This is a genomic window from Dysgonomonas sp. Marseille-Q5470, assembly GCF_951230145.1.
Taxonomy (GTDB): Bacteria; Bacteroidota; Bacteroidia; order Bacteroidales; family Dysgonomonadaceae; genus Dysgonomonas.
Map to the genome: position 1 here is coordinate 115343 of NZ_CATNVE010000003.1, position 230686 is coordinate 346028.

177 protein-coding genes and 2 pseudogenes (1 of these 179 only partly in view) are annotated in these 230686 nt (G+C 37.9%); 95 read left to right on the top strand and 84 right to left on the bottom strand.

The features are described 5' to 3' along the window. Nucleotides 1-367, top strand: partial view of a methionine synthase gene (gene metH, locus QOX35_RS06555; protein WP_283686257.1) — the 3' portion only. It extends 3326 nt beyond the left edge of the window; 367 of the gene's 3693 nt are visible here — the last part of the coding sequence; the start codon falls outside the window, past its left edge; the stop codon is at nucleotides 365-367. A gap of 136 nt (nucleotides 368-503) precedes the next feature. Continuing rightward, entirely contained in the window at nucleotides 504-1337 is an 834-nt protein-coding gene (locus tag QOX35_RS06560) for a metal ABC transporter permease (protein ID WP_283686258.1), read from the top strand. 36 nt (nucleotides 1338-1373) lie between these two features. On the opposite strand, the gene QOX35_RS06565 is transcribed toward QOX35_RS06560, so the two are convergent. Together QOX35_RS06565 and QOX35_RS06570 are read right to left on the bottom strand one after the other, a co-directional pair. Further along, complete coding sequence (locus QOX35_RS06565) at nucleotides 1374-1883, bottom strand: threonine/serine exporter family protein (RefSeq protein ID WP_006842391.1); 510 nt, start codon at nucleotides 1881-1883, stop codon at nucleotides 1374-1376. A gap of 7 nt (nucleotides 1884-1890) precedes the next feature. Continuing rightward, nucleotides 1891-2691, bottom strand: coding sequence for a threonine/serine exporter family protein (locus QOX35_RS06570; protein WP_283686259.1), 801 nt, complete (start codon nucleotides 2689-2691; stop codon nucleotides 1891-1893). Nucleotides 2692-2821: 130 nt separating this feature from the next. Here QOX35_RS06570 and QOX35_RS06575 point away from each other — a divergent pair, with 130 nt between their 5' ends. After that, on the top strand, nucleotides 2822-4714 hold the full coding sequence (locus tag QOX35_RS06575) for a glycoside hydrolase family 35 protein (protein ID WP_283686260.1): 1893 nt from the start codon (nucleotides 2822-2824) through the stop codon (nucleotides 4712-4714). A gap of 52 nt (nucleotides 4715-4766) precedes the next feature. Here the strand turns inward: QOX35_RS06575 and QOX35_RS06580 are convergent, their stop codons facing one another. Beyond that, nucleotides 4767-5663, bottom strand: a complete 897-nt coding sequence (locus QOX35_RS06580; protein WP_283686261.1) for a LysR family transcriptional regulator — start codon at nucleotides 5661-5663, stop codon at nucleotides 4767-4769. Between the two features lie 109 nt (nucleotides 5664-5772). On the opposite strand from QOX35_RS06580, the gene QOX35_RS06585 reads away from it, so the two are divergent. Further along, the gene (locus QOX35_RS06585; protein WP_283686262.1) at nucleotides 5773-6357 is read left to right on the top strand and encodes an NAD(P)H-dependent oxidoreductase; all 585 of its coding nucleotides are present in this window, start codon (nucleotides 5773-5775) and stop codon (nucleotides 6355-6357) included. 98 nt (nucleotides 6358-6455) lie between these two features. Here QOX35_RS06585 and QOX35_RS06590 read toward each other — a convergent pair whose 3' ends face one another. From QOX35_RS06590 to recO, 9 genes are all read right to left on the bottom strand, one after another. Further along, on the bottom strand, nucleotides 6456-7010 hold the full coding sequence (locus QOX35_RS06590; RefSeq protein WP_006842394.1) for a 2-oxoacid:ferredoxin oxidoreductase subunit gamma family protein: 555 nt from the start codon (nucleotides 7008-7010) through the stop codon (nucleotides 6456-6458). Nucleotides 7011-7020: 10 nt separating this feature from the next. Further along, nucleotides 7021-7779: a thiamine pyrophosphate-dependent enzyme gene (locus QOX35_RS06595; protein ID WP_006842395.1), complete on the bottom strand. Its 759-nt coding sequence runs from the start codon at nucleotides 7777-7779 to the stop codon at nucleotides 7021-7023. Between the two features lie 88 nt (nucleotides 7780-7867). Continuing rightward, nucleotides 7868-8950: a 3-methyl-2-oxobutanoate dehydrogenase subunit VorB gene (locus tag QOX35_RS06600; protein WP_283686263.1), complete on the bottom strand. Its 1083-nt coding sequence runs from the start codon at nucleotides 8948-8950 to the stop codon at nucleotides 7868-7870. Between the two features lie 63 nt (nucleotides 8951-9013). Further along, complete coding sequence (locus QOX35_RS06605; RefSeq protein WP_006842397.1) at nucleotides 9014-9244, bottom strand: 4Fe-4S dicluster domain-containing protein; 231 nt, start codon at nucleotides 9242-9244, stop codon at nucleotides 9014-9016. Nucleotides 9245-9446: 202 nt separating this feature from the next. Continuing rightward, on the bottom strand, nucleotides 9447-9923 hold the full coding sequence (gene ybaK, locus QOX35_RS06610; protein WP_283686264.1) for a Cys-tRNA(Pro) deacylase: 477 nt from the start codon (nucleotides 9921-9923) through the stop codon (nucleotides 9447-9449). 126 nt (nucleotides 9924-10049) lie between these two features. Continuing rightward, complete coding sequence (locus QOX35_RS06615) at nucleotides 10050-11264, bottom strand: DUF6051 family protein (RefSeq protein WP_135103794.1); 1215 nt, start codon at nucleotides 11262-11264, stop codon at nucleotides 10050-10052. Nucleotides 11265-11271: 7 nt separating this feature from the next. Beyond that, the gene (locus QOX35_RS06620; protein ID WP_283686265.1) at nucleotides 11272-12537 is read right to left on the bottom strand and encodes a DUF2851 family protein; all 1266 of its coding nucleotides are present in this window, start codon (nucleotides 12535-12537) and stop codon (nucleotides 11272-11274) included. A 22-nt stretch (nucleotides 12538-12559) separates the two neighbouring features. Further along, entirely contained in the window at nucleotides 12560-14353 is a 1794-nt protein-coding gene (locus QOX35_RS06625) for a MutS-related protein (RefSeq protein ID WP_283686266.1), read from the bottom strand. A 38-nt stretch (nucleotides 14354-14391) separates the two neighbouring features. Beyond that, entirely contained in the window at nucleotides 14392-15114 is a 723-nt protein-coding gene (gene recO, locus QOX35_RS06630) for a DNA repair protein RecO (RefSeq protein WP_283686267.1), read from the bottom strand. A 322-nt stretch (nucleotides 15115-15436) separates the two neighbouring features. Between recO and QOX35_RS06635 the strand changes: the two genes are divergently transcribed. From QOX35_RS06635 to rbp, 3 genes are all read left to right on the top strand, one after another. After that, the gene (locus tag QOX35_RS06635) at nucleotides 15437-16069 is read left to right on the top strand and encodes an HAD family hydrolase (protein ID WP_283686268.1); all 633 of its coding nucleotides are present in this window, start codon (nucleotides 15437-15439) and stop codon (nucleotides 16067-16069) included. Between the two features lie 15 nt (nucleotides 16070-16084). Continuing rightward, nucleotides 16085-17026, top strand: a complete 942-nt coding sequence (ribF, locus tag QOX35_RS06640; RefSeq protein ID WP_283686269.1) for a riboflavin biosynthesis protein RibF — start codon at nucleotides 16085-16087, stop codon at nucleotides 17024-17026. Nucleotides 17027-17277: 251 nt separating this feature from the next. Further along, nucleotides 17278-17598, top strand: a complete 321-nt coding sequence (gene rbp / locus QOX35_RS06645; protein WP_006842405.1) for an RNA-binding regulator — start codon at nucleotides 17278-17280, stop codon at nucleotides 17596-17598. A gap of 72 nt (nucleotides 17599-17670) precedes the next feature. Here the strand turns inward: rbp and QOX35_RS06650 are convergent, their stop codons facing one another. The 7 genes from QOX35_RS06650 to mce all read right to left on the bottom strand — a co-directional run bounded on the left by QOX35_RS06650 (nucleotide 17671) and on the right by mce (nucleotide 22790). Continuing rightward, nucleotides 17671-18654 carry a beta-ketoacyl-ACP synthase III gene (locus QOX35_RS06650; RefSeq protein WP_135103800.1) on the bottom strand — a complete coding sequence of 328 codons (984 nt, stop codon included), beginning with the start codon at nucleotides 18652-18654 and terminating at the stop codon, nucleotides 17671-17673. Between the two features lie 74 nt (nucleotides 18655-18728). Beyond that, nucleotides 18729-18914 (bottom strand): 50S ribosomal protein L32, encoded by a 186-nt coding sequence (gene rpmF, locus QOX35_RS06655; RefSeq protein ID WP_006842407.1) that lies wholly within the window; start codon nucleotides 18912-18914, stop codon nucleotides 18729-18731. A gap of 62 nt (nucleotides 18915-18976) precedes the next feature. Next, the gene (locus QOX35_RS06660) at nucleotides 18977-19555 is read right to left on the bottom strand and encodes a YceD family protein (RefSeq protein ID WP_135103801.1); all 579 of its coding nucleotides are present in this window, start codon (nucleotides 19553-19555) and stop codon (nucleotides 18977-18979) included. A gap of 518 nt (nucleotides 19556-20073) precedes the next feature. Further along, nucleotides 20074-20520, bottom strand: coding sequence for a biotin/lipoyl-containing protein (locus tag QOX35_RS06665; protein ID WP_252637693.1), 447 nt, complete (start codon nucleotides 20518-20520; stop codon nucleotides 20074-20076). Between the two features lie 16 nt (nucleotides 20521-20536). Further along, nucleotides 20537-20713: a hypothetical protein gene (locus QOX35_RS06670; RefSeq protein ID WP_167755417.1), complete on the bottom strand. Its 177-nt coding sequence runs from the start codon at nucleotides 20711-20713 to the stop codon at nucleotides 20537-20539. Nucleotides 20714-20733: 20 nt separating this feature from the next. Further along, on the bottom strand, nucleotides 20734-22284 hold the full coding sequence (locus tag QOX35_RS06675; RefSeq protein ID WP_135103803.1) for an acyl-CoA carboxylase subunit beta: 1551 nt from the start codon (nucleotides 22282-22284) through the stop codon (nucleotides 20734-20736). A 92-nt stretch (nucleotides 22285-22376) separates the two neighbouring features. Further along, nucleotides 22377-22790, bottom strand: coding sequence for a methylmalonyl-CoA epimerase (gene mce / locus QOX35_RS06680; protein WP_283686270.1), 414 nt, complete (start codon nucleotides 22788-22790; stop codon nucleotides 22377-22379). Nucleotides 22791-23133: 343 nt separating this feature from the next. Between mce and QOX35_RS06685 the strand changes: the two genes are divergently transcribed. Next, a complete protein-coding gene (locus QOX35_RS06685) occupies nucleotides 23134-23397 on the top strand; it encodes a hypothetical protein (RefSeq protein WP_135103804.1) in 264 nt (87 codons plus the stop codon). A 92-nt stretch (nucleotides 23398-23489) separates the two neighbouring features. Here the strand turns inward: QOX35_RS06685 and QOX35_RS06690 are convergent, their stop codons facing one another. The 6 genes from QOX35_RS06690 to QOX35_RS06715 form a co-directional block, all read right to left on the bottom strand. Beyond that, entirely contained in the window at nucleotides 23490-24206 is a 717-nt protein-coding gene (locus QOX35_RS06690; protein ID WP_135103805.1) for a head GIN domain-containing protein, read from the bottom strand. 80 nt (nucleotides 24207-24286) lie between these two features. After that, nucleotides 24287-24676: a DUF423 domain-containing protein gene (locus tag QOX35_RS06695; RefSeq protein ID WP_283686271.1), complete on the bottom strand. Its 390-nt coding sequence runs from the start codon at nucleotides 24674-24676 to the stop codon at nucleotides 24287-24289. Then, nucleotides 24676-26034, bottom strand: coding sequence for a citrate synthase (locus QOX35_RS06700; protein ID WP_135103807.1), 1359 nt, complete (start codon nucleotides 26032-26034; stop codon nucleotides 24676-24678). The genes QOX35_RS06695 and QOX35_RS06700 overlap by 1 nt, the downstream gene beginning before the upstream one ends. Before the next feature lie 84 nt (nucleotides 26035-26118). Beyond that, nucleotides 26119-26556, bottom strand: a complete 438-nt coding sequence (locus tag QOX35_RS06705; protein WP_283686272.1) for a GNAT family N-acetyltransferase — start codon at nucleotides 26554-26556, stop codon at nucleotides 26119-26121. Between the two features lie 10 nt (nucleotides 26557-26566). Further along, nucleotides 26567-27151, bottom strand: a complete 585-nt coding sequence (locus QOX35_RS06710) for a DJ-1/PfpI family protein (protein ID WP_283686274.1) — start codon at nucleotides 27149-27151, stop codon at nucleotides 26567-26569. 117 nt (nucleotides 27152-27268) lie between these two features. Then, on the bottom strand, nucleotides 27269-29536 hold the full coding sequence (locus QOX35_RS06715) for an aconitate hydratase (protein WP_283686275.1): 2268 nt from the start codon (nucleotides 29534-29536) through the stop codon (nucleotides 27269-27271). Nucleotides 29537-29824: 288 nt separating this feature from the next. On the opposite strand from QOX35_RS06715, the gene QOX35_RS06720 reads away from it, so the two are divergent. The 21 genes from QOX35_RS06720 (at nucleotide 29825) to porN (ending at nucleotide 53377) form a co-directional block, all read left to right on the top strand. Beyond that, nucleotides 29825-30859 carry a tetratricopeptide repeat protein gene (locus QOX35_RS06720; protein WP_283686276.1) on the top strand — a complete coding sequence of 345 codons (1035 nt, stop codon included), beginning with the start codon at nucleotides 29825-29827 and terminating at the stop codon, nucleotides 30857-30859. 33 nt (nucleotides 30860-30892) lie between these two features. Beyond that, nucleotides 30893-31444, top strand: a complete 552-nt coding sequence (locus QOX35_RS06725) for an RNA polymerase sigma factor (RefSeq protein ID WP_283686277.1) — start codon at nucleotides 30893-30895, stop codon at nucleotides 31442-31444. Between the two features lie 58 nt (nucleotides 31445-31502). Next, nucleotides 31503-31868, top strand: a complete 366-nt coding sequence (locus QOX35_RS06730; RefSeq protein ID WP_283686278.1) for a hypothetical protein — start codon at nucleotides 31503-31505, stop codon at nucleotides 31866-31868. A gap of 2 nt (nucleotides 31869-31870) precedes the next feature. Further along, nucleotides 31871-32359, top strand: a complete 489-nt coding sequence (locus QOX35_RS06735; protein ID WP_283686279.1) for a hypothetical protein — start codon at nucleotides 31871-31873, stop codon at nucleotides 32357-32359. 227 nt (nucleotides 32360-32586) lie between these two features. After that, entirely contained in the window at nucleotides 32587-33441 is an 855-nt protein-coding gene (gene hisG / locus QOX35_RS06740; RefSeq protein WP_135103814.1) for an ATP phosphoribosyltransferase, read from the top strand. Next, nucleotides 33438-33965, top strand: coding sequence for a GNAT family N-acetyltransferase (locus QOX35_RS06745; RefSeq protein ID WP_283686280.1), 528 nt, complete (start codon nucleotides 33438-33440; stop codon nucleotides 33963-33965). The genes hisG and QOX35_RS06745 overlap by 4 nt, the downstream gene beginning before the upstream one ends. A 3-nt stretch (nucleotides 33966-33968) precedes the next feature. Then, on the top strand, nucleotides 33969-35255 hold the full coding sequence (gene hisD, locus QOX35_RS06750; protein ID WP_283686281.1) for a histidinol dehydrogenase: 1287 nt from the start codon (nucleotides 33969-33971) through the stop codon (nucleotides 35253-35255). After that, nucleotides 35252-35602, top strand: coding sequence for a hypothetical protein (locus QOX35_RS06755; RefSeq protein WP_135103817.1), 351 nt, complete (start codon nucleotides 35252-35254; stop codon nucleotides 35600-35602). Before hisD ends, QOX35_RS06755 begins: the two co-directional genes overlap by 4 nt. Next, the gene (locus tag QOX35_RS06760) at nucleotides 35599-36030 is read left to right on the top strand and encodes a GNAT family N-acetyltransferase (protein WP_135103818.1); all 432 of its coding nucleotides are present in this window, start codon (nucleotides 35599-35601) and stop codon (nucleotides 36028-36030) included. The genes QOX35_RS06755 and QOX35_RS06760 overlap by 4 nt, the downstream gene beginning before the upstream one ends. A 46-nt stretch (nucleotides 36031-36076) precedes the next feature. After that, complete coding sequence (locus QOX35_RS06765; protein ID WP_135103819.1) at nucleotides 36077-36532, top strand: cupin domain-containing protein; 456 nt, start codon at nucleotides 36077-36079, stop codon at nucleotides 36530-36532. 88 nt (nucleotides 36533-36620) lie between these two features. Next, entirely contained in the window at nucleotides 36621-37199 is a 579-nt protein-coding gene (locus QOX35_RS06770; protein WP_252637708.1) for a DJ-1/PfpI family protein, read from the top strand. Between the two features lie 148 nt (nucleotides 37200-37347). Continuing rightward, nucleotides 37348-38376: a histidinol-phosphate transaminase gene (gene hisC / locus QOX35_RS06775; RefSeq protein WP_283686282.1), complete on the top strand. Its 1029-nt coding sequence runs from the start codon at nucleotides 37348-37350 to the stop codon at nucleotides 38374-38376. A gap of 58 nt (nucleotides 38377-38434) precedes the next feature. Continuing rightward, on the top strand, nucleotides 38435-39550 hold the full coding sequence (hisB, locus tag QOX35_RS06780) for a bifunctional histidinol-phosphatase/imidazoleglycerol-phosphate dehydratase HisB (RefSeq protein ID WP_283686283.1): 1116 nt from the start codon (nucleotides 38435-38437) through the stop codon (nucleotides 39548-39550). Between the two features lie 97 nt (nucleotides 39551-39647). Beyond that, entirely contained in the window at nucleotides 39648-41753 is a 2106-nt protein-coding gene (locus QOX35_RS06785) for a putative porin (protein WP_283686284.1), read from the top strand. 7 nt (nucleotides 41754-41760) lie between these two features. Beyond that, nucleotides 41761-42573: a transporter substrate-binding domain-containing protein gene (locus QOX35_RS06790; RefSeq protein ID WP_283686285.1), complete on the top strand. Its 813-nt coding sequence runs from the start codon at nucleotides 41761-41763 to the stop codon at nucleotides 42571-42573. Nucleotides 42574-42761: 188 nt separating this feature from the next. Then, on the top strand, nucleotides 42762-43955 hold the full coding sequence (locus QOX35_RS06795; RefSeq protein ID WP_283686286.1) for an AAA family ATPase: 1194 nt from the start codon (nucleotides 42762-42764) through the stop codon (nucleotides 43953-43955). Nucleotides 43956-44043: 88 nt separating this feature from the next. Beyond that, entirely contained in the window at nucleotides 44044-47607 is a 3564-nt protein-coding gene (gene nifJ / locus QOX35_RS06800; protein ID WP_283686287.1) for a pyruvate:ferredoxin (flavodoxin) oxidoreductase, read from the top strand. Between the two features lie 185 nt (nucleotides 47608-47792). After that, nucleotides 47793-49955: a T9SS ring complex lipoprotein PorK/GldK gene (gene porK / locus QOX35_RS06805; RefSeq protein ID WP_283686288.1), complete on the top strand. Its 2163-nt coding sequence runs from the start codon at nucleotides 47793-47795 to the stop codon at nucleotides 49953-49955. Nucleotides 49956-49982: 27 nt separating this feature from the next. After that, a complete protein-coding gene (gene porL, locus QOX35_RS06810; RefSeq protein ID WP_283686289.1) occupies nucleotides 49983-50861 on the top strand; it encodes a type IX secretion system motor protein PorL/GldL in 879 nt (292 codons plus the stop codon). 53 nt (nucleotides 50862-50914) lie between these two features. Then, the gene (porM, locus tag QOX35_RS06815; protein WP_135103829.1) at nucleotides 50915-52483 is read left to right on the top strand and encodes a type IX secretion system motor protein PorM/GldM; all 1569 of its coding nucleotides are present in this window, start codon (nucleotides 50915-50917) and stop codon (nucleotides 52481-52483) included. Between the two features lie 21 nt (nucleotides 52484-52504). Further along, the gene (porN, locus tag QOX35_RS06820) at nucleotides 52505-53377 is read left to right on the top strand and encodes a type IX secretion system ring subunit PorN/GldN (RefSeq protein ID WP_283686290.1); all 873 of its coding nucleotides are present in this window, start codon (nucleotides 52505-52507) and stop codon (nucleotides 53375-53377) included. Between the two features lie 244 nt (nucleotides 53378-53621). Here the strand turns inward: porN and QOX35_RS06825 are convergent, their stop codons facing one another. The 16 genes from QOX35_RS06825 to QOX35_RS06900 all read right to left on the bottom strand — a co-directional run bounded on the left by QOX35_RS06825 (nucleotide 53622) and on the right by QOX35_RS06900 (nucleotide 71210). Further along, nucleotides 53622-54992 (bottom strand): alpha-amylase family glycosyl hydrolase, encoded by a 1371-nt coding sequence (locus QOX35_RS06825; RefSeq protein ID WP_283686291.1) that lies wholly within the window; start codon nucleotides 54990-54992, stop codon nucleotides 53622-53624. A gap of 35 nt (nucleotides 54993-55027) precedes the next feature. Further along, a complete protein-coding gene (locus QOX35_RS06830) occupies nucleotides 55028-56365 on the bottom strand; it encodes an SLC45 family MFS transporter (protein WP_283686292.1) in 1338 nt (445 codons plus the stop codon). 34 nt (nucleotides 56366-56399) lie between these two features. Further along, nucleotides 56400-57425 carry a LacI family DNA-binding transcriptional regulator gene (locus tag QOX35_RS06835; protein ID WP_283686293.1) on the bottom strand — a complete coding sequence of 342 codons (1026 nt, stop codon included), beginning with the start codon at nucleotides 57423-57425 and terminating at the stop codon, nucleotides 56400-56402. Nucleotides 57426-57461: 36 nt separating this feature from the next. After that, entirely contained in the window at nucleotides 57462-59306 is a 1845-nt protein-coding gene (locus QOX35_RS06840) for a glycoside hydrolase family 13 protein (RefSeq protein ID WP_283686294.1), read from the bottom strand. A 22-nt stretch (nucleotides 59307-59328) separates the two neighbouring features. Then, the gene (locus QOX35_RS06845) at nucleotides 59329-61995 is read right to left on the bottom strand and encodes a 4-alpha-glucanotransferase (RefSeq protein WP_283686295.1); all 2667 of its coding nucleotides are present in this window, start codon (nucleotides 61993-61995) and stop codon (nucleotides 59329-59331) included. Nucleotides 61996-62230: 235 nt separating this feature from the next. Next, on the bottom strand, nucleotides 62231-63775 hold the full coding sequence (locus tag QOX35_RS06850; protein WP_283686296.1) for a 4Fe-4S binding protein: 1545 nt from the start codon (nucleotides 63773-63775) through the stop codon (nucleotides 62231-62233). 21 nt (nucleotides 63776-63796) lie between these two features. Then, entirely contained in the window at nucleotides 63797-64735 is a 939-nt protein-coding gene (locus QOX35_RS06855; protein WP_283686297.1) for a DUF362 domain-containing protein, read from the bottom strand. Between the two features lie 29 nt (nucleotides 64736-64764). Beyond that, nucleotides 64765-66666 (bottom strand): TonB-dependent receptor plug domain-containing protein, encoded by a 1902-nt coding sequence (locus tag QOX35_RS06860; protein WP_283686298.1) that lies wholly within the window; start codon nucleotides 66664-66666, stop codon nucleotides 64765-64767. Between the two features lie 6 nt (nucleotides 66667-66672). Continuing rightward, nucleotides 66673-67074, bottom strand: coding sequence for a phosphoribosyltransferase (locus tag QOX35_RS06865; RefSeq protein ID WP_283686299.1), 402 nt, complete (start codon nucleotides 67072-67074; stop codon nucleotides 66673-66675). A gap of 9 nt (nucleotides 67075-67083) precedes the next feature. Then, entirely contained in the window at nucleotides 67084-67593 is a 510-nt protein-coding gene (locus QOX35_RS06870; RefSeq protein ID WP_283686300.1) for an ECF transporter S component, read from the bottom strand. A gap of 329 nt (nucleotides 67594-67922) precedes the next feature. Next, nucleotides 67923-68561 (bottom strand): pyridoxamine 5'-phosphate oxidase, encoded by a 639-nt coding sequence (gene pdxH / locus QOX35_RS06875; RefSeq protein WP_135103841.1) that lies wholly within the window; start codon nucleotides 68559-68561, stop codon nucleotides 67923-67925. A 350-nt stretch (nucleotides 68562-68911) separates the two neighbouring features. Next, nucleotides 68912-69256, bottom strand: coding sequence for a DUF2023 family protein (locus QOX35_RS06880; protein WP_006842452.1), 345 nt, complete (start codon nucleotides 69254-69256; stop codon nucleotides 68912-68914). 14 nt (nucleotides 69257-69270) lie between these two features. Then, complete coding sequence (gene fldA, locus QOX35_RS06885; protein WP_135103842.1) at nucleotides 69271-69771, bottom strand: flavodoxin FldA; 501 nt, start codon at nucleotides 69769-69771, stop codon at nucleotides 69271-69273. Nucleotides 69772-69984: 213 nt separating this feature from the next. Next, nucleotides 69985-70248 carry a 50S ribosomal protein L27 gene (gene rpmA / locus QOX35_RS06890; RefSeq protein ID WP_006842455.1) on the bottom strand — a complete coding sequence of 88 codons (264 nt, stop codon included), beginning with the start codon at nucleotides 70246-70248 and terminating at the stop codon, nucleotides 69985-69987. Between the two features lie 20 nt (nucleotides 70249-70268). Then, on the bottom strand, nucleotides 70269-70580 hold the full coding sequence (gene rplU, locus QOX35_RS06895) for a 50S ribosomal protein L21 (protein WP_006842456.1): 312 nt from the start codon (nucleotides 70578-70580) through the stop codon (nucleotides 70269-70271). 129 nt (nucleotides 70581-70709) lie between these two features. Then, a complete protein-coding gene (locus QOX35_RS06900; RefSeq protein ID WP_283686301.1) occupies nucleotides 70710-71210 on the bottom strand; it encodes a hypothetical protein in 501 nt (166 codons plus the stop codon). Between the two features lie 261 nt (nucleotides 71211-71471). Between QOX35_RS06900 and asnB the strand changes: the two genes are divergently transcribed. The 10 genes from asnB to QOX35_RS06950 all read left to right on the top strand — a co-directional run bounded on the left by asnB (nucleotide 71472) and on the right by QOX35_RS06950 (nucleotide 86927). Continuing rightward, nucleotides 71472-73142, top strand: coding sequence for an asparagine synthase B (asnB, locus tag QOX35_RS06905; protein WP_283686302.1), 1671 nt, complete (start codon nucleotides 71472-71474; stop codon nucleotides 73140-73142). Between the two features lie 406 nt (nucleotides 73143-73548). Beyond that, entirely contained in the window at nucleotides 73549-74388 is an 840-nt protein-coding gene (dapF, locus tag QOX35_RS06910) for a diaminopimelate epimerase (RefSeq protein WP_283686303.1), read from the top strand. Between the two features lie 47 nt (nucleotides 74389-74435). Then, entirely contained in the window at nucleotides 74436-75668 is a 1233-nt protein-coding gene (locus QOX35_RS06915) for an LL-diaminopimelate aminotransferase (protein ID WP_135103847.1), read from the top strand. Nucleotides 75669-75701: 33 nt separating this feature from the next. After that, nucleotides 75702-77879 carry a glutamine synthetase III family protein gene (locus tag QOX35_RS06920; protein WP_135103848.1) on the top strand — a complete coding sequence of 726 codons (2178 nt, stop codon included), beginning with the start codon at nucleotides 75702-75704 and terminating at the stop codon, nucleotides 77877-77879. Between the two features lie 306 nt (nucleotides 77880-78185). After that, nucleotides 78186-82703, top strand: coding sequence for a glutamate synthase large subunit (gene gltB / locus QOX35_RS06925; protein ID WP_283686304.1), 4518 nt, complete (start codon nucleotides 78186-78188; stop codon nucleotides 82701-82703). 17 nt (nucleotides 82704-82720) lie between these two features. After that, nucleotides 82721-84148 carry a glutamate synthase subunit beta gene (locus tag QOX35_RS06930; RefSeq protein ID WP_135103850.1) on the top strand — a complete coding sequence of 476 codons (1428 nt, stop codon included), beginning with the start codon at nucleotides 82721-82723 and terminating at the stop codon, nucleotides 84146-84148. Between the two features lie 146 nt (nucleotides 84149-84294). Then, entirely contained in the window at nucleotides 84295-84789 is a 495-nt protein-coding gene (locus QOX35_RS06935; RefSeq protein WP_135103851.1) for a calycin-like domain-containing protein, read from the top strand. A gap of 114 nt (nucleotides 84790-84903) precedes the next feature. Further along, nucleotides 84904-85449 (top strand): C40 family peptidase, encoded by a 546-nt coding sequence (locus tag QOX35_RS06940; RefSeq protein ID WP_283686305.1) that lies wholly within the window; start codon nucleotides 84904-84906, stop codon nucleotides 85447-85449. 94 nt (nucleotides 85450-85543) lie between these two features. Then, nucleotides 85544-86305: a C40 family peptidase gene (locus tag QOX35_RS06945; RefSeq protein WP_135103853.1), complete on the top strand. Its 762-nt coding sequence runs from the start codon at nucleotides 85544-85546 to the stop codon at nucleotides 86303-86305. A gap of 142 nt (nucleotides 86306-86447) precedes the next feature. Then, nucleotides 86448-86927, top strand: coding sequence for a methylglyoxal synthase (locus QOX35_RS06950; RefSeq protein WP_006842469.1), 480 nt, complete (start codon nucleotides 86448-86450; stop codon nucleotides 86925-86927). A gap of 33 nt (nucleotides 86928-86960) precedes the next feature. Here QOX35_RS06950 and QOX35_RS06955 read toward each other — a convergent pair whose 3' ends face one another. Further along, nucleotides 86961-87563, bottom strand: a complete 603-nt coding sequence (locus QOX35_RS06955; RefSeq protein ID WP_283686306.1) for an IMPACT family protein — start codon at nucleotides 87561-87563, stop codon at nucleotides 86961-86963. An 826-nt stretch (nucleotides 87564-88389) separates the two neighbouring features. On the opposite strand from QOX35_RS06955, the gene QOX35_RS06960 reads away from it, so the two are divergent. Both QOX35_RS06960 and QOX35_RS06965 read left to right on the top strand, forming a co-directional pair. Continuing rightward, nucleotides 88390-90906, top strand: coding sequence for an ATP-dependent Clp protease ATP-binding subunit (locus QOX35_RS06960; protein ID WP_283686307.1), 2517 nt, complete (start codon nucleotides 88390-88392; stop codon nucleotides 90904-90906). A gap of 100 nt (nucleotides 90907-91006) precedes the next feature. Beyond that, entirely contained in the window at nucleotides 91007-91441 is a 435-nt protein-coding gene (locus QOX35_RS06965; RefSeq protein WP_283686308.1) for a VOC family protein, read from the top strand. 4 nt (nucleotides 91442-91445) lie between these two features. Here the strand turns inward: QOX35_RS06965 and QOX35_RS06970 are convergent, their stop codons facing one another. Further along, on the bottom strand, nucleotides 91446-92045 hold the full coding sequence (locus QOX35_RS06970; protein ID WP_283686309.1) for a hypothetical protein: 600 nt from the start codon (nucleotides 92043-92045) through the stop codon (nucleotides 91446-91448). Nucleotides 92046-92114: 69 nt separating this feature from the next. On the opposite strand from QOX35_RS06970, the gene QOX35_RS06975 reads away from it, so the two are divergent. Further along, nucleotides 92115-92870 carry a creatininase family protein gene (locus QOX35_RS06975; RefSeq protein WP_283686310.1) on the top strand — a complete coding sequence of 252 codons (756 nt, stop codon included), beginning with the start codon at nucleotides 92115-92117 and terminating at the stop codon, nucleotides 92868-92870. A gap of 146 nt (nucleotides 92871-93016) precedes the next feature. Here the strand turns inward: QOX35_RS06975 and QOX35_RS06980 are convergent, their stop codons facing one another. The 6 genes from QOX35_RS06980 to QOX35_RS07005 all read right to left on the bottom strand — a co-directional run bounded on the left by QOX35_RS06980 (nucleotide 93017) and on the right by QOX35_RS07005 (nucleotide 108095). Next, nucleotides 93017-94609 (bottom strand): glycoside hydrolase family 43 protein, encoded by a 1593-nt coding sequence (locus QOX35_RS06980; RefSeq protein WP_283686311.1) that lies wholly within the window; start codon nucleotides 94607-94609, stop codon nucleotides 93017-93019. A gap of 123 nt (nucleotides 94610-94732) precedes the next feature. Next, the gene (locus tag QOX35_RS06985; protein ID WP_283686312.1) at nucleotides 94733-96934 is read right to left on the bottom strand and encodes a beta-glucosidase; all 2202 of its coding nucleotides are present in this window, start codon (nucleotides 96932-96934) and stop codon (nucleotides 94733-94735) included. A gap of 30 nt (nucleotides 96935-96964) precedes the next feature. Next, nucleotides 96965-99322 carry a glycoside hydrolase family 95 protein gene (locus tag QOX35_RS06990; protein WP_283686313.1) on the bottom strand — a complete coding sequence of 786 codons (2358 nt, stop codon included), beginning with the start codon at nucleotides 99320-99322 and terminating at the stop codon, nucleotides 96965-96967. Between the two features lie 3 nt (nucleotides 99323-99325). Then, nucleotides 99326-101680: a glycoside hydrolase family 31 protein gene (locus tag QOX35_RS06995; RefSeq protein WP_502846758.1), complete on the bottom strand. Its 2355-nt coding sequence runs from the start codon at nucleotides 101678-101680 to the stop codon at nucleotides 99326-99328. Between the two features lie 14 nt (nucleotides 101681-101694). Beyond that, nucleotides 101695-103878: a glycoside hydrolase family 3 C-terminal domain-containing protein gene (locus tag QOX35_RS07000; protein ID WP_283686314.1), complete on the bottom strand. Its 2184-nt coding sequence runs from the start codon at nucleotides 103876-103878 to the stop codon at nucleotides 101695-101697. 95 nt (nucleotides 103879-103973) lie between these two features. Beyond that, nucleotides 103974-108095, bottom strand: a complete 4122-nt coding sequence (locus tag QOX35_RS07005; protein ID WP_283686315.1) for a hybrid sensor histidine kinase/response regulator transcription factor — start codon at nucleotides 108093-108095, stop codon at nucleotides 103974-103976. Nucleotides 108096-108294: 199 nt separating this feature from the next. Here QOX35_RS07005 and QOX35_RS07010 point away from each other — a divergent pair, with 199 nt between their 5' ends. The 10 genes from QOX35_RS07010 to xylE all read left to right on the top strand — a co-directional run bounded on the left by QOX35_RS07010 (nucleotide 108295) and on the right by xylE (nucleotide 127929). Continuing rightward, a complete protein-coding gene (locus QOX35_RS07010) occupies nucleotides 108295-111129 on the top strand; it encodes a TIM-barrel domain-containing protein (protein ID WP_283686316.1) in 2835 nt (944 codons plus the stop codon). Between the two features lie 76 nt (nucleotides 111130-111205). Then, nucleotides 111206-114373, top strand: coding sequence for a SusC/RagA family TonB-linked outer membrane protein (locus QOX35_RS07015; RefSeq protein ID WP_283686317.1), 3168 nt, complete (start codon nucleotides 111206-111208; stop codon nucleotides 114371-114373). A 20-nt stretch (nucleotides 114374-114393) separates the two neighbouring features. Further along, complete coding sequence (locus tag QOX35_RS07020; RefSeq protein ID WP_283686318.1) at nucleotides 114394-116010, top strand: RagB/SusD family nutrient uptake outer membrane protein; 1617 nt, start codon at nucleotides 114394-114396, stop codon at nucleotides 116008-116010. Nucleotides 116011-116029: 19 nt separating this feature from the next. Next, nucleotides 116030-117904 carry a hypothetical protein gene (locus QOX35_RS07025; RefSeq protein WP_283686319.1) on the top strand — a complete coding sequence of 625 codons (1875 nt, stop codon included), beginning with the start codon at nucleotides 116030-116032 and terminating at the stop codon, nucleotides 117902-117904. A gap of 109 nt (nucleotides 117905-118013) precedes the next feature. Then, the gene (locus tag QOX35_RS07030) at nucleotides 118014-119714 is read left to right on the top strand and encodes a cellulase family glycosylhydrolase (RefSeq protein WP_283686320.1); all 1701 of its coding nucleotides are present in this window, start codon (nucleotides 118014-118016) and stop codon (nucleotides 119712-119714) included. Nucleotides 119715-119837: 123 nt separating this feature from the next. Further along, on the top strand, nucleotides 119838-122336 hold the full coding sequence (locus QOX35_RS07035) for a glycoside hydrolase family 2 TIM barrel-domain containing protein (protein WP_283686321.1): 2499 nt from the start codon (nucleotides 119838-119840) through the stop codon (nucleotides 122334-122336). A 270-nt stretch (nucleotides 122337-122606) separates the two neighbouring features. Then, the gene (locus tag QOX35_RS07040; RefSeq protein ID WP_135103868.1) at nucleotides 122607-123323 is read left to right on the top strand and encodes an NUDIX hydrolase; all 717 of its coding nucleotides are present in this window, start codon (nucleotides 122607-122609) and stop codon (nucleotides 123321-123323) included. Nucleotides 123324-123356: 33 nt separating this feature from the next. Further along, complete coding sequence (locus tag QOX35_RS07045) at nucleotides 123357-124838, top strand: xylulokinase (protein ID WP_283686322.1); 1482 nt, start codon at nucleotides 123357-123359, stop codon at nucleotides 124836-124838. Nucleotides 124839-124871: 33 nt separating this feature from the next. Further along, entirely contained in the window at nucleotides 124872-126200 is a 1329-nt protein-coding gene (xylA, locus tag QOX35_RS07050; RefSeq protein ID WP_135103870.1) for a xylose isomerase, read from the top strand. 172 nt (nucleotides 126201-126372) lie between these two features. Then, nucleotides 126373-127929 carry a D-xylose transporter XylE gene (gene xylE / locus QOX35_RS07055; protein WP_283686323.1) on the top strand — a complete coding sequence of 519 codons (1557 nt, stop codon included), beginning with the start codon at nucleotides 126373-126375 and terminating at the stop codon, nucleotides 127927-127929. Between the two features lie 74 nt (nucleotides 127930-128003). Here the strand turns inward: xylE and QOX35_RS07060 are convergent, their stop codons facing one another. The 8 genes and pseudogenes from QOX35_RS07060 to QOX35_RS07095 all read right to left on the bottom strand — a co-directional run bounded on the left by QOX35_RS07060 (nucleotide 128004) and on the right by QOX35_RS07095 (nucleotide 134959). Further along, nucleotides 128004-129116 carry an ABC transporter permease gene (locus QOX35_RS07060; RefSeq protein WP_283686324.1) on the bottom strand — a complete coding sequence of 371 codons (1113 nt, stop codon included), beginning with the start codon at nucleotides 129114-129116 and terminating at the stop codon, nucleotides 128004-128006. Nucleotides 129117-129121: 5 nt separating this feature from the next. Next, the gene (locus tag QOX35_RS07065; RefSeq protein WP_283686325.1) at nucleotides 129122-130228 is read right to left on the bottom strand and encodes an ABC transporter permease; all 1107 of its coding nucleotides are present in this window, start codon (nucleotides 130226-130228) and stop codon (nucleotides 129122-129124) included. Between the two features lie 4 nt (nucleotides 130229-130232). Continuing rightward, nucleotides 130233-130964: pseudogene (locus QOX35_RS07070) on the bottom strand (ABC transporter ATP-binding protein); the annotation flags it as partial. A gap of 8 nt (nucleotides 130965-130972) precedes the next feature. Continuing rightward, a complete protein-coding gene (locus tag QOX35_RS07075; RefSeq protein WP_283686326.1) occupies nucleotides 130973-131887 on the bottom strand; it encodes an ABC transporter ATP-binding protein in 915 nt (304 codons plus the stop codon). A gap of 3 nt (nucleotides 131888-131890) precedes the next feature. Further along, a complete protein-coding gene (locus QOX35_RS07080) occupies nucleotides 131891-132094 on the bottom strand; it encodes a winged helix-turn-helix domain-containing protein (protein WP_283686327.1) in 204 nt (67 codons plus the stop codon). A gap of 11 nt (nucleotides 132095-132105) precedes the next feature. Beyond that, nucleotides 132106-133005: an HlyD family secretion protein gene (locus QOX35_RS07085; RefSeq protein WP_283686328.1), complete on the bottom strand. Its 900-nt coding sequence runs from the start codon at nucleotides 133003-133005 to the stop codon at nucleotides 132106-132108. A 57-nt stretch (nucleotides 133006-133062) separates the two neighbouring features. Further along, nucleotides 133063-134328 carry a TolC family protein gene (locus QOX35_RS07090; protein WP_283686329.1) on the bottom strand — a complete coding sequence of 422 codons (1266 nt, stop codon included), beginning with the start codon at nucleotides 134326-134328 and terminating at the stop codon, nucleotides 133063-133065. Nucleotides 134329-134338: 10 nt separating this feature from the next. Next, entirely contained in the window at nucleotides 134339-134959 is a 621-nt protein-coding gene (locus QOX35_RS07095) for a TetR/AcrR family transcriptional regulator (protein ID WP_283686330.1), read from the bottom strand. Between the two features lie 375 nt (nucleotides 134960-135334). On the opposite strand from QOX35_RS07095, the gene QOX35_RS07100 reads away from it, so the two are divergent. The 4 genes from QOX35_RS07100 to QOX35_RS07115 are packed head-to-tail and all read left to right on the top strand — an operon-like array spanning nucleotide 135335 to nucleotide 137612. Next, nucleotides 135335-135841: a GFO_1088 family ECF-type sigma factor gene (locus QOX35_RS07100; protein ID WP_283686331.1), complete on the top strand. Its 507-nt coding sequence runs from the start codon at nucleotides 135335-135337 to the stop codon at nucleotides 135839-135841. Nucleotide 135842: 1 nt separating this feature from the next. After that, the gene (locus QOX35_RS07105) at nucleotides 135843-136271 is read left to right on the top strand and encodes a PG0215 family putative anti-sigma factor (protein ID WP_283686332.1); all 429 of its coding nucleotides are present in this window, start codon (nucleotides 135843-135845) and stop codon (nucleotides 136269-136271) included. An 11-nt stretch (nucleotides 136272-136282) separates the two neighbouring features. Then, entirely contained in the window at nucleotides 136283-136768 is a 486-nt protein-coding gene (locus tag QOX35_RS07110) for a DUF6108 family protein (protein WP_135103881.1), read from the top strand. Nucleotides 136769-136772: 4 nt separating this feature from the next. After that, nucleotides 136773-137612: a hypothetical protein gene (locus tag QOX35_RS07115; protein WP_135103882.1), complete on the top strand. Its 840-nt coding sequence runs from the start codon at nucleotides 136773-136775 to the stop codon at nucleotides 137610-137612. Nucleotides 137613-137705: 93 nt separating this feature from the next. Here QOX35_RS07115 and QOX35_RS07120 read toward each other — a convergent pair whose 3' ends face one another. The 3 genes from QOX35_RS07120 to QOX35_RS07130 all read right to left on the bottom strand — a co-directional run bounded on the left by QOX35_RS07120 (nucleotide 137706) and on the right by QOX35_RS07130 (nucleotide 142668). Beyond that, nucleotides 137706-141215, bottom strand: a complete 3510-nt coding sequence (locus tag QOX35_RS07120) for a bifunctional proline dehydrogenase/L-glutamate gamma-semialdehyde dehydrogenase (RefSeq protein ID WP_283686333.1) — start codon at nucleotides 141213-141215, stop codon at nucleotides 137706-137708. Nucleotides 141216-141389: 174 nt separating this feature from the next. Further along, nucleotides 141390-141974 (bottom strand): hypothetical protein, encoded by a 585-nt coding sequence (locus QOX35_RS07125; protein WP_283686334.1) that lies wholly within the window; start codon nucleotides 141972-141974, stop codon nucleotides 141390-141392. 73 nt (nucleotides 141975-142047) lie between these two features. Then, on the bottom strand, nucleotides 142048-142668 hold the full coding sequence (locus QOX35_RS07130; RefSeq protein ID WP_283686335.1) for a Crp/Fnr family transcriptional regulator: 621 nt from the start codon (nucleotides 142666-142668) through the stop codon (nucleotides 142048-142050). A gap of 182 nt (nucleotides 142669-142850) precedes the next feature. Here QOX35_RS07130 and fusA2 point away from each other — a divergent pair, with 182 nt between their 5' ends. After that, entirely contained in the window at nucleotides 142851-145010 is a 2160-nt protein-coding gene (gene fusA2 / locus QOX35_RS07135) for an elongation factor G2 (RefSeq protein WP_283686336.1), read from the top strand. An 80-nt stretch (nucleotides 145011-145090) separates the two neighbouring features. Here fusA2 and QOX35_RS07140 read toward each other — a convergent pair whose 3' ends face one another. Further along, nucleotides 145091-146479, bottom strand: coding sequence for an aspartate ammonia-lyase (locus QOX35_RS07140; protein ID WP_283686337.1), 1389 nt, complete (start codon nucleotides 146477-146479; stop codon nucleotides 145091-145093). A gap of 186 nt (nucleotides 146480-146665) precedes the next feature. Here QOX35_RS07140 and QOX35_RS07145 point away from each other — a divergent pair, with 186 nt between their 5' ends. The 4 genes and pseudogenes from QOX35_RS07145 (at nucleotide 146666) to QOX35_RS07160 (ending at nucleotide 152761) form a co-directional block, all read left to right on the top strand. Then, on the top strand, nucleotides 146666-147121 hold the full coding sequence (locus QOX35_RS07145) for a DUF6769 family protein (RefSeq protein ID WP_283686338.1): 456 nt from the start codon (nucleotides 146666-146668) through the stop codon (nucleotides 147119-147121). 93 nt (nucleotides 147122-147214) lie between these two features. Beyond that, nucleotides 147215-148455 (top strand): annotated as a pseudogene (locus QOX35_RS07150) (efflux RND transporter periplasmic adaptor subunit). A 17-nt stretch (nucleotides 148456-148472) separates the two neighbouring features. After that, entirely contained in the window at nucleotides 148473-151571 is a 3099-nt protein-coding gene (locus tag QOX35_RS07155) for an efflux RND transporter permease subunit (protein ID WP_283686341.1), read from the top strand. A 17-nt stretch (nucleotides 151572-151588) separates the two neighbouring features. Continuing rightward, nucleotides 151589-152761, top strand: a complete 1173-nt coding sequence (locus QOX35_RS07160; RefSeq protein ID WP_283686342.1) for a TolC family protein — start codon at nucleotides 151589-151591, stop codon at nucleotides 152759-152761. Nucleotides 152762-152843: 82 nt separating this feature from the next. Here the strand turns inward: QOX35_RS07160 and QOX35_RS07165 are convergent, their stop codons facing one another. Further along, complete coding sequence (locus QOX35_RS07165; RefSeq protein ID WP_283686343.1) at nucleotides 152844-153671, bottom strand: ROK family protein; 828 nt, start codon at nucleotides 153669-153671, stop codon at nucleotides 152844-152846. 164 nt (nucleotides 153672-153835) lie between these two features. On the opposite strand from QOX35_RS07165, the gene QOX35_RS07170 reads away from it, so the two are divergent. The 6 genes from QOX35_RS07170 to QOX35_RS07195 all read left to right on the top strand — a co-directional run bounded on the left by QOX35_RS07170 (nucleotide 153836) and on the right by QOX35_RS07195 (nucleotide 166254). Continuing rightward, nucleotides 153836-156664, top strand: coding sequence for a triple tyrosine motif-containing protein (locus QOX35_RS07170; protein ID WP_502846759.1), 2829 nt, complete (start codon nucleotides 153836-153838; stop codon nucleotides 156662-156664). Between the two features lie 281 nt (nucleotides 156665-156945). Continuing rightward, nucleotides 156946-160014: a SusC/RagA family TonB-linked outer membrane protein gene (locus QOX35_RS07175; protein WP_502846760.1), complete on the top strand. Its 3069-nt coding sequence runs from the start codon at nucleotides 156946-156948 to the stop codon at nucleotides 160012-160014. A 19-nt stretch (nucleotides 160015-160033) separates the two neighbouring features. Beyond that, a complete protein-coding gene (locus QOX35_RS07180; protein ID WP_283686345.1) occupies nucleotides 160034-161554 on the top strand; it encodes a RagB/SusD family nutrient uptake outer membrane protein in 1521 nt (506 codons plus the stop codon). A 108-nt stretch (nucleotides 161555-161662) separates the two neighbouring features. Next, nucleotides 161663-163960 carry a beta-glucosidase BglX gene (bglX, locus tag QOX35_RS07185; RefSeq protein WP_283686346.1) on the top strand — a complete coding sequence of 766 codons (2298 nt, stop codon included), beginning with the start codon at nucleotides 161663-161665 and terminating at the stop codon, nucleotides 163958-163960. Nucleotides 163961-164032: 72 nt separating this feature from the next. Next, nucleotides 164033-165394, top strand: coding sequence for a glucoamylase family protein (locus tag QOX35_RS07190; RefSeq protein WP_283686347.1), 1362 nt, complete (start codon nucleotides 164033-164035; stop codon nucleotides 165392-165394). A 95-nt stretch (nucleotides 165395-165489) separates the two neighbouring features. After that, the gene (locus QOX35_RS07195; protein WP_283686348.1) at nucleotides 165490-166254 is read left to right on the top strand and encodes a carboxylesterase family protein; all 765 of its coding nucleotides are present in this window, start codon (nucleotides 165490-165492) and stop codon (nucleotides 166252-166254) included. Nucleotides 166255-166366: 112 nt separating this feature from the next. Here QOX35_RS07195 and QOX35_RS07200 read toward each other — a convergent pair whose 3' ends face one another. The 6 genes from QOX35_RS07200 to QOX35_RS07225 all read right to left on the bottom strand — a co-directional run bounded on the left by QOX35_RS07200 (nucleotide 166367) and on the right by QOX35_RS07225 (nucleotide 173166). Beyond that, nucleotides 166367-167146: a prephenate dehydrogenase/arogenate dehydrogenase family protein gene (locus tag QOX35_RS07200; RefSeq protein WP_006842521.1), complete on the bottom strand. Its 780-nt coding sequence runs from the start codon at nucleotides 167144-167146 to the stop codon at nucleotides 166367-166369. A 6-nt stretch (nucleotides 167147-167152) separates the two neighbouring features. Further along, the gene (locus QOX35_RS07205; RefSeq protein WP_006842522.1) at nucleotides 167153-168214 is read right to left on the bottom strand and encodes a bifunctional 3-deoxy-7-phosphoheptulonate synthase/chorismate mutase type II; all 1062 of its coding nucleotides are present in this window, start codon (nucleotides 168212-168214) and stop codon (nucleotides 167153-167155) included. 166 nt (nucleotides 168215-168380) lie between these two features. Next, a complete protein-coding gene (locus QOX35_RS07210; protein ID WP_283686349.1) occupies nucleotides 168381-169550 on the bottom strand; it encodes a pyridoxal phosphate-dependent aminotransferase in 1170 nt (389 codons plus the stop codon). Between the two features lie 39 nt (nucleotides 169551-169589). Continuing rightward, entirely contained in the window at nucleotides 169590-170432 is an 843-nt protein-coding gene (locus QOX35_RS07215) for a prephenate dehydratase (protein WP_135103901.1), read from the bottom strand. Nucleotides 170433-170699: 267 nt separating this feature from the next. Next, on the bottom strand, nucleotides 170700-171797 hold the full coding sequence (locus QOX35_RS07220; protein ID WP_283686351.1) for a sialidase family protein: 1098 nt from the start codon (nucleotides 171795-171797) through the stop codon (nucleotides 170700-170702). 37 nt (nucleotides 171798-171834) lie between these two features. Next, nucleotides 171835-173166 (bottom strand): PhoH family protein, encoded by a 1332-nt coding sequence (locus tag QOX35_RS07225; RefSeq protein WP_135103903.1) that lies wholly within the window; start codon nucleotides 173164-173166, stop codon nucleotides 171835-171837. 152 nt (nucleotides 173167-173318) lie between these two features. On the opposite strand from QOX35_RS07225, the gene kdsA reads away from it, so the two are divergent. The 15 genes from kdsA (at nucleotide 173319) to QOX35_RS07300 (ending at nucleotide 187932) form a co-directional block, all read left to right on the top strand. Next, the gene (gene kdsA / locus QOX35_RS07230) at nucleotides 173319-174113 is read left to right on the top strand and encodes a 3-deoxy-8-phosphooctulonate synthase (RefSeq protein WP_135103904.1); all 795 of its coding nucleotides are present in this window, start codon (nucleotides 173319-173321) and stop codon (nucleotides 174111-174113) included. Continuing rightward, nucleotides 174114-174824, top strand: coding sequence for a 2-phosphosulfolactate phosphatase (locus tag QOX35_RS07235; RefSeq protein WP_283686352.1), 711 nt, complete (start codon nucleotides 174114-174116; stop codon nucleotides 174822-174824). Between the two features lie 7 nt (nucleotides 174825-174831). Beyond that, nucleotides 174832-175197, top strand: a complete 366-nt coding sequence (locus QOX35_RS07240; RefSeq protein ID WP_135103906.1) for a YraN family protein — start codon at nucleotides 174832-174834, stop codon at nucleotides 175195-175197. A 75-nt stretch (nucleotides 175198-175272) separates the two neighbouring features. After that, entirely contained in the window at nucleotides 175273-175644 is a 372-nt protein-coding gene (locus QOX35_RS07245; protein ID WP_283686353.1) for an MmcQ/YjbR family DNA-binding protein, read from the top strand. After that, nucleotides 175641-176381 carry a biotin--[acetyl-CoA-carboxylase] ligase gene (locus QOX35_RS07250; RefSeq protein WP_283686354.1) on the top strand — a complete coding sequence of 247 codons (741 nt, stop codon included), beginning with the start codon at nucleotides 175641-175643 and terminating at the stop codon, nucleotides 176379-176381. The genes QOX35_RS07245 and QOX35_RS07250 overlap by 4 nt, the downstream gene beginning before the upstream one ends. A 14-nt stretch (nucleotides 176382-176395) precedes the next feature. Beyond that, nucleotides 176396-178732, top strand: coding sequence for a glycoside hydrolase family 3 N-terminal domain-containing protein (locus tag QOX35_RS07255; protein WP_283686355.1), 2337 nt, complete (start codon nucleotides 176396-176398; stop codon nucleotides 178730-178732). A gap of 157 nt (nucleotides 178733-178889) precedes the next feature. Beyond that, entirely contained in the window at nucleotides 178890-179345 is a 456-nt protein-coding gene (locus QOX35_RS07260) for an arginine repressor (RefSeq protein ID WP_283686356.1), read from the top strand. A 46-nt stretch (nucleotides 179346-179391) separates the two neighbouring features. Continuing rightward, the gene (locus tag QOX35_RS07265) at nucleotides 179392-179994 is read left to right on the top strand and encodes a GNAT family N-acetyltransferase (RefSeq protein WP_283686578.1); all 603 of its coding nucleotides are present in this window, start codon (nucleotides 179392-179394) and stop codon (nucleotides 179992-179994) included. Further along, complete coding sequence (locus QOX35_RS07270; protein WP_283686357.1) at nucleotides 179991-181190, top strand: argininosuccinate synthase; 1200 nt, start codon at nucleotides 179991-179993, stop codon at nucleotides 181188-181190. Before QOX35_RS07265 ends, QOX35_RS07270 begins: the two co-directional genes overlap by 4 nt. 42 nt (nucleotides 181191-181232) lie before the next feature. After that, nucleotides 181233-181607: a GxxExxY protein gene (locus QOX35_RS07275; protein WP_283686359.1), complete on the top strand. Its 375-nt coding sequence runs from the start codon at nucleotides 181233-181235 to the stop codon at nucleotides 181605-181607. 46 nt (nucleotides 181608-181653) lie between these two features. Continuing rightward, nucleotides 181654-182622, top strand: coding sequence for an N-acetyl-gamma-glutamyl-phosphate reductase (gene argC, locus QOX35_RS07280; RefSeq protein ID WP_283686360.1), 969 nt, complete (start codon nucleotides 181654-181656; stop codon nucleotides 182620-182622). A gap of 109 nt (nucleotides 182623-182731) precedes the next feature. Beyond that, entirely contained in the window at nucleotides 182732-183862 is a 1131-nt protein-coding gene (locus tag QOX35_RS07285) for a glycosyltransferase family 4 protein (protein ID WP_283686361.1), read from the top strand. A 229-nt stretch (nucleotides 183863-184091) separates the two neighbouring features. Continuing rightward, nucleotides 184092-185447 carry a MutS-related protein gene (locus QOX35_RS07290; RefSeq protein WP_283686362.1) on the top strand — a complete coding sequence of 452 codons (1356 nt, stop codon included), beginning with the start codon at nucleotides 184092-184094 and terminating at the stop codon, nucleotides 185445-185447. Nucleotides 185448-185458: 11 nt separating this feature from the next. Beyond that, nucleotides 185459-186796 carry a MutS-related protein gene (locus QOX35_RS07295; RefSeq protein WP_283686363.1) on the top strand — a complete coding sequence of 446 codons (1338 nt, stop codon included), beginning with the start codon at nucleotides 185459-185461 and terminating at the stop codon, nucleotides 186794-186796. A 14-nt stretch (nucleotides 186797-186810) separates the two neighbouring features. Then, entirely contained in the window at nucleotides 186811-187932 is a 1122-nt protein-coding gene (locus QOX35_RS07300; RefSeq protein WP_283686364.1) for an aspartate aminotransferase family protein, read from the top strand. A 30-nt stretch (nucleotides 187933-187962) separates the two neighbouring features. Here QOX35_RS07300 and QOX35_RS07305 read toward each other — a convergent pair whose 3' ends face one another. Next, the gene (locus QOX35_RS07305) at nucleotides 187963-188376 is read right to left on the bottom strand and encodes a DUF2752 domain-containing protein (RefSeq protein ID WP_283686365.1); all 414 of its coding nucleotides are present in this window, start codon (nucleotides 188374-188376) and stop codon (nucleotides 187963-187965) included. A 63-nt stretch (nucleotides 188377-188439) separates the two neighbouring features. After that, complete coding sequence (locus QOX35_RS07310; RefSeq protein WP_135103918.1) at nucleotides 188440-188823, bottom strand: CD225/dispanin family protein; 384 nt, start codon at nucleotides 188821-188823, stop codon at nucleotides 188440-188442. Between the two features lie 124 nt (nucleotides 188824-188947). Between QOX35_RS07310 and QOX35_RS07315 the strand changes: the two genes are divergently transcribed. Next, a complete protein-coding gene (locus QOX35_RS07315; protein ID WP_283686366.1) occupies nucleotides 188948-189685 on the top strand; it encodes a glycoside hydrolase family 25 protein in 738 nt (245 codons plus the stop codon). Between the two features lie 67 nt (nucleotides 189686-189752). Here the strand turns inward: QOX35_RS07315 and QOX35_RS07320 are convergent, their stop codons facing one another. From QOX35_RS07320 to QOX35_RS07335, 4 genes are all read right to left on the bottom strand, one after another. Further along, nucleotides 189753-191813, bottom strand: coding sequence for a M13 family metallopeptidase (locus QOX35_RS07320; RefSeq protein ID WP_283686367.1), 2061 nt, complete (start codon nucleotides 191811-191813; stop codon nucleotides 189753-189755). A 14-nt stretch (nucleotides 191814-191827) separates the two neighbouring features. Then, nucleotides 191828-192496 carry a GDSL-type esterase/lipase family protein gene (locus QOX35_RS07325; protein WP_283686368.1) on the bottom strand — a complete coding sequence of 223 codons (669 nt, stop codon included), beginning with the start codon at nucleotides 192494-192496 and terminating at the stop codon, nucleotides 191828-191830. Nucleotides 192497-192507: 11 nt separating this feature from the next. Next, entirely contained in the window at nucleotides 192508-194445 is a 1938-nt protein-coding gene (locus QOX35_RS07330; RefSeq protein WP_283686369.1) for an ABC-F family ATP-binding cassette domain-containing protein, read from the bottom strand. A gap of 83 nt (nucleotides 194446-194528) precedes the next feature. After that, complete coding sequence (locus QOX35_RS07335; RefSeq protein WP_283686370.1) at nucleotides 194529-195854, bottom strand: hypothetical protein; 1326 nt, start codon at nucleotides 195852-195854, stop codon at nucleotides 194529-194531. A 146-nt stretch (nucleotides 195855-196000) separates the two neighbouring features. Between QOX35_RS07335 and QOX35_RS07340 the strand changes: the two genes are divergently transcribed. The 3 genes from QOX35_RS07340 to QOX35_RS07350 all read left to right on the top strand — a co-directional run bounded on the left by QOX35_RS07340 (nucleotide 196001) and on the right by QOX35_RS07350 (nucleotide 201587). After that, nucleotides 196001-197506, top strand: coding sequence for a helicase HerA-like domain-containing protein (locus tag QOX35_RS07340; RefSeq protein WP_283686371.1), 1506 nt, complete (start codon nucleotides 196001-196003; stop codon nucleotides 197504-197506). A 228-nt stretch (nucleotides 197507-197734) separates the two neighbouring features. Further along, complete coding sequence (locus QOX35_RS07345) at nucleotides 197735-198631, top strand: class I SAM-dependent methyltransferase (protein WP_283686372.1); 897 nt, start codon at nucleotides 197735-197737, stop codon at nucleotides 198629-198631. A 301-nt stretch (nucleotides 198632-198932) separates the two neighbouring features. After that, on the top strand, nucleotides 198933-201587 hold the full coding sequence (locus QOX35_RS07350; RefSeq protein ID WP_283686373.1) for an AsmA family protein: 2655 nt from the start codon (nucleotides 198933-198935) through the stop codon (nucleotides 201585-201587). A gap of 81 nt (nucleotides 201588-201668) precedes the next feature. Here QOX35_RS07350 and QOX35_RS07355 read toward each other — a convergent pair whose 3' ends face one another. Genes QOX35_RS07355 through QOX35_RS07365 form a run of 3 tightly spaced genes read right to left on the bottom strand, consistent with a single transcriptional unit; the run spans nucleotide 201669 to nucleotide 207362 of the window. Further along, nucleotides 201669-203048, bottom strand: a complete 1380-nt coding sequence (locus tag QOX35_RS07355) for an efflux transporter outer membrane subunit (RefSeq protein ID WP_283686374.1) — start codon at nucleotides 203046-203048, stop codon at nucleotides 201669-201671. Beyond that, complete coding sequence (locus QOX35_RS07360; RefSeq protein ID WP_283686375.1) at nucleotides 203041-206193, bottom strand: efflux RND transporter permease subunit; 3153 nt, start codon at nucleotides 206191-206193, stop codon at nucleotides 203041-203043. Before QOX35_RS07360 ends, QOX35_RS07355 begins: the two co-directional genes overlap by 8 nt. Then, complete coding sequence (locus QOX35_RS07365; RefSeq protein WP_283686376.1) at nucleotides 206190-207362, bottom strand: efflux RND transporter periplasmic adaptor subunit; 1173 nt, start codon at nucleotides 207360-207362, stop codon at nucleotides 206190-206192. Before QOX35_RS07365 ends, QOX35_RS07360 begins: the two co-directional genes overlap by 4 nt. Before the next feature lie 605 nt (nucleotides 207363-207967). Here QOX35_RS07365 and QOX35_RS07370 point away from each other — a divergent pair. The 4 genes from QOX35_RS07370 to QOX35_RS07385 all read left to right on the top strand — a co-directional run bounded on the left by QOX35_RS07370 (nucleotide 207968) and on the right by QOX35_RS07385 (nucleotide 216121). Continuing rightward, nucleotides 207968-211039 carry a SusC/RagA family TonB-linked outer membrane protein gene (locus tag QOX35_RS07370; RefSeq protein ID WP_283686377.1) on the top strand — a complete coding sequence of 1024 codons (3072 nt, stop codon included), beginning with the start codon at nucleotides 207968-207970 and terminating at the stop codon, nucleotides 211037-211039. Nucleotides 211040-211050: 11 nt separating this feature from the next. Then, on the top strand, nucleotides 211051-212643 hold the full coding sequence (locus tag QOX35_RS07375; RefSeq protein ID WP_283686378.1) for a RagB/SusD family nutrient uptake outer membrane protein: 1593 nt from the start codon (nucleotides 211051-211053) through the stop codon (nucleotides 212641-212643). A 31-nt stretch (nucleotides 212644-212674) separates the two neighbouring features. After that, entirely contained in the window at nucleotides 212675-213730 is a 1056-nt protein-coding gene (locus QOX35_RS07380; protein ID WP_135103932.1) for a SusF/SusE family carbohydrate-binding protein, read from the top strand. 174 nt (nucleotides 213731-213904) lie between these two features. Continuing rightward, nucleotides 213905-216121, top strand: a complete 2217-nt coding sequence (locus tag QOX35_RS07385) for a glycoside hydrolase family 97 protein (RefSeq protein WP_283686379.1) — start codon at nucleotides 213905-213907, stop codon at nucleotides 216119-216121. Nucleotides 216122-216225: 104 nt separating this feature from the next. Here QOX35_RS07385 and QOX35_RS07390 read toward each other — a convergent pair whose 3' ends face one another. Further along, nucleotides 216226-217509, bottom strand: a complete 1284-nt coding sequence (locus tag QOX35_RS07390) for an L-cysteine desulfidase family protein (protein WP_283686579.1) — start codon at nucleotides 217507-217509, stop codon at nucleotides 216226-216228. Between the two features lie 477 nt (nucleotides 217510-217986). Between QOX35_RS07390 and QOX35_RS07395 the strand changes: the two genes are divergently transcribed. Next, complete coding sequence (locus QOX35_RS07395) at nucleotides 217987-218934, top strand: diacylglycerol/lipid kinase family protein (RefSeq protein WP_135103934.1); 948 nt, start codon at nucleotides 217987-217989, stop codon at nucleotides 218932-218934. A gap of 2 nt (nucleotides 218935-218936) precedes the next feature. On the opposite strand, the gene QOX35_RS07400 is transcribed toward QOX35_RS07395, so the two are convergent. The 5 genes from QOX35_RS07400 to QOX35_RS07420 form a co-directional block, all read right to left on the bottom strand. Beyond that, on the bottom strand, nucleotides 218937-221495 hold the full coding sequence (locus tag QOX35_RS07400; RefSeq protein ID WP_283686380.1) for a DUF5686 and carboxypeptidase-like regulatory domain-containing protein: 2559 nt from the start codon (nucleotides 221493-221495) through the stop codon (nucleotides 218937-218939). A gap of 129 nt (nucleotides 221496-221624) precedes the next feature. Then, nucleotides 221625-223313: an energy-dependent translational throttle protein EttA gene (gene ettA, locus QOX35_RS07405; protein ID WP_135103936.1), complete on the bottom strand. Its 1689-nt coding sequence runs from the start codon at nucleotides 223311-223313 to the stop codon at nucleotides 221625-221627. A 5-nt stretch (nucleotides 223314-223318) separates the two neighbouring features. Further along, complete coding sequence (locus QOX35_RS07410) at nucleotides 223319-223876, bottom strand: DUF1697 domain-containing protein (protein WP_283686382.1); 558 nt, start codon at nucleotides 223874-223876, stop codon at nucleotides 223319-223321. A 13-nt stretch (nucleotides 223877-223889) separates the two neighbouring features. Then, on the bottom strand, nucleotides 223890-225545 hold the full coding sequence (locus QOX35_RS07415; RefSeq protein WP_283686383.1) for an AMP-binding protein: 1656 nt from the start codon (nucleotides 225543-225545) through the stop codon (nucleotides 223890-223892). A gap of 98 nt (nucleotides 225546-225643) precedes the next feature. Next, on the bottom strand, nucleotides 225644-226573 hold the full coding sequence (locus QOX35_RS07420; RefSeq protein WP_283686384.1) for a LysR family transcriptional regulator: 930 nt from the start codon (nucleotides 226571-226573) through the stop codon (nucleotides 225644-225646). A gap of 233 nt (nucleotides 226574-226806) precedes the next feature. On the opposite strand from QOX35_RS07420, the gene QOX35_RS07425 reads away from it, so the two are divergent. Further along, a complete protein-coding gene (locus QOX35_RS07425) occupies nucleotides 226807-227469 on the top strand; it encodes a YceI family protein (protein WP_283686385.1) in 663 nt (220 codons plus the stop codon). Nucleotides 227470-227545: 76 nt separating this feature from the next. Beyond that, on the top strand, nucleotides 227546-228370 hold the full coding sequence (gene ygiD, locus QOX35_RS07430) for a 4,5-DOPA-extradiol-dioxygenase (RefSeq protein WP_283686386.1): 825 nt from the start codon (nucleotides 227546-227548) through the stop codon (nucleotides 228368-228370). A 16-nt stretch (nucleotides 228371-228386) separates the two neighbouring features. On the opposite strand, the gene QOX35_RS07435 is transcribed toward ygiD, so the two are convergent. Then, on the bottom strand, nucleotides 228387-229325 hold the full coding sequence (locus QOX35_RS07435; protein WP_283686387.1) for a hypothetical protein: 939 nt from the start codon (nucleotides 229323-229325) through the stop codon (nucleotides 228387-228389). 312 nt (nucleotides 229326-229637) lie between these two features. Here QOX35_RS07435 and QOX35_RS07440 point away from each other — a divergent pair, with 312 nt between their 5' ends. Further along, nucleotides 229638-230018 carry a hypothetical protein gene (locus tag QOX35_RS07440; protein ID WP_283686388.1) on the top strand — a complete coding sequence of 127 codons (381 nt, stop codon included), beginning with the start codon at nucleotides 229638-229640 and terminating at the stop codon, nucleotides 230016-230018. After that, on the top strand, nucleotides 230015-230584 hold the full coding sequence (locus tag QOX35_RS07445; RefSeq protein ID WP_283686389.1) for an RNA polymerase sigma factor: 570 nt from the start codon (nucleotides 230015-230017) through the stop codon (nucleotides 230582-230584). Before QOX35_RS07440 ends, QOX35_RS07445 begins: the two co-directional genes overlap by 4 nt. Nucleotides 230585-230686 lie beyond the last annotated feature (102 nt).

Sequence of the window (230686 nt, forward strand, 5' to 3'; positions counted from 1 at the left end):
GTTGCATGCAAAAATAAGAAGAGAGTATTGGGGCTTTGCTGCCGAGGAAAATATTTCTGTAAATGATATGTTTACTCTTAAATATCAGGGTATTCGTCCGGCAGTAGGCTATCCGTCTATTCCCGATCAGTCTATTAATTTTTTGTTGAATAATGACCTGCTACAATCGAATGAAATAGGAGTAGAACTTACCGAAAACGGTGTTATGTTACCCAATGCTTCGGTAAGTGGAATAATTATATCTCATCCTAAATCGAAATATTTTAATATTGGAAATATCCTTGATGACCAGATGGAATCCTATGTTGAAAGAAGAGGAGAGGACGCAGAGGTTATTCGCAAATTTTTAAGTGCGAATCTGATATAAATATAAAATAAGTGACAAAACAGGTAAATAAGAAACCTTTAATAAAGTGTTACTTTTGTCACTTTTCTGGAAAATAGAAATGATGATTATTTCTCATTCTAGAAATGTCTGATTCAGAAAAAATAATATTATCACAATGGAATTTTTTGATCTTCTATCCTATAGCTTTTTTCAGAATGCTCTTCTAGGTAGTCTTTTTGCCTCTATTGCATGTGGAATTATAGGATCGTATGTTGTTATCCGCAGATTAGTTTTTATTAGTGGAGGGATAACACATGCTTCGCTCGGCGGTATTGGAATGGGCTTCTATTTTGGATGGAATCCAATTCTGGCGGCAATGATTTTTTCTATACTGTCGGCCTTTGGTATTGAGTGGCTTTCTTCAAGGCAGGGGGTTAGAGAAGACTCCGCTATTGGCTCATTCTGGTCTTTAGGGATGGCTGTTGGTATTATTTTTATCTATCTTAAGCCAGGGTTTGCACCCAACCTTTCCGATTATCTCTTTGGGAATATTTTAACTATAACAAAACCAGATATTGTATATCTGGCTGTTTTATCATTGGTGCTTATCATTGTTTTCCTGCTTTTTGGGCGACAAATACTTTTTGCAGCATTCGATCCTGATTTTGCAAAGACACGCAATCTCTCTGTCAATCTGATTAAGTATGCGATGATGATGGGTATCGCAATAACAATCGTTTTGTCTATCCGTTTGGTTGGAATTGTTTTGTTAATGTCTATATTGACGGTTCCTCAGATGACAGCAAATCTATTCACTTCTAATTTTGTGAAGATGATTTTGCTGTCTATTCTTATAGGATTCTTGGGTTGTTTGGTCGGATTATTTCTTTCTGCTGTTTTGGATGTACCGTCTGGTGTATTTATTATTTTTACTCAGATAATAGTATTCCTTATATCCCGATGGATCGTCAAATTAATACATAAGAAACAATTAATCGGTTCTTTATAGGCGAACTGATGATAGATAATAAACTAAAATAGAGTATCAGCCTTTTCCTATTATATCTTTCAGCGATATATTTTTTACACTCGATTTTCGGAAAAGTAGGGCACTGATACATATTCCTATTGCCAAGGTGAATAAAAGAGACATTGTCAACATAAGATTGTGTGACATCTCTATGAGTATGCGAGGGTTCTGCTCTACAATCGTTAGATCTGTAACCTTTATTCCGGCAAGCATCGTTTTATAGGCAAACATACCCGGTATCATCGTAATACAGGCCGGCATTGTAAATACAACAGGTGGACTATCTACCTTATGCGCAGCAAAAATGCCTATCAGCCCTATCAGTACAGACCCTGCCAGAGTTGCGGTTATTAACCCGAAATCGAGCTGAACCAAAATAAAACGAATACAATGTCCCATTCCTCCCAGCAGGCCGGCTACCCATAACAAACGTTTAGGTGAACCAAATAATATAGCCCAACAGAAGCCCACGATGAATGCAATGCCAAAGTCGCGTAGTATATTTATAATAGTAAGTTCTTCCATTTTTTTTCTAAAAATTATTGATACCCATTAGTGTAATACATAAGGTCATTCCTGCGGCAATACAAAGCAAAATAAATCCTCCGAATAAGGCTCTGTTGATTGCAGACGAGAGGTATCCTTCTATCAGGTCTATAACACAATTTATAAGAGGGACTCCGGGTATAAGATATAATACACCTGTAGCCATGGCAGCTTCGGGGTGTGCTCCGATTCCATATAGTCTTCCAAGCCCTGTAATCAGAGTGGTAACAAAAGCTGCTATCGAGATACAAATCATAGAGTTGAAATTCTTCTTAGAGAAGGCAACACGTACAAAATATCCTAAAAAAGCAGCAACAAAAGTAACCATAGCGTTCATCGAATCTCCTAATGAGAAAAGGCATAGCCCTGCGCATGAAAGTCCGACAGCTATAGCAACATATATATCTTTATAATATGGTTTAGCTTTGATTGCAGCAAATTCATTTTCTGCTTCAGTGATGGAAAGTTTCTCTTCTTTTACTTTCCACGACAAATGTGATATTTCGGTCAAAACTGCAAGGTGGACATTGTGAGGGGGCGAATTCTTAAATCTGGTGACTGTATTTGCAGGGTCGTTCATATCTTTTACTGTAATTAACAGTCCTTTGAACGTAGGATCTATATGCAGATCAAACTCCCATGTCGAAGCCATTCTTCCCAGATTACTATTGAGTCTTCCGCAATGCGCTCCCGATGCAAGTAGATAAGTACCTATATCTAAAATGAGATCGGCTAAGCGTTGCGCTGGTATTTTTACTTTTTCTGTTGTATCTTTATACTCTAACATTCCAACCTTAATTTTACGACAAAGATATTAAAGAATATTTAATGTAGTAAATACTTATAATTGAGTTTATAAACGTGAATTTAATTTATAATAATATATAGCTTTAAATTAGTAATTTAAAAAGAAAACCATGTTTAAAAAGATTTGTTCAACCTTTTTTATATTATTATTCGTTTTTTCCATCAGTTCTTTTTCTCAGAAGAAACATACGTTTGAGATTAAGAACGGAGATTTTGTATATGACGGAAAACCGGTAAGAATAATTTCAGGCGAAATGCATTATCCGCGTATTCCTCATCAATATTGGCGTCATCGTATGCAGATGCTGAAAGCAATGGGGCTGAATGCTGTGGCTACTTATGTGTTTTGGAATATACATGAACCCGAACCTGGTAAGTGGGATTTTACAGGAGATAAGAATCTTGCGGAATATATAAAAATAGCAGGTGAAGAAGGATTGATGGTGATACTTCGTCCCGGTCCGTATGTATGTGCTGAGTGGGAATTTGGAGGTTATCCTTGGTGGCTTCAAAATGTAGAGGGTTTGGAATTGAGACGTGATAACGAACAATTTCTAAAATATACCCAGTTATATATAAATAGATTGTATAAGGAAGTTGGAAACTTGCAAATAACTAAAGGGGGCCCTATTGTTATGGTGCAGGCAGAAAATGAGTTCGGATCTTATGTCTCCCAGCGTAAAGATATTCCATTGGAAGAACATCGCCGATACAATGCAAAAATCGTTCAGCAATTAAAAGATGCAGGTTTCGATGTTCCATCTTTTACTTCGGATGGAAGTTGGTTATTTGAAGGGGGCGCTGTTCCAGGGGCTTTACCAACAGCAAATGGGGAAAGTAATATAGAGAATTTAAAGAAAGCCGTAGATAAGTATAATGGAGGACAAGGACCTTATATGGTTGCAGAGTTTTATCCCGGATGGCTTGCTCACTGGCTCGAACCTCATCCACAAATAAGTGCTACAAGTATAGCCCGTCAAACAGAAAAGTATTTACAAAATAATGTGTCTATCAACTATTACATGGTGCATGGCGGAACTAATTTTGGTTTTACCAGTGGTGCTAACTATGATAAGAAACATGATATTCAGCCCGATCTCACTAGCTACGATTACGATGCACCTATAAGCGAAGCGGGATGGGTAACGCCAAAATACGACTCGCTTCGTAATGTAATTAAAAAATATGTCAATTACTCTTTGCCTAAGGTTCCCGCTGCTATACCTGTGATAGAGATCCCGTCTATTAAACTTGACAAGATAGCTGCCTTAGACGGATTGAACTCAAAAGTAGTGGAAAATAATAAACCTATGACTTTCGAGCAGTTGAACCAAGGCTACGGTTATGTTCTGTATAAAAAGCACTTCAATCAGCCAATAAATGGAACTCTGGAAATAAATGGATTACGTGATTATGCCACTGTATATGCAAATGATGAAAAAGTAGGGGAACTTAATCGATACTTTAATAAATATTCTATAGATGTCGAAATACCATTCAATTCTACGTTAGAGATCTTAGTAGAGAACATGGGACGTATCAATTACGGATCTGAGATTGTTCATAACACAAAAGGAATCATCAGCCCTGTTGTAATAAACGGAATGGAGATAGAAGGTGATTGGCAAATGTATCAGATACCGATGGATGAAGCTCCTGATTTTAGTAAGATGCAACAATCAAGTGTGTATAGTAATACAGAATCAATAGCTAAACGTCTTCTGGGTGCTCCGGCTTTATATAAAGGAACATTCAATCTTACAGAAACCGGGGATACATTCCTCGATATGGAAGATTGGGGGAAAGGTATTGTCTTTATAAATGGTAAGAACATCGGGCGTTATTGGCATGTAGGACCTCAACAAACATTATATATTCCCGGTGTATGGCTGAAAAAAGGACAAAATGAGATTGTAATTTTTGAACAACAGCATGATAAGCATCACACAGAAGTAAGAACAACAAAAGTTCCTGTGTTGACAAATCTTAAGCTGCCTCAATAAGGTAACTACTATAGAATGAAAGGGTGAGAAATCACCCTTTCTTACTTTTATGTTACTCAATAGACATTTGCGTCATAAAAATCTCCTGTAGTATATCTAGCTCTTTCTTATAGATTGTCTTCTTGCGTTGGGCGAAATATAATATGTTCTCGAGAGGCGTATACCCTTCCCATACTAGTTGTATATTACCATCTTCTAATTCCTTTTTTGCTAAAAAGTCCGGTATAATGGCAAATCCTTCTTTGCCTGAGATACAACGTATAATAGAGCTTATATTGGGTACAATATAATTCGGTTTAAAGTCCGGCCTTTTCTTGAAATTATGTAGCCAGAAATTTCGCAAATGTTCCATATCTCCTGTTGTGCCAAACCATGTTTGTTTATTTAGCCAATTTTCTACTTTTTCAGGTTTTTGCATCACCTGATAGAATTCCGTAATATTACTTTTCGATCCAGCTATCAATGTGATTTTTTCTTTCGAAAATGGAATATACTGTATATTAAATGATTCATCTTTTTGGGGTGATATCACAAAATCCAGTAAACCTTTATCCAGATCATTCAACATATCCTGATATATACCGAATTTTGATATGAGGTTAAATGGAAGTTCACTTATAAAAGGCTCCAGTACGTGTTGGAATGTTTCAAAACACATGCCAATACTAATACTCGATTTGCCTGAATCAGCATTTCTGTAAAAATGTTTTTCTGCTTCCTCCAGTTTTTTTACGGCATCCACAATTGAGTTATAGAGCATATTGCCATGTTCGGTGGGTAGCATCTTCCGTGTTCCTCTGTCAAACAATTTATTCCCGATATGTGCCTCTAAAGAATTCAGATGCAGACTTACTCCGGGTTGTGATATATATAACTTATTCGCTGCTGATGTGAGCGAACCGGTTTCATATATTGATTTAAAGGTTCGGAACCATTCAAAATTTACCACTTTATTTTTATATTATAATTATGATACAAATATATAATTTATATTATTTTACTGATCGATAAAAAGGCTTTATTTTTACAACACTAAATATTAAAACGTAAGAATAAGCATGAAGAAAATATTTGTAATAAATGGAGCTCCTAAATTTGCCCATTCGGGTGGAGAATTTAATAAGACATTGTCAGATTGGACTGTAGATTACTTTAAAGATAAAGATTATGATGTGAAATATACTGATATCAATGATGAATATAATCTATCTGATGAAGTTGAAAAGTTTGTATGGGCAGATGTTATTGTATACCATACCCCTATTTGGTGGTTTCAGATTCCGAATGATTTTAAACGATACATTGACGAGGTCTTTACCGAAGGTCATCAAAAAGGGATTTATTTTAGTGATGGTAGGCGCTCGGCTAATCCCACCCGCAATTATGGTACGGGAGGTTCATTGCAAGGACGTAAGTATATGCTTACTACGACATGGAATGCTCCTTTAGAGGCATTTACTATCGAAGGTGAGTTTTTTAAGCAACATAGTGTTGACGAAGGTGTTATGTTCGGGTTTCATCGGATGAATGCTTTTGTAGGAATGGAGCCTGTAAAGAGTTTTCACTTCTATGACGTGATGAAGAACCCCAATATAGAACAATCTCAAGAAGATTATGTAAGACATTTGAATGATGTGTTCTGAATATTATTTTCTGATCTAAGATTAATTAACGGTACTTATATAGAAAAAGGATAGTAATTTTTTTTACTATCCTTTTTTATATTCAAAGAAACGGAATCTTATTCAGATTTTTGAACTTCTTGTATTATCTCCATACCTTTCATTATTGCCTGCTCATTCATTGGCAGTAAACCATGGTGACGTTCCGGCAAAGATTTTTTCAATCCTTTCATAACGTTTTCGAGTTTTACCATTGGGCTTACTTTCAATAATCCACCTAGAACAATCATATTGAATGCTTTCGTATTTTTCATCAATATAGCTGTATCCACAGCTTCAACTTTATAGATATTGATATCCTTACGTGTTGGTGGATGTTGAAATCCGTTCGGGTCATAAATTAATATTCCTCCCGGTTTTACATGCGATTCGAATTTATCCAATGACGGCTGATTTAAAATAATCGCAATATCAAACTCATTTACTATCGGCGAGCTGATGGGGCTGTCGCTCAATATTACAGTCACGTTAGCTGTACCACCACGTTGCTCCGGTCCGTAAGAAGGGAACCATGAAACTTCTTTATCTTCCATCAGACCTGAATAAGCAAGGATTTTACCCATAGATAATACACCCTGTCCTCCAAAACCTGCTATAATTATTTCTTGTGTCATGTTTCTTTGTTTAAATATTTTTCAAATCGCCTAATGGATATGCAGGAAACATATTTTCTACCATCCAATCGTTAGCTGCCTGAGGAGACATTTTCCATCCTGCATTACATGTAGATACAATTTCTACAATAGATGTACCTTTATTCTCCATCGAGTTTTCGAACGCTTTGCGTATCATGCGTTTTGCTTTTTTTACAGAGGCTGCCGTATGAACGCTCTGACGTGTAGCCAGACAAACACCTTGTAACTGAGCCAACAAATCGAGAATCTTGAGAGGGTATCCACTCTCGTGAGTATCGCGTCCGTTAGGAGATGTTGATGTTATCATTTGGCTAAGGGTTGTTGGAGCCATTTGTCCTCCGGTCATGCCATAAATTCCGTTATTAATAAAGATTATAGCAATATTTTCACCTCTATTTGCCGCATGTATTGTTTCACCTGTACCAATGGCAGCTAAGTCTCCGTCTCCCTGATATGTAAATACCATTTTATCGGGATTCAGTCGTTTTGCTGCTGTAGCCAGTGCCGGAGCACGTCCGTGTGCAGCTTCCTGCCAGTCGATATCCAAATAGTTGTATGCAAACACAGCACAACCAACCGGAGCTATACCGATTGTTTTATCACGCAATTCCATATCATCAATAACCTCAGCTATCAACTTATGAACTACACCATGTGAACAACCCGGGCAGTAATGCATGTCCACATCGTTCATCAACGCAGGCTTGGCATATACTAGGTTAGCCGGATCTATAATATTTGTACTCATAATTGTTTAAACTTTGAATTTTAAGGTCTCAGACCTACTTACTATTCTCGCAAATGCTGTAAACACTTGCCTATCTTAATATCGTTTTTCAACAGTCAAATTTATTCTGCAAGGCGTCTACTACTTCGCTTGGTGTAGGAACAATTCCACCCAAACGTCCGTAATGTTCAACCTTAACTTTACCGTTTACAGCCAAACGAACATCCTCAACCATCTGTCCGGCGTTCATTTCTACTGTAAGCATGCCTTTTACCTTTGTTGAATATTTGTCAATTTCCTTCGATGGGAATGGCCACAAAGTTATTGGGCGTATAAGACCCACCTTTATTCCTTGAGCACGTGCTATCTTCATTGCCTTTTGGCATATACGGGCAGCAGACCCAAAAGCAACAAGAATATAATCTGCATCTTCGCAGTTTACTTCCTGATGCAAACAAACATCTTTCTCTATCTTCTTAAACTTAGCTTGAAAACGGAGGTTATTTATCTCCATCTTATACGGATCAAGTTCCAGCGAAGTTATTACATTCGGTTTTCTATCAGCTGGTTTTCCTAGGGTAGCCCAAGGACATTGTTCTCGTATCTCTTTTTCTGTTCTTCTGCGTTTAAATTCGGGAAGTTTTACCTTTTCCATCATTTGCCCGATAACACCATCGGTAAGTATCATAGCCGGTGTTTGATATTTGAATGCGAGATCGAATCCCAATGCAACAAAGTCCACCATTTCTTGTACCGATGCAGGAGCAAGAGTTATCAGGTTATAATCGCCATGACCTCCTCCTTTTACAGTTTGGAAATAATCGGCTTGCGATGGCTGTATTGTACCCAATCCGGGTCCTCCACGCATAACATTCACTAACAAACAAGGCAATTCGGCTCCGGCAAGATAAGACACCCCTTCGAGCATTAAACTCATACCCGGACTTGAAGATGAGGTCATCACGGCTTTGCCGCATCCGGCTCCCCCGTAAACCATATTTATAGATGCTATTTCGCTTTCAGCCTGAAGTACAACCATACCGGTAGTATTCCACGGTGCTTCGGCCATCAACGTTTCCATTATCTCCGATTGAGGAGTAATAGGATAGCCAAAATATCCGTCTGTCCCATATCTAATTGCAGCATGAGCTATGGCTTCATTGCCTTTCATTAAAACTATTTCTTCTGACATAATTTTTGGTTAATTAAAAAAACGAATCTACTAAGCGAAAAAGCTGTATTGATTCGTCATCATTTATTCAAATTTTTTCTTGTAGACTGTGAGACATCCGTCAGGACATACATAACCACAATTGGCACAACCTATACAAGCATCTGGATTTTTCATGTAAACGTAGTGATAACCTCGGCTGTTAACTTCACGAGGTTGAAGTTCTAAAACATCACAAGGACATGAAACCACACAGAGGTCACAGCCCTTACAACGTTCTTCGTTTACAACTACTGTTCCTTTTATTTTGGCCATTTTTTCTTTATAATAATTTTTTTAGTAATCGCTAACTATAATAAAGTTCTCATTTGATCCCCACGCAAAGGTAGAGGTTATTCTTATTATATTCCTTTTTTTTATGAATAAAGATGTTAAAAAAAAGATGTCTTAAAACATATTGAGATAGCATTTTATCACACAAGATCTAATAATCTATGTCTTTAGAGATGTTTAATCTTTATTTAGTGAGGCTACCGGTTGTTATGCTTACTATTTGTATTAAATCCAGCGGATTTAACTGAATTTGTAAACCTCTTTTTCCGGCACTTATGTAAATATATTCGAACACTTCATAAGATTTATCGATATAGGTCGGAAACGATTTTTTCATACCAATAGGAGAACAAGCGCCTCTTATATATCCTGTGATATTAAGAAGCTCTTTCATCGGTATCATATCACAACTCTTATTTCCTGAGATTTTAGCAGCTGCTTTCAAATCGAGCTCTTCAGCTCCGGGTATAATACAAACAAAATAACCGGACTTATCTCCTTTCAGTACTAGTGTTTTAAAAACCTGCTCAACGGGCTCGTGTAACTGTTCGGCGACATGTATGGCACTAAGATCGGACTCGTCGACCTGATATGGAATAAGCTTATATTCTATTTTCTCTTTATCCAAAAGCCGGACGGCGTTTGTTTTATCAATCTTCATTTCTACCTATTTTTCTGCAAATAAAACAACTAAACACGATAGATGTTTACAAAGTATGTTTTGTACTCATATTAATTGCCCTTATTGCTTTCTCATATATTAAGTTCAGAAAGAAAAAATACAGCACTAAGATTGGAGAAAAGCACTGATTTTGTCAAATGTAAATCTGAATTGCTCGTCTACTTCATCTGCGATTTTTGGTAGTGCAGGGAATGGATCTTCATGTATATATTTGTATGGATAATCCAGAATTTCGATATTGATCGGGATATCCCTGCGTGAACCTTGCAGTGTATTTATCACTTCATAGGCCGGAACAACTTCATCCTTTGCCAATGTTATAGCATAAAATTGATGGCTCATTTTTCGGAATACTTCCTCTCGGCATTCTGTCAGTACTCTATAATTCAGCATGCTTCTGAAGTTGTTGCCTTCCGGATGTGTATGCATATAATGACGAAGCACTTCGTCGCGCTTCATGTGGCTATCCAGATGTTCTACGACATAGGAATAAAGACTTACATTGGCTTCACTGTCGAGAATAAATTTTGAGACGGGGGATAGTCTGTTGAATACTGCTCCTCCACAAAAAGTAGCATACTTGGAGTTCGAGAAATGCCCGTCTTTGTTACTCATCATCAGTATTTCGCCTAAGAATGTACCTATAGAATATGAAAAGAAATCGATAGAAGCATCCTTATCTATAGCGGGATGTAGTCCTTCCTTGAAATTTTCTACAAAGTCGATTACATCATAGTAAGTTTGCAACCCCGACCAAATAAAACGTTGAGGCTTATTATGCAAACGTGTACTGATAGCTACATTGGATAAACTGGAACAGATAACATCGGGGTGGCGCATTTTTCGTTGCTCGCTCACTCTGTACATTTCACGGGTACTACTCCAAACCGCAGGAGCACGATTCATATGAAATGCTATAGGGAACATAACTATTGATTTACCCGTTTTGTCGACTATATGCTTAGCCCATGGTAAATATTTATACCAGGTTTTCTCATTAAAGCCGTGAAACATGAGTATAATGCCTTTCGCTTTCGTTTCTTTTTTAGGCATTATCATGTGATATCTGAACTTGATATTCTCTAATATTTCAGCGTCTCTCTTGTTCAACATTTCCTGAATCACATCGGGTTCGTAATCTTCAGGTACACTCGGTATAAATTCATAATCATCGTTATTGCCCAATCCTCCGGGAAGGATAAAACGATAATTGGAGTCGAAGGTAAAGTTACGCATTACCAAATTTTGATCTATCTCGATCTCACTATCTGTATAGTTCTCGATCTTCTTTAGATGATTAAAAAGGTCTATGTACTTCATTTTATTTTTATTTTTCTACCAGTAATTGATGTCCTATTCTACAAAACAAACATTTGCGAAGTTCGCAATATTCTCTCTTCAGTTGAATCATAGCCTGTGAGTCGGCTGCACTGTTTAATGGCATTTTCAATTTTGCAAAAAGCTTGGTTATACTATTTTGTTCAGGTTTTAGCATTTCCAAAAACTTTAGAGCCCGTTCGCAAAGGGTTTCATTGTCTATACTTTTCCCATATATAAATAATATCGGAGCTACGGTATTGATCAGTAAAATGTCGAGAGACGAATCACCTAGATATTTAGACTTGCGTTCCGATGTTACTCCAAATGCGTAATGGGTTTGCCAATACTCAGAGGCATTGACATGAAACATCAGCCGGATACGTCCGATATCATCACAAGCTGTAATTTTAGAAAATAATCCATGTGAACTATGCAACAAAGAAGCCAGTTGGGCAATTCTTATCTGAGGAAAAGCCGTAGGCCGTGATCTCATACTTTTGAATATATATGAATCTAACGGTTTCAGATCATATTTATTTTTCAGAAACTCATATTCTTTTTTCAACAAAGAGAAGTAATCGTCTTCAACTTTCACATTATCAAGCATACCGGCCTGTCCGAATAAAAGAGCTTCTATTTGAATAATATTGTCTCCTTGTTTTTGAATGCACCTCAATGGCAGACTAAGCGCTAATCGCTCAAAAGAGTCGGAGTTGAGGCCAAATCCAAAATTTCTGGTAAGCAGCACATAAAAAGCATCTTCCCACGAGTTCTGGAAACGCTTAAGTAAGCTTTCTATATGATTAGCCTTTCTTTCGAGACGCTCTATCAGTAAGGTATTCATCCACGAGTTGAGGTGAAAAGGCGGAACGTTTCCTATATAGTTGCGGCACGGAATGTCTGTATTGGAATGAATGAGGAAATCATAGTTCTCTTTTATATGCTGCGGATACGTTATCTCGCATTGGATAACAGATTGTCCCAGTTCATTAAATACTTCACAATTAGCCTTCTCTACTACATGAAGTATCACCGAATTATAGCTTTTGTTTTTATGATGGTTATGTGCTTTCCATTGATCTGAGCTTGTATGTATTTCTATGTTTCCTGCCCATAGTTCACCATCTATTTTTATTTTAGCATTAAAATAGTCGGGACCCTCATTCGTATTTGGCAAGCCTACGTCCAAAACTTCTATCTGACGACCATCAGTCGTTTTGAGTTCTTTCTGATAGAGTTTGAATTTCCAGATGTAGTGTAAAATGTCTTCCATAAGTTAAGTGTTAGGTTGTTGATCATAATCCGGTAATACCCATTTTCTTCATCAGAAAGCTTGCGTTCATATTTTGAGCTACTCCTTCCCTGATTTTGTAGGTAAATGAGAGATGATCATCTTTAATATCCGCCTCAAAGCGGTAATTCTTTATAGCATCGGGAAACTCTTTTTCAAGGTCGCCCAACAATAAATCGTGTGTAGCGATGATACCATTCGCCCCAAGTGACACCAATTGTTTCATCAAAGCTATAGAGCCTTTTTGCTTATCTTCCGAATTGGTGCCTTTCAGTATCTCGTCGAGGATAATAAATAACGGCTCGCCCGATTGTAGACGGTCGATTATCATTTTCAGACGCTTAAGCTCTGCAAAAAAGTAAGATTCGTTGTCTGTAAGCGAATCGGAGGTACGAAGATTGGTAACTAGCTTATATGGATAGAATTTCAATGAAGAGGCACACACCGGAGCACCGGCGCAAGCCAGCATGAGGTTTATGCCTACGGTTCGCAAGTATGTGCTTTTTCCTGCCATATTTGCTCCTGTAACTACAAGGAAAAAGGGATGGTTCTCTATTGTTACATCGTTGCTTACGCACACCTTACGATTGAGCATTGGGTGACCAAGGTTTTTACCTTCCAATATATATGTTTCAGATGTCTCCGGATAAATATAATCGGGATGGTTGTAAGCATATACAGCAAAAGACACCAGACTGTCAAACTCTGCCAAAACTTTTAACCAGCTTCCGATATTTTCTTGATGGCGGCTTATCCACTTTTCAATCTTTATTGAATAAATAATATTCCAGAAGAAAATGGGATTGAGAAGAAGCAACCCCAAGACATTGGATGACTGATCGAGGTTGTTGCTATATGATTTTAGCTGATGGATAGCTAGTGAGGCAAGTTCCCCATCTTTAATTTTATTTTGCAATTCGATTAATAACGGTGATTTAAACTCTTCGGTCTCTATTATTTCAAATAGGCTTGAATATGTTTGTAGGGTCTCTATTTTCTTTTCAAAAAAGCTCATCTTCAGTCGAATGTCTTTCATCGGAGTAAGGCTTGCTATAAAGAAAATAGTCCAACAAGATCCTAGTATTGCAATAGGCATCAATCCAAAAGAACTTAGAACAATAGATAGAGTAAACACAGCAGGGGCGATATATATAAAGTATCGCCAATAGCTTTTAGATAATAAGCGAGTTTGCATAAATTGACGGGAGAAGTGATCTATATCCAGTCCCTCGGTTTCGCTCATCTGTCCTGTTGCTCTCAGGTGGTTGAGTAGCCGTGGGTTGCGACTCAATTCTTTTACGGCTTCCTGATGTGCAATAATATCATCTTTTTTCTCAAAGGGCTTTAGCAGGGAGTCTGCTAGTTTGTTCTTGCCAAAAGAAGTAACAGTGCGGTTTATAGACTGAAAGAATGAGTGATTTCCAAATAAGTCGAGATCTACACTATAACTATGGCTGCCATCAGCCTTTTCAGGTGCTCCATCGAAAGCTGAAAAATCATAATCGGTACCTTTCAGCTCACTTTCGGCATTCTTAATCAATAATTCACAATATCTTTTTTTGAGAAATAGTTTGTTGTGATATTTTAGCAGATAGAGAAAGATAACGACTGTTATAAAAATAATAGAAACAACGGTAATAGTATGTCCCCACATTACCCAGCAAAGGAGGATACATCCCAAGATAGTAACTAACCGCAAAGTTCCGATCTGGAAAATAGCACTTTTTAGTTTGGTCAGCTTTTCGTCTTCTCTTTTTATAAGATCCTTATATGATTCTTGTACTTCTTCTAGTGTCATTCGCTAAAGTTATAGATTTTATTATAATTAATCGTATGCTAAAACAATTCGTGTAAGACATCGAGCGACTTCAGTGCCGGAAAGTCGTATAGATGTAAACGGTAGTATTCCAATATTCTATTTATGATGTTAACCCGATCTTGCCGAGAGAAAACAAAATGATGCATATTTTCGTACGTAATACGTGCCAGCATAGATAAAGCTTTACTGTCGTACCTGTTAAGATAATGATTATGCAAAGGTTGATAATGAACAAACTCGCCGTTTATCATATCAAACAAATTATTTTCCCTGTATTCTTCAAGGTTAGGATAAAATCCCATAAAGTGGCTCAGTTTGAGCATAAATACCAAATGGAAATTAGCTATGCTTTTATCCGTCATCTCGAGTATCTGTACTGACTGCTCAAGAAAGTCGAATAGCAATTGGCTGGTGTCGGCATCTTTTAAGACCCTTGACAAAAACTCGGAAAGAAAAAAAGTCATTGACGTTTTTCCCATATCTCCCGCGATCTCATATAAATAAAAATCGGAGCGGGCTTCTCTGATTCTTTGGATGTCTCTATTGCTTTGATGCTCAACTTCCATGTCGAGTATCGCTAACGGCGAAAATAAAGATTTGGGAACTTTTGAGCTCTTACCTCTTGCTTTGGACACCATATACGTTACCCGCCCGAATGATTCGGTGAATAACTGAGCAAGCAAATACTTGTCGTTGTAGTTTATGGTATTCAGTACCAGTCCTCTTGTCTTATAAAGCACTTCGATAATGTTTAGCTAGACAAAAATACTATTTTTTATCCGAGTGAGATTCGTTATCTCTACAAAGAAGATAAAAGGGGATAGTAAAAAAGGAATAAACTCGTTGAGCTTTATCTTCAATTATTATCTTATTATAAAGAGCCGTTCGATGTGTGATAAATATTGTAAAGGGTAAAAGTAACATCGAAAAACAAGTAAAATACTGTCACTTTTGTCACTTTTTGCAATTTCTGATCTATGGAGGTTATTTATTAAACATGCATGAATTATCTCAGCCATGTAAAAATAATTGACTAACTTCGCATATAATAAATATAACGTTATGTCTCAAAAAATAAAAAATATACTTTTTGATCTGGGAGGAGTTATTATAAGCCTAAATAAACAGGAAGCGTTGAACCGTTTTACGGCTATTGGCTTTCCTAATATTGAAGATTATTTAGGTGAGTTTCGTCAAGAAGGAATATTTCTGGAGTACGAAGAAGGTAAAATAAGTCCCGAAGGTTTTTATAAAGAATTCCGCAAGTTATGCGGTAATGATAATATTGTTGCCGAAGATATCGATAATGGTTGGTTAGGCTTTTTAGCGGGGATTCCTCCATACAAATTTGAACTTTTGAAAGAACTTCGCAAAAAGTATAAAGTATATTTATTAAGCAATACAAATCCATCTGTAATTAAATGGGCTTCAAGTGAGGCTTTCTCACCCGAAGGTTTGCCTATTCAGGCATATTTTGATAAATGTTATCTTTCTTTTGAGATAGGGCATGCAAAACCCGACAGGGAGATATTTGACTTTATACTTGCCGATTCGGGAATGATTCCGTCCGAGACTCTGTTTCTGGATGATGGCAAAGTGAATATAGAAATAGGTAAAGAGATTGGCTTTGAAACTTGTCTGGTCGATCAAACAGAAGACCTAAGAAAAGTGTTTACTGATAGAGACCTATTATAAGTTAATACTTAGGATATGCAGTTAGTGGATAAGACAAACAAAATAGAACTTCCGCCATTAGTGGCTACTATTGGCTTTTTCGATGGTGTACATACCGGACATCGGTATCTTATTGATCAGGTTAAAGAAGAAGCCGCCAAGCGAGGTTTACCCTCTGCCGTCATAACTTTTCCTGTACATCCGCGAAAGGTGTTGCAAAAAGACTATCAGCCGTCTTTACTTTGTGGCTATGACGAAAAGATAGAGCGTCTGGCTACTACCGGAATCGATTATTGTATTTGTCTCGACTTTACGGTTGAGATATCACAAATGTCTGCTAAGAGATTCATGCAGGATATCCTGAAAGAAAAACTGAATGTTGATTCTCTCATCATAGGCTACGATCATCGTTTTGGTCACAATAGAGAAGATGACTTTTCAGACTACGAACGCTATGGCAGTGAAATAAAAATGCAGGTCATAGAAGCTAAAGCTTTACCCGGGCTCGAACATGTTAGTTCGTCACGTATACGTAAGCTTCTGGCAGAAGGATACATCCGTAAAGCGGGGAAGCTATTATCATATAACTACACCATCTCAGGAAAGATTGTAGAAGGATTTAAAGTAGGCAGGACGATAGGTTTCCCAACTGCCAATATACAGATATGGGAGACTTACAAGGTCGTTCCTGCATTTGGTATATATGCAGTCTATGTACATGTCGAAGGTATTAAATATGATGGTATGCTTTACATTGGCAAGCGCCCTACACTGCATAATGGAGATAATATAAGCATAGAGGTTAATCTCTTCGATTTTGACGGAGATCTGTATAATAAAACCCTCACGGCAGAATTTCTTGATTTTGTGCGTCCTGACGAAAAATTCTCAGATATTGCTACTTTAAAGGATCAGATTAGTAGAGATAAAGAGACTGTAATAAAAGTTATTGAAAATTATAAAGGGCTTAATACCTAGTCTCTAAACCATATCTCAGTTATATAATCCTAAAATATTAACTTATAACAAAAAAATAATAGATAAAGAGTTAAATAACTGATTTTTATTTTTATATTTGTGGAGCATTAGAGTTCTTAACAGTATGGTTTAAATTTTTCTTCGCAAGTCACTTCCCTTCTTGGTAACCTTTCTTGTCTAGTTTATTTTAGCTTTTTATTCTTATTTACTTCTTCTGCAAAGTATTAAATTTTAAATTTTATTTTTTTACAATGAACATTTTTATTGCAGGGTTGAGCTACAGCATCAACGACAATGATTTGAGAGATTTATTCAACGAATACGGTGAAATTTCCTCAGCAAAAGTTATTATGGACAAGGCTACAGGCCGTTCTAAAGGTTATGGATTTGTTGAACTTGAAGACAATGCAGCCGGACAAAAAGCTATTGAAGAATTAAATGGTGCTGAATATGACGGAAGAACTATTTCTGTTTCAGAAGCTCGTCCTCGTACAGAAGGTGGAGACCGCCCACGCAGAAACTTCGATAACAACAGAGGTGGAAACGGTGGTTTTAGAAGACGTGAATATTAATTAGTATTCTACATAAACAATAAAAGGTGCCATTTGGCACCTTTTTTGTTTTTATTAATTGACAGGCGATAATCAATATGCCCATTTTAAGTATAAAGCTCCCCATGTAAATCCTCCACCAAATGCTGTAAGGATGAGGTTGTCTCCTTTCTTAAGCTGAGATTCCCATTCGTGTATGCAGACAGGAATTGTGGCGGCACTTGTATTACCATACTTTTGTATGTTTACCATAACCTTGTTTGGTGAAAGTCCCATGCGATTTCCTACAGCCTCTATGATGCGAATGTTTGCCTGATGAGGAACTAACCAGTCTACAGATTCGTTTGATAGATTATTACGTTCCATTATCTCTACAGAAACATCAGCCATTTTAGATACGGCATGTTTGAATACTACTTGTCCTTCTTGATATACATAGTGCATGTCTTTATCTACGGTCTCGTGTGAAGCCGGATAAGCCGAACCCCCTCCATATTGGTGGAGATGAGTTATTCCAATTCCATCGAGATGAAGAATACTATCCATAATGCCAAACTCTTCTTCGGTAGGCTCCAGCATTACAGCACCTGCAGCATCTCCAAATAGAGGACATGTAGCACGATCTTTATAGTTGGCTATAGATGTCATTTTATCTCCTGCAGCTACAATTACTTTTTTGTACTTGCCTGATTTGATAAAGTTAGAGCCAACCTCTAATGCATATATAAAGCCTGAACATGCAGCTTGGATATCAAACCCTAAAGCATTTTTTATTCCACAAGCTTCAGCTGTCATCGCAGCCGTTGATGGAAATACATAGTCAGGTGTAGTAGTGGCAAAAATGATTACCTCAACCTCTTCTGGTTTGGTATTTGTTTTCTTCAATAATTCTTTCACAGCTTCGGCTCCCATAACAGAAGTTCCTTTGCCTTCGCCTTTGAGTACACGACGTTCTTTGATTCCGACACGGGTCATGATCCATTCGTCTGTAGTATCCACCAATTTTTCAATATCACTGTTGGTGAGAATATCCTCAGGGACATATGCTCCTATACCGGTAATTGCAGCTCGAATCATTGTATTTTTTGGTTTTGTGAGTATTTATAAAAAAAATGCCCTAATATTAGGGCTTAAAGTCTTGGTTTAAGATATTAAACCGCCGCTCCTTTTTCTATTGCCAATTTACCTCTGTAGTATCCGCACTCAGGGCAAACTGTGTGGAATACATGCCAAGAGCCGCAATTAGAGCATACAGCTAATGTTGGAGCTACTGCTTTGTCATGAGTTCTTCTTTTAGCTGTTCTAGACTTTGACTGTCTTCGTTTCGGATGTGCCATCTTTTTGTTTTATTTAGTTATTTCTATATATCTGAATTAAAAAATCAAATTCCTGTTCTTATTTAATCCTCGTCAATAGAGACATCTTTCAATGCGTCCCAACGAGAATCTGTAAGGGATGAGTCGTCCTCTATTTCGATATCATCCAAGTCGTCTTCGTCCGAATCTTCATCGGAAGAACTTTTAGCTCTATGCTTATTTAACTTAGAAGACATTGTTTTATTGCATGTGCCCGGAGGATGTATTCGTTTTGCTGGTAAACTGAGTACGATAAATTCATACAAAAACCATGCGATATTAATTTCTCCATCATCTTCAGGGATGATAACAATCTCATCACTTTCTTCAGAGTATTCTTTACCGAATTTAACGACAAGCTTATTTTTTGTTTCCACATTCATGTTGATGTCGTCTAAACATCTGTCGCATGGAACTAAAACAAATCCGGTAATATCAAAATTGAGCTCAAAAATAGTACTGGTCTTTTTTAAAGATACTACTACTTTTAAGTTGCCCCTTTTTATATCGGCTGTGCCGTCATCAATAAGAGCAAAGTACTTATTATCCAAGTCATACTTGAATTCATGTTTCCCTTCGGTTAAACTTCTCAAAGGGATATTATATAAGCTAAACTTTCCCACGTATTGTATTTAAAACTCAAAAGAACGGCGCAAAGGTATAAAGTTTTTTTGGAATAAATAAATATTTTAAGTCTAATCTTGAAACAAAGTGGGTGAGGGGATTCAAATGTAAATGATATGATTTTGAATTTGTATATAAAAAAGCTACATAAAAATTAATTTATGTAGCTTTCTCTTAATTAGCGTAGTAATGTTGTTTGTTTTCTCTTTTAATATACCTTTAAAAATAAAGAATATATAGTTTTAATTATGTAGTGTAGCTTTGTTTTTAAGTATTGTTCTAGTGCTCATTTAGTATATAGATGGTGGGGATATAAAAACGTTGCATATAAATTTTCTTTTTTTTTGTTTTTTAACAAAGTGACTGCTGTGTAAATTGTTGATAAATAGTTTTTTTAGTTTAATTGTGCTATAGAGTTATAGGAGATAGGAAAATACTCTTTAGCGTAAGGTGAGATAAAAAGAGAGCGCCGCATAAAAATTAATTTATGCGGCGCTACTTTATAGATAGTTGTTTTTTATCCGATTGTAATCAGAGCAACTCCTTCTAGTACAGAGTCTCCTTTAGATACATGTATGCCGGTAACCTTTCCGTCTTGAGTAGCTTGGATAGCATTCTCCATTTTCATAGCCTCAAGCATAACTACAGTTTGTCCTTTCTTTACTTCGTCACCTTCATTAACTAATACGTCGATGATGATGCCCGGAAGTGGAGATTTTACACTGCCTGCACCACCACTTGCTGGTTTGGTTGGTGCCGAAGTTGTAGCTTTAGGTGCTGCAGTGGCAGTAGCTGCCGGTGCTTTCGAAGCCGGACGAGTAACAAGAGTGATTTCTTCCTCGTTGTTTACCAATTCTACTTTATAGTTGCTTCCGTTTACTGCAACTTCAGCAAGACCGTTATCCATCTTGTTTACGGCTACTATGTATTCCTGTCCGTTTATTCTATATATGAACTGTTTCATAATAATTTATCAAATTTTATTTTCTTACTGGCATTTGAAGCATAGCTTTACTTTTGTCAGCCCATGGTAGATAATCTTTCGACACATGTTTGATCGTTAGCACATTGCTTTCTATGTCGTGCTGGTTTTGCACATCATATATAGCTAAGGCTATAGCTGCTAATACTTCTGACGGTATATTATTATTACTCATAATACTAATTCGTTTAGAGATTATAGAGGCAGGTTGTCATGCTTCTTAGAAGGATTGACTTGCTTTTTAGTTCTCAGTTGTTCCAAAGCGCGGATAACGCGGAAACGAGTATTTCTCGGTTCTATTACGTCATCGATATATCCATAGCGTGCAGCGTTGAAAGGATTACAGAATAATTTGTTGTATTCTGCTTTCTTTGCAGCAAGTGCTTCAGCCGGATTCTCAGATTCTTTGATTTCTTTCGCGTAAAGCACTTCTGCTGCTCCATCAGCACCCATAACTGCGATTTCGGCAGTAGGCCATGCATAGTTGATGTCGCCACGAAGTTGTTTACAGCTCATTACGATGTGTGAACCTCCGTAAGACTTACGTAGAGTAACTGTTACTTTAGGTACTGTAGCTTCTCCGTATGCATAAAGAAGTTTTGCGCCATGTGTAATTACACCGCCGTATTCTTGACCTGTTCCAGGAAGGAATCCCGGTACGTCTACCAATGTCACCAACGGAATATTGAAAGCATCGCAGAAGCGTACGAAACGAGCTGCTTTGCGTGAAGCGTTGATGTCTAGTACTCCGGCAAGGTATTTAGGTTGGTTAGCCACGATACCAACAGATTGACCATTCATGCGGGCAAAACCAATTATTATGTTCTTAGCATAGTTTCCATGTACCTCAAGGAATTCGCCATTGTCGACAACCGCACCGATTACTTCAAACATATCGTATGGTTTATTCGGATTGTCGGGGATGATTTCATTTAGTAAATCTTCCATTCTGGCAGCTGGGTCTGTACATTCTTTACGAGGAGCTTCTTCCATATTGTTTTGAGGAAGGAAGCTATATAAGTGACGGATCAAAGATAATCCATCATCTTCGTTCGCTACAGAGAAATGAGCAACACCCGATTTAGTAGTGTGTACGCTTGCTCCACCAAGTTCTTCTTGTGTCACGTCTTCTCCGGTTACAGTTTTTACAACTTTAGGTCCTGTAAGGAACATATAAGATGTTCCTTCTGTCATCAAGACAAAGTCTGTCAAAGCTGGTGAATATACTGCACCACCGGCACATGGACCGAAGATTCCTGATATTTGAGGTATTACACCTGAAGCTAAGATATTGCGTTGGAAAATTTCTGAATAGCCTGCAAGAGCGTTAACTCCTTCCTGTATACGTGCACCTCCCGAGTCGTTGATGCCGATTACCGGAGCACCTACTTTCATTGCCATATCCATTACTTTACAGATCTTTAATGCCATAGTTTCGGAAAGTGATCCTCCTATAACAGTAAAGTCTTGAGCGAAGACATAAACAAGACGACCTTCGATCGTACCACAGCCTGTTACGACTCCGTCTCCAAGGAATTTTTGTTTGTCCATTCCGAAGTTTGTACTGCGGTGTTCAACGAACATGTCAAATTCTTCGAAACTGCCTTCATCCAATAAGATGGCTAAGCGTTCGCGTGCAGTATACTTGCCTTTTGCATGTTGAGCTTCTATTCTCTTTTCTCCTCCACCGAGGCGTGCCTTTGCGCGGAGCTCTATCAGCTCTTTTACTTTTTCAAGTTGGCCCATGTTTTAATATTTTAGATTCTAATTAAATTATAGGATAATGCAAAAATGACTTTACTTCATTGTGGGTTTAATGAGTAAAGTCATCTTCTTATTTATTTTTTTGGAGTCTCACAAAGTTCTGTAAGAACGCTTCCTGTTGATTTCGGGTGAAGGAATGCGATATCAAGACCTTCAGCACCACGGCGAGGGGCTTTGTCTATTAGTTGAACTCCTTTAGCTTCTACTTCAGCTAAAGCGTTTGCTACGCCGTTTTGAACACACCATGCAATGTGGTGAATTCCTTCTCCTTTTTTCTCAATAAATTTAGCAATTGTGCTGTCTGGACTTGTCGGTTCAAGCAGTTCGATTTTTGTTTGGCCTACTTTAAAAAAAGCGGTCTTTACTTTTTGATCTTCAACAACCTCTATGCTGTAGCATTTTAAGCCTAAAACTCCTTCATAATAAGGAAGTTGTTCTTCGATGCTTTTCACAGCAATACCTAGATGTTCAATGTGCGAAATATCCATGTTATATTTGAATAAAAAGTTATTATTTAGTTCGCCCCAAAGGTACTATTAAAATATAAGACAACGAAATTAAAATTATAAAAAAACTTACATTGTGCACAAAAAACAAGAAACTGTGCATTTCTGGAAATATGTTACTGTTTGTGTTGATACTGTACCCCCTTCTGTTTGTAAATGGTAGCAATATACCCATATTTAGTACTAATTGCTATGTTATTAATATTAATCATATATTCCCTATACTCATATCTCTTTTATATCAAATAGATAATTTTGTGAACAATGTGTTATAGATGGTTGTTATAATATGACCTATTGTTCCATCTTTTAAAATGATATTGCTATGAGACTTAGAGATGTTTTGAAGGTAGGGGATATATTATATAGAGTTGACCCCAAAAAGTTGTCTATAAAGGTGTTTAAGATTGACTCTCCTGACGAAGTTGTAAATTTTACGACGACCAATTATGAGGACTTTTCCGTAACGTGTGAAAAGAAGCGATTCTCTTTGCCTTTCGATAACTTCCCGTTTGAGTTTAAAGGACTTATATATTTCCAGAGTGAAGATGAAGCGAATAACTTTATAAAAACTCAAATAGGATTATAGTTGTTTAGTTTTATACAATTGCTATTGTATTATAATACAAAAAGATTATCCCAACCGGGATAATCTTTTTTGTTTTTATTGCTTTAGTTTTCTTATTCTTGTCTCGAAATCTTACCGCTTCCGGATATTGACTGATCTATTTGTGGGTTGCCTTTGTATTTAACGCTACCACTGCCAGAAATGCTTACGTCCAGATATTTATTGGCATATACAAAAAAGTCACCACTACCTGATACCGAACATTTAACAGAGTCGGCAACTAGATCAGTAGCTATTACTTTACCGCTACCTGATATTCTGGAGTCTATGTTTGTTACTTTACCTTTTGCATTTACATCGCCCGATCCTGATACTCTTGTTGACAATGAGTGACATATAAGGCTGTCTATAATAATGTTGCCACTCCCTGATACTGATATGTCTAATTTTGAAGTTTCTAACTTGCCTTTTAAGTGAGCTTTCATAGAACCGCTGATGCTTAGGCTTGTCAGGTCTTTCGAGTTAGTATATATTTTGTATGTTGTAGGGTTGATGTTTTCTTTGCTCTTGAAAGACAGTACATCTCCATCTGTTTTTATTATCAACAACGGATAAATATTTTCATCAGTTTCTACGCGTACATATGGTGCTGTGTCAGGCTTTTGTTCATAAATGAGTTCACCGCCCCCACCAAATTCAATGGCTTTATAGTCAGATATACTAACTTCGTTTTCTACTATTGTTCCGTTACCTCTTACCGAATTGAAATTACAAGACTGGGCAACAAATATTAATAAACTAATGCTGATTGTGTATAAAATAGATTTCATTTCTATAATAATTTAAAATTGTTAACTTATAGATATGACGGCATAACTATGTTTTTGGTTACAGAAAAAATCAAAAAAAATCAAATAATTTTATTTTTAATGAAAAATACAACCAGCAGCACCCATCCTGCAATCATAAACATCCCTCCGATAGGGGTAATAGGACCTAAAAATTTTAAGTTCACATTCCAATATTCGGAGAAGGCTAGAAAATAAATACTAAACGAAAATAAGAATACACCCACAATGATGGAGATAGCAGCCCACTTCTCGAGAGATGATGTGAAAGATAGAGTCAGGCCTATTACCAGCAATACAATCGCATGATACATCTGGTAACGCACCCCTGTGTCGAAGCTCGCTAGCTTATCGGGAGTTAGCATCGCCTTGAAGGCATGTGCTCCAAAAGCTCCAAGTATAACAGATATAGTTCCGTATACACTTGCTGCAATTAATACGAGTTGCTTCATTATCTTTTATCTATAGGTATGTATTCACGAACGTCAGCTGCATTTTTATATGCAGGACGGATGATTCGTTTTTGCTTAAAGTTTAGTTCTTCGATGCGGTGTGCTGTCCATCCGACAATACGAGCCATAGCAAATAAAGGGGTATAAATTTCCTGCGGAAGACCAATCATATCGTATACAAATCCGGAGTAAAAGTCCACATTGGCACATACCTGTTTGTTTACATTTTTCCCTTTTGTTTCCATGAAGTTGAAGATCGCTCGCTCTTCTAATAAGGTGTAGAAATTATACTCAGCTTCGCGACCTTTCTCGATTGCCAAATCCCGGGCCATTTCTTTCAGGAGAACAGTGCGAGGATCTGATATGGTATATATAGCGTGGCCGATACCGTAAATAAGCCCGGTGCGGTCATAAGCTTCTTTGTTCAATATCTTACAAAGGTAATTGTCTATTTCTTCAACGCTGGTCCAGTCTTTAACCTCACTCTTGATAGTTTGTATCATGTCTATAACCTTCAGGTTTGCTCCTCCATGAAGAGGCCCTTTCAGTGAGCCTATGCCTGCGGCAATAGTAGAATATGTATCGGTTCCTGTCGAGCTGGTTACGCGTACCGTAAATGTAGAGTTGTTACCTCCACCGTGGTCGGCGTGTACCATCATGGCAAGGTCTAGTATTTTTACATCCAGTGGAGTATAGTGGCGTCCTTTCATCATGTAAAGGAAATTCTCGGCAAGAGAAACGTCCGGCTGAGGGTGTCTTATATGTAAGGACTTACCTTGTCCATGTCGTATGGCATTATGTGCATAGGCTACTATGGTAGGGAATGTTGCAATCAGATTGACGGATTGCTTGATTAGATTTTCGGGAGTCGTATCGTCTGGATTCTCATCGAATGTGTATAGCTCGAGCACGCACCTTGATAAATAGTTCATGATGTCTTTTCCTACCAAGTCTAATATATGCATTACGATTTTAGGATTCAAATCCATAGTTCTGCTTATTACACCCGAAAACTCTTTTAGCTCTACTTTGCTTGGCAGATTACCCGATAGAATAAGATAAACGACTTCTTCAAATCCTAGTCGGTCTTCTTTTTGAGCTCCTTTTACTATATCTTCAAGGCTAATTCCCCTGTATATCAGTCTTCCCGGTATAGGTGTCAGATTTCCCTCAGCATCACGTTCGTACCCAACAACGTCACCTACCTTTGTGAGACCAACAACAACCCCTGTATGGTCTTCATTTCTAAGTCCACGTTTTACATTGAAAGTTTTGAAAAGTTCATTGTCAATGTTGCATGTTGTTTCTACTGTTTTTGATATTTTTTTTATTGTTTCACTATCTTTTAATCTATCCATAATATCTGGTTTTAATTGTTTGTCAATGGTACTTATTAGGAACAAAAAATTATTCAAATAGGTTCTTGAATAATATAAATATATTTAGAATATTATGTCGCAATTTTTTTCTGTTTCGTCTATTTTTGCTCCTAAACTTTTGTAAAAGGATATCGCTGGCTTGTTCCATTCAGAAACTTGCCACCTTAACCTGTCGCACTTCTCTTTCTCGGCATGTTTGATAACAGTATTGATGAGTAGCGTGCCGATTCCCTTCCCTCTATATTGTTCTTTTATGTAAAGATCATCCATATATAAGGATTTACCGACCCATGTGTAATATGCAAAGAAAAAAGTAGCATATCCTATAATCTTATCATCTTCATCTCTGGCTGTAAAACCATGAAGGAAGTCTTTCTCGGATATCATCTTTTCTACCGAATTTTTCATCTTTTCCGGTTGGTTCTGGAATGTTGCAAATTCAAGAAAAAGAGCAACTAATTCTTCGAAATCATTCTCTTCAATGTTTTTTATTGTTACCATATTTTGATCTTTAATCAGTGAAGTTATCAACGGTTTTATCTTCCTGCCAGTTGTATTCTATTCTTTTTGCTATTTCTCTAGCTTTCTCTAGTCCCTTTATGTCTGCTATAAAGCCTAAAGCCATATCTATTCCTGCGCTAATACCTGAGGATGTATAGTATTTGCCATCTACTACCCATCGGGCTTGTTTTATCCAAGTGACTTGATCGGAGCTTTGTTTTACCCAATCGAAAGACCGTTTGTTTGACGTTGCTTTTCTTCCGTCCAATAGCCCCGTCTTTGCGAGTAGTGCACTTCCTGTGCAAACAGTGATAACGAATTGGCTTTTGGCCGCCAGATGTTTTATTGTATCAATAAAGCCGGAGTTGTTTATTTCATCCCTTGCACCCATTCCCCCGGGAAGAAACAATACCTGATCGGAGATAAACTGATCAAGTTTTTCTGTCGCGATGCGTATATTGTCTTGATTCGAAATCAAACCGCCATCCTGAGAATAATATTTGATTTCCCATCCGTCTGCTTTGCCAAAAACTTCCACAGGGCCGAATACGTCAAGGGTTTCAAAGTTGTGAAATAGTACAACGTTTATGATCATTGCTACATTGTGTTTCTATGTAAAAGGTGACAAAGGTGACAAAAGTAACAGGTTAATGATGTTTTCGTAATGTCACCTTTTACTATAGGTGTAACTTTATAATGAGATAAATAAAAATTATTTTTGTTTCATATAGTTCAGGGCACTACCGGCTTTAAACCAAGCTATCTGCACCTCATTATATGTATGGGCAACCTCAAACGATTCTTTTGTCCTATTCTTGTGTGTTAGTTCAACAGTCAGGTTCTTGCCGGGTTTAAATTCGGTGAGTCCGATTATGCTGATTTTGTCGTCTTCCTTTATTTTTTCATAGTCATTCTTATCCACAAAGGTAAGCGCTAGCATCCCTTGTTTTTTCAGATTTGTTTCGTGTATACGAGCGAAAGACTTAACAAGTATAGCTTTTACATTCAAGAAACGAGGTTCCATCGCAGCATGTTCACGAGAAGACCCTTCTCCATAATTTTCTTCGGCAACAACAACAGACCCTAACCCCTCGGCTTTAAACTTACGGGCTAGTTTTGGAACTGGTATGTATTCGTTCGTTTCTTGATCAAGTACTGCATTTGTCTTCTCATTGAAAGCGTTTACTGCCCCAATGAGCATATTGTCGGAGATGTTATCCAGATGTCCTCTGAATCGAAGCCACGGACCTGCCATCGAAATATGGTCTGTTGTACACTTTCCTTTTACCTTAATAAGAAGCGGTTGTTCTATGATGTCTTTGCCATTCCAGGAAGCAAATGGGGCTAATTCTTGAAGTCGTTGCGAATCTTTTGCTATGCTGATTTCGATATCCGATCCATCTGCAATAGGTGCTAAAAATCCGGATTCTTTCAATTCATATCCTAACGGAGGTAATTCATATCCTTTTGGCTCTTCCAATTTTACTTTCTCCCCCTCACTATTTACTAAAGTGTCAGTCATAGGGTTGAAACAAAGATCGCCGGCAATGCTCAATGCGGCAACAATCTCAGGAGATGTAACAAATGCGTGTGTATTTGGGTTCCCGTCGTTTCTTTTTGCAAAGTTCCTGTTAAAAGAGGTAACGATAGAATTCGCACGCTCAGGGTCTTCGCTTTCACGTTTCCATTGTCCTATACATGGGCCACAGGCATTTGCCATTATGGTAGCGCCCACTTCTTCGAAGGCAGGAAGTATGCCGTCTCTTTCGGCTGTATAACGTACTTGTTCCGATCCGGGGTTGATAATGAATTGTGCTTTAACTTCTACATGCTTTTGTTTTGCGTCTTTTACAATCGATACTGCTCGTGATAAGTCTTCATACGATGAGTTCGTACACGACCCTATCAAGCCCACTTCCATTTTTTGAGGATAGCCTTTTTCTTTCACTACTTTTGCAAATTCTGAAATCGGATGAGCTGCGTCGGGAGTGAATGGGCCATTTACGTATGGTTCGAGTGTAGATAATTCTATTTCTATCACCTGATCGAAGTATTCTTTCGGATTGTTTACTGTTTCTATATCCGGTTGAAGATATCTAATTACTTTATCTGCAAGTTCAGATACATCGGTGCGTTCTGTTGCTTTTAGGTAATCTGATGATTTTTTGTCGTAAGGGAAGATGGATGTGGTTGCCCCTACTTCTGCTCCCATATTACATATAGTTGCTTTTCCCGTAGCAGATAGCGAACTTGTTCCATCTCCGAAATATTCTATAATAGCATTCGTGCCTCCTTTTACGGTAAGTATTCCTGCCAATTTCAGTATTACATCTTTTGGCGAAGCCCACCCTGATAGTTTTCCTGTGAGTTTGACACCGATCAGTTTAGGCATTTTTAGTTCCCAAGGCATTCCCGCCATAACGTCTACCGCATCGGCACCACCCACGCCTATGGCTATCATGCCCAATCCTCCGGCATTAGGTGTATGAGAGTCTGTTCCTATCATCATTCCTCCCGGGAAGGCATAGTTCTCGAGCACTACTTGGTGTATGATGCCGGCTCCCGGCTTCCAAAACCCGATGCCGAATTTATTTGATACGGCACTCAGAAAGTCATATACCTCTTTGTTTGTTACTTCGGCCGTGTTCAGGTCTTCTTTTGCCGATTTATGAGCTTGTATCAGGTGGTCGCAGTGTACGGTGGAAGGCACAGCCACTTTTGTTCGCCCTGAATTCATTAGTTGTAATAAAGCCATTTGAGCCGTAGCATCCTGCATGGCAACCCTATCGGGTGAAAAGTTTACATAATCGGTGGCACGGACATAGTTTTTTAAAGGCTCATCTGTTGATAGGTGAGCATATAGGATTTTCTCGCTAAGGGTTAATGGTCGCTTAAGAATCTTCTTTGCTTCATCAACTTTTTTTTGGTAAGATTCATAGAATTTACGAATCATCTCTATGTCAAACGTATTACTTTTCATCGATCATTGTTTTTTTAGTTATGTCCAAATACCTAGAATAACAAAAATAATAAAAATGTTCTATTATGTGACGTCTTTTATATAGAAAGATTATATTACGCATAGATAAAGTAAGCTAAAATTGAATATCTATATATAAATGTAAGATGTGGATAAAATCGTTGTTTTTAGATAATATGAAATAGCTGTATATTAAACCTCGGTCTTTTAAAAAAGTCTAAGAATTTTAGTTAAAGGCTTATTTTAGCAGGATTTTCTTATTTTTGTAGCTCTAAACAATTTTATGGCATGAAGAATATCATCTTTATATTAATTCTATTATTCGCAACATTATCTATAAAGGCTCAGTCTTCCTCCGAAAAACTCATTAGAGAAGGGGTTAGCCTTCATGATAAGGGGCGTTATAAAGAAGCCATATCTTCTTATGAAGAGGCATTGAAGGTAAATCCTTCGTCAATGTCTGCTGTTTACGAAATGTCTTTGTCTTATTTGAAGCTTAATAATTATGAGCGTGCGGTAAGCTTGAGCTCAAAGGTTATTAATGCCAACTTTCAGCCTTTACTTATGGATGCCTATATTGTAAAGGGTACGGCGCTGGCTAATATGGATAAGATGAGCGATGCGATTAAAACGTTGAACGATGCCATTGTCAGATGTGGAGATGAGTATTTGCTTCACTTCAACTTAGGACTCTGCTACTTCAATAGTAAGGATAATAAAATGGCTGCGCATCACTTGCGTAAAGCGATAGAAATAGATGCAACGCACTCGAGTGCATTCTTGTTGTATGCTTATGCTTTGAACGACTTGGATCAGTGGGTGCAGAGTTTTTATGCATTCCATTTCTTTTTATTGTTGGAGCCCAATACCGAAAGATCGAAAGATGCTTTCAGTGAGATGTTGGATATATTGAATGCCAAACTAGAACCCGGTTCTGTAAGGCTGACTCCTGAAGATGGAATAGATCGGGAATGGCTGTATAAGAATATACAATTGAAGAAACCGCAAGGCACGGATAGTGCTTCTGAATATTCTTATTTTGTAGAGGCTTCGAAGCTTATATTCTTTACTATAGCGCAAATGCAGAATGACTCTCAAAGTGGATTGTTGTGGTTTTTCTTTGTTCCTACCTATGAAGAAATCTTAGGTTCGGGACATTTTGATACTTATTGCCGCTATGTGAGTGTTGCTTATTTCCCTGAATCGCTTACATGGTGGGATAAAAACAAGACGCAAGTTGATAATTTTATCGAATGGTTCGAGCATGGTCAGGGTGAAGCCGATGAAGAAGCCGATTTTGGTGATGATTCGGATTTAGAATAATAGAGTAATTGATATTTGGAAGATTTATAGTAAATGTCACGGGAGGCAGAAGAACAACTTATAGAGAGGCTTCACGAGCCCAAAACTCAGCAGGCGGCATTTGCCGAGCTGGTGAAGGAGTATAGTGAGCCTTTGTATTGGCAGATACGAAAAATCGTATTGAGCCATGATGATACGGATGATGTCTTGCAAAATACATTTATAAAAGTATGGACAAGTATCGAAAATTTCCGGGGAGACTCCAAGCTGTCTACCTGGCTTTATCGTATAGCTGTTAATGAAGCTATTACATTTCTCAATAAGCAGCGATCTCTTAACAATGTTTCGATAGATGATGCAGATACGTTTTCATTGGGTAAGCTCGAAGGTGATGAGTATTTTGACGGAGACGAAGCTCAACTGAAACTACAGAAAGCTATTCTTCTTTTACCGGAGAAGCAGCGCATTGTGTTCAATATGAAATATTTTGATGAAATGAAATATGAAGATATGTCCGAAATTTTAGAAACCTCTGTGGGTGCGCTAAAAGCGTCTTATCATCATGCGGTAAAAAAAATAGAGGAATTTTTAACAACAGAGAATTAAACCTTTTATCTAAATAATAGTCTATACTACAGATAAGGAATCTAAAGATTAAACAATCATGTTGGATAATTTTGACAAAAGCAAAAAACCTTTTAAAGTTCCCGAAAATTACTTCGAGAATTTTAATAACAGGATAATGGATCAACTGCCTTCTAAAGAAGAATCAAAGGCAAAGATTGTTCCGTTGTGGAAGAAGGTATTGCCTTGGACAGCAGCTGCTGCAGCAATTGTTGGTGTTTTGTTCACAGTTGGTGTTTTTGACAAAAACAATATGCCTTCGGATAAACAATATGCCAATCAAAAGACGGATATGACCGGAGAAACTATTGCATATACCAGCGCTCAGGACGAAGAGGATTACTATCTTTTTTTGCAGGATGAGGTAAGAAAATCTCAATTTAAGGAAATGTTATATAACTATTAATAATGAATACCGATATGAAGTTGAAAAGTATTCTGGTTTTGTTGTTGCTGTTCTGTTTTACGTTTTCAGTTGCAGCCCAGAATAGACCGAGACAAGGTGGAGGACGGTTCGATATACAAGCATTCAACCAAAAGAAAGCAGAGTATTTAAAAAAAGAACTAAACTTAACCGATGCGGAAGCTAAAGCATTTTTGCCGTTGGAAGCAGAGTTTTCAATGAAAAAATATGAAGCTAACCGTGAGGCACGAAGAGAGACCCGCGAACTGAAGCGTAAAAAAGACAAAACGGATGCAGATTATAAAAGAATTGTTCAATTGAATCTAGAATCGGAACAGAGGGATTCTCAGTTACAAATCGAATATTATAAGAAGTTTGCAAAAGTACTGTCGGCTGAGAAGTTGGAAAAGTATAGATCAGTTGATATTCGATTCAAAGAAGACGAATTGAAGCGTCACAGGGAAAGGTTTAATTCCGGTGGAGATTCTGATTAAAAGTGAAAAAATAATGACATAAAGTTTGGTTTATTGCAAATAATGTATACTTTTGCTTTTGTAAAAATAAAATTATGAGCAATAAATTTCATCATCATCATTATAGTGTTACTCCCGTAGGGTAAGTAAGTATATTGATGTGGTGTTTGCCAAAATATAGAAGAGCTTGCCTGATAGAGGTAAGCTCTTTTTTTTGTTGCTGGAAAATAATATAAAATTAATATATCATGGTATTAAGAATTGCTGTTCAGTCGAAAGGTCGGCTATTTGAGGAAACGATGGCGCTTTTGCAAGAAGCCGGTATAAAACTGAATAATATTAAGCGCACGCTGCTTATTCCTGCAAAGGATTTTCCCGTAGAGATTCTCTTTCTGCGTGACGATGATATCCCGCAAGCTGTAGCTACAGGGGTTGCCGATATCGGTGTGGTAGGAGAAAATGAATATAAGGAAAAAGCCGAGGCAGCGGATGTCGTAAAAGGCTTAGGGTTTAGCAAATGTCGCTTATCGTTGGCTATTCCAAAGGATGAAAAATACGAAGGTGTGCAATGGTTTGAAGGAAAGAAGATAGCCACATCTTATCCTCATATCTTAAACCAGTATTTAGCAGAACAGGGTATTAAATCAGAGATTCATATTATTACCGGATCTGTAGAAATTTCGCCTAGTATAGGTCTCTCCGATGCTATTTTTGATATAGTGAGCTCCGGAGGGACATTGGTAAGTAATCGCTTGAAAGAGGTTGAGGTTGTAATGCAATCGCAAGCCTTATTGATAGCAACAAAAAACTTACCACAGGAGAAAAAGGATATTCTTGACGAACTAATATTCAGGATAGAAGCTGTTCAGAGTGCAGAAGGCAAAAAATATGTACTTCTGAATGCACCCGAAGATAAGCTTGAAGAAATATTTGATATCTTACCGGGTATGAGGAGTCCTACGGTTACCCCACTAGCTACAAAGGGTTGGTGCTCTGTTCAGTCGGTTATCGAAGATAAACGTTTTTGGGAGGTTATCACCAAACTAAAAGCATGTGGTGCTGAAGGCATTATTGTATTACCTATAGAAAAAATGATTTTATGATAGAAGTCTCAGAAGATATTGTATTATATCCTTTGTCTGTAGATGATATCTTTAAGATATTCAATACGCTCAACAACGAACGAGAATATATGCGTGAATGGTTGCCGTTTGTAGATGCTACAAAAGAAGCGGAAGATACGGGGAACTATGTGAGATATGTATTGCAGACAGCCGACAAACAATTTACTATATACTATAAGGATCAGTTTGTAGGGCTGATTGGTTTCAAAGACACAGATTCAGATAATAAGAAGACAGAAATAGGATACTGGTTGTCACAATATGCTCAAGGTAAGGGCATCATGATACAATCGGTTGCCAAACTTATAGAACATGCCTTCGGTGAACTGGATATGAATCGTATTCAGATAAAGGTTGCGGTAGGTAATGATAAGAGCCGCCGTATTCCAGAAAAGCTTGGCTTTCAGATGGAGGGTATAGAGCGTGATGGAGAATTGTTGGTAGATAATGTGTTTACTGACATAGCTGTTTACAGCTTGTTGAGGAAAGAATATAAGAAGTAAATTATGCAGATAATAAAATATCCTTTACGCAGCCAGTGGGCAGAGATACTGGCACGTCCTGTTTTCGATACTTCAGCATTGAACAGCACAGTTAGTTCTGTACTTGATGATATAAAAGAAAGAGGGGATCAGGCTGTCTTTGAATATGAAGAAAAGTTTGATAAAGTGAAGCTTCTCTCTCTGGCTGTTTCGGCAGAAGAAATTGCAGAAGCCGAGAATTTAGTTTCTCAAGAATTAAAGGAAGCTATCAGACAAGCAAAAGAGAATATCGAGGTATTTCATCGTAGTCAGATATTTGAGACTAAAAAAATAGAGACAAGCAAAGGTGTCACTTGTTGGCAAAAGGCCGTCGCTATAGAAAAAGTAGGGCTTTATATTCCGGGGGGGACAGCTCCTTTGTTTTCTACTGTCTTGATGCTTGCCATTCCGGCTAAAATTGCAGGTTGTAAAGAGATTATCCTTTGTACACCACCTAATAAAGAAGGAAATATCCATCCGGCTATATTGTATGCAGCAAAAGAAGCCGGTGTGGATAAAGTATTTAAGGCGGGAGGAATACAGGCTGTTGGAGCGATGGCTTACGGTACGGAATCAGTACCTAAAGTATATAAAATCTTCGGGCCCGGGAACCAATATGTGATGGCAGCAAAACAGCTTGTCAGTCTCAGAGATGTAGCGATAGATATGCCGGCAGGACCATCCGAGGTACAAGTGATTGCTGATGAAACATCCATACCTGCATTTGTTGCTGCCGATTTATTGTCGCAAGCAGAGCACGGAGCAGATAGTCAGGTGATATTAACAACAACCAGCGAATCTCTTATCTCCGAAGTTTTGCACGAGATAGAGCAACAATTGTTTGAGCTTCCTCGTCGAGAGATTGCACAGAAGGCATTAGAAAATAGTAAGCTGATCCTATTAAAGGATAATAGGGAAATTATAGATATAACCAACGAATATGCACCCGAACACCTTATTATAGAAACGGCAGACTATGCAGATATTGCAGAAGAAATAGTAAATGCAGGCTCTGTTTTTCTTGGAAATTATACGCCGGAGAGTGCCGGAGACTATGCTTCAGGAACAAATCATACGTTGCCTACTAATGGTTATGCTAAGGCTTATAGCGGTGTTAATTTGGATAGTTTTGTGAAAAAGATAACTTTCCAGAAGATTACAAAAGATGGCATTCACAATCTTGGCAAAACGATTGAAGTAATGGCAGAGAACGAACAATTGTTTGCTCATAAAAATGCAGTAACTTTACGGCTAAAGGACAAAGAAAAATGAAATCACTTAGTTTATTAGTTACAATCGTACTATTGGTAAGCTGTTCGGCTTTTGAGAAAACAATCAATAAGGCTCAATATGTAAATGCTGACAAGGTAATTTACGAAAAATATTTTGGGGAGAGAGTTGAAATACGAAACAAGGCTCAAATAGCCAGGCTAGTTGATATCATAGGCTCGGCACAGAAGGAAGCTGTAGACTTTATACCGAAAGATCAGTTTGTATTTATTCGAAGTAAAGATACTATCTCTATCCAACGAAACGGAGCATTACTGAGAGATGGAAACGGTACATACCGTTTAGGAGCTTACATGTCGACAGAACTAAATAAACTGTTAGAAAAATGATTCAGGCCAGAATTATAAAATATGGTACATCAGACTACGATAAGATGGTTGCTCTTCGTTATAAAATATTGAGAGCGCCTCTAGGACTTACATTTTCTGCTGAATATCTCGAAAAGGAGAAAGAGGATATGCTCTGTGTCTGCGAAAATGAAGGGCAGATTGTAGGATGTTGTATTCTTACACCAATAGATAAAAATATAGTTCAATTGCGTCAAATGGCAGTAGAGGATTCTACTCAGAAAAAAGGAATAGGTGCAAAGTTGCTCTTGTTCGCAGAAGAGTCTGCAAAAGAAAACGGATTTGATAAGATTGTATTGCATGCCAGAAAGGTTGCTATAGGATTCTACCTGAAATATAACTATGGTATAGTTGGTGACGAGTTTGAAGAAGTTGGGATTCCTCATTTTGAAATGCAGAAAATACTCTAAACATACCAAGAAAAATATTCGTATAAAGACATATATAAATTGAATAATGATGGAAAACGAAAAAAAACAAGTACTGGAAACAGTATCAAAATATGTAGATATTACATTAACTCCTTTTGGAAAACCACAACGGACAGTTATAGATATAGAGAAGAGAGACCCGATGTATGATGGTAATGGCGTTGTTTACATGCTGTCTATATTCGAGAAAGGAGAACTGGTGAATAACCGTATTGGTACTTATATGGTTTTGTTGAATAAGGGTGATCAGGCTGGATTTCATGAGCATGGCACTAAGAAAGAACAAGAATTATATGTATTGGTTCATGGCGAAGGTGAATATATAGAACGTGAAGGATTGGACAAAATCACCCGAAAGTTCAACTTGAAAAAAGGGAACGTAACATCTATTCAGGGAGATAATAATTATCACTCTATAATCAATACGGGGGACGAGCCTCTGATCGTATTTGTTGTGACTACATATCAGCCTAATATATAAATAACTTTAACTCATAGAGCCTTTTGTTAAAATATTATTTATATTTATTGGAATTAATTGATTGTCTAATTATAAAATCTGTTTTATCATGAATAAAAGAATATTGATGCTAGCGGGCGATTTTGTTGAGGATTACGAATTGATGGTTCCTTATCAGGCACTGGTAAGTGTAGGATTCCATGTAGATGTAGTATGTCCGGGGAAGAAAGCCGGAGAACAGGTTGCTACGGCAATACATGATTTTGTAGGATTTCAGACTTATGCAGAGCTGAGAGGTCATAACTTCACATTGAATAAGACTTTTGATAATGTAAAACTTGAAGATTACGCAGGATTGTATATTACAGGTGGTCGAGCTCCTGAATATATTCGTCTCGATCCTAAAGTAATAGAATATACAAAGTATTTCTTCGAAAAAAATCTGCCTGTTGCAGCTATTTGCCACGGTATACAGGTGCTTACTGCCGCAGATGTGGTTAGAGGAAAGACGCTTACCTGCTATGTAGCTGTAGGGCCTGAAGTAAAGTTGGCTGGCGGTAATTACAAAGATATTCCCGCTACCGAAGCTATTACAGACGGTAATCTGACTACCTCGCCTGCATGGCCCGGACATCCGGCTATACTAAAAGAGTTTTATAAACTTCTTGGGGTTAAAATTGAATTGTAAAATATACAAGTATAAGAGAATAGGAGTGCTCAAAAGTGTGTTCTTCTCTTTTGAGCACTTTCTTAGCTCTGATATATGGCAGTGCTTGCTGCGTAGTTAAGTTAAATAAATAAGATAAAAAGACATCTAAACTAAACAGTTTAAAGGAATGAATTTACAGCAGCTTGTGCGCAAAAATGTATGGAATATGAAGCCTTATTCATCGGCTAGAGATGAATTTAAAGGAGAAGCATCAGTGTTTTTAGATGCCAATGAAAATCCTCTGAATGATAAGTATAATCGTTATCCCGATCCTTTACAGTGGTCTTTGAAACAAAAAATAGCTAAGGTAAAAAATATAGCTCCCGAAAATATCTTCTTAGGCAATGGCAGTGATGAGCCTATCGATCTGGTTATTCGTATCTTCTGCGAACCTCGCACTGATAATATTGTTGCCGTTGATCCTACTTACGGGATGTATCAGGTTTGCGCAGAGGTGAACGATGTAGAGTATCGGAAAGTATTGCTGAACGAAAACTTCGATCTGGATGCTCAGAAACTGCTTGAAAAAACAGATCGTAATACAAAGTTGATATTTTTATGCTCTCCTAACAACCCTACAGGAAACCTGTTAAGCAGGGAAGAAATAAAAAAGGTATTAGATTCTTTTGCGGGTATTGTAGTCTTAGACGAGGCTTATATCGATTTTGCTTCTGAAGCGACATGGCTGAATGACCTTGAGAAATATCCTAATCTGATAATTCTGCAAACATTTTCTAAAGCATGGGGGTTGGCTGCTGTACGTCTAGGCATGGCTTTTGCTTCGGCTGAGATAATCAAGTTGTTCAATAAAGTTAAGTATCCATATAATGTAAATATCCTGACTCAAAATTTTGTTGGAGATGAATTAGACAAACTTGAATTAAGGAAGCAGTGGATTGCTACCTTGCTCGAAGGACGAAATTATCTGATAAATGAGTTGCCAAAATTAACTTTTGTAGAGAAAATATATCCCACGGATGCCAATTTTATATTGGTAAAGGTTGAGGATGCCAATAGCCTGTACAAGCAATTAGCAGATAAAGGTGTAATTGTTCGCAACAGGAACTCGGTCTCTTTGTGCGCCGGATGTCTGCGTATAACAGTAGGTACTGATAAAGAAAATGAGATGTTAATTAAAACTTTGCGAGCGTTATAAACATAAACATATCAATAGAGAGGGAAATCCGATCTAAAAGCATATCCAATATATTATAATGAAAAAGAAAGCTTTATTTATAGACCGTGATGGGACTTTGGTTATAGAACCACCGATAGATTATCAACTGGATAGCCTCGATAAACTCGAGTTTTATCCAAAGGTTTTTCGTAACCTTTATTTTATCCGAAAGAATCTCGATTTTGAATTTGTGATGGTTACTAATCAAGATGGATTGGGTACTGCATCTTTTCCCGAGGATACATTCTGGCCGGCACATAACAAAATGCTTAAGACGCTGGAAGGAGAAGGGATCGTATTTGATGATATCCTTATTGATAAAAGTTTCCCTGAAGATAATGCCCCAACACGAAAACCTCGTACAGGTATGTTAGGCAAATATATGACAGGGGATTATGATCTTGAGCATTCTTTTGTGATTGGAGACAGGCAAACAGATGTTGAGCTAGCAAAAAATCTAGGTTGTAAAGCTATCTTTATGCAAGATGAATTTGTTTTACCTGATGAGCTAAAGGATATATGTGTACTTCAAACTACCGATTGGGATGTCATCTCTGAGTTTTTGTTTGCCGGAGAGCGCAAAGCAGAGGTAAAAAGAACGACCAAAGAAACAGATATATATATTGCACTCAATCTGGACGGAAAAGGGCATTGTCAGATATTTACAGGTTTAGGCTTTTTCGATCATATGCTTGAGCAAATAGGAAAACATTCGGGGATGGATCTTACCATACAGGTAAAAGGAGATCTGCATGTAGATGAGCATCATACAATAGAAGATACCGCTATTGCTTTAGGTGAAGCGATATATAAGGCATTAGGAGATAAAAGAGGTATAGAACGTTATGGCTATAGCTTGCCTATGGATGATTGTTTGTGTTCCGTTGCGCTTGACTTTGGAGGTCGGGCTTGGTTGCTTTGGGATGCAGAGTTTCATCGTGAGAAAGTAGGAGATATGCCTACCGAAATGTTCCTACACTTTTTTAAATCTTTAAGCGACTCGGCAAAAATGAACCTCAATATAAAGGCAGAAGGTGCGAATGAGCATCACAAAATAGAAGGAATTTTCAAGGCGTTGGCCAGAGCTTTGAAGATGGCGAAGAAGAGAGATATCTTCAATTACGAACTACCTTCTACCAAAGGGGTGATTTGACTATTTAATGTGAAATTGATGCAATAAATAAAGCAAGAGCCTGTTTTTAAAGGTACATTAACTACTCATTTTTCATTTTTTGTGTAAGTTTGCACCAATGAAAAAATATACAGTATTTCTTTTCTTATTTCTTTTCGCTTCTCTTGTTGCGGAAGCACAAAACAAGAAAGCTTTACAGTCTCCCGTAATAGTGGAGAAAGCGGATTCTATATCTGCAAGTCTTGGTAAATTGCCTCCGAGTGGACGAAAAATAGATACAGTAAAAGTTGAAGTTCCTAATATATATGTGTGGAAAATAACACCACGTTTGGGAGAACGTATATTTATTCCTCGCGATTCGGCTGTAATAGATTTTCATAAAAGTATGTTAGTAGATGGAAAAGGTGTAGCTATTGGCTATTTGGGCAATGTAGGCTCTCCTTTACAATCTAAAATATTTTTTGAACGTCCGGAGCCTTCCCGTTTTATTTTTCAAGATCCGGTGCGTGCATGGCGAAAAGGGCCGGAGGACCAGATATTCTATAATACAAAAGTACCTTACTCTGAGATTAAATATCAAAGTGGGGGTGGAGGTGAAAGCGCTGAAAATCGTTTTCAGGGAGAGATATCCATGAATATGGGTAAAAAGCTGAATGTTGGTTTTGATTTTGACTATATATATTCTCGTGGATTTTACAATTCTTTGTCAAATAAAGGAGTTAGCTATGACTTATATGCCAGCTATATAGGTGATAAGTATAAGATGCATGCTTACTTCCAAAATAATAATTTTACTATTATCGAGAATGGTGGTATATCCGATACATTGTATATTTCGAACCCGGATCATCCCAATGTAGTCAATAATGGAAACTTCAAAGGGAGTTCGTTGGATATTCCTACACGAATGCAGGATACTTGGAACAGACTCAGAGGTCGTAATCTGTATGTGACTAACAGATATGATCTGGGTGATGATACAGAAACATATCCTGTAAATGACAGCGTGATGGGAACACGGAAAAAGAAGGACTATGTTTCGTTAGCAAGTGTGATCTTTACAACGCACTATACAGATCAACGTCGCAGATTTAATTCAAACTATAGTAATATCGCGAATGTCTATACTCCACAGCTTTGGAATGGGGAGAAGGGCTGGACTACTCTTTCGGATCCTAAGTATGAGGCGAATATTGATGATTATATGTCATATTATTCTTTCAAGAATACATTGGCATTAGCTATGAACGAAGGCTTTCGAAAATGGACGAAATTTGGCTTAACAGCCTTCATTGAGCATGATCTGCGTAAATATTCCATGCCTTTTTTAGGTATCGAGGAATCAGGGACTATGTATGGTCTTCCCGGTGCATCTATGAAGGAAAGTGAATATTCATTGCTTGTAGGAGGAGTATTAACGAAGGAAAAGGGGAAGTTTTTAAGATATAGGGCTACAGCCGAAAAAGATCTACATAATAGTGATTACAGGCTCGAAGGAGAAATTACTACTCGATTGAATTTCAGAAATAAAGACTTTTCGGTAAAGGCTAATGCTTATATAAAAAATATAAGTCCAAGTTTTTTTCAGAACAATTTTTCATCTAAGTATTGGAACTGGAAGGATATGGGTTTGAAAGATACACGTCGTGTTTATATAGGTGGCGAGATTATTTTTCCAGAACTGTCATTTTCTCAGACTCGGATAAGTGGAGGTGTTGAAAATATAACAGGGTTGATATATTATAATCAGGAAAAGAGAATAGCTCAAAGTAATGAAGAAATACAAGTGATAGCTTTACGCCTCGATCAGAATTTCAGATCCGGGATTTTTCATTGGGATAATCAGGCTGTATATCAATACACCAAGAGTGAAGAAGCTTTGCCTTTACCTCAATGGAGTTTGTACTCGAATATATACCTGACTACTAAATTGGCTAAAGTATTAACTCTACAGTTGGGTGCTGATGCTTATATTCATGCAAAATATCATATGCCGGGGTATGAGCCTTTGACTATGCAGTTTTATAATCAACAAGATATGAAACTCGGAGAGTTTCCTGTTGTAAGTGCCTATCTGAACCTTCATCTGAAATATACTCGCTTTTTTGTTATGATGTACAATATTGCGGAAGGAATGGGTAATGGACAATCGTTCTCTTTATATCGTTATCCGGTAAACCCTCGGGTTTTAAAACTAGGAATTTCATGGCAATTCAATAATTAGTAAAATTATGAAGAATAAGGCTTTCTTATCGGTTCCCATAATTGTTATTATTCTGATTGTTGTTTGGATTTTTATACGGAATAATGCTACAGATAAGGATTCTCGTGACTATCCTCAAATTCAGCACGAAGGAGTGCTTCGTGTAGTTACAGATTATAACTCTGTTGGTTATTTTGTGTTAGGAGATACGATTGCCGGTTTCAATCACGATCTTATTGAATTATTACAGGAGAATATTCCTTTAAAAATAGATATCCAGCTAGAATCCAGTATAGATAAAAGTATGGATGGATTGAGAACCGGAAAGTACGATATTGTGGCTAGGAATATACCTGTTACTTCAGAGTTGCGTGACTCTGTAAATTTCACAGAAGCCATTGCTCAGAACAGGCAGGTGTTGATTCAACGTAAAAAAAAGTATAATGATAATATAGAGCCGATTAGAAGTCATTTAAACTTGGCTAAGAAAACGCTTTATGTTCCTGCTAAGTCTCCGGTTATCCTTCGGATACAAAACTTGGCTCATGAAATAGGGGACACAATATATATAAAGGAAGATCCGGCCTATGGTTCTGAGCAGTTGGCTATGATGGTAGCATCAGGAGATATCGATTTTGCAGTTTGTGACGAAAAGGTAGCAGCTAATATTGCCAAAACATCGCCCGAAATAGATTATTCTACTTTTGTAGGGTTTACTCATTTAGAGGCCTGGGCTGTGAGGAAAAGCTCTCCTGTCTTGCTTGATTCTCTGAATGTTTGGATCAGCCGTATAAAGGGGACGGAAGCATATAATAAAATATACAAAAAATACTATAATTGAGTTTTTTTAAGCACTATTTTAGTAGAACTAATAGAGTTTGTTATTCATCATTGAAAAATACACCATGCGAATATAAAATTTTTCTGCATTTTTATATGCTGTTTCAAGAAAAATGATTAAAATTGCTAAGTGGACTTTGCAATGACATAAAAAAAAGTTACCTTCGTCGGGGTTTTAAGGAGTATCGAGTGGAATCTTTTTTTCGGACACATAAGTATTTAGTTGAACATCTTTTCGAAGATGCAACTCCCAGGCTGTTAATGCAACAGATTGACTGGTCGCGCCGTTTGATTGGAATCAAGGGGGCGAGAGGTGTCGGGAAAACTACATTCCTTCTGCAATATGCTAAAGAGTTCTTTGAGCTAGACAAACGAGACTGTTTATATATCAATATGAATCAGTTTTATTTTACAGTCAGAACAATCTTTAGTTTTGCAAAAGAGTTTGTCGAAAAAGGGGGTAAGACGCTTCTACTCGATCAGGTATATAAGTATCCGGGGTGGTCTAAAGAATTGAGAGAATGTTACGAATGTCTTCCTCAACTGAAGATCGTATTTACAGGTTCTACTGTAAACAAGCTCGGAGAAGATGCAGAACTGGCATCTATTGTAGATGTATATAATCTGAGAGGTTTTTCCTATCGGGAATTCTTAAATATTCAATTTGGAAAGAATTTCAAACCTTATGGTTTGGATGACATAATAAATAATCACCGTGAAATAGCTGAGGATATATTCTCAGAGATCAACCCTTTAGAACATCTATGGGGTTATATACATCACGGTTATTATCCGTTTTTTCTTGAAAAAAGAAATTTTTCGGAAAATTTACTCAAAACGGTGAATATGATGTTGGAGGTAGATGTGTTGTCTATCAAACAAATAGAAATGTCTTATTTGCCTAAATTAAGAAAATTGCTGTATCTATTGTCTTTGTCTGCACCGGGCAAACCCAATATCAGCCAATTGAGTACCGACTGTGAGATATCCAGAGCTACAGTGACTAATTATCTGGAATATTTGCGTAGCGCCAGACTGATAAATATGCTTTATAGAGAAGGAGAGGAGTTTCCAAAGAAACCCGACATGGTCTATATGCATAATACGAATCTGATTTTCCCTCTGAAAATATCAGATGTAAATGATCAAGAGCTACGTGAAACATTTTTCTACAATCAGGTGCATCACAGCGATAGCAAATTGAAGAAAGGAGCTAAAAGCGGAATGTTTATTGTCGAAAATGATGACAAGAAATATAAATTTAAGATAGATGGTCAAAAAACCAGAGGCAAACATAAACCGGAGATGCTTTACGTAATAGCAAATCTAGAGAGGGGTGATAGAAATATTATTCCTTTATGGCTGTTTGGTTTTTTATATTAAAAGAATAAGGAGCTGATAATTGAAAAGTTGTCAACTTAGCCAAATCAAAAAAATGTAAACTAAAAAAGATAATCAACTATTAAAAAGTATGGCTAAACAAAAAAAATTCATTACATGTGATGGAAATCAGGCCGCAGCACATATCTCTTATATGTTCAGCGAAGTGGCTTCGATATATCCAATCACACCATCGTCAACTATGGCAGAGTATGTTGATGAATGGGCAGCAGCCGGACGCAAAAATATATTCGGCGAAATCCTCAGAGTGCAGGAAATGCAGTCGGAGGCTGGTGCTGCTGGTGCAGTTCACGGATCATTACAGGCTGGAGCTCTAACAACTACTTATACGGCATCGCAGGGATTGTTGTTGATGATCCCTAATATGTACAAAATAGCAGGAGAGTTACTTCCTAGCGTTTTCCACGTATCGGCACGTGCTTTGGCGGCACAGGCTTTGTCTATCTTCGGAGACCATCAGGATGTTATGGCAGCTCGTCAGACCGGGTTTGCTATGTTCTTCTCGGGCTCGGTGCAAGAAGTTATGGACTTGTCTGCTGTTCCTCATTTGGCAACTCTCGAGTCTCGTATTCCTTTTATGAATATTTTTGATGGATTCCGTACATCTCACGAAATACAGAAAGTGGAAGAAATGAGTCAGGATGACTTAATTCCTCTTGTTAACCAAGAGGCTCTTAAAGGATTCCGTGATAGAGCATTGAATCCAGAAAACCCTGTAACTCGTGGTACAGCCCAGAATGATGATATTTATTTCCAATCGCGTGAAGCTGCTAATAAATTCTATGATGCAGTACCTGCTATTGTTGAAAAATATTTAGAAGAAATTAATAAGATTACAGGACGCAAATACGGCTTGTTTGATTATTACGGAGCTGAAGATGCCGACCGTGTGATTATAGCTATGGGTTCGGTAACGGAAGCAATTAAAGAAACTGTAGACTTCTTGAATGCCAAAGGAGAGAAAGTCGGCTTAGTAGCAGTTCACCTTTATCGTCCATTCAAAGCAGAAGCCTTCCTTTCTGCGGTTCCTAAAACTGCAACAAGAATAGCTGTACTTGACCGTACAAAAGAACCTGGAGCTCTTGGACAGCCATTGTATATGGATGTAAAAGACTGTTTCTTCGGTAAAGCTGATGCCCCTACAATTGTTGGCGGTATTTATGGACTTTCTTCTAAAGATACTACTCCTGCTCAGATTATGTCTGTGTACGAAAATCTGGCGATGAACCTACCTAAAAACGATTTTACAATCGGTATCGTAGATGATGTTACATTCAAATCATTACCTCTTAAAGAAGAAGTTTCTGTAGATGATACTACTTATGAAGCTAAATTCTATGGTTTAGGATCGGATGGTACAGTAGGTGCAAACAAAAATACAGTTAAGATTATCGGTGACAATACCAATAAATATTGTCAGGCTTATTTTGCATACGACTCTAAAAAATCAGGAGGATTTACAGCATCGCATCTTCGCTTTGGTGATAATCCTATCCGTTCTACATATTTGGTAAATACTCCAAACTTTGTAGCGTGTCACGTTCCTGCTTATTTGCATTTGTATGATGTAACTAAAGGATTGAAGAAAAACGGAACATTCCTTCTCAACTCTGTATGGAGCAAAGAAGAAGTAGGAAACTACCTTCCTGATAATGTAAAAAAATATCTTGCAGTCAACAATATCAATTTCTATATCATCAACGCAACTCAGATTGCAACAGAAATTGGTCTTGGAGGTCGTACAAATACAATCCTTCAATCAGCATTCTTTAAGATTTCGAATGTAATCCCTTACGATTTGGCTGTGGAACAAATGAAGAAATTCATTGTGAAATCATACGGACGTAAAGGTGAAGACGTTATCAATAAGAATTATGCTGCGGTTGATCGTGGTATCGAACTCGAAAAAGTTGAGGTTCCGGCAGAATGGGCAAATATCGTAATAGGTAAATCTGAAGAAGATGACGCTCCTGAGTTTATCAAAAACGTAGTTCGTCCAATAAATGCACAACGTGGTTACGATCTTCCTGTATCTGTTTTCGTAGGTCGTGAAGATGGTACATGGGATCATGGTACTACAGAGTATGAAAAACGCGGTGTTGCTGCTTTTGTACCTGTATGGGATGCCGAAAACTGTATACAGTGTAACCAGTGTGCTTATGTTTGTCCTCATGCTACTATCCGTCCGTTTGTTTTGGATGCACAAGAGCAAGCTCAAGTTCCGGGCGATGTTACTTTGTTGAAAGCACAGGGTAAACAATTTGATGGTATGGGCTTCCGCATTCAAGTGGATGTGCTAGACTGCCTTGGTTGCGGTAACTGTGCTGATATCTGTCCGGGTAAGAAAGGAAACTCTGCTCTTACAATGGTTGAGATCGGATCACAATTCCCTGAGCAAGATAACTGGGATTTCATGGTCAAGAATGTAACAAGCAAGGCTCACCTTGTTGATACTAAGTTGAATGTGAAGAACTCTCAATTTGCAACTCCGCTGTTTGAGTTCTCAGGTGCATGTTCTGGTTGTGGAGAAACTCCATATATCAAACTTGTGACTCAGTTGTTTGGTGATCGTATGTTAATTGCCAACGCTACAGGTTGTACATCAATATATGGTGGTTCAGCTCCATCTACTCCATACCGTAAGAATGAAGAAGGTAAAGGACCGGCATGGGCTAATTCACTATTCGAAGATAATGCAGAGTATGGTCTTGGTTTTGCCTTGGCTAATATTACTATGCGCAACAGACTCGAAAAACTGATGAATCAAGCTCAGGATTGCGATAAATGTTCACCTGAAATAAAAGCTCTATACAAAGAATGGGTAGAAAATAAAGATGAGGCTGACAAGACAAAAGAACTTACAGCTGCAATGTTACCATTACTGGAAGTAGAGAAAGATAAATGTGACTACTGCAAAGAGATATATTCATTGAAACAATATCTAATCAAACGTTCTATCTGGATATTTGGTGGTGACGGTTGGGCATATGATATAGGTTTTGGCGGATTGGATCATGTATTGGCTACAGGCGAAGATATCAATATTCTGGTATTGGATACAGAGGTGTACTCTAATACAGGAGGCCAGTCTTCTAAATCTACTCCGATAGCAGCGGTTGCTAAATTTGCTGCAGCAGGAAAGAAGATTCGCAAGAAAGACCTTGGTATGATAGCTACTACATACGGTTATGTATATGTAGCACAGATTGCTATGGGTGCTAACCAAGGACAATGTCTGAAAGCGATCAAAGAAGCTGAAGAATATAAAGGCCCATCATTAGTTATTGCATACTCTCCTTGTATCAGCCATGGTCTGAGAAAAGGAATGGGACATGCACAGGATGAAGAGAAAGCAGCAGTTGCTTGCGGATACTGGCATCTATGGCGCTACAACCCGATGTTGGAAGAGGAAGGCAAAAATCCATTTACAATGGATAGTAAAGAGCCTGACTGGTCTAAATTCCAAGCGTTCTTAGGTAATGAGGTTCGCTATACATCTCTACAAAAATCAAATCCTTCTGAAGCTTCTGAACTATATGAAGCAGCACAGAACAATGCGATGTGGAGATATAATAGTTATCAGCGTTTAGCGAATAGCAGTTTTGGTAAATTTGACGAAACAAAAGAACTGTAAAATTAATAAATATAATCGATGAGAGGGGAGCCTGAAAAGGCTTCCCTTTTATGTTTTTAAGAACACGCAAAATCCAATCGTTTATTGAGTTAAGTTATTATTTGATAAGAAAATAAATAAATATTAAAAAAAAATATTATCTTTGCCACACTTGATATATCGTTACTATAACTGTTACAAAACAAATGAACAAAAAAACTTTACTGACTTCACTGCTATTGGTCTGTGTATCAATAGTTTCTTATGCTCAACGTCAAAGCTCAGAGCAATATTCAGTTCCTTCGAGGAATGAATATTTGTTAAAAGATCCAGTGTGGTTCATATCCATTGGAGGTGGTGCCCAATTATATGTGGGTGAGGATGATAATGGTGTTCCGTGGAATAGGACGTCATTTTCTAGTAGATTAACCTTTGCTCCAACACTTTCCGTCGGTCGTAGAATGAGTACATTGATTACTCTACGAGCTCAAATATCAGAAGGAAGCATACATGGCTTCAATGATGGTTGGAGCGGAACTTACGATAGATGGTGGAAAGATGGAACGAATGGCGAAGGGTTAAAAATGTTAACTAAAGATCCCGCCTGGGATTATATGGGTTGGATTGAAGGTGTTGATTATGAGTATAGTGCTGTTGATGAGAGTGGAGTGCCTGTTTGGCATCCTACAAAATATCAACCAAACGAACAATATTATATGCAACATTTACGTTATATGAGTATAACTGGAGATGTGCAGTTAAATTTTCTTAATCTTATAAATGGATATAAGCCGGAACGTAAATTTGAAATAAATCCTTTTGTAGGTGTAGGCATGTATCAGCGCTTTGCTCATAGAGGAAATCTTCAGGGTACTTTCTTTGGTGGAAGCGGCGGTTTGAACTTAGGCTTTAATTTAACTCGTAACTGGCAAATATTTGGAGAGGGAAGAGTCGTTTTACTTAGTGATACCTTTGATGGACAAAAAGGGGATAAAAGTAATAATGGGCTAGCTCAGGCAACGCTAGGTGTAACCTATAAGTTCACAAATCCAAAATATATTGACCCTGCTATTGAAACTCGTTTACGTTTACCTTACAATATAGCCCGTGCTTGTGACAATATGGTTCTTGTCCCGGGAGGTAATATAGAGTTAGGGACAGGTATTGATCCTTTATGGGGAGATGAAGTGCCTCGTAAACTTGTTGCTGTCAGCCCGTTTTGGATGGATGAAACCGAAGTTACAAATAAGCAGTATCGTGAGTTTGTATATTGGGTGCGTGACTCTATTATAAGAGAACGTTTGGCAGATCCGGCGTATGGAGGAGACCCAACGTTTAAAGTTTTAGTAAGGCCGGAAGATCGAAATAGTGCTGTTGGGCAGCGTTTAAACTGGAGTAAGCCAATTCCTTGGAAAAATCCAACTCAACGCGAACAGGCTGCTATAAACAGTGTGATAGGAGGAAATCCTTTTGCTGCGGATAAATCCGGATTGATAAATACTGCTTTGAATTTTAAATATGACTGGTTTGACGTAAAAAGTTATAATGCGTTTTTGGCAAAACTAAAAGAAGGCGATGCACGTTCTATAGTTATATCCAAGGATACAGCTTATGTAAATCAAAGAGGTGATATTATTCGCGAAACGTTAGCAAGATCATCGCACGGAGATAAGATTGATTTTACAAATACATATATTGTAAATGTTTACCCTGATGTGATGGCATGGATGACAGATTTTGCTAATGCTAAGAGTGAACAATATGTAGGCAAATATTTTAATGATAAGGCTTATAATAATCATCCTGTGGTAGGTGTATCGTGGGAACAAGCCGATGCTTATTGTGCATGGCGTACAGATCGCTATTTGGCTGAAAAGAAGTGTAGCTTAGACGGTTTCGAAGGGTATCGTTTGCCTACAGAAGCCGAATGGGAATTTGCTGCAAGAAACGGACGTTCGGAGTTGATTTATCCGTGGTATTCGGATAAAACGCATACAACCGATGGGCTGGCTCATGCTAACTTCAGAGCATCAAAAGATTTGAAAGACTTAATGTCCCCTGTAGCAAGCTTCTTACCGAATCGTTTTGGACTTTACGATATGGCGGGTAATGCGGCAGAATGGACAACTACAACATTTACGGAATCTGTAGATCGTATGGCTGATGAGGCTAATCCTGATTTCAGCTATAGAGCAGTACTTGCAGACCCAAGAGTGTTGAAACGTAAAATTGTAAAAGGCGGTTCATGGAAAGACTCTACGGTTAAATCCGGAGATCGTTCTGTTGAATTTCAAGATAAAGGCCGTTCATTCATTGGTTTCAGATGTGTAAGAACATGGAGCTTTGATGAAAGGGGTAAATTCTATTAAAAAATAATTTTTAAGAGAGCTCTCAAAATGGGAAAAGCGTGGCATAGTTTTAGGCGATTTATTGCAAGTAGAAGAGGACAGACAGTGTTTAATATTCTTTATAGTTGGGGTGCTGCTGTAGTCATCCTGGGGGCAATGTTTAAAATTATGCATGTACCGGCAGGGAACATCGTTCTGATGATCGGAATGATTGTCGAAGTTATTGTTTTTATTGCCGCAGGTTTCGACTACTCATCTCCATCGAGTGATGAGGTCGGAGCAAATGCTTTATCCGGAGTAATAGTAAGTGGTGGGGTTGGATATGACGAATCCCCTTCTAATATAAAACTAGCAGAGGCAAGGAAATCCGGAGATTCTATAAAATCCTCCGGAGTTTCCGGCTCTTCGGTCGTTGTTCTTGGCGGTTCGGGAGGAAATGGAGTAACAGCTGTTTCTGGCAGTGGATCATCTTCATCATCGCCTACAGGGCAACCTTCTGCTGCTCGTACAGGTTCGGCAGATTATGGACAGAGCGCAGCAAATACAGCTCAGAATTTAGAAGAATTCTCCACTACAATTAACTCGTTGAATGAGGCTTCTCAAAAACTATTGAAAGCATATAATCAAATCACCGAAACAAATGGTTTTGTAGACAATCTGACTACATTAAATCAGAATGTGAGTGGTTTGAACGATGTATTTAATGCACAATTACAGACTATAACTGAACAAATGTCGGCTATTAGGTATATTAATGACAGTTTGGCAAGGATGAAGAATTTATATGATGGAGCTATTGGTGATAGTTACATGTTCAGAGAAGAGTCTGCTAAAATGACCAAACACATTGAGGCTTTGAACAATGTATATGCTCGTTTATTACAAGCTATGACAACGAATAACAATCCAAACCAACCTAAATTCTAAGATAATCGGAGAAATAAAAAACAGAATTAGAAACCTAAAGAAGAGAATATAAGATGGCTTTAAGTAAAGGGCAATTGACTAGGCAGAAGATGATTAATCTCATGTATCTGGTGTTTATTGCGATGCTAGCTCTAAATGTTTCTACCGAGGTATTGGATGGATTTGTGATGATTAACGATAATATTCAAGAATCTATTGTTGTCACAGATGAAAGAAATAAACAGATATACGCAGATATAGCTGCTTCTTATGAGACTAACAGAGACAAAACTCAGGACTCATATAATAGGGCACAAAGTGTAAAGGCTAAGACCGATTCTATTTTCGATTATTTGCAGTATCTAAAACTCGAAATTGCAAAAAAGACTGATGGAGCCGATGCTGATATAAATAATTTGAAATCGAAAGATAATCTTGATGCTTCTTCCGAAGTAATGATTTCACCGGTGGGTGGTCAGGGAAAGAAGCTGAAAAAAATATTAGACACGTATAGGGAAGCTATGGTGGCGCAGATTCCTGACGAGAGCAAACGTAAGATTGTAAGCAGTACTTTATCTACTGAACCTTCTGCAAGAGCGAAGAAGGATCATAAAGATTGGATAACTTCGTCTTTTGACGGTATGCCAAGTATTGCTGTGCTGACTTTCCTTTCAGAATTGCAAATGAATGTAAAGCAGGCCGAGGGTGAAGTTTTGAATGATCTTGCTAAAAATATCGACTTGAAAGATATTCGTGTGAATGAACTGAGTGCCTTTGTTGTTCCGCAATCAAATATGGTGATGAAAGGTGTACCTTACAAAGCCAATATTATAATGGCGGCGGTAGATACAACACAACGACCCCGTATTGTTGTAAATGGTAAAGAGTTACCATCCGAAAAAAATGGTTTGTATGAAGTTGGTACAGGAGCTTCCGGTACATATAAATTCGATGGATTTATCGAGCTTATGGATAGGAGCGGATTACCTGTAAGACGTAATTTCTCTCAGGAATATACAGTAATGGAACCTATGGCCACAGTAGCGCCATTCTGGATGGATGTGCTATATGCCGGGGTTCAGAATATGTTGACTATTGCTGTGCCGGGTGTAGCCAGTCAGGACGTACAGGCTACAGTGGTAAGTGGGGGAACATTAACTCCTTCGGGCAAAGATTGGGTTGCAGTGCCTTCCCCATCTCAGATAGGTCAGAAGTTTATAATTTCTGTATCTGCAAAGGTGAATGGTACACAACAATTCATAGCAAGGAAAGAGTTGAGGATCCGTCCGTTACCGGAACCATTAGCGTTTATCCCATATACAGATCAGAACGGTGCACCGAAAGTATTTAGAAAAGGAGTTATAGCCAGATCTATACTACTGGGCACACAGGGTATAAAAGCTTCTATCGATGATGGTATTCTGAATATTCCATTTCAGATTTTGAGCTTCAGAACAATGTCTGTGGACGCTATGGGAAATGTAACTCCTGAAATGTCAAATGGTGCGAATTTCTCATCTCGTCAGATAGAGCAAATGCGAAGAATGACTAGAGGTACAATTTTAATAATATCAGGAATAAAAGCCAAGGGCCCCGATGGTATAGAAAGAGATTTATACCCAATGGAAGTAAGAATTAATTAATTAACACAAAATACACATCCTATGAAATATATTGTTTCATTAATGTTGGGTGGACTGCTCTCGGCAAGTTCACTCTTTGCACAAAACTCAGCAAATAATGCATTCAGAATGATGAATGGAGCACCTGCTACATCGTCCACGGAAGATATGATTACAGAGATTTCGTCCAGAGAGCTTTTTCTTATGGAGAATTCGATGAACGATTACTCGTCTGCTACATGGACTAGAGATATATACAGGGAAGTATATGATGTAGAAGGCAACGAATCCTTATTTTATCCAACAGTTTCAACCGAAAAGCGTGCTAATTTGTTTTCTCTTCTGATTAATCTTTTATCAGATAATACAATTGCCGCATATAAATTCGAAGATCAACCCGACTTCAATGATGATAGTAAATATACAGCAAAAGAGGTGATGGATCAGAATCGCATTGGATATACAGTAAATAACAATCATACACTTTCTATAAAAAGGGAAGATTTGGCAAATATGCAAATCACTTGTTACCTTGTAAAGGAAAAATGGTATTATGATATTGCAACAGGAAAAGGAGATGTCCGTGTAGAAGCCATTTGCCCTGTAATTTGCGACAGAGGAAGAGAATATCCGATGTTTTGGGTAATGTTTGACGATATTAGTGTATATCTCGCTAGGGCGATATCTCCCGTAGCTGTAGCTAATGTTACTCCCGTATTAAGCAATGCTTCTTTTTACGATATCTTCAGAAACAGATATTATAGAGGGTGTATATACCGTGTAGGGGTGCGAGACTTAGCTAAATATTTTACGACCCCTGAAAGTCTTACAAAAGAACGCAAACGTATTGAAAGCGAACTTGACTTTGTGCAATCCCGTTTTGACGCTGTAGCAACAGCTCATCAGAAGAATTAAGGAATTATGAGTTTTATATAGCCGAATTGAAGGGGGGGATCCGTATGGATACCCCTTTTCTTTTGCTAGTTTTTTTGTGCAAATTAAGTTGCAAAAAGGAATTATTGTTGTATTCGCTCTTATCTGTTTTTTATCACAGAGTAAAAAGTACCACAGAATTTTTGTATTATATACTTATATACAAGAAAAAAGCTTAAAAGTTTCCTCTTAAGCTTTCTTTGTGAATAAATATAAGTAATCCTGATTATTTTGGTCTTACAAATACTTTATACTCCCATGCTTTTAGAGACTGGGGTAATTCCGGAACATTCACTCCCGCAAAATAATCGGTATAGCTGCCACGTCCTATGGCGTCATTGCTAGTATAATTGATATCTTTGTTCGATAAGTTGAGCATTACAACAATCTCTTGTCCTGCTCTTTCTCTCGAATATATCAACAGCTCCTTATTTGCAGAAGTATTATATTTCTTGAATGTGCCACCCTGTCCGGCTTGTAACGCAGGATGGGTATGTTTTAATTGGTTTAGCTTTTTATAGAACTGTGTTGTGCTATTTTCTGCCCATGAAGGAACCATATCTTTTTCGAAGAATGACAAGCGTTTTTTGAGCCCTACTTCCTGACCGGTATATATCATCGGCATTCCATTCAATGTGTAGGTAAGAACTGCAAAAGCTTCAACACCTTTCCCATAGCGTTCAAATTCTGTTCCATTCCATGAATTTTCATCATGGTTTGTTAAGAAGAGCATTTTATAAGCGTCCGGGCACATTATAGTATCCAGCTTTTGAATATATGATGTAATATCTTCTGCACTCTTTGTCCCTTTATTTACATCAGCCATCATGTGCATCAACTCCCATGAGTAGTTTGCATCAAATGCGTGTTCCAATAAATCATAATTTTCGGATTCAGCAAGCATAAATACAGGCTTGATGCTATCTAAAGTTTTACGTACATCGTTCCAGAAATCGGTAGGTACTTCATGAGCCATATCGCAGCGATATCCATCTATATTGAAATCCTTTATCCAGTATTTCAGGGCATCTGTCATTGCGGCTCTCATATCTTTATTGTCATAATTCAGTTCGTAGGTATCAGTCCAGTCATACGGGCTTTTGATATTACCAAGACTATCTTTCATATACCAATCGGGATGTTCTGTAGTCCAGGCATTATCGCAACCGGTATGATTTGCAACCCAGTCCAGTATTACTTTAAAGCCCATTTCATGCGCTTTATCTACCAGCTTTTTGAAATCTTCTTTTGTTCCAAATTCAGGGTTGATCTCTTTATAGTCTCTTACAGCATAGTAACTTCCGAGAGTGCCTTTTCTATTCTTTTCCGAAATAGTATGTACAGGCATAAACCAAAGCACGTCCACACCCAGCTCTTTGAGTCGGGGAAGATGTTGTTCGAAAGCGGCAAAGGTTCCCTCTTTGGTATACTGTCTTACATTAACTTCATATATTACGGCGTTCCGAGTCCAATCCAAGTGTTTGACTGTACATTTCTCTTCTTGCTGTTCTTGAGTGTTTTCTGTTTGAGTTTTTGGTTTACATGCATAGCTGGTAAGAGCTATTAATGTGATTACAAATAATAATTTATTTTTCATAAATATTTATTCTTTCAGATAATTATATTTTCTAATTATTTAGCGGATTCGGGTTTAAGTTCTTTATGTGAGTCTTCGACAAAAGATACCGATATAGCAGCCAAAAGCATGGCTATCCCTGCAACCACCAACATCATTATAGAGCTGCCGCCAACCACATGCTTTAATATAAGCCCGCCTGTCAGCCCCGCTACGATCTGAGGTATGGTAATCGTTGCATTAAAGATTCCCATGTATAACCCCATTTTGCTAGCCGGTAACACGGCTGATAGTATAGCGTAAGGCATAGCCAGTATACTTGCCCAAGCAATACCGACACCTACCATAGAAACAAGCAATAGGTATTTGTCCTCAAATACATACATAGACATCAGCCCTAAAGCACCAAGCAGTAATGAAAAGGAATATACTTTTTTGCGACCGAGCTTATCAGCAATTTTAGCCATGAAAATAGCAAAGATAGCTGCAAAGATACCATATACACCACTTAATACCCCGTTCCAGTTTCCGGCTTCGTTATATGCCGCAGAGAGAGGGTCTGTTGTATGCCACACATTCTCTGCAATTCCGCCGATTGCATACACCCACATGATGAAGAGTGCAAACCATGAGAAAAACTGTACTATAGCCAGTTGTAACATCGTTTTTGGGGTGGCCTTGAGTACATCTATAAAAGATTTCTTTTGTTTTTCTTCTTCTGTTATATTATTATATTCTTCATACTCTTTCGGAGCATATTCTTTGACACGAATACTAGTCCATAACACTGTCAGTAAAAGTGCCGAACCTCCTATGTAAAAAGACCAGATAACAGATGGTGCAACCTTTTCCCCCACACCGGGAATATTCTGAATGCCTATCCAAGTAAGTATAAATGGAAGGAATGATCCAACTACAGCTCCAATGTTTGTAAGGAAGCTTTGAGTTGAATATCCTAGATTTCGTTGTTTGTCATTCACCATATCGCCAACCAAAGAGCGGAATGGCTGCATAGAAACATTAAACGCACAATCCATGAATAACAGCATGAATGCTCCAAAAAATACAGGAGGCATAATGGCTGCTACAAATTCGGAATTTGGCATAAAGAACATGGCAATTGCCGAAACTATAGCTCCTCCCAAAATAAATGGAATACGACGTCCTAGACGTGTCCATGTACGGTCACTCGACATCCCGATGATTGGTTGTACAATGAGCCCGGCAATAGGGGCAGCCAGCCAGAATAATGGAAGATGATGAGGGTCAGCACCTAAAGCTGATAAGATACGACTTGTTTGAGAACTTTGTAGTGAATATCCGATTTGTATTCCTAAGAATCCGAAACTAAGGTTCCAGATTTGCCAAAATGTTAGACTTGGTTTTTGTTTCATGGTTTGTCCGATTATCTAAATAAACTTATTGTTATTAGCCATCAGACAAATTTCGTGTTGTCTGCCTGACAATTAATGAAGTTTTTATTATTTTGTTTTTCCTTGAGGTATTCTCAGGGTTTTCTATTTTTTCTAAAATCAGTTTCATCGCTTCCATTCCGACCTCTATAGGGTGTTGATCCATAGTTGTTAACATTGGGTCGGTATCTTGAGATATATTAGAATTCGAAAATCCGCAGATAGAGATTTCTTCAGGAACCTTGAACCCCAACTTTTTACAAGCAAGCAATATTCCCGAAGCCGTATAATCATTCATCGCCATGAAGGCATCAGGATGATTGGACTCTTGTAAGATTTCCATTGCTTTCTCATATCCAAGCTGTTTTGTGTCTGCGGTACGTATCAGTTGTTCATCAACAGGTATCTGATGTTTTCTCAGAGCGTCCAAATAGCCATTTTTCCTGTTTTTTGAAATCTCAAGATGCGAAGGAGCTGAAAAGAAGGCTATACGCTTACAGCCTGTTTTTATCATATAATCTACAGCAGTAAGTGTTCCATTGTAGTCGTCCACTACTACTTTATCTGAATCGATTCCGGTACATATCCTATCGAAGAAGATGACGGGAATATCATTGTCTATCAGTTCCTGAAAATGATCATATTTTGTTGTTGTCTTCGACTGAGAGATTAAAATCCCACATACTCGTGCCTTTATTAGTGTTTGCACATTCCTGGCCTCTTTTTTATAGTCTTCAAGCGATTGGCAAACAATTACATGGTAATCTTTTTCCTCAGCCACTGTTTCCATTCCGGAAAGGACACCCGAAAAAAAGTGATTAGCCAGTTCAGGTACAATAACTCCAATAATATTGTTGTGTTGAGTTCTGAGACTTAAAGCCAACGCATTTGGCTTATACTTATGCTTTTTTGCATAGTCCTGTACTATTCTCCGTGTTTCAGGGCTGATGTCCGGATTATCTTTCAGCGCCCTCGATACTGTCGAGGGCGATATATTAAGATCCTTTGCAATATCTTTAATAGTAAGAGGCCCTTTTTTCATGCACTAGAATTTTGATGATACTTTCTATAAAAGTAATCAAAATTCTAATATAAAAACACTTCTTGGTCTAATTGTTAACGTCTCACCATCCAAGTTTATAATATTTTCAGTGATAATATCTTTAGCCTGACTTTTAGGTAGTATTTCTTTGTAAGTGGCTAAATTAATTGTCTTTTCGCTATCCGAGCCACTTAATATAACAACTACCGATTTTCCATTATACTTGCGCTCATAAACGTAAACGCCATTGGTTGGGGCAAAATGCTTTAGAGTCCCTTTTGCTATTATTTCATTCCCCTTGCGCCAGTTTAATATCTTCTTCATATAATCGAAGGCCTCGTTTTGTTGAGCCGTTCTTTCATTCGCCTTAAACATATTCACTGCATCACCTTGCCATCCACCGGGGAAGTCGCGACGAAGATATCCATCACCTTCACTTTTGTCTGCCGCCATTAATATTTCTGTACCGTAATATATTTCAGGTATGCCGCGAGTCGTTAGCAGAAAAGCAATAGCTTGTTTATATCTGTTTAGATTTGATGTTTGTTTTTCATTCTTGAAAAAGCGTGAGGTATCATGATTGTCAAGAAATATCAATAGGTCATGAGTGTTTTCATAAACGATATCCTGTCCTAAATATTCGTATATGCGAGATAGCCCCAAATCCCATGCTGTTTCTTCGTCAAAGGCTTTTTCCATCACAGACAATAGAGGGAAGTCCATTACACTGCGAAGGTTAGAGTTTCTTGGTGCAGCCAGTTTGCTGTCTTTTTGCCAGAAAGCAATAGCTACGTTGTTGTTTAACCAAGTTTCACCTACAATATTGAAATCAGGATATTCTTCTGTAACTTCTTTACACCAGCGAGACATCATATCGTAATCGGCATAAGGATGGGTATCCTGACGAATACCATCGATACCACTATATTCTATCCACCAGATACTGTTTTGAATTAGATACTTTGCTACATGCTCGTTACGTTGATTGAGGTCCGGCATAGATTCAACAAACCATCCGTCAATAGCTAGTTTTTTGTCTGCTGCTGAAGCATAAGGATCATGTTGCGTTGTAGTTTTATAAGATGTCTGAACATATTTGTCAGGATAATTAAACCAGTCCCTGGAAGGCTTGTCTGTAAATAGATAGTGTTCGCTGCCACAGTGATTAAATATCATATCCATAACTACTTTCATACCCTTCGCATGAGTTTTGTCTACAAGATCAACAAATTCTTGGTTCGAACCAAAGCGACGGTCTACTTTGTAGTAGTCAGTTGCTGCATACCCATGATAAGAACCTTCCGGCATATCGTTTTCCAGTACCGGATTGAACCAGATAGCTGTCACGCCTAAATCATGTATATAATCCAGGTTATCGGCTACCCCTTTGAAGTCTCCGCCATGGCGGGCATATTGTTGATTTCTATCTACTTTGGTTTCACGCATTCCCGGAATCACATCATTTGTAGGATCTCCGTTTGCAAATCGATCCGGCATGATGAGATATAAAACATCACTGGAGTTAAATCCAACCCTTTCGGATGAACCCGCTTTACGTTGTTTAATCTCATAAGGAATAACTTTCTTGTCTTTACCTTGTTGTAAGATAATATCAAATTTCTCAGGTTGGGCATTCGAAAGATCCAAATATAAAATAAGATAGTTAGGATTTTCAAGCTTTACAGTTTCTTTTATTCTGGCCGTTTTGGAAGTAATACTTACATCACATTTAGATATATTATTTCCGTGAATCAGCACTTGCAGTTCGGGGTTTTTCATTCCCGCCCACCAGAAAGCCGGATCTACAGTCTTTATATCAATTGCTAGAATTGATTGACTTACAAAAACAAGAAGTAATAAAATTAAACAGTTTCTTTTCATCGGTATATTTATATATATAGGTTTATTCTCTTCCGGATGATTTTACCATGTCTTTTACATGTGCATTATATTCTTTGGCATCTAATAATTCCTCTAAACTGAGGTGCATGCGATATCTCCAATAATGTTGTGCAATCGCCGGAATATTTATACGTTCTTCTTCGGGGTTCTCTCTTTTCAGCTTATCATCTATCGAGAGCCAGTCTTGAAGAGGGAGGATAGCTAGCATTGAAGGAGAATTTAAGTGATTGGTTACAATCTGCGAGCATAACTCAGAATTACAGTCTTTCGGAGCAGCTCCGTTTTTCCATAATATTTGATTGTAATACTTCTGCGTTGTTTCTCTATTTTCGTTCCACCATGCTCTTATCGGAGCCATGTCATGAGTGGATGTAGTACAAACACTCATATATGGCAAGTTGCCCAGATAGTTGAAAGCCATATCTTTAACTTTAGGCATACGCTCTATCTCCAGACTGAGTATTTGCAACTCGTTCATTACAGACGGAACAGACTCCGGAACCATCCCAAGGTCTTCTCCACATACAAGCATGCGTGTAGAAGCTATCAGACTAGGCAATTTGCTCATAGCTTGCTCTCTCCAGAATTGGGAGTGACGACGATAGAAGAATTCGTCATAAAGTCTGTTGAACGCGAGTTTAGCATTGTTGTCCAGATTGGCATACGAATGGGTGTACTGTGCAGTAATACGTGGATGATATTTCCAAGGTTCACGTTTATCTTTAATAAACAAGACCTCATTACATAAACTGTACAGTCCGTTTCGTATAACATTGCTTTTATTATCGGTCTTATTTTCAAATAGAGCTTTAATCTTCACTTGAGTATTGCAAGAGTCTTTCAATTTGAACGTTTGCCAAGCAATCGGAGTTAGATATCTATCAATAACGTCTTGAGTATATTCTCCAAATACATCATTTAGGAAATGTTCGTGAATATAAGGACTGGTCATTCTATACTCATCAAACCACATACCCCACGATTGTATTTCTTCTACAGTCATCGGTATGGCAGGGCTAAAATACCCTAAGAGACCTTGTACCGATGATAGAGGTATTTCCCAGATGCGGAAAAATCCTAATATATGGTCAATCCGATATGCGTCGAAATAATCGGCCATTTTTCGGAAACGCTTTACCCACCATTGGTAGCCGTCTTTTGCCATTTCATCCCAATTGTATGTAGGGAATCCCCAGTTTTGACCGAAAAACGAGAAATCATCAGGTGGCGCACCCGTTTGTACATCCAGATTGAAAAGGTGAGGTTCTACCCATGCTTCAACGCTGTTGCGGCTTATACCGATAGGTATATCACCTTTTAATACAACTTCATGTTGATGAGCATACTCTTTTACTTCCTTCAATTGTATATGTAGCAGATATTGAGTAAAGCAAAGCATCTCTACGCTTTCTTTTGCTTCTTTATTTGATTTTATAAATGCAGTTAACTTCTTTTTATCAAAAGAGTTTTGGGTTTTCCATAAAGAGAAGTTTGCCGTTTTGTACACATCACGGAAGTACGAAAAACAAGCATAAGGGAACAGCCATTCTTCATTCTGCTTATAGAAAGTGAGATAGTCTTTACTTTTGAGGGTTGATGTTCCGATCTCTTTAAATAAATCTTTTATATATGACGACTTAAGGGCTAAAACCTTATCATAGTCTATTTCTTTTAATGCATTTAGCTCTTTAGCCTCACTTTCGTATTTCTTGTATAATTTCTCATCCTTGAGCGGATAACTCTTTAAGCCTAAATAGATAGGGTGGAGAGCATAAATAGATATCGCATTATATGGGTATGAATCGATCCACGTGTGCGTGATTGTAGTATCGTTGATCGGTAATATTTGTATGATTTTCTGCCCCGTAAGGGTAGACCAATCAACCATTTTTTTGAGGTCGGAAAATTCACCGATGCCAAAGCTATCGTTTGATCGTAGCGAGAATACAGGGATAGATACTCCGGCAGCTTTCCAACTCATCCATTCGTGGCGATAGTCAAGTGCCTCTACTCTTACTGTATCTTCTTTTTCCGTGATGGGAGAGAGTACTCTGTTTGAGCCCTTTTCCCAATGAATTATCTTGTTCTCTGAATTATCGTATATAGCTAATTTATACTCCTGGGGAGTTTTTACAGAGGTTGCATTGATTGCCACTTGCCATTCTCCAAAATTAGCAGGAGTAAGGTGTATCGCCTTTTCTATGTTCCATTCGCCTAAAGCTTTTGACGAACCGGAAAGAATCATCGTTTGATTTTTCTTTATATATGGGCAATTTACCTTGACTAAAATAGTTTTTTTGTAATATTTCAGTTTTGAAGCATTGTCATGATGGAAAAAGCTTTCCGAAAATCCTGAAGTATAAAGATATCTTTGAGATGGAACTCCACGCCATGAATCCAATATATCGAAAGTCTTACTTGAATCCAGTAATAACGTATGAGGATCTCCCCACTCTTGTGCAGTAACTATTTCATTTTCTTTTACAATATAGCGATATTCTATAGATGTATCATTTGTTTCGAAATCAACAATCCATTCACTTGAAGAGATACATGTCATTTTCAGAGCCTTCTTCTCGTCCCAGTTGCCTAACTCGGGGCAAGATCCGCAGACATAGATGTTTTGTCCCCAGACAGTATGATAGTCGATATGTAACTTTATTTTCATGTTGCAGTTTTTATGGTTATAGATTAATGGTCTTTTTATGCAAAAGAGTATATCTGCTAAACAAAACTACATATTAAAGCATCATACTATAGCTTTAGAGGATTCTTTTTTTATAAAAATGATTTGCAAACGATTGCATTAGAACATAAAAAGCACAGAATCAGTTCTGTGCTTTCAATGCTTCTGTTGATTATTATTGAGGTTGAAAATGTTTTCCGATCTTTTCGAATTGGAATCAGAAACCAAAGCCATCAATGACAACATCTTCTTTCTTTTCTTCCTTAAAAGCTTTACGCTGTTTGTGCTCCTTGTTCCCTTCCACGTATATAGCTCTGTATGGGCGAACCGGACAAATATATTCACAGCCACCACATCCAACACAGATATCAGGGGTGATGAATGGGATAGTTAAACCTTCGTGACCTTCGTACGGAATCATCGTTACGGCTTGAGTAGGGCAATGCTCTGCACAGGCTCCGCAATTTGTCCCTTCGGTATGAACTACGCATATATCTTCGTGAAAAGTCACACGTCCAATTTGAGTCATATGTTTTTCTTCTATCGTAAGCGATTTTAGAGCATGACTTGGGCAAACATCAGAGCAAACAGTACAATTGTAATTGCAAAAACCCTTATCGTAGTTCATCATAGGTTGCATCATTCCCCCTAATCCATATTCCATAAAGGCAGGCTTGATAACTTTTGATGGGCATCGGCTGATGCAAAGATGACATGCTGTACAATGTTCTAGTAAATGTTCTGCACTTACCGCACCCGGAGGGCAAATCGCATTCTTGCGGATGTACCTATGGTTACCGGTCAACTCTGCAGCTTTGTTTTGAGCATACGCAGCAGGAACAGCTATGGCTGTGGTGAGTCCCGCAAAAAGGAATTGTCTTTTATTTTTATCTGTTTTGTTATCCGCTTCCGCTCTTGTTGGACGTTTTTTCTTGAAAGATGGAGAAAACGCAAGTGCATTTTTTGAGCAAGTGCTTAAACAATTGAAACAATCTACACAACGAGAGTAATCAACAGCGTGATTTTTGCTGTCGATGCACGAAGCTTTACATTTAGTAGCACATGAACCACAGCTGTTGCACAAGCTTTCGTCTATCCTGATTTTAAATAAGGAAAACTTGCTTAAGAATCCCAATACTGTGCCTACCGGACAGATGGTGTTACAATATGTTCTTCCATATCTCCAAGCAAAAAAGCCGATAGTAAAGAATGTAATCAACGCCACAACAAAAGAAAATAGGCTAAGCATGACTATTTCGACTTTATAGAAAGTATAATTGCCAAAGCTTGTAAAAATAGATTCTAAAACATTGTTGCCACCCATATAGACCGGACGGAATGCATTCGAGATAATTCTTCCCCATGCACTGTAAGGATCGATTAATCCAAGTAGGATAGGGAATCCGGCGAAGAAGGCAATAATTGTCGCAGCGAGAACACTCCAGCGAAGAATGTTTTTTGCTTTACTGTAATTGTAGCGTTTCTTTTTCTTTGAGAATAAACGTCGTTTTGATATCCAGCTTACGATGTCCTGATAAATTCCCATTGGGCATATAGACGAGCAGTAGATGCGCCCGAAAAGTAAGGTTAGGATAGCTAAAAAAAGAAGGATAAGCAAACTACCTCCGAGTATTGCGGGAACTAGTTGTATCTGGGCTAACCCGTGAAAACTTTCGGGGAGTAAGGCTGCAAAGTCTAGAAAATAGAATGTTATGAGAGTGAATATCACAATAGATATCCCTACTCGCAAGTACTTAAGCATTTGATGATAGTTATAGTTTAATTATATTTTTATTCTCTTGATGTTCAGTTTTTCAATATCCATTGTTCCCAGTTTTAGCTTTTGTCCGTTAGCCAAGTGACCTACATGGTCGAGTGGCATTTCACGTACCTGACCAAAGAATTTAGTAGCGGCAGTATCTACTGCAACAATATCTTGTGAGACGAACAATCCCTTTGTCGTTACCACGTCGGAGGCCGATCTTCCCTGAGGTCCGTTGGTTTTCACGATACGGTATGCATCCACTACATTCAATACCGGTTTTTTAGAATATGTACACACGTCAGCAATGCATTGTTGCAGTCCGCTTGCATGAAATATTCTTCTATCCCATACAATGCCCATATAGTTTTTCATCGAGATAGTGAGATTCGCTCCACCATGATGTTTGAGTACAGGCACGTTGATCCATGCATCGCAGTCGAGAATTGCTTGATGTATCTTTGTGTTTTTCAGGGTAACACCGTTAGGCAACGACACACTTTTGTAGTATGACTCCTCATGAGCAGGCACAACCTTTGCTCCGGCGGCCTTTGCAGCAGCTTCTATACCGCTATTCTTGTAGCATTTGAGCCAGTCGTCACAGGTGTGATCAAATACAGTAACTTCTTTAGCTCCGGCAGCAAAGCATTGTCTAACAATTTCACTGACAAGCTTTGGGTTCGTATTTCCGGCAAGCTCAGGAGCCTTGTCCCATCCAATGTTAGGTTTAACTACAACTTTATATCCTTTCTTTATAAATTTACCCATACCTCCCAGTTCTGTGATGGCACGTTTAAACATAGCGTCAGGTTCTCCGCCCATTACGGCTACCATATCCACCGGCTTACCTGTTTGAGTGTTTTCAAGCGTTTGGGCCAGTACGTCCATACCTGCGCTTGTCTTTATTGTTGCTGCAGCACCGGTGATGGCTATTGCTCTTAGAAAATTTCGTCTGTCCATAGTTAATCTTTATTTAATAAAACCTTATTTTAAAATCTTAAATTGACACCACCAAACACTGTTGCTCTAGGCATGGGGTATCCTGCATTTATTTCATATTTCTGAGCCAGAAGGTTTTCTCCTCTTGCAAATATTTCCAGCATACTTATAGGCTTGTAAGCTGCTCTGATATTCCATAGAGTAAATGTTTCTTTCTTTGCTTCTGTATTTGTCACTTTGTTCTCAAGCACGGTATATAGCCCATCTATAAACTGAATACCTGTAGATAACATCCATTTGTTGTACGAATAGTTTACCCCTGCATATAATTTATGTTCGGGAGATGCCAGAACTTTATATTTCATATGCAATAAGCTGTAGTTTGCAGACAGATTTACATGCGGGGCTATTCTATATTGAGTTGCAAATTCTAGCCCATAGTTTTTTATCTTTCCTGTATTTACATTCAATGGCTTGTTGTTTACTATCACGGTTTGTATGCTGTTACTACCGTCTATATAATACAGACTCAGATCAAAATTTAATGCTCTGTTAAGTAGCTTTTGAGATGCTGATATTTCGTAATTCATCAACCGCTCGGCTTTTAAGTCGGGATTCTGAGGAGGGAACATGTACATTTCGCGTATAGTAGGGTTACGAAAACCTTTACTTACGATTCCTTTTATTATTGTATTCTCTGTAGCTATATAACTCACTCCGGCTTGTGGAATGTATTCTGTACCGGTAATGGCATGATGATCTATTCTTATTCCCGCATTCAGTACTACTTTAGAAGCCAGTGTTTGCTGGAAGTTTATATATCCTGCAACCTCATTTATGCTTTTCTTGGCTATGTCTACATCATCTCTGTTATCCAGAAATTTGTTCCACGCATGTCCTCCGAAATGTTGAAAATCGAATCCTGCGGTTGTTTGGTTTCCTTTAAAGAAGGTGTAATTCTGATATAAAGTGATACCTACCATCTTATCGTTCGATCTGAACCTATAATCTTTGGCTTCTTCTGTAGGCGGATACCCGTCATTGATCTTGTGCGAGCCGAAGTTGTAATAGAGTTTAAGAGCTCCTGATGTTTTCTCGTAGTTATTTTCAAGAGAAAAGGATGTTACTCCACGAGTAATATTGGCATCATTATCGATGACCGGACTATTCACCGTTCCGGGATTTGAGGCTTTGAAATTAGTCAAGTCAAGATCAATAAAAGTTTTCCAGTTTGGAGTGAAATCATAACCGACTTTTGCATATCCACTATATTGCTCAAAATCCATATTTTCTCGCTGTCCGTCCGAACGGTTGTAACTTAAAGATACGTAGCTGCTGAACTTACCCGAACGAATAGCATTGTTTGCCTCTGTACTGAGTGTGTTGTATGAGCCATACATGGCTCTAACGTTTGTCTTCACTCCATTTTGCAGTTGCTTTCTGGTAATAATGTTGATCACCCCACCCATTGCATTCGATCCGTACAAAACGGAGGCTGGTCCACGCACTACTTCTACTCGTTCTGCCATTAATGACTGATACGAATCGGCTAGGGGATGTCCCATCAATCCCATATATTGTGGGTGTCCGTCTATCAACATCAGCATTTGTGTGGTAGGGCTTCCGCCTATACCACGTATTGTCATACCTCCGGCAGATCCTGCTGCGACACCGTAGCCCATAATGCTTCGTGAAGTAACGAACAAACCCGGGACTTCTTCTGTAATGATAGGTAATAATGATTGTTCAAACCGACTCTCGATTTGTTTACTTCCCACTATGCTTACACTCATCGGAAGATTGTTGATATTTACCGCCGGACGAGTTCCGGTGACAATAACATCTCCTAGTTGGATAGAATCCTTAGGTGCTGAAATTGGATTGTTATCTATGGCATAAGTAAGCTGGGCAAATAATAAAACAGAAGCAATGGCACTAATTGTTTTCTTCATTCATTTTTATAATAGCCACGGGAACTTGAAGCAATCTTCATCATATAGGGCATAATCTGCTTTTCCGTTTACCGCGAATGTTTTAACTAGTCTGGCACCTTCGAGCAACTTACATGCCAACCCCAGAGATGCGCCCGTCTTCACTCTGTCTTCTACCAGCAATATAGATTTGCCTTTGAAGTCGAAGTCGATGGGAGCTATCAATTGCGGACTTTCATATTTGGGCTTTTGGTAAGCGTCGCGTAGGTTTATTTTTAACAGATGGATATCGATATTTAGTCTTTGATTGAGAATAGCAGCAGGTATTATGCCTCCATTAGCGATAGCGACAATCATATCGAAGCTTTCATAAAAAGCAATGTCGCGGAAGCGTTCTAATACTTCCGAAAAAGACTTGTTGTCAGACATTTTTGTATCTTATATTTTAGCGATAGCTTTCAATAAAGCGTACCCCCCGAATATTTGTATTAACATTCCCGGAATACCAATACGGAAATCTTGTACTGCTGTAAAGAAATCTTTTACGATAGCCCATTCTATCAATGTACCTGCTATCTGATATGTCAAAACAGCGGCAATTATTCCTAATAGAGAAATTTTTCCGAGTCGATGTGCTGCATAAGCTGCTGCCCCTGCTAATAAGGTGGACTTGATTAGTATGGCAGGGAGTAAAGCCACCGGAGGCATTCCAAATAAAACACTATTGATAAGTGGAGATAATATTGCAGTTAACAAACCAACCCGTAGACCGTATTTGTACGCTGCTATCAGAGTGAAAAAGTATATAGGAAGCCAGGTTAAGCCTCCACCAGGTATCAAATGGCATATCTGAGGAAGTGCAATGTTTCCGACAACGAATAACAATGCAAACAAATATGTTTTAATCTCTTTGTAAGTTAAGGAATAAAGTTTTACTGTTGTTTCCATAATTATAGTAAATTAAAGTATATGTAATTATTTATTTTATTCGTTGTCCTTTTCCGGATACCTGAGCCGGAATAAATATAAGTTTATGTAAAATAATGAGGAGTGTTATTTTATCTTACTGGCATTCTCTATATTGGTGTTAACGAATACAATACTAAAAATAATTATTGAAACGAACAAATATTATAATATCTTTTCACTTTTAGGCATAATGATTATAGTATCAGCGTAAAAATAGAAATTAATAATCAAACCTTCTATAATATCTGATAAAATATTTTTTCTTCTCGAAGCTTAATGCATAGATATTGTAGTATATCTATTTTAACTTATGGCGCGAGACGCTCAACTTCCCAAACTCCATCTTCAAGCACATATTGTATTCTGTCGTGCAGTCTGTTGCTGCGTCCTTGCCAGAATTCGATAAGATAAGGTTTAACGATATATCCTCCCCAGTTTTGAGGACGGACTATATCTTTGTCTTTAAACTTAGATTCATATTCTTTTATCAGTCCTTCCAAGTATTTTCTATCGGGTATCGCACGGCTTTGGGGTGATGCCCAAGCTCCCAACTTGCTCTTTGCCGGACGGACTTCGAAGTAAGAGTCTGATTCTGCATCTGAAGTTTTTTCAACAATACCTTCTATTCTTACTTGTCTTTCCAATTCATTCCAAACAAAAGTTAAGGCACAGTACTTGTTTAGTGTAATTTGATAAGCTTTCTTGCTATCATAATTAGTAAAAAAAACGAATCCTTGTGGTTTAATCTGCTTGAGTAGTATCATACGCGAAGATGGTTTCCCATCGGGAGTTGCTGTTGCCAGATTCATCGCATTTGGTTCAAGGGCTTTCGCTATAATAGCTTCGTTAAGCCATTGTTCGAACATATCCATTGGGTCGGATAGGACATCGCTCTCGTCTAGTGTTTTTAAAGTAAAATCTCTTCGTATATTAAATAAATCTGTCATAAATTATGGTTAAAATAGTAGTGAGTTTATTATTGTATATATAACATAACAAAAAAGCAGTCTTTTTGTTGTTTTTTTATTTCTTTTTGGCTATTAAAGTTTTGATAAATAGTTTATTGTGTTTTTATTTTACTCTTTGTTTATCTTCTTTTTTTTTGTTAAAAGGTGACAAAAGTGACACATTTTACTTCCTTTTATCTTGTCACTTTTTCTACTTCAGTATTCGTAAATATTATTTGCGGAAAGCTTGTGTATAATAAGATAATAGTTGTGGGTAAAAATGAAAAATCCTCACTGACATCACGTCTGCGAGGATCTAGATCAACTAAAAAAACTATCCAATAGAAAAGTTATGCCAAACAAAGTGTATTAATACTTTTCTTTTGTCTCTTGCTGTATCTGTTGCATTGTTCACAGACACTATATCCTAATAATATTCCTAATATAAAATCTTCTTCAGGTGTTAATAAGTTCAACGGTTTGTCTCCACATATTGCGTTGGCTACTAAGAGGCATTCCTCTTTGCCGAAAAAGACATTTATATTACCGTTTTTCAGATGGCTTATTTTATAATTAATCGAGTTTTTTCCCAATTTCCATCTGACTTTATCTTCATATTCTCCGGGTAGTGTACACAGTACCAAGCTGCGCACCCCTTTTTTGTATTCGTAAATCAGGTGAAAGAAAACACGCATATTGATTTACTTTGTTAAATTGCTTTTTTAAGGTCTTCTGTCCAAATTGCAATGCGTTGATCTGTAAGGTTCGACTCGTTGTCGTTATCGATGAGCAAACCAAGAAATTCGCCGTCAACAACAGATTCAGAACTGTCGAAGGTATATCCCTCTGTGCTTACCTTACCGATTAGCTCGCAACCTTTACCCTTTATTACGCTGTATATTTTTGATAGGGCGTCGCCAAATGTATCGCTATATGAAGATGAATCACCACATCCAAACAGAGCTACTTTTTTACCATTCAGATCGGCAGCCTTTACTTTGTCGATATAGTACTCCCAATCGTCTTGAAGGTCACCCAATCCTAATGTTGAAGAACCGAATAATATCACATCGTAAGCTGAAAAGTCTGTATTTGCCTTTGATACATCATGTAAGTCAGCCTTGCTTACTTCCAGTTTTTTTGCTATTTCTTCCGCTACTTCTTGTGTGTTGCCGGTTGTTGAGCCGTAGTATATTCCTATTTTTGACATTCTGATAAATTTAAAATGATTAAATATCTAATTTTCTGTTTACAAAGTAATGACAACCAAGAAATGTATACAATACCAAGTAATAATGATATTTATGTCACTTTTTCACTATTTATAAGTAGGAATCATCGGTTGATGTAAGATTATCAGTTATATAAACAAAAAAAGCAGCCTGATTATCAGACTGCTTTCTCTATGTTTTAAACTTGTTTCTTAAGCTTCTGCTTTAGGAAGTACAGAAACAAATGATCTGTCGTTTCTTTTTTTGCGGAAAACCACTGTACCATCTACAAGAGCAAATAATGTATGGTCTTTACCAATACCTACATTTTCTCCCGGATGATGAGTTGTTCCTCTCTGACGAACTATGATGTTTCCTGCTTTTACAACTTCTCCACCAAATGCTTTAACGCCCAATCGTTTACTTTCCGATTCACGGCCGTTTTTCGAACTACCTACACCTTTCTTGTGTGCCATTGTCTTCTGTTTTTAACTGATTAAGCAATAATTTCTTTTACTATAACTTCTGAAAATTGTTGACGGTGACCGTTTAGTTTACGGTGTCCTTTTCTTCTTTTCTTGTGGAAAATAAGAACTTTATCACCTTTTGCTTGAGAAACAACCTCAAGAACTACTTTTGCGCCATCTACAGTCGGTGTACCTACTGTTACTGTGCCGCCGTTGTCAACTAATAATACTTTATCGAACTCAACTGTTGAGCCATTTTCTGCATTGATTCTATGAACAAACAACTTTTGGTCTTTTTCAACTTTCATTTGTTGTCCTTGAATGTCTACAATTACGTACATCTGTTTTGTTATTTACAGGTTATGTGCCTGAGGCGAACCGTTTTATATACAGTTTCTTGTTAGCCTATTAGCAATCGGGTGGCAAAGATAATCAATCTCTACTAAAAATTCAAATATTTGTGGAAAAGATTATCGTATTTCTTTGATTTTTAATTCACCTGTCAAGTCATTCGGGATTGTTGCGGGATCTACTCCCATAATGGTAACGATGTTTCTAATGTCTTGTGAGGTTACTTTACGGTAAGTAGTTAGGGTATTGGGCGTTATAAGATATTTACTAGCCGCTGTGCCTCCATGCAATGAACTTTGTATAAATATAGAGTCTCCTTTAGCTTCATATGTATCGGTAGACTCACTGATAAGTTCATCAGAGCCCGAAGATCCTTTTTTTCTGATCGTAGTTTTTACATTTAATTCAGTAAAAGCTCTGGTTGTTTGATTTTCTTTTAAGTCCAGACTGAAAACAGTATTTAGCATATTGTCGAAGCTGGAATCGGATGTTTTTATTGTCTGCTCGCGCATTAGCCATTCGCCCTGTAAGGTTACAGCTTCCTCCTCGTTGTCTCCGCATGATGTCATCAAAGTGCAGGTGGTCAGTAAAATTGTAAAGGATAGTATAAAATTCTTCATTGTAATGTGTTCGTTATGCAAATATTTGTGGTGCAAATATATACATATTTTACTTAATTATATATAGCTCACGCTTTTTATAAGACTTTAAAACCGAAATTAACAAAAGTGTTTAGTTTGTTGTGTTTTTAGTTTTATTGTCATAATGAGATTTAATGGTGTTTTTTATTAACAAAAAGTCTTATTTATTTTTTATTTACGAATAAAATGATATAAATTTGCCAGACTGTTCAAATTTTAAACAAAACAGGTGATAAATATATGTGTGGATTTGTAGGAGCTTTTGATTTAATACAAGATATAAGCGTTTTGCGGGGGCAGGTTCTTCGCATGGCAAAAAAAATTCGTCACCGCGGTCCGGATTGGTCGGGGATATATTGTGGTGAGAAATCTATTCTTGCTCACGAAAGATTGTCTATTGTAGGAGTAGACTCTGGTAAACAACCTCTTTATAGTAAAGATGGTAATTTGGTTTTGGCTGTCAATGGTGAGATCTACAATCACAAAGAAATAAGAAGTCGCTATCCCGACTACGAATTTCTTACACACTCAGACTGCGAAGTAATCTTAGCTTTGTATAAAGATAAAGGGGTTGATCTCTTTGAAGATTTAAATGGCATCTTTGCTTTTGCGCTTTATGATGTTGAAAATGATATTTGTCTTATTGGACGTGACCATATGGGGATAATTCCTCTTTATATGGGGTATGACGATCACGGACAATTTTATGTGGCAAGCGAATTAAAAGCTTTGGAAGGTGTTTGTCCCAACGTGCAGGAGTTCTTACCCGGTTATTATATGTGTAGTGCCGAGGGGAATGATTTGAAACGTTGGTATAAACGTGACTGGATGGAGTATGACGATGTAAAAGATAATGAATCTGATGAAAATGAGTTGAGAGTAGCTTTGGAGAGCGCTGTGCATCGCCAATTGATGTCGGATGTTCCTTATGGTGTTTTACTTTCAGGAGGATTGGATTCGTCTATAATATCAGCTATCGCAAAACGATATGCAGCTCGCAGAATAGAGGATGATAACCAGACCGAAGCTTGGTGGCCTCAATTGCATTCATTTGCTGTTGGGTTGAAAGATTCTCCGGACTTGGTGGCCTCAAAAAAGGTGGCAGAGTATATCGGAACAGTACATCATGAAATAAATTTCACGGTCGAAGAGGCTCTTGATGCCCTCAGTGATGTGATTTATCATATCGAAACCTATGATGTTACTACCGTTCGTGCATCTACCCCTATGTATTTGTTGGCTCGTTTTATAAAATCGATGGGAGTGAAGATGGTGCTTTCCGGCGAAGGTGCAGATGAGTTGTTTGGTGGTTACTTATATTTTCATAAGGCTCCCGATGCAAAAGCTTTTCATGAAGAAACCGTACGGAAGTTGGATAGATTGCATTTGTATGATTGCTTGCGTGCGAATAAGTCGTTAGCTGCATGGGGAGTAGAAGGGCGTGTGCCTTTTCTCGATAAAGAATTTATAGACGTTGCTATGCGTTTAAATCCTCAGGATAAAATGTGTGGTAATGGTAAAATAGAAAAATATATATTAAGAAAAACATTTCAGGATTATTTGCCTGAAAGTGTTGCTTGGAGGCAAAAAGAGCAATTTTCTGACGGAGTTGGCTACAATTGGATAGATTCGTTGAAGGAAATGGCCGAAAAGAAAGTCTCAGATAAGCAGATGATGCATGCTTCGGAGCGTTTTCCGATCAATCCTCCAATGTCAAAGGAAGAGTATTGGTATCGCACAATGTTTGAAGAGCATTTCCCGTCAGCTTCGGCTGCTCATACCGTTCCGTCCGTTCCGTCCGTCGCCTGCAGTACGGCTGTGGCGCTGGAGTGGGATGCGTCTTTCAAGAATAGAGTTGATCCGTCAGGTAGGGCGGTGAAGGCTGTTCATGCAGAAGCATATGATAAATAGTATATTTTAAGGAGGCGGTTGCCTCCTTTTTGTTTTATTCTTATCGGTAAAATAAGAGAAATGAAAAACAATTGATTATCGTGATTGTTTTTATTTCGAAATTAAGTTTTGATTCGAGAGGAATAGTGGCATATAGTTGAAAAGGATGTTGTGTGAGAAGTATTTTGTTGCAGAATTTTTGTAAAGAGCATTAAAGAGACGTGATATTAAATATAAACCTATCATTTGTAAATCAATTAAACCTTCATAATGTCTTTATGTTTTGTTTTTAAGTTGAAAATAAAACAAAAAGATTTTTTTGTTTTATTAAAGATGAAAAAATGTTATGGATTTCTTGCAAAAACGAATAATTTGTATGAAATTTGTCCCTTGAAAAGATAAAGTAAAAAAAGACGAAATATAGAGAATGAAGAAGTTGAAATTCACCAAAATGCACGGCGCGGGCAATGATTATATCTATATGAACGGGTTTGTTCAGGAGATAGATAATCCTTCAGCATTAGCAATCCGCCTTAGTAATCGTAATTTTGGTATTGGCTCGGATGGTTTAGTGCTTATATTGCCATCTGAGAATTCAGATTTTAGAATGCAGATGTTCAATTCCGATGGTTCTGAAGCCGAGATGTGTGGTAATGCTTCTCGTTGTGTAGGGAAATATGTATATGACAACGGATTGACAACAAAAAAGGAAATTGCGCTGGAAACAAAAGCCGGCGTTAAATATATAACTTTACTGGAAGGAGACGAAAAAGCTCGTAAGGTGACAGTGGATATGGGTGAGCCGATTCTTGATCCTGTGCAAATTCCGGTGAAGGTGGATAAAGAACCTGTACTTAATTTCCCGTTGGATATCGATGGCAAAATATGGGAAATATCTTGCGTATCCATGGGGAACCCTCATGCGGTTGTTTTTACAACAGGAATAAAAGAGCTTGATTTGCCTGTAATAGGACCTAAGTTTGAAAAACATCCGATATTCCCTCGAAAAACAAATACTGAGTTCATTGAAGTCGTTGATCGTAAAACGTTGAATATGCGTGTGTGGGAACGTGGAGCAGGAGAGACTCTGGCTTGTGGCACAGGAGCCTGTGCTGCGGCTGTTGCTGCCATACTGAACGGATATTGCGACCGTAAAATAACAATTCACCTGATAGGCGGAGATCTCGAGATAGAATGGGATGAGCAAAATAATCACGTGTATATGACCGGTGAGGCTGTGACAGTTTTTGAAGGAGAGATTTTTTAATACTGCGGCCATATAATAGAAGAACCCGAAATTATTAATATATAAAAATGGCATTCATAAACGAAAATTATACTAAACTACCGGGAAGTTACTTGTTCTCGGATATTGCAAAAAAAGTAAATGAATTTAAGGCCGCCCATCCTGAAGCCAATGTTATTCGTTTGGGAATCGGTGATGTTACAAAGCCTCTACCTTCGGCGATAATAAACGCAATGCATGCCGCTGTAGATGAAATGGCGAATGCATCTACTTTTAGAGGATACGGACCTGAACAAGGGTACGACTTTTTGGTAAATACAATTGTAGAAAATGATTATAAAGCACGTGGCTTGGATATTTCTGCTGACGAAATATTTGTAAGCGATGGCTCTAAAAGTGATACCGGTAATATCGGCGATATTCTTGGACTTGATAATATTGTTGCTGTTACAGATCCTGTTTATCCTGTCTACGTAGATACAAACGTAATGGCTGGCCGTGCAGGAGAATTGCAGGCAAATGGCAAATGGAATAAGCTTGTTTATATTCCATGTACATCAGAGAATGACTTTATTCCGTCATTGCCGACTGAGAAAGTAGATATCGTTTACTTGTGTTATCCTAACAATCCTACAGGTACTACATTGACGAAAGATCAATTGAAAGTATGGGTTGATTATGCTCTCCAGAATAAGGTGCTTATCCTATTTGATGGTGCTTACAAAGAATTTATTACCGAAAGTGATGTTCCTCATAGTATATACGAGATAGAGGGAGCACGAGAAGTGGCTATCGAGTTTCGTAGTTTCTCCAAAACTGCCGGATTTACAGGTACTCGTTGCGCTTATACCGTTGTGCCTAAAACTGTGATGGGATACACCAAAACCGGAGAAAAGATTTCTTATAATAAATTGTGGAACAGACGCCATACTACTAAGTTTAACGGTGTTCCATATATTATTCAACGTGCAGCCGAGGCTTGTTTCTCTGCCGAAGGTAAAAAGCAGATAAAAGATATCATCGACTATTATATGAATAATGCAAAGATCATTCGTGAGGGTCTCGCTTCCGAAGGATTGCAAGTATATGGTGGTGTAAACTCTCCTTATATTTGGGTAAAAACTCCAAAGGGAATGACATCGTGGGGATTCTTCGATTATCTATTGAATGATCTACATGTTGTAGGAACTCCCGGTGTAGGTTTTGGCCCTAGTGGAGAAGGTTATTTAAGGTTAACGGCATTTGGTACTTTAGAAAATACCAAAGAGGCTGTTGGTCGATTAAAAAAGATTTCTATTTGATAAATCCTATATAAACTCAATAAAAGTAAATTTATGACAAAGTTACGTTTTAAAGCAGTAGCACTGGCCTCAGAGCGAAAGCCTCTTGAGGTAGAGAAACCTAAAAGTAAAACTTCAGAGTATTACGGGGAAAAGGTGTTCAATCGTAAAGCTATGACCAAATATCTTTCGAAAGAAACTTTTAAAGCGCTTAATGATGCAATTGAAAAAGGACAATCTGTAAATCGTAATCTGGCAGAGCATGTTGCAGCCGGAATGCGTATGTGGGCTCTGGAAAATGGTGTAACACACTATACTCACTGGTTTCATCCGTTGACAGACGGTACTGCCGAAAAGCATGATGCTTTTGTTGAACATGATGGTAATGGTGGACTGATTGAAGAATTTGAAGGAAAGCTTCTTGCTCAACAAGAGCCTGATGCTTCAAGTTTTCCGTCGGGAGGTCTTCGTAATACATTCGAAGCACGTGGTTATTCTGCTTGGGATCCATCATCTCCTGCATTTATTGTAGGTGAAACATTGTGTATTCCTACTATCTTTATCTCATATACAGGTGAGGCTCTTGACTATAAGACTCCTTTGCTTAAAGCTCTTGCTGCGGTAGATAAGGCTGCAACAGGTGTAGTTCAGTATTTTAATGAAGATGTAACAAAGGTAATATCTAACCTTGGATGGGAACAAGAGTATTTCCTTGTTGACGAAGACTTGTTTATGGCTCGTCCAGACTTAGCTTTGACAGGAAGAACGCTGATGAGTCACGAAAGTGCAAAAAATCAGCAGTTGGAAGACCACTACTTTGGTTCAATTCCTGAACGTGTTCAACGTTTTATGAAAGAGCTTGAGTACGAATCGTATGCTTTGGGCATTCCTGTAAAAACTCGTCACAACGAAGTAGCTCCAAATCAGTTTGAGCTGGCTCCTATATATGAAGAATGTAATCTTGCTGTAGACCACAACCTTTTGGTTATGTCTGTAATGGATAAGGTAGCGCGTAAGCACTCTTTCCGTATCCTATTCCACGAAAAACCATTCAAAGGAATCAACGGTTCGGGTAAACATAACAACTGGTCTCTTGCTACAAATACAGGAATCAACCTTCTTTCTCCGGGTAAGGATAAAGTTGAAAACCTTCGTTTTATCACATTTGTGGTGAATATCTTGGCTGCTGTTTATAAGAATAACGGCCTGTTGAAAGCTTCAATATCTTCAGCTACAAATGCTCACCGTCTTGGAGCAAACGAAGCTCCTCCTGCTATCATATCAGTATTCTTGGGTACTCAGGTTAGTGATATTCTTGATAAGTTTGAGAAGAGCTCTGTAAAAGATGCTATCGTTGTTGACAACAAGAAACAGATTAGTTTAGGTGTAGGTCAAATTCCTGAAATCCTTTTGGATAATACAGACCGTAACCGTACTTCTCCATTCGCATTCACAGGAAATCGTTTCGAGTTCCGTGCTGTGGGTTCTTCTGCTAACTGTGCTTCTGCTATGACAGCCTTGAATGCTTCTGTTGCAGAACAGCTAAGAGTGTTTAAAGACGAAGTTGATGCACTAATCAGTAAAGGTAAATCGAAAGAAGAGGCTCTTTACGAAGTATTGAAGAAGTATATCAAAGAATCACGTTCTATCCGTTTCAATGGTAATGGATATAGCGAAGAATGGAAAGCAGAAGCTAAAAAACGTAAATTGGATTGCGAAACAAGCGTTCCTGTTATCTATGATAGCTATACTTCAAAACAAAGTATCAAAACATTTGCCGGTATTTTATCTGAAGTAGAGCTTCATGCTCGTAACGAGGTGAAGTGGGAAATGTATACAAAGAAAATCCAGATAGAATCGCGTGTATTAGGTGATTTGGCTTTAAATCATATCATTCCTGTAGCGATTTCATACCAATCTATATTGTTGACAAATGTTTCTAAGCTAAAAGACATCTCTGATGACTACAAGACTCTTGGTGCAGAGCAAATCCGTTTGATAGAAAAAGTATCTACGCATGTAAATGCCGTGAACGCAAAAGTTCATGAAATGATAGATGCTCGTAAAGCGGCTAATAACATTGAGAGTGAACGTGAGAAAGCTGTTGCTTATCATGATAATGTAGCTCCGTATTTGGACGAAATCCGCTATCATATCGACAAACTTGAATTGATTGTTGATAATGAAATGTGGCCATTGGCTAAATATAGAGAATTATTGTTTATACGATAATTAAACATTATAAAGAAAAGAAGTCCCGATCTCTAACGAGTCGGGATTTCTTTTTTTATACAGGCTTTGATTTTGCGAGTATAAATATGAAATAAAACAGACTGAATTATTTATTTCGGGGTCTTTAATTTGTTTGTTTTTGTGTTCTTTTGTTAAAAAAAATCGATTAAATATAGATTTTTTATTAAAAAGGTGCATTTTTAAATCAAAAAGAAAATTTATTAAAGCGAAATTCGTACATTTGTCATTGTAAATAAATTAGGATAGAACCCGAAAATTCTTTCATTCACATATCAACTATTGACTATGCAAGATTTAAGATCAGCAATACAGCACGGACTATATGACCCAAACTACGAACACGATGCGTGTGGGGTAGGTATGGTGTTGCATATGAAGGGTGCAAAATCACATGCTATCGTTGAAAATGGTCTCCGTGTATTGGAGAACATGACTCACCGTGGAGCAGAAAACGCCGATAATAAAACCGGTGATGGTGCCGGTATTATGTTACAAATACCGCACGAGTTTATACTTCTACAGGGGATACCTGTCCCCGAGAAAGGGCACTACGGAACCGGATTGGTCTTCTTGCCGAAGGGTGAGGCTGAGATGGAATCGTGTATGATAACTCTCACGCAATATATCGATAAGGAAGGCTTGAAGCTTTTGGCTGTTCGCGATGTACCTGTCAATAGTGAAATATTGGGAGAGATGGCAAAGTCGAATGAGCCTCATATAAAACAAATATTTGTGCTCGGAGAAGAAGGTCTTTCTCAGGATGAATTAGAGCACAAACTCTATTTACTTCGTAAGAAAATAGAAAAAGAAATATTCAACTCTAAAATATTTTCATTAGAGACTAAGCGAGCTTTCTATATTGTCAGTTTGTCTACAAAGCGCCTTATATATAAAGGTATGTTGTCGTCTGAGCAACTTCGGCATTATTATCCCGATTTGCTGAATCCGCATCTCACAAGTGCTATTGCTTTGGTGCACTCACGTTTCAGTACCAACACCTTCCCTACATGGGATTTGGCACACCCATTCCGTATGGTGGCTCATAATGGTGAGATCAATACGATAAAGGGTAATCGTTTGTGGATGGAGGCTCGTGAGAGCATATTGAAATCAGATTTGTTAGGGAATATCAACGACTTGTGGCCAATTGTTCAGCCATTTATGAGTGATAGTGCATCATTCGATAATGTATTGGAATTCCTTGTTATGTCAGGGAAATCACTACCTCATGCAATGGCAATGATGGTTCCCGAATCGTGGAACGATCAGAATCCGATATCTGACGACTTGAAAGCTTTCTATGAATACCATAGCTTGTTTATGGAGCCTTGGGATGGACCGGCTACACTATTGTTCTCGGATGGACGTTATGCCGGAGGACTGTTAGACCGTAATGGTCTGCGCCCTGCCCGTTATTTGATAACTCATAATGACGTTATGGTCGTTGCTTCCGAAATGGGGGTATTGCCATTTGAGCCGTCCGAAATAAAAGAAAAAGGTCGCCTTCGTCCCGGTAAAATACTAATGGTAGATACCGAAAAAGGAACAATACAATATGATGCAGAGCTGAAGGAAAACCTTGCAAAAGCGTATCCGTATCGTGAATGGCTATCTAAGAACCGTATTTCATTAGATGACATATCTTCGGGGCGTGCACCAAAATATAGCGTGGATAACTACGATAAGCTGCTGAAGGTTTTTGGATATTACAAAGAAGATATAGAAAAGATAATGACGCCAATGGCTGTGGAAGGCAAAGAGCCTACTGCATCTATGGGAAACGATGCGCCTGTCGCTGTTTTATCTAACAAGCCACAGCGTTTATTTACATATTTCCGCCAATTATTTGCTCAGGTAACAAACCCGCCTATCGACCCTATTCGTGAAGAGCTGGTGATGTCTCTTGCCGGATATATTGGTTCGCTTCATAAAAATATACTCGAACCAATGCCGGAGCATACCAAGATGGTTGGGCTATCGAATCCTTTCTTATCAAATAGGGAATTAGATTTGCTAGTTCATCTTGGTTATAAGGGCTTTAAGGCGGAAATCATTCCGATGCTGTTCGATCCGAAACAAGGTGGAGCCGGACTGGAAAAAGCGATAGAACAAATGTGTCGCAATGCAGAAAAAGCTGTAGATAGCGGTAGTAACTATATCGTACTTAGCGATAGAGGGGTAAATCCGGATAATGCTGCCATTCCTTCATTATTGGCTGTGTCGGCAGTTCATCATTATCTGATAGAACGCCGCAAACGTATGCAAATAGATATAGTGGTAGAATCGGCAGAACCACGTGAGGTGATGCACTTCGCTTTATTGTTTGGTTATGGCGCTAATGCCGTGAATCCATATTTGGCATTAGCGGTGATAGAAGATCTTGTTAAAAAAGGAGATATTCACTTAGATTTTCATACAGCCATGAAGAACTATGTGAAGTCTATAAACAAAGGCTTATTGAAAACCATGTCCAAGATGGGTATCTCTACACTGAAAAGCTATATTGGTGCTCAGATATTCGAAGCTGTGGGTATCAGTACCGGAGTTATCGATAAGTACTTTAAGGGGACTACATCTAAGATTGAAGGTATTGATATTAATGACATAGCAAGCGATACAATCGAGGCTTTTTATGAAGCCTTTGAGAGTGACTTTATCGACCCGTCATTAGTAAGTCAGGGTATATACGCATGGCGCCGCAATGGTGAATATCACGCATGGAATCCTGAAACGATAATGAATCTTCAGATGGCTACACGTCTGGGTAGTTATAAGAAATTTAAAGAATATACCGACTCTATTGATAAAAAAACGGAAAAGATATTTTTGCGTGATTTCTTAGATTTTGATCCTTCTAATAATCCGATTGATGTTTCGGAAGTAGAACCTGTGTCAGCTATTACAAAACGCTTTGTGACAGGAGCCATGTCTTTTGGTTCTATCAGTCGTGAAGCCCATGAAGCAATGGCTGTAGCAATGAACGCTATCGGCGGAAAAAGCAATACCGGAGAGGGGGGTGAGTTGCCTGAACGTTTTGCTACCAATGCCCGTTCTTCTATCAAGCAAGTTGCTTCCGGTCGCTTTGGTGTAACAACAGAGTATTTGGTTAATGCAGATGAATTACAAATAAAAATAGCTCAAGGTGCAAAACCCGGAGAAGGGGGACAGCTACCGGGATTTAAGGTAGATAAAATTATCGCTAAGACCCGTCACTCAATTCCCGGAATCTCTCTGATTTCTCCTCCTCCTCATCATGATATATATTCAATCGAGGATTTGGCTCAATTGATATTTGACCTCAAAAATGTAAATCCTGCTGCTCAGATTAGTGTAAAATTAGTATCTGAAAGTGGTGTGGGAACAATTGCTGCCGGTGTTGCCAAAGCTAAAGCAGATCGTATCGTTATCAGTGGATGTGAAGGTGGTACGGGTGCAAGTCCTGCAAGTTCGATTAAGCATGCAGGTCTTCCTTTAGAAATTGGTTTAGCGGAGGTTCAACAAACGTTAGTACTGAATGGGCTTCGCGGTCAGGTATATTTACAAACAGACGGTCAGCTAAAAACCGGACATGACATCATTGTTGCGGCGATGCTTGGGGCTGAAGAGTTTGGATTTGCTACAAGCGCATTGATTGTATTGGGATGTATAATGATGCGTAAGTGTCACTTAAATACATGTCCTGTAGGTGTTGCTACACAAAACGAAGAGCTTAGAAAGAAGTTTATGGGACGCAGCGAGTACCTTATCAACTATTTCAATTTCTTAGCAGAAGAAGTACGTGAGCATTTGGCTGCCTTGGGTGTGAAATCACTTGATGAAGTAGTAGGGCGTGCCGATTTGTTGAAATATATGAAGAGTGATGCAAATAAGAAAGTTGAAAAACTAGATTTGTCTCGTTTGATGTATTTTCCTGTAGAAGCAAAAGAAAATGCGATTCATCGTATAAAAGATCAGGAACATAAGTTGGATGATGCGCTCGATATTTCATTGATCACTACATCTCGTATGGCTATCGATAAAGCTATGCCAACGGTAATGACCAAAACAATAAAGAATACGAACCGTACTGTGGGAGCGATGCTTTCGGGTGAGATTGCAAAGAAATATGGCAATGCGGGTCTTCCAGAAGATACTATACAATTTACATTCACAGGTTCGGCCGGACAAAGTTTTGGTGCATTTCTTGCGCATGGTGTAACCTTCAAGTTGGAGGGTGATGCAAATGACTATGTGGGTAAGGGTTTGTCGGGTGGTAAGATTATCATCGTGCCACCAACAACATCTACATTTAAGCCTGAGGAAAATATCATCGCCGGTAATACATTACTATATGGTGCTACATCGGGCGAAATATACATCAACGGACGAGTAGGAGAGCGCTTCTGCGTACGTAATAGTGGCGCTGTCGCAGTTGTTGAGGGTGCAGGAGACCACTGTTGTGAATATATGACAGGAGGTCGTACTGTAGTGCTTGGCAAAACAGGACGTAACTTTGCTGCCGGTATGAGTGGCGGCGTGGCTTATGTATATAATATAGATGAAGATTTTGATTACTATTGCAATATGCAAATGGTAGAGTTGACACTGATAGAAGATACTTACGATAGCCGTGAACTTCGTCAGTTGATAACCAATCATTATAACTATACAAATAGTCCTCTGGCTAAATATATTCTTGATAACTGGAATACCGAAGTGGAGAAATTTATGAAAGTGACTCCAATCGAGTATAAGAAAGTGTTGCAAGATGATAAATTGGAAGCTATTAAGAAAAAAATAGCACAAGTAGAATTTGATTATTAAAAGGAGGAGTACGAATCATGGGAAATCCAAAAGCATTTTTAACAGTAAAAAGAAAAGACGCAGGATATCGTCCTGCTCAGGAGCGTATTCTCGACTTTGGTGAAGTAGAACAAACACTAAATAGTGAAGATAGACGTGAACAAGCGTCACGCTGTATGGACTGTGGTATTCCTTTTTGCCACTGGGGATGTCCACTGGGAAATAAGATGCCTGAATGGCAAGAATATATATATAAGGGAAACTGGAAGCTGGCAGCAGAAGTATTGATGCAGACAAATGACTTTCCTGAATTTACAGGACGTATTTGTCCCGCACCATGTGAAAAATCGTGTGTACTCTCTATACACCGTGCACCTGTAACTATCCGCGAAAATGAAGCATCGGCTCTTGAGCACGCTTTTGGGGAAGGATTTATTCAACCTAAAGTTCCGGCTCATCGTACAGGTAAAAAAGTAGCCGTGATTGGTTCCGGTCCCTCAGGTCTTGCTGTTGCTAATCAGCTAAATCAGAAAGGACATGAAGTAACAGTGTATGAGAAGAGCTCTCATGTCGGAGGTTTGCTTCGTTTCGGTATTCCTGACTTTAAGCTGAATAAAAATATTATCGATCGCCGATTGAAGCTAATGGAGGCTGAGGGTGTGAAGTTTGTAGTAAATACAGAGATTGGTAAAGATGTGAAAGGTAAAGACATCTTGAAAGATTATGATGCTGTATGTGTGGCTATAGGCTCGCAAGTGCCTCGTAATCTCCCTGTCGAAGGGCGTGAGCTGAAAGGTGTTTACTATGCTATGGAATACCTTACAGCGCAGAATAAGTTGATCGCAAAAGAATCTGTTCCGGCTGATCAGGTGATTGATGCCAAAGGTAAGAATGTGCTTGTTATTGGTGGTGGTGATACGGGTTCAGACTGTATCGGTACTGCAAATCGTCAGGGCGCAGCGAATGTATTGCAAATAGAAATATTACCTAAACCGGCAAAGCTGGAAGAAATAGAAAATCCTTGGCCTAATCCATTTCCGGTAGTGCTGAAGACTTCTTCCTCTCACATGGAGGGTTGCGAGCGTCGTTGGGCGTTAAATACGAAACGCTTTATTGGAGAGGATGGTAAACTGACAGCCGTGGAACTTGTAGAAGTGGCTTGGGAGAAAGACGAGAATGGTCGCCATGTAATGAAAGAAGTTGGACCGTCTGAGATTCATAAAGTAGATCTCGTGTTTCTTGCCCTTGGATTTGTTCATCCTATACAAGAAGGCTTACTGCAAGAGTTGGATATAAAAACCGATGATGTTCGCCGTAATGTAATGACAGATAAGAATCGGGCTACAAATGTATCAAAGGTCTTTGGAGCAGGAGATTGCGTAAGCGGTCAATCATTAGTGGTAACAAGCATCGCATCGGGACGCAAGACAGCTCAACATATTGATGAGTTCTTGAGTTCAAAATAGGCATTGTTAATAATCGTTTAAAGTTAGGGACGCATGTCTTTTTTTGTTAAAAATGAGGGTAGGACTCTATAAGTAATCTTACCTTTATGTCAACAAAATATAGACATGACACAAATTAACTCTATTATTAATTAAAATTCCTAATTATGAACAAAAAACTTATTTGCTTATTGATGTTTGTTTTTTCATTAAGTCTTGCTTTTACAGCTTGTAGCGATGATGACGATGATAAAGTAGATTATGCTAAGGAAGTAGCTGGTACTTATACTGGCTCATTAACATTGAAAATACCTGTGATGGAGATTGATGAAACTATTGCAGATAAAAAAATAGAATTGACAAGAATTTCCGACAATAAGGTAAATCTTAAACTTAAGGAATTTTCATATGGTACATTAACTTTAGGAGATATTCCTGTCGATGAAATTACTGTAACTAAGGATGGAAGTACTTATAAACTCGCAGATACATCAAAAAACATTGATTTGTTAGGAGGTCTTATGACCGCAACTGTTGCGATTTCTTCATCTACAGTAAAAGATGGTAAGCTAAATATGACCATTAAAGTAAACAATGTTAAGCAGGGTGGAAATGACATGCAATTAGGTGATATGAATATTGCATATTCAGGTTCAAAATAAAATAGAATCTTGTTAATTAATCTTTTTATTATATTTAGAAGGCGGTTTCTGGAGACAGAAATCGCTTTTGTTTTTAATAATTTTCTATCTTTATGTCAAGAACTTATTAATGTTATGTTTAGAGTAGTTGGCAGATGTGTTCCTGTCTTTATATTACTGGTTATCTTATTATCTTCCTGTGGTACACAAAAACCACAAGGCAAACTTTTATACGATCCTCGTGAGGTGGCTGAGCTTTCCTCTAAACTGGGTATTGGATTAAGTAATATTGATAAAGATGATGATCGTAATATGCCTCTTTATGCCGAAGTTTCGCAGTGGCTGGGCGTTCCTTATCGTTATGCAGGGTTGTCGAGAAGAGGGCTAGACTGTTCCGGTTTTGCTTATCTTATTTATCAGAAAGTATATCGGAAATCAATACCTCGTTCTACGACAGATCAGTCGAAAATGAAAATGCATAATGTATCTAAAGGAGGTTTAGAGGCGGGCGACTTCGTTTTCTTTGCCACCTCGGGTAGAAATAAAATAAGCCATGTCGGTATTTATTTAAAAGATGGACGTTTTGTTCATGCCTCTACCTCCAATGGTGTAATAGTAAGCCATCTGGATGAGGAATATTATAAACGCACATGGAAGAAAGGCGGCAGATTAAAAAAATAGCTCACTAGAACTTAAAATTCTATAAAACTTTTACAAAGTTCCTATTTTATTAGACTGAATTTCCTATTTTTATTCGGCTAAAAAATAAAACAGCATGTCAATTTCGAAACGGATACTAGGAATATCAACATTTTTGTTAATGTGCTCCATGGCTTTTACGCCGGTTTCTGCTGTTACACCAAAGAAATCAAAAGCAGGGAAAAAGAAATCAAAAACGAGTGTATCTCATACTCCCAAATCGGTGAAAGTGGTACAGTCTTCACAAAATATGTCTGTAACAACAAATACTGGTGATAAGGTTTCCTTACCGGTATTTGATAAAATATTTGAGAATTCTAAATATAATGTGCCAAGTTCAGACGCTTTGTTAGCTGATGCAGGTGCAAGTGCTGCAGTCTCTATGGAAGTAATGAGGCGCAGAATGATAGAACAAAAAGAAATGCAAGAGCTTTCTTCTCAATTGGGAATATCGATTAAAAATCCTGACAATTTAGATTTGTATCGTGAGGTTGCAGATTGGCTCGGTACACGTTATCGTAGAGGTGGCATGAGCCGCAAAGCTGTAGACTGTTCCGGTTTTACAAATATTATATATAAAACTGTGTTTGGACAGCAGTTGGATAGAGTTAGTACAACAATAGCAAAGAATGTAAAAGAAACAATCACCAATAAAGAGGATTTAGAACCGGGTGATATGGTGTTTTTTTCTACTTTCAAAAAGAAATATATTAATCATGTAGGAGTATATATCGGCGATGGTAAATTCATTCATGCGTCGATAAAAAAAGGAGTAATAGTAAGCTCTTTGCGCGAAGGATATTATAGTACTGCATGGCGTAAAGGTGGAAGAAACTGATAGAAATAACAATAAAGAATAATATAGAGGGGATACGCAAGTGTCTCCTTTGTTGTTTTTATAAGTTTAATTGTATCGTTATAGAAATGCAACATAAATATTGTATCTTTGAAATAATGATTACATATAACTATCGACAAATATGAGAAAGAGACTAACAATAGCCCTGGTGGCACATGATCACCGCAAAGCGGATATGGTAGAATGGTGTTATTATAATTCAGATTTCTTGTCAAAACATCAATTGGTTTGCACCGGAACAACAGGAACTCTTATTAAAGAGGCTTTTGAAGAAAAAGGTATAAAAGCAGATATTACACGTATGAACTCCGGTCCATTGGGTGGTGATGCTGAGATTGCAGCCATGGTAGTGCGCCATGAGGTGGATTTGGCTATTTTCTTGATAGATGATTTAAATCCACAACCCCATGAAGCCGATATAATGATGTTGCTTCGCCAATGCCGTGTGCATAATGTGCCAATTGCTTGTAATCGCTATAGTGCAGATCTTATGATCACAAGTACATTGTGGGACGATGATGATTATACGCCTACTTTGCCTCGATACGAAATTTTTGATCGAAGTAAATTTGATGCAAGTTTCAGAAGGAAAAAAGACTAAAAATAGAAAAAGGTAAGCTTATAAAGGCTTACCTTATTTTTTATCTGCGAACCGGAGGCTTTCCACTTTTTCTAGTCTGCTTATCAATTCATCGTATTGAGCTTTTCTTATCTGTAGTATCATGCTACAGTTCATATCGAAATCTTGATGTAAAATTTTAGGTTCCATATCTTTTACCAGTCGCATCACATCATTCATATATGGATACTCGAAAGTGAATGATATTTCCAAGTCTACTGTTTTCTCTATAATTTCTGCCACATTAATAGCTTCTGCCGCTGCTTCTCTGTAGGCAACTATGAGCCCGCTTGTACCTAGTTTTATTCCGCCAAAGTAACGGACTACAGCAATTAAGATATTTGTAAGATCATTCGAGTTTATCTGCCCTAGTATTGGTTTTCCTGCTGTTCCGGATGGTTCTCCGTCGTCATTCGATCTGAATTCCTTCCGATCGGCTCCTAGCATATATGCCCAGCAAACATGTCGAGCGTCATAATATTCTTTACGAAGCTTATCTATTTCATTTTTGGCTTCTTCTGCAGATTGCACAGGAATGGCATAAGCAATAAATTTACTCCTTTTGTCAGTGTATATTGCTTTCGATAATTCCGTTATTGTTCTGAAAGTATCTTCCATAGACTACAAAGATACAAATTATGAAATAAAGCATTCTTTAGACAAAGTAATAATTAATGACAGAATTTCCGAGCAGAATGATATCTGATGCTCTAAAGATTTCAGATTGTATAAAATGAGGTGAAAGATAGGTAATGCTTAAAAGTGGGACGTTTTGATTGATAATCAAGGATAAATATTTTAGAAACCGGTATAAAATAGGAATGGTTGTCTCACGACAACCAATCTTCACTCCTAACCATAAATCTAATACCATGAAAAATACTTTACAAAAGTATGTATAATTTTTTATAAAACAAACTTAATGATATAAAAAATATAATTTTAACATTAATATAATTTTATTGTTTCGTTTTTAGAATCAAAATGTAATATATTTGTTTCTGTAAATAGTTAGTCTAAATTATAACTATCTGAGTCTTTGGTTCGAAGAATCGCATAAGAGATATTAACTATTTATATGGAATTTAAACATCGGGTTTTTATGAGTAAAACCTTACAAATATTTATATTTGTTATTAGTATGCTTGATTGATAAATAGATCTTATTATTCATTAAATACTTAATTAGCTCTCTAATTCTATAGCATAAATTTAGATTGTAATTGTTACAAAGCTGACACAGAGAGGTTAAGTTGTAATTAAAAGATTGTCCGCTTCAAGATTTTTTTATCATTTAAAGAATAAATTTAGCAAGTATCTAAAAAACATTATGGCATAGTTTTTGTTTCAATATTATAAATAGGTATTTTATTTTAATCTAAAAGGCTATTAGAAATAAAGCTTATATTTGCAACATACGCAAAGAACATCAAATAAGACGGTTATGGAAAATAATTTTTCACAAAGAGTTCGCAAAATCATGGGGTATAGCCGTGAGGAGGCCGGACGTCTTCAAACCAATTATCTGGCACCCGAACATTTGATGCTTGGTATACTTCGTAATGCAGAAGGATTGGCCATACAGGCATTAAAGGATTTTGGAATAGATTTGGTTGAATTAAAAGATAGTATTGATAATAATATATTAAAGCAGCAGGAAGATGCATATCCAAACAGTGAAGTCGTATTAAGTAAAAGTACTGAAAAGATTTTAAAGATGAGTATACTTGAAGCCAGGCTTACAAAAAGTCAGGAAACTGACTCCGAGCACTTACTTCTTGCCATTCTTAAAGATCATGACAATATAGCGGCGATGCTGTTGGAAGAATATCATATGGATTATAACGGAGCTTTCACTTATATAAAAAGTATGGGTGATATAATGCATGAAAATAAAAAGCAGTCGCCTCGTATGGGCGCCGACTTTACAGATGATGACGATGAGGATGATGAACCAATAAGCAGTGGAAATTCGAACGTTGGTACACAACAACCTCGTCAGGCTACAGATACGCCTGTACTCGATAATTTCGGTATAGACATGACGAAGTCGGCTTTGGAAAATAAGCTAGACCCAATTGTAGGTCGTGAAAAAGAAATTGAACGTTTAGCTCAGATTCTCAGCCGTCGTAAGAAAAACAATCCTATATTAATAGGAGAACCGGGGGTTGGTAAGTCTGCCATCGTTGAAGGTTTGGCATTACGAATCGTACAGAAAAAAGTATCTCGGGTATTGTTCGATAAGCGTGTTATTGCCCTTGATATGGCGTCGGTTGTAGCCGGAACCAAATATCGTGGACAATTTGAAGAACGAATAAAGGCTATTCTGAATGAACTATCAAAGAATCCTAATATTATATTGTTTATTGACGAGATACATACGATAGTAGGAGCGGGTGGTGCTACAGGCTCACTGGATGCTGCTAATATGTTGAAACCTGCTTTGGCCAGAGGCGAAATACAATGTATTGGTGCAACTACCCTTGATGAATATCGTAAGAATATAGAAAAAGATGGAGCTTTAGAACGTCGTTTCCAAAAGGTGATGGTAGATCCTACCACAGCAGAAGAAACGTTACAGATATTGCATAATATCAAAGAACGTTACGAAGAGCATCACAATGTGAAATATACTGAAGGTGCACTTGAGGCTTGTGTAAAACTCACCGATAGATATATTACAGATCGTAATTTTCCCGATAAAGCTATTGATGCTTTGGATGAAGCGGGTTCACGTATGCATATTGCAAATATACAGGTGCCTGTAGAAATTGAAGAAATCGAGAGCGAACTCAAAAATGTGATAGAGCAAAAAGGGGAAGCAGTAAAAGCTCAGAAATATGAGTTGGCAGCGAGTTTTCGAGATACACAACGTCAATTGATGTCTAAGCTTGATAAGGCTGAAGTAGACTGGAAAGCATCGTTGAAAGAGAAACCCGAAACAGTAGACGCCGAAATGGTGGCTGAGGTAGTTTCTATGATGTCAGGCGTGCCTGTTCAACGTATTGGTGAGTCTGAAGGCTTGAAGCTTGTAGGTATGAAAGATAGCCTGAAAGCTGCTGTAATTGGGCAAGATGAGGCTGTAAGTAAAATCGTAAAAGCTATTCAGCGTAACCGTATAGGTCTTAAAGACCCTAACCGTCCGATTGGTTCATTTATGTTCCTTGGGCCTACAGGTGTAGGTAAGACTCACTTAGCTAAGAAGATTGCAGAACAATTGTTTGACTCTGCCGATGCCCTTATTCGTATAGACATGAGTGAATACATGGAGAAATTCAATGTATCGCGTTTGGTCGGAGCACCTCCGGGATATGTGGGATACGAAGAAGGCGGATTGTTGAGCGAGAAAGTACGTCGTAAACCTTATTCTGTAGTACTGCTTGATGAGATAGAAAAGGCACATCCTGATGTGTATAATATCTTGTTGCAGGTGATGGACGAAGGTCACTTGACAGACAGTATGGGACGTAAGATAGACTTCAAGAATACGATACTGATTATGACCTCCAATGTAGGTACACGCCAGTTGAAAGATTTTGGAGGTGGTATTGGTTTTAATAAGCAATCTGCCGCCAACAAAGAATTCTCCAGAGGTGTGCTTCAAAAGGCATTGAATAAGTCTTTTTCTCCCGAGTTTTTGAATCGTGTAGATGACATAATAACATTCGATCAGTTAGATAAGTCTTCTATCGAGAAGATCATCGATATAGAACTAAAAGGTTTCTATAAACGTATGTCCGAGCTAGGGTATACTATCGAGCTAAGTCAGGAAGCGAAGGATTTCCTTACAGACAAGGGGTATGATGTACAATTTGGCGCTCGTCCGTTGAAACGTGCTATTCAGAACTACGTGGAAGATGAGATTGCTGAGTTAATCCTTTCGGGTGGAGTCGCAGAAAACGGGACTATAACTTTTGAAGTAGATAAAGAAAAAGATAAATTGAAAGCAATAGCAAAATAAATTTTCTTAAATATTTTTTGAAAGAGGAGTGGATACGTCCACTCCTCTTCTTTTATACAATATATAATCTTATATTTGAATATATTAAAGAATTACTATAATGAATCGGATAAATATTATTACACTGGGAGTAAAAGATGTAAAAGCCTCTTGTGCGTTTTATAAGAAGCTTGGTTTTGCAACTCCCAATACAGAAGACAATCCTGCAATTGTCTTTTTTAATAACGGTGGGACAAAATTAGCTCTTTACCCTCTGAAAATGTTAGCGGAGGATATCGATAGTTCAGCTACACCTCAGCTAAACACAGGATTCTCGGGATTTACATTGGCATACAATGCAAAATCGAAGGAAGAAGTAGATGCTATCTTTGCCGATGTAGAGAGTTTTGGCGGGAAGGTAATAAAAAATCCCCAAGCTGTTTTTTGGGGAGGTTATAGCGGATATTTCCGAGATTTAGACGGATATTATTGGGAGGTTGCTTATGCTGAATCTTGGCAGTTCGATGAAAATGATATGCTCCTTATAACAGAGTAACTTATTATAAGTTTCGAGCATGTCGCATCAACTCTTCTCTTATAATAGTGAGCTTTAAGTTTACTATACGATCCGCTTTTTGAAATTCTTCGCTGTCGTCAAGCTTTTTGTAGCGGCGAACAAACTCGTCCAGGCTGTCGGTGTCCGAATATCCTTCGAAAATGATATCCTTAGCATCTTTTGCCTTTCGGATTGTTTCTGCGGTCTCTTTCAATGGAGGGATCAACAGCAATGTATCCAATACTATATTGAGATACGAGAAGTCTAATGACAGCCCGAAGTCTTTATCTTCAATAAGTCTTAGCCATTGATATATCAAACTGATATTCTCTTTAGTTACTCCCTCTATAAGTGTATAGTTCTTATCGAAAAGATCTTCCCTTATAGCCGATACTGTTCTGTTGAAATCGTACTTTTCTGCTTCATAATACTTATTAGCCATTTCTTCATCGCAGCCGGTAAGAGATTGGATTTCCTTTATCGATTTAGCTTTGAATAGGTAGACACATTTTTCCACATCATTATCATTGTCTTTCAACATTTGTATGGCTTCTCCCATTGGTATTGGGAGTATTTTTCTGAGCTCTATGATCTTTTCTTTCATCTGTTTGTTTTTTACCCACCAAAGATAAAAAGCTATTGTTATCTTTACAAATAATAAAAAATTAAGGATATGAACATGCGATTTGATATGCTGTCAGCAATATACAACGAGACGAAGAATGGAAAGTACGATTATGCAGTGCAGCCATGGGGTGCTACCGAACCTCATAATTATCATTTACCTTATATGACAGATTGCTATCTGGCTCACGATTTGTCAGTAGATGCGGTCATTAAGGCATACGAAAAACAAAACGTGAAAGGCATGGTATTACCTGTAATACATCTTGGCTCGCAGAATCCGGGGCAAAGAGAACTACCTTTTTGTTTGCATGCCGGTTATGACACGCAAAAAGCCATACTATCAGATATCGTCTCTTCGCTGAACTATCAAGGCATACATAAGCTCATTATTGTAAACGGACATGGTGGAAATAGCTTTAAGAATATGATACGAGATCTGGCTGTTCAATATCCTGATTTTTTGATTGTGATAAGTAATCTGTTCGCCATTGTTCCTCAGACCGGATATTTTGAAGAAAAAGACGACCATGCCGGCGAAATGGAAACCTCAATGATGATGCATTACCATCCGGAGTTGGTGAACCTATCTGTTGCAGGAGACGGAGCGTCTAAGACTTTTAGTGCTGAATCTCTTAGAGACGGTACTGGCTGGACACCAAGAAATTGGGCGAAGGTCTCTCATGATACAGGGATTGGAAACCCTAAAAAGTCAACAGCAGAGAAAGGTAGGAAATATGCCGATGCTGTCAGCCGGAAACTGTCTGAACTGTTTATCGATCTAGCTAAAGAGAGTATTTATTGATACAGTAAAGAGGTGGGATAATTGTTATTGTTCTATTTTTGTCATTCTGAGTGTAACGAAGAATCTCCACCTTCAATACACGAGAAGTTTCACTTCGTTCAACATGACAAATAAAACAACAGCAATTATCCCACCTTCATCTTATATTATCTTTTTGCATCGTAATCGAACCAATCAAAATAGGCTTTGGCTTTACTTGGTTTCCCATTCGAAGAGGTGTAAAGTCCTATCATCACCCCTGTAAAGCCACCTGCAACCTCAGTACTCAGGTATCGGGTATCTAGCCTTCCCAATTCATTGAAGTTATCGCTATCGGCTTCTGCGCAATAAAAAGCGTATTGCGAAGGTGTACCTTCAATCTTTAATTTCAGCTTATTACTTTTAACTTGTTTTTCTCCGGCAATGTAAGAAAGTGATCCCACTTTTACACGTAGTTGAACAACATATTGACTGCCCGATTTTTTCAATAACAAGTCGTAGTGATGCGTATTATTTTGTATCAATGTCATTCCTGCTTCCTCGTTATTAGCAGATGAATTGAACTCTAAAAGAGTTTCAGCTCTGAAATCATGCTCTGTTTGTCGGCGGCAGATCATTGATATTGCCTCAGTTTCGTCTAATGTATATGGAGATGTACTGATTCTTATCCATCCTTTCTTTTCTGTAAACGAATAATTTTCTCTGATAGGATTACGTAAATATTGCCACTCGAATCCTAGTTTATCAGTATCAAAGTCTGTACGTATAGCTGCTTTTTCTACCGGATGGAGTGGGAGTGTAGGAACGTCCATATTTAGCGATACAGTTCCGTTTCCGTTCACTTGTGGCCAGCCACCTTTAGGCCAGTCTACAGGAGCTAAGAATGTTTCACGTCCAAGTACATGATAATATGCCCATTGATGCGTTACTCTGAATCCTAGAAATACCATCCACCAAGAGCCGTCTTTTGCCTGTACAAGATCTGCATGTCCTACACCCTGTATAGTATTGCTTTGCCCTCTTCGGTTGGCATGAGTCAGTATCGGATTTAATGGACATGATTCGTAAGGGCCGAATATATTCTTGCTGCGTCCTATAGTGGCGCTGTGCATATATTCTGTTCCTCCTTCACCCAGCAAAAGATAATAGAAACCATCTTTTTTGTAAATGTGGGGAGCTTCAGGGAAACGACCTCCTATGCCGCCCCAAACGAGACGTTCGGGAGATAATACCTTACCTGTTTTAATATCGATTTCTGTAATTCGGATACCCTCATCACCTTGAGTTACAAAATATGTTTTACCATCTTCATCCCAGAAAATGTCAGGGTCTATGCTTTTTATATCTACCCAGATAGGGTCGCTCCAAGGGCCTGCCGGATCGGTAGCTGTACAGTAAAAATTACCTTTATCTGATACGTTTGTACAAATGACATAAAATAACCCATCGTGATAACGTATAGACGGAGCATATAGTCCTCCGGATGCTGAAACTTTGTGTAATGACAATTGCGAATCTCTTGTTAGGCAATGTCCTATCTGTTTCCAGTTTATCAGATCCTTGCTATGATAGATAGCTAGCCCCGGAAAATATTCGAATGATGAAGTTACAAGATAGAAATCGTCTCCTACTCTGCAAACACTCGGATCGGGATTGAACCCCGGTATTATAGGATTTTTATATCCCGTTTGCGAAAAAGCCTGACTGATCAACAAAGTAGTGAGGCAAAAGAGAAAGAATGCTCTAAAAACGCTTTTCATGGTCTTCTGTTATATGATTGTTTTTCAATTTAATATAATGAAAAGGTGACAAAAGTGACACTTTTTTCAAAGATTCTGTTTGTCACCTTTCCATTTCTGTCAGGTTCCTATATAAAGATAATTTTACTTCACATTTATTGTTACAGAGCTTTTTACATCGGCAGATGATGCAGCACAATGCAATGTGAACTTATCCGATTCTACTACCCATTCGTGTGCTTTGTCATTGAAGAAAGCAAGGTCTTTGACAGGTATTGACAGTTCTACATTTTTAGTCTCCCCTGCTTTTAAGAAAACTTTTTTGAATGCTTTCAATTCTTTAGTAGGGCGTTCCATCGAAGGTTTTTGCTGTGATGCATATATCTGTACCGATTCTGCACCGTCAACGTTTCCTTTGTTAGTAAGAGTTAGGCTTATTTTAATTTCGTCATTTTTAGTGTACTCTTTCTTGTCTGTAGAAGCTTTACCATACTCGAATGTGGTATATGATAATCCATAGCCGAAAGGAAATAATGCCGGAATTTTCTTTGTATCGTGCCAACGGTAACCAACCAAGATATCTTCTTTGTATATCTGTTTGATGCTATCTCCCGGATAGGAAATTGTACCGAAAGACATAGCACCATTATCTTCTAACTTCTTCGGAATACTGAATGGTAACTTTCCGGAAGGATTGATTTCACCTGCAATTACATTCGCTGTCGCATTTCCTGCTTCCGAACCAAGATACCATGACTGCATCAAGGCAGGTACTTTATCCAACCACGGCATAGCCACGGCGTTGCCACTGACGATAACGATTCCCATATTTTTATTTACTTTCAACAAGTCTTCGATCAGTTCGTTCTGACCAAATGGCAGGTCGTAAGAAGTACGGTCTCCGCCTTCGCAGTCTTGTTGATAGTTCTTGTTTAAACCTCCGAAGAATAAAACAACGTCTGCATCTTTAACCAAAGCCAAAGCTTCTCGCTTCAATGAATCCGCATTGTATGGAGACGGAATAAAATGATCGTATACGCTAGGTCCTGAACCGTACCCCATCGTGTAGAATACTTTATCAGCGCCATATTTTATTTTCAATCCTTCGAGAGGAGAAACTTCTTTCTTTACTTTAAGTTCAGACGATCCTCCACCTACGGTTAAAGAACGGGTTGCATTTTCTCCGATTACAACAATTTTCTTGTAGCGGTCTTTAGCTATCGGGAAAAAGTTATTTGTATTTTTCATCAATACAATACCTTGCTCAGCCACTTCACGGCTTACAGCTGCATGTTCGGGTGTCGCAAAACTACCGTATGGACGGTTTCTGTCCATATTGGTTCTAAAGTTTAGACGTAATACCCTGCGAACCTTATCATCGAGGGTAGACATCGGTAATTCGCCCTTTTCCAACATCTTCAGATATGGTTTTGCCAGATAGTAATTGTCGTAAGCAAAACTTTGACCCCATGTGAGTCCGTTAGTCCAAGTACCCATTTCTATATCAAGACCGTACAACGCTGCTTCACGTGTGTCGTGGGCACTTCCCCAGTCTGTAACTACCACACCGTCATATTTCCATTCTCCTTTTAGTATCTGATTGATAAGTCTTTCGTGATGGCTGCAATACTGGCCTCTGTATTTGTTATAAGAACCCATTATCGCCCATACCTTGCCTTCTTCTACTCCGGCTTTGAATGCAGGCAGGTATATTTCATATAACGCTCTGTCGCTCACTTCTACATCGATATGCCCGCGCCATAGTTCTTGGTTATTTAGGGCAAAGTGTTTCATCGTTGCAGCTACTCCGTTTTGTTGTACTCCTTTAACGAAAGGAACAACCATCTTAGAGGCTAAGTAAGGGTCTTCACCCATATATTCAAAGTTACGGCCATTCATCGGCGTGCGATAAATATTGACACCGGGTCCAAGAATCATTTCTTTTTTTCTGAAACGAGCTTCTTCTCCCAGTGCATTTCCGTATTTCAGAGAAAGCTCAGGGTTGAATGTCGCAGCTAAACATGTTAATGCAGGGAAAGCTGTACATGAGTCGTTTGTCCATCCTGCATGGTTCCATGTGTCCCAATCTATTTCCATACGTACTCCATGAGGGCCGTCGCTCATCCATATTTCAGGAATACCCAGACGAGGAACTCCGGGTGTACTAAATTTAGATTGAGCATGTATCATCGCAATCTTTTCTTCCAAAGTCATTCTTGATAGAGCATCTTCTATTCTGACCTCCATAGGTTTACTATCGTCGAGGTAGACCGGAATCTGTTTTGTTTGCCCGTTTGCTTGCAATAAGAGTAAGCCGAATAATACATAAAAAAATAGTTTCTTCATGTTTTCTGTAATTGTTTAATATTTATTTGTTTAACGTAATTTCAATTTATTTCCCTTATTCAATGTCAGGTATAATCTATTACCTTCTATTTTATAGTTCTTTGTTCCTGCAATCAAAGGCTTTCCGCTAGTTAGTTTAATCACAAACTGATTGTTTGCAGTTGCCGTGATATGTATATTTTGAATCTTGTTATCTTTCCATTTAAAGGAAATTTCTGCACCCCCTCTTACTTTCATGCCTCTCACTTCTCCGTTCTTCCATCCGTCGGGTATAGCAGGCAATAGTTCTATAAAACCTTCATGGCTTTGTATAAGCATTTCCCCTATTCCGGCTGATCCGCCAAAGTTGCCATCTATTTGCATCGGAGGATGTGCACTGAAAAGATTCGGATAGGTGCCCCAGTTATTTTCAGCGGGTTTCAACAGGTCGCCAATCAGTTTATAAGCTTTATTTCCGTCTTTGAGCCGTGCCCAGAAATTAATTTTCCACGCCATAGACCATCCTGTAGACTGATCTCCTCGTCTTGTCAAGGTGACTTTAGCGGCTTCCATCAGTTTGGGAGTCTTTTCATACGTAAGTTCATTTCCCGGATGCAGTCCATACAGTTGTGATACATGGCGATGATGAATTTCACTCTCTTCATAATCTTCGAGCCATTCCATTACCTGTCCGTATTTTCCGATTGAAGTAGGTGCTAGTCGTTTTTTCTTCGCTGAAATATCTTGGATCCACTCATTATCTATCTCTAATATTTTTGCAGCATTCGTTACGTTTGTAAATAATTCGCGAATAATCTGATTGTCCATCGCTGAGCCCGCACAGATACTTACCACGTCTCCCGATGGTGTTATGTAAGCGTTCTCAGGGGAAGTAGTCGGAGCCGTAACCAAATAGCCGTTGTTAGGGTCTTCGATCAGCATGTCCTCAAAGAATAAAGCCACACCTTTCATTGTCGGATATACCGATTTTAGATATTCTTTGTCCTGAGTGTATAAGTAGTGTTCCCAGAGATGCTGGCACATCCATGCGCCGGCTGTGTTGGTTGCTCCCCACGAAGGGTGTTCTCCGGGAGAAGTGAAGCCCCATACATTACTCAAAATATGAACGACCCATCCACGGCTGTTATAATATATTTTTGCTGTTTTTTCTCCCGGCTCTACCAACGATTTCACAAATTCGATAGTAGGTTTGTGGAGCTCAGAAAGATTAAACATTTCAGCTCCCCAAAGATTCATCTGTAGATTGATATTCAAATGATAATCAGCATTCCAAGGGGTGTTTATTTGTGGAGCCCACAGTCCTTGCAGGTTAGGAGGGAGGCTTCCCTCTCGGGTAGACGATATCAATAGATAACGACCGTACTGCATATATAAGGCAGCCAGATCGTAATCTGTTTTGTCTGTTGCAAATGCTTCCAGTCGCTTATCTATTGCGAGTGAGGAATTCTTATTTTTTTCTAAAGTCAGGTCTACACGATTAAAGAGAGCCTGATATTTTGCAATATGTTTCTTTTTTAGGTTCTCGTAATTGACTCCGGCATTGTGCAAGAGGTCAGAAGCTGCTTTTTCATGATTCGTACCGTTGTAGTTGGTCGCTAATGAAACATATAGAGTGACTTCATTCGCATTCTTGATATCTATCTCCTTGTCTGTCGCGGATAATTCTCCTCCCTTGTTTATCACCTTCACCATTCCCATATATTTCATCCCCGAATGGTTTTCTCCTGCTTCCAATTGTCCGAAGATATAAAGTGTATTGCCGCTCGCATAAGTTTTAAAATTCTCATCACGTTGCAATGATATCTTTAGGCTTAATGCTCCCGGCTTACTTGCCCTATATTTTACTAATCCGATATCATCCGAGAAAGACGTAAAATATTCTCGTTTGTATTCCACATCATTTTTCGAGAAAGAAACAGAAGATAGAGCATTATTCATGTCCAGCACCCTTTTATACTGTGTCGCTTCAGATTTGTCAGGGTATATAAAGTCTACATACAGATTCGCAAAAATCTGAAATTTACCATATTCCAAACCTGCACTTCCTTTGCCTTTGCAGGTGAAGGTTTTGTACATTAATTCCTGAGCCTCTTTATTCTTTTTTTCAAATAGAAGTCTTCTTATTTCACCCAGATATTTATAAGCTTCGGGATTATCAGCATCCTGCTTGTTGCCCGACCATAGAGAAATTTCATTTAGTACGACCCGCTCTCTTTCTACTCCACCCCAAGGCATCATCCCTATTCTGCCATTTCCTAATGGGATCGATTCTTCCCAGATGGATGCCGGCTTATCGAAATAATATTGCCATTCGTTCTGTTTATTTTGAGCAGAAAGTCCACTCCATGAAAAAATAAATAATAATAAAAATAGTTTGTAGAACTTCATTTTTTACTTGTTTATCCTATAATGCACACCTTGTATTTGTCCTTTTTCCAGCTGATAATTACTACCCGATTTTGTAAGAATAATATCTGTTAGTTTATTGTCTGACGGAAGACAAACGAATCCTGTCGCTTTTTCTTTGTTTCCATAAACTTTTAGTTCTATATCAGACCAATTGATTTTATCCGTAGACTGTGCGAGTTGGGCGTGCGGGATAACAGCACCTTCGCGCACCAGAATGATAGCAGGGATTTCGCCGGCTTCTATTACATTCCATCCTTGTTGATATGTTTTTCCACTTTGATAATCGATCCAGTTGCCTTTGGGTAGATATACATTTCGTTCCGTTCCGGCTTCCATCATCGGAGCTACTAATATGTCAGACCCGAAGAGATACTGATCTTCTATGAGCCATGCTCCGGGATCGTCGGGATATTCCACAAACAAAGCCCGAACCATAGGCAACCCTTTTTCTGTACATAGTTTAGCTTGTGCATAAATATACGGCATTAATTTGTATTTCATTTCGGCCGATTCACGAAAAGCTTTTACAAAGTTATCATTGTATAGCCAAGGCTCTTTGGGGGGTGCTCCATGTGCACGGCTATGCGATGTCAAAAATCCGAAAGGTAACCAACGTCGGTACAGATTCTCGGGAGCAGCAACCACAAATCCTCCTATATCGTGACTCCAGAAAGAGAAGCCGCTTAGTCCGAATGAGAGGCCTCCGCGTAACGTCGCATCCATACCGATATCTGTATTCGCAGCATCGCCACCCCAATGGAGAGGATAGCGTTGGCTTCCTGCCCAAGCACTGCGAGCCCAGATAATATTTTCATTGTTGACTTCTTTGGTGATGTCTGCAACAGCTTTGTTGTAACGTAGCGGATACAGATTGTGTTCGTACCATCCACCGCGCCCTGACGCATAAAATCCTTCCATTGGTGCGGCTTCCCCGAAATCTACTTTTATTGCACCAACTCCCATTTTTAGTAATCCTGCAAGTTTGTCCTGATACCATTTTACAGTCTCAAGGTTGGAAAAGTCTAAAACTGCATCTTCATAAGGCATTTCTCCTTTTGAGTTTTTTACATGCAAGTTTTTCTCTATTATTTCATTGAAAAATTTATTTTTAGGTGTAAAATAAGTCAGTTGCCACAGCGAGATATGGAATCCATCTTTCTTTAGATCGTCAATCATTTTCTGAGGATTGGAAAACCTTGATGGCGCAAATTTATAGTCGCATTGCCAGTCTGTTTCGAACCATCCTGTATCGAAGTGAATAACATCGGACGGGATTTTATATGAGCGTAGTTTGGCTGCGACATCATAACCCTCGCTTTGCTCAAAGTAAGTGATTCGGCTCATCCATGTGCCAAACGACCAGAGTGGAGGCATAGATGGCTTCCCTACTATTTCGGTATATTCATTCAGTATGTCTTTCGGTTCGCCGATAAATATGAACAGATCGAGTGCTTCATCTCCCATGAACAGCTTGTTTGCACCTACATAGGTATTCCCAAAATCGCAAGTGACAGGGGCTGATGTGTGCATAAACATACCGTAACCTCGATTACTCATAAAGAAAGGAACAGGCTTGTACATTTGATCTGTTTCGGGACCTTGCGGATCAGTAACAAAAAGATTAACCTTTTGTCCTCTTTTGTCTAACTTGGTTACAGATTCGCCGCAACCAAATATTTTTTCTCCCGGAGACAATGAAAATACAGGGTTTATTGCCCGGCTATTATCCAATCCCCGTTTGATGAAGTTGAAAGGGATAACCTTTACTTGCGAAGAATCATTGTCGCACCAACGCCATGTATCGGTCAATCGTTTTCCTTTTTCGTCTTTCAACGTGATACGGAATGGCTTTTCTTCAATTTCTATACTGCCGTAATTGCTTTTGTAAGTATGGGTATTTCCTGTTTTAGAATATTTCCACGAACTGTCTTTGCCCGGTTCTTTGACTAACATAGGAGAGTCGAACGGTTTAGGTTGGACAGGGGTTGTCAACATTCTTATTCGCAATGTGCGTGGTGTCACAAAATCTACCGAGAAGTCTAATTCGGGGTTTTGTTCATAGGCTTCGCCCGGAAAATCTAACATTTTCAAATCTTGTGGCAAGATTGTATTTACATTAAAAGCCTGACGAGTGTACAACGATGTTCGTTTCCACGAGATTTTCCCTTTCCCTTCTGCTCCGTTAAATGAAGCCACTTTGTCGGCAAAGAAAAATGTATTGTGAAAATCTTTAAAGTCGATACTCATGTCGACAGGTTCGCCTAATATGCGTTTTTGTTGGGCCGCAAGCTGCGTGCTGAAGCAAATGATGAGGCAAAGAATAATTCGTATTTTCATAGGTCTTAGATTGGTTATTTTAGTTGTATTTCTTTTGTCAGTCTGATATCTTCCGAAGATGATCCTATCAAGAGATTCACAGTTCCGGGTTCTATTACAAACGAATCTTTATCGTTGTCCCAATATGCAAGATCATCTGCACTTAGCGTGAATTCAAAAGTCTTACTTTCTCCTTTTTTGATACTAATGCGATTGAAGCCTTTTAGCTGCTTAATTGGTCGTACAACTTTTGACTGAGGAAACGATACATATAGTTGGGCTACTTCTTCTCCATCCACATCTCCTGTATTTTTTACGTTCACTGATACTTTTAGATCTTTTCCTTTAGAAAGAGTAGAAGAAGATAAAGCCATATCGGAGTAGGTAAAATTTGTGTAGCTAAGCCCATATCCAAAAGGGTATAGCGGCTTTTCTTTTGCATACATGTATGTGCGGCCGTTCCGTATATCATAATCCATCATCGGGGGTAGGTCGGTAATGGATTTTACCCAAGTCTGATTTGTTCTGCCCGCCGGATTATAATCGCCGAAGATTACGTCAGCCAGACCGTTTCCGAGTTCCTGACTGTTGTTTGTAATATGCAGTATCGCCGGTATATTTTCTTGCGACCAGTTTATAGCAAAAGGGAAGCTGCTGACCAGTGCCATTACGGTATTGGGGTTCGCTTTGTGTACAATCTTTACTAAGTCTTCTTGTTCGAGTGATAAAGCTTTACGATCCACAGCCTCACGTCCGTCGCTCGGCACGGGTGAATATTTCCATTTAGGATCGGTGCCATATACATGATTTCCAACGCATACTATGGCTATATCTGCTTTCTGTGCGGCAAGATAGGCTTTGTCCATTTCATTCGAAGGCTCGTGTATAACTTCGACATTGTTACCGACTGCATTTTTTATACCTTGTAGTATGGAAACTGTATAAGGCGGAGTGCCGCTATACCAGTCTAGTAATACTTCGTTGGCTCGTGGACCAATAATTGCAATCCTCTTGATGTTTTCCTTCTTTAAAGGCAATAGTTTTTTCTCATTTTTTAGTAGCACGACAGATTTTGCAGTAACCAGACGTACAAAATCTTGAATTTCTTTATTTCTCCATACCGAAACTGTATCGGTAACTCCTATATGAGCATAAGGTAGTTTTGTCTGATCTCCATCTAGTAGGCCTAGCTTCAATGCGATATAGAAATTTCCCCGTATAGCCTTGTCTATATCTGCTTCTGTCAGCATTCCTTTTTCTAAGGCTTCGTATATGTATGGACGAAAATTATCGAGGAATTGTCCTACGCCGGCTTTTACGATGGCAGCACTACCTTCTGTGTGAGTTGAGAATGTTTTATGTGCTTTTATCAATAGATCGAGAGCTCCTCCGTCGGTACAGATTATTCCTTTAAAGTTCCAGTCTTTACGGATGTCTTTCAAAATAGGGTGGATCGTCATGGGTATTCCGTTCCAGCTATTATAAGCTGCCATGAAAGCCTGAGAGCCACCCTTTTCTATACCTTTTCGGAAAGGATATGAATAATACTCGTGAAACAGTCGATTATCAAAGTTAGAGGATGTAGAATCCCGTCCATCTTCATTACTGTTTGCAAGGAAATGTTTCATTAAGGATGCCGATTTCCAGTATCGGGGATTGTCTCCTTGTAGTCCTTTTATAAAGGCTACCGCCATCTCCGATACCAGAAAAGGGTCTTCTCCAAAACTCTCCTCCGTGCGTCCCCAACGTGGGTCCCGGGCTAAGTCTGCATTGGGGGCACGCATTACCAAACCTCCTTTTGTATATCTTTCGTTTTGTGTGTAATATCTTATTTCTGTGGCTTCTATGTCAGCTATTTTTTTTATCAGTTCTGTATCCCATGTCTCACCTAACCCATAGGCCTGAGGAAATGTAGTTGTAGGATATACATCGGGCACACGCTGATAATTTACCATTTTGAAACCACCCCAGTTCCCCGGGCCTCCCAGTGCCATCCCGTGCAATCCTTCAGAATGTCCTGTGTTTCGAATTCCTAAGCGAGGAACGCCTAAGTTTGTGGATAGTGCATTTATTTTCTCGTCAATTGTCATTATAGACAGGAGATTGTCGAGGCGTTTTTCGTCGCTTAAGCTTGTGTTTTGGAACGGATAGACATATTGTGCAAATACCCCGGTATTCGCAAACAAAATAGATAGCAGAATAAGTAATAGTTTTTTCATGGAATAGATTTTAACCGTACAATACAAAAATATTACATCTTTAGCTTTAAATCTATTCCGTATGTTTCATAAAGGGGGGTAATATGTTTACTGGATCATTTCGATACGTTTTTTTTATACTCATTGGGGGTTACACCAAATTCCTCTTTAAAATACTTGCGGAAATATTTGGGATCATTAAATCCTACCTGAAAGGCAATTTCATTGACAAACATCTGGCTTTTTTCCAATAAATCAGCTGCTCTCTTTAAACGAATAAAGCGGATAAACTCAGAAGGGGTCTTATCTGTCAGAGCCAATATTTTTTTGTAAAAATATACCCGGCTCATACCCATCTCTTTGCAAAGGTCTTCTACAAGAAATTCAGGATTTCCAATGTTTTCTTCCACAATCGAGATTGTTTTTTGTACAAACTTTTCGTCCATAGATGTTATCTCTATTTCGCTCAGGGAGATATCTATTTTCTTCTTGAAGTTGCTATGTATCTTTTTCTGCCTCTCGATGATCTTGGCTATTTTTAGTTTCAGCATGTCAATGTTGAAAGGCTTGGAGATATAATCATCTGCTCCTGCCTCAATACCCGAATATTTGCTTTCTTCCGACGATTTGGCCGTAAGTAGTATGATCGGAATATGTGAGGTTCGTATATCACCTTTTACATGCCTGCAAAACTCATAGCCATCCATTTTTGGCATCATAACATCGCATAATATAATATCCGGTAGTTGATCGAGTACAATGCTGTATCCTTCTTCTCCATCATTTGCTATAACGGTGCGATAATCGTCTATAAACAAGCTGGTGATAAATTCACAAAAGTCTTCATTGTCGTCTACTATTAGTAAAAGCGGAAGATGTGCCCGTTGCGCCGACTTTAAATCGAGCTCGGCTCCTTCTTTTATTTCGCTAATAGAAATATCACCCGAATGTATAATGTCTTGGTTGCTTAACTCCTTATATGTCGAATTTTGTATAGGCAGTAATATTGTGAAAGTAGAACCCTTTCCTTCTGTACTTTCCACTTGTATTTCGCCTCCATGTAATTTTACATATTCACTGGCTAAATGGAGTCCAACTCCGGTTCCAGATTGATTGTTTTTTTCTGCTTTTTCTATTCTGAAGAAGCGTTCAAATATTTTCTCGAGGTATTCTTTCTCTATGCCAACGCCTGTATCAGAAACTTTCAGGCATAGCTGTTTGGTTGGTGTATCTGTTTGTAGCAGTTCAGAAATGCCAATACTGACATCTATCTGTCCATCTTCTGTATATTTGAATGCATTGGAAATCAGATTGGATATGATTTTATGCATCTTTTCTTTATCAAATTCCATCTGCAGTTCTTGCAGATACGTTGTGAATGTAAGTTTTATTGATTTCTCTCCTGCCAATGCCGAGAACGACTGACATATTTCTTTTGTAAATTCTATAATATTCCCTCGTGAAATATTCAGAGTCATCTTGTTTTGGTCAAACTTCCTGAAATCAAGTATTTCGTTCACCATGTTCAGCAAGTTTTTAGCATTCTTGTGCATGATGCTCATCGTTGCTTTTTGCTCGTCCGATACAGATGATTTCATAAGTTTCTCCAACGGTGTAAGAATGAGCGTGAGCGGAGTCTTGAATTCATGGCTTATATTGGTAAAGAATTTGAATTTCAATTCGTCTACTTCATGTATTTTCTGAGCTTCCAGTATTTTTTGAGCCTGTTCGTATTCTTCTTTTTGTTTATTCAACTTATATTTTATGAAAAACCTTAAGACCGTGATCGTGATGAGTATGTATATAATGGTTGCCCACCATGATAGCCAAAATGGAGGTTTTACTACGATTGTCAAAACAATAGGGTCACTGCTCCATACATTATCGTCATTGCTGGCGTAAACAATAAGTTTGTATGTGCCGGCATTAAGGTTGGAATATGACGCCGAGCCGATTCCGGTGCTTGTTTCAGTCCATTTGTTATCCAATCCTTCCAACATGTATTTATACCGATTCTTCTCGGGATGGATGTAATTTAGGGATGAAAATTGTATTGTAAAATTGGTTTCACCGTAATGTAAAACAATCTCATCGAGGTCTGTTATTGATTTTTCGAGAATAACACGTCCATTGTATTTTGTATTCGGTTTAATCACCTGATTGGTAATAAGAAGATCTGTGAAATGCGGTTTAGGTACATTTTTATTAAACACTATTTTTCTTGGATCGAAAGATGTATATCCTTTAGTGCTGCCTATGTAGATAATTCCGTCTTTGTCTTTAAATATAGCATTCGTATTAAATACCGAACCCGGCAGTCCGTCGTTAACATCGAAAGATGCGATTGTATACGTCAGTTTCTGATTGTCATACTTACAGTAGAAACAGACCAGTCCGTTTCGGGTTCCTGCCCATATATTGCCATCATTATCTTCTATGAGTGATACAACTTCATCACCCGGTAGTCCCTCGTTGGTTGTAATGTATTCAAATCGTTGTTTTGTAGGATAATATACATTGATCCCTTTGTCCGTAGCAATCCATAAAAGACCTCTTGAATCTACAATCAGATTGTTTATGACAATGCTGGTAAGGGAATCGAGAAATGTGTTGTTCGGAAAGTATTTTCTTACTTCTTTTTTACTTTCGTCTAATACGCATATTCCTCTGTCGGTACTTAGAAATATATTATTTTGAGTATCTACAAACATAGATACAATATAATTGGATAAAAGATCTTTACTGTTACTCATATTGTGATGAGTAAACGTATCCCTTGCTGGATTTAATTGATCTATACCGCCCCCAAGAGTTGCGATCCATAAATTATGGTCGTTGTCTTCGGTAAGGCTATACACACTTTTGCTCGAAAGTGAATTTGGGTTTGTCTCATTCAATTGGAATTTCTTGAAACTTTTACCGTCAAAGGCGTTCAGCCCTCCCATAAAAGTTCCAATCCAAAGTGTTTGTCTGTGATCTTCGTATATTGATGTGATAATATCAGACGAGATGCTTCCCGCATCGTTAGGATTGTTACGAAAGCGTTCTATTTTCTCCGTGTTTTGATCGTATTTGATAAGACCGGTTCCATTTGTCCCTATCCAAAGATTATTACTCTTGTCTTTGTATAAACTATTGCAGTCGAATATCTCTGCATTTTTGTTGAACATATAAAAGAGAGGCGATTTCTTAAATTTGAAAAGGTTTGGATGGTAATAAGATGCTCCACTTTTGTATGTTCCTACCCATACAGTCCCGTTAGGTTCACTATAGAAACTGATGATAGAGTTCTGACTGATGGAATTATGATTGTATATATCATTTTTAAGAACCGTTATCTTTTGATTCTTTTTGTCCAGAATGCTTATTCCACCGTGATCTGTTCCTATCCATATCAGTCCGTTAATATCCTGTCCCACACATCTAACAAAGCTACTCGATAATGCAACCTTACTATTGGTGTCCAGTAAAGTCCATTGTCCTTTTTTTGTATTTAGATATACTACGCCTTTATCCGCTATACTTGGATAAACCCAAATGTCATTATCAGAATCTATAAATAAGGATTTCTGTATCGTAGAGTTTTGGTTGTTGTCTTTAAAGAACGTATTTCGCATGTCCACTCTGTTTGTCTGCATGTTTACACGTTCCAAAAGTCCGTCGTTGTGAAGAACCCAAATGTAGCTATCCTTTATTTTTATATCGGAGATATCAGACAGAGCCAGATCATTTGTATTCTTCGATTGCTTGTAGATTGTTATTTTGTTAGTAGTTGCATCGTATTTGTGAATACCCTTTCCCGGATATGATATGTATAAATCTTTCTTCTTGTCAATTTCTATAATAGCTGGTGCGGGTGGTAACCCTATATCGCTTAGCAGTGAATCTATATTGTTTATAAAAGATTCCGATTTCCAGTCATATAGCATATAAACCCCTGCACTCGACTGCAACCATAGGTTTCCCTTTATATCTTCTTGTATTCCTGTAAAACGGTCGTAAGATGGACTTTTGCTGTCATTCTTTATATTCTTATATGTTTTAAAGTTTATCCCGTCGTACCTGTTGAGCCCCATATTTGTACCAAACCATATAAAACCACGGCTGTCCTTCAAGATTGCTTCCACTTGATTGTTTGATAAGCCGTTTGTATTATTCAAATGAGAGAATTCAAATTGCTGGGCTTTTATGATAAAAGAGAATAAGAGGAATAGAAGGGTGTATAATGGTTTTTTCATTGCTAGGTATTCAGGTTCGATGGATACAAATTTATATAAATAAAGCGATTCCTAATGTTTTGTTAGCATTTTAATCCCTAAATGGAAACATTTAACCCCCTGTAGAATATCTTTAACGGTCGCATTAAAAACATTTAAGAATGCCTCTCTGCATATTCAGGGATATTTTTGTATCAATGAAACTTAAACCATAATAACCATGAAAAAAAATCAACTGCTTTTGGTCGGTTTATTGTCGATGGCTCTATTCATCGGCTGTAAAAGCGGACCATATCAGAGAACGAGTGACGGAATAATTGTAAACCTGAAAACGGACAATGCTTTAGCTACAAAGAACATCAGATTGCAAGTTGTCAATGATGATGTAATTCATGTTTCGGCTACTCCCGGTTATAAGTTTTCTGACAAAAAAAGTCTTATAACCATATATGATAAAACACAAACAACAGGATGGGATGTTAAAGAGGAAAACGGAAATGTTGTTCTTAAAACAGCATCTACCATTGCTACGGTATCTTTGACTACAGGAGAGGTTACTTTCTCTGATATCAATGGTAATGTACTTCTAGCTGAAAATAAAGGAGGAGGTAAATCATTTTCTGATATCGAAGTCGAAGGAACAAAAGCATATACTATGCAGCAAGTCTTTGAATCTCCTGCCGATGAGGCTTTTTATGGACTTGGACAACATCAGGCTGATGAGTTTAACTACAAGGGAAAGAATGAGGTTCTTTTCCAATATAATACAAAAGTGTCTGTTCCGTTTGTTTTATCGAGCAAAAACTATGGGATACTTTGGGATAACTACTCATTGACTAAATTCGGTGATTCTCGCGATTATCTCGACTTGGATCAATTTAAGCTATATGACAAAACAGGAAAAGAAGGTGGGCTGACCGCTACTTATATGGTAAATGCCGATCCAAATAAAGTTTTTGTAGAAAGAGCAGAATCTCAGATTGATTACGAAAATTTGGAAACAATAAAAAAGTTTCCTCAAGACTTTCCGTTTTTTAATTCTCGCATCACATGGGAAGGAGATATAGAAGCAAAGGAAACAGGTAAATATCATTTTATACTTTATTATGCAGGTTATACAACTATATCATTAGATAATGAGGTAATAGTGCCTGAAAGATGGCGTACGGCATGGAATCCGAATAGCTATAAATTCACAGTGGATATGAAAGCCGGAGAAAAACGTAAAATAAAACTCGATTGGAAACCTGATGGTGGTATTTCATATATAGGACTTAAAGCTTTGAGCCCGAAATCTCAGGAAGAACAAAACAAGTTGGCTCTTTGGTCAGAGATGGGCGATCAGATCGACTATTATTTTATTCGTGGAAACAGTGCCGATGATGTGATCAAAGGATATAGGACTGTTACAGGAAAATCGCAAATTATGCCTAAATGGGCAATGGGATTCTGGCAAAGTCGCGAAAGATACAAAACTCAGGCAGAATTACTTGGCGTTGTAGATGAATACCGCAAGAGAAATATACCACTAGATAACATAATATTAGATTGGTCGTATTGGCCAAAAGATGCATGGGGAAGCCATGATTTTGATACCGAGCGTTTCCCTGATGCAAAAGGAATGATGGATAGCGTACATGCAAAAGATGCGCATATTATGATTTCTGTATGGCCTAAGTTTTATTATACGACAGATAATTACAAGGCTTTTGACGAAAAAGGATGGATGTTTAACCGTGCTGTGAAAGATAGTATTCGCGATTGGATTAGCCCGGGTTACATTGGAGGATTTTATGATGCTTACAGCGAAGGTGCTCGCAAACTATTTTGGGATCAGTTGAACGAAAAGCTATATTCTAAAGGTATTGATGCTTGGTGGATGGATGCTTCCGAGCCGGATATTTTATCAAATGCAAGTATGCAGTACCGTAAAGAGCTAATGACTCCTACAGCTTTAGGCCCATCAGTTGAGTACTTTAACGCTTACGCCCTTGTTAATGCACAGGGTATTTATGAAGGTCAGCGTTCTACTAATCCTAACAACCGTGTCTTCTTGCTTACCCGTTCTGGTTTTGCCGGACTACAACGTTACTCTACAGCTACATGGAGTGGCGATATCGGTACTCGTTGGGAAGATATGAAAGCTCAGATTTCAGCCGGACTTAACTTTGCTATGTCGGGTATTCCTTATTGGACAATGGATATCGGTGGTTTCTGTGTCGAAAAACGTTATGAAAATGCGAAAGAAGGCTCAGAAGATATGAAAGAATGGAGAGAGCTGAATGCTCGTTGGTTCCAGTTTGGTGCATTCTGTCCGCTATTCCGTAGTCATGGACAATATCCTTATCGTGAGATCTACAATATTGCTCCTGAAGGTCATCCTGCATATAATAGCATGGTTCATTACACCAAACTTCGTTATCAGATGATGCCATACATCTATTCATTGGCCGGAATGACATACTTCAATGATTATACCATTATGCGTGCTTTGGTAATGGATTTTGGAAAAGATACAGCTACTCATAACATAAGCGATCAATATATGTTTGGACCGAACCTGATGGTTTGTCCGGTATATCAATACAAAGCAACATCCCGTGATGTATATTTCCCTGCCGGTACAAATTGGTACAACTATGATACAGGAGAATATGTTACCGGAGGAAAAAGCATAAAAGTATCTGCACCCTACGAACGTATGCCTCTCTTTGTACAAGAAGGTTCGATTTTGCCTATGGGGAATGATATTCAGACTACCAAAGAAGCTCAAACAGATCTCACCATAAAAGTATATACAGGTAAAAACGGAGAGTTTACTTTATACGAAGACGAAGGGGTAAACTACAACTATGAGAATGGGGCATATTCGACTATTAAGTTCAGTTATGATGAAGCCTCTCAGCAGCTTACTGTCGATGATATTAAAGGCGAATATACGGGTATGGCTAAGGATAGAATATTGAAAGTAGAATGGATTACCAAAGGAAAGAAAAACACAATATCTGAAGTGAAATACTCAGGAAAGAAGATCTCTGTAAAAAGGGCAGAATAAAGCAGAATTATTGTTATTACATAAATCACTTTTAGTTCAGATTCACTAATACTATTAAAAAACCATGAATGAGAAAATGACTAGATTTTTTCGGCAAACAAGTTGCATTTGTTTGCGGAGGGTATATCTGATGCTTATTATCAGCTTACTCTCAGTTGCTGGGCTTTATGCACAGTCAGTACGTGGAATATCGGGAACCGTAACCTCAGATGGCGAACCTCTTATTGGAGCCTCTGTTGTAGAAAAAGGTACAACAAATGGTACCTTGACTGATGTTGACGGAAAGTTTACCTTAAGTGTGAAAGAAAATACAACGATCGAAGTGTCCTATATTGGATTCACTTCCAAAACGTTTGCAGTTGGGCAACAAACAGTATTCAACGTAGAGTTGAAAGAAGAAGCCAATGTGTTGAATGAAGTTGTAGCCATAGGTTATGGAGTTCAGAAGAAAAAGCTGAATACAGGTGCTACGTTACAAGTAAAAGGCGATGAGGTAGCTAAATTAAACACTACCAATCCTCTTCAGGCTCTTCAAGGGCAAGCTCCGGGAGTACAGATTTCTTCTACGTCCGGACAACCGGGTGCAGATATGAAAGTTACTATACGTGGACTTGGTACAATAGCGAATTCAGGGCCGCTTTATATTATCGATGGAATTGAAGGAGATATCAGTGTATTGAATGCCGCAGATATTCAATCTATCGATGTTTTGAAAGATGCTGCTTCTGCTGCCATATATGGTGCTCAGGCTGCAAATGGTGTTATTTTAGTAACTACAAAACAAGGATCGAAAGGAAAAGGACAAGTTTCTTTTGATGCATATTATGGGGTGCAGAAAGTTGCACGTAAAGCCAAAATGCTCAACGCCAATGAATATATGGCAATAATGAATGAGCAAGCATTAAATTCGGGATCGGCTTTATTTGACTTTGATTCGATGGGCACTCTTGCCAATACAAACTGGATTAACCAAATGTTTAAAGATGATGCTAAAACTGAAAACTATTCGTTGAATGTGAATGGTGGTTCAGAGGCTTCTCGATATGCTCTTTCATTGAATTATACGTCTCAAGAAGGTGTCGTTGGAGGTAAAGATGTCTCTAATTATGAACGTTATGGTTTCCGTATCAATACAGAGCATAAGTTATATAAGGAGATATTGACGGTGGGGCAGCACTTAAACTTTAACTATATCAAAAATAGAGGTATAAATGTTGGAAACCAATATAATAATACTTTGCGTGGAGCTTTTATTACATCTCCTTTGTCACCTGTATATAGTGATAATAATATCTATGACAGCCCTTATAATGATACGAGCAACTCGCCATGGTATAAAGGTGATAGTAATCCATACGGTTTAATGATGACTAACTCTAACAATAAGAATGATTCTCAACGATTGATGGCTGATGTATATGCAGAATTAGAGCCAGTTAAAAACCTTAAGTTAAGATCAGTATTCGGTATTAATTATTATGCATCCGAATATCGCAGTTTCGAGCCATTCTACCAGTTCTCTATATATACTTATAATAAAGATCATACGACTACATTACAGAATATGAGTAAAGGTCATACACTGACTTGGACTAATACCGCAGGTTATGATTTTACTTTGGCCGATGACCATGCCATCAATGCTTTAGTAGGTATGGAGGCAACACGTTATCAGGGAACATTCCTTTCTGGATCTAACAGGGATTTGTTATCTCAGTTTAATGATTTCTCCCATGCATACTTGGATAATACAACAGGACAGGCCCATTTAGATAGTGATGGCAATGTTGTAGAAACAAGAAGTGTAGGTGGTAGGCCTGAACACGATTATCGTCGTGTGTCTTATTTCGGACGTGTTGGCTACAACTATAAAGAGAAGTACATGTTCAATGCAACTTTGCGAGCTGATGGTTCATCCAAGTTTGCAAAAGGTAACAGATGGGGATACTTCCCTTCGTTCTCTGCGGGATGGGTGATTACAAATGAAGACTTTATGCAAAGTGTTGTGGAGAGCAGAACCCTAGATTTTTTGAAGCTTCGTTTAAGTTGGGGACAGGTTGGTAACCAAAATATAGATGATGATCAATATCTTGCACCAATAAATACTTCTACAGCTTATACAAGTAGCGATCCCGCTGCATATTATAACTTCGGAACAAGCAAAACAAACGTTGCCGGTGCTTATCAAAGTCGTTTATCTAACCAAAGTGTTAAGTGGGAGACTTCAGAACAGCTCAATATTGGGTTTGATGCCTATATGCTAAGAAATAGATTAGGGATCAATGCTGATTTTTACACAAAGAAAACAAAAGATTGGCTGGTTGTGGCTCCTATATTGGCTACAGCGGGAGCCGGAGCACCATATATAAATGGTGGTGATGTAAAAAATACAGGGATTGAACTTGGCTTAACATGGAGAGACAATATTGGTCAAGTAAACTATAATATAGGTGTAAATGGATCTTACGATAAGAATAAAGTAGGCAATATCCCTACGGATGATGGCATAATTCATGGTCTCACAGGAATGCTTTATGATAACTCTGAGGAGTTTTACAGAGCTCAAAATGGTTATTCAATTGGCTACTTCTGGGGGTATAAAACCGCTGGGGTATTCCAAAGTGAGGAAGATATCGAGGCTTGGAAAGCTGCCGGTAATGGTATTTTACAGGCTGACGTAAAACCGGGAGATGTTAAGTATGTTGATCGCGATAAAAATGGGAAAATAGACGCTACAGACAAAACCGATTTGGGAAATGGTATGCCAGATTTCTCTTTTGGATTTAACCTCGGATTCGAATATAAAGGATTTGATTTTAACCTGAATGCGAATGGAGTAATGGGCAATAAGATTGTTCAATCGTATCGTAACCATACCAACAAACAGTCCAACTATACAACTGCAATCCTTAATCGTTGGACAGGTGAAGGTACTTCAAACAAAATTCCTCGTGTAACAGAGACAAATATAAACTGGCAATTCTCTGACCTGTATCTGCAAGATGGTGATTTCTTACGTATAAGCAATATAAGTATTGGTTATGATTTTGCGAAACTAATCAACCTGAAATGCATCAGCCAGTGTCGTCTGTATGCATCAGTACAAAATGCATTCACATTTACTAAATATGATGGAATGGATCCGGAGATCGGTTATGGTACATCAAACTGGGTGTCAGGGATAGACTTAGGTTATTATCCTCGCCCGAGGACTTATTTATTCGGTGTGAACCTTAAATTTTAACCATTAAACGAGAATAAACTATGAATAAGTTTAAACATATATTAGTAGCAGTAGCTGTAAGTATGGGACTATTCTCCTGTTCTGATAGTTATCTTGATACAGAATCTAAAACAAATCTGACTGATGGCAGTTTTTATAAGACTGTTGCAGATATGGAAATGGCCTTGATCGGTTGCTATGACGGATACCAGCGTACTACTTCCGATGGTGGAGTTGCGCATTATGTTACCTCAGAACTTCTATCTGATAATTGTTTTGGCGGAACCGGTAATACTGACGGACGTGCTTATCAGGCTTTAGACCGCTTCGATATTGCACAATCGCCTTCTGATAATAATATATTCAACCAGACTTGGATAAGCTATTACGCAGGCATTTTTCGTTGCAATAGGTTATTGACTAAGATGGAGGCTTCAGATTGGAGCGATCAGGCAGCAACAGTAAACCGCATCGCAGGCGAAGCTCGCTTCATTAGAGCTCTTTTGTATTTCGATCTTGTTCGTTTGTTTGAACGTGTTCCTCTTCTGACTGCACCAACAACCGATAATGTACCTCAGGCTGATCCTACCGATACATACAAGTTGATCGTTGAAGATTTGAAATTTGCTGCAGCTAATATTCCTGCCGATGCTTACCCTAAAGCTAAAGCTAGTGAGAATGATGGTCGTGTAACCAGTTTTGCTGCAAAAGCTTTATTGGCTCGTGTATATTTATTCTATACAGGTTATTATGCTAAAGATGATTTGGGTGTAACCAAGGCTGAGGTATTAGCTGGATTGGAAGATATTGTTGATAGTGGAGAGTTTGATCTATTGCCTACATATAAAGAAATGTGGCCTGCAGCAAGCTATATACCGAATGCTGACGATAATAAATTAGATAAATCGGGGTATGCAGGAGCAGGAAATGTAGAGGTAATTTTTGCAGAAAAATTCAATAATACATCCGACTATAACGGAATGGTAGATGGAAACCGTTGGTTGGTTATGTTGGGAATGCGTAATACAAACTGGTCGCCTTATGGTAAAGGCTGGGGCGCGTGTACTGTAAATCCTAAATTAGTGAATGCTTTTGCTGCTAACGACCAAAGAAAGACAGCATCAATAATTGACATAGCTAAAGAAGGAATTGAAGCTAAGTATGATAAGAAAGACCAACGCGAGTATACCGGATATTCAAATAAGAAATATACGCCAATAGCTTTGCCTGATGGTACTTCTGATACCGGAGGTGATAATGACTTTCAGATTTCTCAAGATCAGGATTATGTTATTATACGCTATGCGGATGTGCTGTTAATGGCTGCCGAATTGGGGTCAAACAATGCACAAAATTATTATGACCAAGTGCGTAAGCGTGCAGGACTTACAACTAAGACAGTCTCTCAGGCTAACATTCTGGAAGAGCGTCGTTTCGAATTTGCATTCGAAGGCCTTCGTTATTGGGACTTACTTCGTCAGGGGCTTGATGTTGCTGCTTCTACTATCGCCCAGTCACAAAAAGTATTGAGCGGCAATGCAGAAGATGAAGTTGTAATCACTGCTGAGAATATTAAGAAAACAAGAGGTTTCATGCAGATACCGAATACTCAGATTACATTATCTAAGAATGTTCTTACTCAAAATGCAGGTTGGTAACAAACAAAAACTAATAATTATGAAGAAACTGATTAATATATTTACATTATTCGCTCTTTTCGCGATGATGTTTGTTTCTTGCTCTCCTGATGATTATAGTTTAGGAAGTAAGAATGTAAAAGCAGAAGATTTGGTTGAAGGTATAGCTTTCAAGATTGAACACGATGCTTCAAACCCAAATATTATTTATCTGACAAGTTTGATGGGAAATGGTTATACTCCACTATGGAATCATCCTCAGGGACGTAGCCAGAAACAAAAAGTGACGTTGAAAATGCCTTTTCCAGGTACTTACAATGTAACATTCGGGGTAGAAACACCCGGAGGAATTGTATATGGAGAACCTGTTACTTTTACGGTTGATGATTTCTATGCAGACTTTGTAAATGACGATGTGTGGACTATGATCTCGGGAGGAGTAGGTAAATCCAAAACATGGTACCTAGACCTTGATGCCGAAGGAGTTAGTCGTCATTTCTTAGCTCCGATGTATTTCTTCACAGGTACATATAACTGGGATGCCCTTCACACAGCTTCAGGAGATAATTATCTTGATGCAGATGCATGGGATTGGAAAAAAGCTATCACACCTCTTGCCGGAGACGATGGTAATGCTTTATGGTATTGGCTTGCAGACTGGCCGGGTAATAAATGGATGTGTGATGCAGCTGACTTTGGAACAATGACATTCGACCTGATTGGCGGTGCAAATATCAAGGTAGATCAACAGGCTTATGGCTTAGGATCTTACAATGGTTCGTATATGGTTAATGTAGATGAACATACTATTGCCTTTACCGATGCTTATCCTGTTAATGTAACAGGTCGAAATGGAGAGGTATTGGCAGCTACCGAATTCAGGATATTATATTTGTCGGAAGACTTTATGCAGATTATGCTTGTTCCGTCAGGTACATGTTTCAACTATATTTCTAAGGAATATAAAGATAATTGGGTTGCAGGAGATCCGGAACCTCCATATAACGGAAATGCGAATGATGATTTAACATCAACATTTACAAAGAAATGGAAGTTGTCTGTTAATACTCCATATAACTGGACTGGTCTGGATGGTACATTTCTGAATAATTGGAGTTCGCCGGCTGACTATTCTGTTGCAGGCTATCCATACAATAAGAGTATGATTGATAATATTTCTTTATCGATGACAAAAACAGGAGAAAAAACCGGAAGCTATATACTTACCGATGGCACAGCTAAAGAAATGAAAGGTACATATAAGACTGATGCTAATAACAATATAATTTTTGATACAGACATAAGTTTTGCTATTTCTGGGTCACAGATGTTATCTACAACAGGGGATAAAGCTTTAAGAATTATTCGTTCAGAAAAAGATGAATCAGGAGAATTATCAGGCTTATGGTTAGGTAGACGTGACAATACCGATGCTAAATACATGGTATATCATTTTGAACTAATGAAAGCAGCATCAGAAGATGAGGGTACTAGTATGACTATTGATCAATCTAAGATAGTTCATGGGGATCTTGAGTCTAACGGGAATCTAAGGATTGAAATTTATAATGCATACGGAAGTACTGCAGCCAGTCCTCCTGTGAAGCCTTCGGATTTTATTTTTGATAAGAGTATTTCTGTTACTTTCACGCTTGGTGGGGTTACCTTAAAAGCAGGAGCAATTGGAAGTTACAAAGCTGCTTTGTCTTTTGCCGATGGTGATTGGTCTGCTCAATACTGGGGTGGGGGATCAGGTGATACGAATGTTTCTGGAAATGGGACGTATACTGTATGGTGTGCTCCCGGAGTATCTGATGGACTGATGGTTTTCACTGTTGATGTGAAAGATTTGGCTAACGATATTGTCGACTTAAGTGCTGTTACTGTTAAAGTCGATAAAATAACAATAAAATAAATATCTAAGGATCTGGATAATACAAAATATTGTCCAGATTCTTCTTATTATTAAAACAGGGAATTAGGCTGATCATTATTGATAGCTTATTTTCTATTATAAAAAAGGTATGAAAAAGTATATTATTTTATTATTGTTATGTCTAGGTGTGAGTATAGCTAACTGGAGTTGTTCCGGCGACGAAGATAAACCCGATCCGGAGTTAATTGTTTCAACAGATAATCTGACTTTCACAAAAGATGGTGGAGATAATACCATACATATAAAGACAAACCAAAAATGGACTGTAGCTAGTTCTGAGTCTTGGTGTACTGTTTTGCCTGCATCCGGAGAAGAAACAGGGACCATAAAACTCACAGTATCAGCTCAGGCTAATACTACAACAGATATTCGTAATGCGACCTTGACAATAACTGCCGGGAATATAAAAAAAGAAGTAGCCGTTACACAGGCTCTGACAAATCTACTTGTTGTAAAGAAGAATATATATGATGTAAAATCAGAAGGAGAAAATATAACTGTCGAGCTACAAACATCAGGCTCTCACGAAATAGTAATAAATGGAGATTGGATTACAAAATCCTCAACGAAAGCAGTTTCAGACGTTTCCGAAGTTTTTGTTATTGCTCCTAACAAGAATATTTTTGAAAGAGAAGGTACTATTGTATTCAAAGTCGGTAATTTGTCAGAAACAGTTACAATTGCTCAAGCAGCAACAAGTCTGAATATTGTGGCTGATAAGACAGGAATGAATAACGACGCTCCGGCTCTTGCTGCAAAAATGGGACTTGGGTGGAATTTAGGCAATACGCTCGAAGCTACAGATGGAACTACTGCCGGAGAAACAACATGGGGCAACCCAAAGGCGTCTAAAGCTTTGATAGATGCAGTAAAAGCAGCCGGATTTAATACCGTGCGTATACCATGTGCGTGGAATGCATATATCGAAGATCAGGCTACATATAAAATATCGGATGCAAGACTTGCCCGTGTGAAAGAAGTTGTAGACTATTGTATTGATAACAATATGTATGCAATAATTAATATCCATTGGGATGGTGGCTGGCTTGAAGAAAATCCAACCTACGACAAACAGGTCGAAGTAAATAAAAAGCAAAAGGCATTGTGGGAACAAATTGCTGTTTATTTCCGTGATTATGACGAACACCTCCTTTTTGCAGGGACAAACGAAGTTCATGCCAATTATAATACACCATCGGCAGAAAATATAGAAGTACAGCAGTCATACAACCAAACATTTATTAATGCAGTGCGGTCTACCGGAGGAAAAAATACTTGGCGTAACCTTATCGTTCAGTCATACAATACGAATATAGACTATGCAGTAAACTATATGAAAATGCCTACAGATCCTACAGCCAATCGTATCATGGCGGAAGTTCATTACTATGACCCTTACGATTTTACACTAGCTGAAGAAAATACAATTTTCCTCTGGGGTAAAGATTTTTCAGGAGCCGGAGTTTCCACATGGGGACAAGAAGATTGGGCTGATACGCAATTTGGAAAAATTAAAACAAATTTTGTAGATAAGGGAATCCCTGTAATCTTAGGTGAATATGCTGCAACATTAAGAGCATCGTTGAGTACTGCCGATTATGCAAATCATGTAAAGGCTCGTAATTACTATCTGAATTATATAACTAAGGTGGCAGTTCAGAATGGACTGATTCCTGTTTACTGGGATAATGGTCCTACGGGTGATAAAGCATCAGGTCTGTTCAATAGAACTACCGGAGAGCAAGTACATACAGATGCTATTAATGCTATTATTAGCGCAGGGAAATAAAGTGTAGAAAAAGATTGTGAAATCTTTATTGGTTTTTATTGGTTTTTTAAGGTTGAAATTGATAGAGGTCGGATATGTATCTTCCGACCTTTATTTCTAAATTTAAGGATTATAATATCAGACATGAAAAAACATTATCTATTTCTTTTTATTTGTACAGTTCTCTTTTCGTGCTCTTCGTCAAAGAAAGTAAGAGAAAATGTAGACTTTACCGAAGGTTGGAAATTCTATCTGGGAGATGATTCTATAGCATACAATACTCAATATGACGATGCAAAGTGGAGAATTCTTGATCTTCCTCACGACTGGAGTATAGAAGCAGATTTTTCTCTAAAGAATCCGGCTACTCCCGGAGGTGGAGCATTACCGGGTGGTATAGGTTGGTATCGCAAAGACTTTGTAGTAGATAAATCCGATAAAGGAAAGAATGTATATATCGATTTTGATGGTATATATTGGAACAGTAAAGTGTGGATAAACGGACATCTTTTGGGAGAGCGTCCCAATGGATATATTTCGTTTCGTTACGACTTGACTCCATATATTAAAGTCGGAGAAAGTAATGTTATTGCTGTTCGTGTAGACAACTCGAAACAGCCCAATTCACGGTGGTATTCGGGATCGGGCATTTATCGTAATGTGAGGTTAGTAACTACAAATGCTTTACATGTTGACCTTTGGGGTACTTATGTAACTACACCTACAGTAACAAAAGATAATGCCGAGATTAAGATAGAAACGAATATAAAAAATTCATCAGATCTTAGTCAAACATTTGAACTATATTCTATCCTGATAGATAAAGATGGAAAAGAGATTGCTGGAATAAATAATTCAGAAAGTGTTGGTATTGGAGAAAATATTTCTATGAACCAAAGTTTGAAAGTCTCAAATCCAATCTTATGGTCGATAGACAATCCATATCTCTATAAAATAGTAACCCGTATAGAGCAAAATGGGAAAGTTGTAGATGAATATGAAACTCCGTTAGGTATTCGCTATTTTTCTTTCGATCCGAATAAAGGATTCTTTCTTAATGGCGAATCTATAAAGATAAAAGGAGTGTGCAATCACCACGATTTAGGATTCTTAGGAGCAGCCGTTAATACCAGGGCTATTGAACGTCAGCTCGAAATTCTGAAAGAGATGGGATGCAATGGTATTCGTACCTCTCATAATCCACCTGCCCCAGAATTGCTTGACTTGTGCGACAAAATGGGGCTCATCGTTATGGATGAGGCTTTCGATATGTGGCGAAAGAAGAAATCACCGTACGATTATTCTCAATATTTCCCCGAATGGCACGAACGGGATTTGACCGATCTAATTCTTCGTGATCGCAATCATCCTTCTATCTTCATGTGGAGTATAGGAAATGAAATTCTCGAACAATGGTCTCATATAAATGCCGATACATTAGATTTGCAACAGGCTAACATGGTCTTAAATTTTGCCAATACATTAAACAAAAAAGATATTGACGCAAAAGAGCTTCACGTAAATTCCCTTTTGACTATAAAGTTGGCTGATATTGCCAAAAAGCTTGATCCTACACGACCGATTACAACAGGAAATAATGAAACAGAACCATCCAATCATATCTTCCGATCGGGTGCGATGGATATTATCGGTTTCAATTACCATGAAAATAATTGGGTGAATTTTCATGAGAAATTTCCGAATCAAAAGCTGATTATTACAGAGTCTACATCGGGACTAATGTCTCGTGGATATTACGAAATGCCTTCCGATAGTATGAACATTTGGCCCGAGAGATGGGATAAGCCTTTCGAACGTCCTGTGCATCATTGTTCATCATATGATAATTGTCATGTACCTTGGGGGAGCACTCACGAAGATACATGGAGACTCGTGAAAAACTATGATCATATTTCGGGTGTCTATCTGTGGACAGGTTTCGACTATTTGGGTGAGCCTACTCCATTCTGGTGGCCGTCTCGCAGTTCCTATTTCGGAGTAATTGACCTTGCGGGATTTCCTAAAGACATATATTATATGTATCAGAGTGAATGGACAAATAAGGATGTTCTTCATATCTTTCCGCATTGGAATTGGAAAGAGGGACAAACTGTAGATATATGGGCATATTTCAATAATGCTGATGAGGTAGAATTGTTTTTGAACGGTTTGTCTCTAGGTAAGAAAGCCAAAGAAAAAGATGTATATCATGTCTTTTGGCGTGTTCCTTTCCAAAAAGGTACTCTGAAAGCTGTTTCTTATAAAGATGGAAAAGAGGTGTTGACAAGGGAAGTTAAAACAACAGGTGATCCTTTTTCTATAAGGCTTACAGCAGATAGGCAGACAATCAAAGCCGATGGGAAAGATTTATCTTTTATTACGGTTGAGGCTTTGGATGCAGAAGGTAATCCTGTTCCTGTAGCTGATAATCTTATAAACTTTACGATAGAAGGAGATGGTTTTATAGCCGGAACTGATAATGGAGATCCTACTGATCCGAATTCTTTGAAAAAGCCTTCAAGAAAATTGTTTAGTGGAAAAGCTTTGGCTGTTGTGCAGTCTCATAAAAAGGCAGGGAAGATAATATTAAAAGCGACCTCTTCTAATTTGAAGCAAGCTTCTATAGAAATAAATAGCAAATAATATACTTTTTTATTTAAACATCTTATTGTGGGAATTAACATATAGGCTTTCGGGCTTATATGTTAATTTGTTTTCGTGTAACGTATTTATTAATAGGTGTTTATTAATGTGTAAATTACAATATCTACCTTATTCTTATTGTATTGTGTATGATATGTAATCAATTGTAATACAAATATTTAACTAAAAATTAGTGTGGTATTGTTGCTGTGTTTTAAAATGAAGTTATATATTTGTACTTAGTACAATAAGTTTTATAGCCGGATTACCATGAAAATAAACTTCATTCACACTTATGTCTCTGTCGATTGCGTTGTGTTCGGATTCGAGAACGACAAGTTGAATATATTATTGGTACAGCGTAACACTGATAAAAGAAGGAAAAAAGACCTGAAACTTCCCGGAAGCCTTATATATGACCAAGAAGATGTGGATGACGCTGCAAATCGTGTTTTATTTGAGCTTACAGGGATAAAGAGGATGTCGTTAAAGCAATTTCGTTGTTTTGCTTCACCGGGCAGATCCAATAACCCGGATGATAGAAAGTGGCTCGACACAGCTTATCAGCCAAATATCAATCGCCTGATTACTGTTGCGTATTTATCTCTTTGTAAGGTGGATCGGAAATTGAATAATGTTTCGAAATATAAGCAAACAGAATGGTGTCCGATTGATAAAATACCACAAATGCCATTTGACCATAATCAGATCGTGAAAGAATCACTCGTAGAGATCTGCCGATGGATAGAATACAATCCTGTTATAGTTTTTGAGCTCTTACCTCAGAAGTTTACGATAAGTCAGTTGCATAAACTGTATGAAGCAATATATAATAAGAAAATTGATATACGCAATTTCCATAAGAAGGTAGCAGCTATGAGTTATGTTATTCCTTTGGAGGAGAAACAAAAAGATGTATCTCATCGTGCAGCCCGTTATTATAAATTTGACAAAAAGGCTTATAATAAGTTGAAAACAAGTATATAATCGATTAAAAAAACATAAAAACACTCATCTATCATGTATTTATTAGGATATGATATTGGTAGCTCTTCGGTAAAAGCTTGTCTGGTAAATGCCAGCACAGGTAAAATTGTTGCTTCAGACTTTTTTCCGAAAGAGGAAATGAAAATTACAGCTGTAAAATCGGGGTGGGCAGAACAAGAACCTGCCGACTGGTGGGCAAACCTGAAACTTGCACATCAATCTGTGATGCAAAAGTCGAGAGCAAAAGGAGACGATATACAAGCTATCGGTATTACCTGGCAAATGCATGGGTTGGTGCTCGTAGATAAAGATAAAAATGTACTCCGTCCCTCTATAATATGGTGCGACAGTCGTGCTGTACCTTATGGCGAAAAGGCATTTAAAGCCATCGGTGAGGAAAAATGTCTGAGTCATTTGCTCAACTCTCCGGGTAATTTTACTGCATCTAAACTAGCGTGGGTAAAAGAAAATGAACCTCATATCTATGAAAAAATAGATAAACTGATGCTACCCGGTGATTATATCGGGATGAAATTAACAAATGATATCGTTGTTACTATCGAGGGAATGTCAGAAGGCATCTTCTGGGATTTTAAGACAAATACGTTATCTGAAGATGTACTGAATCACTATGGAATACCGAAGAGCTTTTTCCCTGAGATAAAACCTATTTTTGGTATACAAGGCTATGTTTCATCTTCGGCAGCCAAAGAACTTGGTTTAAAAGAAGGTATCCCGGTTTCTTATCGGGCAGGCGATCAGCCTAACAATGCTCTTTCTCTCAATGTGTTTGAGCCGGGAGAAATAGCTTCTACCGCCGGAACATCGGGTGTTGTATATGGAGTCTTGGATCAGCTGAACTATGATAAACTATCGCGTGTAAATACTTTTGCGCATGTTAACTATACGCCGGAACAAATCAGACTTGGAGTGCTGCTTTGTATCAACGGAACAGGTATTCTTAACTCATGGCTGAAACGAAATTTGGCTCTTGAAGGCTTATCGTACAGCGATATGAACGCTCTGGCTACTCAATCACCTATTGGAGCGAAAGGTATTAGTATTATTCCTTTTGGTAATGGAGCCGAGCGTGTATTGGAAAATAAAGATGTTAATTGCTCGATACATGGAATCAATTTTAACATCCATGACAAGAAAGATATTCTTCGTGCAGCACAAGAAGGTATCGTGTTCTCTTACGAATATGGTATGGAAATTATGCGCGAGATGGGTATGAATATTTCTACAGTGAAAGCCGGATATGCGAACATGTTTCTAAGCCCGATTTTCTCGCAAACACTAGCCAGTGTAAGTGATGTGACTATCGAGTTGTATAATACAGATGGTGCTGCCGGAGCAGCTAAAGGAGCTGGTATTGGTATAGGGCTTTATGCCACACCTCAGGAAGCTTTTGCTTCTCTCGAAAAATTAGCAGTCATAGAACCTGAGAAAGATAAGAGAGATCAATATAGGGAGGCATATCAACAATGGCGTAATCTTGTAACTAAAAAATAAAATTATTAATCATTTAAAATAAAAACTATAATCATGGAAATTTTAAAAGGAACAAAAGAATTTTTTCCGGGTATTGGAAAAATCAAATTTGAAGGAAAAGAAAGTAAAAATCCGTTAGCATTTCGTTTTTATGACGAAAACAAAGTGGTAATGGGAAAGACCATGAAAGATTGGACTCGTTTTGCAATGGCATATTGGCATACACTATGTGCTAATGGTGGCGATCCATTTGGTGGAGCAACTATTCATCACCCGTGGAATATCGGAGACGATGCTATCAGCCGTGCAAAATATAAAATGGATGCAGCTTTCGAATTCATGACCAAAATGGGAATCAACTATTATTGCTTCCATGATGTAGACTTGGTAGATGCAGGGAATTCTTGGACAGAATATGAAAAGAACTTGCATACAATAGTAGACTATGCAAAAGAAAAACAAGCAGCTTCGGGAGTAAAACTTCTTTGGGGTACAGCAAATGTTTTCAGCCACGAACGTTATATGAATGGTGCTGCAACAAACCCTGATTTTAATGTAGTTGCAAGTGCGGGAACTCAAATAAAGAATGCTATTGATGCTACTATCGCTCTTGGCGGATCTAATTATGTGTTCTGGGGAGGTCGTGAAGGTTATATGAGCTTGTTGAATACCGACATGAAGCGTGAAAAGGATCACTTGGCTCAAATGTTGACAATGGCTCGTGACTATGCTCGCAAACAAGGCTTCAAAGGTACATTCCTTATCGAACCTAAACCAATGGAACCTACTAAACACCAATATGACTTCGATACAGAAACTGTTATCGGCTTCCTTCGTCACTATGGTTTAGACAAAGATTTCAAAGTGAATATTGAGGTTAACCACGCTACTCTTGCAGGTCACACATTCGAACACGAATTGCAGGCTGCTGCTGATGCGGGTCTATTAGGTAGTATAGATGCTAACCGCGGAGATTATCAGAATGGTTGGGATACAGACCAGTTCCCTCTCGATATCTATGATTTTGCTCATGCATGGTTGGTATTGTTACCGTACGGTGGATTAGGAAATGGTGGTGTGAACTTCGATGCTAAAATACGTCGTAATTCTACAGATATGGACGATTTGTTTATTGCTCATATCTCAGGTATGGATGTGTTTGCTCGTGGCTTATTGGTTGCTGCTGATATTCTTCAAAGCTCAGATTACAACAAATTACGTAAAGAGCGTTATGCTTCATTCGATGGTGGAGAAGGTAAAGCTTTTGAAGATGGCAAGTTAACTCTTGAAGATCTACGCACAATTGCACATAAAGTTGGCGAACCTAAGCAAATAAGCGGTAAGCAAGAGCTTTATGAGGCTATTGTAAATATGTATATCTAAACATATAACTAGGGATTGTTTTTAAAAGTAATAGCATTCTTATCAAAAGTTCCTCACTTTTGTCATTCTGAGTGTAACGAAGATTTTTCAATTCACTTCGTTCGATATGACAACTAGAAAATATAAATTGCTTTTAAAACAATCCCTTTGTTCCTTAAATAATTATTGACCAATGAAAAATGAAGCGAGTAAATCATATACGCTAAAACTGACACTGATTGCCACACTGGGTGGATTGCTGTTCGGTTACGACACGGCAGTTATCTCAGGTACGGTAGAGTCGCTCCGTCACTTTTTTATAGAGCCGATGGGATTATCATTGAACGAGGCCAATGCAATGGAAGGCTTCGTGATAAGTAGTGCTCTGATTGGCTGTATCTTTGGTGCGGCTATGGCAGGTTGGGTAAGTCAGACTTTTGGACGTAAAAAAGCATTGTTTGCTGCGGCTATTTTATTTCTATTAGCAGCAATAGGGTCTGCATGGCCCGAAATAGGTTTCCAGATGCCTAGTGCAGGAGATCACTCTTTTGTATATCATTTTGTTTTTTATCGTATAATCGGTGGTGTAGGAGTTGGTATAGCTTCGATGGTCTCTCCTATGTACATCGCAGAAATAGCACCTCCCAGCAAGAGAGGTAGCCTTGTAGGACTCAATCAGTTTGCCATTATATTTGGTATGCTGGTAGTATATTTTGTAAATTATTTTATAGCAAAACAAGGAGACACAGAGTGGCTTCATACAACAGGATGGAGATGGATGTTTGCTTCGCTAGCTATTCCATCAGTCATATTCTTCTTGTTATTGTTTATTGCACCCGAAACACCAAGATGGCTTGTGATGAAAGGTCACACCGCAAAGGCAGAAGGTATTCTTACCAAGCTTGTAGGTAGCACAATGGCTAAGCAGGAAATGGTAGAGATAAGACAAAGTTTTGATAATGAAGAAACAGCATCATTAAAACCTTATTATCGTTTTATGATGACATGGCTTATCTTATTTGTTGTGGGTCTTATTTCGCTATCGTTAGTCGGAGTTTCAAGTGCGTTGGAAATCTCTATGATAGCCAGCTTTGTAATAGCATTGTATGTTCCTGTTAAATCTTACGGATTCCTGATTATAATGACAGGCGTACTTTTATCTGCATTTCAGCAATTTGTGGGTATCAATGTTGTGTTATACTACGCTCCCGAAATATTTAAGAGTATGGGATCGGGTACAGACTCGGCTCTGTTACAAACTATCATAGTAGGTATTATCAATCTGTCGTTTACAGTATTGGCTATTATGACTGTTGATAAATTCGGACGTAAGCCGCTGTTGATTACAGGAGCTTTAGTGATGGCAGTATCTATGCTTGGCTTGGGAACATCTTTTTCTCAAGGATTACCCGGTACATTGAAACTTGTGTTTATGCTTACATATACAGCCGGTTTCGCTATGTCATGGGGACCTGTTTGTTGGGTTATGCTCGCAGAGATATTCCCTAACTCGGTACGTTCGAGTGTGATGTCTATTGCTGTAGCTGCACAATGGGTATCAAACTTCTTAATCTCTTGGACATTCCCTATCATGGACAAGAACGATACATTAGTAACTATGTTCAATCACGGATTTGCATACTGGGTATATGGCTCACTTGCCGTTATTGCTGCATTATTTGTATGGAAACGTTTACCTGAAACAAAAGGTAAGACGTTAGAAGATATGGAAAAATTATGGAAAAAATAGAATAACATTTTGAATGTTAAAATAGGTTGATAAAGTAGGAGGTTTGTTGTGATAATAAGCCTCCTCCTACTTTTTTAGTTTGTCTTTTTATAGCTGATGATAGCCCAAGTATTGAAAAAAACTACAAATCCCAGTAATGCAAACATCTGTGTGGTTAAGTCCATAAATACACTACCCTTGAGATAAACCATTCGCATCACTTGTATGAAATACTTCAAAGGATTGAAGATCGTAACAATCTTAGCCCATTCAGGCATACTGCTTATCGGAGTAAACAGACCACTCATCAATATCAGAATCATTATAAAAAAGAACATCACGAACATAGCTTGCTGCATGGTATTTGAATAGTTGGAGATAACCAGTCCGAATCCGGATACCACCAGAATATAAATTCCCGAAAAAAGATAGATTGTCAACAGGCTGCCAACGGGTAATATATTATAGACAAATGCTGCGAACCCAAAACAGATAGTAAGCACCGTGAATCCGATAACCCAGTACGGAATAAGCTTTGCTAAAATGAATGTAAATTTATTTACGGGAGTTACGTTCATCTGCTCTATTGTACCCATTTCTTTTTCGCTTACAATGTTTAGTGCCGGTAGAAAGCCGGTTAGCAGTGTAAGTAGTATTACCATCAATGCCGGAACCATAAAGACTTTATAATCCAAATTAGGATTGAATTTGTACTGAGGGACGACGTTGATAAGGGGTAATGCTCCACCCTCTCTTTTGGGAGACCATTCTTCTCTGATATCCGATGAAAAATCGGATAGTATAGCACCCATATATGAAGAGCTTAGTGAGCCTTTCACGCCATTGACCGTGTTTGCTGATATCATAACATTAGCCACTCCTGTTTTTACGAGGTTTTTCTCAAAATCGGGTTGTATTTCGAGTATAACATCTGCTTTACCCGACTCTATACTATGCAAAGCTTTATCACCCGATGAAGAGACATCCGTAAGATGAAAATATCCGGATGAGGTTGCCTTGCGGACTAATCTTTCGGAATAGCTGCTGTGATCATTATCAACAATACTTAGCTTAATGTTTTTTATCTCCTGATTGGCAGCCCAAGGCATAATGAGCATCATCATAATTGGCATGCCTATGATTAATCTCGGAAGAAATGAGTTCCGCATAATCTGTTTAAACTCTTTTTCGATCAAAAATTTTATCATGATAATCAACCTAATCTAACTTTAAACTTTTTCAAACTTATTGTAATCAGTAATATGAACATAGATACGAGAATAGCCATATCTTTCAATATAAATTCGACACCTACGCCCTGTATCATCAGTTTTTTTATGGCATCGATATACCATTTAGCAGGAATAATATTTGATATCCATTGTAGTACTTCAGGCATACTTTCTATCGGATATATCATGCCTGATAACAACATGACGGGCATCATAAAGCCCATTCCCGAAATTAGCATTGCTGTTACTTGCGTATTTGCAATAGTAGATACAAACAGCCCCAGCGATAGTGCTACCGCAATAAATATGAACGATATTGCAGCAAGCCAAAACAAGCTTCCGGCTACAGGTACTTTGAGGACGAAATATGATAATAACAATATCGAAGTGAGATTCACTACCGATAGCGTAAAATATGGTACTGCTTTAGCCAGAATGATATAAATAGGCTTTATCGGCGAAGCGAGCAAAACTTCCATTGTGCCCATTTCTTTTTCGCGTACAATGGCTATAGATGTCATCATGGCACATATCAGCATAAGGATAAGTCCCATAACGCCGGGTACGAAATTGTATGCGCCTTTTAACTGAGGATTATACAGCATTTTTACTTCGGGTACTATGCGGAAAGGAACGTTATACTCACGCATCAATTCTTGTTGATATGACGATATTATATTTGTAGCATACCCTGTTTGCATAAGCGATTGATTGGGGTCTGTAGCATCGGCTATGAGTTGTATAGAGGCTTCTCCTGTATGTAACAAGTTGTTGTTGAAATTTTCTCCGAATACAACTACCATATTTACTTTTCCTTGCCTGAAAACCTGTTCAATATCATCGGAACTGTTCAAAACTTGCGAGACTGTAAAGTATTCGCTTGCTTCAAGTTGTTCGATGATGCGCTGTGTTGAAATATCCTTCGAGAGGTCGAATACTGCAATCTCTGTATTTTTGAGCTCTGTGGTTATAGCAAAGCCAAATATAATGATCTGCACAATGGGCATTCCCAGCAAGATCAGCATAGTGCGCTTATCGCGGAATATATGGTAGAATTCTTTTTTTACAAAAGAGAGAAATTGTTTCATAATATCAATTATCAGAGCGTTTTGCTTTTCGTGCCAGTTGTTGGAAAACTTCATCCATATTTTTGGCATTGAACCGGTGGCGCAGATTCTTTGGTGTATCCAACGCTTCTATTTTGCCATCTACCATAATTGAAATACGATTGCAGTACTCGGCTTCGTCCATATAGTGGGTTGTAACAAATACAGTAATTCCTCTGTCGGCAGCCTGATATATCAGTTCCCAAAATTGTCTGCGGGTAGCGGGATCTACTCCACCTGTAGGTTCGTCCAGAAATACAATTTTGGGTTCATGGAATATAGACACAGAGAAGGCAAGCTTTTGTTTCCAACCCAACGGTAATTCCTTTACCAGTGTATTCCGTTCTTTTGCAAAGCCCAGTTCCTCCAGTTTTTGGGCGGTTTTAGTTTCAATAGCCTTTTCTTTCATTCCGTATATTCCTCCAAATAGCCTGATATTTTCCCATACTTTCAGGTCTTCGTACAAGGAAAATTTTTGACTCATATAGCCGATGCTCTTCTTTACAGCTTCTTGTTCCTTCGATATGTCGTATCCGGCAACGAAGCCTTTCCCCGAACTTGGATAGCTTAATCCGCAAAGCATACGCATCGCTGTGGTTTTGCCTGCACCATTAGCTCCTAAGAATCCAAATATTTCACCTTTTTCTACACTAAAAGATATATTATCTACAGCTGTGAAATTCCCGAATTTCTTTGTCAGTTTTTCTGTATGTATAACCGTTTCGTTCATTGTTTTTCGTTTTGAGCCAATAGCATGTAACAATCTTCTATACTTGGATTTATCTCGTGTATGTCAATGCCTGTATGTCCGCTGTTTGCCAGATATTCATTCAGTTTATTTATAGAGAAATCTTTATTTACTGTGATATGGTGTACTTCTCCAAACGCAAAACATGTTTTTATCATACTATGATTTCTGAGGTCTTTTAGGAGTTTATACATATCATCAGACTGTACAGACCATAATATCTCGGGATATCGTTTTATTATATTCTGTGGTGTTTCTACATCGAGGAAAGACCCGTTTTGAATAAGAGCTATACGATCACAGAGCTTAGCCTCGTCCATATATGGAGTGGATACAAGTATCGTAATATTTTGCTCCTTTAACATCTTAAGCATATCCCAAAATTCTTTCCGCGACACAGGGTCTACTCCTGTAGTAGGCTCGTCCAGAAATAGGACGGCAGGCTTATGTATCAATGCGCAGCACAATGCCAACTTTTGTTTCATACCGCCGGATAGTTTTCCTGCTTTTCGATCCTTAAAAGGCTCTATTTGTTGATATATATCTTTTATCAGGTGATAATTTTCCTGTATGGTTGTATTAAATACCGTAGCAAAAAACTCTAAATTCTCTTCCACGCTTAAATCCTGGTAGAGCGAGAATCTTCCCGGCATATAGCCTATTCTGTTCCGTATTTCTTTATAGTCTTTCACAATGTCCAAACCATCTACCCTGGCATTGCCACTATCTGCAAGCAGCAAGGTAGTAAGTATCCTGAAAAGGCTTGTTTTGCCGGCACCATCGGGTCCTATAATGCCATATATCTCTCCTTGCTCTACATCGAAGCTTATGTCGTTGAGAGCCTGTACAGATATATAGCTTTTTTTTATATTTTGAACTGAAACAGCTTTCATATTTTATGCATTCAATTCAATGTACAAGTCATCATCTTTCTCCATATAGTTAATCTTATTTTCTTTAGATAACCATCCAAGAGCCAGATAAATATACATTTCTCTATAGCCTGTTATTACCTCGAGATCATGTATCGTAAGCATCCCTTTTTCGGCAAGCGTATCACAAATAAGTTTGGTGTCACTATTTATCAGCTCTTTCAACATAGCTTTGTGTTTTAATTCAATTTTAACTCTCCGTACATTCCATACTTTAGATATCCATCGTTCTTTACAGCTACTTTTACGGCATATACCAAATTAGCCCGTTCGTCTCGAGTCTGTATTGTTTTAGGAGTAAACTCTGACTTATCCGATATCCAAGTTATAGTTCCTGAATATTCTTTCATTTCTTTCTCTCCAAAATCTGCATATACTTTTACGGCTTGTCCTATTTTCACTTGAGTCAACTGGCTTGCAGTAATGTATGCCCGAAGGAACATGTGTTCGATGTCTGCTACTTTAAATAAAGCTCTTCCCTGTGTTGCAAGTTCTCCTTGTTCTGCATATTTAGACAGGATAGTCCCATTGATAGGGCTACTGATAATAGATTTCTGTATCTGGTCATTTATTTGGGCTACTTGCACACTCAGCCCTGAGCTTTGTTCCGATATGTTTTTGTTCGAATTTTCTAATAATTCCGTTTGTGCAGTTAACTGCCTTTCAAGAACAAGTATCTGTGCATTTATATCATCTAATTGCTTTTGGTTTGCAGCGTTTGCCTTTACCAAGTTCCCGAATCGTTTTTGCTCGTTTTTCTGGGTTGCAATTTGTTGCTTTATAGCTGCTATCTGTCTTGGTATATCTACACGTCCGCTCTTTATTGCACTTGTATTAGTCAGTAATTGCATCTTTTTTAGATATAATTGTACGGTGTCTATATATCCGAGAGCTTTTCCTTGTTCTACTTGTTGCCCTTCAATGAAATTGAGCCGCATAATCTTTCCGTTTGCTTCGGCTGATACAATTACCTCAGTAGTCTCAAAAACGCCGGATGCATCATAGTTTCCATTTCCTTTTCCACAAGCTGTAAGCAAGAGTATGATGCTTGCATAAACTATATTTTTTGTTGCTTTCATATATTATTTTTCATTTGATGTAGAGAGAAAAGTATATCGTTGTTTCTTACTTCTTGTTTAATTGTTCGTTGTATATTTTAAATTGTAAATAGCTTGGAGCAATTCTATCTCATGTTGTATTCTGTCTTGCTTTGCAAGATCTTCTGCATTTACATCACGCATGAGGTCAATGACGGTTGATGTTCCGTTTGTCACCTTTGCTTCGGTTGCCCGCTTTACATTGTTGCGAAGGGTGATTATATCGTCATCATATTTTAGCAAGTCCTTATTTTTGTTTATTTCGTTTTGTTCTTGAGAGGTTTCCAAACTTGTATTGAAAAGAAATGTTTCTCGTGAAGTTGCAATATTATCCTGATTGGTTTCTATTAGTTTTCTGTCGTTTTTTTGTGTGTACAAGCTTCCAAAATTCCAAGACAAGCGTATTCCTCCGATGTAATATGCCGAGAAATCATTATTGAGCATATTCAGCGCAGGTTTTCCATACCCACCTGTGAGGAATAGTCCCAATTTGGGCATGTAGCCGGCTTTTATTGCTCTCTTCTGCGTTTCTAGATTTACTAATTGTGCATCGAACAACTCGAGCTCAGGTCGTTTTACTTGTGATGATATGGTCAAATTGTCCGCATTCGGTTTTGGCAGGATGATGTTTTCGTTTAGCTTTTGCCCGATAAGAATACCTAGCATGTCCAAATAAGCTTTTTTATTGGAAACGATCTGCGCCTTATTTTGTACAGTTTTCAGTTGCTCCACTTTTATCGCATCCAAGTCTGATTGATTCGCTATTCCATTGGTTATATAGCTTGATATCAGATCAAAATTTCGTTGTAACTCTTCTTGCAAAAGAGCGTTCTGCTTCAACCTTGCATCGAGGAGTAAGATGCCAAAGTACATTTGATTTACCTGATAGACTATCTTATACATATCAACGTCCAGCTGTTTTTGTTCAGCATAGGATGATGCTTTTGTGATATCTTTTTTGCTGCTTATTACGCCTCCGTCCCATATCGTTTGGGTAACATCTATTGTAGCAGAATACTGATCTTTGCTCAGCCCTTTGATATCTATGCCCTGAATATCAATAGGAATTTTTGTCACTTCCGATTGATAAGAGGCTTTAGCCGATAATGAGAATTGAGGTAAATAGCCTTTTCCGGCATTTGAGAGATTATACTCTTTCGACCGCTCAATCAACCCGTACCGTTTTATAAGCGGATAATTTTCTTTTGCCATTTGCTGACATTGCTCTATGGTAAGTGTGCTTTGAGCAAAAGCCATAGCAGAAAAGAAAAGCGAATATGTGATGATGATTAATGATTTTTTCATACTTATTCTATTATTCATCTATTTGAAGCATCATTTTTATCCATTGTGAAATTAATGCTTTTCGTTCTTCTATAAATATTTCATACTCTTTTTCTCCGAAAGGAGCATGCAGGTTCATTAATAAAGGCTTTCCTACGATAGGAAAAATGGACATAGATACTATATTTATAAAAATCTGAAGTGGTGTTACTCCTTTTATCCCTTTTTTGTCTATTTGTTCCTGTATCTGTTTAAATAGGAAATTATTTGCGATAGATTTTCCTTTAAGCCCCACATTTTCTATTATTTTGTGAGGATTGGCTTGTATTTCACTTAGTACAAATAGGGGTAAATTTGGATTCTTTGAGATAGAATCTATATAGCGTGCGACAATCATGTCTATCTTATCAGAAAGATTAATATCTTCTGCGTTTACAAGATTTACTATTAGTCCAAACATTTCTTGTAAACTTTCTTTCATAATTATATCAAAAAGCTTTTCCTTACTCCTGAAATAATAATTGAGCAAGGCAAGGTTTATTCCCGCTTCTTCTGCTATGTCGCGAGTTCGGGCTTGCCCATATCCTTTTTCATGAAATACTTTTCGGGCTGCATTTTTTATTTTTTCTTCTGTCGAAATATCTTTTTCCATTTTGTGATGTATTTCTTTTACTTCTTAATCGAGCTGCAAACATAGATTAAAATATTGATTTAATCAAATGATCAAATATTATTTTTAAATACTCTAATCAAATTATTTTAATTTGTCTGTTGTAATGTTTTTATAAATAAATTTGTCTTATATAAGTAAGTCGCTTATAAAAAAGTAACAGAAAAGTGACAAGTAAAAAGAGTGAAATAAGTGTCACTTTTGTCACCTTTTTATTTTTAATTTATTTGTATCCTGTTGTATATGTTCTTATTATGTTGGTTTTTCGGCAAGGTGATAATTGAGGTGTTTTTGGTGATATAATTAAAATGTTACTTTTTATGTTACAAATTTCAGTGTGGTTCGTTATCTAGATACATGGAGTTAGAAAAGTTCAAATCGGATGTTGTACCTCTACGCAACAAGCTGCAGAATGTTGCAAAGAATATGCTGGCTAATGAGGTAGATGCTGAGGATGCTGTTCAGGAAACCTTTTTGAGGTTATGGAATCAGCGATCTCAGTTGAGCAATCATCCTAATGTTGGTGGATTTGCAATACAGACGTTGAAAAATATATGTATTGATAAGTTGAGGGCGGAGAGGCATAATGTTTCGCTCGATGGTATATCCATTGCCGGAAATTCGATAACTCCATATACATTTACTGAACAACAAGACAGTGTGTTGATCATCAGGAATATTATCGACTCTTTGCCCGAAACTCAATGCCATATTATAACATTGCGAGATGTAGATGGATATGAATTGGGCGAAATCGCAGCAATTATAGGCTCTGAGGAAAGTACTGTAAGGGTAAACCTTTCGAGGGCACGTAAGGCTGTTAGAGACAAATTTTTGAGTATGAATAATGTAATACGAAAATAGGATGAGTGATATAGATTTGCTTTTAGAAAAATACTTTGAGGGGCAAACTACCCTGAAAGAGGAAAGTATCTTACGAAATTATTTTCGTCAGTCCGAGATCGAAGATCGGCATAAGGTATATGCACCTATGTTCAACTATTTTTCAGCAGAAAGAAAAGAGGTTGCCGTAGAAAAGAAAAAGAAGAAAATACCTTTTTATGTATGGATAAGTGTTGCCGCTAGTATATTATTGATAATAGGTATCAGATCATTCAATTCAGTATCGGTTGGCAATGATATGGGCGGAACATTTGTATATGTTGATGGAAAGAAAGTTACGGATGAGGCTGAGGTCAGTGTTGCTGCACTCAATTCTATTCGCGTTGTATCAGAAGTCGATAATGATGTGGTGAGCACCCAAATCGGGATTTTGGATTCTTTTACTGAATAAATTAGAAAATTATGAAATATAAAGTGCTGATGTTATATTGTTTATTGCAGATTGTATCCATGTCTGCTTTAGCACAAGATCACCTGAATATAAAAAGCATATTTGACAAATATGGCAAACAAGAGGGATCTGTGCTCGTACAACTATCGTCCGACATACTTTCACAGGGCAGTAATATTACTTTTTATAAAAGTCTTATTATGAATAATGATGTAGCCAAAGAAAGAGACGTTCTCAATCTCCTGAAACTTGATATAGACAAAAATGTGATAGTATCGGAGGTTAAGAAAAATGGAAAAGTAGAGTCGGGGACATATTATGTAGGCAAAGACAAATCGGGCAAAACAGGTGAATATATTTTGTATAAGAATAAACCTGATAAGATAACAATCGTTTATCTGAAAGGGAACTTCCCACCCGCAAGGCTTGACTCGGAGCTGAAAAAATTGAAAGATCTTTTTATTTATGTGAATGATAAACGTTTAAAAATACAATAGTAATATGAAAAAAATAGTTGCGTTCTTAGCTTTTTGTTTTGTTGTAATATCCGCAAATGCCGATGAGATTGTATTGCAGGATACGATAGTAAAAACAGTACAGATCATCAAGGAGATAAATAGGAATACAGGGGATACCGTTATTGTATCTACGACAGAAACTCAGGAGTTAATACCCAAGGATGATAACGAGAGCAGTGTTCTTTACAATGGATCGACCTACAATTTTATCTTTTCGTGGAATAAACGAAAAAGTTTGAGTTCTCACTGGACAGGATTCGGTATGGGATTTATGAACTATAGTGACAAAGATATTCCTTTCGGAAAATTAAAAATGAGTAGCTCTCATAATTTCACAGTCAACCTTTTTGACTTTCATAAGCAGATAGGGAAAACCAATTGGTTATTTGTTAGTGGAATAGGAACAGAATGGTCTCGTTATCATTTTGATGATAATGCCGCTTTGACACAAGTGAATGGCGTTACGTCTTTTGTTCCTGCTCCGGAGGGTGTTAATTATAAATCGACAAAGCTATTGGCATATTACATAACTATTCCTCTCTTGTTGGAATATCAGGTATCAGATTTTCATATATCCGGTGGGGTAGTGGGCTTCTTCAAATACTATTCCAAATCGCAAGTTAAATATTATGAAAACGATAAAAAGCAAGTCGTGAATATGGGGCGCGATCTGAATATACGTCCTATAGATATGAGATTGAGGTTGCAAGTTGGGATAAGGGATGTTAGTGTATATGGTTACTATGCTCCATTCTCGATGTTTGAGAAAGATAAAGGGCCTGATCTGAATACTTACACCATCGGCGTTATGCTAGGTATATAGAGATTGATTGTTTAGTCATTCCCAATGAAAAAAGAGCCCTTTAACCTAATAACCTAGGTCGGGGGCTCTTCTCTTCATTCAAAAAAATTGGACTTATTTATTATCTTCACCAAAGATGCTACCGTAACGATGGTATTCGTAAGCAATACTTTGTTCTTTCAAATAGTGCAACAGTTCGATACGTCCTTCAATTAATGGCTTGTCGGATGCAATATGCTTTCCTAATTTTGCTGCTTTCCGATAGATTGCATCAGAAAGGTCTGAGGTACAAGTGCGGACACGTTCGTATGAATCCATTTCTTCTACAAACTTTTCTTCGTCTTGTATCTTGATGTGGACACCTGACAGCATGCTTGACGCCTTTTCTATAGCCTCTAATTTTTCGTCGCTACCCGAAATGCTAACTACAACAGGAGTTCCCGATCTGTTGGAAGCTAACAAAATTAACAGAATATCGCACAAAGAGTCTGATTCTTGTATTCGCAAACCTATACTCTTGAGAGGTAAATAACGGAAGATGTTTTCTTCACCATAAAGATGATTAACATCTCTTGCTTTCGAGAATTCATTTAGCCACGCTTTTGAATAACTGTCGTAAGCGAAGTTTAGGCGAGCCTTTTCTTTTATATCAGTCAGAAGATCACCTATATTGTATTTATATTCAGATCCACCCGTTACATCTTTTTCTGTGAATTCGACAAAGCATGATACATAATTAGGACCTCCGGCTTTGATACCTCCGCCAAAGGCAGAACGTTTCATTCCTCCAAATGGTTGACGGTTTACGATGGCTCCGGTTATACCTCTGTTGATGTATAGATTTCCGGCCTCAATACTGTTTTTCCAGAGATCGTGCTCTGCTTCATCCAGACTTTGCAATCCGGCAGTAAGACCATACTCTGATGAATTGGCATAATCTATTCCTTCTTTCAATCCGTCTATGCATACAACAGATAATAGAGGTGCAAACAACTCATTCTTAAACGTAAAGCTACCCGGTTTAACACCCCATTTTACAGTAGGCTTGAGTATATATTTCTTATCATCCAAAAACTCCGGAGCTACGAGCCACGATTCGCCCGGTTCGAGATTGTTGATGGCATGCATCAACTTATCGTTGTCGTTAGTTATCATTGGGCCTACCATATTCATAGTATCCCATACACTACCTGTACGCAGGCTTGTTACAGCATCTCGAAGTTTCGATTTGAAGTTTTCGTCGTTGTATATTGTTTTGTCTACCAGGAATAGAGAACATGCCGAGCATTTTTGTCCTGCATTTCCGAAGGCTGATGATACCACATTTTGTATGGCATGATCTTGATCACCATTGGCGGTGAGTATGATTGCGTTCTTGCCGCCTGTTTCTGCCGATAATGGAGTCTTAGGATTGTTTTCTAATAGTCGGAATGCTGTATCAGTACCTCCGGTAAGTATTATATGTTTCACGGATTGATGAGCAGTAAGATAGTCTAACGAAGAGCGATCTGCACTGCATACAACTTGTAACGCATCTTTAGGTACACCCGCATTCCAGAAGCATTTTGCAAACTCCCATGCTATTGGTAGTGCTACTGTAGCAGGCTTTAGGATGACTGTATTTCCTCCGGCTAAAGCAGCCGCAACGCCACCTACAGGGATTGCAAGGGGGAAGTTCCAAGGTGGAATCACCAAGATGATACCCTTTGGTTTGTACTCAACAGTACTTAGTCCTGCAAACTGCTTCATCGTAATCGGATAAAAGCGGCAGAAGTCGATAGCTTCAGATACTTCTACGTCTCCCTCTCCGAATGTCTTTCCGGTGATAGCTGCCATACATCCGATAAGATCTCCTCGCTTGATACTTAAATTTTCGGCTACTTGGTGGAGTATCTCATTTCGTTTGTTTACATCCGTTTTTCTCCAGCCCGATTTGTCTTCTTCGGCAATACTTATTATTTCTTTTATCTGATCGAGTGACGATAGATTTGCTTCGCAGAAACAAACCTGATCATTTCGGCTGCGATCATAGTACTTCTTTTTGTGTTCGGTAATAACTTCTTTATCTCCTATCTGAACAGGTACAACAAAGTTTTTGTCGTCTACAAGCGTACCCCATTTGCGCAGTGCTTCTAATGCCCATTCTCTATTTGCACCTAAGTCAAGATCGGTGTCGGGTTCGTTATGGAATACATTTATATCTACAGGGATAGGTTTTTCTTTCCTATTCTGTGTCCTGAATGATTTTGGAACTATACTATCTTTCAACTTATATGCTTCGAGGAACTGATTTGTTAGGAAGTTCCACTGAGGACTATCAAGTTTCAGGTTGAATGAATAGCTAAGGAAGTTGTCTTTTCCTGTATTTTCATCCAGACGTCGAACAAGATAGGAAATAGCATTAAGGAAGTGAGCCTTTTTAACTACCGGGGTGTACAGAATGATTTGTTTATTCAAACCTCTTATTACTCGCGGAAGATTGTTTGCCATTCCCTCTAGCATTTCGAAAGTGACACAATCGCCAACGCCGTTCTTTTCACTAAGCAGATAGGCATAAGCAATACTAAAGAAATTGTGCGATGCCACACCTACATGTAATGCTTTTGCATTTTCGGGCTCTAAGGCTATGTCAAGAATGTGCATATAGTTGGCATCTACTTCTACTTTTGTAGATAGTATAGGATTTGGCCAGCCTTTTAGTGAAGATACAATACTTTCCATCTGAAGGTTTGCTCCTTTTACCAAGCGCATTTTTAATGGAGAGCCTCCTTCGGTCACACGCTTTTTCGCAAACTTCAATAAGCGTTCCTGAAATAATCCTGCATCGGGTAGATAGGCTTGTATTACAATACCTGCCATGTAATTCTTGAATTGAGACATGCTCAATACTTCTTCGAATACATCGAGCGTAAGGTGTGTATCTTTATATTCTTCCATATCCAGATTCACAAATTTAGGTCGGGTTACTCCGTCCTGATCTGTATATGGATAATCTATTGCTTGCTGGTAAATTGTTGCGACTAATTCGCAAAGCTCTTTTTTGTTTTGCTCGTAGCTCAGTGAGTGTATTTGAGCATATATACCCGATAGCTTGATTGAAATGTAATTTATATCCGGTTCTTTCAACGCTTCCAGGTAATGTTCGTATCTGTTCCTTGCTTCGCCGTCGCCAAGAACAACTTCACCTAATAAATTAACATTCTGCCCTATTTTGGAATTCCATCTGCCTGATAAATGTCCTGTAAGTGTAGGGCGTTCTTCCGCTATGATTATTTTATTAGTCTCTTCACGCAATCTTCTATTGAATAAAGGAACTGCTATTCCCGGAGCCAGAGAACCAAAGTTCATAAAAAGTTTTAGCTGGAGCCGATCGAATGAGCTAAAGAAATCAGGAACGCCATATTCGTTGATAAGCTCTTTCATTCGCTTAACAACAAGTTTTTTATCTCTTATCTGTGACGATTCGTCGAGCATTTTAGATAAGACGGTTTTATTAGAAGGTGTTTGAATGAGTGAAGCAAACTTTTTTTGCTCTTTGACTTCCTCCGGGGTTAACTCTTTTTCTGCTCTTACGAGAAAGTCTTTTGCCCATTCAAGGACTTCTTTAGTCGTGATTTTTTCCATAGGTGTATATGCTGTTAACAAGGTTTTATTTAGAAACCTAAAGTTATATCAAAAGCTTGATAAAATGACTCTGATAAGTGAAAAAATATCACAATTTTAAGAGTGGTGGCTATAAAACAATAGAAGGCTCTTAATTATTTAATTAAGAGCCTTCTGCGCGGTTGTGTAGATAAATTATTTACTCCATATTCTGTATCCTATCCTGAGCACGGGTGAGATATCCATATTTGGGATATTGTATTGTACCTGATCAAAATCAAGACTTTTATCTTTTCTCAAATATATATGTATAGCCGGTTGTATATAAAGATTCCGCCATATAAAAAATTGGTAACCAATTCCGCCTCCAAAATCAAGGCTTCTCATATCCTTTTTAACACCTGTACCTTTCTGTTCAATTTCAAATTTGTGAGCTTCTATAAAAGTATATATATCAAGATTCTTCCATACATTATATCCTAAGAATAAACCCGGAGCGGTTTTGTAATATCTTTTAAAGTCGTCGGCTGAATTGTTTATCCCCGCTCTCTCAGCATTGTACGATCCACCATTAATAACGCTAACTCTTACTCTCCATCTTTCATATCTATACCCTAAGGCAAAATGATAACCTCCGGTAAGAAACATGGGAAATAAACTTTCTGCTTCAAAAGCTTGCTTTACTTCATGGCTTTGCTTGTTTTTCAGGGGTATTGTTTCTTGTGCAGAGATACTAACTGCCAATCCAAGAAGAATGAATACTATTAATTGCTTTTTCATATTCTGATATTTTAATAATTATGACAAATATCCGGATAGAAAAGCAATTGATTACTCCGCATTTGTTACCAAATTATTCTTTCTTGAAAATCGTATTTCTTATACGGCTTAAAGATTTAGGTGCAATTCCGAGGTAATTAGCAATATAGTGCAGGGGAATTCTTTGAAATATTTCAGGATAATTACGGAATAGCTTTAAATATCTTTCTTTTGCAGATAGAGTTTGTAGATCGATACTCATTTGAGTCATTTTTATAAAAGCTTGCTCTGTAAGTATTCTCCCAAAACGTTCGAGAGAAGGTATTCTTTGATAAAGATAAGGCAGATCTTTTTCTTTTATTATCCAGAGTTCACAATCCTCAATAGCTTTTATATTAAGATGAGAAGGGAGTCTTTTGAGGCGGCTATAATTATCAGTTACCCACTCTCCTTCAAAAGCCATATCTGTGGTCATCCCATTTCCATTCTCCAGTTCTTTGCAGTATATCAATACGCCTTTATTAATGAAGGCTATAAAATTGCAGATCACACCCTCATGCAAGAGATATTCATTCTTTTTCAGAATTTTATATTCAATATGGGTACTCAATATTTCCCAATCTTCGTCTGTGAGGGAAATGATAGTTTCGATATAGCTTTTTATTTTTTCGGTATCCATCGATTCATCTATCTCAATATGAGCAAAGGTAAGCAATCGTAGATAATTTATTTTGAATCTTTTTGTTGAAATTCATTATATGCTAACTTTTATAACTAAATAACATACGTTTTTTTGCTATTTCATCAGAACATTTCATTAATTTTGGAAAACATCGCCTCAAAATGGAGGCAATTTGGTAAAAGGAATAATATTAACCATGTAAAAAACATTTAGCCATGAGAACTTACCAAACACAAGAAATCAAGAACATCGCAATTCTTGGTAGTTCGGGAGCGGGCAAAACCACTCTCGCCGAAGCCATGCTCTTTGAAGCCGGCGTCATTAAACGCAGAGGAAGTGTTAAAGATGGAAATACTGTCTCGGACTATTTCCCTGTGGAAAAAGAATATGGATATTCCGTTTTTTCCAGCATTTTCTCTGTGGAATGGATGAACCGAAAATTGAATTTTATTGATTGTCCGGGATCTGATGATTTTGTCGGAAATGTTGTTACATCACTCAATGTGACAGACACTGCACTTATGGTACTTAATGCACAGTATGGCATGGAAGTGGGTACTATAAATCAATTGAGATATACTCAAAAGCTTCAAAAGCCTGTTATTTTCATCGTTAATCAACTTGATCATCCTAAGGCTGACTTTGATAACGTTGTCGCTCAACTCAAAGCTGAGTATGGCGAAAAGGCAGTACAAATACAATACCCTATCAATTGTGGCGAAGGTTTTAATGCTGTGATTGATATATTAAAATATAAAATGCTCAGATGGAAACCGGAAGGTGGAGCTCCTGAGGTGCTTGATATTCCGGATGAAGAACTGGAAAAAGCAAGAGATTTAAAGCAGAAATTAGTAGAAGCCGCAGCAGAAAATGAAGAGTCTCTGATGGAAAAATTCTTTGATCAGGGAACACTCACCGAAGATGAAATGCGTATGGGAATCCGTTGGGGATTAGTGCATCGTGATTTATATCCGATTTTCTGTGTGTCGGCCGAAAAAGATATGTGTGTGCGTCGTACAATGGAGTTTTTAGGAAATGTAGTTCCTTACGTACGCGATTTACCGGCTCCGGTAAATACAGAAGGAGAAGAAATAAAACCGGATTCGGAAGCTCCAACCAGCTTGTTCTTCTTTAAAACAACCGTTGAGCCTCATGTAGGTGAAGTGTCATACTTTAAAGTAATGAGCGGAAAGGTACATGAAGGCGATGATCTTATCAATACAAATAGGGGCTCTAAAGAACGTATGGGGCAAATATTCGCTCCTGCAGGACAACAACGTACAAAAATAGAAGAGCTTGTTGCGGGCGACATCGGTGCGGCAGTTAAGCTCAAAGATGTTCGTACGGGGAATACATTGAATGCAAAAGGCGTTGATAATAAATTCGACTTTATAAAATATCCTGATCCTAAATATCGTCGTGCAATAAAAGCTGAAAACGAAAAAGATACTGAAAAAATGAATGAAGTATTGCAGCGTATGCGCGAAGAAGATCCTACATGGTTAATAGAAAATTCGAAAGAGCTAAAACAGTTGATCGTATCAGGACAAGGAGAGTTTCATCTTAAAACGTTGAAATGGAGAATTGAAAACAATGATAAGATTCCAATTGTTTTCTCAGAACCTAGGATTCCTTATCGTGAAACAATTACCAAAGCAGCTCGTGCAGACTACCGTCATAAAAAACAATCGGGAGGAGCCGGACAATTTGGAGAGGTGCATCTCGTTGTAGAGCCATATACAGAAGGTATGCCTGCACCTGATGTATATAGATTTAATGGTCAGGAATTTAAAGTGCAGGCACGTGATACCCAAACGTATAATTTGGATTGGGGGGGCAAACTCGTATTTGTGAATAGTATTGTAGGGGGTGCAATTGATGCGCGTTTCCTTCCTGCTATCCTCAAAGGTATCATGTCTCGCCTAGAACAAGGACCGCTAACAGGATCTTATGCACGTGATGTTCGTGTAGTTGTATATGATGGTAAAATGCACCCGGTAGATTCGAATGAAATATCATTTATGCTTGCTGGTCGCAATGCCTTTAGTGAAGCATTTAAAAATGCAGGACCTAAAATTCTTGAACCTATATATGATATATCTGTATTTGTCCCTTCGGACAAAATGGGGGATGTGATGAGTGACTTGCAAGGGCGTCGAGCTATGATCATGGGAATGGAAAGCGAACGAGGAATAGAAGTCTTGAAGGCAAAAGTTCCTTTGAAAGAAATGTCTAATTATTCTATTTCACTCAGTTCCTTAACAGGAGGCCGTGCTTCATTTACGATGAAGTTTGCCAGCTATGAACTCGTACCTTCAGATGTTCAGGATAAGCTGTTGAAAGAATATGCAGAAAGCCAGAAAGACGAAGATTAATAGAAATAAGTTTTTTGTCGAAATAAGAAAAGGAGTGGAAAAAATATTTTCACTCCTTTTCCATTTTCTAAAGGGAGGGGTTATTTCACTCCTGTCATATTTTCCGGATTTAGTATCCTATCCAAATCATCTTTAGATAGTATATTCTTTTTCAGTACGAGATTATACACATTCGCTCCTGTTTCCAAAGCTTCTTTTGCTATAGCCGTGCTATTCTCATAGCCTATATACGGATTCAATGCAGTGACGAGTCCGATACTGTTCATAACAAGACTTTTGCAATGTTCTTCATTAGCAGTAATACCCTCGATGCAGTTTTTTCTGAGGCAGACCATTGCATTGTTAAGCAGGTTTTGCGATTCGAGTAAAGTATATGTTATAATAGGTTCCATAACATTCAGTTGTAGCTGACCTGCTTCAGCAGCCATTGTTACGGCGAAATCATTTGCCAGTACTCTAAAGCATGTTTGAGAAACAACTTCAGGAATAACCGGATTTACTTTCCCTGGCATAATAGAAGAACCTGCTTGCATCGGCGGAAGATTTATTTCGTGTACTCCGCAGCGTGGCCCTGATGCAAGTATTCTAAGATCGTTACATATTTTGGAGAGCTTTGTTGCTAGCTTTTTCAATGCAGAAGAATAGGCTACAAAACTACCTGTATTTGATGTGGCTTCTACCAGATTCTTTGCAGAAGTAAAATTGAATCGAGTGAGACGTGTCAGGTTTTTAGCACATAATGCATCATAACCCGGAATAGCATTCAGTCCTGTACCTACAGCTGTTGCTCCCATATTTATTTCGAGGCACAAATTTACGCTTTGTCTCAGAGAAGTCTTCTCTTTCTCTAAAGTCGCAGCGTATGCGTCAAATTGTTGTCCCAATGTCATCGGTATGGCATCTTGCAGATGAGTACGCCCCATTGTTATCACATGCTCTAATTCCTGTCCTTTTTGCTTGAGGGCTGCTATAAGCTCAATCAAGGTGTCTTCTATCATTTCATTGTAAAAGAGAATTCCTAGCTTTACGCCTGTCGGATAAGCATCGTTTGTCGACTGAGAAAGATTTACGTGGTCGTAAGGAGAACAGTATTGATATTCACCTTTTTTGTGCCCCATAATCTCTAAGGCAATATTTGCTACTACCTCGTTGATATTCATGTTGGTTGAGGTTCCTGCACCTCCTTGTAGCATATCACTCGGAAACTGGCCGTTGTAATCTCCTTCTATAACTTTTTTACAGGCTTCTATTATTGCATCGTGAATGTCTTTATCCAAGACTCCAAGTTCATAATTCGCTTCGGCTGCTGCCCATTTTACATAGGCTAAAGCTTTAATGAACATAGGATAATGTGATAATTTTATTCCTGAAATGTTAAAATTGTTGATTGCCCTTTGAGTGTGTATTCCATAATAAGCATTATCAGGAACAGGCAGACTGCTAATAAGGTCATTTTCTATTCTACTCATGATGTGATATTTTGAAAGTTATTAAATGGGTATTCGGTTAACAATCGCTCACTAAGTTATATATTTATTCTTAATTAAAATGTTTATTCTATTAAAATGTCATATTTTATTAGTTCTAAAGTTATTCGTTATTTTTTTGTGTAAAGAAACGAGAGCTTCTTTACCTAAGTTTTGTATCTTTGTCGTATGAGACATATGAGATTGATCGCTTTGACTCTAACTCTGATGGCTAGCATGTTTATGTTAGCTCATGCTATTATGCCTCATTCGCATCATGATGGTGTTATCTGTTTTTCTCTTGAGGAAATTATGCATCGACATCATTGCTCCGATCAGCAAGACGATACCCATAACTGTTGTGAACAACACAAAAAAGGATGTCATCATCAGGCGCATACAGAAGATTGTAATCTTCAGGAATTAATACTTCGTCAACAAGATAATACGCATGATGACATATTGCCATGTGCAAACTGTCTTTCTCTTGCCTATATATTATACTCACTGAATGAGTTTTATTTAGAAGCTCCACAATTTGGGGAACGCTTCAGGCAAAAGCCTTATTTAGTAAGCTATACGCCACCTTTTGTAGGCTCCATAAAAAGCCTGCGTGCACCTCCTGTATCTTATTTCTTAGCATAATTTCTCAAATAGAGAAGTTTGAATTTTTATAGTGACAGTTTCTAAAACTGCCTATAATTGTTTTTTGTTTATTCAAGTTTAAGAAATAAGAATATGAAAAAATATATAATATATATCGCTTGTTTGCTTGCGATGCTTTGGGGGTGCAACTCTAAACAAAAAGCAGATACTTATACGGAACAAAATAAAGAATCTCACGCAGGACATAATCATTCTGAAGAAGAAGGAGCTCACTCTCACGCAGAAGGGGAGGAGTGTGATCACGATCATGCGGAAGATGAAGATTCTCATGATAAAGAAGCCCATGGAGAAGAAATCGTATTTTCTCCTGAGCAAGCTAAAAAGGCAGGATTGGAAATCGTGAATGTTCAGCCTTCTGCATTTCATCAGGTAATAAAAACGAGTGGCCAAATTTTATCTGCACAGGGTGACGAGGTTACAATCTCTGCAACTGCTAATGGGATAGTGTCATTTAATAAGGCTTCGTTGAATGAAGGACTAGCCGTACGTGGTGGCGAATCACTTCTAAGTATTTCTTCTAAAAATATAGTGGATGGAGACCCTATAGCAAAAGCGAAGTCTGCATACGAGATTGCTCAGAAGGAATATCAGAGAGCTGAATCTTTGATCGGAAATAAGCTTATTGCTGAAAAAGAATATAACGAGATCAAGCTGAACTACGAAAATGCTAAGGTTGCTTATCATGCTATCGGGCAGAAAACTACAGCTAAGGGCGTAGGAGTATCAACTCCTATAAGTGGATTTATAAAGACTAAATTAGTTAATGAAGGTCAATACGTGGAAGTAGGGCAAGCCTTAATGACCGTTACGCAAAATAGACGACTGCAACTAAGAGCTGATGTTTCGGAACGTTATTTTAAAGATTTAGGGTCTGTAATATCCGCAAATTTCAAAACGCCTTACGATAAGACGGTTTATACGCTTTCCGCTCTAAATGGAAGGCTGGTATCGTACGGAAAGTCATCTTCTAGTCAAGAATATTATGTTCCGGTCAATTTTGAATTTGACAATATCGGTCAAATAATTTCCGGTTCTTATGTCGAGGTTTATCTCTTAGGACAACCACGTAGCAATGTTATTTCTATACCTGTATCTTCTTTAATCGAAGAACAAGGCCTGTATTTCGTGTATTTGCAATCTCACGATGATGCTTATAGCAAACAAGAAGTTACTCTGGGTGCAAATGACGGCAATCAAGTGGAAATCTTGTCAGGTCTGAAGAAGGGAGATAAAGTAGTAAGTAAAGGAGCATATCATATCATGTCAAGTTAGCTTCTACATCATCAGCAATCCCTCATGCTCATGAACATTAAATTGAGGAGGAATAGATATGCTGAATAAAATAATACAATTTTCGTTGAACAATCGTTTGATTGTTCTTATCAGTGCTGTTCTCCTATTGGTTGGCGGGCTTTATACTGCTAAGAATATGGAGATAGATGTATTTCCAGATCTCAATGCCCCTACCGTAGTGATAATGACAGAGGCGAATGGAATGGCTTCGGAAGAGGTGGAACGCCTAGTCTCTTTTCCTATCGAAACAGCAGTGAATGGTGCTACAGATGTACGGCGGGTACGTTCGTCATCTACTACAGGTTTCTCTGTTGTATGGGTCGAGTTCGATTGGGGTACAGATATTTATAAAGCTCGGCAGATAGTAACCGAAAAATTGGCTACTCTGGGTGATGCTTTACCCGAGAATATCGGGCAACCCACATTGGGACCACAATCTTCGATATTGGGAGAAGTGATGATTATCGGACTGACTGCTGACTCTACATCTTTATTAGACCTTCGTACTATTGCCGATTGGACGATTCGTCCACGTTTACTATCTACAGGTGGAGTGGCACAGGTGACAGTTATAGGTGGAGATATCAAAGAATATCAAATATTACTCGATCCGGGGCGTATGAAACATTACGGTGTTACACTGGATGAAGTGTTGCAAGTGACCCGTAATATGAATCAGAATGCATCGGGAGGTGTATTGTATGAATACGGTAATGAATATATAGTAAGAGGTGTTCTGCAAAGTGCCGATGTAAAAGAAATAGGCAAAGCTGTTATAAAGAGAGTTGGAGAGAGTCCTATTCTGATTAGTGATGTTGCAGATGTAAAGATAGGAGCAAAAACACCGAAATTAGGTGTCGCTTCTGAAAAAACAAAGTCTGCTGTGTTGCTGACTATAACCAAGCAACCCAATACGAATACAATCGAGCTGAGTGAAAAGCTGGATGCTTCTATAGCCGATCTGCAAAAGGGACTTCCTACGGATGTGAAAATATCAACAGATATTTTCCGGCAGGAACGTTTTATTAATAACTCTATTAATAATGTGCAAAAATCCCTTTATGAAGGTTCTATTTTTGTGGTCATCGTGCTGTTTTTGTTTTTAATGAATGGTCGTACGACTTTCATTTCTTTAATGGCTTTACCCCTTTCTTTATTAACTTCTATTCTTGCTCTAAAGCTGATGGGCTTAACGATCAATACGATGAGTTTAGGCGGGATGGCTATTGCTATCGGTTCGTTGGTAGACGATGCTATCATAGATGTTGAAAATGTATTTAAGCACTTGAGAGAGAATCGGAAAAAGCCAAAGGAGGAACAACAAAGCGTGCTTACTATTGTATTCGAAGCATCGAAAGAAGTCCGTATGCCGATTTTGAATTCAACATTGATTATTGTCGCAAGTTTTACTCCTTTGTTTTTCCTTAGCGGTATGGAAGGGCGTATGCTTGTTCCCCTGGGGATAGCTTTTATCGTTGCTCTTTTTGCATCTACAATTATTGCTCTTACAGTAACTCCTGTTTTGTGTAGCTATTTGCTCGCAAATAATAAGAAAGATAAGGGAGAAAAAGAATCTGTATTTGTAGTAAAGCTTAAAGCTATCTATGAAAAAAGCTTACATTGGGCATTAGCAAAACAAAAGATAGTATTGGGAATAACAGGTTTGTTGTTGATTTCGGCTATAGCTATTTCTTTCACGTTTGGGCGCAATTTTTTACCGCCATTTAATGAAGGGTCTTTTACAGTAACTGTAAATACCTTGCCGGGAATATCATTAGAGGAATCAGATAAGGTAGGAGCAATGGCAGAACAGGCCATTCTTAGCGTCCCTGAAATACAAACGGTAGGACGTAAAACCGGGCGTGCCGAATTGGATGAGCATTCTTTTGGTGTGAATACTTCTGAGATTGAAGCACCTTTTGTATTGAGAGATCGTCCTCAAAAAGAGGTGTTAGCCGATCTCAGAAATAAGCTGAATGCCATACCGGGAATTAGTGTGGAAATAGGTCAACCGATATCGCATCGTATCGATCATATGCTTTCGGGCACCAAAGCCAATATTGCCATAAAGATTTTTGGAACAGACCTGAATAAATTATTCTCTCTCGGAAATGAGATCAAGTCGAAGATAGAGGGCATAGACGGTGTTGCCGACTTGAATGTAGAGCAGCAGGTAGAGCGTCCCCAATTAAAGATTGTCCCTAAGCGCGAACTGTTGTCAAAATATGGTATCACCTTACCCGAATTTACTGAGTTTGTAACTACAATGCTTTCAGGTGAAGTTGTTTCTCAGGTTTATGATGCAGGTAAAAGTTTTGACTTGACACTAAAAGTTGACGAGAACTATAAAGATCAAGCCGAGAAGATCAGAAATCTGATGATAGATGCTAACGGGCTTAAAGTCCCATTTGCTTATATTGCAGATATATCATCCTCTACGGGTCCTAATACAATCAACAGGGAGAATGCTCAACGTAAGATTGTCGTGTCGGCAAACGTTGCCGGACGAGATTTGCGAAGTGTTGTAAATGAGATTCAGGATAACTTGGATAACAATATTCAGTTGCCTGAAGGATATCATATTGAATATGGAGGACAGTTTGAAAGTGAACAGGCAGCATCGCAGATATTGCTGATCGCTTCTGTTTTTGCGATTCTTATTATCTTTCTATTGCTTTTCAATCAGTTTAGAAGTGTTACACAATCGGCTGTAATTCTTCTTAATCTTCCTCTGGCTCTTATTGGTGGAGTGTATGCTATTCTGTTTACATCCGGAGAGATCAGTATTCCGGCCATTATCGGATTTATATCCTTGTTTGGTATTGCTACGCGAAACGGAATTTTGCTGATGGCTCATTATAACGATTTGGGAAACAAAGGATATTCTGTTAATAAGAGTATATTGCAAGGATCGCTCGATCGTTTGAATCCTATTTTGATGACAGCTTTGTCTTCGGGACTGGCTTTGATACCTCTGGCTGTACAAGGAAGTTTGCCTGGTAATGAAATTCAAAGTCCTATGGCTAAGGTTATTTTGGGCGGACTGCTAACTTCAACCATGTTGAATATGTACATTGTGCCGATTATATACAGAATGCTGAAAAATAGAAAGGCTGTAAAAGAAGAGATTATTTAATAAAAGAGTTATAATTTATGAAACCAATAATATATATTCTTTTGTCGGTGCTGGCTCTCAGTGTACAGGCGCAAGGCTCGTTCGATAATGTATTGAAAGAGATAGAAATGAATAATACAACGCTGAAAGCGTATCGCGAGAAAGCTAATGCCGATAAGATAGGGAACAAAACAGGCATAAATATGGCTAATCCCGAAGTGGAATTCGGTTATCTGTGGGGAAGTCCCTCCGGAGAAGGTAACCGTGTAGACCTTAATGTAACCCAGTCGTTTGATTTTCCTACAGCATATCGCTATAAGACACAATTGTCTGATGGAAAAAACCAACAGGTAGATATGATTTATGATCAACAGAAAGTGGAGATCTTGCAACAGGCTCGCTTAATCTGTGTAGAACTGGTTTATCAAACGAAGATGAACAAGATATTATCGGATCGACTGAAACAAGCCAGAGAACTTTCTGATGCGTATCAGAAGAGTTTTGATCAGGGAAATATCGATGTTTTGGAGCGTAATAAAACGAAGTTGAACTTACTAAATGCTGAGAAAGCGTTGCAGATCAATGAAGTTGATTTGAATTTATCCAAATCTGAGTTGCAACGATTGAACGGAGGGTTGGATATCACAGAATTTAATCGTTATCCAGATTTTACTTTCCCTCTCAATTTTATAGAATGGTTTGCAATAGTAAAGGCTAATAATCCTTCTTTGCGAGTAGCGGAACAAGAAGTTGCCTTAAGTAGAAAGCAGGAACAGCTTACAAGGGCTTTGAATCTGCCTAAGATAACAGCCGGATATGCTAGCGAAAGAGTATCGGGTACAATATTTCAGGGTGTTTCGGTTGGCGTATCCATTCCTTTGTGGGAAGGTAAAAATACAGTGAAGCATCAGAAAGCCCAAACGGTAGCATTGCAGATGCAGCATGAGGACTCTGAGTTACAGTTCAGGAATACCTTGAAGAATCAGTATGATAAAGCAAAAAAATTATCTCTGTTGTTAAAAGAGTATGAAGATGCTTTGAGTGTTACCAGTAGTCAGGATTTGCTTAAAATGGCATTGGATAAGGGGCAATTATCCCTTATTAATTATCTATTAGAGTTGTCAGTGTATTATGAAACAGTGGATAAGTATCTGGAAACAGAACGAGATTATCAGCTTGCTGTAGCTGAGTTACAGCAGTGGGAGAGATAAGATATCATTCTTTTTATTTTTGACGGAGTGAAGAATCATAAATTATAGATTCTTCACTCCGTTCTGTATAATGGCTATTAATTTAGCTTAGGGTTGATGCTCCCAGTATAGCAACATCGTCTACTTTAGATGTATATATCTTCAGGTTCTTTACTGTTTCGGAATAAGGAAAGCTATCAAGGCTATCCATCATGGCAGGAGCAAAATATTCGTAAGCGTTGGCTATACTTCCGCCTAAAATAATCACTCGAGGGTCGTAAGCAAAAAGAATTACTTTCATCAGGTCGCCTACATGGTGTCCAAACTGATTCCATAGAATGATGGAGTCAACATCTTCATTTGCTTTAGCCTTTTCAAAAGCGTCCTTACCGCTGATACCATGTACGCGTGTGAAATAAGAACTACTGCAATAAGATTCATAGTCATATTCCAGATAAGGAATACATCCGACCTCGCCGGCTCCTGTATTTCCTCCATTGTATAATTTGCCATCGATAATAATCCCTGAGCCTACACCTGTTCCTAAAGCAACAGCTACTAAATCTTTAGATCCGGCTCCTTCTCCAAAATGATATTCACCCAGAGCAAAACAATTACAGTCATTATTAACAAAGACCGGGATATTGAATTCTTTTTCTAGTATTTCTTTCAGATGTACTTCTTTCCAAGAGGGGATATTCATTACATTATATACGATGCCTTTTTCTGCATCAACCACCGAAGGTACACCTATACCTATACTTTCTATTTCAGGCGATATGATTTGATGAAGCATGTCTGTCAATTGCTTTATAACGATGTCTTCAGGCTGGTCTGCTTTGCATCGCTCCGATATTTTTTTTACAATGACACCATTATTAACAACACCCATTCTAACATTGGTTCCTCCTAGGTCTATCCCGATTTTCATGATTTTCTGATATTAATTTTTTATTGCATACAAATATAACTTATGAACTTCTAAAGGCAAAACGATTGAAGACATTATATTGACATCCATCTGAAAACAAAATCCATAAAAAAGTAGTATTTTTGATGTCTTAAATAAGAAAGCTCTTTGTAAATTCAACCTGAATGAATAATTTAATGAAATATATCTTTTTATTATTCCTAACCTTCCTTCCTTTCATTTCAATTTCGGCAAATAAACCACATGTAATCAACCTGTCCAAGAGCATGTATAGAGCCGATAATAAAAACTGGTCGATAGCGCAAGACGAAAAAGGAATAATGTATTTTGGTAACGACATAGGCTTGTTGGAGTTCGACGGTGTCGAATGGAAGCTAAACCGTATACCTAATTCTCTAATAGCACGTTCGGTGGCAGTTCTTTCGCATCAAACGATTTTTACCGGAAGCTATGAGGAGTTTGGACGATGGGATAGGGATATCTCAGGCAAATTAGTCTACACTTCTTTAAGTGATCAACTGGATAAAGCTCTTTTTAAAAATGATGATTTCTGGAAGATATGGATTGCGGAAGATTGCGTTTATTTCCAATCTTTTTCGTCCATCTATATGTACGACTATAAAACAGTGAAACATGTACCTTTCAATGGAGGCTTCTTATTATTATCTAAGGTGAGAAATGAATTCTTGGTGCAGCAAATGTTTGGAGCATTGTATCGCCTGAAAGGTGCTACATTAACAAAGATAGAAGGGAGTGAAATCTTTACGAATACAGATGTTAGGGTTATATTGCCATATTCAACAGATAAATATCTTATAGGTACATCCACAAAAGGAATGTATATTTATGATGGGAGCACGTTTAAACAATGGAACTCTGCCATATCGTCTGTATTAAGTTCTGCAGAGCTTAATTGCGGTATATTGTCTTCGAAGGGTGTTTATTTTTTCGGAACTATATTAGATGGTATTTATCAGGTTGACGAAGCTGGTAATATATTAGATCATCTATCTACTATAAATACCCTCCAGAATAATACGGTGCTATCCCTCTATGAAGACAATATAGGCAATGTGTGGGCTGCTCTGGATAAAGGTATCTCTTATATACAGCATATAGAGAATATGGACTGCTATATAGATAAAGGAGGGAAAACTGGTGCGGTATATGGTGGTGCTCTGTGGAATGATAAATTGTTTGTTGCTACCAATCAGGGTGTGTTTTACATAGCTGCTGAAGACCTTAAAAAGCCGGAAGCTCTGTCTAACATGAAACTGATAAATGGAACACAAGGACAAGTCTGGACATTAAAAGTTGTGAATGGAAAGCTGTACTGTTGCCACAACAAAGGTCTAAAAATGATAAATAGTAACCTTTCGGTTTCAGATGTGTTTGATATACATACGGGTGTCTACAACATCATGGAAGCAAAATATAAAGAGAAAGACTTGCTTTTTCTTTCTACCTATCAATCTCTAAAAATTGTAGATCCCGCTACAAATAAGGTCTATGTGCCGAAGCAGATATCGGAGCCGATAATTAATGCTGATATTGATCATATCGGTAATATATGGCTAGAACATGCTAATAGAGGTATTTATAGATGTAAACTCGGTGACGATCTCTCTGGGTTTGAAACATTCTCATATTACGGAGGAAGTAATAAAGATGGATTCCCATACAAAATGAAAATGTTTAAGGTGGGGGGACGTATTGTTTTGCTTGGAAATAATGAGTTTTATACCTACGATGATATTTCAAATAAAATAGTGCCGAATACAATACTGAATGATTGCTTTAAAAATGTAAAGAACCTAAAGCAAATTGTACATATTCGTGGAAATCTATTTTGGGCACTTACAGATGCTTCGATTTATAAATTCTCGTATGATGGCTATGAGGCATCTATTCTCGAAAGCTACAACTTAGGAATGAACTTATCATTGGTAAACGCATACGAAAATGTGTCTATCCTGAATGATTCATTGAGCCTTGTCTGTTTGGATAATGGGTTTATGATATATAATAAAGAACATGTTGTAAAAAAAGACCTTCAAAATAAATTACCTCTTCCATATTTAAGGATGTTGGGAACAACAAATGGTTATGGTGATTACGAATATAAGAATCTTGCTCAATTAGCTAAGATATCATATAACTATAATACTGTAACCTTTGGCTTTTCGGCAGAAAATGCATTTTCATCTAATTTCTCATTTCAGTATATGTTGCAGGGGGTAGATAATGACTGGTCTCTACCTCAAAAGGTGAATGGTGCTCAGTATGCTCGTCTACCTGAGGGTAAGTATGTCTTTATGGTACGTACGGTAGATAATCTCGGACATTATTCCGAATCTATATCTTATGAGTTTGAAATATTGCCGCCTTGGTATCAGACTATTTGGGCGTATATGTTTTATATTCTTGCTTTTTTCTTTGTCATGTATATCATCTGGATGCTTATATTAAGACGATATCGAAACTTGCATCTTCAAAAGATCAGACATAGAGAAACCCGACGCTTGAAAATGTTGGCCGGGGAGTTGCAGCAAGAAGTGGAACAAAAGAGTGCCGAACTTCTTACTCAAACATCTTTTATCATTCAGAAAAATGAACTCATTTTGAAAGTAAAAGATATCATAGATGATTTTTATTCAAAGAATAGAAACAATGCATTGATTCCGTTATCTCAAAAAATAAATGCCTTGCTCAATAGCAATATGAATACGGAAGATGATTGGAAAACATTTTTATTAAAGTTTGAAGAAAAACATACAGGTTTTTTCAGAAAGATGAAAACTCTATACCCTCAGTTAACGAATAATGATCTTAGGCTTTGTGCTTGTTTGAAACTAAATTTGGAAACAAAGGAGATTGCGTCTTTAATGAATTTATCTATTAGAGCCGTTGAAAATAGTCGTTATAGACTAAGAAAAAAGTTAAATATTCTTCCTTCCCAGAACTTAAATGAGTTTTTTCTGAATATAGATTAACTATTGTAATTTATTGTTTGTTATATTATTATGATTGTTTGAGAGGTAAAAGTGAGGTGGTGGCATTGTTAAAAGAGGAGAGGGTGTATTCACGGTGTATTAACTTTTAGAAACACTCTGTCTATAAACTCTAATTTTGACACAAATCTAATATCATACGCACAGAAAGAACAATCATAACTTAGCCGTTACTGGAAAATACGATCACTTTTTAGTTCTTCTTTTCTGTCGTTCATAGTAGATTTTATTTGAAAATATGTGTTTAAATAAAAAGTAAGACTATGAAAATTAAACCTAAAAAAATGAAAAGTTCAGCTGCTCTCATGCGGAGAATTTTTTTCTTCACTTGTTTTCTTTTGGCAAGCGTGACGACTATTTATGCGCAGACCAAAACAATCTCGGGTAAGGTTGTGGATCAAGCGAATGAGCCTCTAATCGGAGTTAGTGTTCTGGTACAAGGTACAACAAACGGAACAATAACAGATATAGATGGTATGTATTCTCTTTCTGCAAAACAAGGAGATGTTCTTGTGTTTTCTTATTTGGGAATGAAATCTCAATCAGTTACTGTAGGTGCCCAGAATGCGATAAACGTAGTATTGGAAGATGACGCCAAAATGCTAACGGAAACAGTCGTAATTGGTTATGGTACAGCAAAGAAAAGAGACTTGACCGGGTCCATAGCTAGTATTAAAGCTGAGGATATAGCAAACCGTCCATCTGCAAACCCATTAGCTTCTTTGCAAGGAAAAGTAGCGGGGGTACAGGTCGTAAATACAGGTATTGCCGGACAAGATCCCGAAATTCGTATTCGTGGAACAAATTCAATTAACGGATATAAGCCGCTATATGTAGTTGATGGATTATTTAACGATAACATTAGCTTCTTAAATGCTGCCGACATTGAATCAATGGAAATCTTAAAAGACCCTTCATCATTAGCTATCTTTGGTGTACGTGGTGCAAATGGTGTTATTATTGTTACTACTAAAAAAGCGAAAGAAGGTCAGACATTGGTAAATATCAATACTTCTTTTGGTTTTAAATCGGTAGTAGATAAAATCAAAATGGCGAATGCTGCACAGTTTAAAGAACTTTATTCAGAGCAGTTAGCAAACCAAGGAGCAAGTCCTTTCGATTATAGAAACTGGACTGCTGATACAGATTGGCAAGATGAAATATTCCAAACAGGATTTATTACCAATAACAATATTAGTATAACATCTTCTAGCGAAAGGAATAAGTTCTACATGGGTGTTGGGTATACTTCAGAAGAAGGAACTTTGAAACATGAACAATTCAGTAAGGTAACTATCAATCTGAGCAGTGATTACACTATCACTAAAGCATTTAAAGTTGGATTCCAATTTAATGGTGCTCGTTCAACCCCTCTTAATACTTCTACCAGCTTATATACAGATGCTGTCAAGAGAGCTTTATATGCAGCACCTATAGGAGCGCCTTATAATGAAAAAGAAGGTTTGTATAATACATTGCCTAGTTTCCAAAAAAATGAAGTGTCAAATCCGATGACTATTGTTGAGTTACAAAAGGATATGAACAAAGTAATTGATTACAGAGCATCCGGTAATGTATATGGAGATCTTACTTTCTTGAAGAACTTCAATTTCCGTGTAATGTATTCATTAGATTACAAATCTTATGATAGCAGATTATACACTCCTAAGAGAACTATATTCGATGTTGATACTCAACAACCTGTGGTTATGGGAGATGGGAAAACTGCTGTGCAGCAACAAAAAACAAATGAAACAAAGGTTCAAAGCGATTATTTGTTGACTTATACAAATAGCTTTAATAATCATAATATTACAGCCACAGCCGGTTTTACAACATTCTACAATAGCTTATCCACCCTTACGGGGAAACGTAGTGAAGGGAATGGACTTCCTATTGCAAATGATCCTGACAAATGGTTTGTTAGCATTGGGGACCCGGATGCTGCTACAACAGGTAGTGATCAATGGGAACGTTCTACTGTATCATTTCTACTTAGGGGATTATATAATTACAAAAATAAATATTTGTTTAATGGTTCATTCCGGCGCGATGGCTCATCAGCTTTCTTCTATACTGGTAATGAATGGCAAAATTTTTACTCTGTTGGAGCAGGTTGGGTGATGACAGAAGAGGATTTTATGAAAAATCTTACTTTCCTTGATTATTTGAAATTGAAAGGATCGTGGGGCACTCTGGGCAACCAAAACATGCTTAGGGTTTATCCGGCAGAACCAATCTTAATAAATACAACATCGGCCGTATTTGGAGACAATATCATTCCTGGATATACCATCGCTTATTTACCTAGTGTCAGTTTAAGATGGGAAAAAGTAAAAGCATGGGAAGCTGGGTTTGAAGCTTATTTCTTGAAGAACAGACTGAATTTCGAAGGTGTGTATTATAAGAAAAATACAAATCAGTTATTAGCTGAAGTGCCTGGTATAACTGGAACAACACCTGGTCTTCAGAATCTTGGTGAAATTGAAAACAAAGGAGTTGAACTATCTCTTTCATGGAATGATAAAATTGGTTCTGATTGGAGATATGGAATAAACGCAAATTTTACCACAATTAAAAATAAAGTATTATCTCTATACCAAGATGGATATACTATTACTGATGGCACATCAGGACTTCCAATGATGTCTTATACTCAGGCTGGTTACCCGATTGGTTATTTCTATGGATACAAAGTAGAGGGTGTATATCAAAATCAGACTGAAATAGATAACTCTCCTACAAATAAATTAACAAAAGTATTACCGGGAGACCTTAAGTTTAAAGATGTAAATGGAGATGGTGAAATTACTACTGCAGACAGAACAATGATTGGTAATCCTACTCCTGATTTCACATATGGACTTTCTGTAAATGTAGGATACAAGAATTTTGACTTGTCAGTTGATATGATGGGAGTATATGGTAATGAAATTTATCGCACATGGAATATTTTTGAATGGTCTCAGTTCAACTATTTGGAATCGAAAATGGGTAGATGGCACGGAGAAGGCACATCTAACACTGAGCCTATTTTGAATAGAAAACGTGCAATAAATGGTAAGGATTATCCATCTGAGTATTTCATTGAAGACGGTAGCTTCTTTCGTATCAGAAACATTCAATTAGGTTATACTTTCGGAGCAGATATGTTGAAGAAATTAAGAATGAAATCTTTGAGAGTATATATAAATGCTCAAAATCCTAAAACGTGGAAAAACAATACAGGTTATACACCGGAAATCGGAGGATCTGCTACAGCATTTGGCATCGACTCTAATCCATATCCTATGCCTGCAGTTTATACATTTGGTTTAAATCTTACATTTTAATAGATAAAAACAATATATTATGAAACGAATATTTAATAAATATATATATGCCGCTATAATTGCTGTTTTAGCATTCTCGGTTATCAGCTGTAATGATTTTCTGGACAAGAGTCCTCAAGGAAGTTTTACTGGGGATGACGATACTAGTGGTGGACTTGAAGCAAAGGTATTTGGAGTATATTCCAAAATGAGAAGTTATAATATAACTGCCGGAATTCCAGCTTTTGCAGTCCACATGTTCCGTTCCGAAGATTCAGAAAAAGGGAGTACAGAGAATGATGGACCGGATAATGCCAGATTTTGGGACGATTTCGAATATACCCCAAACAATGGAATCTTGGGCACATATTGGAATCATAACTATTCGATAATTCATGACTGTAACTCTACTATAGATACTATACAGAAATTGAATAATAGTGACCTTAGAAGCTTGGAAGCAGAAGCTAAATTCTTTAGAGCTTATTGTTATTTCAACTTGGTAAGAGCATGGGGTGAAGTTCCTAAAATAGATTTTAAAATAACAAATGCATCACAGGCTAATATTGCTAAGAGCTCTGCTACTGAGATTTATGCACTAATTGATGCTGATCTTACTTTTGCCGAAGCTAACCTGCCTCAATCATGGGAAACAAAGTACAAAGGGCGTTTAACTTGGGGTGCTGCCAGATCTTTACATGCCAGAACGTATATGATGCGTAACGACTGGGGTAATATGCTTGCTGCGTCTAAAGATGTTATCAATTCGGGAATCTATAATCTGAATACAGCAGTAGATCAAGTGTTCACCGATGCTGGAGAAAACTGTGGTGAATCAATATTTGAATTACAGTGTACTGCAACAGCGGCCAAACCAGGAAGTACAGATATAGGTAGCCAGTTTTGTCAGGTACAAGGTGTGAGAGGTGCCGGACAATGGAATCTTGGCTGGGGTTGGCACATGGCAACAAAAGAGCTGGGAACAGCTTTCGAGCCTGGAGATCCACGTAAAGATGCTACACTTCTGTATTTCAGAAAACCGGGTGAAGCTATCACTCCTGAAAATACAAACAAGCCATATGGCGAGTCTCCTGAATCATCTGCAATGGGTGCATACTTTAATAAAAAAGCATACACAAATCCTGCGATGAGAGCTAAATATACGAGAGAAGGATTCTGGGTTAATATACGTATTATCCGTTATCCGGACGTTATTCTTATGGCTGCAGAAGCCGCAAATGAACTAGATCAGACTGAAGATGCTTTAAAATATTTGGAAATGGTAAGATCTCATGCGAGAGGAGCTAGCACCAGTATATTGCCAAAGGTTACTACAGAAGATCAGGTGGAATTGAGAAAAGCTATTCAGCGTGAAAGAAGAGTTGAATTAGCTTTAGAACCAGACCGTTTTTATGACTTAGTACGTTGGGGTACTGCTAAAGAAGTATTACATGCAGCAGGTAAAACAAATTATCAAGATAAGCATGCATTACTTCCGGTTCCTCAATCGGAAATCGATAAATCAAATGGCGTTTTGAAACAAAACCCCAACTATCAATAAGGTTTATTAGGTTATCACATTTTTAATGGTAAGGGCTAGACAATTAGCCCTTACTAGTTTTAGGCAAGAAATAATTAGAGTTAAGGTATAACTGAAATTTAAGGTAAAATGACTGTAAGACAATTATTATTGGTCTTCTTGGCCTTCTTTGCTATCTCGGGCAATATATTGGCACAAGGGAAAGATCCAAAGATGGATAAGTTTATCAATGATTTAATGAGTAAGATGACGCTGGAAGAGAAAATCGGACAGCTTAATCTGCCTAGTTCCGGAGATATAACTACTGGACAGGCTAAAAGCAGTAATATAGCTGAAAAAATAAAGAAAGGACAAGTTGGTGGGTTATTCAATATAAAAGGTGTTGAAAAAATAAAAGAAGTTCAACGCATTGCAGTAGAACAGAGTCGTCTGAAAATTCCATTAATATTTGGAATGGACGTAATTCACGGATACGAAACTGTATTTCCAATTCCTTTGGGGATGGCTGCTACATGGAATATGGCTGCTGTAGAGCAATCTGCACGTATCGCTGCAATAGAAGCAAGTGCCGATGGTATTTGCTGGACATTCAGTCCAATGGTTGATATTTCAAGAGATCCTCGTTGGGGACGTTTTTCGGAAGGAAATGGAGAAGATCCTTTTCTTGGAGGACAAATCGCAAAAGCGATGGTTCGCGGATATCAGGGAGTAGGAGAGAACATGTATAAGTCTAACTCCAATATTATGGCTTGTGTTAAGCACTATGCACTGTATGGTGCAGGTGAAGCAGGTCGCGACTATAATACTGTAGACATGAGCCGTATACGTATGTTTAATGAATATATGTACCCTTATCAGGCTGCAGTAGAGGCAGGTGTGGGGAGCGTAATGGCTTCGTTTAATGAAGTGGACGGAGTTCCGGCTACAGCTAACAAATGGTTGATGACAGATGTATTGCGTAAGCAATGGGGGTTTAACGGGTTTGTAGTTACAGACTATACCGGAATAAGTGAAATGATAGATCACGGAATTGGTGATTTGCAAACCGTTTCGGCTCGTGCCTTAAAGGCCGGAATCGATATGGATATGGTAAGTGAAGGCTTGGCTACAGTTGGCAAGTCTCTGAAAGAAGGAAAAGTTACGCAAGCCGAAATAGATCAGGCTTGTCGCCGTGTGTTGGAAGCTAAATATAAATTGGGATTATTTGCAGATCCATATAAATATTGCGATGTAAATCGTGCAAAAAAAGAAATATACACAGCCGAAAATCGTGCTGTTGCTCGTAAGATAGCTTCAGAAAGTTTTGTTTTACTTAAAAATGCAAATAATACATTGCCTTTGAAAAAAGGTGGAACTATAGCAGTGGTTGGCCCTTTGGCAAACACACGCTCTAATATGCCCGGAACATGGAGTGTTGCTGTAGACCTGACTAAACCCGCAACCGTAGTTGAAGGTATCCAGGAGGTAGCCGGAAGCAATGCTAAGGTTGTGTATGCAAAGGGTAGCCATCTGATAAATGATGCAAAATATGAACAAAATGCGACTATGTTTGGTCGTACATTACATAGAGATCAGGAAACTCGCAGTAATGAAGAAATGCTACAAGAAGCATTACAAATATCAAAGGATGCAGATGTAATCGTTGCAGCATTGGGCGAATCGTCTGAGATGAGTGGAGAATCTAGTTCTCGTACCGAAATTGGTATACCTGATGTACAGAAAGAATTGTTAAGAGAATTATTGAAAACCGGAAAACCTGTCGTCTTGGTGTTGTTTACAGGTCGTCCATTGACTTTGACTTGGGAAAATGAAAACGTACCAGCCATTCTTAATGTTTGGTTTGGTGGTTCAGAGGCTGCACACGCTATTGGAGATGTTTTGTTTGGAGACGTTAATCCAAGCGGAAAACTTGTTGCTACTTTCCCTCAGAATGTAGGACAGATACCGCTATTCTACAATCATAAAAATACAGGTCGTCCGTTGCACGAAGGACGATGGTTTGAGAAATTCCGTAGCAACTATTTAGATGTAAGTAACGATCCGTTATATCCGTTTGGATACGGATTAAGCTATACTACATTTAGTTATAGCGACGTTAAATTGAGCTCTACAACACTTGATGCAAAAGGAGAATTAACAGCTTCCGTCACTGTTACAAATACAGGAAAATATGATGGAGCTGAGGTTGTTCAACTTTATATTCGTGACTTGGTCGGTAGTGTGACACGTCCGGTGAAAGAATTGAAAGGCTTTGAAAAAACATTTATAAAAGCAGGGGAAAGTAAAAATGTTAGTTTTAAGATAACTCCTGAGTTATTGAAATTCTACAATTACAACCTCGAATATGTATTTGAAAAAGGTGATTTTGATGTGATGATAGGAGGTAATAATAGTGATGTTAAATCTGCGAGATTTACATTGAATTAAATGCTCTGAGTCTTGAAAAAGAGACTATGTAATCTTAGTCTCTTTTTCTTGTTTATTATTAAAACAGATAATATGAAAAAAATATATATACCATTCATTTCTATAATGCTTGTTCTAGTGGCTATTAGTTGTAAGGATAAATCCAATAAAGATACTGATGATAGCTCCACAGAGCCAATTGCTATTACAGATGAGGCTCTATTGGATAGTGTTCAGCGCAGGACATTCAATTATTTTTGGGATGGAGCTGAACCTACGAGTGGAATGGCTCGCGAACGCTTTCATGTAGATGGAGTATATCCTCAAAATGATAAAAATGTAGTGACCTCCGGAGGTAGTGGCTTTGGAATAATGGCTATTGTTGCCGGAATAGACAGAGGGTATATAACTCGTGAACAAGGTTTAGAACGGTTTGCAAAGATTCTAAACTTTCTCGAAAAAGCAGATTCTTTTCATGGTGTATTTCCACATTGGTGGAATGGTGAGACAGGTGAAGTAAAAGGATTTAGTGATAAGGATAATGGAGGAGACTTAGTTGAAACCTCATTCCTTCTACAAGGTTTATTGACCCTTCATCAGTATTATATAAATGGGTCTGATGCAGAAAAAGCTTTAGCTGTCCGTATTGACAACCTTTGGAAAAATGTGGACTGGAACTGGCATCGTAACGGTCAAAATGTATTGTATTGGCATTGGAGCCCTAACCATTCATGGGAAATGAATTTTCCTATTCGTGGATATAATGAATGTCTCATTACTTATGTACTGGCTGCATGTTCTCCTACTCATGGTACTCCGGCTGAGGTCTATCATGAAGGTTGGGCAGAAAACGGAAAAATTATTGCTCCTCATCAATTGGAAGGATATAACCTAAATATGCGTTATCAAAGCAATAGCGGAGCAGGCCCTTTATTCTGGGCTCACTACTCATTCTTAGGATTAAATCCTACCGGGCTAAAAGATAAGTATGCTGATTATTATCAGGAAATGAAAAATTATACACTGATAAATAGAGCGTATTGCTTGCGTAACCCAAAAGGTTTTAAAGGTTATGGAGAAGATTGCTGGGGCTTGACTGCTAGTTATTCAGTAAAAGGGTATAGCGCTCACGAGCCAACAGAAGAAGGAGACCTCGGTGTAATAACTCCTACGGCCGCTTTGTCTTCTATTGTGTATACTCCCGAGGAATCAATGAAAGTAATGCGCAAGCTATATCGCATGGGCGATAAGGTTTGGGGGCAATATGGTTTTTATGACGCATTTAGTGAAACAGATAACTGGTATCCACAGCGTTATTTAGCAATAGACCAAGGTACAATAGCTGTGATGATCGAGAACTATCGTTCGCAGTTGCTTTGGAATCTATTTATGAGTCACCCTGATGTTCAAAAGGGGCTTAAGAAACTAGGTTTTGAATCTCCTTCATTGAATTAAAGAGTAATAGAATCAAAAGCAAATAGCATGACAACTCACATGAAGTAAGATGTATTATCGTTATCTTTAATGTCAGTTATTTTAAAATTAAGGTTATGAAAAAAGGTGTTTTATCTTTCATTTTTCTAATTTGTTCTTTATTCAGTTTCGCTCAGTTCAAGAATGCCTCATTCATGTTTGACGGGCATACATTGCCATATCAGATAATGTATCCTGAAAACTATGATGAGTCGAAGCAATATCCATTGGTCGTATTTCTTCATGGAGCAGGAGAGCGAGGTAATGATAATCAGAAGCAATTGACTCATGGTAAGCAGTTCCTTATTGATAATTTTCAGTCTGTTTATCCAGCTATCGTTATAGCACCTCAATGCCCAGCCGATAGTTATTGGGCTAATGTCGTTCGTCACCAGATTGATGATAAAATGACATTGACATTCGGTCTTTCTGATGGAATTACAGAGCCAATGAGTACACTGATTGCTTTGGTGCAAAATTGGCTGACCTCAGGGAAAGTAGACTCCAACCAAGTATATGTAGGTGGTTTGTCAATGGGGGGTATGGGTACATTGGAATTGTTGTGGCGATTGCCTGATACTTTCTCCGCGGCGTTCCCTATTTGTGGAGGCGCAGATTTGAGTAAGCTGCCTTTGTATGCCCACAATACAGCTGTTTGGGTTTTTCATGGGAGTGCCGACTCTGTCGTTCCTGTAGAAAATTCGAGAAATATATATAAGCGTCTCAAAGAATTGGGGTGTGATGCGGAATATACCGAATATGAAGGAGTTAATCATAATAGCTGGGACAATGCCTTTAAAGAAGAAGGACTTGCCTCATGGCTGTTTAAACATAAAAAATAAAAGCTGAATTCAAGGTCTGTTTGGTGTTAGGCTAACTATGGTTGGTAATTGGTGTTATAAGGAGTAGAGACTGCATTAGTATTGTATGACTTTTGCAGTCTCTTTTTATATTCTACTTGTCAGCTATATTCGCTCTTACTTTTGTAAGGAAACTTAGCATCGCTGCACTGTCTTTTTTCTCGATGATCTCTAAAAGATGCTTTAATTCACCTCGTATACTCTCCACCTGAGCAGGAGTATAAGGGTTGAAGAGAATCTCGGTCAACAAATAATCATCTTCCGACAGAAGCCCTTTTGCAATATTCATGTGACGCTTAAATGTTGTTCCCGGAGCATCTTGATGCTTCATTACCGAAGCAAATACAAGTGTAGACGCAAACGGAATAGAAAGGGAATATGCAATCGTTTCGTCATGCTCTTCGAATGTATACTCGAAAACGTTCAACTTAAGACTGTTATACAAGTCTTTGAAAAATATTTTTCCCCAATGGTTCGATTCCGAAATTACAATTGCACTCTGTGTACTAAGATCTGTTAGGTTGGCAAATGTAGGGCCAAACATAGGATGGGTAGATGCAAACGGTCTGCCAGTTTTTTTATAAAACTCTTTTAGTCCCGTTTTTACGGATGCAATATCCGACAATATACAATCTTCATCCAGATATGGCAGTACCATTTCAAATGCCTGAATCGTATATTTCACTGTTGCTGCATTAATAACAATTTCAGGCTTAAAGTCCCTTATCTCTTCGGGATTGCTCATTCTGACTACATTATAAACAAATCGTAGCCGTTTGGGATCAATGTCAAATATAGCAACTTCGTGATCGAAACTTAATACATCAGTAAAGAAGGAGCCCATTTTTCCGGCTCCTAATATTAATATCTTCATATACGGTTACTTGTTTAATATCTCAACCTGTTGTCTTACAGATTCTTCGTGTATTGCTTCCAGAACCACACGCATAAAGTCAGGATTCATACTCATAGATGTAGCCTGAGCAATTCGTTTCTGTAGAATTTCGTCATAACGGTCTGTTTGAACAACGGTTAGGTTGTGCTCTTTCTTGAATGTACCTATTTCGCATGATATGCGCATACGTTTTGCAAGTAATTCCAGCAACTGATCATCTAGTTCGTCTATTTGTCTGCGAAGGTCAGAAAGGTCTTCTGTCGATTGCTTACCATCACGAATAATAAGTGCTGTCAGTATTTCTTTTAGTCTCACCGGTGTTACCTGTTGAGAAGCATCACTCCAAGCATTTTCAGGGTCGCAATGAGTTTCTATAATCAATCCGTCATAGTTTAAGTCCATTGCTTGCTGGCATAGCGGCTGTATAAGGTCACGTTTTCCTCCGATATGACTTGGGTCACAAATAACAGGCAGATCAGGAAAACGACGTTTCAGTTCGATCGGTATATGCCATTGAGGCAGGTTTCTGTATATTTTCTTGTCGTATGAACTAAATCCACGGTGTATTGCTCCTATCTTGGTCAGACCTACATTGCTGAGGCGTTCAAGAGCACCGATCCATAACTCTAAATCGGGATTAACAGGGTTCTTTACCAATACCGGGATATCAACACCCTGTAGCGCTTCTGCTATTTCCTGAACTGCGAACGGATTTGCTGTTGTACGGGCACCGATCCATAACATGTCTATCCCATATTTAAGGGCTTCATAAACGTGTTTCTGTGTTGCAACTTCAGTAGAAACGTACATTCCAGTTTCTTGTTTCACTTTTTTGAGCCAAGCAAGACCTTCGCTGCCAACTCCTTCAAATCCACCCGGTTTAGTGCGAGGTTTCCATATTCCGGCACGAAGGATTTTTATACCGTCTGCTGCTAGTTGCTTTGCTGTATTCATTACTTGTTCTTCGGTCTCGGCACTGCATGGACCGGCTATTACAAGAGGACGTTTCGGGTCAACTCCCGGAAGTAAAATTGAGTCTAGTTTCATATTTATTTTAATTTGTTTTTTGATTATTCTATATTTTAGCTAAAAAGTGACAAAAGTGACAACTTTTATTATGTTTTTATCTGTTACCTTTTATTTACTGTCTATAATTTAATACTCTATAATAGATAAATTTAGGCTATCCTGATAAATGGTATTGTGGCAATCATTAATTTGTTACCTTCTTTATTCTTTCCAAGGCCTCTTTCAGCATGTCTTCATTGCAGCACAAAGAGATACGTATATATCCTTCTCCTTTGTTCCCGAAAATGAATCCCGGGGTTAGGAAAACATTCGCTTCGTATAAAATTTTATCAGCCAATTCTTCGCTGCTTTTGTATTCTGCCGGAATCTTTCCCCAAAGAAACATTCCCGATTGTTTTTTATCAAAAGTGCAACCTAACTCTTTCATAATAGCTTCTGCATATTGACGGCGATTACTGTATAATTTGATATTGTTTTCTTTGTGCCATTCGTCCGAATTGTTAAGAGCGGCAATGGCTGCCAACTGTATAGGTTTTAGTATTCCACTCTCGATGTTGGTCAGAACCTTTAGCACCCATTGTATAAATTGTGTATTTGAAGCCAATGTCCCAATTCTCCATCCGGGCATATTGTGCGATTTACTCATCGAATTGAGTTCGATACATATATCTTTCGCTCCTTCTACTTGTAGTATGCTTAACGGCTTTTCGTTAAGAATAAGACTGTAAGGATTATCATGAGCTATGATTATGCCATGTTTCTTTCCAAAAGCAACTATTTTTTCAAATAATTCGACCGTAGCATTTGCTCCTGTAGGCATGTTAGGATAATTAATCCACATTAGCTTTACATTCGATAAGTCTAGCTTTTCCAAAGCATCGAAATCCGGTTGCCAATTGTTATTCTCATCCAAGTCGTAAGAGACAATATTTGCCCCAACAAGCTTGCTCACAGAGCTATATGTCGGATACCCCGGATTAGGTACTAATACTCCGTCTCCCGGATTGAGAAAAGCCAGAGAGATATGTAAGATCCCTTCTTTCGAGCCTATCAAAGGTTGTATCTCATTTGCAAAGTCCAGATTTACATTATAAGTTCTTTTATACCAATCAGCAAAAGCCTTACGCAACTCGGCAATACCCACATGTGGTTGATAGCCATGTACATCTTTTTTTATTACAGATTCACACAGGGCTTTTGTGGTTTCTTCGGAAGGAGGGAGATCCGGGCTTCCCACTCCGAGACTAATCACATTTTTTCCCATTGCGTTCATTTCGGCTACTTCTCTTAGTTTTTTCGAAAAGTAGTATTCACTTACTGTATTAAGGCGGTCTGCCGGTACTATTGTTCTCATATTGTTATTAGCAGTTTGCTATTGTTAAATCGTGTTTTTTTATAATTCGCTTTGTTTTCCGTTTGGATATTCTCCCAAAAGCTTTAGTTCACTCGTTAAAGGGCGAATTGCCTGTAGCGATTGCTTGTATCGGGTAAGATCAGAAAATGTGAGGTCTACATAGAACTGATATTCCCATTCTCTGCCTATTATTGGTAGAGATTGTATCTTAGTCAAGTTGATGCCGTAGAAAGAAAATACGGATAAAACTTTCGATAAGCTGCCTTCGCTATGTGGAGTTGTGAATACAATAGACGATTTATTCAGCACTTCTCCTTTTTGAAGTTCGTCTACCACCCATGGATTCGCTATAATAAGAAAGCGAGTAAAATTGTGCTTATTTGTCTCAATTCCCCTCGCTAAGATGTTTAGTCCATAAATTTCGGCCGCTTTGGTGCTGCATATCGCAGCAGTGGTCGATAGATGTTTCTCTGCTACATCTTTTGCAGCCAAAGCCGTATCTTCATGCTCTATAATCCTAACACCCGGTAGCGTATCCAGGAATTCTGTACATTGCATGAGTGCAATCGGATGCGATTCCACTTCTTTTATATCATGAATTGTTTGTCCGGGCAATGCCGCCAGACAATGAGAGATGCGTTGTTTGTATTCTCCTGCTATAGGGAGTTTATTTTCTTTTAGCAGATCGTAGTTGCCCAGAAGGCTACCGGCGATAGTGTTCTCTATGGCTATAATCCCGATTGTATTCGGTTCTTTTTTGATTGTTGTGAAAATATCACGAAAAGTAATGCATGGAACAATTTCGACTTCTTCTCCGAAAAAATTCTCTGCGGCTATCCCATGATATGCACCTAATCCTCCTTGTATCGCAACTCTTTTCATAAAATGTTATCAAAAAAAAATCCCGTCATATTTGACAGGATTCCATATATTCTTGTTGTTTTAATTCTCTCCAAATTTCTCATACAAAATCCTGTTCTACTTTCTAAAGTAAAAGTAAAAAAAGAAAAAGTATGTATAAGAAAAAATATTCATTCTAACGCTTGTTGTTTTAAATGTGATTACAAAAGTAATATTTTTTTGAATATTGCAAGCATTTCACTCTTTTTTTATTCAGAAAATTGTAAAAATGAGGATTTCTAGTTGTTATTACCACTTTCCGTTTACGATTGTTTCACTTTTAAGTAGTGACGGATCAACTTTTACGTATTTAATTTTTTCTCTGCGCCACGTGTATACTATGTGTATCATACCGTCTTCCCCTTGTATAACCGATGGGTAGGAATATTCCTTTATTGGAGAGTCTTCGAGAATGAGTGATGCTTTCCAGGTAATTCCATCGTCAGATAGAGCGACATTAAGCGGAGTACGAGCTTTATCCTTATATGCACTCTCTGATGCTGCTACATGATTGTACACCATTAGTTGGCATCCGTCTTTGAGTGTTACGGCATCCGTCCCCGAGTTGTTATTTGGTAAGTAAAGAGCTATAGGATCGCTCCATGTTTCTCCTTCATCTTTCGAAAAAGCGGATATGATATGTTCGTTCTGAGAGCGACATACTATTTGCAATACATTATTGCTTAATGTTAATATACTTGGTTGAATAATATTCCAAGGTTTGCTGTTGATCGGAGATGTTTTTCTCCAAGTTTTCCCTCTGTCTTCGGTAAATTCCATGTGAACCTGCCATCCATCGTTCTCGGTACTCGATGCGCAAATTAGTTTGTTACCAATCAGAATCGGTTTATTTTTTATTGGACCCAGAAAACCTTCCGGTAGCGCTTCGGGTTTTGTCCATGTTTGTCCGTCATCGTATGAGCGGATTAGGTAACCTGTCCAATCTTGCACATTCTTTCCTATTTTATAAAACAATAGCAATTCGCCATCGGGATATTGAAATAAGACCGGGTTATAACAGGCCTTCCTTAAAGTATCGCTCACGATGCCATCCGCTACCTTCACAGGCGGAGTCCATCCTGTTGCAGTATGACGAGAAGTATATATATTGACTTCGGGGTGTCCCTCGTATTTTCCGCCAAAAAATGCCGTAATCAAACCCGACGGGGTTTCAGCAATTGTAGCTGCATGAACCGAGGGGAATTCAGCAGAATCATAAATGAATTGATCCACTAGGATACCTTCTTTCCATTTATGATTATCTGCACTTTGGGCTAAACAAGGGATAGTGAGTATACTTATTGTTGCGATGAGTATACTATAAGCTCGGAAATAGAATTTGTCCATTTATATTTCTTGAAATGTTATTTTTTTTAGATTGTTATTACAATAATATACTAGCTATCTCCGATAGTTTACTTCTTTCTCCTTTTATCAGATTGACATGTGCGAAAATATCTTGTCCTGTCATTTTATCTATCATGTAAGCCAACCCATTTGACTGAGCATCAAGATAAGGAGAATCGATCTGTTGTAAATCTCCTGCAAAAATCATTTTCGTACCTTCACCTGCACGGGTTATAATGGTTTTTATTTCGTGAGGTGTCAGGTTTTGAGCTTCATCGATAATACAGATCATCTCAGATAGACTTCGTCCGCGAATATAAGCCAATGCTTCTATCTCCAGCTTCTTACTTGCCTGCATCGCTTCTATATTCTTGTACTCAGCACCACCGTAAGGAATGTGATTTTTTATTACAGATAAATTGTCGAAAAGAGGCTGCATATAAGGTGCTATTTTTTGTTTTTCGTCACCGGGTAAGAATCCCAATTCTTTGTTTCCTAATGCAACGATAGGGCGGGCGAGGAGTATCTGGTCAAAGTTTTCACTTTGTTTCAATGCTGAAGCTAAGGCCAGTAACGTTTTTCCTGTTCCAGCTTTTCCTGTAAGTGCTACTAATTTTATTTCGGGATCGGTGAGTACCTCCATCGCAAATGTTTGTTCCGCATTTCGTGGTTGTATGCCGTAACAAATCTGCTTGTCTATTTTCTTTATCTTTTTAGTAAACGGATTGTATCTGGAAAGCACGCTTTTTTTACCATTCTTCATCACGAAGCATTCATTCGCATTAACCGAAGTTTCCAGATTGAACTGATCGAGATCAACACCATTAGGATTTGCATACAGTTCATCGATAACCGAAGACTCCATATCCTTGAATGTTTTGTGCTGTCTTTCAAATAAAAAGATATCAGGAACTTTGTCATTTATATAATCTTCTGCCAGAAGCCCGATTGCACGAGCCTTCATTCGCAGGTTTATATCTTTGGTTACCAGTATGGTTTTTGTTTTGCTGTCACGCTCCGAGATGTCAAGAACAGATGATAATATACGATGGTCGGGTATTCTCTCCGGAAATATCTCAGTTATCCTTTCTTGAGATTTTATACTTGTATCAATAAAGAGATTGCCTAAACCGTTGCCTAAAGATATTCCTTTCGTAAATAAGTTGTCGTCTGTTATTGCATCCAGCTGGCGGAGAAATTCGCGGGCATTATAGTTAATCTGATCATTCCCTTTTTTGAACTTGTCCAGTTCTTCCAAAACTACAATGGGAATATATATGTCATTTTCTTCAAAATTATCTAAGCACCTGAAATCATGTAGTATTACATTTGTATCCAATACAAAGTTTTTCTTTTTGGCTTTTCCCATAATTATCATGTTTTTTTATATAACAATAAAAATAGCTTAATTCCTTTAATATTGCTAATAAATAATATCAATGACAAACCTAAAATTTCTGAAAATGGCAGAATGTTTGTACCTTTGAAGACTATTTTATCTAGTAATCAAACAAATAAAAAATGAATATAGAGAACTTAAAAAATGATAATTTTTTCTTGCTAGCAGGACCATGTGTTATCGAGGGAGAAGAAATGGCACTTCGTATTGCAGAAAAAGTTAAAACTATAACAGATAGACTAAATATTCCCTATGTATTTAAGGGTTCCTATAAGAAAGCAAATCGATCTCGTGTAGATTCTTTCACCGGAATTGGAGACGAAAAGGCTTTAAAGATACTTCGTAAGGTAGGTGAGACTTTTGGTATTCCTACCGTAACGGATATTCACGAAACTCATGAGGCTGCAATGGCCGCAGAATATGTTGATGTTTTGCAGATTCCGGCATTTCTTTGCCGTCAGACTGACTTGCTCATCGCAGCAGCCAAGACAGGTAAAATAGTAAACATAAAGAAAGGTCAGTTTCTGGCTCCGAATGGAATGCAGTTTGCAGCGCAGAAAGTATTGGATTCGGGAAATAAGAATGTAATCCTTACCGATCGTGGTACATCTTTTGGCTATTCTGATCTTGTGGTAGACTTTCGAGGAATACCTGAAATGAAAGAATTTGGTTTTCCTGTCGTATTGGATGCAACACACTGCCTGCAAAAGCCGAATCAGGCTTCAGGTGTAACAGGGGGGCAACCAAAATTGATAGAAACGATGTGTAAAGCGGGTATTGCTACAGGGGTAGATGGATTATTTATAGAAACACATTTCGATACAGCAAATGCTTTGTCGGACGGAGCTAATATGCTTCCGCTAGACCAGCTTGAAGGGCTGATGGAGAAATTAGTAAGAATAAAAGCTGCGCTATAGATGAAAGTTGATGTTTGTTTTTCTCCTGCTTTGTATCCTTACTATGCCGACAGTAATAACTATATTGTAGTAGTGGTTGATATATTCAGGGCTACTACAACCATGTGTGCTGCCCTGAAAAATGGAGCTAAGTGTATTATTCCGGTAGCATCTATCGAAGAAGCCCAACAATATAAAGCTAAAGGATACTTGGTTGGTGCAGAGCGGAATGTGAAACGTTGTGATTTTGCTGACTTTGGAAACTCACCGTTTGACTATACAGAGGACAGGGTAGAGAGTAAAGAAATTGTGTTTACAACGACAAACGGAACTCAGGCAATCGAAGCCGCTGCAAATGCAGATATTTTGACTATCGGAGCTTTTTCGAATATAAGTGCATTGACTGATTTTTGCATACAAAAGCAAAAATATGTAATGATACTCTGTGCGGGGTGGAACAATCGTTTTAATATTGAAGATACATTATTTGGCGGAGCTTTAGCCGATAGGTTGATGGCAAAAGGATATACGTCTGCTTCAGATGCCACGCAGGTTGCTTTATCGATGTGGCAAGAGGCAAAGTCTGATTTAAGAGGCTATATAAATCGTACCGAACATATCAAGCGGCTTGAAGCGAATAACTTGCAAGATTCTGTTGAATACTGCTTAACTGTGGATACGGCAAATCTCGTTCCTTTGTATGATAATGTAAATAAAGTTTTAAAGCTTTAAGTAGTCTATGGCTGAGCATAATGATCTTGGGAAAAAAGGTGAGGAGGCAGCAGTTAATCTTCTTAAACAAAAGGGGTACAAGATCATTGAGCAAAATTGGACTTATGAGAAATACGAAATAGATATTATTGCTCGAAACGAAGAGTTTATTATTTTTGTAGAAGTAAAGACAAGAAGTAGTAATTATTGGGGACATCCCGAAGACGCAGTATCGAAACGGAAAATAAAAAGGATTGTAGAGGCGGCAGATTTCTATTTGAAGGAGTTTAATATAGATTTACCGGCCCGCTTTGATGTTATTGCAGCAATTTGGACAGGACAAAAGTTCGAAATAGACCATATAGATGATGCATTTTTTGCGCCTATAAACTGATACCTCATTATTTGCGATCATCTGTATAAATTTAAGAAAATCTTATTTGAAGAACAAGATCTAATAAATCAGAAAATGAATATAGAAGAAGCGCGCGAAGCCTGTATTGCTATAAAAGGAGCGACAGAGACATTTCCTTTTGGGGAGGATGTCTTAGTTTACAAGATCATGGATAAGATGTATGCTTATATGGCGTTGGATAGTAAAGATGGAGAATTTTGGCTTAACCTCAAGTGTGATCCGGAGAAAGCTATCGAGCTGCGTGAACAGTATACGGGAATAAAACCCGGATTTCATTCTAATAAAAAATATTGGAATACAATTGTTCTTGATAGCGATGTGCCTGATAAACTTATTAAAGAATTGATTCTTCACTCAGTAGACGAAGTAATAAAGAAACTCCCCAAAGTAAAACAAACAGAATATAATAACTTACCAAATAGTTGAAGACTGTGCCTGAGATAATTCACATTAGTGAGACTAACTCGACTAATAATTATTTAAAAGAACTACTCCAGACACAGAATGTTGATGAAGGTACTGTCGTTTGGGCAGATTTTCAGTCGGCAGGGAAAGGTCAGCGAGGGAATGGCTGGGAGTCTGAAGCGGGAAAAAATATTCTTTTTAGTATTGTCTTGTTCCCTGGCTTTATAAAAGCGGGAGAGCAATTTATACTATCACAGATTGTATCTCTAGCCGTAGCAAATTGTCTGCAAGAATATACAGAGGGTATATCTATAAAATGGCCTAACGATATCTATTGGAATGAAAAGAAAATATGTGGTATCCTATTAGAAAACACTATTCTCGAAGATAATATAGGTCATTCTGTTGCGGGTATTGGCATTAATATCAATCAGGAAAATTTCAGAAGCGAAGCTCCGAATCCTGTATCTCTGAAACAGATAACTAACAGACACTATAATCTTGAGGAAATACTAAAGACTGTTGTTAATAATATCAATGCGTACTACCAGCAAATAAAAATTGGCAAGACCGATTCTCTGATAAAACAATATAAAGAATCTCTTTTCAGGAAAGATGGTTATCATCTATACAATGATGGACTATCGAATTTCCTTGCCCGAATACAAGATGTTGATTCTTCGGGAATCCTTATTTTAAAAACGAAAGAAGGTGAAGAAAGACATTTTGCCTTTAAAGAAGTTAAATATATCATATAAGAACACATATACTTATGAATTATTTTAAATTAAGCATTATTGCTCTCTTTCTATTTCAAACAATAAGTGCTCAACAAGCCTATAAGTACAAAAATCCAAAGCTGTCAAGCGAAGAGCGTACTGTCGATCTTATCAGTCACATGACTTTGGAGGAAAAAGTAGGTCAGTTGCTTTGTCCTCTTGGTTGGGAGATGTATGAACGGAACGGAGATCAGGTGACACACTCTAAAAAGTTTGAAGAGTATGTTCAACAGCGTCATATAGGTATGCTCTGGGCTACTTTTAGGGCAGACCCATGGACTAAAAAAACATTAGAAAACGGATTGAGTCCGAAGTTGGCTGCTAAAGCGGGTAATGCTTTACAGCGCTATATAATGGAGAATACACGCTTGGGTATTCCTATTTTCCTTGCTGAAGAGTGTCCTCATGGGCATATGGCGATTGGTACTACTGTTTTCCCCACTGCAATAGGACAAGCGGCAACATGGAACCCTAGTCTTATCCAACAAATGAGTGCGGTAATATCCAAAGAAGCACGTTCTCAGGGTTCGCATATCGGATATGGTCCCGTCTTAGATTTGGCAAGAGAAGCCAGATGGTCTCGTGTGGAAGAAACGTATGGAGAAGATCCTGTACTGATCTCTAAAATGGGAGAAGCCTTTGTGACAGGTTTTGGTAGTGGAGATTTGAGCAAACCATACAGTTTGATTTCTACTTTAAAGCATTTTGTAGCTTATGGAATCCCCGATGGCGGACATAATGGTAATAGCAATAGTGTGGGAATGCGCGACTTGAAAGAAAACTATTTACCTCCATTCGAAAAAGCTGTTAAAGCAGGGGCTTTGTCTGTGATGACTGCTTACAACTCTGTAGATGGTATTCCTTGTACATCGAACGAATATTTGCTAAAGGATGTACTATGCAAAGATTGGGGTTTTAAAGGCTTTACTGTGTCTGATTTGGGTAGTATCGAAGGATTGAGAGGAAGTCACTATGTTGTATCAACAATACAGGAAGCTGCTATATTATCCTTAACGTCAGGACTTGATTGTGACTTGGGAGGTAATGCTTTCTTTACATTATCTGACGCCGTAAAAAAAGGAATGGTTAGTGAAACTCAGATTGACTCGGCTGTATATAAAATACTTAAATTGAAATTCGATATGGGACTTTTCGAAAATCCATATGTGGATGAAAACAATGCACAACAGGTTGTTAGAACACAAGAAAATATGGCATTGGCAAGGCAAGTAGCAAGAGAGTCGATTGTATTACTCGAAAACAAAAATAATGTCTTACCTCTTAATAAGAGTAGAATAAAGAAAATTGCTGTGATAGGTCCTAATGCTGATAATGTATACAATCAGTTAGGTGATTATACAGCACCACAGGATGATAGTAATGTTAAGACTGTTTTGGATGGTATCAGATCTAAGCTTAAACAGTCGCAAATAGAATATGTAAAAGGCTGTGCTATCAGAGATACCCTAAACACTGATATCGATAAGGCTGTACAAGCCGCCCTAAGATCGGATGTGGCTGTCGTTGTGGTTGGAGGTTCCAGTGCACGTGATTTTAAAACAAAATATATAGAAACAGGTGCTGCTGTTGCTGATGAGCATAGCATAAGCGATATGGAGAGCGGCGAAGGCTTTGATAGAGTTAGTTTAGATCTTATGGGAAAACAATTAGAGCTATTGAAGGCTATAAAAGCCACCGGCAAACCTTTTGTCGTGGTGTATATTCAAGGTCGTCCGCTGAATATGAACTGGGCAGCAGAAAATGCAGATGCACTATTGTCAGCTTGGTATCCGGGGCAAGAAGGCGGCAATGCGATAGCTGATGTTCTGTTTGGTGAATATAACCCTGCGGGACGTCTACCAATGTCTGTAGCTAAATCGGTAGGACAATTGCCTGTATATTATAATCACAGGAATCCGGCAAGTCACGATTATGTGGAGATGACTAGCAAGCCATTGTATAGTTTCGGTTATGGGCTTAGCTTTACTAGTTTCGAATACAGTAATCTGAAGATTAATAAGAGCAATTCAGGTGTTGAGGTTACTGTAGAACTTCGAAATTCTGGAAATCTTGATGGTGACGAAGTTGTTCAACTATACCTCAGAAATAATAGGGCTTCTGTTGTGCAGCCTATTATGCAGTTGAAAACCTTTGAAAGAGTCAATTTGAAGAAAGGTGAGACCAAAACGATTAAGCTTCTACTGACAAAGGACGACTTTTCTATTATAGATAAGAAAATGAATAGAGTTGTTGAGCCGAACGGAGACTTTACTTTTATGGTAGGTAGTTCTTCTGATAATATTAAATTACAAGAGAAAATATCATTATAAAGATAAGTTTGTAAGAGATAAAGCATAGCAAATCAAATTTGATGAAGACTGTAGTATATTGCTACAGTCTTTTTTATTTATATATTTTATACATTAAAAATTTCAAATATGCAATATAATGTATATTTTTGCATCTTGTTTGTATATTTATACATGTATGACTAAAAGATTCAGACACAAAATAATAAAAGAAGTGCTTCAGACTAATGAAATAAATAGTCAGGATATGCTGCTTAAGATACTTACAGAAAAGGGCTTTGAGCTTACTCAGGCTACGCTGTCGCGCGATATCAAAGAATTGAAAATAGTTAAAGCACCGACATCGAAAGGGACATATACATATCAGTTGTCAGAAGCGAAGGTTATGACTCCGGAAGAATCTCCGCTTTCATCCTTTGGGTTTGTAGGGATAGAATTCTCAGGACAACTGGCTATAATCAAAACCCGCCCGGGATATGCAATGGCGATAGCAGGTGAAATAGACAATAAAGCTTCAAAATATATTTTGGGTACAGTGGCCGGTGATGATACAATACTGATTATACCAAAAGAAAATGTGAGCAGAGAGGAAGTTATAGCTTCACTATCTACCTTTATTCCAAACATTGAATAGATCAACTAAAATGAACAATATAGAAGAACTTGTGTTAGATAAAAAAATGGAGGCGCAACAACAACTCACCATACAAATAGCCGGAGAAGAGCATCTTGGCTATGTGCAAACAATATTAGATACTATAGAAGCTGCGGCAAAAGTTCGTGGTACAGGGATTGCAAAACGTTCACCTGAATATTTGGAACTTAAAATAAAAGAAGGCAAAGCAATTATAGCCCTTATCGGGGAAGAGTTTGCTGGTTTTTGCTATATCGAATCGTGGGGAAACAAGCAATATGTTGCTAACTCGGGACTTATTGTTGTTGAGAAATTCAGACAACATGGCTTAGCGAAAAAAATCAAGCAACATGCTTTTTCGCTGGCCAGAGCGATGTTTCCTGATGCAAAGGTATTTGGTTTAACCTCGGGAGCAGCAGTAATGAAAATAAATACCGAACTTGGTTATGTGCCTGTGTCATTTGCTCAGCTGACGGATGATGACGCTTTCTGGCGTGGTTGTCAAGGTTGTGTAAATTACGATGTGCTTACTCGTACCGAGCGTAAATACTGTATTTGTACAGCGATGCTTTTCGATCCGGAGAAGCAAAAAGACAAGAAAGAAATAAAAATAATCATAAAAGACCTAAAAAAGCAATTGAAGAAATGAAAAAGAAAGTCGTTTTAGCATTCAGTGGGGGATTAGATACATCGTTTTGCGCTAAATATTTATCTGCTGACCTTGGATATGAGGTATATACAGCAATTGCAAACACGGGTGGATTTACTGCTGACGAACTTAAGGTTATAGAGCAAAAGGCTTATAAACTAGGTGCTGCAAAACATGTTAGTCTTGATATAACACAAGAGTATTATGAGAAGAGCATCAAATATATGATCTTTGGCAATGTGTTGCGTAATGGTACATACCCTATATCTGTTAGTTCGGAGCGTATTTTTCAGGCAATTGCTATTATCAACTATGCAAAAGAAATAGGAGCTGACGCTGTCGCTCATGGAAGTACAGGTGCAGGTAATGATCAGGTTCGTTTCGACTTGACTTTTGATGTGCTTGCACCGGGTATCGAAATAATTACTCCAACACGCGACTTGCTGCTCACTCGTGAATATGAAATCAATTATTTGAAAGAGCATGGGTATGAAGCAGACTTCACAAAAATGGAGTATTCCATCAACAAAGGTCTTTGGGGTACAAGTATCGGTGGGAAAGAAACATTGAAATCGAATCAAACTCTTCCAGAGGAAGCATATCCTTCTCAATTGAAAAAACAAGAGTCGGAAACACTGACTATTGACTTCGAAGAAGGTGAAATAGCTGCTGTTAACAGTGAAAGATATACTGATAAAGTAAAGGCTATACAGAAAATTGAAGAAATTGCTTCCGCTTATGCTATAGGTCGCGATATGCATATAGGTGATACTATTATAGGTATTAAGGGACGTGTGGGTTTTGAAGCCGCTGCACCCATCGTTATCATCAATGCTCATAAAATGCTGGAAAAACATACGCTTACCAAGTGGCAACAATATTGGAAGGATCAGGTAGGTAACTGGTATGGCATGTTTTTACATGAAGCGCAATACCTAGAGCCTGTGATGCGAGATATAGAAGCTATGCTCGAAAGTTCGCAGCGCAATGTCTCAGGTCGTGTTATCATAGAACTGAAACCTTATCATTATACTCTTGTAGGGGTTGAAAGTGATTTTGACTTGATGAAGGCTGACTTTGGTGAATATGGCGAAATGAATAAAGCATGGACTTCCGACGATGCCAAAGGATTTACCAAAATATACGCTATGACAAATAAAATATATCATAGTGTGCAGAAGAAAAACGGAAAATAAATTAGTATTAAACACAGAGTAAAAAGAGTAGAAAAGAGTTTTATGTTTAAAGAGCAGGAATTAACAGGTAAAATATTGAAATGTGCATATAATGTGCACTCTACTTTAGGACCTGGATTGCTCGAAAGAGTATATGAAGAATGTCTCTTTTATGAAATGATAGAAAGCAATTTACTCGTAACACGTCAGGAAGAAATGCCAATAGAATATAAAGGCATTGAAATAGAGGCTGGATACAGAATAGATTTGCTTGTTGAAAATAAAATTATTATAGAATTGAAGGCTGTTGCAGAGTTACAGCCGATTCATACTGCTCAATTATTTACATATTTGAAACTATCAGGATGTAAAATCGGATATTTGATTAATTTTAATGTTAAATCTTTGAGAGACGGAATAAAACGATATTCAATATAAACTCTTTTCTACTCTTTTTACTCTGTGTTTCAATAAAAATAGAACAATGATAAAAGCAGGAATAATAGGTGGAGCAGGCTATACAGCCGGAGAACTGATAAGGATATTGCTCAATCATCCGCAAGTAGAACTTGTATTCGTAAATAGTACAAGTAATGCAGGGAACAAGCTGACAGATGTACATGGAGGCCTCTTGGGAGAAACAGATATGAGTTTCACCGATCAATTACCCTATGACAAGATTGATGTTTTATTCTTCTGTACAGCACATGGTGATACTAAGAAGTTCTTGGATGCCAATGATATCCCTAATCACTTGAAAATAATTGACCTTTCTACAGATTATCGACATAAAGCAGTAGGAAATAATTTTATTTATGGTCTTCCTGAGTTGAATAAAGAAGAAATCAAGCAGTCTTCCTATGTGGCTAATCCGGGATGTTTTGCAACAGCTATACAGTTAGGATTGTTACCTTTGGCAAAAGCAAATAAGCTGACTTCTGAGATTCATGTGAATGCTATCACAGGATCTACCGGGGCAGGGGTGAAGCCTTCTGCTACATCTCATTTCAGTTGGCGTGAAAACAATATATCAGTTTATAAAGCTTTCGAACATCAGCATCTGACGGAAATCAAACAGTCGCTAAATCAGTTACAGGTAAATTTTGGTGAAGATATTAATTTTATCCCTGTGCGTGGAAACTTCACGAGAGGTATTTTTGTATCTACCTATATCAATTACGACGGTACAATAGAGGATGCAGAGAAATTGTATAAAGATTATTACAAGGATAGCCCGTTTACGATTATATCGGATAAGAATATCGATTTAAAACAAGTTGTAAATACAAATAAATGTGTTTTACATCTTGAGAAACATGGTAATAAACTGCTTATTCTTTCATGTATCGACAATTTAGTAAAAGGAGCTTCCGGTCAGGCAGTGCATAATATGAATCTGATTTTTGGTTTGGAAGAAACTATAGGGTTGAATTTGAAAGCATCTGCTTTTTAGTTAAGATTCTTTTCCTTGTCAAGCTTAGTTTTTAACGAAGCATATCCTATTATAACTAAAAAGAGATTCTTTTGAATAATATCTTTATCTTTACTTAAAAGAAAGAGTTATGAACATAACCTATGTAACAAACTTTCCATCCACAGACATAAAGCATTGGTCGGGCACTGTGCATTTTATGGCAACAAATCTGGCTAAATACTCCAATCTGGATTATATAACAGGTTTGCAGGAAGATTGGACATTCTCGCTGAAGGTGAAGAATAAGTTATATGGGCAAAACAAAATATATCGTGCAGACCGGTCACCCGAATTCGGAAGGAGTTATGCAAGGCAGATCTCAGAACAACTGAATCCGACTACAGATATATTATTTTCTCACAGCTCTACTCTTATGTCTTATCTGAAAACAAATAAGCATAAGGTTATATATACTGATGCTACGTTTGCTTCGATGATAAATTACTATGACTATTTTACAAATCTTAGTCAGCAGTATATTAAAGAAGGAAATCAGATGGAGCAATTATCATTAGACTCAAGTAGTTTGGCTATTTATAGTTCTCAGTGGGCTGCTGATAGTGCAATCAAAGATTATAATGCGGATAGGGATAAAGTAAGGATTGTACCCTTTGGTGCAAATATCTCTACTCAGAAAATATCTTTAGAGGAGATAAAAGATATACTTAAAAAAAGAAGTACAGATGTTTGTAAGATTCTTTTCCTAGGTGTTGACTGGTTTCGCAAAGGTGGTGATATTGCTATCGATGCTGTTAGGTATTTGAATGAAGAACTACTTCAATCAGCCGAATTACATATTGTAGGTATCGATGATTTGTCGGTAGAAAACTTACCACCTTATATAATCAATCATGGGCGTATAAGTAAAGCTACTCCCGAAGGGATGAAAAAGGTAGAAGATTTAATTTTACAAAGCCATTTTCTTTTTATCCCATCACGGGCAGATTGTACACCGATTGTTTTTTCTGAAGCGATGTCGTATGCTGTTCCGTGTGTATCGGCTGCAACAGGAGGAATTCCTTCTATCGTGAATGATACGAATGGGATAATCCTAAGCCCCCAAGTAGAACCTAAAGAGTATGCGCAACAGATATATAAAACATTCGAGGATAAAAGCTATTATAATGAGTTGGCTCTGTCGGCTTACCATGACTTCGAATCCCGATTAAATTGGGATACAGCAATGAAGACCATTGTAGGTTATATGAAAGAATTGTAAGGATTATATTCCGCTTATAAGATTATCTATTATAGAAGTTTTTTAAGGATAAAGTAACAATAAAGAGTATACTGATAAGTGTTACTTTTACGTACGTTTCGCTCCTGTGACCGTTGGTTGTCACCTTTTAATAGAAAGTCAGAGTTCTTAAAATAAAAAACTATAAGGTTTATGGAAAAAGGTTCTACTGTATATCTATTTTGTATAGAACCGATAAAACCTTATAATCATGAAATATATGAAATTTGAAGTAGATAGTCAGACAAAAAAAGATCTAGAAATCTTTGAAACAGTCAAAGAAGGATTGTCTGTTGTTGGTTTATTTAATCATACACAATGCATTGGAGGTAAGAAAAAGTTATACGAGTATCTTGCAAATCCTTTGGCTGACTATAAGCAGATCACGGAAAGAAAGGAGACGATTGCCTTTTTTCATAAGCATTTCCCGAATGGTCTGAACCTGGATAAGGATGCTTTGGATTTTACTGAATACTATCTACGGCAGCCCGATTATCCGACACGGATGCCTTCTTGGTTTACGGCTATAGAGAAAATGATTGCGGACAAAATAAGTACAAGCAGTAATGAATACTACCTTGCCGAAAAAGGAGTTACTTCGACTGTAGACCTCCTAAAGAATATATATGAGTTTTCTATTATCTTGTCAGACAAACTTAAAGAAGCTGATGCTCCTGTATTCTTAGTGAAGAATAACGAAATTGTTCTGGAACTTTTCCAAAAAGAGGCATATAAAGAGATAAAGGATATGAAGAAATACAAGTCTTATGATATAATGAGGCTCGATTATATGTTTCGCTACACCGATAAGAAACATATACATTTCTTCCTAGACCTTGTACATGAATATGATGCCTTGTTTGCGGTGGCAAAAGCGGCTGCTAAATATCATTTGCAATACCCTGAAATATTACCTGAAACAGAGACTGTACTTGACTTGGAAGGGCTATTTCATCCTTTTGTAGAGAATGCTATCTCGAATGATGTGCATTTCGACAACCAGTCGAATCTATTATTCATATCGGGACCTAATATGGCGGGTAAGTCAACATTCCTAAAAGCGCTAGGTGTGGCTGTATACTTGGCACACGCAGGTTTTCCTGTTCCTGCCGGTAAAATGAAAATCGGTATTTTGTCCGGATTAAGTACAACTATAAATATTTCGGATAATCTGAGTACAGGCTATAGCCATTTCTATGCCGAAGTAATGAGGATCAAGGATGTGGCTCATCGGCTGGAAGCAAATAACAGAATATTGGTTCTATTCGACGAGCTTTTTAGAGGAACAAATGTGAAGGATGCTTACGATGGAACAGTAGCCGTTGTTTCTGCCTTTGCTAAAATTAGAACCTCATTTTTTGTTATATCAACCCATATTGTAGAAGCGGCAAGAGAGTTGGAATCAAAAGCTAATATTCAGTTCAGTTACTTTGATATAAAGGAAGAGGACGGGCATCCGGTTTATACCTATAAATTGAAAGAGGGAGTATCGGATGTAAGACTTGGGATGTACATAATAAACAAAGAGGGTGTGATAGATTTGATAAATAATATAAATTGTACATAAAAATAGATTGAATGGAATTTAAAATTGATAATCAGACATTAAAGGATCTTGAACTTTTTGAAACAGTAAAGGGAGGAAAGTCTGTATTCAATTTATTCAATCTTACCCGTTGTTTAGGTGGTAAAAATAAGCTTTATGATTTCCTGAGATATCCTCTTTGTGACTATCTTGAGATAAACGAAAGAAAAGATGCAATATCTTTCTTTAGTTCCAATCAGATAAAAGAAGAATTGGAAATAGATAAAAATTCTCTTGATTTCGTAGAGCATTATTTAATACAAGAGAATTATCCAACAACGCCACCATCCAAATTGGCTGCTATAGAGAAAAAGTTTATTAATAAATTAAACCCTAAGAATGAATATTATATAGTTGAAAGAGGTGTTGATTATACTATCGATATGATAAACATAATATATCGTTTTTCTAAAATCTTGACACAAAAAGAGTGTCCGACCTTAATAAAAAGAAATAATGATAAAGTTCTGGCTTTGTTCTCTGAGACAGAATATTCAGAGATACTAAAGATCAAAAGCCTCGAAAAGATTGATAGTTATAGTACTGCAAAGTATGATTACATATTTCGCTATACGCATAAAGAACGAATTCGTTTTTTACTTCATCTTATATATGAATATGATGCATTTATAGCAGTAGCAAAGGTCGCTAATAAGTATAAATTCTCTTATTCAAATATATTGCCATCGGGTCAAAATAGAATGCAAATAAGTGGATTATTTCATCCCTTTGTAGAGAATTCTGTAAAGAATGATGTAGGGTTTGAATCAGAAAAGAATATACTTTTTGTAACAGGACCTAATATGGCAGGTAAATCTACGTTCTTGAAATCTTTAGGCGTTGCTGTATATTTGGCTCATGCAGGTTTTCCTGTACCTGCTGAAAAAATGGATATTAGTGTTCTAACAGGGCTATATACAACTATAAATATAGCAGATAGTCTAAATTCGGGCTATAGTCATTTCTATTCAGAGGTGTTGAGGGTAAAATATGTGGCGAACGAATTGAAAGAAAACAGAGCATTGGTTATATTTGATGAGTTATTTAGAGGTACTAATGTAAAAGATGCTTATGATGGAACTTTGGCTGTTGTTGAAGCATTAACTGAGGTGAAGAATTCGTTCTTTGCGGTATCCTCTCATATTGTAGAAGCAGCTTATAAATTGAATGACATATCGAACATACAATTTGCTTATTTAGAAATTATAAAGCGAGATAATATTCCCGAATATACCTATAAACTAAAAGAAGGGATTTCTGAAAACAGACTTGGAATGTATATACTTCAGCAAGAGAAATTGATAGAGACAATAAAAGAAATAAATAACTAATTAATATATACAAAATGAAATTATTTGATGTGTTCCCATTGTTTGATATTAACATAGTGAAAGGTAATGGATGCTATGTATATGATGACAAGGGAAATGAATACTTGGATTTGTATGGCGGGCATGCTGTGATATCGGTAGGACATACTCATCCGTACTATGTAGAAAAACTAACAGATCAATTGAATAAGCTTGGGTTTTATTCAAACTCTGTTATAAACAAATTACAACAGGAGGTTGCTCAAAAACTCGGAGAACAATGTGGCTATCCCGATTATTTTTTATTTCTGATAAATTCGGGTGCAGAAGCAAATGAAAATGCCATAAAGCTTGCTTCCTTCCATAATGGACGAAAAAAGGTGTTGGCCTTTGCAAAAGCGTTTCATGGGCGTACATCAGCTACAGTTGCGGCTACAGATATTCCGGCATATTCAGCTCCTGTGAATATGAATCCGAACTATGTGTTTGCTCCATTCAATGATATTGAATTTATAAAGAAAGAGCTTGCTACTAAAGAATATTCATCTGTTTTGATTGAAGGTATTCAGGGTGTTGCAGGAATACAAGTTCCTGAGGACAGCTTTTTAAAGCAGCTTCGTGATGTTTGTACCGAGACAGGAACGATCCTTATATTGGACGAAATACAATCGGGATATGGGCGTAGTGGTAAGTTTTTCGCTCACCAGTATGCAGATATACAAGCTGATATTATAACTGTAGCTAAAGGTATCGGTAATGGTTTCCCTATGGCAGGCGTGCTCATCAATCCGATGTTTAAGGCTGTATATGGTCAGCTTGGTACTACCTTTGGTGGTAATCATTTGGCTTGTGCTGCTGCTATTGCAGTATTGGATATTATGAAAGAAGAGAAGCTGGTAGAGAATGCTTACAATGTTGGTGAATACCTGATGCAAGAGTTGAAAAAGATTCCTCAGATAAAAGAAGTTCGTGGACGAGGATTGATGATTGGGATGGAATTTAACGAACCTATTAAAGAGAAACGATCGAAGCTTCTTTTCGAAGAGAAAGTCTTTACAGGAGCTACAGGAACTCATGTGTTCCGCTTATTGCCTCCTCTTTGTTTGACTATCGATCAGGCAAATGTTTTCCTCGAGAGGTTTAAGAAAGTAATATAATGAAAAGTGGCGAAAGCCACTTTCTTTCTTTTATTGAGGAGGAGATAAGTAAATAAAAGGAGATATGGGTATGTTCCGTAGGATAAAGAATATGACTAACACGGCGGTAAAGATATATCCCAGCTTCCCCGAAAAGTTAAAGTATTTCAGATAGTTCTTATTCTTTAATATGTAAACCTGAGCTAAGAGGAAATATATATATAGCAAGAAGGGGAGTATAATTATTAATAGAGCATTATACCGTAATGCTTGCAATATATTTCCGTGTAGCAGATGATAAAAAGATCGTTGACCGCCACATCCGGGGCACTGAAGTCCTGTTAGCTCGTGAAAACTACACTGTTTGCTCCATATATTCCCTGTTGTTGCATAATAATTGTAATAGACAAATGCTATGATTAAAGGAATAGCTATGATAATGATATATCCTATATATTTTCTCATATAAAAAAAGAAAGGTAATTGCTACGATTACCTTTCCAAATATATTAATTATTTAGTATTTATTTATTCAGCATATTTTAGAACCTCTTTGTATTGTTCAAGTACAGCATCCATTCCGCCTGTGATAAACATAATAATACCATAGATTAAATTGAGTGCGAATAATCCGATGGCAATCAGAGCAAAAATCTTAGCCTTTTGTGCATTTCCCTGTGCTGCCTCATATTCTCCGGCATTATATTTTGAATCTACTTGTGTAGAAAATACGATTGCAATAACACCTAATATCAGTCCTATACAGCATGGTGAGCATAGTCCAAGTACTGTACCTACAATTGATAATACCAAGTTATTATCGGGTTTAACAGGTTTAGCAAAATCATCTAAATTATTAGCCTGATAGGGAGATGATTGGTAATCTTGATTTTCTGTATTAAATTCTGACATAACTATCTGATTTTTAAGATTAATAATTTTTATCAAAAATAAATATAATTTCTACATATTAAAAGAAAATAGTAATTATTATCTTCACTAAAAATAATATTATCGTGTTAACTTTAATATCTGTATGAAAAAGAAACTCATCATATATTCTTCCCTTGGTGCGATATTGATTATAGCTCTTGTTATAACCGGCTTATACTTTGCTTATACTAAAGGATATATACGAATGAACTACCCTTCTTTTGAAGAGTATCCGGTACAAGGCATAGATGTTTCTCATCATCAACAAACAATTGATTGGGGAAAATTAGACAAGCAATCCGTTCAATTTGCTTTTATAAAAGCTACAGAAGGAGGTAATCATAAAGATTCTCTTTTTCAGGAAAACTGGAGACTAGCCATTCATCATAATGTACCGGTAGGTGCTTATCATTTTTTTACATTTTGTAAAGATGGCGATGCACAGGCCAGAAATTATATTCATTATGTACCTAAAGATAGTATAGATCTTCCGCCGATTATCGACTTGGAGTATGGCGGGAATTGCCAGCAGGAAAATCGTAAGGAAGATATTATTGCAGAAATTGCCAAGTTTATAGAGATTCTAGAAAATCATTATCAACGGAAGGTGCTTATTTACACTACAAATGAGTTCTATAAGAATTACATGATCGGACAGTTCGTTGATAATCCCATTTGGATAAGAGATATAGTTTCTAAGCCAAAACTGCCTGATGGGCGTAAATGGTTATTTTGGCAATATACGAATAAAGGGAAAATAGAAGGCATAAAAACGGATGTTGACCTGAACGCATTTGCCGGAACTAGAGAGGAATTTGAGCAACTGATAAAAAAAGATTGATAATAAGGCTATAAAATAAAAATGGGTTCGTAGAAAACGAACCCATTTCTTTTAAAACCTATTTATATTACCAGATATCAGCTCTCTTTTCTTTTGGAATATATAGAGAATCTTTTTCTGTGATATTAAATGCTTTATACCATGCATCGATATGAGGTAATGTACCGTTTACACGCCATTTACCTAAAGAGTGCGGGTCTGTTTTTGTACGACGTAGGATTTCTGCATCACGAATATTACCTGCCCATACTCCTGCATAAGATAAGAAGAAACGTTGAGCCGGAGTAAAGCCGTCTATTTTATCGCCTTTTTTAGCTTCATCTGTTTTTTCGAATGCATTGTATGAAATTTGAAGTCCACCAAAGTCTCCGATGTTTTCTCCCAAAGTAAATGTTCCATTGGCAAATACACCCGGAAGAACCTCTATCTTGTTGAAGTGTTGAACAAGTACCTGAGCTCTTTCGTTGAATTTCTTAGAGTCTTCTTTTGTCCACCAGTCCGACAGGTTACCCTCTTTGTCATATTTAGATCCTTGATCGTCAAATCCGTGAGACATTTCATGCCCGATAACAACACCGATAGCTCCATAGTTAACCGCATCATCTTCGTTTAGATAGAAGAATGGAGGTTGTAGAATTCCCGCAGGGAAACAAATTTCATTCGTTGTTGGATTATAGTATGCATTCACCATTTGCGGAGGCATATGCCATTCGCTCTTATCTACAGGCTTGTTGATCTTTTTGATCATTTCGTTATGATCGAACTCACTTGCCCGTACTACATTTTCCCAATAAGAGTCTTTCTTTATATTAAGCGTTGAATAGTCTTTCCATTTGTCCGGATAACCAATCTTAACTGTAAAAGAGTTCAGTTTTTCCTGAGCTTTAGCTTTCGTTGCATCGCTCATCCATGTCAAGTTGTTGATGCGTTCGCCCAATGTTACTTGCAGATTTTTCACCAACTTCAGCATTCTTTCTTTAGCTTCAGCAGGGAAGTATTTTTCTACATACATTTGACCTACAGCTTCGCTGAGAGCTCCATCCACAACTCCTACAGCACGCTTCCAACGAGGTTGTAATACTTTGCGGCCACTAAGTTGTTTTCCGTAGAAGTCAAAGTTTGCATTTACAAAATTGTCGCTAAGATACCCGGCAGCAGAATTTATCAAGCACCATGAAAGATAAGCTTTCGATTCATCGATAGGTAGTGTATGTATCAAATTTACGGCTGTTGCAATCGGTTTTACCTGAGCTACATTGATCTCTGTAAAGTCTTTAGCATCCGCTGCATCGAAGAAGGCTTTCCAGTCAAAATTAGCTACTGATTTATTCAGATCGGTAACATTCATTTTGTGATAATTCAATTCCGGAATTCTGGTGTCTTCTTTTTTGAAGTGATCTTTTGCTAAAGCTGTTTCTATTTTTAGAACTACGTCAGCTGATTTTTGTGCATCAGCTTCGCTGTAGCCCGCATTTACAAATTGAGTCTTTATCAAGTTGAGATATCCTTTACGGATGGCAACCGATGTAGAGTCTTGTGCTACGTAATAATCGCGTTCTCCTAATCCGAGACCTCCCTGGTATAGTTGAACAATATTCATAGAACTATTCTTGTCGTCGGCACCTACATATAGACCAAAGAATGGAGAGTTCGCATATTTTCTTAGTTCTCCCGTTAGTTTTACTATATCAGCTGTTGTAGAAGCTTTGTTTATATTATCCAACTGAGCTTTTATTGGTTTTGCTCCGTCGGCATTGAGCTTCGTACTATCCATTCCCAACGCAAACAGGTCTCCAATCTTTTGAGCGATAGAACCTTGGTCATGTTTTGTTTTACCCAATTCTTCAATAAGACCTTTTACTTGCTCTTGATTTCGTTCAGCCAATTGATCGAACGAACCATAGCGTGCATATTCGTCTTTCATAGGGTTTGCCTTTGCCCAACCGCCTGTAGCGTATTGGTAAAAGTTATTGCCGGGGATAGCTGTAATATCCAAATTGGCAGTATCAAATTTCTGTGCGATATTCATAATATCAGCATCCGAGTCCTGTGCGCTTGCCTTTTGTTTACAGCTCACTTGCGTTAGAGCGAGAGCGGCAATCGGTAAATAGAAATAGATTTTGTTCATATAAATTAAATTAGTTACTCCTCTACATATTTTCGTATTTGGTCTACCCAAACTGTGTATCCGTTATCGTTCAGATGCAATCCGTCCGTTGTGTATCTGGCATCTAAGGTTCTGTCTTCGCTCAAAAATGCAGGATAAATATTGATAAAGGTTATATTCTCCTTTTCACAGAAAGCTTTTAACTCTTTATTCAACTGTTCTATCTGCCACTCTTTATTCAACATTCGTTGATATACATTTCTATTGTTGTTGATTGGCAATAGACTTTGAACATAGATTTTTGTATAAGGCGAGCCTGTTTCTATTTGGTAGATGATAGACTTGATGCCTATCATTATTTTCTCATTCGATCTGCTGAGAGATATATCATTGATTCCTGCCATGAGGAATACTTTCTTTGGCTTAGCAATTATAATTTCGTTTAACCGATTGAGCATCCCCAATGTATTGTCACCCGCTATGCCTCTGTTTACAGGTTTTTGAGTAGGGAAGTATTCATTCCATTTACCGCCTTGTGTCAAACTATTCCCTAAAAATATTATTTGCCCATTAGTCAGAGGGTTTGCCTTGAAGTAAGCCATTCTTTCGAGATAGGTTTTATTTTCAAGGATATTTTCTTGTATTTCTTGTGCCGATAAAATCATAGTACAAAATAACATCAAAATTGACAATATAGTTCTCATAGAATGCAAATTTAGTCTTTCGAAATATTTTGAAGTTCAACAGTCAATTCTTCCCATTTGAGCATATCGTCTTCCAACTCTTTTGATAATAGTCCATGTCTTTCGAATAGAGAAGCGTCGGCCGCACCTTCCGGTGTTGTTAGTTTAAGTTCTATTTCGGCTATTTTGTTCTCTTTACTTTCTATACTTTTTTCTATATCCGAAATTTGTTTTTCTACTCTTTTTATTTGACGAGCTAATTCTTTTCGCTCTTCGTAAGATAACTTATTTACAGATTCTTGATCCGTAGTCTTATCAGATTCATTAAGCGGAGATGTAGAGACTTCAAGTTCTTTGAGGCTATCCATTTTTTTCTTTTCAAGAAATTCATAGATTCCGCCTAAGTGCTCTATTACTTGTTGGTTGCCAAATTCATAAACTTTTTCTACAAGCCCGTTTAAGAAATCTCGATCATGGGATACTACGATAACTGTTCCGTCAAATTCTTTAATTGCCTTCTTCAAAACATCCTTCGAACGCATATCGAGGTGATTGGTCGGCTCATCGAGAATAAGCAGATTGACGGGTTCGAGTAGTAATCGTATCATTGCCAATCGGCTACGTTCTCCACCCGACAATACTTTTACTTTTTTGTCAGACGCTTCTCCCCCAAACATAAAAGCTCCCAGTATATCTCTGATCTTAGTTCGTATATCACCTACAGCCACATAGTCTATTGTTTCGAACACGGTATGATCCCCGTTTAATAACTGTGCTTGATTTTGTGCGAAGTAGCCTATTTTTACATTATGTCCTAGTTCGAGTTTGCCTTTGAAATCAATCTCGTTCATAATGCATTTCACTAAGGTAGATTTCCCTTCTCCATTCTTCCCAACAAAAGCTACTTTATCTCCTCTATGTATCGTAAATGTTACATCTTTGAAGATCAGATGATCTCCATAGCTTTTTTCTACATTTTCTACAATTACAGGATAAGAACCTGAGCGTGGTGCAGGAGGAAATTTAAGATTCAGCATAGCATTATCTTCATCGTCTACCTCCAGCCGTTCCAGCTTATCCAATTGCTTTATGCGTGATTGTACTTGTACCGATTTTGTCGCTTTGTAGCGGAAACGCTCTATAAACTCTTCGGTTTTCTGTATTTGCTTTTGCTGATTTTCAAAAGCACGTATTTGATGTTCGCGGTGCTCCTGCCTCAGTTCCACATATTTGGTATAGGGTACTTTGTAATCGTAAATACGTCCCAGAGATATTTCTATTGTGCGTTGGGTTACAGCATCCAGAAAAGCACGGTCATGCGATACAAGTAAGACAGCATTGGCTCGGGTCGAAAGAAATGTTTCGAGCCATTGGATCGACTCTATATCAAGGTGATTGGTCGGCTCGTCGAGCAAAAGTACGTCAGGACGTTGAAGAAGCAGTTTGGCTAATTCAATACGCATACGCCATCCTCCGCTAAACTCACTGGTTGGACGTTCAAAGTCTGTACGTTTAAAGCCGAGACCAGTCAGTGTTTTTTCTATTTCTGCCTGAAAGTTGCCGCCCCCCGACATCATAAACTCCTCGTTGAGATAAGATGATTTCTCAATCAGGTTGTGATAGGCTTCCGACTCATAGTCTGTTCTTTCAGCCAACTGTTTGTTTACATACTCTAATTCGGTTTCTATCTTCTGTATGTGAGAAAATGCTAAAGAAGCCTCTTCAAAAACAGTATTACCTTCTTTTAGGGTCATGTGCTGCGGCAGATAACCGATCGTTATGTCTTTGGGTACGGAAAGATTTCCTCGTGTAGGAGCTTGCAGCCCCGCAAATATTTTAAGCATGGTTGATTTACCTGCTCCATTTTTACCAACAAGGGCTATTCTCTCCTTCTTGTTGATAACAAAAGATATATCGTCAAAGAGGCTGAAACCTCCAAATTCTACCGTTAGTCCTTCTACTGAAATCACATCAATTAAGTTTATAAAACGTACAAAAATAGTCAATTTTACTGCATCTGACTATTTTTGATCTTTATTTTCAGCGTTCAAGCCTATTCCGACTCGAATTGTATATCAGATCTTTCGAGTTTTTTATATCTTATGTCTAAAACATTTAATATGACAGATAATACAATAAGCATTTCGAATGGAAAGCTAAATCGGGAATTTGTTCCGTATGTAACAAAAGCTTGTAGTATCGATGCTGTGAATACTATTATAGATATTGTAAGTTGAGGGGTAATCTTCTTTTGCTTTATACCTCTGAATATATTGTAAGGGATGAGGATTATAAACGCAATCTTTATTAATTGTAACAGAATCCTTTCTAAGTAGCATATATACAATAGTATTTCATTGGCATGAGGAATAGCAAATTTATCATATTCCCAATACAGTGATGTTTTCCAAAAGTCACGCCAGGAGATAAAAACCTGCTGCAAGTACGCTGTCGGGTTCTCTTTAATTGTAGCGATACTATAATCATAGAGCCTCTTGGATAAGTCGGGGAACGATAAACCTGTTTCCGATTCCAATTCAGGGTATGCTTCCCAGATAGTCATTGCTATTTCCTTGTCCGAAATTCTATTGTCTCTATACTTGGCATATATATTGCCTATTGGAGCATATTCAGGAGTCGTTTTTTCTGCAAAGTTGACACAGTTCTGAGCAAGATTGAATCCGTAAAAAGTTGTGGAGGTGAAATAGCCTGTATTCTTTTTGTTTACATAAGACCAACCTAGAAAAACAAAAAGAGGAATTATTAAGATAAAGGATAGTCTGGTTAATAGGTACTTAAATGAACTTCCATTTAATAATATAAAAAAGAGAATTACGGGTAAGAATATATAAAAAGGCTTTATCAAAACAAGGTATCCACACAATATACTTAGTCCTATATATTGATTCGACTGCCCCCTTCGAATTCTAAAAAACAGGTAAAATGTAAGCGTTATAACGAGTAATGTTAGTGTTTCGGTAAGAATAGTTACCTCGAAGAAAATAGTTGGTAAATAGCAACTTAATATAATAGTTAAGTAAAAGGATATCTTTTTGCTCAACCTCACCGATAGGCATGTTTTGTAGAAGTAAATAAGAGTAACTATTCCTATAATAAACTGTAGTGCACCTGTTGTAGAATAAGAGATATTACTCAACGCAAGTAAAATAGGATATCCCGGAGAACGTTGACCTTCATAGCCTGAAAAATCAAAGTTGAGTATTCTCTTAGCTAACTCTACATACCCTTCACTGTCAGGATAGAGGGTTATATACTGATATAAAAAGGCAACAGCTAAGCGAACTAAAGTACCTACAATAATGATGCTTTTTATCGGATTATCTGTTACCCATTTTCTTATTTTAGCGAATGTGTTCAATAAATTTTTTTTGATAAAATTAAGCTTTATATCGATTGGTGATGTGTATTGCAATAAATAATTATTTTTGTAATACCATTAGCGAACTTTTTATACTCCTTTTTGATTTTATATAATAAGAAAACAAACTTAAAAAATATAATCCAATGTATGATAATGAAAAAAGAGCTTTTATAGCTATTTCTCCCGAACAGGAAGTTTGTATGGTTCCTAAAATGGCTAATCGACACGGACTTATCACCGGAGCCACAGGCACAGGAAAAACAGTGACGTTACAGACCTTAGCTGAGACATTCAGTAAAATGGGAGTTCCTGTATTTGCAGCAGATGTGAAGGGAGATTTATCCGGTGTAGCCGCCGTTGGAGGAAATAAGGAGAGCGTTACCCAACGTGTAGAATCATACAAATTGGCAGACAAAGGATTTAAATTTCAAGATTTCCCTGTTCAGTTTTGGGATGTCTTTGGAGATCAAGGATCACCTATCAGAGCTACGGTTGCAGATATGGGGCCGCTTCTATTAAGCAGGCTTTTATCTCTCAATGATACTCAATCGGCAGTTCTCTCTATTATATTTAAATTGGCAAAAGATGAGTCTTTAGATATCATTGACTTGAAAGACTTACAAAAGCTATTGGAATATGTAGGAAATAATGCCAATCGTTTTACAACAAGCTATGGTAATATCTCTACCGCAAGTGTTGGAGCTATACAGCGTGGATTAATTGCGTTAGAGCAAGAAGGTGCTGATAAATTCTTTGGAGAGCCGAATCTGAATATCGACGATCTGATACAAACAGTAGGAGAGAAGGGCGTTATAAATATATTGGCAGCAGATAAGCTGATGAATTCTCCACGTGTGTATACTACTTTCTTGATGTGGCTGATGACCAAATTGTTTGATGTAATGCCCGAAGTTGGTGATCCTGACAAACCGAAATTGGTATTCTTTTTCGATGAAGCTCATTTACTGTTTAGTGATGCGCCGAAGGCATTGTTGGAAAAGATAGAGCAGGTGGTTCGTCTCATTCGTTCTAAAGGGATAGGAGTCTATTTTATATCACAGACTCCTGCAGACATTCCCGACTCTGTATTAGGTCAGCTGGGGAATCGTGTACAGCATGCTTTGAGAGCCTATACGCCGAAAGACCAGAAAGCCGTCAAGGTTGCGGCGCAAACTTTCAGAGCGAATCCTAAATTTGATACAGAACAGGCAATCTCGGAACTGGCTACGGGAGAGGCCTTAGTTTCACTTTTGGATGAAAAAGGACGTCCCAATATGGTCGAAAGAGCTTTTATTCTACCCCCTGAAGGGCAAATCGGACCATTGGATACTACTGCCCGTAATCAGATGACGCAGGGTTCTATATTGTATCGCCATTATGCACAAGTAGTAGATCGAGAATCAGCTTACGAAATTTTAACGGAGCGTTTGCAAGGTACTTTGAGTGAGAAAGAACAAGCGGTGCAGGATAAAGCAACGGCAAAAGCTCAGAAAGAAGCCGAAAGGGCACAGCGTGAACAGGCTAAGATTGACCAAAAGAATGCTGTAGAAAACAAACGATTTTGGAGTAGAATGGCAACGACAGTGCTTGTCCCTATTGCCAAACAGGTGTTGAATGCATTTTTCAAAAGCTCATCAAAGAAAAGATAGAACCTGATATGTGTAAATTATAGAAAGACAGTCGACTGGAATCAACCATTCGGCTGTTTTCTTTATAGATACAATCTTTGTTTATTTTTTTTCAAAATTTACTGTCGGATTAATTTATCGTCCTACCTTTGTAGTCTTGAACCCAGAAAACAATAAAATCTTCAAATACGAACATTTGTTGAGCATTGATTTCGCTTTCAAATTCAGACTGAATAAAAGGAAATAAAGATGCAATTACTCAGACCGCAGCATTGGAAAGATTATGAACTGATCGACTCGGGCGATTATGAAAAATTAGAACGTTTTGGTAAATACATTATCCGACGTCCCGAACCACAGGCAGTATGGCGTAAGTCTCTGCCCGAGAAAGAGTGGGAGGACGCAGCCGATGCCACTTTCAAGAAGGAGAAAGGGAAGGCTTCTCAAGATGGCAACGACAAAGGAGTTTGGGTACAAAAAAATGGAATGCCCGACCAATGGTTCATCAACTATCAATATAAGGAAATGAAGCTTCGGTTTCGTTTGGGTCTTACATCTTTCAAGCATGTAGGGGTGTTTCCTGAACAATCGGAGAATTGGGATTTCATATACGATACAGTTCGAAGCCTCAATATTTCTGAACCAAAAGTATTGAATCTTTTTGCATATACAGGTGGGGCTTCAATTGCGGCTAAAAGTGCAGGAGCTGATGTGACGCATGTAGATTCAGTGAAGCAAGTAATCACGTGGTCACGTGAAAATATGGATGCTTCTGATCTGCATGATATACGTTGGATTGTAGAAGACGCACTTAAGTTTTGTCGCCGCGAAGTAAAAAGAGGTAAGAAATATAATGGGATAATACTAGACCCTCCTGCATATGGTCGTGGTCCTGATGGCGAGAAGTGGATATTGGAAGAGAATATAGCCGAAATAATGTCTCTTTGTGCGCAATTGCTGGAGGATTCCAATTCATTTCTTATACTAAATCTATACTCTATGGGCTTTTCGGCTGTGATAGCTGATAACCTTATAAAGGATTATTTTCCTGATGTCAAAGATCGCACCTACGGAGAACTGATTGTTCCTGAAAAATCCGGTAAAAATTTACCTCTGAGTATTTATATTCGTTTTATCAGAAAATAGTGTCACTTTATGTATATTTGCGTTGCTCGTGTAAGTGGCTTGTATATATAGTTTTATGCGGGTTTTTGTGAGCAAAAGGTGACAAAAGTGACAGTTATTCCTATGTTTTTATTTGTAACTTTTGAGATGTTTCTTTTCTTACATTTACTCAATATATGATAACTTTCAAGAATAATCTTTCATGATATAACTATATACGAACATAATATATTTCATAACATGACTTATACCAAAATTGGGAATAAACCGTTAATAAAATAAACAAACACAAATACATAGTATAAAAATCGAAGAGAAAAGTATGAAAAAAGCTCTAACTATTGCGGGTGTTGTTGTCGTTGTGCTTATAGTGGCTATGATAGCAATTCCTTTCTTGTTTAAAGATAAAATCAAAACTGCCGTATTGAATGCCGCAAACGAAAAACTAAACGCTACAGTGGATATTAAGGATTTTGGACTAAACTTGTTTTCCAATTTCCCTAATGCAACACTCTCCCTAAACGATGCCTCGGTAGTAGGTGTCGGAGACTTTCAGAAAGATACACTATTGAGTGCTAAATCGGCAAGTGTTACTATCGACTTGATGAGCCTTTTTGGCAGCGAATATAATATATCCAAAATTAATCTGGATAAGGCTTCTATATATACAAAAGTGCTTGAAGACGGACGTGCCAACTGGGATATAATGAAGGTGGACTCTACTGCATCTGCTTCAACCGAAAGTGAATCTGCTTTCAAACTCAATTTGAAAAAAATTACGGTCAACGATTGTAGTTTCGTTTATCAGAACGATTCTACAAAGATGAAAGTGACACTTAATAAATGGAATGGAGACCTGCATGGCGATTTTTCGGCTAGCGAAACAACATTAAATACGAATTCTACTATCGGCGAAGTTACATTTGTTATGGATGGTATTCCATATTTGAATAAAATACAAGGTGTGGCTGATGCTACCATCAATGCTAATCTTGATAAAATGCAATTCTCCTTTAAGGAAAGTAACCTCCAACTAAATGATCTTAAAGCATCTATTGACGGTACTTTTGCTATGGTGGGCAAGGATTATGAAGATATGGAGTTCGATCTTAAGCTGAATGCGCCGGATACCCAATTTAAAGATATCTTATCTCTTGTTCCGGCTATGTATACAGCCGATTTTAAAGATGTGAAAACGTCAGGAACTGCAAAGTTGGAGGCATATATCAAAGGTCTTATGCATGGTGATAGTTATCCTGCGTTTGATGTAAAGATAATGGTGAACGATGCGATGTTCCAATACCCTTCTTTACCCAAATCTGTCAATAATATAAATGTCGCTATGGCGATAAACAGTAAAGGAGGCTTGTTAGATAATATGATTATTGATATCAGCAAGTTTAGTTTCAATTTGGGAGGTAATCCTTTCTCGGGAAGCCTGAATGTGTCCACTCCGATGAGCGATCCCAATCTGAAAGCTCAGGCAAAAGGGACGATTGATTTAGGTATGATTAAAGATGTATATCCGTTAGAAAAAGGAACAGCTTTAAATGGTAAGATGATTGCTAATCTGAATGTTGCAGCTCGGATGTCTGCAATCGAAAAAGAACAATATGAGAATGTGTCGGCAGCAGGTAGTCTGAAATTGAGCAATATGACTTATAAGTCTCAAGACATGCAAGATGTGGTGATTAACGATGCCGGATTGGAATTTTCGCCACGCTATGTAAATCTATCGTCACTGAACCTGAAGATTGGCAAAAATGATCTGTCAGCTACAGGACGTCTCGAGAATTTTATTGCATATGCATTGAAAGATCAAACACTGAAAGGTCAGTTGAATATAAAATCAAACTATCTGAATGCGAATGATTTTATCAGTAGCGAAACTGCCGGGACAGAAGAAACAGCATCAACAACAACAGAAGACATTATTATTCCTAAAAATATAGATTTTGTATTGAACGCCGCCCTCAACCAAATTGTATATGGAAAAATGAACATTACAAATATGGTTGGCAATATGACTGTTAAAAATGGAGTGCTTACTCTTAATAATGTTGGAGCTAATGCTTTGGGTGGTTCTTGTAAGGTTAGCGGAACGTATGATACATCAAGCCCTAAAACTCCGAAGGTTAACTTTGATCTGGCTTTATCGAAAGTATCGTTTGCTGAAACATTCAAGTCGGTCGAATCAGTGCAAAAATTTGCTCCTATATTCGAAAAATTAGGAGGAACATATTCTATGAACTTCAAATTTAATACATCTTTAGGTGAGACAATTATGCAGACTTTAGCAAGTCTTACTGGTAGTGGTGCATTACAAACCAATGATGTAAAGATAGAAGGTGTTGAGGCTTTGACCGCTTTGTCTTCTTCATTGAAGACTGATGCTTTGAAGTCATTCTCCACAAAAGATTTGAATTTGCCGTTTACTATAAATAATGGAAAACTGAATACAAAGCCTTTCAATGTAAACTTTGGCAATGGTGGCGTTATGAAATTAGAGGGGGCAACAGGTCTTGATCAAAGCATCGACTACAAAGGCACTGTTACGCTTCCTAAATCGTTGGCAAACCATTACGTGTCGTCTGTGCCGATTACAATAGGCGGTACATTTACAAATCCCAAAATTGGAATAGACACCAAGGCGTTGGTTGCCGGAGCTGCTTCGTCTGCCGTAAATGAGCTTTTGGGTGGAGAGAAAGGAGCTGATGTTTCAGCGAAGGTGTCTGAAGAAAAAGCGAAACAAATAGAAAGGATTAGATCGGAAGCGGATGCGACGGCAACAAAGTTGGTGGCTGAGGCTGAGAAACAATCACAGGCTTTGGAAGAAAAGGCAGGAAGTAATCCTCTTGCAAAAGCCGCAGCTAAGGCGGCAGGAAAGAAGCTTGTAGAAGAAGCTAAAAAGCAAGGTCAGAACTTGAGAGATAAAGCCGAAGAACAAATAAAGAAAGTAGAAGGCACCGGTAACTGATAAATAATATAATTAAAACTGTCTGAAAAGAAGATTTGTATTGTCTATTGTCATTCTGAGTCTTCTTTTCAGACAGTTTTTTTAGTCCCTATTAAGCCCTCCGCCCAATGCTTTGTAGAGAGCAACTAACGAATAGAGTTCGTTTAACGTAGCATTATTCAAAGCTATCTCGGCATCGAACAACTGACGTTGTGCATCCAGGACATCGATATACTTAACAGCTCCGTTTACATATTGTAACTTAGCCAGCTCGTGATAAGAGTTAGCTGAATTGTATAAAGCTTCTTGTGACAGATATACCTCTTTCATTTTATTGAACGTAATGATAGAGTTGTTTACTTCCTTAAATACATTCAATACAGATTTTTCGTAGCTATATACTTCTTGCTCGTATGCAGCCTTTGCCGCATTATGTTTTGCTTTGTTTTTGCCCATATTGAATATAGGGCCGGTAAGTACTCCCGAGATAAACCATGTCGGACTTTTAAGAAAGTCTGTCAGTTCGGTATTCTCTCCCCCTAAACGCCCTGTAAGTCTTAAAGAAGGAAACATATCTGTGTAGGCCATCCCTACTTTAGCATTAGCCTCTATCAGCTTTTGCTCTGCCTGTATCATATCCGGACGGCGTTTCAGTAGCGACGACGGTAAGTCGATAGGTAGGCTGGCTGGAACTTGCAGGTGGCTAATGTCATCTTTCCCTCTGGGAATGTTTCCGATGGGAAATTCTCCAACGAGTACAAAAAGGTCATTCTCTTTCAGCTTTATCTCATTTTCGAGATTTGGAATCAGCGTTTCGGTACGGGCAAGTTCAACAAGGCTTTGCCTGTATGGTATTTCAGATGTCAAACCACCTTCGTAGCGCAATTTGGCAAAACGAACTCCTTCACGTCTGGCATCCAGAGTCTGTTTCACTATTGTAAGCTCTTTATCTAATGCTTTTAATTCAAAGTATGCCTGAGCAACTTGTGCTACGATGGTTAGGTGCATGGCTTTTTGCGCTTCTACCGTTTGCAGATATGTAGCAATTCCGGCTTCGTTGGCCCATCTCAGTTTGCCCCATATATCCAACTCCCACGATACATTAAGATTGGCTCTAAGCTCAGGTGAATATTTCTTCGAATCGCCTCCATAGTTCAGATATTCCTTTTGTCCTGCCACTTCAGCCCCTACTTCAGGGAATAGGTTTGCAAATGATATCCGTTTGTTTGCAGCCATTTCTTTTATACGGGCAGCCGCTATGAGCATGTCTTTGTTGTGGTCGAGAGCTTTTGTGATGAGTCCTTGTAATACAGAATCCTTATATAGGGCGCTCCATCCGATGTCAGAAGCATTTCCCTCATTCGTTATTTTTGCATCAAATGCCTGAGGTATATTCATTTCCGGCTGTTCGTATTTCTGACCTATTTTACAAGATGAGAATAATGCTGTGGAAATGAGTAGTATATATGTGAGTTTATTCATTGTTATCTCTTTTTATAAGTTTCTTTATTTTCGGGAATTTAGGAAACTTAAGTTCCGGAATCTTAAACTTATCCTTTACTTTATATACTATCACAAAGAAGAATGGCACAAGTATTATTCCTAATGTAATAGCTACAATCATACCAAAAAATACACCTGTTCCTATCGAATGCCTACTAGCTGATCCCGGTCCTGAAGCTATTACCATCGGTAACATACCGAGTACGAATGCTAAAGATGTCATCAATATCGGGCGGAAACGTAATTTGGCTGCCTGCATTGCCGCAAATATGGGTTGCATACCTGCATCGACCTGTATCTTGGCAAATTCTACTATAAGGATAGCATTTTTAGCGGCTAATCCTATTAAGGTTACGAGTCCAATCTGAAAATATACATCATTATCCAGTCCTAATATCCATATGCCAATAAATGCTCCTAGTGCAGCAATGGGTAAGGATAATATCACGGAAATTGGTACAGTCCAACTTTCGTATAATGCAGCCAAAAACAAGAATACAAATATTAGAACCAGTATTAAAACTGTACCTGTTTGCCCGCTGGCCTTTTGTTCCTGAAAAGAGAGACCGCTCCACGCTACCCCAATATTGGCGGGTAGGTGTTCTTTTGCGATGTTTACAATTTCGCTCATCGCTTGTCCCGAGCTATGTCCTGCCGAAGGGGTAACCTGCATAGATGCCGATGTGTACATATTGAAGCGCGATATATTCCCCGGTCCTGTAGTATAGCTGGTTTTACCCAAAGCTGTAAGCGGAACCATGTCGCCGCTTTTCGTTTTCACGAAAAATAGATTAATATCGCTGGCTGTTGCCCTGTATGATTGATCGGCCTGAATGTATACTTTGTATATGCGGTTAAACATATTAAAGTCATTTACATATACTGACCCCAGATAGGCTTTCATCGTTGAAAAAATATCAGACATTGGCACTCCGAGCAGCATTGCCTGATCTCGATCCACGTCAAAATATAGTTGAGGTATTTCTGATTGTAGAGAGGAAGAAACATTTGAAATGATCTTAGATTTATTGGCATAATACATAAAAGTATCAGACGCAGCCACCAGATCGTCCCACTGAGCATCGGAGCGGGCTTGAAGCTTCATCTCTACACCTCCAGCCGATCCGAGTCCCGGAATGACGGGAGGGCGACTCACAAATGCTCTTATTTCGGGGTAATTATAAAATTCTTTTTGTGCATCGCGCATTACCTGATCCACTCCCGTACTTCTTTCTTTCCACGGTTTAAGTATAACCGTCAACGTTGTGCGCCCCTGATTGGTTCCTACACGAGGGCTTGATCCTGTTACATTTTGTACATATTTTACCGCTTCATGATTGTCAAGATAAGCTACTGCTCTATCCGTAACTGTTCGCATACGCTCGAGTGTTGTTCCTTCCGGCATTTCAAGCTCTACAGTAAAATAACCTTGGTCTTCTTGGGGAATGAAACTGGTAGGGACTATTTTATTCAATACGAAAATAAATACAAGCACCATACCAAATGCAGCCATCGTACGCCTAGGGTTGTTTATAACCTTTAGTAAGATATTGGCATATTTCTTATTGCCATTCCCTAGCCAGATATTTATTTTGCGGAAGATGAAGTGCTTTTTCTTTTTCGATGGCTTTAATATTATAGCACACATGGCAGGGCTAAGGGTTAGGGCTACTACTGCAGATATAAGTACCGATACTACAATGGTTACAGAAAATTGCCTGTAGAGTGCTCCTGTTATTCCATCAAGGAAGCTTACCGGAACGAATACAGCAGCAAGGACTAACGATGTGGCAATCAAAGCGCCTGTCAGTTCTTTCATTGCTCTGTGTGTGGCTTCCCGTGCGTTTACCCCCTTCTGTTCCATAATACGTTCTACGTTCTCGACGACTACAATCGCATCATCCACAACAATACCGATCGCCAAAACCAATCCTAGGAGAGTCAGCATATTGAGGGAAAATCCCATCATAAGCATAAATCCGAATGTGCCGATCAAGGAAATAGGCACGGCAACTATAGGGATAATAGCCGCACGCCAGTTTTGTAGTGAAAGGAATACTACTATAATAACAAGAGTCAGAGCTTCGAACAATGTTTTATAAACTTCGTGAATAGATTCTCCGATATATTCCGTCATATCGAAAGGTATCAGATAATCTAAGCCCTCGGGAAAATCTTGTTTTATATTTCCCATGGCTGCCTTTATTTCATCCGCTACTTCCATAGCATTAGCCCCGGGAAGGAGATAGATGCTCAACATGGTTGCATATTTACCGTTCAACCCACTCTCGGTACTATATGATGATGCCTCCAGAGAGACTCTTGCTACGTCTCTCATACGGATAAAAGAGCCATCGTTGTTGGCTTTCACCACAATATCTTCGAATTCACTCACTGTAGACAAACGTCCTTGTGCTGTGATAGGCATAGTCACATCTACATGTACTATCGGTTGTTTACCGAGTTCACCCGCAGCAGACTCTCTATTCTGATCTTTTAGAGCATCTTGCAAATCTTTGATTGTTAGTCCAAAACTGGCGAGCCTGTCGGGATATACCCATATTTGCATGCCATAATATCGGCTACCTACATTCGAAACACGTCCCACTCCGGGTATACGCCTGATAACGTCAAGTATATTTATAGTTGCATAGTTGCTTAAGTATATCTCGTCATATTTAGGATCGTCAGATGTCAAAGCAATAGTCATCAATTGTCCGGGTGCTTGCTTTTCAACAGAAATCCCACCTTGTAGAACTTCAGCCGGTAGACGACTTTCGGCTAACTTTACCCTGTTTTGTATCTCTACAGCGGCGAGGTCAGCATTGGTGTTTACATCAAACGTAACGGTGATGGATAGTCCTCCCGAGTTGGAACTGCTTGATTCCATATATATCATCCCGGGCGTACCGTTCAACTCTTGTTCGATGGGTGTTGCCACTGCTTGAGATACTGTTGTGGCATTTGCTCCCGGGTAAGAAGCTCCTATTTTTACAACGGGAGGCGTTATTTGCGGATACTGTTCTATCGGCAATAATACGAGCCCAATGATACCTATAATAACAATCAGTAAGGATAAAACGGTAGAAAGTACAGGCCTGTCTATAAATAATCCCGGCTTCATTTTTTATCCTCCTTCTTCTTTTCATCCGCTTTCTCGAGAGCCTCTATTTTTGCTTCCTCTTTAGTAGTCCTCGATATAACCTTTTGTCCGTGTGTAAGCTTTTGATATCCTTCTACAACAATGTGTTCATTCGGACTCAATCCACGGATAACTACTATCTTATTATCGTGTTCGGGGCCGGTCTCTACATAGCGTTTTTCCACTATATTGTCCGGACGTATAACGAATATATGAGCTCCTCCTTTTTCTATCGAAATAGCTTTGCGGGGGATAACAACAACATTCTCCAATACATTTAGTAATAGTTTTACACGCGTGAATTGTCCCGGTAGAAGAACCTGATTGGGATTAGGCAATACGGCACGAACGCCAAAAGTTCCTGTTTTAGGGTCAACAAGGGGGGATGCAAAGTCTACAATTCCTTTTTCGCTGTATACAGAGTTGTCTGCAAGCGTAACAGTAACAGTTGGCTGCCACGACCGAGTTGTATCCAGTTCCCCAAGATGCACATTCCTGCGTTGACTTCTTAGATAGTCGAGAGAAGTAAGTTTGAAATCGACCAATACGGTATCTCTTTTAACTACTGTAGCCAATAACGACTTCGAATTTCCTACCAAAGTGCCTATGTCTACATACCGCTCACTAATATAGCCGGATAGGGGAGACCGTACCACTGTATAGCTTAATTCCATCTCGGCTTGTTCCAAGTCGGCTTTACTCATTGCTACATCAGCCTTTGACATATTCAGTGCAGCTACTGCATTGTCAAGGTCTAACCTGCTGGCAGCATTTTGATTATATAAAGGTTCTATCCTTTTGAGATCACTTTCTGCTTTTAGAGCTTGCGCTTCATCTCTTTTTAGTTTTGCTTTTGCTTTTTCAACTTTAGCTTTGTAAGTTCTGTCGTTAATGTAAAATAAAGGCTCTCCCGCCTTCACTTCTTTTCCTTCATTAAAGGTCATCTTTTCGAGGAATCCCTCTACACGTGCATGAATTTCCACATTGCGTGATGCTTTAATAAGACCTACGTATTCTCCGTATATTTCGAAATTATCTGTTGTTACAGTTTCAACTTCAACAATTGGAGCCTCGACTTGAGTTTTTTTACATGCGCATAGTAGTAATGTACTAAGTAAGGTGATAGATAAAATACTTCTTATGTTATTCATAAATAATTAATTGTAGTCAAATCTTAAACAACCTATTAAGCTTTTTTGTTTAACATATATTGAGTTTATATTATTTCTTTTAGTGTACAGGGGACGGCAATTCAGAGTCTTCTATATTTGTGTATATATATCGTATAGAAATTGTCTTCGTTTCGAAATAAGTTTTGCTAATTGCAAATGTCCAGCATATAATCGCAAATGTACACATTCATTTAATATATTGTGTATAATGGTTATATTAAAGATTATAAAAGGTTGATAAACAAAATATATGTTACAATCCGATTGCAATCGTTTGCATAACAAAAAGCAGCTTTTTATAAAATCTTTTGATACAAAACAAAATAGGTCTTCTCATATTTGTACTATAATCCTAAAATGTCATGAAAATACAAGTGTTTCTAATGTTAAATCTAGACCAAGATTTATTTAAAAATATACAAAATATAACATTTGTCTCTTCTGTCCTCTATTCAAAATTCAGGGTTGATCAGAATTTTATTGAATACGAATAGTATGTTATGCACGATAGAATATATAAACCGATTATATAGAAATAAGTAATAAACTAATCAATATTAATGTTAATCTTAATATTATTTCGCATGAAAAGAAAGATTAAGAACAGATGTTTAAATGTATTCCTACTATTTATGTTAGGAATATTGGTGTCAACATCAAATATTTTTGCGCAAGGCGGAAATATCACAGTTAAGGGTAATGTGAAGGACAATAACGGCGAACCTATCATTAGTGGTAGTGTTGTTGTTAAGGGTACAACCATAGGTACTGTAACTGATGTTGATGGTAATTATGCAATCAATGTACCTTCTAACGGTACGTTAGTGTTCACTTACGTAGGATTCAAATCACAAGAAATTTCTGTAGCTGGAAAATCTACAATTAATGTCACATTGGAGGAAGATACCGAAATGTTGAAAGAAGTTGTAGTAATCGGATATGGTAGTGTGAAGAAAGAAGACCTTAGTGGGTCAATCGTTGCAATCAAGGCAGAAGAGATAAACAAAGGAGCAATAACATCACCGCAGCAAATGCTACAAGGTAAGGTTTCCGGTTTGTTTGTGCAGCCGGGGAATGGTGCTCCGGGTTCGGGTTCTACAATTCGTATTCGTAGTGGTGCATCATTAAGTGCAAGTAATGATCCTTTGATCGTTATTGATGGTATTCCTACATCGAATGATGCTGCTCCAGGAACTCCAAATGCTTTAGCTACAATCAATCCGAATGATATTGAATCATTCACAGTGTTGAAAGATGCTTCTGCTACAGCGATCTTTGGTTCAAGGGCATCAAACGGTGTAATTATTATTACAACAAAAAAAGGAAGCCAATCTAAAGGAGTGAAAATCTCTTATAGTAGCACATATAGTTTTAATGACCCTTATAAGAAAATTAAAACGATGAATGCTCAAGAATTCCGTGATGTAATTTCTACTTATTATCCTAAAGGAACAGATGCAGGAGATAATGCTCAAGAACTGTTGAATAAATATCCAGATCAATCGACAAACTGGCAAGATGAAATCTTCCGTACAGCCTTTAGTACAGACCATAACTTGGGATTTAGCGGAAAAGCAGGAATATTGCCATACCGGGTGTCAGTGGGTTATACAAATGAAGATGGGACATTGCAAACTTCAAATTATGAGCGTTTTACGGGAAGTGTTAGCTTGAGTCCGAAGTTTCTTAATGATCATTTGAGTGTAAATATTAATGTTAAAGGAACAATAAATAATAATAGATATGCAGATTCCGGAGCAGTAGGTGCTGCAGCTTTTTATGATCCGACAAAACCAATTTATGATGAAAATGGATATCATGGTTATTGGAATCACATGCAAGGAACTGAACCGAACAAGTTAGCTCCTGTCAATCCATTGGCATTGTTATATGATGTCGACAACTCCGGAAAAACTAAACGCAGTTTAGGAAATATTCAGCTTGATTATAAATTCCACTTCTTACCTGAACTACGTGCTAATTTAAATCTGGGTTATGATATTGCTACTTCTACAGGTAATAACGGACCTTCAGCAGGGTCATACCAAGCAGCGAAAGATTCGGACCTGCCGAATATAGGAAGATATACATCTTGGGATAATTTGCGCCGAAATCAATTGTTAGACTTTTATCTGAACTATAATAAGTATTTTGAGTCGATAAAGAGTAATGTTGATATAATGGGTGGTTATTCTTATCAACATTTTTATAAATCAGATTTTGATAAAACGTTCTCTAATTCAACAAAATCTATTGGAACTATAAATGGATTTGAATACAATGAATCTACTAGTCAATATGTTTGGACAGCTAGTCGAAAAATCCCTTCTGAAAACTATTTGATATCATTCTTCGGTAGGTTGAACTATAACTTCATGGATCGCTATTTATTGACAGCAACTTTGCGTGATGATGGTTCTTCTCGTTTCAGTAAAGATAATCGTTGGGGTTTATTCCCATCTGCAGCATTTGCTTGGACAATTTCTAAGGAACCATTTATGCACGGTAAAATTGATGCATTATCTAATTTGAAATTGCGTGTAGGATATGGAGTTACAGGTCAACAAGATATAGGTAAGGATTATGCTTATATTCCATCTTATATTTTTGGAACAAATCCGAATGGAACATATTTAGGGTCTGGTCTACTAAAACCTGATGGATATAATCCAAATCTAAAATGGGAGCAAACTGCTACGACAAACTTTGGTATTGATTTTGGATTTTTGAATAATCGTATTAATGGTAGCATCGAATATTATCAAAAGAAGACAAAAGATTTGCTTAATACAATAGATTCTCCTGCAGGAACTAACTTCTCTAATGTAATTGTGGCTAACGTTGGTACAATGAAAAATAATGGAGTTGAGTTTAATATCAATGCTGTAGCTATAGAAACTAACGATTTTTCATGGGATCTAGGTTATAATATTACGTGGAATAAGAGTGAGATTACTAAGTTGACAGCATCTTACAACCCTGATTATCCGGGTATACAAATCGGTGACCCTGGTTATGGAACAGGACTTCGCACACAAAAACATCAAACAGGATATGCTCCTAATACTTTCTGGTTATATCAGCAGGTTTATGGGGAAGATGGAAAGCCTCTTCAAAATGTATTTGTAGATCGTAATAAAGATGGACAAATTACAGAGGCCGATCGTTACTTGACAGGAAAGAGCCCTATGCCAAAGGTATTTATGGGATTTAGCTCAACATTCAGATATAAAGATTTTGATTTAGGGTTTAATTTACGTGCTAATTTAGGTAATTATGTATATAATGCTTTTGCTGCACAAAATTCAACGCCATTGACTTTCAACAATCAAGGATTCCTTTCTAATATTTATACAGGAGTGTATGAAACCGGATTTACTCATAAGAATGGAACAGAGCAGCAGCTATCTGATTACTTCCTAGAGAATGCATCGTTCCTAAAATTGGATAATCTGACATTTGGCTATAGTTTCAAAAATATATTGTTTAATAAACTATCCGGACGTGTGAGTTTTTCTGTTCAGAATGTATTTACTATCACCAATTATAGTGGAATTGATCCTGAAAGCTCTAATAATAAAGATTATCTTGGCATTGATAGGAATATATGGCCACGTCCAAGAACCTATACATTTGGTTTAAATCTTAACTTTTAATTGACATGAAAATGAAAGCAAAATATTTATTGACATTATTTAGCGGATTAGCGTTGACTTTAAGCTCTTGTTTGGGAGACTTAGATGTACAGCCGTTGGATGAGAATGTAGTGACTGGCGAAATAGCTTATTCTGATGCTGCCAGTTATACCAAAGGATTAATGAAAATATATTCAGTATGGGCTATTAGTGGACAAGATGGTGAAGGTAGTTCCGATATTGAAAATCTCGATCCGGGTAATGCTCAGTTATTGCGTTCATGGTGGAATCTGCAAGAAGTGTCTACCGATGAGTGTAAAGTAGCGTGGGCAAACGACTCATGGGTTCCAGAAATCAATAACATGACTTGGTCTAATTCTAAGAATGAATCTATAGAAGGCGTTTACCAAAGATGTATGTTTATTGTAGCATTGGCTAACGAATATCTGAAACAGGTAGGAAATGCCCCAACGGATGCTAATCCTACTCAATTGCGTGCAGAAGCTCGTTTTTGTAGAGCGTTGGCTTACTATGTGTTGATGGATCAATATGCTAGACCTCCTTTTATCACAGAGAGTAATTATTCAGTATCTCCGTCCCCATTAAGTAGAGAAGAACTCTTTGTCTGGATAGTAAAAGAATTAACAGAGATAGAAAAAGATCTTCCGGCTGCACGCCAGGGTATATATGGGCGTGCTGATCAAGGTGCTGTAAATGCTTTACTTGCACGTGCCTACCTGAATGCAGAAGTATATACAGGAAAAGCGATGTATACAGAATGTATAACAGCATGTAATAAAGTTATTGCCGGCGGATATGCATTGACTGCAGATTATTCAAACATATTTAAAGCAGATAATAACGTGGTTGCTAAAAATGAAATAATCTTCCCTATTTGTTTTGATGGGGCAGCAACTAAAACTTGGGGAGGTATGACATTCCTTATTTGTTCATCTCGTGGTGGAGCTGAATATGTATTAGCTACAGACGGAGTTAGTTCAGGTTGGGATGGAACTCGTTCAACACAAAACTTAGTGAATAAGTTTGCATTCTCAAGTAATAATAAAACTGCAGCAAATATTATAGATAAGCGAGGCATATTCTACTCCGAAGGCCGTTCTGTGGAAATAAAAACTACACCTCTAGGAACATTTACCAGTGAGGGTTGGGCTGTATACAAATTTAAGAATGTAAAATCGAATGGAAGTTTGGCTTCTGATACTCAATTCCCTGATACAGATTTTCCTATGCTGCGTTTAGGTGATGTATATCTGATGTATGCCGAAGCGGTTCTTCGTGGAGGAGCAGGAGGTGATAAAAATACTGCTCTGGGATATGTAAACGAGCTTCGCAAACGTGGATATGGAGACGACTCAGGTGCTATTACATCTACTGAACTTACAACAGACTTTATATTGGATGAGCGTTCTCGTGAATTGTATTGGGAAGGAACTCGACGTACAGACCTCATTCGCTATGGATTATATACATCTGGATCTTATCGCTGGCCATTCAAGGGAGGAGTATTGGAAGGTGTAGGAGTAGATAATACTCGTAACATTTTCCCTATTCCGGTAACAGATCTTTCTGTAAATGGAAATCTGACTCAAAATCCAGGATATTAAGTAATAATTGTCTTATAAATATAAAATAGATATGAAACTATTAAAATATATACCTGTTGTTTTTCTTTCTCTAATAACTTTTGCTTCGTGCGATAGTGATTTGGATAAAGTAACATATCATGAAGAAGATGCAAAAATAGGGGCTTTAAATCCAATTGCATCATCTTATGTCCTTGATGACAAAAAGGCTGATGAGGTAGTCGATACGTTTAAATGGACGAAAGCTTCATTTGGTTATGACGCTGCTATTATCTATAAATTGGAAGTTGATGTGGCTGGTAAAGATTTTGCAAATAAGAAAACTATTTCTTCTCTTATAGGAAAGACTCAAGCTGCTATAACTCATAAAGAATTGAATAATGTGTTATTAAGCCTTGATTCTATATATAATATTCCCCCAAGAACAGAAGCTACTTATGATATACGTATATCTGCAACTATTGGTGATGTTATAACTCCTTTGTATACAAATGTAGTAACTTCTAAAATTACTACCTATTTATCATATCCTAAGAATGTATATATGATAGGAGCTGATTTTGGCGGATGGAACTGGAGTGATGCCGGTATTGTAGATATGACTCCTGTTTGGGGACTTGACGGGACTTTCTGGGCGATACGATATTTTAAAGCAGCAAATGGCTTCAAATGGAATACTTCTAAAGCGTGGGATGGTTCAGACTTTTATGAATTGGATTCTAAGGAAGGATATACAACGAATGGAGGCAATGCATTTGTTCCTGCCGATGGCTTTTATATTGTTTATATGGATATGCCTAATAAAAAGATTACAATAAAAGCGGCAGAAGTCTATGGAATGGGAGACTGTTTTGGTGGATGGAGTACTGCTACATATCCATTTACCGCATCTGGCAACAAAATGTCTATAACAACTACAGGTGCAGGTGAATTAAGAATGTATGCTGGTTATCCTGCAGTTGGAGGTGATTGGTGGAAAATGGAATTTATTATTCTTAACGGAAAAATAGAATATAGAGGTAAAGGTGGTGACCAAGATAGAGTTTCTGTTGCTGCAGGCAAAAAAGTTACTCTTGATTTCAATGCCGGTACAGGTACAATAGAATAAATTAGATTGATAGAAATACTCATTAGAAGAGGTGGCTGATTTGGTCACCTCTTCTTTTTACTATAATCTGCAAACGTTTGCAGATTATTTTGTTTGGTTTACGAGAAAAGGATTCTATCATTGAACTCTAAATGTAGTTTCTTTGTATAATAGGAAAATATTTTTTTAAGAATCATGAAAAAAATCATTAGTATTTCTATTTTTATTGGCTTTTATTTAATCTTTGGAACAGTGAAAGCGCAAGAACTCAAATCACCAAATGGAAATCTTACATTAAAGTTTTATTTGCAAGGTAATGGTGTGCCAACTTATACTTTAACGTATAAGGGAAAAGACGTAATTAAGCCTAGTAAGCTGGGTTTGGAGTTGAAAGACAATAGTGACTCTCATACCGATTTCAATGACTTTTCTATAAAAGGAAATACAGACTCACAAAAAGAAGACAAGGTTTCTTTACTAGACGGATTTCAGCTTACAGATAGCAAGACCTCATCTTTTGATGAAACATGGCAGCCTGTATGGGGTGAAGTAAAAGAAATACGCAATCATTATAATGAATTAGCTGTGACGCTAAATCAGAAATCAACAGACAGGCATATTCTTATCCGTTTTCGTCTCTTTGATGATGGCTTAGGATTTCGCTATGAATTTCCCGAGCAAAAGAATCTTATATACTTTGTTATAAAAGAAGAGCGAACTCAGTTTGCTATGGCCGGCGATCATAAAGCATTCTGGATTCCGGGCGATTATGATACACAAGAATATGATTATACGACATCGAAGTTATCAGAGATAAGAGGGTTGATGAGTAAAGCTATAACTCCTAACTCATCTCAGACGCCGTTTTCTCCAACAGGGGTACAAACTGCATTGATGATGAAAACAAATGACGGGTTGTATATCAATCTGCATGAGGCTGCTTTGATAAACTATGCATGTATGCATCTAAATTTGGATGATAAGAACATGGTATTCGAATCTTGGTTGACACCTGATGCACAAGGCAACAAAGGATATATGCAAGCTCCATGTAACACGCCGTGGCGTACTGTAATAGTAAGTGATGATGCACGTGATGTATTGGCATCTCATATTACACTGAACTTGAATGATTCGTGTAAGATTGAAGATACATCGTGGATCAAACCTGTAAAATATGTAGGTGTATGGTGGGAGATGATTACCGGTAAAAGCACATGGGCTTATACTGATGATCTATACAGCGTACAGTTAGGAGTGACAGACTATTCTAAGATAAAGCCAAATGGTAAGCATGGAGCAAATACAGCCCATGTGAAAGAATATATAGATTTTGCAGCAGAACATGGGTTTGATGCTGTATTGGTTGAAGGCTGGAATGTAGGCTGGGAAGATTGGTTTGGAAAGTCTAAAGATTATGTATTTGACTTTGTTACTCCATACCCAGACTTTGATGTAAAAGGATTACATGATTATGCGAAGAGCAAGGGCGTTAAAATGATGATGCATCACGAAACATCGGCTTCGGTTCGTAATTATGAGCGCCATATGGATCAGGCATATAAGTTTATGGTAGATAATGGTTATAACTCTGTAAAAAGCGGATATGTAGGAGATATCATCCCTCGTGGAGAATATCATTACGGACAATGGATGGTAAATCATTATCAATATGCACTGGAAAAAGCAGCCGATTATAAAATAATGTTGAATGCTCATGAAGCGGTTCGTCCTACAGGGTTATGTCGTACATATCCAAACCTAATAGGTAATGAGTCAGCTCGTGGAACAGAATATCAGGCATTTGGAGGTAGCAAACCGAATCATGTTACCATACTACCTTTTACCCGTTTGATTGGTGGTCCGATGGATTATACTCCGGGTATTTTCCAGATGGATGTGAGTAAAATTAATCCTGATAATCATTCGCATGTGAATAGTACATTAGCAAACCAATTGGCACTGTATGTGACGATGTATAGTCCGTTGCAAATGGCCGCCGACTTGATAGAAAATTATAAACAGCATATTGATGCTTTCCAGTTTATAAAAGATGTAGCTATCGATTGGGACGAAAGTAAGATACTTGAAGCAGAGCCGGGAGAATATATCACAATAGCACGTAAGGCAAAAGGTTCAAATAATTGGTTTATAGGAAGTGTATGTGATGAAAACGGACGTACATCAACTATTACATTTGATTATCTCGATCCGGCAAAAACATATATTGCTACAATATATAGCGATGCAAAAGATGCTCATTATAAGACCAATCCGCAGGCATATACAATTCGAAAAGTAGTGATTTCTAATAAGTCCAAACTGTCTCAATTCTGTGCTCCGGCCGGAGGGTATGCGATAAGCATTGTTGAAGCAGGGAAGAACGATATAAAAGGTTTAAAGAAACTGTAAAAGGCAAGATACAGTTAGTTATAGGGTTTGGTTATCTAGGTTTGGGCCGCTCCATTTGGGGCGGCTCTTTTATTTCATTTATTTCAATTAATGAATCATGAGTGTTATTTGCTGGTCATTATCTTTAATACCAATTTGTCTGTTTCCTGCATGCCTACGGCACCTATACTTGTCAGGTTCTCTATGGTTTTGTCCACGTCATCATCAACAATACCCTCTAGCGAAGAAACTACTTTCTGCTCCATTGCCATAATTGCCGAAAGCACGGCTGTAGACACTCCGCTGGATATCTTCAAAGCACAACTGGGCTTTGCTCCGTCGCAAATCATGCCAGTGATATTGCCAACCATGTTTTTTACGGCAAATGTTATTTGGTTGTAATCTCCTCCCATTAGATAAGTTATGCCACAACTAGCGCCCGTAGCAGCTGCAACACAGCCACATAGAGCCGATAAACGTCCTAGTTTCTGCTTTATATATACTACTGTAAGGTGGCTGAGAATTAACGCCCTTATCAGACTTTCTTCCGAGCAGTTTGTATCTTCTGCATACGTCAGAACCGGTAGTGTTGCAGTAATGCCTTGATTACCACTGCCTGAGTTGCTCATTACCGGTATCATAGCACCATCCATACGTGCGTCACATGCAGCGGCGGTATACGACATCATATGAGTAAGCATTGAATCTCCGAATATTTGCTTGCCCAATGCTCCTGTCATTGTTTTAGCTACATTGTGACCATAACTTCCTTGAGCTGACAGTTTGGAAGCAGTGCGGTTTAGTTCTGCCGCTTGAAGTATAAAACGAATATCGTCTATCGGAGTAGTAGTCGCAAACTCATATACTTTTGAAAAGGATAATTTTATCTCATCTTTACTCTCTTCGCAATGGTTGCTATCGCATTCGTTTATAATTACTTCGCCATTTTTAGATATGTGAGAAAAGTGTGTATGTGTTTCTTTTATTATGGCTACAGCTTCTTTGTCGTTCTTAAGGCAGTGCACCTCAATATATAGATTATCATCTATATCTTCTTTAAGCCCTATTTCTATCCGTTTTTCCTCAATATATTTTTTCCCTGTATCTACATCTTCAGGCTTCAAGTCTTTCAGCACCTGTAATCCATATTCACTTTTACCTATCAAAGCACCTAGTGCAATCGCTATGGGCAGTCCTACCATCTTTGTCCCTGGAATACCAACACCCATTGCATTTTTCAATATGTTGGCGCTCAGGTATACTTTTATCTTCTCCGGCACGGTTTCCAATACTTCAGTGGCTTTGGCTACACATAGTGAAACCGCTATAGGCTCTGTACATCCGATAGCCGGAACAACTTCTTTTTTGATTAAACTGATGATTAGACTACGTTCACATTCGTTTAGCATGCTCATTTAGCTGATTTAGGTTTTATTGAGACAAAGATACAGGTTCTTCTTTCTATTTATTGTTAAAGGCTTCATAAAAAAGGAAAAGCAAAGAAATAATTGACAATAAGTCAAACAATAGATCATGTTTTAGTTTATCAAAAATGTAACTAAAGTTATTTTTTGCAATCATCATATAAACAATTGTTTATACTCAAAAGGTGACAACCAACGGTCACAGGAGCAAAGCGTATGTAACAGTGACAGTTTTTGATGTTATTTTATTGTGTTACTTTTTGTTTTGTATACCCAATACTATAGTAATCTATGAAAGCCTTTCTTTATATATAAGATAAATTTAGAATATAACTTTATCGGGAGAATGATAATAGGATAGCATCAATAGCCATTTTAAGTGTCATATAATTCAATACTCATTTATTTTGACCGTGATAGTTAAAAGAGTATTTTTGTACGGCAAAACAGATTCATTTCATTATGGTTCAGAAGAAAAAAATATATGTAATAATCAACCCTAAATCGGGTACTTCAGCTAAGCAAAATATTCCGCATAAGATTGCTGAAGCATTTGACGCCCATAAGTTTGATGTGCATATTTTTGTTACCGGGTATCCCGGTCATGGATCAGAAATAGCCACTCAGGCAATAAAAGATAAAGCAGACTATGTGGTTGCTGTGGGGGGCGATGGTACCGTAAATGAAGTAGGAGGGGCTCTTGTAGGCTCAGATGTAGCTCTTGGTATTATACCAATGGGTTCGGGAAATGGTTTAGGGCGCGACCTGAACATCCCAACCGATCCGAAGAAAGCAATGGAGATCATATTGGAAGAAAATATAATATCCATCGATTACGGAACAGTGAATGACCGCATATTCCTTTGCACTTGCGGAGTAGGTTTCGATGCTGAAGTGGCAGCTAAGGTCTCGGGCAGGAAAAATAGAGGCTCTTTGATGTATCTCAGAAATATGCTTGAAATATTTTTTCAACAAAAGCCGCAAGAGTATATAGTTACATGCCCCGAAGGAACAATAAAGGATAAAGCCTTCGTTGTTACTTGTGCTAATGCTTCGCAGTACGGATACAATGCCCATATTGCACCTCATGCCGATATACAGGACGGGTTGATGAATGTGGCGATATTGAAACCTCTTTCGATATTGGATGTGCCTCAAACTTCGGTACAATTGTTTACAAAAAAAATAGATGAGAATAGTAAGATGGTTGAGCTTTTGACCAATGAAGTTACTATTATCAGAGAGCAAGCCGGGGTGATGCACATTGACGGTGATCCGGTAGAGATGGGGAAAGAAATACATGTGAAAATAATTCCATTCGGATTGAAAGTCCTCGTTCCTAAAAAACCACAAAAGAAACACCCTCTTGATCCTCAAGAACTACTGTTGAGAGTTTTAGGTTCTATCTAACTTTAGAAGGTTAGCTCGAATGATATTCTGATTCCGTCTTTATCTACATTCGGATGGTAGAGATAATTTACCCTTCTAACATAATCTACTCGGAAGAATTTAAAGACATTCTCAATGCCAATGTTATATTCCATATAAGGGGTATTTGTGGTTGCAAACGTCTCTTGTGGAAATAACAATAAGTTGTGATTAAACTGAGGGTTGTTGCGCTTACTCAAATCTCCATAGAAACCCCTGAATCCAAATACTTCTCGCCATTTCAACCATTTAAGCACAGGTATTCTATTAAATAACCAGCCTCCCAAATGGTAATATATTTCCCATGATACCTGAGCATCGTGCACAAACTCCAACGGTTCTATCAAATAATAGTTACCACGTTGGACTGTATATGAATTGTTAGCGCTTGGCGTAATCAAGAATGGAAAAGGAGCTTCGCCCCACAGCTTTTCAGCTTGTGCCGATAAGGTTAGCTTTCCGTAAGGAGCTACCCACATTTGTTTGAAGAATGATAATGAAGTTCTGTTGTAATTGTATTGCCCACCAAAAAGATTATTTACGGCCATCACATGCGATAAGGTATAGATGGTGCGTGGTGCAGTCAACGAACTTCTCTTTCGGCGCATCTGGTAGAATTTTTCATTCGGTGCATAGCGCAAGGTCAGCATTGTTTCGGTGGTACGTATTCTATTTACATTGTACTTGTTCCCTGCTTCGTCCATCTTCTCGAAAAGAAGCTTTCCGGCTGCTTCTTCATCGAAAGTATTCCCGGTGAGCGTGAATGAGAATCCACCGTAAAATTCCTTATCGTACGATATTTCAGTCTGGCGGTTGTATGTCATCTTCACATTATTCGATCTGCGAAACGACATAAATATGTTATCTTTTTCGGCTTGTGTCTGTCGTTGACCAAGTGTGTTTACATCATATTTATAAGCTACCGTCAGGTTGTTTCTTGGGTATTCGTCTTTGGTATATTTTACATCGTTAAAAGCCCATGTTGCTTCGCCATAATATTTAAACTTCTCGTCTTTAGTTCCATAAGCCGCATATCCGTATAAGAAGAGGTGCTTATGAAGGTTCTTCGTTGTGTTGAGGGTCAACCTAAAACGATTCCCTTCAACAGGATTGAAACTATACATTGTAGGGAGTCTTCCAATTTCCAACTTTGTGTCCTCCTTGTTTCTGGTAGTAGGAAAATAGCCTGTTGATAATACACTTCCGGCATTCAGCAAAACTTTGAATAGAGCTACTTTGTTTACATCTTCCATCATCTGATCCATCCGGTAATCTTTCTTGAAATCCGAAGGGCGGTTGTTAGTCCAATATTTTTTATCTCTTTTCAGGTAGTCTTTTTCAAATGCTTCGGGAGCAGCCAGAGCAAAAACGGGATCCATCGGATTGTCTATTGTAAATCTCTCGTATGACTTTACTTTATCTACATAGAATTTTACCATGTTTATCATCGACAGGTCTATGGCCATGCGCTCTTTGTCCGGAATCCATTTGTTGTCTGCTGTTTTTTTGAAATCGAGTTGTATGATCAGTTCATCCACAAAATTAATATTCATCTTTTGGGGAGTTCTCAATATTGCTCTTTTTACAGCATACATACTATCCAGAGAAATAAATAAATTACCTGTAAAGCCAATATCCCGTGAATTGAACGGGGCAAAGTCGAGCTTCACATATCGGTTATGATCTATATTAACTGTGTCGGATATATACCAGCGATAGAAATTTACAGAGCTGTGATCACTTAGCGGGCTGACAAACTGCTGGAATAGTAGAGTGATTGAGTTGTCTGTAATATTAATATCCTTAAAAACTTCTTTGATAATGGCATCGAGAGCTTCGGTCTCGAAAGTTTGATCAAGACCTTCTATATGATAGCCTTTTACAATACGTTTGTTCCCTTTCGGATCTTTACGATAGAATACATCTGTTAGCTTCTCTCTTACCGATACAGGCAAAATAGGCTTTTTATCTATCAAAGATGTATCTATATAATTAGGGAGGAATTTGTAACGTTTAAATTGCGATTGTTCAGGCTTGAACTCATTCAGAGCTATAAATGTACGCTCGTACTCTTCATACTGATAGTACTTTAATGCCGAAATACTATTGATATATTTATGGGCTATTACTTTCTTGATCAGTTCTACAGCCGGATTATTCTTTTTAGAATATTTTTCTTTTTGTGGCCGTACTATTATTTCCTTCAGTTGTTTGTCTTCGGGTTCTAATAGTATCTCTCTTGTGGTGGTTACACCTGGATGTATGGTGAATGATTGGCTTTTGTACCCCAATAGTGAAGCCGAAACTGTCGTTCTATTTCCCCTATAGCTTAGTCTATATTCACCATCTTCGTCTGAAAATGTTACCGAAGATGTATTGTCGATCGTAACACTTACGAAAGGTAACTTTTCTTTTGTGACAGCATCTCTTACAACACCACGTACCACTGTGAGGGATTGGGCGTATGTCATGCCACAAAAACAACAGAATAAAAAGAGAAAAACTGTCTTCCTAAGTATTATATATTGTGGAGTTTTACTCATTCTTTTATTGGGGAATCACATTTGTTTTTTGTATTTAAAAAATCAAGAGTAAATATCGATATTTACTCTTGATTATCAATACTAATTAGACTATGTAATTTCTGTAACGTTGCATAAACGTTACTTTTTTTAATTCATAAGCTTACGATAGCGGATACGTCTTGGTTCAACATTACCCAATCGTGCTTTTTTATTTTCTTCGTATTCGCTATAGCTGCCTTCGAAGAAGAAAACTTCCGAGTTTCCTTCAAATGCCAGTATATGAGTACAAATACGGTCGAGGAACCAACGGTCGTGGGAAATAACCACTGCACAACCTGCAAAGTTTTCGAGCCCCTCTTCAAGTGCACGTAAAGTATTTACGTCAATATCGTTGGTCGGCTCATCCAGTAGCAACACATTCGCTTCCGATTTCAGTGTGAGTGCTAAATGTAAGCGGTTGCGCTCACCACCCGACAATACACCTGTCAGCTTTTCTTGATCGCCTCCCGAAAAATTGAAACGAGAAAGATAGGCACGTGCATTGATTTCTTTGCCTCCTACACGAACAAATTCACTCCCTCCAGATATTACCTGATATACAGATTTGTTTGGATCTATATCAGCATGTGATTGATCTACATATCCTATTTTTACGGTTTCGCCCACTTCGAATGTACCTTTATCCGCTTGTTCGAGTCCTTGTATCAGTCTGAAGAGCGTGGTTTTTCCTGCACCATTCGGTCCTATGATACCCACAATTCCTGATGGTGGAAGCATAAATTCGAGATTGTCGAATAATAGTTTATCTCCAAATGCTTTACCTACACCGTGTGCTTCTATCACTTTGTTTCCTAAACGAGGACCATTCGGAATAAATATTTCTAGTTTTTCTTCACGTTCTTTCTGGTCGGCATTCAAGAGTTTCTCGTAATCGTTCAAGCGGGCTTTACCTTTTGCCTGACGAGCTTTAGGAGCCATTCTCACCCATTCCAATTCACGTTCGAGGGTCTTGCGGCGTTTGCTTGCTTGTTTTTCCTCTTGTTCCATACGTTTGGTCTTTTGTTCGAGCCATGAGGTATAGTTTCCTTTCCAAGGAATACCTTCACCGCGGTCGAGCTCAAGAATCCATCCGGCTACATGGTCTAGGAAGTAGCGGTCGTGGGTAATACAAATTACAGTACCCTTGTATTGTTGGAGATGTTGTTCCAGCCAGTCAATTGATTCTGCATCAAGGTGGTTGGTTGGCTCATCCAGCAATAATACGTCCGGTTCTTGTAGTAGCAAACGGCATAATGCTACACGGCGGGCTTCTCCTCCCGACAGGTTGGCTGCCAATTGGTCTTCAGGCGGACAACGAAGAGCATCCATCGCACGCTCTAATTTATTATCTATATTCCAAGCGTCACTTGCATCTATCTTGTCTTGCAATTCTGCCTGACGTGCAAAAAGGGCATCCATTTTGTCCGGGTCTTCATAATATTCAGGCAGACCGAATTTCTCGTTTATGCCTTCGTATTCTTTTAGTACATCCATTATTGGTTGTACACCTTCTTGCACAAGTTCTTTAACGGTTTTTGCAGGGTCAAGTTTTGGATCTTGTTCCAAGTACCCAACCGAGTATCCTTTATCTGATACAATTTCTCCCTGATACTCTTTGTCTATACCGGCTATGATCTTTAGTAATGTTGACTTACCCGAACCGTTGAGCCCGATGATGCCAATTTTAGCCCCATAGAAAAAAGAGAGGTAGATGTTCTTTAATACTTGTTTTTGTGGCGGGTACGTTTTACCTACGCCAATCATTGAAAAGATGATTTTTTTATCGTCTACTGACATGTCTGTTATATAAAATTATTTGTACCTAATTCTACTAATTTATTTATTGTTTTTATATTTCGAGAAGTGCAATATTCATCTGCTTTCTGCAAAGCATTGGCTAGTTTAGAATTTCTGATTGTTTTATCAAATAAAACATATGCATCCCGATTGATTATCTCTAGCCTATCATTTACTTGTTTTCGTGCTGATATACGTTCTCTGCTACTTTCAGATAAAGCTTCTTTATACAGAAACAAATAGAACACTTCACCTTCTGCATTTTGCTCTATATATCGAATATCATTCTCCGAAAATGGAATACAATTCAAAAGTTGCTTTAATTCTGTTAGAGTTCTTAATATAACCGCAATATTTAGTCCGAATGTTTCAAAAATAGATGCTTCTATTTTTGTCTCTAAAGCTTCCTCCGTATCATCTGATGTGAAAAGAATATTGCCGCTTTGGATATATGTTATAGCATCCGATATTCCCATGTTGGCAAACATGAGTTTCAGGTCGGACATCTTTATGATATTTTTCCCTCCAACATTAATTCCCTTGAGGAACGCAATATATACCACTTTGGAATATTATTTATCGTTGATACAAGAATCGTTTTATACTCCGTTTTGGCGTTTTTTCGAATTCTTGCTCCTGTATTCTGAAGTTTGCAACTTGACTACAGCTTGGCAGTCGCTTGTTAATAGATTTTCGTTCAGTAAGGAAAATATCGGAATACTCACTTTCTTTTATATCATGCTTCTTCATATAGTCCTTGTCTGGGTATATGAGAGCGATCAGTTTTCCATTTTCTTCTATAATTAGCGATTCGGATACGAATGGAGAATTATTATAAAAGCCTTCTATCTCTTCCGGATAAATATTTTGTCCTGAAGCTCCTAGTATCATAGTTTTACTACGACCTTTGATAAATATAAAACCATCCCTGTCCATTACGCCTAAATCACCTGTACGTAACCATCCGGCTTCGTCTATGACATGCTTTGTCGCTTCTTCATTCTTGTAGTATCCAAGCATTACATTCTGCCCTTTGACCATGATTTCGCCTGTCTCGGTTTCCATATTCGACGATTCGATGCGTACACTCATTCTATCTACAGGACGTCCGCAAGATCCGGGTTTGTAGGTTTCCCAATACTCGTAAGAAATCAGCGGTCCACATTCTGTCATTCCATATCCAACGGTGTATGGGAATTTTATATCTGTAAGGAACTGTCCTACTTCTTTGTTGAGTGCAGCACCGCCAATCACAACTTCGACCAGCTTACTACCAAACATCGGTATTAGTTTGTCTGCAATCTTTTGATATACTTTTTTTCTGAAGAAAGGAATTTTTATCAGCGTTTTCACCGGCTGCTTCTTTAACTCAGGAAACACACGCATCTGTATGATTTTTTCAATAATCAGTGGCACAGCCAGTACCAAAGTCGGATTTACCTTCGCAAAGGCATCCATTATAATTTGAGGAGAAGGAACACGTGTCAGATAATGAATATGACAGCCTTTGGCGATGGATAATAAAACTTCAAAGGCTAATCCGTACATGTGAGCCATCGGTAGCATGCATACAATACCGTCACCGGCTTTTACAAATTCGATATTATCTATAGCAAACCGTGTATTAGACCATAGGCTGCGATAAGGAACCATAACGCCTTTCGGGTTGCTTGTTGTACCTGATGTATAATTTAGTACGGCTAATTCGTCGGGCGACTCGTCGTGTACAACTACATCTTCTTTCGTAAAGCCATTGGGATATTTTTTCAGTAGTGCCTGATCTAAATTGGCACAGGATGCTAACAATTTGGCAGACCGTGATTTCTGTACAGAAAAGTCATCTATCAAAAGGATAGTTTCCACAGTCGGGATTTGTATCGGGTCTATTTTCGACCATACAAACTCATCGGCAAAGAATACTTTCGATTCCGAGTGATTTACTAGGGAATGTATACTTTCTCCACTAAAATCATGTAATATTGTTGTTATCACAGCACCATAGGTGAGGGATGCAAAAAAGGCAACTGCCCAGTTTGCTGAATTTCGTCCGCAAATAGCTATTTTATCACCTTTTTGGACGTCCATATCTTCGAATAGAATATGCAATTGAGCCATTTTTGTGGCGAAGTCCTTATATAGATATGTTTCGCCATTATAGTCTGTGAGAGCCGGTCGCTCCCAGTTGTTACATATTCCGTCTTTTATGAGGGTTAGAAATTTTCCGCTTTCCATATTTTAAATTGTACTAGGTAATGTATACAAATATACACAAAAAACTAACTTTTTTGTGAATTAGATAGAATCATAACTTAATTTTGTTTTTTAGGTTGCTATACAGTTGTTAAATCTTCCTTATTCGTATCAACATGTTTTAATATGAAAGATTTGATTTTTTCTACATACTGTGGCTGTATCTTATTCTTATTGTAAGCCAAATAGAGTGTATTCGTTGCCGTAATTGTTCCTTTCCATAATGTCTTTACCCATTTGTTTTCTAAAGCCTTTCCTGCTATTATGTCAGATGATACAGCAAGACCACTATTGTTTTTTATGGCTTTTAGGATAGATACGTTATCCGGAATTACAGCATGTAATTTCAGTATAGGGCGTTTCTTGAAGCTCTCTCGCCAGAAGCGCCTGATAAGAGGCAGATTATTGTCGTAGGCATACCACTTATGGGCTTTAAGCCATTTCTCGGCTTCGCTCAAATTGTTTTTTGCTATTAGGTCATCAAATACTGTTGTGTCCATACTCGAATTGCATACAATCATAAATGACTCGGTGAATAGAGGCTCATAGGTGAGCGTATCATCTGATTTGCTCTGCCTGGTGATGATTGCAATATCCAGATCATTGTTGATAAGCTTGCCTGTGAGTTCGTCTGCCAATCCGTATTCAACGGTTAGGTGCAGATCATCTTGACTACCTATATGTTCGGCCAGATAATCCGAAAAGAGTTCTGCTGGAGTGCCAAAGCGTATGCTTGGAGCTTTGTTGAGTACAGTCCTTTTAAATTCGGTTTCAACTCGTTCGAGGTTGTCTATTGATTCTACTATCTGCGTGTAAAGCTGTTTGCCGTACTCCGTTGGAACCATCTTGCGAGGCATTCGTATAAATAGAGGCTGACCGATATAGCTTTCTAGGGATGCCAATTGAATGCTGACATTGGGTTGAGATACCATAAGCTCTTGTGAAGCCTTTGTGAGCGTACCATATTGATAAATGGCTTTAAATGTCCTGTACCATTCTAAGTTTACCATTACTATTTGATTGCAAATTATAAATTCATGAATTGAAATTGAACAATCTTCAGGGTTACAGAGTTCTATATTTATTAGAAACTATTAGCAACCAAAGACTAATGAAATACAAATCTATAAATTTTTTTATGATAATGTATAAATATTGCTATTTTGTAAATAGAAAATGATAATTTAACTTTGCATCATATTTAATAGAACAAATCGATTAGTATTTAAAAATTATAAATAATATGAAAACATATTTATTAGCTATTGCGGTAGTATTGTTTGCTGTGTCTTGCAATACAACAACGAAGAACAAGGTAGAAGGAACAGATGCTCAGTCGGCAGCAACAGGAACAGGTGAACAGTTGGTAGTAGATACAACAGCGTCTACCATTAAATGGAAAGGGTCTAAGGTTGGAGGAGACCATGTAGGAACAATAGCATTGAAGAGTGGACAGTTAGCTGTAAATGGAGAAGAAGTGGCTTCAGGTAGTTTTGTGGTCGATATGAATAATATTGTAGATGAAGACCTTCCTACTCAGATATTAAAAGATAAACTGACAGGTCACCTTAAAAGTGGAGATTTTTTTGATGTCGCTGCTTATCCCGAAAGTACATTTACTATTACTAAAATAGCAAAGGCTGCTCATCCTACCGATAGTGTAAACTATGAAGTGAGTGGTAACCTGAAACTGAAAGATGTAGAGAAAAATATTACATTTGGAGCTAAGATAACAAAAGAAGGAGATGTATATAAAGCTGTTACAGTTCCGTTCTCTATAGATCGTACGCAATGGAATGTAAAATATGGATCTAAAACTCTTTTTGCAGACTTGAAAGAGAATATCGTAAACGATAATATTGAACTACAGATAACTATAGTAGCAAAGGCAGCTCAGCAACAATAAATATATTTATAAATAGGTAGATGAGATTCAGCTCTGATCGTAGGTCAGGGCTGTTTTTGTATATAAGATTAGAATTATGACTCTGAAAGAATTACATAAAAAGGTTATGTCTTTTGATGATACACCTTTGATGCCTGTTGTTTTTGTGGGACATGGAACCCCAATGAATGCAATAGAAGATAATGAGTTTGTGCATGAGTGGAATCGGCTGGGAAGTGAACTACCAAAGCCTCGTGCTATTCTTTGTATCTCAGCGCACTGGGAAACAAGGGGAACATTTGTGACAGCAATGGATATGCCTAAAACAATTCATGATTTCTACGGTTTTCCAAGAGAATTATATAATCAGCGCTATGCTGCGCCCGGTTCACAAGACTTGTCAGCTATCGTGAAAGATCATGTAAAAGCAGTAGAGTTTGATTACGAATGGGGCTTAGATCATGGTAGCTGGAGTGTGTTGAAGCATATCTATCCTTTGGCTGATATCCCTGTTGTACAACTTAGTATAGACCACTTTAAAGGACCAGAGTATCACTATGAACTGGCTCGGGAACTGTTTTTCCTGCGTTCTAAAGGTGTTTTGGTAATCGGTAGTGGCAATATGATCCATAATCTCAGGATGGTGAAAGTAGAAAATGGAGACTTCAATACGGAATATGGTTATGATTGGGCGTTTGAACTGAATGATATTTTCAAAAATAAAATCCAAGAAGAGAATCACAATGCTTTGATTGACTTTAGCCATCTGCACGATTCTGCACGACTAGCTATTCCTACTCCGGAGCATTATATTCCGCTACTCTATATCTTAGCCTTGCAACAGAAAGGAGAGGAAGTCCGATTTTTTAATGATAAGGTTATAGCGGGATCTTTGAGCATGACATCCTTGATTATATCTTAGGGTGGAGAGAAATCTACTATTTTGTGCTTACTATTTTATCGCCTCTGAAGTTTAATTGTCCTGCCGGATAAAACCATTGTTCAGTATTGCCATTTTTAACGACTTCTGTAGGCTCACCCCATGCGAGACGTGTCATATCTTTGGTCATACCAACCCTGATTTTGTTTTGCAATATACGGCGGAAATTGTTTATATTATATTTCTTTGTCAACTCGTTAGCTTCAGTTGCAGTGTATACTTTTTTTATACCTTCGTTGTTATTCAAAAGAGAGTAGGGGATTGCGGTTTTTAATCCACCTTTGCTTTCTAATATCAGAGATAATTCATTGTTTGTGTTATCTATTGTCAGATCGGTACATTTCCACGTTTGACCTGTTGTAAACGATAGCGCTTTTCCGGTAGAAAGATTACGTGACATTTTCAGGATGTCGTCGGATAGAACATATTCTTTTCCCGTTTGTATTGCTTTCTGTTTTAGAAAAAATCCTGTAACGATAAATGGAAATGTATATTCGGAATCGACATTGTATTTATAAAACAATACGTCTCCACTCGATTTTTCCTGAAGTTTCAGATAATAATCATCTGCATAGTCTTGTTTGTTTGATTTTGCTTTCGGGTGATTCAAAACTTCTAAAATCTGGAAATATTTTCCTGCCAGATCTTCATAGCGAGAATTGTAATTATCATTCGGTTTATAGATGTTCTTTTCGTCGTTTAGTATGTCGTCATCCTTTTTATACTTGAGGATAAATCCACTGTATCCATATTTTTGTGAAGGCTTATCAAGGCCTTTAAGAAATAATTCTTGTCCTGTATATTGTAGAACATCTTTTCCTAGAAAGTTTCTAGTGCTGTCGTATGGGAGAATATCTATCTCTTGCTTTTTGTTCTTTTGAGCAAATATTGAGTAACTCAGTAAAGCCATGACGGCTATTAGTAATGTTTTTCTCATTCTTTATCTTTTAAAGGGCATAAAAGTAAATATATTCGATAGAATATTCGGCTTGATGTTTGTTGTAAGTGAATTAGATTTAGTTTTTTTTGTATTTAATGAAAATCTTTCTAAAATATTTTATTGCCTCATTCGTCATAAATAATAGAGATATTTTTGAGATAAAATAAATAATGGAAAAGAAAGATATAAGTAAAACGGCTGTCCCTATAGCAATTATAGTTGCTTCATTACTGATGGCAACGATTAGTATACTTCACTTGTATTTCAGTGTGATAAAGTAAGAGTTTGAGAAATAAAAGGATAAACAATATGAAAAATTTTAAAAGAAAAAAGATCGCGTACTTTTTTATATTTATTACTGTTTTTGCAACATCCATAGCTGTTGTAATGCTTCTGTGGAATGCTCTGATACCTTCAATAATAGGGTGGACGTCTATTAATTATTGGCAGGCGGCCGGTCTTATGATACTGTTGAGGTTACTGTTGGGAGGATTTGGACGTTTTGGTAAATTTGGAAGACATCCTCGCCATGATAAGCGGAATGAAGATTTCTACTATTGGCATGCATTAAGAGCAAAAATGAAAGATATGCCTCTTAGTGAGCGACGCGAATATATTCGGAAGCACATGAGAGAAAGATGTGAAAGAAGAGGTTTTGAATCAGATATGGCCAACGACAATAAAGAATGACGAACGATTTAGCTAAAGGACAACAGAATGTTACCGATATTTTCTATAAGTATCGCGTGCAGCTGAAAAATTATATAGCTAAACGAGTCTTTTCGAAGGAGGATAGGGAAGATATTTTGCAGAATGTTTTTTATCAATTATCAAAAATAGATATGATAGAAAAACCAATTGAGCAAATGTCTGCGTGGTTGTATTCAGTGGCCAATAATCAGATCATAGACCGTAGCCGCAAGCATAGGGAGGTGGATATGCCTTATGTGACAGCTAAAGATGATGAAGATACATTCTTAGCGGAGGTTTCTAGTCTTATGTTTGATAAAGATGCATCTCCCGAGACTACATATTTGCGGGCTTTGGTTTGGGAAGAATTAGACGCTGCTTTGTCCGAACTTCCGATTGAACAACGGGAGGCATTTGAGCTGACAGAGCTTGATGGCTTTTCCTTTAAGGAAATATCAGAAGCTACCGGAATAAGTGTAAATACACTGATTTCTCGCAAACGTTATGCCGTGCTTCATTTGCGAGAGAGGCTAGGTAATTTATATAAAGATTTGTTAGAGGGGTGAAAACTGTTTGAGTGTTGCTATGTAGAATGCTTCAATAGCTTCATCTTCTAAAAAGACTAAGAGTGGATCGCTTTTAGTCTTTTTTTGTTTTTTATAAAGGTT

Bases quoted from the DNA above. Each gene is read 5' to 3' on its own strand.
- QOX35_RS06865 (WP_283686299.1), bottom strand. From the start codon at position 67,074: ATGTCTGACAACAAGTCTTTTTCGGAAGTATTAGAACGCTTCCGCGAC.
- bglX (WP_283686346.1), top strand. From the start codon at position 161,663: ATGACTGTAAGACAATTATTATTGGTCTTCTTGGCCTTCTTTGCTATC.
- QOX35_RS06945 (WP_135103853.1), top strand. From the start codon at position 85,544: ATGTCAATTTCGAAACGGATACTAGGAATATCAACATTTTTGTTAATG.
- QOX35_RS06650 (WP_135103800.1), bottom strand. From the start codon at position 18,654: ATGATTCGAGCTGCAATTACCGGTATAGGAGCATATGTCCCTGAGGAT.
- QOX35_RS06720 (WP_283686276.1), top strand. From the start codon at position 29,825: ATGAAGAATATCATCTTTATATTAATTCTATTATTCGCAACATTATCT.
- xylA (WP_135103870.1), top strand. From the start codon at position 124,872: ATGGAAATTTTAAAAGGAACAAAAGAATTTTTTCCGGGTATTGGAAAA.
- QOX35_RS07115 (WP_135103882.1), top strand. From the start codon at position 136,773: ATGAAAAAAATAGTTGCGTTCTTAGCTTTTTGTTTTGTTGTAATATCC.
- QOX35_RS07375 (WP_283686378.1), top strand. From the start codon at position 211,051: ATGAAAGCAAAATATTTATTGACATTATTTAGCGGATTAGCGTTGACT.
- dapF (WP_283686303.1), top strand. From the start codon at position 73,549: ATGAAGAAGTTGAAATTCACCAAAATGCACGGCGCGGGCAATGATTAT.
- ribF (WP_283686269.1), top strand. From the start codon at position 16,085: ATGCAGTTAGTGGATAAGACAAACAAAATAGAACTTCCGCCATTAGTG.
- QOX35_RS06715 (WP_283686275.1), bottom strand. From the start codon at position 29,536: ATGAAAAGTAATACGTTTGACATAGAGATGATTCGTAAATTCTATGAA.
- QOX35_RS07110 (WP_135103881.1), top strand. From the start codon at position 136,283: ATGAAATATAAAGTGCTGATGTTATATTGTTTATTGCAGATTGTATCC.
- QOX35_RS07190 (WP_283686347.1), top strand. From the start codon at position 164,033: ATGAAAAAAATATATATACCATTCATTTCTATAATGCTTGTTCTAGTG.
- QOX35_RS07360 (WP_283686375.1), bottom strand. From the start codon at position 206,193: ATGAAGCCGGGATTATTTATAGACAGGCCTGTACTTTCTACCGTTTTA.
- QOX35_RS06625 (WP_283686266.1), bottom strand. From the start codon at position 14,353: ATGACACTAGAAGAAGTACAAGAATCATATAAGGATCTTATAAAAAGA.
- QOX35_RS07260 (WP_283686356.1), top strand. From the start codon at position 178,890: ATGACTAAAAGATTCAGACACAAAATAATAAAAGAAGTGCTTCAGACT.
- QOX35_RS07365 (WP_283686376.1), bottom strand. From the start codon at position 207,362: ATGAATAACATAAGAAGTATTTTATCTATCACCTTACTTAGTACATTA.
- QOX35_RS06980 (WP_283686311.1), bottom strand. From the start codon at position 94,609: ATGAAAAGCGTTTTTAGAGCATTCTTTCTCTTTTGCCTCACTACTTTG.
- QOX35_RS06745 (WP_283686280.1), top strand. From the start codon at position 33,438: ATGATAGAAGTCTCAGAAGATATTGTATTATATCCTTTGTCTGTAGAT.
- QOX35_RS07075 (WP_283686326.1), bottom strand. From the start codon at position 131,887: ATGAAAGCTGTTTCAGTTCAAAATATAAAAAAAAGCTATATATCTGTA.
- QOX35_RS06765 (WP_135103819.1), top strand. From the start codon at position 36,077: ATGATGGAAAACGAAAAAAAACAAGTACTGGAAACAGTATCAAAATAT.
- QOX35_RS06620 (WP_283686265.1), bottom strand. From the start codon at position 12,537: ATGGAAGACATTTTACACTACATCTGGAAATTCAAACTCTATCAGAAA.
- QOX35_RS06845 (WP_283686295.1), bottom strand. From the start codon at position 61,995: ATGAAAATAAAGTTACATATCGACTATCATACTGTCTGGGGACAAAAC.
- QOX35_RS06600 (WP_283686263.1), bottom strand. From the start codon at position 8,950: ATGTCAGAAGAAATAGTTTTAATGAAAGGCAATGAAGCCATAGCTCAT.
- QOX35_RS07395 (WP_135103934.1), top strand. From the start codon at position 217,987: ATGGTTCAGAAGAAAAAAATATATGTAATAATCAACCCTAAATCGGGT.
- QOX35_RS07200 (WP_006842521.1), bottom strand. From the start codon at position 167,146: ATGAAGATATTAATATTAGGAGCCGGAAAAATGGGCTCCTTCTTTACT.
- QOX35_RS07005 (WP_283686315.1), bottom strand. From the start codon at position 108,095: ATGAAAAAACCATTATACACCCTTCTATTCCTCTTATTCTCTTTTATC.
- QOX35_RS06770 (WP_252637708.1), top strand. From the start codon at position 36,621: ATGAATAAAAGAATATTGATGCTAGCGGGCGATTTTGTTGAGGATTAC.
- QOX35_RS06615 (WP_135103794.1), bottom strand. From the start codon at position 11,264: ATGAAGTACATAGACCTTTTTAATCATCTAAAGAAGATCGAGAACTAT.
- QOX35_RS06705 (WP_283686272.1), bottom strand. From the start codon at position 26,556: ATGGTAACAATAAAAAACATTGAAGAGAATGATTTCGAAGAATTAGTT.
- QOX35_RS07180 (WP_283686345.1), top strand. From the start codon at position 160,034: ATGAAACGAATATTTAATAAATATATATATGCCGCTATAATTGCTGTT.
- asnB (WP_283686302.1), top strand. From the start codon at position 71,472: ATGTGTGGATTTGTAGGAGCTTTTGATTTAATACAAGATATAAGCGTT.
- QOX35_RS07105 (WP_283686332.1), top strand. From the start codon at position 135,843: ATGAGTGATATAGATTTGCTTTTAGAAAAATACTTTGAGGGGCAAACT.
- ybaK (WP_283686264.1), bottom strand. From the start codon at position 9,923: ATGAAGATTGATAAAACAAACGCCGTCCGGCTTTTGGATAAAGAGAAA.
- QOX35_RS07440 (WP_283686388.1), top strand. From the start codon at position 229,638: ATGAAAAATTTTAAAAGAAAAAAGATCGCGTACTTTTTTATATTTATT.
- QOX35_RS07155 (WP_283686341.1), top strand. From the start codon at position 148,473: ATGCTGAATAAAATAATACAATTTTCGTTGAACAATCGTTTGATTGTT.
- QOX35_RS07225 (WP_135103903.1), bottom strand. From the start codon at position 173,166: ATGGGAAAAGCCAAAAAGAAAAACTTTGTATTGGATACAAATGTAATA.
- QOX35_RS06870 (WP_283686300.1), bottom strand. From the start codon at position 67,593: ATGGAAACAACAGTAAAACTTTATTCCTTAACTTACAAAGAGATTAAA.
- QOX35_RS06635 (WP_283686268.1), top strand. From the start codon at position 15,437: ATGTCTCAAAAAATAAAAAATATACTTTTTGATCTGGGAGGAGTTATT.
- QOX35_RS06900 (WP_283686301.1), bottom strand. From the start codon at position 71,210: ATGAAGAATTTTATACTATCCTTTACAATTTTACTGACCACCTGCACT.
- QOX35_RS07255 (WP_283686355.1), top strand. From the start codon at position 176,396: ATGAATTATTTTAAATTAAGCATTATTGCTCTCTTTCTATTTCAAACA.
- QOX35_RS07220 (WP_283686351.1), bottom strand. From the start codon at position 171,797: ATGGACAAATTCTATTTCCGAGCTTATAGTATACTCATCGCAACAATA.
- QOX35_RS07345 (WP_283686372.1), top strand. From the start codon at position 197,735: ATGCAATTACTCAGACCGCAGCATTGGAAAGATTATGAACTGATCGAC.
- QOX35_RS06985 (WP_283686312.1), bottom strand. From the start codon at position 96,934: ATGAAGAAACTATTTTTTTATGTATTATTCGGCTTACTCTTATTGCAA.
- QOX35_RS06990 (WP_283686313.1), bottom strand. From the start codon at position 99,322: ATGAAGTTCTACAAACTATTTTTATTATTATTTATTTTTTCATGGAGT.
- QOX35_RS06690 (WP_135103805.1), bottom strand. From the start codon at position 24,206: ATGAAATCTATTTTATACACAATCAGCATTAGTTTATTAATATTTGTT.
- QOX35_RS07160 (WP_283686342.1), top strand. From the start codon at position 151,589: ATGAAACCAATAATATATATTCTTTTGTCGGTGCTGGCTCTCAGTGTA.
- QOX35_RS06920 (WP_135103848.1), top strand. From the start codon at position 75,702: ATGACAAAGTTACGTTTTAAAGCAGTAGCACTGGCCTCAGAGCGAAAG.
- QOX35_RS06585 (WP_283686262.1), top strand. From the start codon at position 5,773: ATGAAGAAAATATTTGTAATAAATGGAGCTCCTAAATTTGCCCATTCG.
- QOX35_RS07425 (WP_283686385.1), top strand. From the start codon at position 226,807: ATGAAAACATATTTATTAGCTATTGCGGTAGTATTGTTTGCTGTGTCT.
- argC (WP_283686360.1), top strand. From the start codon at position 181,654: ATGATAAAAGCAGGAATAATAGGTGGAGCAGGCTATACAGCCGGAGAA.
- QOX35_RS06665 (WP_252637693.1), bottom strand. From the start codon at position 20,520: ATGAAACAGTTCATATATAGAATAAACGGACAGGAATACATAGTAGCC.
- QOX35_RS06825 (WP_283686291.1), bottom strand. From the start codon at position 54,992: ATGAAAAATAAATTATTATTTGTAATCACATTAATAGCTCTTACCAGC.
- QOX35_RS07000 (WP_283686314.1), bottom strand. From the start codon at position 103,878: ATGAAAAAACTATTACTTATTCTGCTATCTATTTTGTTTGCGAATACC.
- QOX35_RS07090 (WP_283686329.1), bottom strand. From the start codon at position 134,328: ATGAAAAAATCATTAATCATCATCACATATTCGCTTTTCTTTTCTGCT.
- QOX35_RS06790 (WP_283686285.1), top strand. From the start codon at position 41,761: ATGAAGAATAAGGCTTTCTTATCGGTTCCCATAATTGTTATTATTCTG.
- fldA (WP_135103842.1), bottom strand. From the start codon at position 69,771: ATGTCAAAAATAGGAATATACTACGGCTCAACAACCGGCAACACACAA.
- QOX35_RS07020 (WP_283686318.1), top strand. From the start codon at position 114,394: ATGAATAAGTTTAAACATATATTAGTAGCAGTAGCTGTAAGTATGGGA.
- QOX35_RS06850 (WP_283686296.1), bottom strand. From the start codon at position 63,775: ATGCTTAAGTACTTGCGAGTAGGGATATCTATTGTGATATTCACTCTC.
- fusA2 (WP_283686336.1), top strand. From the start codon at position 142,851: ATGAGAACTTACCAAACACAAGAAATCAAGAACATCGCAATTCTTGGT.
- ygiD (WP_283686386.1), top strand. From the start codon at position 227,546: ATGACTCTGAAAGAATTACATAAAAAGGTTATGTCTTTTGATGATACA.
- QOX35_RS06735 (WP_283686279.1), top strand. From the start codon at position 31,871: ATGAATACCGATATGAAGTTGAAAAGTATTCTGGTTTTGTTGTTGCTG.
- QOX35_RS07325 (WP_283686368.1), bottom strand. From the start codon at position 192,496: ATGAGAACTATATTGTCAATTTTGATGTTATTTTGTACTATGATTTTA.
- QOX35_RS06560 (WP_283686258.1), top strand. From the start codon at position 504: ATGGAATTTTTTGATCTTCTATCCTATAGCTTTTTTCAGAATGCTCTT.
- QOX35_RS06685 (WP_135103804.1), top strand. From the start codon at position 23,134: ATGAGACTTAGAGATGTTTTGAAGGTAGGGGATATATTATATAGAGTT.
- hisB (WP_283686283.1), top strand. From the start codon at position 38,435: ATGAAAAAGAAAGCTTTATTTATAGACCGTGATGGGACTTTGGTTATA.
- QOX35_RS06695 (WP_283686271.1), bottom strand. From the start codon at position 24,676: ATGAAGCAACTCGTATTAATTGCAGCAAGTGTATACGGAACTATATCT.
- QOX35_RS07295 (WP_283686363.1), top strand. From the start codon at position 185,459: ATGGAATTTAAAATTGATAATCAGACATTAAAGGATCTTGAACTTTTT.
- hisD (WP_283686281.1), top strand. From the start codon at position 33,969: ATGCAGATAATAAAATATCCTTTACGCAGCCAGTGGGCAGAGATACTG.
- QOX35_RS07210 (WP_283686349.1), bottom strand. From the start codon at position 169,550: ATGAGAACAATAGTACCGGCAGACCGCCTTAATACAGTAAGTGAATAC.
- QOX35_RS07015 (WP_283686317.1), top strand. From the start codon at position 111,206: ATGACTAGATTTTTTCGGCAAACAAGTTGCATTTGTTTGCGGAGGGTA.
- QOX35_RS07045 (WP_283686322.1), top strand. From the start codon at position 123,357: ATGTATTTATTAGGATATGATATTGGTAGCTCTTCGGTAAAAGCTTGT.
- QOX35_RS07235 (WP_283686352.1), top strand. From the start codon at position 174,114: ATGAAAGTTGATGTTTGTTTTTCTCCTGCTTTGTATCCTTACTATGCC.
- QOX35_RS07400 (WP_283686380.1), bottom strand. From the start codon at position 221,495: ATGAGTAAAACTCCACAATATATAATACTTAGGAAGACAGTTTTTCTC.
- QOX35_RS07120 (WP_283686333.1), bottom strand. From the start codon at position 141,215: ATGGAAAAAATCACGACTAAAGAAGTCCTTGAATGGGCAAAAGACTTT.
- QOX35_RS07145 (WP_283686338.1), top strand. From the start codon at position 146,666: ATGAGACATATGAGATTGATCGCTTTGACTCTAACTCTGATGGCTAGC.
- QOX35_RS07275 (WP_283686359.1), top strand. From the start codon at position 181,233: ATGTTTAAAGAGCAGGAATTAACAGGTAAAATATTGAAATGTGCATAT.
- QOX35_RS06880 (WP_006842452.1), bottom strand. From the start codon at position 69,256: ATGCGTGTTTTCTTTCACCTGATTTACGAATACAAAAAAGGGGTGCGC.
- QOX35_RS07195 (WP_283686348.1), top strand. From the start codon at position 165,490: ATGAAAAAAGGTGTTTTATCTTTCATTTTTCTAATTTGTTCTTTATTC.
- QOX35_RS07245 (WP_283686353.1), top strand. From the start codon at position 175,273: ATGAATATAGAAGAAGCGCGCGAAGCCTGTATTGCTATAAAAGGAGCG.
- xylE (WP_283686323.1), top strand. From the start codon at position 126,373: ATGAAAAATGAAGCGAGTAAATCATATACGCTAAAACTGACACTGATT.
- QOX35_RS06570 (WP_283686259.1), bottom strand. From the start codon at position 2,691: ATGTTAGAGTATAAAGATACAACAGAAAAAGTAAAAATACCAGCGCAA.
- QOX35_RS07025 (WP_283686319.1), top strand. From the start codon at position 116,030: ATGAAGAAACTGATTAATATATTTACATTATTCGCTCTTTTCGCGATG.
- QOX35_RS07300 (WP_283686364.1), top strand. From the start codon at position 186,811: ATGAAATTATTTGATGTGTTCCCATTGTTTGATATTAACATAGTGAAA.
- rpmA (WP_006842455.1), bottom strand. From the start codon at position 70,248: ATGGCACACAAGAAAGGTGTAGGTAGTTCGAAAAACGGCCGTGAATCG.
- QOX35_RS06760 (WP_135103818.1), top strand. From the start codon at position 35,599: ATGATTCAGGCCAGAATTATAAAATATGGTACATCAGACTACGATAAG.
- QOX35_RS07100 (WP_283686331.1), top strand. From the start codon at position 135,335: ATGGAGTTAGAAAAGTTCAAATCGGATGTTGTACCTCTACGCAACAAG.
- QOX35_RS07305 (WP_283686365.1), bottom strand. From the start codon at position 188,376: ATGAGAAAATATATAGGATATATCATTATCATAGCTATTCCTTTAATC.
- QOX35_RS07285 (WP_283686361.1), top strand. From the start codon at position 182,732: ATGAACATAACCTATGTAACAAACTTTCCATCCACAGACATAAAGCAT.
- QOX35_RS07030 (WP_283686320.1), top strand. From the start codon at position 118,014: ATGAAAAAGTATATTATTTTATTATTGTTATGTCTAGGTGTGAGTATA.
- QOX35_RS06860 (WP_283686298.1), bottom strand. From the start codon at position 66,666: ATGAAGAAAACAATTAGTGCCATTGCTTCTGTTTTATTATTTGCCCAG.
- QOX35_RS06700 (WP_135103807.1), bottom strand. From the start codon at position 26,034: ATGGATAGATTAAAAGATAGTGAAACAATAAAAAAAATATCAAAAACA.
- gltB (WP_283686304.1), top strand. From the start codon at position 78,186: ATGCAAGATTTAAGATCAGCAATACAGCACGGACTATATGACCCAAAC.
- QOX35_RS07140 (WP_283686337.1), bottom strand. From the start codon at position 146,479: ATGAGTAGAATAGAAAATGACCTTATTAGCAGTCTGCCTGTTCCTGAT.
- QOX35_RS06605 (WP_006842397.1), bottom strand. From the start codon at position 9,244: ATGGCCAAAATAAAAGGAACAGTAGTTGTAAACGAAGAACGTTGTAAG.
- QOX35_RS06855 (WP_283686297.1), bottom strand. From the start codon at position 64,735: ATGGACAGACGAAATTTTCTAAGAGCAATAGCCATCACCGGTGCTGCA.
- QOX35_RS07370 (WP_283686377.1), top strand. From the start codon at position 207,968: ATGAAAAGAAAGATTAAGAACAGATGTTTAAATGTATTCCTACTATTT.
- QOX35_RS07010 (WP_283686316.1), top strand. From the start codon at position 108,295: ATGAAAAAAAATCAACTGCTTTTGGTCGGTTTATTGTCGATGGCTCTA.
- QOX35_RS06730 (WP_283686278.1), top strand. From the start codon at position 31,503: ATGTTGGATAATTTTGACAAAAGCAAAAAACCTTTTAAAGTTCCCGAA.
- QOX35_RS06955 (WP_283686306.1), bottom strand. From the start codon at position 87,563: ATGGAAGATACTTTCAGAACAATAACGGAATTATCGAAAGCAATATAC.
- QOX35_RS07415 (WP_283686383.1), bottom strand. From the start codon at position 225,545: ATGGAAAGCGGAAAATTTCTAACCCTCATAAAAGACGGAATATGTAAC.
- kdsA (WP_135103904.1), top strand. From the start codon at position 173,319: ATGAATATAGAGAACTTAAAAAATGATAATTTTTTCTTGCTAGCAGGA.
- QOX35_RS07125 (WP_283686334.1), bottom strand. From the start codon at position 141,974: ATGAAAAAGCAATTAATAGTATTCATTCTTCTTGGATTGGCAGTTAGT.
- QOX35_RS06595 (WP_006842395.1), bottom strand. From the start codon at position 7,779: ATGAGTACAAATATTATAGATCCGGCTAACCTAGTATATGCCAAGCCT.
- QOX35_RS06995 (WP_502846758.1), bottom strand. From the start codon at position 101,680: ATGAAAATACGAATTATTCTTTGCCTCATCATTTGCTTCAGCACGCAG.
- QOX35_RS06565 (WP_006842391.1), bottom strand. From the start codon at position 1,883: ATGGAAGAACTTACTATTATAAATATACTACGCGACTTTGGCATTGCA.
- QOX35_RS06755 (WP_135103817.1), top strand. From the start codon at position 35,252: ATGAAATCACTTAGTTTATTAGTTACAATCGTACTATTGGTAAGCTGT.
- QOX35_RS06725 (WP_283686277.1), top strand. From the start codon at position 30,893: ATGTCACGGGAGGCAGAAGAACAACTTATAGAGAGGCTTCACGAGCCC.
- QOX35_RS07355 (WP_283686374.1), bottom strand. From the start codon at position 203,048: ATGAATAAACTCACATATATACTACTCATTTCCACAGCATTATTCTCA.
- QOX35_RS07065 (WP_283686325.1), bottom strand. From the start codon at position 130,228: ATGAAACAATTTCTCTCTTTTGTAAAAAAAGAATTCTACCATATATTC.
- porK (WP_283686288.1), top strand. From the start codon at position 47,793: ATGAACAAAAAAACTTTACTGACTTCACTGCTATTGGTCTGTGTATCA.
- QOX35_RS07445 (WP_283686389.1), top strand. From the start codon at position 230,015: ATGACGAACGATTTAGCTAAAGGACAACAGAATGTTACCGATATTTTC.
- QOX35_RS07380 (WP_135103932.1), top strand. From the start codon at position 212,675: ATGAAACTATTAAAATATATACCTGTTGTTTTTCTTTCTCTAATAACT.
- QOX35_RS07350 (WP_283686373.1), top strand. From the start codon at position 198,933: ATGAAAAAAGCTCTAACTATTGCGGGTGTTGTTGTCGTTGTGCTTATA.
- QOX35_RS07040 (WP_135103868.1), top strand. From the start codon at position 122,607: ATGAAAATAAACTTCATTCACACTTATGTCTCTGTCGATTGCGTTGTG.
- QOX35_RS07095 (WP_283686330.1), bottom strand. From the start codon at position 134,959: ATGGAAAAAGATATTTCGACAGAAGAAAAAATAAAAAATGCAGCCCGA.
- porM (WP_135103829.1), top strand. From the start codon at position 50,915: ATGGCTTTAAGTAAAGGGCAATTGACTAGGCAGAAGATGATTAATCTC.
- QOX35_RS07085 (WP_283686328.1), bottom strand. From the start codon at position 133,005: ATGAAAGCAACAAAAAATATAGTTTATGCAAGCATCATACTCTTGCTT.
- QOX35_RS07290 (WP_283686362.1), top strand. From the start codon at position 184,092: ATGAAATATATGAAATTTGAAGTAGATAGTCAGACAAAAAAAGATCTA.
- QOX35_RS06970 (WP_283686309.1), bottom strand. From the start codon at position 92,045: ATGAAAGAAAAGATCATAGAGCTCAGAAAAATACTCCCAATACCAATG.
- QOX35_RS06670 (WP_167755417.1), bottom strand. From the start codon at position 20,713: ATGAGTAATAATAATATACCGTCAGAAGTATTAGCAGCTATAGCCTTA.
- ettA (WP_135103936.1), bottom strand. From the start codon at position 223,313: ATGTCAGTAGACGATAAAAAAATCATCTTTTCAATGATTGGCGTAGGT.
- QOX35_RS06940 (WP_283686305.1), top strand. From the start codon at position 84,904: ATGTTTAGAGTAGTTGGCAGATGTGTTCCTGTCTTTATATTACTGGTT.
- QOX35_RS07385 (WP_283686379.1), top strand. From the start codon at position 213,905: ATGAAAAAAATCATTAGTATTTCTATTTTTATTGGCTTTTATTTAATC.
- mce (WP_283686270.1), bottom strand. From the start codon at position 22,790: ATGGATATTTCGCACATTGAACATCTAGGTATTGCTGTGAAAAGCATC.
- QOX35_RS06830 (WP_283686292.1), bottom strand. From the start codon at position 56,365: ATGAAACAAAAACCAAGTCTAACATTTTGGCAAATCTGGAACCTTAGT.
- rplU (WP_006842456.1), bottom strand. From the start codon at position 70,580: ATGTACGTAATTGTAGACATTCAAGGACAACAAATGAAAGTTGAAAAA.
- QOX35_RS06965 (WP_283686308.1), top strand. From the start codon at position 91,007: ATGAATCGGATAAATATTATTACACTGGGAGTAAAAGATGTAAAAGCC.
- porL (WP_283686289.1), top strand. From the start codon at position 49,983: ATGGGAAAAGCGTGGCATAGTTTTAGGCGATTTATTGCAAGTAGAAGA.
- QOX35_RS06835 (WP_283686293.1), bottom strand. From the start codon at position 57,425: ATGAAAAAAGGGCCTCTTACTATTAAAGATATTGCAAAGGATCTTAAT.
- QOX35_RS06950 (WP_006842469.1), top strand. From the start codon at position 86,448: ATGAGAAAGAGACTAACAATAGCCCTGGTGGCACATGATCACCGCAAA.
- QOX35_RS07270 (WP_283686357.1), top strand. From the start codon at position 179,991: ATGAAAAAGAAAGTCGTTTTAGCATTCAGTGGGGGATTAGATACATCG.
- rpmF (WP_006842407.1), bottom strand. From the start codon at position 18,914: ATGGCACATCCGAAACGAAGACAGTCAAAGTCTAGAACAGCTAAAAGA.
- QOX35_RS07265 (WP_283686578.1), top strand. From the start codon at position 179,392: ATGGAGGCGCAACAACAACTCACCATACAAATAGCCGGAGAAGAGCAT.
- QOX35_RS06960 (WP_283686307.1), top strand. From the start codon at position 88,390: ATGGAAAATAATTTTTCACAAAGAGTTCGCAAAATCATGGGGTATAGC.
- pdxH (WP_135103841.1), bottom strand. From the start codon at position 68,561: ATGACAGATTTATTTAATATACGAAGAGATTTTACTTTAAAAACACTA.
- QOX35_RS07310 (WP_135103918.1), bottom strand. From the start codon at position 188,823: ATGTCAGAATTTAATACAGAAAATCAAGATTACCAATCATCTCCCTAT.
- QOX35_RS07240 (WP_135103906.1), top strand. From the start codon at position 174,832: ATGGCTGAGCATAATGATCTTGGGAAAAAAGGTGAGGAGGCAGCAGTT.
- QOX35_RS06930 (WP_135103850.1), top strand. From the start codon at position 82,721: ATGGGAAATCCAAAAGCATTTTTAACAGTAAAAAGAAAAGACGCAGGA.
- QOX35_RS07215 (WP_135103901.1), bottom strand. From the start codon at position 170,432: ATGAAAAGAGTTGCGATACAAGGAGGATTAGGTGCATATCATGGGATA.
- rbp (WP_006842405.1), top strand. From the start codon at position 17,278: ATGAACATTTTTATTGCAGGGTTGAGCTACAGCATCAACGACAATGAT.
- QOX35_RS06710 (WP_283686274.1), bottom strand. From the start codon at position 27,151: ATGATCATAAACGTTGTACTATTTCACAACTTTGAAACCCTTGACGTA.
- QOX35_RS06975 (WP_283686310.1), top strand. From the start codon at position 92,115: ATGAACATGCGATTTGATATGCTGTCAGCAATATACAACGAGACGAAG.
- QOX35_RS06590 (WP_006842394.1), bottom strand. From the start codon at position 7,010: ATGACACAAGAAATAATTATAGCAGGTTTTGGAGGACAGGGTGTATTA.
- porN (WP_283686290.1), top strand. From the start codon at position 52,505: ATGAAATATATTGTTTCATTAATGTTGGGTGGACTGCTCTCGGCAAGT.
- QOX35_RS06840 (WP_283686294.1), bottom strand. From the start codon at position 59,306: ATGAAAAGAAACTGTTTAATTTTATTACTTCTTGTTTTTGTAAGTCAA.
- QOX35_RS06675 (WP_135103803.1), bottom strand. From the start codon at position 22,284: ATGGGCCAACTTGAAAAAGTAAAAGAGCTGATAGAGCTCCGCGCAAAG.
- QOX35_RS07315 (WP_283686366.1), top strand. From the start codon at position 188,948: ATGAAAAAGAAACTCATCATATATTCTTCCCTTGGTGCGATATTGATT.
- hisG (WP_135103814.1), top strand. From the start codon at position 32,587: ATGGTATTAAGAATTGCTGTTCAGTCGAAAGGTCGGCTATTTGAGGAA.
- nifJ (WP_283686287.1), top strand. From the start codon at position 44,044: ATGGCTAAACAAAAAAAATTCATTACATGTGATGGAAATCAGGCCGCA.
- hisC (WP_283686282.1), top strand. From the start codon at position 37,348: ATGAATTTACAGCAGCTTGTGCGCAAAAATGTATGGAATATGAAGCCT.
- QOX35_RS07170 (WP_502846759.1), top strand. From the start codon at position 153,836: ATGAATAATTTAATGAAATATATCTTTTTATTATTCCTAACCTTCCTT.
- QOX35_RS07435 (WP_283686387.1), bottom strand. From the start codon at position 229,325: ATGAGAAAAACATTACTAATAGCCGTCATGGCTTTACTGAGTTACTCA.
- QOX35_RS07420 (WP_283686384.1), bottom strand. From the start codon at position 226,573: ATGGTAAACTTAGAATGGTACAGGACATTTAAAGCCATTTATCAATAT.
- QOX35_RS07080 (WP_283686327.1), bottom strand. From the start codon at position 132,094: ATGTTGAAAGAGCTGATAAATAGTGACACCAAACTTATTTGTGATACG.
- QOX35_RS07060 (WP_283686324.1), bottom strand. From the start codon at position 129,116: ATGATAAAATTTTTGATCGAAAAAGAGTTTAAACAGATTATGCGGAAC.
- QOX35_RS06575 (WP_283686260.1), top strand. From the start codon at position 2,822: ATGTTTAAAAAGATTTGTTCAACCTTTTTTATATTATTATTCGTTTTT.
- QOX35_RS07175 (WP_502846760.1), top strand. From the start codon at position 156,946: ATGAAAATTAAACCTAAAAAAATGAAAAGTTCAGCTGCTCTCATGCGG.
- QOX35_RS07205 (WP_006842522.1), bottom strand. From the start codon at position 168,214: ATGAAACTAGACTCAATTTTACTTCCGGGAGTTGACCCGAAACGTCCT.
- QOX35_RS07165 (WP_283686343.1), bottom strand. From the start codon at position 153,671: ATGAAAATCGGGATAGACCTAGGAGGAACCAATGTTAGAATGGGTGTT.
- QOX35_RS07320 (WP_283686367.1), bottom strand. From the start codon at position 191,813: ATGAACAAAATCTATTTCTATTTACCGATTGCCGCTCTCGCTCTAACG.
- QOX35_RS07390 (WP_283686579.1), bottom strand. From the start codon at position 217,509: ATGCTAAACGAATGTGAACGTAGTCTAATCATCAGTTTAATCAAAAAA.
- QOX35_RS06915 (WP_135103847.1), top strand. From the start codon at position 74,436: ATGGCATTCATAAACGAAAATTATACTAAACTACCGGGAAGTTACTTG.
- QOX35_RS06785 (WP_283686284.1), top strand. From the start codon at position 39,648: ATGAAAAAATATACAGTATTTCTTTTCTTATTTCTTTTCGCTTCTCTT.
- QOX35_RS07340 (WP_283686371.1), top strand. From the start codon at position 196,001: ATGTATGATAATGAAAAAAGAGCTTTTATAGCTATTTCTCCCGAACAG.
- QOX35_RS06935 (WP_135103851.1), top strand. From the start codon at position 84,295: ATGAACAAAAAACTTATTTGCTTATTGATGTTTGTTTTTTCATTAAGT.
- QOX35_RS07035 (WP_283686321.1), top strand. From the start codon at position 119,838: ATGAAAAAACATTATCTATTTCTTTTTATTTGTACAGTTCTCTTTTCG.